The organism is Pseudosporangium ferrugineum (assembly GCF_003002065.1).
GTDB classification, from domain to species: Bacteria; Actinomycetota; Actinomycetes; order Mycobacteriales; family Micromonosporaceae; genus Actinoplanes; species Actinoplanes ferrugineus_A.
This window is the reverse complement of the sequence record NZ_PVZG01000007.1, coordinates 111674-342359: the sequence shown is the minus strand read 5'-3', so window position 1 is coordinate 342359 and position 230686 is coordinate 111674. Positions and strand designations below refer to the sequence as shown.

The following is a 230686-nucleotide window of genomic DNA, read 5'->3' as shown; positions in this document are numbered from 1 at the left end:
CTGGATCTTCTGGTCGCCGGCGTGCGCGGCACCCCCCGGGACTGATCTACGTCACACCCCTTGACGCACCTTTACGGCGTACATCTACGGTGTACATGTACGCCGCACAGTGCGGTGCTCGCAGGGAGGTGGAATCGGTGCAACGCAACCCGTGGTGGACCCTGGCCGTGCTGGCGGCGGCCCAGTTCATGGTCGTGCTCGACGTGACGATCGTGAACGTGGCGCTCCCGGACATCCAGCAGGACCTGGGGTTCAGCGCCTCCGGCCTGCAATGGGTCGTGAGCATCTACACCCTGCTCTTCGGCGGTTTCCTGCTGCTCGGCGGCCGGGTGGCCGACCTGCTCGGCCGGCGGCGCATGTTCGTGGTGGGCCTGGTGCTGTTCGGCGTGACCTCGCTCGTGGCGGGCCTCGCGCAGAACCCCGAGCAGCTGGTGCTGATGCGGGCCGTGCAGGGCCTCGGCGGCGCCCTGATGTCCCCGGCGGCCTTCGCCATCCTGACGGTCACCTTCGCGCACGGCCGGGACCGGAACATCGCGATGGGCGTCTGGGGCGGCCTCGCCGGGCTGGGCGGCACCCTCGGCGTCATCGCGGGCGGGCTGCTCGTCGACTCGCTGAGCTGGCGGTGGGTGTTCCTGGTGAACGTGCCGATCGCGGTGCTGCTGGCCCTGCTGGTCCCGACCGCGGTCGCGGAGAGCCGCGTGCACCCGGAGGGGCGCCGGACCTTCGACGTCGCCGGCGCGCTGCTCAGCACGGCGGGCCTGCTCGCGATCGTGCTCGGCGTCATCCGCGCGGAACCCGAGGGCTGGGCGTCGTTCCAGGTCGTCGCCCTGCTCGCGGGCGGGCTGGCCCTGCTGGCGGCTTTCGTACGCGTGGAGGCACGCTCGGCCGCTCCGCTCGTACCCCTGGCTCTTTTCCGGTCCCGGGGCCTGACCACGTCGATCGTGGCGCTGGCGTTCAACGGCGGCGCGTTCCTCGGGATGTTCTTCCTGACCGCGATCTTCCTGCAGCAGGTGCGGGGGCTGACCGCGTTCGAGACCGGCCTGCAGTTCCTGCCGATGGGCCTCGCCGCCATCGCCAGCGCGCTGGTGGCCTCGCAGCTGGTCACCCGGTTCGGCACCCGGCCGGTGCAGATCGGCGGCGTGGTGGTCAGCATCGCCGGCCTGCTGCTGCTCTCCGGCGCCGACGCGACCGGCTCGTACGCGCTGACCATCCTGCCGGGAACCGTGCTGTTCGGCATCGGCATCATCGCCGTCGGCACGACGGCGTCGATCGCCGCGGTGGCCGACGTCCGGCACGAGCAGGCCGGCGCCGCGTCGGGCGTGGTGAACGCGGGCTACCAGGTGGGCGGCGCGCTGGGCCTCGCGGTGATCACCACGCTGGCCACCTCGCACGTCGAGAGCCTGCTGTCCGGCGGCGCCCAGGCGCAGGAGGCGCTGGTCGGGGGCTTCCAGCGTGGGTTGCTCTTCGCGGCGGCGTTCGCCGCGGTCAACATCCTCATCACGATCGGCGCGCCCCGCCTGCACCCGACGAGCACCCAGGTCGCCGAGGCCGCGGTCGGCGCCTGAGCGCGGACGCGAAACGGCGCCCGGGAGAGCTCCCGGGCGCCGTTTCCGGTGCTGCTACTTGCTGACGGCCTCGGCCGGGATCGTCGCCGCGTCCGGGGTTTCCCGGGTGGCCCGCGCCGCCTTGGCCAGGTCGATCGTGGTGCGCAGGGTGATCTGCTTGAACAGCAGCGAGGCCACCACGCCGACCACCGCGATGGCCGCGGAGATCAGGAAGATGTGGCCGGTGGCGTCGCCGTACGCGGCCCGCACGATGTGCTGGACGGTGTCCGGCAGCTCGGCCAGGTTGAGGCTGCTCGTCTTGCCGCCGCCGCTCGCGCCGGCCGGCACCCCCGCCGCGGCGAGCTGCGAGGTGATCGAGTCGGTGACCCGGTTGGCGAGCACCGCGCCGAGCACCGAGACGCCGATCGTGCCGCCGAGCGACCGGAAGAACGCGACCGTCGAGCTGGCCGCGCCGATGTCCCGGAGCGCGACGGTGTTCTGCACGGCGAGCACGAGGTTCTGCATCGACATGCCGACCCCGACGCCGACCAGGGCCATGCCGGCGCCGATGTACCAGAGCGGCGTCTCGTGGTCCATGATCGACAGCATCGCGAAGCCCGCCACCAGCACGATCGTGCCCGCGACGATGTACGGCTTGACCCGGCCGGTCCGGGTGATCAGCCGTCCCGAGATGGTCGACGAGACCAGCACGCCTGCCATCAGCGGGATGGTGAGCAGGCCCGCCTCGGTGGGGCTGTAGCCGCGGCCGATCTGGAAGTACTGGCCGAGGAAGACCGAGCCGCCGAACATCGCCATGCCGACCGCGAGGCTCGCCAGGATCGCCAGCGCCGTGGTGCGCTGCCGGACGATCTGCAGCGGCACGACCGGCTCGGCGGCGCGGGACTCGACCCACACGGCGAGCGCCAGCAGCACGAGGCCGGCGCCGACCATGGCGAAGGTCTGCCAGGACATCCAGTCGAACGAGCTGCCCACGAACGAGACCCAGATGAGCAGGACGCTCACGCCCGCGGCGATCAGCGCGGCGCCGGCGTAGTCGATCTTCACGTTGTCGCGCCGGAAGACCGGCAGGTGCAGGGTGCGCTGCAGCACGACGAGGGCGATGACGGCGATGGGCGCGCCGATGAAGAAGCACCAGCGCCAGCCGAGCCAGGACGTGTCGACGATGACGCCGCCCAGCAGCGGTCCGCCGACCGTGGCCAGGGCGAGCACGCCGCCGAGGTAGCCGTTGTAGCGCCCGCGCTCGCGGGGCGGGATCATCGCGGCGATCGCGACCTGCACGAGCGCCTGCACGCCGCCCATGCCGATGCCCTGGAACGCGCGGGCGGCGATCAGCTGGCCGGCGGTCTGCGAGAAGCCGGCCACGATCGAGCCGAGGACGAACACCACGATCGCGACCTGGACCAGCATCTTCTTGCTGTACAGGTCGGCGAGCTTGCCCCAGATGGGGGTGGTCGCGGTGGCGGTCAGCAGGGTGGCCGTCACCACCCAGGTGTACTGCGTCTGGCTGCCGTTCAGCGATCCGATGATCTTGGGCAGCGCGGTCGAGACGATGGTCGCGCTGGACATGGCGACGAACAGCACGAGCAGGAGGCCGCTGAGGGCTTCCATGATCTCGCGGTGGCTCATCGCACCCTGTGCGGCGCGGGGGGTGGTGGGTGCGCTCATCGCGCTGCCTCCAGCGGTTGGTGATGACGGGACATGAGGTCTGCGGAGAAGCGCCGCAACAGCGCGGTGAAGACGACGATGTCTTCGGTGTTCCAGTCCTTGAGGGCGTCGGCGAGGCGCTCGTCGGTCCAGGCGGTGACCCCGCCGAGCACCCGGCGGCCGTCCGGCGTGAGGCCCAGCACGCTCGCCCGGCCGTCGTGCGGGTCCGCGGTGCGGGCGACGAGCCCGGCGCGGACGACGGCGGCGACCGCGCGGCTGACCGTCGAGGGGTCGAGGGACGAGTGGGCGGCGAGGTCCTTGATGTGGCAGCGGCCGGCCGGTTCGTGCTCCATGGCCTCGATCAGCGCCAGCACGGCGAGGGTGCCCGGAGGTGCGTCGGGGTGATGGACCGCCAGGTCGTTCTTCATGAGGCGTACGGCCTTGAGCAGCTCCCGCAGGTGCACCAGCAACTCCCGGCGGGCCGCGATACCGGTGTCGTCGACCATCTGTCACCTCCTCGGAATGGGTGCCGCATACAACTGTCGGCGCAACTTGCCCAATGCGCAAGTTTGCCCAGTGGGAAATGAGTCACATCGTCGGTAGGCTTCGGGCATGACCACCGAGGTCCGCGTACCCGAGCCGGGGTTGCGGGAGCGCAAGAAGGCCGCCACCCGGCAGGCGCTGCACGAGGCCGCCGTCCGCCTCGCGATCGCGCACGGCGCGGACAAGATCACCGTCGAGGCCGTGGCGGACGAGGCCGGCGTCTCCCGGCGCACGTTCTCGAACTACTTCGCCAACAAGGAAGAGGCGCTGCTGCACGGCGACCAGCAGCGGATCGGCACGCTGATCGGCCTCGTGCGCGCGCGGCCGCCCGAGGAGGAGCCGTGGGTCGCGCTGACCCGGGCGGCGGAGCGGTTCTACGAACAACTCGGCGAGCTGGATCCGCAGTGGGTGGCCCAGTCTCGCCTGCTCCGCACCCAGCGGGCGCTCGCCGCGCAGCAGGTCAGCACGTTCGCGGCCCTCGAGCGGGAGCTGGCGGCGGCGGTCGGGGCGCGGATCACGGAGGCGGACCCGCTGGGGATCCGGGCCCGGCTGATGGCGGCCACGTTCATGACGGCCATGCGGGTGTCGCTGCACGTGTGGCTCGAGGCGCCGGAGGACCGGTCGCTGCTCGACGTGCTCCGGCGATCCCTGGCGGAGACGGGCCGCGGCTTCGCACGGTGAAAGCGCGGCGCCGGAAGTGGTGCTTCCCGGCGCCGCGCTGGTGGGGATGGGTGTTGCGGGGACGGAAACCTCAGCCGCGGAAGCCCGCGAAGATCTTGCTGAACTCGAACGGCGACTGGGCGACGTTCGAGCACTGGAACAGGGCGCCGTTGCAGGCGTTGCGGTCGCGGTTGAGCTCCCAGAAGGACGCGAACCCGAGGTGGTTGCTGTTCGCGAAGGCCACCAGGTCGCGGGCGTCGCCCTGGGCGAAGGTGCCGTTGTCGTCGTTCTTCCCCAGCATCGGGGTGACGCCGACCTTCTTGAACGCGGCCGCGTCGCTGCCGCCGAAGATCGTCCTGAGCTGGTCCTTGGTCGACTTGACCGCCTGGATGGCCAGGTCGCCGTAGTCCTGAGCGGCCCGGCCGTAGTCCATCGCCATGATGTTGACCAGGTCGACGTCGACGCCCGCGTTCTTCGCCGACCTGACCACGTCGAGGCCGTCGTTCGTCAGGCCCTCGGGCAGCACCGGCAGCGTGAGCGAGATCTTCAGGCCGGGGTTCGCCTTCTGCAGCGCGGCCAGCGCGGTCGAGCGGCGGGCGATCGACGCGGCGTCCGCCGAGGCCGCGCCCTCGATGTCCAGGTCGATGTATTTCAGCTTGTACGCCGACACGACCGCCTGGTACTCGGCCTGGAGCGCCTTCACGTCGGTGCAGGCCTGGGCGAGCTCGATGCCGGTCGCGCCGCCGAAGGACACCTTGACGTCACCGCCGGCCGCCCGCAGCGCGTCGATCTGGTCGCCGAACTGCCGGCTGCGCGGGTCGAAGGCGCCGAACCAGCTGGCCTTGCAGCCCGCGCCGGTGACGAACGCCAGCGAGAAGGACTTCACGTTGCCGCTGGTCGCCAGCTGGGCGAGGGTCGTGCCGCCGTTGGAGAGCAGACCCATGTCCACGTACGGGGCCACGAGCACGTTGCCGGTGTTCACCGGGGGAGTCGGCGCCTCGGAAGAGGGCTTGGCCGGCGGGGTCGAGGGCTGCTGGACGGGGGGCTTGACCGGCGGCTTGACGGGCGGCTTGACGGGTGCTGACGAGGGCGGCCGAACGGGCGCGGAACCGCCGCTACCGCAGGCCGCACCGTTGATCGTGCAGCTGGTCGGGTCCCCCTTGCCCGCCACGATGAAGCCGAACTCGGTGCTCGCGCCGGCCGGGATCGTCGCGTTGTAGCCGCGGTCCTTCGCCGTGCTCACCCCGCCGGACGTCGTGATCGACGCCTCCCAGAAGCTGCCGAGCTTCGCGCCGGACGGCAGGCCGAAGGCGAGCTGCCAGCCCGAGACGGCGGTGCTGCCGCCGTTCCTGATCACGTACGTGCCCTGGTAGCCCGTACCCCAGTCGGAGTTCTTGGTGAACGTGGCCGTCAGCCCGCCGGTGGCCTTGGCGGTCGGGGCGGTGGCCGCCACCGCGGCGACCGCGCCTCCGCCCACGGCGAGGATCGCCGCTCCCGCATAGATGGACAGGCGTAGACGGTTGCGTGCCATGCGTGACTCCGATCGAGGGGGTGCCGAACGGCGTCGATCGTCTGGCGCGCGGGCTTAAAGCGTTCTGCCAATTTCCTTAAGAGTGCCTGAAGTCGCCGTCGCGGGCCGCGGTGATCACGAAGGGTGACCGGGCTACCGTTCGCTCATGGAGAAGACCACGGTGGACATCACGACCGAGGACGGCGTGGCCGACGCCTACCTCGTCCGGCCCGAGGGCGACGGGCCGTTCCCGGGCGTCCTGCTCTTCCCGGACGCCTTCAGCCTGCGACCGCGGATCTACGAGATGGCCGACCGGATCGCCGGGCGCGGCTATGCGGTGCTCGCGCCGAACCTGCTCTACCGTGGCGGGCGCGCGCCGCTGGTGGACATGGCCGCGGCCGGCACGCCGGAGGGCCGCGACGCCGTCTTCGGCAAGGTCATGCCGCTGGTGCTGGGGCTGGACACGGACAAGATCACCCGGGACGCCCGCGCCTACCTCGACTTCCTCGCCGCCCAGGACGCCGTCGCCGACGGACCGGTGGTGGCGACCGGCTACTGCATGGGCGGCACCAACGCGGTCAAGGCCATGGCGGCGCACCCGGACCGGATCAAGGGCGTGACCAGCTTCCACGGCGGCCGGCTCGTCACCGATCAGCCGGACAGCCCGCACCTGCGGGTCGGCGCCGTGACGGGCGAGCTGTACTTCGCGCACGCGGACCAGGACCACTCGATGAACGCCGAGCACATCGCCACCCTGGAGGCCGCCCTCGACGCGGCGGGCGTGAAATACACCTCCGAGGTGTACGAGGGAGCGCCGCACGGCTTCACCATGACCGACACCGCGGCCTACCAGGAGGCCGGCGAGAAGCGGCACTGGGTGAAGCTCTTCGACTTCCTCGACCGGGTCCACCCGGCGGTCAGCTGATACAGAACTCGTTGCCCTCGGGGTCGGTCATCGTGATCCAGGAGTGCGGCCCCTGCTGCTCGCTGTGCACGAACTTCGCGCCGCGGGCCTCCAGCTCGCCGCGCACCCGGTCACGCTGATCGGCGCCCACCCAGATGTCGATGTGCATCCGGTTCTTGACCGTCTTGGGCTCCGGCACGAGGTTGAACAGCATCCGCCGCGGCTTGCCGCTCGGCAGCGGGTCCTCGTGCCGGATCCCGGCGCCCACCCGCCACACCAGCCGGCCCTCGAAGACCCTCGTCTGGTCCTCCGTGGCGTAGCCCTTGGCGACCATGTCCCGGATGAAGCTCTCGTCGACCGGCTCGACCTCCCACCCCAGCGTCTCGGCCCACCATGCGGCCAAGGTGTGCGGGTCGGAGCAGTCGACGGTGACCTGGAAGTCGTATGCCATGGCCGCAGCCTAGGCCCCACCCCCGACAAAAAATTACGTCTCGAGCAGACCGGGGAAGTGGCGGCGCAGGGCGACGACGTCGTACACCTGCCGGATCTCGCTCACCCGGCCCTGCGCGACGACGAGGAACTCCGCCAGGCGGACGGTGCCGAACGGCGCCACGCAGTCGTAGACGAGGGCGGCGCGCTCGCCGGCGCAGGTGCGGGAGACGACCGACACCTGGTCGGCGAAGGCGGCGATCCGGTGCAGGGTCTGCACGAGCTCCTCGTCGTCCACCGGCAGGCCGAGGTTCCATTCGATCTCGGCGTCCGGCGCGATGATCCGGCGTACCGCCCGGTCGTCGGTGGCGATCCAGGACTGGGCGTAGAAGGCGACGGCCTCGGCGGTTCCCACGGCGGCTCCTCGGCGCGGACGGCGGCCGCCGCCGGAGGTGGGCGGCGGCCGGGACGGGTCGGCGGTCAGTTGGCGAGCATCGCGTCGCCGGCGACGAACGTGTAGCCCTGCGCCTTGATGCCGGTTACGAGCTGCTTCAGGTAGTCGGTGCCCAGGTACGGGTGGTAGAAGAAGCTCGCCACGCCGTCGCGGACCACCAGGTTGCGCCGCGCCGAGGCGACCAGGTCGGCGGGGAGCCGGGCCGGGTGGTTGTTGAAGGCGTCCGGCTCGACGTTGCCGATGTTCTCCGGGATGACGACCGAGCCGTAGACGTCGCGGACCGCGTACGGGAAGAACTGCCCGAACTGCCGCTTGTAGTCGTACTTCGCGCCGGTGAGCACCCCCGGGAAGTACAGCCCCCGGTCGTAGCGCTTGCCCATGATCGAGTTGACCGTCTGGTAGTCGACGGCGCTGCCGGCGTAGTGCGGGAACTCGAAGGTGCTCGGCACGCCGAGGCCGGCGAGGGCGAAGGTGAGCCCCGAGGAGGCGATCCGGCTGGCCATGAACGCGGCCGAGTCACCGGGCACCGGCCCGTCGTAGATGACGCTGTCCTTCTCGTCGACGTGCGCCGAGTAGAACTCGAAGTCGTTGGCGCTCATGCCGTCGTACGGGTTGGCGACGCTGCCGAACTGGTGCGTGTAGCCGTGCATGAGCAGGGTGCCGCCGCGCTGCTGCATGTACTTGAGCGCCGCCACCACCTTCGGCTTCTGCAGCAGCGTGTAGTCCTGCGCCTTGCCGTTGTTCTGCACGCCCTTCGGGTCCCGGAAGCGGGGGTAGACGGCGACGCTGAACGGGACCTTCTGGGCGTACAGGTAGTCGGCGACCGCGCGCAGCTCGTCCGGGTCCGAGTCGGGGCCGACGTCCTCGATCCGGGCCAGCGCGCGGTGCCGCTCGCGGGCCACGCCGGTCTCGCCGAGCGCGTCGAACAGCAGGTCGGCGAAGGCCAGGTAGCGGTCGTCGTGGGTCACGTACGCGAACGGGATCTCGCCGACGTACGTGAAGTTGCCGGAGCGCACGGCCCACGGGAACGACGAGCCGTCCGGGCGTACGGCGGAAGCCAGGGTGGTGACCTTGCCCGGGTCGGCGATGGCCAGGCTCATGATCCCGGACTTGTTCACCGTGTCGCGGCTCAGCCTCGTGCCCTTGTAGTCCACCTCGGCCACGTCGGCGAAGTCGAACGCCCCGCTGGCGAAGCCGTGCGCCGCGGAGAACGCCGCGTCCCGCGAGGTGAGCTGCCAGATGTTGTCGAACACCCAGGTGACCGGCTTCTGCGTGGCCGCCACGTCGTCCAGGAAGGCGGCCGGCAGCGGCTCGTCGTAGGTCGAGCCGAGGTAGACGACGGCCGTGTACGCGTCCAGGTCGCGCGCCTTGTAGCCGGCCACCGGCGCGGCCGTCCACGAGCCGAAGTGCGAGGCCAGGTTCGCGGTCTGGGTGGCGTAGACCTCGCCCATCCAGCCGTAGTCGCCGGTGGTGTCGTACAGGACGAGGGTCTTCGCCGTGCCGCCGCCGGGCGCCGCCTTGCCGGACCTGGCGGCGACGGTGGCCGCGGTGGTGGTGCGCTCGGCGGCGTCGGCGTTCACGACGCCGACCCCGAGGACGGCGGCGGCGGTGAGAGCGGCGCCCGCGGCGACCAGCGCGCGGCGGCTTACCTTGCGGATACCCATCAGAAGGACGCTCCGTACGTGGCAGTGGCGGGGGACTCGAGAGCGGGCATGGGTGCGGGTGCCTCGGCGAGGCCGAGCAGGGCGGCGGTGGCCTGGGCGGTACGCCGGGCCGCGAGGCCGTCGCCGTACGGGTTGCCGCCGGCCGTCATCGCGTCCCGACGGACCCGGCTGTCGAGCAGCTCGGCCGCCTCCTTGACGATCAGTTCGGTGTCGGAGCCGACGAGCTTGGCGCAACCGGCGTGCAGCGACTCCACCCGCTCGGTCACGTCACGCAGCACCAGCGCCGGTACGCCGAACGACGGCGCCTCCTCCTGGACGCCCCCGGAGTCGGTCAGCACCAGGTACGCCTCGGACAGCAGGCGCGACAGGTCCGGGTACGGCAGCGGGTCGGTGATCGTGACGCGCTCGACGCCGGCCAGCCCCGCCTCGATCTGGGCCCGTACCGCCGGGTTGGGGTGGCTCGGGACGATCACGTCGATGTCGGCGTACCGGAGCACGAGCTCGCGGACCGCGGCCAGGATGCGGTCCAGCGGGGTGCCCCACGACTCGCGCCGGTGTGCGGTGACGACCACCAGCCGGCGGTCTCCGGCGGCCGACCGGGCCGCGGCCACCTCGGCGTTCTCCCACGGCAGCCGGCGGCCGGCGACGGCCAGGGTGGCGTCGACGACCGTGTTGCCGGTGATGAGCACGTCGCGGGTGGAGATGTTCTCGTCGAGCAGGTTCATCGCGGCCAGCGGCGTCGGGGCCAGGTGCAGCGCGGCCACCTGCGCGACGAGCCGGCGGTTCGCCTCCTCGGGGAACGGCGAGTCCAGGTCGCCGGAGCGCAGGCCGGCCTCGAGGTGCACGACCGGGATCCGGCGCCAGAACGCGGCGAGGGCGCCGGCCAGGCTCGTGGTGGTGTCGCCCTGCACGATCACCGCGGCCGGGGCCCGGTCCGCCCAGAGCTCGTCGAGCTGCCGGATCATCGCGGTGAGAAGCTCCGCCTGGCTGCCGGTGCCGCGCTCGACGAGCAGCGTGACGTCGGGGGCGAGGCCGAAGGCGGCGAGCGCCTGGCCCACCATCGCGGGGTGCTGGCCGCTGGCCACCAGGACCGGGGTGAGCAGGCCGGCCTCGCGCAGGGCGAGGACGACCGGGGCGAGCTTGACGGCTTCGGGGCGGGTGCCGCCGATGAGGTGCACTTCGGGCAGTGACATTGGGGGGAGCCCTTACTCGAGGAGGGGGGAGCCTCAGGCGGCCAGTGCGAACGGTGCGGCGAGCGGCTCTTCGGCGAGCCGTTCGGTCTTGGCCCAGGACTGCTGTCCGCGGGCCTGGCGGACGATCGCCCGGTAGGTGGCGATCAGACCGAGGAGCAGGAAGATCGGGTACGCGACCGCGGCGGTGAGCAGCCGGGGAAGGCTCTCGTCGCGGAGCCGGTAGCGGTGCACCAGGGCCCAGACGAAGCCGGGGAAGCAGGTGACCGCGAACCACACCTCGCCGCTGATCGCCAGGTCCTCCCACGAGGTCAGGTACGGCAGCGGGTGGCCGGCCGCGAGGCCCACCGCGGCGGCCGAGACGCCGCCGGCCAGCATCACGGTGACCAGGGCGTTCAGCCAGGGCGAGACCAGGTAGTGCAGCATCTCGAGCAGCGAGGTGACCCCGATCCGCTCCGAGGTGACCAGCCGGCGCAGGTAGCGGGCGCACTGGAGGTTGCCCTGCGCCCAGCGGGTGCGCTGCCGGGTGAGCCGGCGCAGGTCGACCACGGCCTGCTGGGTCACCGACGCCCGCGACGTGTAGCGGATGCCGACCCCGCCGAGGTGCATGCGCAGGCCGAGTTCGAGGTCCTCGACCAGGCACGCCGACCAGGGCGCGTCGCCGAGAGCCAGCAGCGCGGAGAGGCGGGTGAACTGGCCGTTGCCGCCGAGCCCGACGGTGTCGATCGTGTCCCGCAGGCTCTGGCAGGCGTTGACGATCGCGGCGAACTCGAGGTCCTGGACGGCGCCGAGCAGCTTGTTGCGGTTGCGGATGCGCACCTGCACCTGGACCGCGCCGATGGCCGGGTCGCGCATCATCCGGGAGACCTCGAGCAGGATGTTGCGGCTGCCCTGGCCGTCGCCGTCGATGATGCCGATGACCACCTTCTCCGGGGCGACGCCGGCCTGCGCGGTCCGTTCGGCGATGTAGCGGTACGCCGCGTTGAGCGCCTCGCCCTTGCCCTGGCGCGCCTCCGGGAGCTCCCGCCGCAGCACGACCAGGCGCGGGTGGTCGATGGCGGCGAGCACCTCGGGCGTGCGGTCGTCGGAGCCGTCGTCGACCACGAGGACGCGGGCGAGGGTGCCGCCGGGCCCGCCGAGGGTGAGGGCCGCGTTGACGGTGTTGCCGACGACGACCTCTTCGTTCAGCGCCGGCACGATCACCCAGAAGTGTTCGGGGGTGCCGTCGCCGTGCTCGAGCGAGCGGGCGACGAGGGCGCTGCGGTGTGACGCCACGTACCGGACGGCGAAGCTGACGAGGGCCAGGGTGGAGACCGGCCAGGCGAGCAGGATCGCGTATCCCGTGACCACCAGGATCCAGCTGTCGGACGCTGTCACGACCCACCCTCCCTTCGTTGCTTTCTGTCATGTCGACCGGGTAACGCTTGCCGCGTCGCCGGACGTATTAGGACATTAGGTCGCTACCCAGCGTGATTCAAGGCCGCTCACCGGTGCGGTGCGGCCATCTGCCTGTTCGGCCCATGTCAGACATCTCAGGCAGCGCAAATAGGGACAGACCGGGCCCAGTCCGTCACCATTCCGGGAGGGTTGGGCCGGGATCGTGCGCGAGGGTGTCGCCACTCTGGGTGATGTTGCCCATCCGATGCCGAAGGCGGGTCCTCGACCGCTTCAGGTGACTCTCGGTGAGGTCTATGCTGCGAGCGTGAACCGGATCCTGCTGCGTGCGCTGGTCGGCCTGGCGGTGTCGATCGAGCTCTCGAGCGACGAGGAGATCGACCCCCGCACGGCGACGACCCTCCTCGACGACCTGGCCGCCGACCTGGACGATCTGTCCGAATCCGAGCGCGACGAACTGCTCGACTTCATCGAGGAGCTGGCGGACGCCACCCGCGACCCGGAGCGCCGGGAGGTGCTGCTCGACCTCCCCGACGCCCTCGCGCTCACCGACGACTGAGGCTGATCCACTCCTGGCCTGATGGCCGAGTGCCGCCCTTGAGCGGGCCTGTCATCATCAACGTCACAGCAGCGAACCAGTCGGCCACAGACGGCGACAGCTGCGGGGGCGTCAACGGGGGCGGGGCTGATTCATGGGTGGGTTCTTCGAGGCTGTGCTCAGCTTCCCCACCGTCGTTCTCACACCGCTCCTCGTCGTCGTCATCGGCTACTGGCTGGTCGTGATCGTCGGCGGGGCGGACCCCGAGGGCGAGGGCGCCGGCGACGGCGGTTTCCTCGGCTTCCTCGGGCTCGGCGGCGTACCCGCGTCCGTGGTGCTCTCGCTGCTCGTCGTCTTCGCCTGGTTCACCACGCTGGCCGGTGCCGAACTGCTCGGCGCCGTGCCCGCCGCCCTCGTGCTCGCCGGCGCCCTGGCCGTCGCCTGGATCGTGGCGCGGCTGGCCGTACTCGTCATCAAGCGCTTCCTGCCCGCCGGCGTCGAGCCGTCCCGGGCCGACTTCGTCGGCCTCACCTGCGTCGTGCGCACCGGGCGGGTCACCCGCACCTTCGGACAGGCCGAGGTGCACGCGCCCGACGGCTCCTCCGCGATCGTGCAGGTCCGCCAGGCCGGCGAGGACGACCTGCGGGCCGGCACCGTGGCCCTGCTCTACGACGTGGACCCCGAGGGCGAGTTCTTCTGGATCGTCCCCGCCGATATCGCCTCCCAATAAAGGACCCTCATGGATGTGATCTCCACCGGTTTCGGTGTGCTCATCGCCGTGGTGCTGCTCATCGCGCTCGGCGTCGTCTTCTTCCTCAGCCGCATGTTCCGCAAGGTGGAGCAGGGCAAGGCGCTGATCGTGTCGAAGGTGCGCCGCGTCGACGTCACCTTCACCGGTGCGGTCGTGCTGCCCGTCCTGCACAAGGCCGAGACGATGGACATCTCGGTGAAGACGATCGAGATCTCGCGTACCGGCCGGGAGGGCCTGATCTGCCGCGACAACATCCGCGCGGACATCCGGATCACATTCTTCGTCCGGGTCAACAAGACGACCGAGGACGTCATCAAGGTCGCCCAGGCGATCGGCACCACCCGCGCCAGCAGCGAGCAGACCCTCCAGGAGCTGTTCAACGCCAAGTTCTCCGAGGCGCTCAAGACGGTCGGCAAGCAGCTGGACTTCGTCGACCTCTACACCAAGCGCAACGAGTTCCGGGACCAGATCATCGAGGTGATCGGCACCGACCTCAACGGCTACAGCCTCGAGGACGCCGCCATCGACTTCCTCGAGCAGACGCCGATGAGCTCGCTCGACCCGAAGAACATCCTCGACGCGCAGGGCATCCGGAAGATCACCGAGCTGACCGCGATCGAGTCGGTGCGCACCAACGACTTCCGGCGCAACGAGGAGAAGGAGATCACCCGGCAGAACGTGGACGCCAAGGAGGCGATCCTCGAGCTGGAGCGCCGGCAGGCGGACGCGGAGATCAAGCAGCGCCGGGAGATCGAGACCATCCGGGCCCGCGAGGAGGCGGAGATCCAGCTCGCGCAGGCCGAGGAGCGGCTCCGCGCCGAGGGCGCCCACCTGCGCACCGAGCAGCAGCTGGGCGTACAGAAGGAGAACAAGGCCCGGGAGATCGCGGTCGCCGAGAAGAACCGCGAGCGGGTCATCGCCATCGAGACCGAGCGCATCGAGAAGGACCGGATGCTCGAGGTCATCGGCCGCGACCGGGAGACCGAGCTCTCCACCATCGCCAAGGACAAGGAGGTCGAGGCCGAGAAGCGCTCGATCGCCGAGGTGATCCGCGAGCGCATCGCGGTGGAGAAGACGGTCGCCGAGCAGGAGGAGAACATCAAGCGGCTGCGCGTCGTCGAGGAGGCGGAGCGCACCCGGCAGGCCGTGATCATCAACGCCGAGGCCGAGGCCCAGGAGGCCCTGGTCAAGGACATCAAGGCGGCGGAGGCGGCCGAGACGGCCGCGAAGTTCAAGGCCCGCGAGGAACTGGTGCTGGCGGAGGCCCGGCAGCAGGCCGCCGAGCTGGACGCCCGGGCCAAGATCCGGCTGGCCGAGGGTACGCAGGCCGAGGCGGCCGCCGCCGGCCTGGCCGACGTGCAGGTACGCGAGCGCAACGCCGAGGTGGTCGAGAAGACCGGCCGCGCCGAGGCCGCCGTCGAGCGGGAAAAGGCGCTGGTCGCCGCCGAGGCGATCCGCGAGAAGCTCAAGGGCGAGGCCGAGGGCCTGCAGGAGAAGGCCGGCGCGATGGCCGCGCTGGACGACGCCACCCGCGAGCACGAGGAGTACCGGCTGCGGCTGGAGCTCGAGAAGGAGGTACGCCTCGCCGGCCTCACCACGCAGAAGGAGATCGCCGAGGCGCAGGCCACGCTCATCGCGACCGGCCTGGAGAAGGCCGACATCGACATCGTCGGCGGGGACTCGGTGTTCTTCGACAAGCTGATCGGCTCGATCACCATGGGCAAGGCCGTCGACGGCTTCGTCCAGCACTCCGACGTGGTCCAGGGACTCGGCTCGCGCTACCTGGACGGCTCCGCGAACTTCGCCGACGACCTGGGCCGGGTGATCGGCGCGGTGAACACCGGTGACGTGGCCAACCTGACCCTGTCGGCGTTCCTCACCCAGCAGATCAAGGCCGGCCGCGGCGACGCCGGGAAGCTCAAGGAACTGCTCGCCGCCGCCACGGAAATGGGGCTGGCGGACGCCAAGGTTCCGGCGAAGCGGTGACCGCGGCGACCACGGAGACGCTCGACGCCGGCACGTACGAGGTCCTGCGCGCCCGCCTCGGCGCGCAGGCCAAGGAGCTGGCCGGCCGCGCCGAGGCGCTGAACACCCGCCGGATGGAGACGTTCGGCGGGCAGCAGATGCGGCTGCTCGGCTCGGAGCGGATCCGCACCGAGAACAACTGCGTGCCACGCGACCTGGTGCAGGTCGGCGGGTCGATGCTCTTCGGCTACAACGTGTTCATCGGGCTGCGCACCGAGACCACGGTCGACGACGTCTTCGCCGTGCACGGCTTCGCGGACGGCAAGTTCCACCCGGCGGAGCTGCCCGGCCTGCTCGACGATCCGGGCTTCCAGCGCGACTTCGCCGAGCTGTACCGGTACTACCGGGAGACGCATCTGCTGCAACTGCGCCGGCTGGAGGGGCTGCTCCTCGCGGTCTTCCAGACCGGCGCCCGCGCCGACGACCTCAAGGTGCTGCGGTGGCGGGTCGGCACCGACGGGTCGGTCGCGTACGTCGACAACCGTGGCGAACGCGACCACGTCTTCCCGCCCTCGCACGACTTCGAATGGCAGCTCACCACCCGTGAGCAGCACGTCCTCGGCCGGCACCCGCACGTGTCCATCGAGGACCAGGTGTTCGTCGAGACCGTCGGCGGCTCGCTGACCGTCAAGGTGGAGAACAACACCGAGGACGGCGAGGGCATCTTCTCCGAGCCCGTCGACGAGCCGCTGCAGAGCCTCGCCGACGCGGAGATCGCGTACGCCCGCCTCGGCCCGCTGATCCTGCTGCGCGTGCTGCCGTACAAGGAGACCACGCACCGGTATCTGGTCTTCAACACCCGTACGCGCGACGTGATCCGCCTCGACGGCATCGGGCAGGCGTGCCAGCGGCTGCCCGAGGATCAGGGGATCATCTTCCCCGGCGGCTACTACCTGGCCACCGGCGTCGCGAAGACCTTCGAGGCGGACGTCGCCGAGCTGGAGTTCGAGCGGGTCGTGCGCTCGGTCAACGGCGAGGACGTGCTGTACGTCTTCCACGCGCGGGCCGCCGGGCGCTACCTGCTGCTGCCGTACAACGTGATCCGCAAGGAGGTCGCCACCCCGATCCCCTGCCACGGCTACTCGCTGTTCGACGACGGCACGCTGGTCGCCTTCCGGGCGGTGTCGGACGAGCCGGCCCGGGTGCACCCGATGCAGGTGTGGCAGACGCCGTACGTCTCGGACACCTTCGCCGCCGCCCAGCCCGTCGGCACCGGGCCGCTGGACCGGGTGGGCAACGCCGACCTGGTCCGGGGCATCGCCGACGCCCTGTCGGTCTCGCGCATGATCGACGAGATGACGCCCTCCGGCGCGGTCTTCGAGGCGATCATCGCCGCCTGCACCCGGCTCTTCGACCAGTACCACTGGCTCGCCGACCCGGAGCTGGAGGACCTGCGGACCCCGCTCGCCGACGTACGCGCCACCGCCGAGCAGGTCCTCGACGAGTTCGAGTCCGTCCAGGAGCTGACCGCGCAGGCCGCGGCGGCCGTCGAGGAGGCCGGCGCCACCACCACCTCGCTGATCCGTCGCGCCCGCGGCGAGGTGCCCACCAGCACCGACGCCTGGATCCGGCAGCTCGCGGCGCTGCGCCAGGCCCAGGGCCGCATCGTCACCCTGCGCGAGCTGCGGTACGTCGACACCGCCCGGCTCGACGCCCTCGCGGCGGAGCTGTCCGCCGAGGTCGACTCCACCGCACGCCGCGCCGTCGACTTCCTCCGGCGCGAGGACGCCTTCGCCGGCTACCAGCAATCCGTCGACCAGCTCGTCGCCGACGCGGCGGGCATCGCCACCGTGGCCGAGGCGGCCCCCGTCGCCGAGCGGCTCACCGAGCAGGCCGACGGCCTCCAGGTCGTCACCGAGGTGGTCGGCGGCCTCGACATCGCCGACGCCACCGTCCGCGTCGGCATCCTCGAACGCATCGGCGAGGTGCTCGGCGGGGTCAACCGGGCCCGCGCCACGCTGGACGCCCGCCGCCGCGAGCTGGCCGCCGTCGAGGGCCGGGCCGCCTTCGCCGCCGAGTTCGCGCTGCTCACCCAGTCGGTCACCGCCGGGCTGGCCGCCGCGGACACCCCGGAACGCTCCGACGAGCACCTCGCCCGGCTGATGCTCCAGGTCGAGGCGCTGGAGTCGCGCTTCGGTGAGTTCGACGACTTCGCCGACCAGCTCGCCGCCAAACGCACCGAGGTCTACGACGCCTTCGCCGCCCGCCGGCAGGCGCTGCTGGACGAGCGCGCGCGTCGCGCCGACCGGCTGTTCGACTCCGCGCAGCGCACCCTCGCCAGCGTCCAGCGCCGGGTCGCGAGCCTCGGCACCGTCGACGACGTCAATACGTACTTCGCCACCGATCCGATGGTCGGCAAGGTGCGGAAGGTCGCGGACGAGCTGCGTACCCTCGGCGACACCGTGCGGGCCGAGGAGCTGGAGGGCCGGATCAAGGCCGCGCGGCAGGAGGCCGGGCGGTCCCTGCGCGACCGGCTCGACCTCTACGGCGCCGACGGCTCCACCATCACCCTGGGCCGGCACACGTTCGCGGTGAACACCCAGGCGATCGACCTCACCCTCGTCCCGGACGGGCCGGAGCTGGCGTTCGCGATCACCGGCACCGACTATCGCGGGCCGGTCCGCGACGAGGAATTCCTGGCCACGCGGCCGTTCTGGGAGCAGCCCCTGGTCTCCGAGGCCCCCGAGCTGTCCCGGGCCGAACACCTGGCCGCGACCCTCTTCGCGGAAAATCCCGCGGTGCCCGCGGACGACGACCTCGGTGATCTGGTACGCCGGGGAGCGGAGGCCCGCTACGACGAGGGCTACGAACGCGGCGTCCACGACAGCGACGCGACGCTGATCCTCGACGCGGTGATCCGCCTGCACGCCGCGGCCGGGCTGCTGCGCTATCCGGCGCCGGTGCGGGCCGCCGCGCAGCTCTTCTGGGTCACGCTGCCCGCGGCCGAGCAGACGTCCTGGACCGTGCGGGCCGCGTCCCTGGTCCGGGCGCGGGAGCTGTTCGGCGCCGGCGACGACCTCGCGGACCTGGGCGCCGCCCTCGCCGACGCCGCGGGCGCCGAGCGGGCCGTCGGCGAATACCTGGTGGAGGAGCTGGCCGCCACCCCGGCCGGCTTCGTGACCAGTGCGACCGCGCGCGCCTTCCTCGACCGCTTCCACCGGGCGCTGACCGCGGGACCCGCCCGCAGCTACGCCGACGACCTGCGGGCGCTCGAGGGGGACCCGGCCGCGCGCCGGCAGCTCGTGCACGCGTGGCTGTCGGCGTACCACCGGGCGCATCCGGAGGCCGGGGATGCGAGCGACGTCGCCGAGGCCGTCGCGATCGAGCTGACCGGCACCGCGCTGACCCGGTACGACTCGGCGGCGGCGGTGAGCGAGACGGTGTCCGGGCTGCTCTCCACGCACCCGCGGATCGTGGGCGGGCGGCTGACCGTACGCCTGGACGAGTTCCTCGCCGCCACCCGGCGGTTCCGGGAGGAGCGGGTGCCGGCGTACCGGGCGTACCAGAAGAAGCGGACCGCCCTCGCCGCGGCCGAGCGGCACCGCCTGCGCCTGGACGAGTTCAAGCCCGGGGTGATGTCGGCGTTCGTGCGCAACCGGCTCCTCGACGAGGTCTACCTGCCCCTGATCGGCGACAACCTGGCCCGCCAGCTCGGCGCGGCCGGCGACGGGCGGCGCACCGACCAGTCCGGCCTGCTGCTGCTGATCTCGCCGCCCGGCTACGGCAAGACGACCCTCATGGAGTACGTCGCCAACCGGCTCGGCCTGGTGTTCGTCAAGGTCAACGGGCCGGCGCTGGGCCACGAGGTGACCTCGCTCGACCCGGCCGACGCGCCCGACGCCACCGCCCGGCAGGAGGTGGAGAAGATCTCGTTCGCGTTGGAGATGGGCAACAACGTCCTGCTCTACCTCGACGACATCCAGCACACCTCGCCCGAGCTGCTGCAGAAGTTCATCTCGCTCTGTGACGCGCAACGGCGGATGGAAGGGGTCTGGGAGGGCCGGACGCGCACGTACGACCTGCGCGGCAAGCGGTTCGCGGTGTGCATGGCCGGCAACCCGTACACCGAGAGCGGCAAGCGGTTCCGGATCCCCGACATGCTCGCCAACCGGGCCGACGTGTGGAACCTCGGCGACGTGCTCAGCGGCCGGGAGGAGGCGTTCGAGATGTCGTACCTGGAGAACGCCCTGACCTCGAACCCGGTGCTGGCGCCGCTGTCCGCGCGGGACCGGGCCGACCTTCCGCTGCTCGTACGCCTCGCCGAGGGGGACGAGTCGGTGCGGCCGGACCGGCTCAGCCACGCGTACTCGGCCATCGAGCTGGAGCAGGTGCTGTCGGTGCTGCGCAAGATGCGGCGGGTGCAGCGGATCGTGTTGCGCAACAACCAGGCGTACATCGCCTCCGCCGGGCAGGCCGACGCGTCGCGCACCGAGCCGCCGTTCCGGTTGCAGGGCTCCTACCGCAACATGAACAAGCTCGCCGAGCGGATCGTCCCGGTGATGAACGACGACGAGCTGGAGGCCGTGGTCGACGACCACTACCTCGGCGAGGCGCAGACGCTGACCACCGGCACCGAGGCCAACCTGCTCAAGCTCGCCGAGCTGCGCGGCCGGCTGACCCCGGAGCAGGCGGCGCGGTGGGCCGAGGTCAAGGCCGCCTTCCTGCGCGAGAAGGCGCTGGGCGGCGCGGAGGACGACCCGATGACCCGGGCGGTGGGCGCGGTCGGCCTGCTCGCCGACCGGGTCGGCGGGGTGGAGCAGGCCATCCTGCGCGCTCGGCCTTAGCCGGGGCGGGCCGCTCGGGCCGATTGCCGGCCTACCGGCCGCGGTCGATTTGTCGGCCTACCGGCCGGAGTTGATTTGCCGGCCTGCCGGCTGGGGTCGATTTGTCGGCCTCGGCCGGCTTGTCGGCTCTGTCCGGTCAGTCCTGGGCGCGGAGCAGGGTCGGGTCCTCGCGGAGCAGGGCGGCCAGGCGTTTGGCCGCCAGCTCCGTCTCCTCCTCGTTGACCCGCAGCGGGATCGGCTCGGGCAGCGGGGTGGGCATGCGCGGGCCCACGTTCGGCTCCTCCGGCGCGTGCTGCTGCTCGGCGTGGATGCGGCGGGTCTGCGGCGGCACCTCCGGCGGCGGCGTGGGCGCGAACGGGTGCGGCTCCTCGTACTGCGGGTGCGCGCCGTTCGGGTAGGAGATCCGCCGGGTGTCCTCGCCGTGCTCGGCCGGCGGTTGCTCGTACCCGTAGTCGGCCGGCGCCACGTAGGCCTCGGCCTCCTCGAGATCGATGTCGATGATGTCGTCGTCGGGCGGCTCGGCCGCCCGCTGAGCGACCGAATTGTCCGCACTGACCTGGACGATGCCGTCCTCCAGGGCGAAGTGCAGCAACACCGGGTCGCCCGCGCCCTCGACACCGACCGTCACGGCGAGCTCGGGGTTGCGGCCCACGACAGCGGCGATCGCCTCGACCAGCTCCGTCACCGACGCCGGGGTGCCCGTGGCCTCCCCCGCGGCGCGTCGGCGCAGCTCATCGCGGCGTGCCAGCCTGTCGAGCGCGTCGTCCAGTCCGCCTCGCACGTCACCGTCCTCCCGTCAACGCAGTCCCGGTACAACTGTGCACGGTCGATGGGCCGTTTGGGAACCGGGTACTCAGCGAATCGGCGCACACCTTACGACGAACGCATCCGCATCGCCTTGTCGAGGGCCTGATCCAGCACCACGAGCAAAGCGTCGCGCACCGATGCCCGGTAGCGGGCATCGAACTGCAACACGGGTACGTCGTCACGGATAGCGAGCGCCCAGCGCACCTCGTCCAGGTTATAGCCGAGTTGTCCGTTGAAGGTGTTCACGCCGACCACGAACGGCAGCCCGGCGCGCTCGAAGTAGTCCACGGCGGGATAGCAGTCGTCGATCCGGGACGTATCGACCACCACCAGGGCGCCGAGCGCGCCGCGGACCAGGTCGTCCCACATGAACGAGAAGCGGGACTGTCCCGGGGTGCCGAAGAGGTACAGCTTCAGGGTCTGGTCGATGGTGACGCAGCCGAAGTCCATCGCGATCGTCGTGGTGGTCTTGGCCGTCGCCGGACCCGGATCGTCGACGCCGACCGCCTCCAGGGTCATCTCGGCCTCGGTGGTCAGCGGCGAGATCTCCGAAATGGCGCCCACGGTCGTCGTCTTGCCGACACCGAAGCCGCCGGCAACGATGATCTTGACCGGCACCGGGGGCGTGGTCTTCTGCGGCGCGCCGGGCACCCGCGCGGTGCCGACGACGCGGCGGTCAGGATATGGATCGAAGTCCACGGATCACTCGCATGATGGTCTCGGGGTCGGGGAAGTCGTTCTCCAACACGTGAACGTCCAGGTGGCCGGCGGCGCGGAGGTCGCCGACGAGGATCCGGGCCACACCGAAGTGCAGCCGGAGCCGCGCCGAGATCTCCGCGACCGACAGCGGTTCGCCGCAGAGCTGGACGATGGCCCGCTGCTCCGGCGAGAGCCGCGCGCCGGTCGCGCCGGGAAGGGCGCTGACCTGCGTCTCCAGCCCGATGCCGGCATCCTGTCCGGCGACCCTGCCGGACGTGATGACGAACGGTCGCAACGAGGCCGGCTGCTCTCCGGGCGGCACCGCGGGCGCGGGCTCGGGAGCCGATGCCGGCGCGTACGCCGGACCGGAGCCCGGAGTGCGCAGGAACGGCCGGACAGCGGGCGCAGCCGGGCGGTCCGGTTCGTCGGGTTCGGCCGGATTCGTCATGTCGTGACCGGTCCTCATCGCTGTCGCTGGACGACTCTGCCGCCGGGCGGTCCTACTGCTGGACGGCGTTCTTCAGCTCGGCGATGAGGCGCGGGCTCAGGGCGCCGCCCGCGCGGGTGGCGAAGAGCGTCATCTCGTACGCCAGGGTGCCGAGGTTGGCCGTCCGGTCCGCGATCACGCCCAGTACGGAGCCGGCACTGATCGTGGTCACCAGCAGGTAGCCGTCCGCCATGTCGATGATGACCCGGTTGAGGCCGCCCAGTGCGTACCAGCTGGCGGCGCCGCCGGCGAGGCTGGTCAGGCCCGAGACCACCGCGGCGAGGCGCTCGGCGTTGGGCCGGTCCTTGATCGCCGACATCGCCATGAGCAGCCCGTCCGAGGAGACGGCGATGGCCTCGACGACGCCGGCGGTGCCGGACGTGAACGAGTCGAGCAGCCAGTTGAAGGTCTTCGCCTCCGCACTGAGCTGCGACTGCGCATAGTCGCGTCCATTGCCGGTGTCCGTGGAGTAGGGGGAAGTCATCGCGGTTGTCCTTCGGGTTGCGGCTGAGTTTCGTTCATTGCCCGGGCCACGCCGTACTCGAACTGCTCCATCAGGGCCCGGGCGGCGTCCGGATCGAGCGGTTGCGCCGGCGCGGCCGGCGGGGTCGGAGTCGGGTCGCCGACCGGCAGGGTCGCGCCCGGCACGCGCCGGGTCAGCGGGGGATGACCCACGGCCGGCGGAGCGGCCATGTCCTGCTCGATGACGTCCCACTGGGCGCGCGACACCCCGGCCTCGAACGCGTCGAAGGCCTCCCGGGCGGCGAGCGCATCGTCCGCGGTCGGCGGCGCGGCGGCCAGCCTCGGCCCGCTCTCCGCCGGCAACTGACTGCCCGGAACCCGCCGGCGCAGCGGCGTGGCCGAGCCGTTGCGCCCCTCCGGGCTGGTGCGCGGCTGCGGCACGACCCCCGGGGGTACGACCGGCTGCCGTCCGATCGCCGGGGACGCCGGCTGAGCGGGCTGCTGAGCGGGCTGCTGTGCGGGCGCGGGCTGCTGCGGGCGCTGGTAGAGCGAGTCGGCGTCGTTGCGGCGCACCGCCTCCGGGGCCGCCGACATGACGACCGGGCCCTCCACCACCGGATGCGCCGGCTCGGCGTTGCGGCCCGCCGACATGACGACCGGGCCCTCCACCGGAGGCGTGGGCTCGGCGTAGCGGCCCGCCGACGGCAACTCGGGCAGCGCCGCCGGGAAGCGGCCGGCCACCGGCGTGGCCTCCAGCACGGTCGGCTGCACCCGGACGTCGGTGGGCGCCGCCTCGAGCTGCGGCGCGGTCGCCCGTACGGCGAAGGCGTTCCAGGAGCGCGCCACCTCGAGCGTCCGGGTGGCCCGGTTGAGCACGTTGGCGTCGAAGGGCTGCGCGCTGCCCGGCACGGACCGGGCCGCGCCGCCGGCGATCAGCGGCGCGAACTCGGTGTGGCTGCTCGGCACGGTCGCGTGGATCGGCGCGAGGACGGGCAGCGGCTCCTGCCGTGCCACGAGATGCTGGGGACTCAGGTCGACCCACGCCGTCACGCCGCCGTCGTGCGTGTCGGTCAGGGTGACCTCGATGCCGTGCCGGCGGGCCAGACGGCCGACCACGAACAGGCCGAGCACCTCGGTCGGGGCGAGGTCGAGGCGCTCGCGGCGGGTCAGCCGCGCGTTCTCCTCGGCCAGCCGCTCCGGCGCCAGGCCCAGGCCGTGGTCCACGATGGCCAGCCGGGCACCGCCGCGCAGCTCCGCGGCGGTGACGGTGACCCGGGTGTGCGGGGGCGAGAACGAGGTGGAGTTCTCCATCAGCTCCGCGAGCAGCAGCGTCAGGTCGGCCACGACGGCCGGCACGACGACGATCTCCTCGGGCACCTCGACGTCGACCCGCGTGTAGTCCTCGATCTCACCGAGGGCGAGACGGACGACGTCGGACAGCGGCAGCGGCGCCATGTGGTCGTTCGCGCCGGCCCCGCCGGAGAGCACGACCAGCGAGCTCGCATTACGCCGCAACCGGCTGGACATGTGGTCGAGCCGGTACAGCTCGCGCAGGCGGTCGGTGTCGGTCTCGCGCCGCTCCAGGTTGTCGATCAGGGCCAGCTGACGGCCGACCAGGTTCTGGGTACGCCGGCCGACGTGCCCGAACATCTGGGCGACGTTGCGGCGGCCGGCCACCTGGCGTTCCACCAGCCGGGCGGCGGTGGTCTGCACCCGGTCGAAGGCGCGGGCCAGGTCGCCGATCTCGTCGCGGGCCTCCACGTCGACGGGGTCGAGGCGGATCGGCCGGGCGGCCTCCGCCTCGTCGTCCGCCACGCGTTCCAGCTCGGCCTCGGCGGCGCGGGCGATCCGTTCCGCGGACGACGTCAGGCGGCGCAGCGGCCGGGCGACCGCGCGGGCCATGAACAGCGACAACGCGACGACCAGCAGGAGCAGCAGCAGCGAGCCGCCACCGACCAGGGCGGCCGTACGCAGCGCGGCGTCCCGCTCCTCGGCCACGGCCGTGTCCACGTCGGCGGCGACGCGCTTCTCCACGAAGCCGCCGAGGACGATGACGGACCGCAGCGACGGGAACAGCGTCGCGATGTCCAGCTGCTTGATGGCCGAGTCGGGGTTGGTCGCCGCCTCGACGAGGAAGCGCGTGCCGACCCGGGACGCGAACGCGTCCTGAGCGCCGAGGTAGAGCTTGTACTGCGCGTCGGTGAAGTACGGCTGCGCGTTGGTGATGACGAGCTGCAGCTGCAACAGCGTGGAGTAGAAGAGCCGGACGAGCCCGGCGTTCTTCGTCATCACGGCCGCCGCCAGGTAACCGGACGCCTCGCTGATCATGCCGTCACTGCGGAGGGCCTGCTCGAGGGCGTACACCTGCCGGCCGGCGGACGTGGTCAGGTCGGCCCGCCGGACCAGCGCCAGCTCGTTGAGGATCGAGTTGATCACGCCGGAGAAGTCGGTGACGATCAGGTTGGGGCGCAGCGTCCGGTTGAGCACGTTGGCCCGGGTCGCGGAGAGCTTGGCGCTGTCGTCGACGGCCTTGGCGAGCCCCGGCGACAGCGACTGGTCCAGATTCTTGAGGCCCTGGATGCGGTCGGTGGCCTTGGCGCTCTGCACCGCGAGCTCCGGCTCCTGGACCAGGCCGAACAGGTAGCCGACCGAGAGCAGCCGCTCCTCCTGCAACTCCTGCACGGCGGACCCGACCTGGGTGGCCAGCTGCACGGCGTCGGAGATGTCGTCGGCGTCGCGCGCCACGTCGATGCGGTTGACGACGATCGGCACCGCCAGGGCGACGACCCCGATCAACGGTACGAGCATGAGCAGCGTCAGCTTGCCCAGGATGCGGAACTTACCGAAGAGCACCGGATCGCTCCCGCCGTGTCGGGGTGGCCTCCGCGTACGCGGGCACCGAACCGTCGTAGTCGGCGCCGGCCGGCCGTACCGTCATGTCCCGGGTGTCCTCGCCGGGAACGCGCGACGACGGTGGTGACGCCCCGGCCCGTCGCCGGCCGGTCAGCGGCATCACGATCGCCGCGGCGGCCAGCAGGACGACCGCCGCGGCGGCGGCCAGCGCCTCCAGGGTGCGATAGCCGAGGCTGTCGAGCCGGTCGTCGAGCAGGCGCGACATCTCCCGCATCGTGATCCCGGAGAGGTTGCCCAGCGACACCTGCAGCCGGGTCTGCGCCGTGGCGATGGTGGCGGCGCTCGGGGCTCCGTTGGGGTTGGCGCCGCGGGTCAGCAGCTCCACCCCGCGCCGGAACGCGTCGAGGCCGCTGACCAGGTTGCCGCTCAGCGTCGGGCTGTTGGTGTCGTCGACGGCGGCCTGAAGGTTGTCGGTGAGGCTGTTGACCGAGGTGTTGACCGCGAGCACGGCGGCGCCGAACTGCGGCCCGAGCTGCGCCTGCTGGGTGGCGTTCGCCTTGGCGACGAGCTGGCTCAGGTCGGCCATCCGGCTCATCTGCACGACGGCGGTGGGCAGGTCGACGGCCACCGCCTGCTGGAGGTGCGAAACGTCGTTGTCGGGGTCGCGGACCAGCTCGGAGTTGTTGCGGACGGCCTCGTACAGCGCCATCGCCAGGTCGGTGACCTCGACGTGCGCCTGGAAGACGGCGGCGGCGCCCCCGGTGGCCTTCGGCAGCTGGTCGATGCGCTGCTTCAGCCCGTTCCACCGCTCCTGCGTCCGCAGGTCGGCGCCGACCCGGTCGTCCACGGCGGCGACACCGGCGACGGCGGCGGTCAGCGAGGCGGGCGGCGTGGAGACGCCGGAAAGGGCCGACGACTGGGCCTCGGCGAGCGCACTGACCAGCGGACCGAGGGCGGTCAGGTACTCGACGCCCTGCTGCTCGAGCCGGGTGCTGTCCTCGCGGTCGGAGACATCGCCCCAGACCCGGGCGAACAGAATGCCCGCCGGCACAAGTATCAAAACCGTCAAAACCGTCGCGAGCACCGAGCGCGTCCGGGTTCGCCGGTCATTCACCGAGACTGACATTGCCCAATTCCTCCGCCATGCATCCGCGATAGACCGTTTTGGCAGCTACCCTCCGTAGCCGTGCGGGCGCACCGATCCGGGTCAATCTATCCGGGAAATAATCAAGCGACCCCTTTCTTAGGGTCAGATTTGTGTCGTCTGATCGGGGGATGGACGCGACGGTTACCTGGTCGTACGCGGGCCTGGCCGCCTCCCACCGAAACCCCCTATTGCTGGCCGCGACCCCGCTCAGCAGCGCTCAAAGCGCCGTGAGCGGCGACTCGGATGAAACCCCTCGACGCTCGACAGATTTCCACAATGGAGTACGCTGTTCGATCCGACTGGCGTTACCGATGGGTAAAGAGCACGTCTCGTAATTACCGGTAGTCACGATAAGTAGTTGATCGAATACAGATTCTGTCCCGCGATATGGACGGATCTTTGGGATGATCCGCCCGGTGGATGCCCGGGCGGGCGTTCGGATCGCCCAAATCAGGCATTCGGTCCAGGCGGCCTCCGGGAGCCGGCCTGAGCGGCCGGCGCCGAGCGGCCCGGGTCCGGGCGGTCGCCCCGGAGCGGCCGGCTCCGGGGTGGCCCGGGTGCGTGGGCCGGCTTCATCCGTAGACCGGCTCGTCCCGTGGGCCGGCTTCGTCCGTGGGCCAGCTTCGTCCGTAGGCGGGCTTTCTCGTGGGCCGGTGTTGTTCGTGGCCGGTCTTGTTCGTGGGCCCGGCTTTGTTCGTCGGCGGGTCAGGCGGTGGGTTTGCCGCCGAGGCGGTCGAGGACCTGGAGGAGGGTGTCGCGGCTTTCGCCGAGCTGCTCGCCGGTCCAGCGTTCCTCCAGCGCGACCTCGGTGCCGTCGTGCAGGTGGAGCTCCGCCTTCGCCGGGGTGCGCTTGGTCACGGTGGTGGCGCGTACCTCCTCGAACGGCACGAAGCGGTAGCGGGTGGCCAGCTGCTCGACCGGCGCCGACGACAGCAGCTCCTGGAGCCGCTGCTTGCCGTTGTCGGTCGACTTGGGCCCCGGCACGAACAGGAAGCCGCGGTCGAGCAGGACCAGGTCGGTGTGCGCGCCGTCGACCTTGAGGTTGGCCATCGCCGCGATGACGTCCGAGCCCTTCGCGGTGGCCTTGCGCTCGATGATGCCGGCCGCCTCCACGCGTACGCCGTGCTCGCCCAGGCGCGCGCGGGCCTCCTCCAGGGTGTCCGGCGACACGGCGAGCTTGGCGATCTCCTCGAAGTCCAGCTCGGCCCCGGCGGCGTCGGTGAGTCGCACCGGGCCGGACCACGAGTGCCGCCAGAACGCGGTGCCCGACCGGATGGCCGCCAGCACGAACAGCATGTCCATCAGGCCGGCGAACCGGGCCGCCGCCTCGTCGCGGCCGGCGTCCGGGAAGAACTCCTCCGCGAGCTCGCCGAGCCGGCCCGCCGCCACCAGGTCGAACAGTGCGGCCAGGCCCGGGTCCGGGGTGCCGGTGAGCCGGCCCAGCGACCGGAACAGGCGGTCGGCGGTGACCTGGAGCCGGGCGGTGGCGGCCGCGGCGGTGAACTGCGGCCACGGCAGAACCTTGCGGTCGCCGACGTCGAGGACCTCGCTCTGCAGGGCTGTCCCGGCCGCCTGGACGGACGGCAGCAGGGCGGTGGCGGGGCGGCCGTCGACCGGGTGCGCGGGCTGCGGCGCCGTACGCATCACCGCGGTCCGCTCCGCGGTCGACGGGTGCGTGTCCCAGCGCGACTTGTGCTCCTCCGGCTCCTGGTCGCGCAGCTCCGCCAGCTCCTCCCCGCGGGCGGCGAAGAGCTGGCCGAACCCGCCGAAGAAGTCGTCCGGCGCATACCCGGCCTCCCAGCCCGAGGCGACGTACCGTCCGAAGTAGAAGTCCCAGGCCGCGTCGATGACCGGAAGCTCGCGCAGCGCGGACATGGCGACCTCGGGACCCGCGACCCGCACGGAGGCGCGGTCCGCGTCGAGCTCCTGGCGGCGCGACGCGGCGTTGTCCACGAGCAGGTAGAGCCGCGCGTAGCCGCGGAACACCATGCCGACCGGATTCCAGCGCCCGATGCGGCTGATGGTGCCGCCGATCGCGAGCCGCCCCCGATAGGCCACCGCACCGAGCCGGGTGTGCCGGCCGGAGTAGTGCCCGAGCTCGTGGGCGACGACCGACCGCAGCTGATCGACCGAGAGCGCCTGCACCAGCGGCATGCCCAGGTAGAGACGCCGCCGGCCGCCGATCAGGCCGAGCAGCTTGGTGTCCTCGCTGACCGCGGCGTTCACCTCGGGGACCAGCCGGATCTCGTCCGGGGTGCGGGTGCCCACCTCGGCGGCCAGGGCGTGCACCGTCTGCCACAGCTCCGGCGCGCCCTGCGGGGTGACGACGAGCCCGTGCATCGGCTCGGGGCGGGTCCGGACGGCCCGCCACAGCCCGACGACGGTGGCGCCGACTGCGAGCAGCAGCGGCAGGCCGAGCTTGAGGCCGACGGCGGCGTGGTGCTCCATCGCCGCCCATACGACGAAGGCGAGCACGGCGGCGAGCTGTATCAGCGCGACGACGTAGAAGCCGAGCAGCATCACCACGGATGCGGCAGCACGAAACATCGATGGTTCCTTTCCCCCGTGACGCCGCGGGCCCGCCGCGGCGCGAGGAAGATACCGACAGTGATCTTCGGCCGGCAACCCCGTTCGCCGGTGCCTGTGGACAACCGATGAAAACGCTGATCACCCCCTACGCTGGGCGGCATGGCATCTCGGGATCCGGCCGCTGACCTGCGGCGCATCGCGTTTCTGCTGGAGCGCGCCAACGAGGCGACATACCGGGTGAAGGCGTTCCGATCGGCCGCCCGTACGGTGGTCGGGCTCTCGCCGGTGGAGCTCGCCCAGCGGACGGCCGAGGGCACGCTCGCCAAGCTGCCCGGGGTGGGCGACGTGACCGCGCGCTGCATCACCGAGTCGCTCAGCGGCGAGGAGCCGGTCTACCTGCGGCGGCTGGAGAGCACCGAGGGCACCGATCTCAAGGGCGCGGCCGCGGCGCTGCGCGAGGCGTTGCGCGGCGACTGCCACGCCCATTCCGACTGGTCGGACGGCGGTTCACCGATCGAGGAGATGGCGCTCGCCGCGGTCGAGCTGGGCCACGAATATCTGGTGCTCACCGACCATTCGCCGCGCCTGACCGTGGCGCACGGGCTCAGCGCCGACCGGCTGCGTGACCAGCTCGACCACGTCGCGCGGCTGAACGACGCCCTGCCCGACGGCTTCCGCATCCTCACCGGCATCGAGGTCGACATCCTCGCCGACGGCTCCCTCGACCAGGAGGACGAGCTGCTGGCCCGGCTGGACGTCGTGGTCGGATCGGTGCACAGCGGCCTGCGGGACGAGTCGCCGAAGATGACGCGCCGGATGCTCACCGCGATCGCCAACCCGCACCTCGACATCCTCGGCCACCTGACCGGGCGCAAGGTGTCCGCCGCGGGGGAGGGCGACCGGGCGCATCGCGGTGGCCGTACCCGCCCGCCGAGCACCTTCGACGTGGAGAAGGTGCTCGCCGCCTGCGTCGAGCACGACAAGGCCGTGGAGATCAACTCGCGGCCCGACCGGCTCGATCCGCCCAAGCGCATGCTCACGGTCGCCGTCGAGGCCGGCTGCCTGTTCAGCATCGACACCGACGCCCACGCGCCGGGTCAGCTCGACTGGCAGCGCTTCGGTTGCGAACGCGCGGCGCTCTGCGGCGTACCCATCGACCGGGTGGTGAATACCTGGACCACCGACAAGCTGCTGTCCTGGACGGCCGGTCACGCCCCTGTGGATTAGGTCAGCGAATTGTCGGTGGTCTCCCGTAGGGTCGGCGCGTGGGACAGATTGATGACCTCGCCAACCGTTATGTCACCGAGTGGGCACCGCTCAACCCGACGGGCGCCACGTTCATCGGCGTGCCCGACCACGACGACAAGCTCGACGACCTGTCGCCGGAAGGCTTCGGCGCGCAGGCCGACCTGGTCCGGCGGACGCTGGCCGAGCTCGACCTCCTCGAGCCCGAGACCGAGGCGGAGAACGTCGCCAAGGACGCGATGCAGGAGCGGCTGGGCCTCGACCTCGTCCGCTACGAGGCCGGCGACACCGCGAGCGAGATCAACGTCATCTCCAGCGCCCTGCACGGCCTGCGCATGGTGTTCGACCTCATGCCGATCCAGGGCGAGCAGGCGGTGGCCAACATCTCCGCCCGCCTCGGCGGCTTCCCGCAGGCGCTCGAGCAGTACAAACGCAGCCTGCTCGAGGAGGCCGCGAAGGGCAACGTGAGCGCGCGGACCCAGATGATCGCGGTCGCCGAGCAGTGCGCCGCGTGGGCCGACCCCGCCCGCGACAACTTCTTCCACGGCCTCGCCGACGGGCTCGGCGCGCAGGGAGCGCTCCTCGCGGAGCTGCAACGCAACGCTGCCGCGGCCACGGCGGCCACTGCGGGCTTCGGGCAATTCCTGCGTACGGAGTTGGCCCCGCTCGGCCGCGACAAGGAGGCGGCGGGCCGCGAACGGTACGCCCGCGCCTCGCAGTACTTCCTCGGGGCGAAGATCGACCTCGAGGAGACGTACGCCTGGGGCTTCGAGGAGCTCGCCCGGCTGGAGCGCGAGATGCGGTCGGTGGCCGCCGAGATCGCGGGCTCGGGCGCGACGGTCGACCGGGCCGTGGAGGTCCTCGACGCCGACCCGGCCCGGCGCATCGCCGGCAAGGAGGCCTTCCGTGACTGGATGCAGGCGACCGCCGACAAGGCGATGTCCGAGCTGAACGGCACCCACTTCGACATTCCTGCCCCGGTGCTGACGGTGGAGGCGTGCCTGGCGCCGACCAGCGACGGCAGCATCTACTACACGGCACCGAGCGAGGACTTCAGCCGTCCCGGTCGCATGTGGTGGGCGGTGCCGGAGAACCAGACGGAGTTCTCCACCTGGCGCGAGACCTCGACGGTCTACCACGAGGGCGTGCCCGGTCATCACCTGCAGATCGGCCAGACCATCCACCGCGCCGACCTGCTCAACCGCTGGCAGCGCATGCTCTGCTGGTGCTCCGGCCACGGCGAGGGCTGGGCCCTGTACGCGGAACGCCTCATGGACGACCTCGGCTACCTCGCCGACCCGGGCGACCGCCTCGGCATGCTCGACGGCCAGGCGCTGCGCGCGACCCGGGTCATCGTCGACATCGGCATGCACCTCGAACTCGAGATCCCCCGCGACAACCCGTTCGGCTTCCACCCGGGCGAGCGCTGGACGCCGGAGCTGGGCTGGGAGTTCCTGCGCCAGCACTGCCGCATGCAGGAGGACGTGCTCCGCTTCGAGTGGAAACGCTATCTCGGCTGGCCGGGCCAGGCCCCGTCGTACAAGGTGGGCGAACGCATCTGGCTGCAGGCCCGCGCGGATGCCCAGGCCCGCAAGGGCGCCGACTTCAACCTGAAGGACTTCCACCGCGACGCGCTGAACCTGGGCGCGCTCGGCCTCGACCCCCTCCGCAAAGCCCTGGCGCGGCTGTGAGCCGGGCACTGACCGCCTCGGCCGTGACCCGGCCGGCCGGCCGTGCGCTGATCGGGCCGGCCGTGGTTGGCCGGGCCGGCTGTGGGCTGTCCCCGGCCCGGTCCGTCGGCCGCGTCGGCCGGTCGTGGTCGACCCCCGGTCCGTGGGCCGGGTCGGCCGGTCGTGGCTGACCGCCGGTCCGTGGGCTGGGTCGGCCGGTCGTGGCTGACCGCCGGGGTGGTCGCGGCGCTCTCGCCTCGCCGGCTCCCACCTTGTCGCTCCTCGGGTGGGTTGCACCCGGGGGTCGTGGGTGGGGTGGCGTGGATAGGCTGCGGCGCATGCGGACGATTGACTGGGTCGATGGGGCCGTGGAGCTCATCGACCAGACGCTTCTGCCCGGCGAGCTCAAGGTGCTGCGGGTGACCGCGGTCGCCGACCTGATCGCGGCCATCCAGTCGCTGGCCGTGCGGGGGGCTCCCGCTCTCGGGGTGGCCGGGGCGTTCGGGGTGGCACTGGCGGCCCGGGAGTTCGCCGGGGATGCCGTGGGGCTGGCTCGGGCCGTACGGGACGTGGAAGTTGCCCGGCCCACCGCCGTGAATCTTGCCCGGGGGGCTCGGCGGGCCGCGGGCCGGCTCGGGGACGGGTTCGAGGGGGTGCTGGCCGAGGCGTGCGTCGTGCGGGACGAGGAGATCGCGGCGTCGGCGGCGATGGCGGTGCTGGGGGCTGACCTGCTGGCCGAGCTGTGTGGCGGGCGGCCGCGGGTGTTGACGCACTGCAACACCGGCGGGCTGGCCGCGGTCGTCGGCGGTACGGCGCTGGGCGTGGTGTTCGAGTTGCAGCGGCGCGGAACCCTGGGCGGGGTCATCGCCAGCGAGACGCGGCCGTTGTTGCAGGGCGCCCGGCTGACCGCGTGGGAGCTGGAGCAGGCGGGCATCGAGTTCCGGGTCTCGGTCGACTCGGCGGGGCCGTTCCTGCTGGCCCGCGGCGAGGCCGACGCGGTCATCCTCGGCGCCGACCGGATCTGCGCCAACGGCGACGTCATCAACAAGGTCGGCACGTACGCGCACGCGCTCGGAGCGCAGCGGGCCGGGGTGCCGTTCGTGGTGGTCGCGCCCGAGTCGACGGTGGACATGGACACGCCGGACGGGGGTGCGGTGGAGATCGAGGACCGGGGAGCGGCGGAGGTGACGTCCTTCTCGGCGGCGGTCAACCCGGCCTTCGACGTCACCCCGCACGACCTGGTCACCGCGATCGTGACGGACCGGAGGGTCGTGCGCCTCGACCGTGGCGAGAAGTTGTAGGCCGACGCCGGGAAGCTGCCGCCCGCCCGAAGCGGTGGGCCCTGCCGAAGCGCGGCCTGGTCAAAGCGGCGGCCTGGTCAAAGCGGCGGCCCGGCCAAAGCGGCGGCCTGGTCGAAGCTGCGGCCTGGTCAAAGCGGCGGCGGACTGAAGCGGTGGGCCCGGAATGCGGTGGGCCCGGAATGCGGTGGGTGCGGGGAGGGGCTGCCGTCAGTTGGCGAGGCGGCGGCGGTTGGCGATCAGTTCGCGGATGCGGGCGCCGCGGAGGCGGGGTGGCTGGGTGTGCTCGCGGGCCGATTTGGCGTCGGCGAGGGCGGCCAGGAGCTCGAGCCTGCGACGGCGACGATCCGGGTCGAGTCGTTGCGGTACGTGGGCCATGGGGCCGAGACTGCCGAGCCGTAAAGCGTTCGTCAAGGGCGAGTGCGCTGCGCCACCAGGGCGGTACTTCGCGTCGATCACAGATCGGCGCAGAGCCGGACATTCACCATAGCGGCCAGTCGTCGGTGGTGATCCACCTCGCACCCACGAAGGTGGCCGCGACGGACAGGCCGACGCCGCTCACCAGGGCCACGCCGAGGGCCGCGCCGCGGTCGCCGAAGAGCGTCAGGTAGGCGGCCACGAGCCAGGCGGAGACGGCCGCGGCGACGGTCCACCAGGCGTACCCGAAAAGGTCGCGGCCCAGGGCGCCGAAGAGCGCGAACCAGATCGCCGCGGCGCCGAGGCCGGACAGCACCGACGCCGTCCGGATCGGGTGGGGCTCGCGGTAGATCGGGCGCAGCGGCAGGCTCGGCGGGGACTGCGGCATGGGCGGCGGTGGCAACCATCCGGGCGGCGGGGTCGCGGCCGGCCACCCTCCGTGCTGCTCCGTCATGCCATCCTCCCGGCGTCCCGGTCGCCGCGGCCCGGGATGGGCGCGACGCCGCATTCCCACCCTATCCAGCATCGCCCCACAAGAAGCGCGGGTCCGAGCACAGCGCCCCGAGAAGCGACGCCCGAGAAGCGACGGCGCCGCCGCAAGCCCGGAGACGACGAGCCTGCGGGACCGGGCTACTTCTGCCAGGATGGCGCCGTGGTTTCCCTGCGAACTCTCTCGGTCGTGACCGTCGCCGCGCTCTCGCTCGCCGCCTGCGGTGAGCCGGGGGGCGGGGCCGCGCCGACCGTGACGCCGCAGTTCGTGGAGCCGTCCGTGGCCGCGACCACGGCCGTGCCCCCGTCGCCCGCCGCCACCGACAAGGTCAGCGCGCCGCCGAGTGAGCCCGCGGCGCCGAGCAAGCCGCCCGCGACGCCGAGCAAGCCCGAGGACGTGCGGCACGTGTTCCCGGTGAAGGCGTCGAACGTGGCGTTCCATCCGACGCATTCGAAGTATCCGGCGACCGACATCTTCGCCGACTGCGGGGAGCCGGCCGTCGCCACGACCAGCGGCGTCGTGCTCGAGGTGAGCCTCAGGGACGAGTACGTGAAGGGTCGCCCCGACGGGCCCCTGAACGGCGGGCTGTCCGTGTCGATCCTCGGCGACGACGGCGTGCGGTACTACGGCTCGCACCTGAGCAAGGTGCAGGCCGGGATCAGGGCCGGCGTACGGGTCGAGGCGGGTCAGCGGCTCGGCAAGGTCGGGCGTACCGGCAACGCCAACGGGGTGTGCCACCTGCACTACGGCATCTCGCCGCCGTGCGCGAAGGTCGGCGACTGGAAGGTGCGGCGGGGTGTGATCTGGCCCGCGACCTACCTCACGTCGTGGCGCAAGGGCGGCAACAAGAGCCCGGTGGCCAAGGTCCAGTCGTGGAAGGCCGCGCACAACTGCCGGGCCTGAGCGGCACGGCCGCGCCCACGCCCGGGACGCCTGAGCGCCAGGGCCGCGCCCCCGCCCGGGGACGCCTGAGCGGCAGGGCCGCACCCTCGCCCGGGGATGCGGCCCTGATACTGCGAGGAAAGCTCAGCTGAACTGCGCGAACCGCTTCTGCGACACCCCGTTGATGGTGGTGAACGCGCCGCCGGCGGCGAAGGCGTCCAGGGCCGGGTTGTTCGCCAGGGTGAGGACACCCTCGATGCCGTTCATGTTCGCCGCCCAGTCCCGCAGGTGCCCGTCGTCCACGGCGAGGGCCGCCAGCTTGACCCGGTCGTCCTGGCCGTCGAGGCACACACCCTGGGTTCCCGTACGGGTGGTGCGGCACGCGTGGTCGAAGTGACCGCCCACGTACACGGTGTCGCCGAGGGTGGTGACCGCCTGCGCATCGCCGTCGAAGGTGGCGCTCCAGCGCTTGCCGCCGGTGAGCGTGTACGCCGCCGCGGTGCCGCCCTGCCCGCCGTGCGCGGTATAGACGCTGTCGGCGGTGACCGCGATCGCGAAGACGATCACCGCCGGCTTGGGCTTGAAGCCGGTGACGATGGCGGCCGACGCCGGGTCCAGCGCGACCAGGCGGTCGTACCCGCTGGTGCTGTTGACCTTGTGGAACTTGCCGCCGACGTAGACCCGGCCGCTCGCGGTCGCCAGCGCCTCGACCTGGTCGTCGACGATCGGCTTCCAGGCGGCGTCGAGGGCGCCGGTCGCCAGGTCGAAGGCGGCGAGCCGGGTGCGTACCTGGCCGCTGACCTTGGTGATCGTGCCGCCGACGTACAGCCGCCCGTTCGCGGCGGCCAGGGCGTACGGTTTGCCGTCGATCGCGTGCTTGAACGTGGTGGAGACGGCGCCGCTGGTCGCGTCGAGCCGGGCCAGGCTGTCCCGCTTCTGGCCGCTGACGTAGTTGAACTCGCCGCCGATGTAGACGGACGTGCCGTTGAGGGCGATCGCCTTGACCCGGGCGTCCGCGGTGGGCGCCCAGGGCAGCAGTTCGCCGGTGTACGCGTTGACCGCCGCGAGCCGGGTCCGCGGATAGCTCTTGCCCTTGACGATGGCCGACGTGAAGTCGCCCCCGATGTAGACCGTGCTGCCCGAGTACGCCACGGCCAGCACTGTCCCGTTGAAGCTCGGCACGGCGTCCGACGTGGTCGACGGCGCCGCCTGCGCGGGAGCCGCCGCCGTGGCGAGGACCGCACCGACGGCCGCCAGAACGACCATGCACTGCTTGCGAAGTTTGCCCCTGTACGTCACTTCCCGAACGTAACTGTATTGATGCAGGTTATCTAGTGACGAAACGGACCAAAAGTCCCATGGCCGTACGGCTGATGTGCCGCCGTGTGCGAGAGTCACCGGCGTGAACGTCGCGGTCATCGGGCTCGGTCTCATCGGTGGTTCGCTGCTGCGGGCCCTCGCCGCCCACGGGCACCACGTCACCGGCTACGACATCGGCGCGGCGACCCGGCGGGCCGCCGCCGCCCTCGCCCGCGCCGCCGAGGCGCCGCCGGTCGCCGACCCCGAGACCCGCCCGGTCGGGATCAAGGGTGGCTGGCGCGTCGCCGACAGCATCCCGGCCGCCGTCGAGGGCGCCGAGGTCGTGGTGCTGGCCGTACCGTTGCCGGCCCTGCCGCAGGTCGTGGCCGAGCTCGCGGGGTTCGACGGCCTGGTCACGGACGTCACGTCGGTCAAGGGACCGGTGCGGACACTGCTCGGCGATCTCCGGTACGTGGGCGGGCACCCGATGGCCGGCACGGCGGAGTCGGGCTTCCTCGCCGCGGACCCGCACCTGTTCGACGGGTGCGCCTGGGTGCTGTGCCTCGAGGACGAGACGGAGCTGGCGGACTGGGTGCGGCTCGCCGGGCTGTTCACCCCGCTGGGCGCGCGCATCGTGCCGGCTACCGCCGAGGACCACGACGAGGCGGTCGCGCGGATCAGCCACATCCCGCACCTGCTCGCCGCCGCGCTGACCAACCTGATCGACGGGCATCCGCTCGCCGGTGCGCTCGCGGCCGGTTCGTTCCGCGACGGTACGCGGGTAGCCGCCACCCGCGCCGAGCTGATCGCCGCCATGTGCGGAGGCAACGAGGCCGCCGTGCGCCGGGTGCTCCCCGGCGTGATCGAGGACCTGACCGGGTACGCCCGGCGCCTCGCGGAACCCGATCCGGTCGGCGCCCTCACGCCCCTGCTGCACCGGGCGGGGGAGCTGCGGCGGGGCTGGCCGGCTGCTCAGGGCGTACCCGTGAGCCTGGCTCTTGACCGGTCCTCGCTCCTGGAACTCGGACGCGCGGGAGGCTGGGTCACCGGAATCGCCGCCGAAGCCACGGGAATGCGGCCGGAAACTGACCGCAAGGGCTCCTAGTCTCGAGGGGTAACCCGAGGACAGGAGAACGGTCATGCCCGGTCAGGTCGGTCCCGTCAGCAACGAACGCGAAGGCCTCCTCGCCTACCTCGCTCAGATGCGCTACGTCCTGCGCCTCACCGCGTACGGTCTCACCCCGGCCCAGCTGCGCGCCGCCCCGACGGCGAGCCCGCTCACGGTCGGCGGCCTGATCAAGCATTGCGCCTCGACCGAGGAGAACTGGATCGCCGTTGTCCGCGGCGAGCCCCGCCCGGTCGACTACCAGGCCTACGAGACCAACTTCAGCCTGACGGACACCGAAACCCTCGACGAGGTCCTGGCCCGCTACGACGCGGTGGCCGCCCACACCGAGAAGACGATCGCGGAGATCCCGGACCTCGGCCGGGACGTGCCGGTCGACCACTCGGTGCCGTGGAACCCCAAGGACGTCGACAACTGGTCGGTGCGCTGGGTCCTGCTCCACCTGATCCAGGAGACCGCCCGGCACGCGGGCCACGCGGACATCATCCGCGAGGCGGTCGACGGCGGCACGGCGTACCCCCTGATGGCGGCGGCCGAGAACTGGCCGGACTCCCCCTGGATGCGCAAGTGGCGGCCGGCCTGACCTTCTCGTCAGGGGCCGGCCGCGATGGTTCGCAGGCCCTCATCGATGAAATTGATCATCCAGGTGAAGCTGTCGTCGACGGCCGCGTCGAACTGGAAGCCGCCGGCCGCCTCCACGGTCGCGAATCCGAGCAACGCGCTGCGCATCATGCGCAGCGCGTGGATCTCCTGGGCCGGGTTCAACCTGTACCCGCGCACCATGGCCGCCCAGGAGGCCACCACCCGCTCGACGGCGGCGACGAGCGGGTCGTCGGGGCCGCTCGCCCTGGCGGCGTTGCCTGCCGTGTAGCGGCCGGGGTGCTCCAGCACCCACTTCCGCATGGCCTGCGCTCCGGCCGCGAGGGCCTCGCCGCCGGCCCGGCCCTGGATCGCGTCCCGGATGGCGTCGGCGAACTGGTGGTGGGTCAGGACGGCGATCCGGTGGGCGAGGTCCGCCTGCCCGGCGACGTGCTTGTAGAGCGATGGGGTCCGGACGCCGAGCCGCTCGGCGAGCACGCCCATGCTCAGCTGCTCGAAGCCGATCTCGTCGACCAGTTCGGCGGCGGCCTCGGTGACGGAGGCCGTCGTGAGCCCGGGCCTAGGCATCGGCCAGCGTCCGGCTCAGGAAGGGCAGGGCGAGCTCGAGGACCCGGTCGGGAGTCTGGGCGTGCGGGTAGTGGCCGGCGCCCTCGATGACGACGAGCTCCCCGAGCCCTCGGGGCAGATCGGCGATGATCTTCTCGCCCTCGGCGCGCGGGTCGGCCCAGTCGGGGTCGAGGCTGCCCTCGACGACCAGGACCGGACAGGCGACCTTGGGCAGGGCCGCGCCGGCGTCCGCCGGGCTGGTTTTGCACATGGCCTGCAACGCCTTCATCCGGCCGGGCTCGCTGAGCTTGGCCTCGATGCGCCCGAGCTCGGCGGCCCAGTCGGCAGGCTTGGTCGGCATCGCCACGTCGAGGTACTTCTTCCAACTCGCCAGGCTTCCCCGGACCATGACCTGCGCCAGCTGCAAGTACCCGGACCGGAAGCGCTTCACCCGCAGCAGCCCGCCGACGTCCAGGGACTGTGCCCGGGTGAACGGCGCCAACTCGATGACCCCGCGGATCAGGTCGGGCGCGGTCGCGGCCGCGATGGTCGCGGCCCCGCCGCTGATGGACTGGCCGACGAGCACGGCCGGCCCCCCGAGGTGGCGCACGAGGGCGACGAGGTCACCCGCGATGTCGGTACGGCTGTAGCCGTCCCAGCCGAGACTCGAGTCCCCGCAACCGCGGATGTCGACGTTGGCAACCCGGTAGCCGGCGGCGGCCAGCGCCGGGGCGACGAAGCGGTAGGAGTGGCGGCTGTCGCCGATGCCGTGCGCCAGGACCACGAGCGGCCCCTGCCCCGTCACGTCGTAGGCGATCGTGTTGCCGGCTATGTCCAGGTATTCAGTCATGACGTCCTCCACGGCGCTGGCTAATGCGATTAGCTAGAGGCTAACGACATTAGCCAACGACGTCAATCGCCGTGAGGCCACACAGAAAAACGCCCCGCACCTCGATCGAGGTGCGGGGCGTCTGCCCTGCTGCTGGCGGTGGTGAAGGGATTTGAACCCTTGGAGGGCTTGCACCCTCACACGCTTTCGAGGCGTGCTCCTTAGGCCGCTCGGACACACCACCGCGAAGTAGGTTACCCGACCGGTCCGGACCTCCGCCGCCGGGTTACCCCCAAGCGTGAACGGGCAGGTCGCGGCCTGGCAGGATCGCTGGCATGAGTGTGCACATCGGCGCGCAGCCGGGCGATATCGCCGAGCGGGTCCTGCTTCCCGGGGATCCGATGCGGGCGAAGTGGATCGCCGAGACCTTTCTGACCGATCCGGTCTGCTACACGCAGGTGCGGGGGATGCTGGGTTTCACCGGTACGTGGCAGGGGGTCCGCGTTTCGGTGCAGGGGTCGGGCATGGGCATGCCGTCCGCGTCGATCTACACGCATGAGCTGATCAACGAGTACGGCGCCACGTCGCTGATCCGGATCGGGTCGTGCGGGGCGCTGGCCGAGGAGCTCCAGCTGGGCGACGTGATCGCGGCGATCGGGTCGGCCACCGACTCGAACATGAACCGGGTGCGGTTCGACGGCCTGGTCGACTACGCGCCGGTGGCCGATTTCGGGCTGCTGCGGACGGCCGCCGACGTCGCCGAGAGGCGGGGGGTCGCGCTGCGGGTGGGCCCGATCCTCGCCGCCGACGCGTTCTACACCGACCGGCCCGACCTGTACGACTCGCTCGCCGACTACGGCGTGCTCGCGGTCGAGATGGAGTCGGCCGCGATCTACACCATCGCGGCGCGCTACCGGGCGAAGGCGCTGACCATCCTGACCGTCAGCGACCACATCAAGCGCGGCGAGAAGATGGACTCCGCGCAGCGCGAGCAGGGCTTCTCCGACATGGTGCGGATCGGCCTCGACACCGCGATCGCCTGACAGGAGCTAACGGAAGAAGTCGCGCATCAGGGCGGCGCACTCGGCCTCGAGCACCCCGGAATACACCTCCGGGCGGTGGTTGAGGCGCCGGTCCCGCACCACGTCCCAGAGCGAGCCCACGGCACCGGTCTTCGGCTCCCAGGCGCCGAAGACCAGCGTGCCGATGCGGGCCAGGACCAGCGCGCCGGCGCACATCGTGCACGGTTCCAGGGTGACCACGAGCGTGCAGCCGGACAGCCGCCAGCTGCCGGTGAGCAGGGCGGCCCGCCGCAGCGCCAGGATCTCGGCGTGCGCGGTCGGGTCGCCGGTCGCCTCCCGTTCGTTGCCGGCGGCGGCCAGCTCGTTGCCGCCGGCGTCGTAGACGACCGCGCCGACGGGCACGTCCTCCGGGAACGCGGACGCGACGGCCAGCGCCCGCCGCATCCACGTCTCGTGCCGGGGGCCCGGTATCACGCCTCGCGCAGCTCCTCGAGCTCGTCGCCGCAGCCGAGCTTCTGGCAGATCTCGGCGGTGACGTCCGACGGCATCATGCCCTCGAGCGCGCACAGCGTCAGCAGCCGGTGCGAGCTGACCCCGAGGTCGGCCAGCAGTTCCACGTCCCCGACCGGGTCGGCGTCCGGGTCGGCGGCGGGCCGGTCGTCCTCGTCGTCGTCCGAGCCGCCACCGGAGGCCAGCTCGTCGATCTCCAACGCCGGCGTCTCCACGTCCGCGAGCAGCAGCGCCCCCAGCCGCGACTCGTCGGCGAACGCCGAGTCCGAGCCGAAGACCCGCAGGTCCTCGATCTCGTCGAGCCGCAGGATGACCAGATACTGATCGTCGGCCTCGACGAAGAGCAGCGACAGGTCGGCGTCGGGCTCCACATCCCGCAGCCGGTCCACCACCTCATCGATGTCGGCCAGCCCGGCGAGCTCCAGCTCCGACGCCGTCCAGCCGTTCTTGCCCCGAGCGACGGCGGCAGCGAAAGTCGACACGATTACCCCCACGAGCGTCTGTTCTCAGCGAGTGACGGTAGCTGCTGCATCGGCTCCAGTGCAGCGCCACGCCCCGAAGGAGACAAGTGGTGGGTCTCGCTTTTTTCACCGTACGGCCACCGCACCCCACCGTGGCACACGGCCGGCAGCCTGCCGTCCCGGCCCGATCACCCCGCTTCCGGCCGAGGAGCGGCCCCACCGATGGTCCCCCGCCGACACAATGACCCGGTGATGCGACGTCGGTTGACCGCGCTCGGAGTCGCCGGCCTCGTCCTCGTCGCCGGCCTGCTGGTCCGCGTGTACGCCCCAGATCTGATCGCGCAGCCCGCCGGCACGATGCTCTACGCGGCGCTCGTCTATGTCGGTGTGTTCGTTCTTCGCCCCGGAACCAGCCCGGTTCCCGCCGGCCTGGTCGCGGTCGGGTTCTGCTGGCTTGTCGAGTTCGCGCAGCTCACCGGGTTGCCCGCCGATCTTTCCGAGCGCAGCCTCGTGGCACGGCTGGTGCTGGGCAGCGAGTTCGACTGGGCCGACGTCGCCTGGTATCCGGTCGGCGTGGTTCCGCTGGTCGTCGCGTGCCTGATCCTGCGTCCCGAGGGCCCGGGTTTGCGCGGCGCCTGACGGGGGCACCGTCTTGCACTTGTGATCACTGTCGTGCCGCTGGTGCTGCTGGCCGGCGTCCTGGGGTTCGCCGTGGCGCGGCCGCGCGGGCTGCCCGAGGCGGTCGCGGCCGTGCCCGCCGCGGTGATCGTCGTCGCGACCGGGCTGGTGCCGTGGCGCGACGCTCTCGGGGAACTGGCCGGCCTCGGGCCCACGGTCGCCTTCCTGGCGGCGGTCCTGCTCCTCGCCTATCTCGCGGACGAGGCCGGGGTCTTCCGGTACGCCGGAGCGATCGCCGCCCGGTGGAGTCACGGCTCGCCGCGGCGGCTGCTCGGCATCGTCTTCGTCATCGCCTCCGCGGTCACCGCCGCGCTCAGCCTCGACGCCACCGTCGTGCTGCTCACCCCGGTCGTCTTCGCCACCGCCTCGACCCTGGCCGTACGCCCCAAGCCGCACGTGTACGCCTGCAACCACCTGGCCAACTCGGCGTCCCTGCTGCTGCCCGTCTCCAACCTCACGAACCTGCTGGCGATGTCCGCGGCCGGCCTGTCGTTCCTGTCGTTCGCCGGCCTCATGGCGCTGCCGTGGCTGGCGGTCATCGCGGTCGAGTACCTGATCCTGCGCCGCTTCTTCGCCGACGACCTGGGCACGCCGGCGCAGCCCGCCCCGGTCGCCCGGCCCGATCCGCCGCGGTTCGCGCTGGCGGTGCTCGGCGCCACCCTCGCCGGTTTCGCGGCCGCCGGTCCGGTGGGGGTGCACCCCGCCTGGGTGGCGTTGATCGGGGCGCTCGCTCTGGCCGTACGCCGCAAGGAGCGCATCGGGACGCTCGTCCGCAAGGCGAATCCGGGGTTCTGTCTTTTCGTGCTGGCCCTCGGCGTGGTCGTGCTGGCGGTCAGCCGCGGCTCGTTCGGGGCGCTCGTGGACCGGGTCGCGCCGCACCGGGCCGACCTGCTCGGGCTGCTGCTCATGGCGGGGCTGGCGGCGGTGCTGGCCAACCTGCTCAACAACCTGCCGGCCACGCTCATGCTGCTGCCGCTGACCGCGCACTCGCCCGGCCTCGTGCTGGCGGTCCTGCTCGGTGCCAACATCGGACCGAATCTCACGTACGTGGGTTCGCTCGCGACCCTGCTGTGGCGGCAGATCCTGCACGGCCGGGGGCATCCGCCGGCGACCGGCGAGTTCCTGCGGCTCGGCGCGCTGACCGTGCCGGCGTGCCTCGTCGCGGGAGTGGCGGGACTGTGGCTGAGTCTGCGAGTGTCGGGCCTGTGAAGGTCATGGTGTGGCTGACCGAGGGCACGTGGCAGGCCTGTGCCGACGCGGCGCGGGAGTTCGGCGGCGAGATCACCCTGCTGCACGTCGTGGACGTGGACACCGAGGCGGCGCTGAGCGGGTCGGCGGGGCTCCTCGGACGGGTGACCGGGGCGGACCCGGGGGAGTTGCTCGCGGCGGCCGAACGCAGGCTGGTGGACGCGGCCACCGAACGGCTCGGCCGAGAGGTCGAAACGCTCACTCTGCGTGGTCGGCCGGAACGGGAAGTAGTCACTGCCTGCGCTGGGGCGGATCTGCTGATCCTGGCCCGTGACGGGGACCGGAGCCGGCTCGGGCCGCGCAGTCTCGGGCACCGCACCCGCTTCGTCGTTGATCACGCACCGTGTCGTATTTTGCTGGTCTGGCCGGACGGGCCGCCCGGGATCGCGTCGATTCCATGATCAAATACGCTGGCCAGATGACGGATGCGTGTCGGTACCGTTTCGTCGAATCGAGCCCGGACCCACGACCAGCGACAACTACTGAGAGTGCCGGCTAGGAAGCCGCCCTAATACGGGCACCTCCCCGCAAGTCTCGCGGCCGAAAACCACCGGATCGGACAATGTGGTCCGTCCTGCCGTCGAAAAACTTTCACAGATTCGCATCGCGCAGAGTCGCGGTCAGTTGTCATAAGGTCGACACGTGAGAGTTGAGAAGCACTGGTGGAATGGTGACGTCCGACTTGCGCGCCGGGACGTCTACGTCCGCACCGACGGAGATGTCTGGGAGGTCGAGGCCCAGATGGGCGGCCCCCAGGGCAAATCCAAGGTGCAGCAGTGTCCGGGAAAGGCCTCCGCGCTGATCCTGGCAGACGCGTGGCGGGGTCCACGCTGGCAGTGGCGTCAGCTCTAGGACGCCAGGAGCCGGGCTGCGCCGCACGCATCCTTCTCACGGCCAGCCGTTGATCGGGCCGGACCCTTCGGGGTCCGGCCCGCATCTGTTACACCGTCCTGATGCGCCCACCGGCCGGTCAGGTCCTGCACTTCTCCGAAGATCCGCACATCACCCGCTTCGCGCCGCCCGGCTCACTGAGCCCGTACGTGTGGGCCCTGAACGCCGAGCAGGCTCCCGCGTACTGGTTCCCCCGCGACTGCCCGCGCGTCCTGGCCTGGCCCGGTCCGCGCACCACGGTCGCCGACCGCGGCCTGTTGCAGGACCACCGCGTGCATGCCATCGAGTACGGCTGGCTGGGTCGACTGCGGACGGTGCTGCTGTACGCGTACCGCTTCGACGCCCGCCCGTTCCGTCCCCTGGGGACCCCCGACCCGTACGCGATGGTGGCGACGGAGGCGGTGCAGCCGCTCGGCCCGCCCGAGCCGGTGGGCGACCTCCTCGCGCTGCACGAGCGGGCCGGCATCGAACTCCGCCTGCTGCCCAGCCTCTGGAAACTGCACGACCTCGTCGCGGCCTCATCGCTCCAGTTCAGCTGCATCCGCATGCGCAATGCGGATGCTTCCGCGTGATCCGGACGGACGCTTTGTGCGCCATCAGCTGTTCGGCCACACCTACCCTGGAACCTCCTCCCACCAGGCCGAAAGCGATGCCATGCACGCCACCGTGACCGACCATCGCACCGACGTAGCCGTGCTCAAACTCAAGGGCGAGCTCGACTCCGACACCTCCGCCCAACTCCACGACCTCCTCGCGCAGCTGCTGGAACGGCCGGTACCCCGCATCGTGGTCGACCTCTCGGCCCTCCACTTCTGCGACTCGGTGGGCCTCAGCGCCTTCGTCACCGCCAAACAGGTGATCACGGCCCGGGGCGGCTGGATGAGCTTCGCGGGGGCCAACCGCTTCCTGGTCGACCTGCTGGACACGGTCGGCCTGAGCCGCTACTTCGCCATCTTCGCCGAGGTCGACGACGCCATCGCGGCCGCCCAGATCTGACGGCAGCGGGTAGGGTGCGGCGCATTCATGCCGTTCCCGCCCCCGTCGTCCCCTGAGAGGACCGATGAAGATGATCCGAAGGCTCGCCAGGTCGGTTGCCGCCCCTGGGCGTTCGCGGGTCGGCCGCGTGTTCGCGGCGTCGATCGTCGCCGCGATCGCGGTCGCCGGTCTGAACGTGGCCTCCGCGTCGCCCGCGTCGGCGGCGGCGGGAAGCTGGACCGACTACGGCAACCGGAACCCGATCACCTCCAGCTCCGCCACCTGGAAGTGCAACGGCACGGTCGCCATCACCAGCGGCGTCGGCGCCCAGGTATGCGCCATCAGATCGTCCGGTGGCGGCGCCACCCAGGCCGCGATCATCGTGCGCAACAACCTGTCCGGCGCGTACTGGATCGGCGGCCACGTCGAGCTGTGGGACTGGGCCAACACCCAGCGCATCAGCGCCTGGGACTGCGCCGGCCACGACGTCCGGAGCAACACCTGGTCGGTGTGCTTCGGCAAGACCCTGACCTTCGGCGCGTACGTCAACGCCAAGGGCAACGCGGGCGGCAAGAACCTCGGCCTGACCGGTCGCGTCTGACCCGTACCAGCGTCTTGGCGCGCGTGTGGCCTGGGGTTTCAGGGCCTGCGGTATCGTCGCGTCCTGACGGGTGTCGATGCGTGGTGACGGGGGAGGTCACGATGCCGCACAGCGGTGACGAGCTCGGTGCTGATCTGGTGGACCTGTGGGAGGCCGGGCAGTACGAGTTGAAGCCGGTGGCGGCGCAGATCCGCGAGGCCGCGGGGCAACTCCTGCTGGCCGACACCGTCGGCTACAACTGGTATCGCGACGGCAAGCTCGGTGGCCCGTACGGTCCCGCGAAGCCGGCCTGGGAGAGCCTGCGTGACGAGTTCTTCGAGGTCCTCAAGGAGACGGCGGAGAACCTGGACCTGACCGGCGATGCGATGGTGATGGCCGCCGACGAGTACGCCGGCACGGACAGCGTCGCGGCGAAGAAGTTCGAGGAGCTGAAGCCCGCGGTAATTGCTGCGCACCCCGAGGGGACGCCGCAGTGAGTTACGAGCAGCTCGCGGACCACGCCGCGAAGCTCGAGATGTCCGCGATCGAGATGGACCTCAAGCAGCGCGGTTTCCAGAAGAACGGCAACAAGTGGTACGGCGGCTCGGGCATCACCGACGACCAGATGCAGGAGGTCGTCACCTCGACCGCCGGCCGCTTCGCCGGCGTGGCGGAGATGTTCGCGCCGTTCCTCGGCATGCCCGTGCCGGCCGGGTTCGACCCGGCGATCTCGGCGATCACCTCGGCCGCGACCACGCTCAACAACGGCACCGCCCCGGACGTCATGAACAACGTCGGCGTGACCGTCAATCAGGAACTGGGCGGCATGGACCGGGTCGGCACCCTGGTCGCGGACTGGCGCGGTCCGGCGGCGACCGCGTTCCGCAACAACTATCTCGACCGGTTCAAGGGCGTGACCGCGAACCAGTACGCCATGGCGCTGACGTTGAAGGGTGGCCTCGAAGCGGAGCGCGCCCTGTGGAAGGCCGCGCGGGAAAGCGTCGACCAGCTGGCCCACGCTGCCCAGCAGTCGCTGGACGCCATGCTCGACTGCAACCCGAAGGAGACGTCCTGCCTGCTCACGGTCGTCGGATCGATCTTCGCGGTGGCTGCCGCGGTGCCGAGCCTCGGCGCCTCCCTGGCGGTCACCCTGACGGTGGTCGGCGAGGTCGCGTCGTCCGCGGGGTCGATCCCGAGAGAGGACCCGAAGCCGCTGCGCTTCAACGGCAAGAACGCGATGGCGATCGTGGAACAGGTCCGCAGGGGTCTCGAAGAGCTGGCCAAGGACATCAACGACAAGGAGCGGGTGATCGCCGACGCGATGGCGTCCTCCCACTCGGTGCTGTCGGGCAGCCGCGACAGGTTCATGTCGAACCGTCCCGCGCTGGCCGACGCCACCCCCGCGACGGTCACCGGCAACGGCCCCACCGGCCTCGGTACGGCGGAGTGACGTCATGGGTGAGCTCGCGGACCGGATCGACGCCATGCGCGTACGGGCCTCCACCCCGGACGGCGCCGTCACCGGTGAGCTGCACGGCCGGACCAGGCTGACGCTGACCTTCCTGCCGGGCTGGTACGACCTGTGCGACGAGAGCGACCTGGAACGCCGGCTCGCCACGCTGGCGAACCTGCTCTGGGTCGCCCGTACCCGGGAGTATTGGCGGACGTTCAGCGACGTGGCCGGCGAGACCGTCACCGGGGAAGACCCTCCGATCAGCGCCCGTGACCTCGACTGGCGCCAGGAACGCGACGAACTCGTGGCGCGCGGCTACTCGCCCGACGGCCGGATCGCGGTCAAATCGGTCGGCATGCGCCAATGGGAAGTGCACATCAGCCCGGGTACGGTACGGGCGCTGTCCGAGCAGGAGTTCGCCGAGGCCGCGGCCCAGGCGGCCGGTGAGCTGATCAACGACCAGTTCACGAAGATCGCAGCCCTGTCGAACAAGTACTACGGCCACGAAGGGGTCTGACCAGTGCGAGGCAGAATCTGGCCGGCCGCCGTCGCAGCGGTCGTCGTCGTGCTGGCGGTCGTCGCCGTGGTCCTGCTGACCCGCGACGACGAGTCCCCACAGGCCCAATGCCGCCTGGTCACCCCGCCGTCGACAGCGCCGGTCAACGACACCACCACCGTACGTATCACCGAGCAGGGCTACACCGAGGTCCGATCGCCGGGCAGCACGACCGTCACCATCGGCGCGGTCCTGGAGAACCCGAGCGACCGCGTCGCCTACCGCACCCGGGTCACCTTCGACGTCCTCGGCCCCGTCGGCGCCAGCGTCGTCAACGAGGTCTTCCGCCGATTCCAGACCCTCGAAGTCCCCCTCATCCTGCCCGGCGCCAAGGTCCCGATCGGCGACTCCCTGGGCCTCGCCCGCTCCACCACGGCGAACAGCGTCTCGATCAAGCCCGTCGTCACCCGGTGGCTGCCGGCCGGCGACGGCAACGACGGTCTGGCGCCGGTGACAACCACCCTCGTCCCCGAAAAGACCACCCGAGACGCCGACGGCTCCGGGGTCATCACCTACAACGCCCGCTCGGCCAACTGCACCGACCTGGTCTCCCGAGGCTCGTCCTACATCCTGCGCGACCCGTCGGGAAAACTCATCGGCGGCGGCGTGTCCAACGACCCGGAGGGCTCCGGCTGCGACACCTCCGAGAACCGCTACACCAACACCTTCAACACCGCGCTGCGCAGCATCCCCCAGCAGGCCGACCTCCCCAAGACCGAGGTGGCCTCCCTGTGCGACCTCAGCCCACGCCCGACGACCACGAGCACCGACGCACCCATCAACTAAGGGCGAGACGCCCGGAACAAACCAACGGCGCTGGGGTCCCGGCGAAAGCAGTGAAGGCCGGACCGTCAGGTCCGGCCTTCCACGTCTGCCCTGGTGAGAGCTGGCGGAGGATACGAGATTCGAACTCGTGAGGGTGTGAACCCAACACGCTTTCCAAGCGTGCGCCCTAGGCCTCTAGGCGAATCCTCCGTCGAACAGGATACAGAACCGTCCGAACCGGTTTCCGCGGGAGTGCCCGCCGGGCGTCCCGGGGCTCCGGGTAGGCTGTCCCACAGCCCCTCGTGCGGCGCGTACCCCGTGAACCTCCCCAGGGCCGGAAGGCAGCAAGGATAAGCGGGCTCTGGCGGGTGCACGGGGGGTCCTTCACTTCTGGGGCACGCCGTTTGTTCTTGTCACACCCTCGACGGAGAATGGCGCGGTCGTCAGGAGGAGGCAGGAGTGGCACTGGCCCTGTACCGCAAGTATCGGCCTCGCACGTTTGCCGAGGTCATCGGGCAGGAGCACGTTACCGAGCCGCTGTCGCAGGCGCTGCGGAGCGGGCGGCTGCACCACGCCTATCTGTTCTCCGGGCCGCGCGGGTGCGGCAAGACCTCCAGCGCCCGGATCCTGGCCCGGTCGCTGAACTGTGAGCAGGGTCCCACTCCCGAGCCGTGCGGGGTGTGCGGCTCGTGCAGGTCGCTGGCCAACGACGGCGCCGGGTCCATCGACGTCATCGAGATCGACGCGGCCAGCCACGGCGGCGTCGACGACGCGCGTGAGCTGCGGGAGAAGGCGTTCTTCGCCCCCGCGAGCAGCCGCTACAAGATCTACGTCATCGACGAGGCGCACATGGTCTCGTCGGCCGGCTTCAACGCGCTCCTCAAGCTCGTCGAGGAGCCGCCGGACTACGTCAAGTTCATCTTCGCCACGACCGAGCCGGAGAAGGTGCTCGGCACGATCCGGTCGCGGACCCATCACTACCCGTTCCGGCTGATTCCTCCGGCGACGCTGCGGCCGTACCTGCAGCAGTTGACCGAGGCTGAGGGCGTACACGTGGACCCGGCTGTTCTTCCTCTGGTCGTCCGGGCGGGCGGGGGCAGCGCCCGGGACACGCTCTCGGTGCTCGACCAGCTCATCGCCGGGGCCGGGCCCGAGGGCGTGGACTACGCGCGGGCCGTCGCGCTGCTCGGTGTCACCGACGTCGCGCTGATCGACGAGATGTGCGACGCGCTGGCCGCCGGGGACGGCGCCGCGGCTTACCAGACGATCGACCGCGTCGCCGAGGCCGGCCACGACCCCCGCCGCTTCGCGTCCGACCTGCTCGAACGTTTCCGCGACCTGATCGTCCTGCAGCAGGTTCCGGACGCGGTCACCAAGGGCCTCATCGACGGCCCGGCCGACCAGCTCGAGCAGATGGGCGCCCAGGCCACCCGCCTCGGCCCGGCGGCCCTCTCCCGCTGCGCCGACATCGTGCACAACGGCCTGGTCGAGATGCGCGGCACGACCGCCCCCCGCCTCCTCCTCGAACTGATCACGGCCCGCATGCTCCTCCCCGGCGCCGACGACTCCAGCGGCGCGCTGCTCCAGCGGTTGGAGCGCATGGAACGGCGGCTCACCCTCACGTCCGACCCCGATTCCGTACGCCCGGAGCACCCGTCCCCGACCACAGCGGCCCCGGCAGCCTCCGCGCCCGGCTCGGTAGCGGGCGTGGGGTTGTCCGCGGCCCGCGCCGCCGCCGCGGCAGCCCGCCGCCCGGGCGCCCCCGGAGCCGCCGCCGAGCCCGCGCAGGCAGCCTCCGCGGCCCCAACCTCCCCGACCCCAACCTCCCCGGCGGCATCCCCCAACGGCGCCTCAGCCGCCACCCCGGACATCCCGCGGCGCGACCCCGGCACGGACCACGCCGGGCCGGCCACCGACGCCCCGGTCCCGCCCAGCGGCGCGGTAGCCACGACGCCGGATGCTGCGCAGCCCGCCGCGCCGGAGCCCCGCCGCGCCGAGCCCCCGCAAGCCCCGTCGCCGCACGAAGCAGCACCTTCGCTGCAACTCGCCGAGTCTTCGCCGCAGCCCGCGGGGCTGTCGCCGCAGCCCGCGGGGCTGTCGCCGCAGCCCGTCGGGTCTTCGCTGCACGGAGCCGCGCCCTCGCGGCAACCCGCCGCCCCCTCGCCGCAACACGCCGGGCCCTCGCCGCAGCACGGCGGACCCTTGCCGCAGCATGCCGGGCCCTCGCCGCAACACGGCGGACCCTTGCCGCAGCATGCCGGGCCCTCGCCGCACGAGCCGCAGCCCGCCGGGCCCGGACAGGCTGGGCCCGGACAGGCCTGGTCCGAGCCGGAGCCGGAGTTCCTCCCCGCCGACGCCGACCCGCAGCCCACCGCGCCCCGGCGCCCCGAGCCGGCCGGACTCATGCCGGACGCCCCCGAGGAGCCCGGCCTCGTCTCCGACACCGTGCCCGGCCAGCTCTCCGCCGCCTCGATCCGCGAAGTGTGGCCCGAGATCATGGTGGCCGTCAGCCGGAAGAGCAAGAAGATCGCCGCCCTGGCCCAGGGCGCCACGGTCCGCGACCTCGAGGGCCAGACCGTCGTCCTGACCTTCCGCTTCCCCGCCCACGCCCGCATGGTGTCGGCGGAACCCCAGCTCATCGCCGACGCCCTCTACGAAGCACTCGGCGGCCGCTGGCAGATCCGCTGCGACGTCGCCGGCGAGGGCGGCGCCTCCCCCGGCTCGGGCGGCCGCCCCGCCCCCCGAGGCCCGCAGGGTGGCGGTCCTGCCCAAGGTCCGCAGGGTGGCGGTGGTCCGGGCCCGCAGGGTGGCGGTCCTGCCCAAGGTCCGCAGGGTGGCGGTGGTCCGGGCCCGCAGGGTGGCGGTCCTGCCCAAGGTCCGCAGGGTGGCGGTGGTCCGGGCCCGCAGGGTGGCGGTCCTGCCCAAGGTCCGCAGGGTGGCGGTGGTCCGGGCCCGCAGGGTGGCGGTCCTGCCCAAGGTCCGCAGGGCGGCGGAGGTCCCGCCTCCAGGGATTCCGGTCCCGTGCAGACCCGGCCGACTCGGGACGACGCTCCCGTCCAGCGAATGCCGGCCCAGGCGTCCGCCTCCCGGGAGACGGCCGGAGGGCCGCAAGCCGCACGCCAGACGACAGGCGGGCCGCAAGCCGCGCGCCAGACCTCGGGTGGACCGCAGGGCGGCCGGCAGTCACCGGCCGACGAGGAGGACGACGGAGGCTGGCCGGAACCGGTCAAGCCCGGCGGCCTCGCGACCCCGCCCGCGAGTCCACATCCGCCCACGGACGAGGACGATGGCGGCTGGCCCGAGCCGGTCCGACCCGGTGCGCGGGCCGCCGACGTTCGGAGTTCCGCCTCGGAGGCAGCCTTCTCACCGGGTTCCGCCGCGATGCCGGAGTCAGGTCCCGGGCCGGCTTCGGCAGACGGCTCCGCAACCGGGCAGGGGGCTGCCGGTGACCCCACGTTCGTGGCGGGACAAGGTTCGATCGACTCCCGTCCGGCCGACGGAACCGCGGCAGGGCGAGGACCCACCGCGCCGGGAGCGGTTGACGGTTCCGGGCCTGGTTCCGCGAGCAGCGGGGAAGCAACCGTGGGCGCGAGCGAAGGGGCGGCAGAACGGATCGTCCCTCGCAACGACCCGCCGGGAGCAAGCGGAGCTGGTGGCGCGAGCCCGTCGAACGGCGGCCACGCCGTGGCGCCCGCGCAATCCTCCGGACTGAGCGGAGCGCGCGCAGCCGCACCGAGCGCGGCCATCGCCGCAGCACGAGCCGCAGCCGCACGCGGTGCCGCGCCGGCGGGCACCCGCGGCAGCGCCCAGGCCCCAGCGCGTGGCGCCGCCCAGGCCTCTGCACGTGGCGCCGCCCAGGCTCCCGCGCGCGGCGCCGGCTCCGCAGCGGCCCCGGCGCCCGCAGGCGCTCCGATGCCCGCAGGCGCTCCGGCGCCCGCAAGGCCAGGCCCCGCCGGCCCGGGAGCGCGGCCGGGTTCCAGGGCGCCCGCCCGGCCCGGCGGGCGGCCGGGTGCCGCCCGCTCCGGCTCATCGGACGCCGGGGCCTGGGCGGATGGTTCGCCCACCGAGGAGGCTCCGTACGACCCCGAGTACGACGGGCCCGCCAAGGCGGACGGCGCGGCCTGGGAGGGGTTCGATCCGGGGGATGAGCCGCTCGACGATGTGATCGACGAGAAGACCGCCCGGCAGAGCAGTGAGCAGCAGGCCGTTCAGTTGCTCCAGGAGGTGTTCGGCGCCGAGAAGATCAGCGAGCCCTGACTCGACCGCGAGGGCCGGCCAGAGACTGCGGCGGACCGGTCGCCGCGGGGCCCGGGCCGCGCCGGCCCGGTCGCCGTCACGAGAACCGGTCGGCCCCGGTGGCGGAAGCCCGGCCGTCCCGGCGCGGGCCGGGTCCGGGCGCCCCGGCGCGGGGCAGGTCCGGCCGTCCCGGCGCGGGCCGGGTCCGGGCGTCCCGGCGCGGGGCAGGTCTGGGCGTCCCGGCGTGGGGCGGGTCCGGGCGCCCCGGTCCGGGGGCCTGCCGGGGTCGCGGGACAATGGAGCGGACCAGCCCTTTGATGCGAGGAGTGACGTATGCGCCCCGGTGGACAGCCGAACATGCAGCAGATCATGAAGCAGGCGCAGAAGATGCAGCAGCAGGTCGCTCAGGCTCAGGCCGAGCTGGCCGAGGCCGAGCTGACCGGGACGGCCGGCGGTGGGCTCGTCACGGTGGTGGTGACCGGGCTGGGCGAGTACAAGTCCGTGAAGATCGATCCTAAGGCGGTCGACGCCGACGACGTCGAGACGCTCGAGGATCTGGTGCTTGCCGCGATCCACAATGCCGCCGAGGCGCAGCGGGAGCTCACCGAGCAGAAGATGGGCCCGGCCACCGGTGGTCTCGGTGGCCTGAGCCTGCCGGGGTTCTGAGTCCGTGTACGAGGGTGCCATCCAGGACCTGATCGACGAGCTGGGGCGGCTTCCGGGTGTCGGCCCGAAGAGCGCCCAGCGGATCGCCTTTCACGTCCTCTCCGCCGATCCCGCCGACGTCAACCGGCTGGCCACCGCCCTGCGCAAGGTCAAGGAGCTGGTCCGGTTCTGTACCACCTGCTTCAACGTGGCCGAGTCGGAGCAGTGCCGGGTGTGCCGCGACACTCGCCGTACGAATGAAGTGCTCTGTGTCGTCGAGGAGCCCAAGGATGTCGTGGCGATCGAGCGGACCGGCGAGTTCCGGGGGCGGTATCACGTCCTGGGTGGCGCCATCAATCCGCTCGAGGGGATCGGGCCGGACAACCTGCGGATCCGGGAGCTGCTCGTGCGGCTCGGTACGGGCGAGGTCAAGGAGTTGATCCTGGCCACCGACCCGAACACCGAGGGCGAGGCGACGGCCACCTATCTGGCCCTCATGGTGAAGCCGATGGGCATCGCCGTGACCCGGCTGGCGAGCGGCCTTCCGGTCGGCGGTGACCTCGAGTACGCCGACGAGATCACGCTGGGCCGGGCTTTCGAAGGGCGACGCGCCGTTTGACGGGTTCCTCCGGGAGGGCGCACATTTCGTCCGTTACGGTGCGGGCGTACGGATGTGCTTCCCCGGAGAGATCACGCTGCCATCACGGCGCGGCCTGAACTTGGTTACGAGGACTGAAGGGGCTTGACCGGCGACGCCGAGTACGTGAGCGTTCCTCTCGTGCGAACGGCGCAACCCGTTCGCACGTTCGGCATGCCGGCACCGGCGTCACCATCGCTGGGGCGGGCTGTAGCAGTCCACGTACGCGACAACCGATCGGTTGCCCGCGCGGCGGGGCCGGTCCGACCCGGGGTGCAGCTGGTCCGGCTCGGCGAAGGTGCCGTGGCGCGGTCGCCGGGAGAGGACCGGGCGCTCCATGGTCGTTGGACCCGGCACGGTCTCTGACCAGGTTCCGGTGACGCCGGACCCCGCCGAGGGCAGCGTTCCCGGCAAGGCGATCGAGGGCCGGTCACTCGGCCGCATCGCCTGGACCCGGCTCAAGCGCGACAAGGTCGCCATGTCCGGCGGCTATGTCATCGTCTTCCTCATCCTGGTCGCGATCTTCGCGCCGCTGATCGTGAAGTTCCTCGGCGATCCGCCCAACGAGTTCCACCAGAACCTGATCGACACCAGCACCCTGGCGCCCAAGGGCGGCACGGGAATCAGTGGCGACCACCTGTTCGGTGTGGAGCCGCAGAACGGCCGGGACATCTTCAGCCGCGTCGTCTACGGCGCGCGCATCTCGCTGCTGATCGCGTTCCTGGCGACCGGCCTGTCGGTCGTCATCGGCTCGATCCTCGGCGTGGTCGCCGGCTTCTTCGGCGGCTGGGTCGACGCGCTGATCAGCCGGGCCATGGACGTCTTCCTCGCCTTCCCGCTGCTGGTCTTCTCGATCGCGCTGGCGGGCGTCATCCCGGACAAAGCGTTCGGGCTGACCGGTGACGCGCTGCGGATCGCGCTGCTGGTGTTCATCATCGGCTTCTTCAGCTGGCCGTACATCGGGCGCATCGTCCGGGGGCAGACGCTGTCGCTGCGGGAGCGCGAGTTCGTGGATGCCGCGCGGAGCCTCGGCGCGCGCGGGCCGTACATCATCTTCAAGGAACTGCTGCCCAACCTGGTGGCGCCGATCCTGATCTACGCGACGCTGCTCATCCCGACGAACATCCTGTTCGAGGCGGCGCTGTCGTTCCTCGGGGTCGGCGTGCGGCCGCCCACCGCGAGCTGGGGCGGCATGCTCTCCGACGCCGCCCGGTTCTACACGATCTGGCACTTCATGTTCTTCCCCGGCATGGCGATCTTCATCACCGTGCTCGCCTTCAACCTGTTCGGTGATGGCCTGCGCGACGCGCTCGACCCGAAGGGCCGGCGCTGATCATGTGCCGCACGACTTTCTCGCCAGCCAGGCGGCCCGGAAGCGGGCCGTTCCACCAGGGAGGTTGCTGACAAGTGAACCAGAGAACAAGGGTGCTGGTGGCCGCTACGGCGGCACTGGCGCTCTCATTGACAGCCGCGTGCGGCGGCGACGGCGACGACTCGAGCTCGGGCAGCAAGGCCAAGCCGGAGTTCAACGCCGCCGTCGACAAGATCTTCAACCCTTCCGACAAGAAGGGTGGCACCATTCGCCTGGCGAACGCCGGTGACTGGGACTCGCTCGACCCGGGTGACACCTACTACGGCTACTCGTGGGACTTCCTGCGCCTGTACGGCCGGTCCCTGCTGACGTTCAAGCCTTCCGCGGGCCAGGACGGCAACGAGCTGATCCCGGACCTCGCCGAGAACCTGGGCGAGACCAAGGACAACGGCAAGACCTGGACGTACAAGCTGCGCAAGGGCGTCAAGTACGAGGACGGCACCGAGGTCAAGGCCGCGGACGTCAAGTACGCGGTACTGCGCTCGCTCGACAAGGAGACGTTCCCGAACGGCCCGGACTACTTCCGGCAGTTCCTGAACCTCCCCGAGGGCTACAAGGGCCCGTACAAGTCCAAGGGCGTCAACACCGACTCGGCGATCACGACCCCCGATGACAGCACCGTCGTCTTCCACCTGAAGCAGGCGTTCGGTGGTTTCGACTACCTCGCCGCGCTGACCCAGACGGTTCCGGTGCCGGAGTCCAAGGACAAGGGCGCGAACTACAAGCAGCACGTGATCTCGACCGGCCCGTACATGTTCGACCAGAACAACCTGGGCAAGAACTTCACGCTCAAGCGGAACCCGAACTGGGACCAGGGGACCGACCCGTTCCGTAAGGCGCTGCCGGACGCCTTCGAGGTGTCGCTCAACGTCAACCCGGACGACATCGACAACCGGCTGCTCTCCGGCGACCTCGACATCGACGTGGTCGGCACCGGCGTGCAGCCCGCCACGCTGGGACGCGTCGTCGGCGACCCCACCGCCAAGGCCGGCACGGACAACCCGTACCAGAGCCGGCTCTGGTACACGTCGATCGTCGGCACGGTGAAGCCGCTCGACAACATCGACTGCCGCAAGGCCGTCCTGTACGCCGCGGACCGCACCGGCTACCAGACCGCGTTCGGCGGCCCGCTCGCCGGCGGCGACCTCGCCTCCACGATCATGCCGCCCACCATCCCGGGCTACCAGAAGTACGACCTGTACCCGGCCGGACCGGACAACACCGGCGACGTGGCCAAGGCCAAGGAGGCCCTGGCGGCCTGCGGTCAGCCGAACGGCTTCGAGACCAACATCGCGTACCGCGCCGAGCGGCCGAAGGAGAAGGCGACCGCCGAGTCGCTGCAGCAGTCGCTGGCCCGGGTCGGCATCAAGCTCACGCTCAAGCCGTTCCCGCAGGGTGACTACTTCTCCCAGTACGCCGGCAACCCTCCGTACGTGAAGGCCAACAACATCGGCCTCGCCACCAACGGCTGGGGTGCGGACTGGAACGACGGCTTCGGCTACCTGTCGCAGATTGTCGACAGCCGGGTCATCCGGGAGACCGGTGGCTCGTCGAACGTCAGCGTGCGCGACCCCCAGGTCGACAAGATGCTGGACGAGGCGCTCGGCCTGACCGACGCCAAGGCGCGCGAGGCCAAGTGGGGCGAGATCGACCGCAAGGTCATGGAGGACGCCTTCATCCTCCCCGGCGTCTACGCCAAGGCCCTGCTGATCCGTCCGAAGAAGCTGACCAACGTGTACGTGAACCCGGCGTACAACATGTACGACTACGTGGCGCTCGGCGTCGCGTAACCACCTCTCACGCACTAGTTCCGAATGGGTAGGTGAAGGCAGCAGGCGGCCGGTCCGGGGCGACCCGGGCCGGCCGTCGTAGCCGGACTCTGTGATCACGTACATCATCAGGCGTCTGTTAGCGGCGGTCCTGCTGCTCTTCATCGTCAGCGCCGCCGTCTTCTCGATCTTCTATCTGGTTCCGCGGCTCGTCGGCGCGACCCCCGAGACGCTGGCGACCCGGTACGTCGGGCGGTCCGCGACCCCCGAGACGGTGAACCTGATCGCCCACAAGCTGGGCTTCTACGACCCGATCTGGGTGCAGTACGGCCGCTGGGTCAAGGGCATCTTCCTCGGCTCCGAGTACGACTACGGCAGCGGCACCGAGCAATGCCCGGCGCCCTGCTTCGGCTATTCCTTCATCACCCGCCAGCCGGTCTGGCCGGACCTGCTCGACCGGCTGCCGGTCACGCTCTCGCTGGCGGTCGGCGCCGCCACCCTCTGGGTCATCTTCGGCGTCGCGACCGGCGTGCTGTCCGCGCTGCGCCGTGGCTCCCTGCTCGACCGCGCCGCGATGGGCGTCTCGCTCGCCGGCGTCTCCATGCCGATCTTCTTCACCGGCCTGATCAGCCTGCTGGTCTTCAGCTACCAGCTCAAGTGGACGGCCGCCGGCGGCTCGTACACGCCGTTCACCGAGAATCCCGGCGACTGGTTCTACAGCCTGCTGCTGCCGTGGATCGTGCTCGCCTTCCAGTTCTCCGCGCAATATGCCCGGCTCACCCGGGCCGGCATGCTGGAGACGCTGGGCGAGGACTACATCCGTACGGCGCGCGCCAAGGGCCTGCCCGAACGGGCGGTGACCGTGCAGCACGGCCTGCGGGCCGCGCTCACCCCGCTGCTGACCATCTTCGGTCTCGACTTCGGCCTGCTGCTCGGCGGTGCCGTCCTCACCGAGCAGGTCTTCTCCCTGCCGGGCCTCGGCAAGTACGCGGTCGACGCGATCACCAACAACGACCTGCCGAAGGTGCTCGGCGTGACGATGATGGCCGCCCTGTTCGTGGTCGTCGCGAACCTGGTCGTGGACCTGCTCTACGCGGTCGTGGACCCGCGAGTGAGGATCAACTGATGGCGGCCGGCACGTTCCTCGAGGTCAAGGACCTCAAGATCTCGTTCCCCACCGACGACGGCCTGGTCAAGAGCGTCGACGGCCTGTCGTTCCAGCTGGAGCGCGGCAAGACGCTGGGCATCGTCGGCGAGTCCGGCTCCGGCAAGTCGGTCACCAGCCTCGGCATCCTCGGCCTGCACAACAAGCGCAACGCCCAGGTGTCCGGCGAGATCTGGCTGGACGGCGACGAGCTCGTGAGCGCCGGCGCCGAGACCGTACGCGCCCTGCGCGGCAACAAGATGGCGATGATCTTCCAGGACCCGCTGTCCGCGATGCACCCGTTCTACACGATCGGGCACCAGATCATCGAGGCGTACCGGGTGCACCACAAGGTCTCCAAGAAGGTCGCGCGCAAGCACGCGATCGACATGCTGGGCCGGGTCGGCATCCCGCAGCCGGAGCGCCGGGTCGACGACTACCCGCACCAGTTCTCCGGCGGCATGCGCCAGCGCGCGATGATCGCCATGGCGCTGGTGAACGACCCGCAGCTGCTCATCGCCGACGAGCCGACCACCGCGCTGGACGTGACGGTCCAGGCGCAGATTCTCGACCTCATGCACAAGCTGCAGGAGGAGTTCAACTCGGCGCTCATCGTCATCACGCACGACCTGGGCGTGGTGGCCGAGCTGGCCGACGACGTGCTGGTCATGTACGGCGGCCGCTGCATCGAGTACGGCACCGCCCGGACGATCTTCGAGCAGCCGGAACACCCGTACACCTGGGGTCTGCTGGGTTCGATGCCGCGCATCGACCGGCCGAACCTGGACCGGCTGGTGCCCATCCCGGGCCTGCCGCCGTCCCTGATCAACCTGCCCACGGGGTGCGCGTTCCATCCGCGGTGCGCCTACGAGCCGCGCACCGGAGGGCTGGGCCGGAGCCTGTCGCCCGAACTCGCCGGCTCCGGGCAGCCCGGGCACCTGGTGCGGTGCCACCTGCCCACCGACGAGCGTCAGCGGATCTGGCGCGAAGACGTGAAGCCCAAGCTGGAGGCGCAGTGACCGACCAAGGTGCCACGGCGGAGCAGGCCGACGCCGTGCGGTTGAGTGACCCCGTACCCGACGACGTGATCCTGCGGGAGCGCGCCGACAAGGGCGACCCGCTGCTGTCCGTCAAGGGCCTGGAGAAGCACTTCCCGATCGTCAAGGGTCTGCTGCGCCGCCAGGTCGGCGCGGTCCGGGCGGTCGACGGCGTCACGTTCGACGTCTACCGGGGCGAGACCCTCGGCCTGGTCGGCGAGTCCGGCTGCGGCAAGACCACGACCGGCCGCCTGCTCACCCGGCTGGTGGAACCGACCGGCGGCTCGATCGACTTCGACGGCCGGGACATCGCCCACCTGCGCCAGGGCAAGCTGCGCCCGCTGCGGCGGGACATGCAGATGATCTTCCAGGACCCGTTCTCGTCACTGAACCCGCGGCACACCGTCGGCACGATCGTCGGCGCACCGTTCCGCATCCAGAACGTCAAGACCGAGCACGGCATCAAGCGCGCGGTCCAGGACCTGCTCAAGCTGGTCGGCCTCAGCCCCGAGCACTACAACCGCTACCCGCACGAGTTCTCCGGCGGTCAGCGGCAGCGCATCGGCATCGCCCGTACGCTGGCGCTGCGGCCGAAGTTGATCGTCGCCGACGAGCCGGTGTCGGCGCTCGACGTGTCGATCCAGGCGCAGGTCGTCAACCTGCTCGACGACATCCAGCGCGAGTTCGACCTCACGTACGTGTTCATCGCGCACGACCTGTCGGTGGTCCGGCACATCTCGGACCGGGTCGCCGTCATGTACCTCGGCAAGGTCGTCGAGATCGCCGACCGTGACGACCTGTACACCAGGCCGCGACACCCGTACACGGTCGCCCTGATGTCGGCCGTCCCGGTCCCGGACCCGGCGCGCCGCGACCGGGCCCAGCGCGAGCGGGTCCTGCTGACCGGCGACGTGCCGAGCCCGATCAACCCGCCGTCGGGGTGCCGCTTCCGGACCCGCTGCTGGAAGGCGCAGGAGATCTGCGCCACCGAGGAACCGCCGCTGCTGCCGCGCCTCGGTGACGCCGCCTCCCACCAGACGGCCTGCCACTTCCCGATCGACGACGCCGAAGAGGTCGCCGGCCGGTCGAGCAGGGCCACGGCCTGATCAAGATCAAAATCTGGATGTCGTAGCTCGGTGGGTGGTGCGGACCGCAACTCCCGTCGAGGCCGGGCGCGGGCAGCCGAGGAGCTGACGCTCCAGAGCAGCTACCCGCGCCCTTCATTCTGCGTGAGTGGTCACTGAGCCCAGGTGATCTGCGGTGACGGGTAGAAGTTCACGTCCCGCAGCGTCCACCGCGGGCCGTACGCTCCGAGCCGGGCCGAGAACGACGCCCAGTCGTGCGTCGACGCGGGCGACCAGCCCAGCTCGGCGATGCCCGCCAGGCGCGGGAACGCCATGAACTCGATGTCGTCCAGGGAACGCAGCGTCTCCGACCACAGTGGCGCCTCCACGCCGAGGATCGCGCTCTCGCCCACGCCGGCCAGCCGGGTCGCCGGCTCCCAGTCGTACGCCGTCCGCACCTCGATGTAGCCGGCCCACGACAGGCCCAGCGGGGTGCTCGGGTCGTACTTCATGTCGAGGTACGCCTGGTTCGCCGGGGACATGACCACCTTCGTGCCCCGGGTGACGGCGGCGGCGACCGTCGGGTTGGTCGTGTCGGTGTTCCAGTACTGCGCGACCGCGGCGGAGGCGGCGGGTGCCTTGGTGATCTCGTTCCAGCCGTACGCGGTCTTGCCGTACTTGGCGACCAGGGGCAGGACCCGCTGCTCGAACGCGATGTAGTCGGCCTCCGGCGTCGCGTGCGCCTCGTCGCCGCCGACGTGCAGGTACAGCCCCGGCGTCATCGCCGCCAGCTCCCGGATGACGTCCTCGACGAACCGGTACGTCGTCTCCGAGCCGATGCACAGCGAGCTGTAGCCGACCTCGGTGTCCGTACGCGGCGGCGGCGCCACCCCGTCGCAGGTCAGCTCGGGGTACGCCACCTGCGCGGCGTTCACGTGACCCGGCATGTCGATCTCCGGCACGATCGTCACGTAGCGCGCGGCCGCGTACGCGACGATCTCGCGGTATTGATCCTTCGTGAGGAAGCCGGGGCCCTCGCCGTCGACGCCGGTGCCCGCACCGCCGCTGACGGTGGTGAGCTTGGGCCAGCTGTCGATCTGGATGCGCCACCCCTGGTCGTCCGAGAGGTGCAGGTGCAGGTAGTTCACCTTGAACCGGCTGATCTCGTCGACGTACGCCTTGATCTCGTCGGGCGTGTGGAAGTGCCGCGCCTCGTCGAGGAACGCGCCGCGGTACGCGTACCGCGGGTAGTCGACGATGCTCCCGCCCGCGATCCGCCACACCCGGCGCACCGGGGTCGGCGAGTCGATCTCCTTCGGCAGGAGCTGGAGCAGGGTGCGTGTCCCGGCGTAGAGGCCGGCGGGCTTGTTCGCGCGCACGGTGATCGACGCGGCGCCCACGGACATCCGGTATCCCTCGTCGCCGAGCCGGGCGTCGTCAGCGCCCAGCAGCAGGGCGATCGTCGGCACGAACCGGGGGCTCACGGGCACGACGGGCAGCTTGTAGCCGGTCGCGGGCCGCAGCTCCCGGGCGAACCGCTCCCCGACCGCCCGCGACTCCGGGGAGCCGGGCTGGGTGCGGATGATGGTCGCCGGCCCGAGCCGGAACGTCGTGCCGGCGAACTGGGTCACCTCGACCGGCGCGGGGATGACGCTGCTCAGCGCGGGGAGGTCGGAGCTCGCCCCGGAGCGCCCGGCCAGCGCGGCGGGAGGCGCGGCGGGCTGCGCGGAGGCGGCGGTCGGGGTGGCGACCAGGGGCAGGCCCAGCGCTGCCGCGGCGAGCAGGCGGGACATCACGGGTTTGGCCATGCCTCAAGCTACATAGCGAGCCGTCTATCTGTGAAGCTTCCTGGCAATCAACCTTCGGGCCGGTTGAGGATGCCGGTCGCCACGGTGTGCACGGCGTCCAGGCCGGCCGCGTCGGCGAGCGGCGCCCTGGCCCCGGTGACCGTGTACCACTCGTCGGCGTCCTTGTACTGCGCGCGGACCACGACCTGGCCGCCGGAGAGTTCGGTCCGCAGCGTGACGTCGCCGGTGATGACGCCGACCTCGTCGGTCATGACCCCACCCTGCCCGGTGACGATGTCCGAGGTCCGGCTGTCGCCCGCCGAAGCGCCGCCCGCCGGGGTCGCCGCGGGGGTCGCCGCCGGGATCGCCGCGGCGGCGGTAGCGGGGTCGGCCGCGGGCGCATCGGCCGCGCGCGCATCGGCTGGTGGCGCGCTGGTCGGTGGTGCGCTGGTCGGTGGCGCGGCGGCTGCGGGAGCCGCCGCGGGAGCCGCCGCGGTGGCAGCCGGGTCCGCGGTGGCCGGCTCGGTCGCAGCAGGCTCGGTGGCAGCAGGTTCGGCGGCGGGGCCGGTGGTTCCGGGACTGGTGGGCGACGTCATCGGCACTTCTCCAGCATGTCGGTCAGCGCGGACTTCTCCGCGGTGGTCACGGTCAGCTTCCACTTGCTCTTCACCGCGACCCAGTCCTGGGCGTACTGGCACCAGGAGGCGGTGCGTTCGGGCTTCCAGGTCGACGGGTCCTGATCTCCCTTTGACCTGTTGGAGGCCGCCGAAACCGCCACGAGCTGCGGATCGTCGAGATCGTTGGCGAAATCGCCGCGGCGGTCCGTGGTCCAGGTCGCCGCGCCCGAGCGCCAGGCGTTGGCCAGCGGGACCATGTGGTCGATGTCCACCTTCGCCGGGTCGGTGATCTTGTCGCCGTCGTACGCGCTGACCCACGTGCCCGCGACGACGTTGCAGCCGGAGACCTTGACCTTGGTGCCGTCGCGCTTGAGCACCGTGTCGCGGACGTCGCAGTTGCTGCCGGCGCTGCGCCAGTGCGGGAACTTCTCGCGGCTGTAGCCACGCATGGAGCCGGCCTTGGCGACGGTGAGCTCGGCCAGGCGCTTGCGGGCCTCGTCGCCGGTGCGGGTCGAGCTGGTGCCCTTCGACGCGGTCGAGGTGGCACCGGGTTCGGTGACCGTCACCTCGCAGCCGGCGACGGCGAAGGAGGCGAGGAGGGCGGCGGCGACGTGGAGGGTCCATCGAGGAGCGCTGTGTGGGGGCACGAATAAATCGTATGCAACGTACGCCCGTTTCGCGCATGTCGTTATTCGTGCCGGAAACGTTCCGCGCGCCGCCCGGGTGACCCGGGCGGCGCGCGGCGCGGCGACGGCGGTCTCTTCTGGAGGAACCGCGCCGGTGGACGCCGCCGGCTCGTGGCCGGCGGCGTCGGCGTCCGAGGGACCGGGTCAGCGCACCCGGTTCACGGCGCTGGTCACGGCCTTCACGGAGGCGGTGACGATGTTGGCGTCCAGGCCGACGCCCCAGACCGTACGGCCGTTGATCTCGCACTCGACGTAGGCGGCCGCCTGGGCGTCCTCGCCCGAGGTCAGCGCGTGCTCGGCGTAGTCGAGCACCCGCACCTTGATCGCGAGCGGCTCCAGGGCCTGCACGTACGCGTCGATCGGGCCGTTTCCGACGCCGACGATCGGCCGGCGGGTGCCGCGGTGGCGGACCTCGGCGTCGATCTCCACCTTGCCGTCGACCGTGGCGGTGGAGTAGCGCTCGAGGTCGACGATGCCGAACTGCTGGTGGTCCACGAGGTACTCGGTCGCGAAGATGTCCCACATCTGCTGCGGGCCGACCTCGCCGCCCTCCGCGTCGGTGACGTGCTGCACCACGCCGGAGAACTCGATCTGCAGCCGCCGCGGCAGGTCGAGCTTGTGCTCCTCCTTCATGATGTACGCCACGCCGCCCTTGCCGGACTGCGAGTTGACCCGGATGACCGCCTCGTACGTGCGGCCCACGTCCTTCGGGTCGATCGGCAGGTACGGCACGCCCCAGGTGAACTTGTCCACCTCGACGCCGGCCTCGGACGCGTCGTCCTGCAGGGCGCTCAGGCCCTTCTTGATCGCGTCCTGGTGGGAGCCGGAGAACGCCGTGTAGACCAGGTCGCCCACGTACGGGTGGCGCTCGTGCACCGGCAGCTGGTTGCAGTACTCGACCGCGCGCTTGACCTCGTCGATGTCCGAGAAGTCGATCATCGGGTCGACGCCCTGCGAGAACAGGTTCAGGCCCAGCGTCACCAGGTCGACGTTGCCCGTCCGCTCGCCGTTGCCGAACAGGCAGCCCTCGACGCGGTCGGCGCCGGCCAGCACGCCCAGCTCGGCGGCGGCCACGGCCGTGCCGCGGTCGTTGTGCGGGTGCAGGCTGAGGATGATGCTCTCGCGGCGGGGCAGGTGGCGGTGCATCCACTCGATGCTGTCCGCGTACACGTTGGGGGTGGCCATCTCGACGGTCGCCGGCAGGTTGATGATCAGCGGGCGGTCCGGGGTGGGGTCGATCACGTCGATGACCGCGGAGCAGACCTCCAGGGCGTAGTCGAGCTCGGTGCCCGTGTACGACTCCGGCGAGTACTCGTAGAAGATCTCGGTGTCCGGGGTGTGGATCTCCGCGTACTTCTGGCAGAGCCGGGCCCCGGTCGTGGCGATGTCGGTGATGCCGGCCCGGTCCAGGCCGAAGACGACCCGGCGCTGCAGCGTCGAGGTCGAGTTGTAGAAGTGCACGATGGCGCGCTTGGCGCCGCGGATCGACTCGAACGTGCGGTCGATCAGGTGCTCGCGGCACTGGACCAGCACCTGGATGGTCACGTCGTCCGGGATCAGGTCCTGCTCGATGAGCTGGCGGACGAAGTCGAAGTCGGTCTGGCTGGCGGCCGGGAAGCCGACCTCGATCTCCTTGTAGCCCATCGCGACGAGCAGGCTGAACATGCGCCGCTTGCGCTCGGGGGACATCGGGTCGATCAGGGCCTGGTTGCCGTCGCGCAGATCCACCGCGCACCACCGCGGGGCGGCCTCGATGCGCCGGGCGGGCCACTGGCGGTCGGGCAGATCGACGGCGAACTGTTGCTGGTACGGCTGGTAACGCTCGAACGGCATCCGGCTGGGACGCTGCCGGGCGATCGGATCTTCTGCGGTTACGTCGCTGGACATGCGGGTCTCCTGTTGGAGTTGGTCAGTTCACGAGGACCGACCGGCGCGCGTCAACTCCGCGACGAGGTGCCGGCCTCGGATGGGGCCTCGTCGCGGCAGCGAAGGAGGAGCGCGTTCCACATGTCGACGTCACCCTACGTGGTGGATCGGACCGTTGCTAACTGTACGCCCGAATCGTGGGACGGAACCGGTGGCGTGTGCTGCTTCACGCGGATGGGGACGGCCGCCCCACGATCGCCGGCGCCTCCGTGGACGGCGTCAGGGCCGGGGGCGTGGTGGGCGGCGGGGAGGCGATGCCCAGCGGGTCGCCGCCGGCCACCGGGCCGGGCAGGGCCACGGACGGGGGCGGTGCCGCGGCCGTACCCGAAATGGTCAGGGTCCCGAACTTGAGCCGGGCCGCCGTGAGCAGGCCGTCGTCCGCGTAGCAGTAGATGCCGACGTCGACGGGCGCGGACAGCGAGGCGGAGATCGTGTCCACCGAGAAGCAGGTGCCGGTCGAGCCGGGCAGCGGCTGCGCGGCGCTCACCGACAACGCCGCCTGGCGATCGGTGAACACGGGCAGCCACTGGCGGAACACCCGCTGGATCTTCGGGTCGTACCTCTTCGGCACCGCCCTGCCCCGGTCGGCGACCCGGATGCAGAACGGCGCGACCGGGTTCGTGGCCGACGGGATGGCGCACTGGAAGACGCCCGCCTCGGTCTCGGCGATCGACACGTCGGTCGTGCCGCCGAGGGCGCCGCCGGGGATGTCCACCCGCCAGCTCCCGTCGGTGGCGACCGTGGCCATGATCGATCGCTGCGGCCGGCCCTGCGCGACGAAGGTGTAGAGCGCCGCGAACCGGTGGTCCGACGCCAGCGCCGCCCGGGCGGCCAGCTGGACGCGCGCGTCGTCGGGCGCCGGCGGGGCGGACGCCGGTCCGGACGGCTGTCCCGCGGGTGCCGCATCACCGCAGGCTGCGGCGCTGCCGGTGAGGAGAACGGCGGCCAGCGCGAAGAGGGCACGCGAGGCGGGGCGGGAGCGCATCGAGACATTCTCGCCTCTCTTCCCCCGTACGGGTCGTTGCGTCTCTTACGGCGTGTCGCGGGCCGGATCGGACCGCCGTGTCATGGTCCACAGGCCGGATTCTGGGATCGCCTGTCAGCGACCGGCACGCGCGCCGCTAGTGTGGTCAGCGATTGACTCGACCGACGCCGCCGGCCGGAAGCCCGGCGGCGTCGGCACGTGCGGCGTGGGAAGGAGTCGGCTGCCGTGGCCCTGGTGGTGCAGAAGTACGGCGGTTCGTCCGTGGCCGATGCCGAGCGCATCAAGCGCGTGGCGGAGCGGATCGTGGCGGCCCGCAAGGCAGGTGACGACGTGGTCGTCGTGGTGTCCGCGATGGGCGACACCACGGACAACCTCCTCGACCTGGCCAATCAGGTGAGCCCGCTGCCCCCGGGCCGGGAGCTGGACATGCTCCTGACCGCGGGCGAGCGCATCTCGATGGCCCTGCTGGCGATGGCGATCCACAACCTGGGCTACGAGGCCCGGTCGTACACCGGTTCCCAGGCCGGCGTGCTCACCACGTCGGTGCACGGCAAGGCCCGGATCATCGATGTCACCCCGGGCCGGCTGCGGACCGCGCTGGACGAGGGCGCGATCGCGATCGTGGCCGGCTTCCAGGGCGTGTCCCAGGACACCAAGGACATCACCACGCTGGGCCGCGGCGGCTCGGACACCACCGCGGTCGCGCTGGCCGCGGCGTTGCACGCCGACGTCTGCGAGATCTACACCGACGTGGACGGCGTGTTCACCGCCGACCCGCGGATCGTCCCGAACGCGCGCCACATCAAGCAGATCACGTACGAGGAGATGCTCGAGCTGGCCGCCGGCGGGGCGAAGGTGCTGATGTTGCGATGCGTGGAGTACGCGCGCCGGTTCGGTGTGCCGATCCACGTACGCTCGTCGTACTCGAACAAGCCCGGCACTGTCGTCACGGGATCGATGGAGGACCCGAACGTGGAACAAGCGCTGATCACCGGGGTCGCCCACGAGCGGAGCGAAGCCAAGATCACCATCGTCGGCGTGCCCGACGAGCCCGGCGCGGCCGGCCGCATCTTCGAGACGGTGGCCCAGGCCGAGATCAACATCGACATGATCGTGCAGAACGTGTCGACCGAGGGCACCGGGCGTACGGACATCTCGTTCACGCTGCCCAAGGCCGACGGGCACACCGCGATGGCGGCGCTGGACCGGATCAAGGACCAGATCAAGTTCAAGAGCCTGCTCTTCGACGACCACGTGGGCAAGGTGTCGCTGATCGGCGCCGGCATGCGCTCGCACCCGGGCGTCGCCGCCTCCTTCTTCGCCTGCATCGGCGAGGCCGGCGTCAACATCGAGATGATCTCCACCTCGGAGATCCGGGTCTCGGTGATCTGCCGCGACAGCGACCTCGACACCGCGGTCCGCGCCGTGCACGACACCTTCGAGCTGGGCGGCACCGAGACCGCCGTCGTCTACGCGGGCACCGGCCGGTAACGACCGGATGGGGTCGCGGCAGCCCACCCTCGCCGTCGTCGGAGCCACCGGCTCCGTCGGCACGGTGATGCGTGAGCTGCTCACGTCCCGCCGCAACGTCTGGGGCGAGATCCGGCTGATCGCGTCGGCCCGCTCGGCCGGCAAGCAGCTGTCCTGCCGCGGCGAGCAGCTCACGGTCCAGGAGCTCACCCCGGACGTCTTCGACGGCGTCGACGTGGCGATGTTCGACGTCCCCGACGACGTCTCCCTCGCCTGGGCGCCGATCGCGGTCGCCCGCGGCGCGACGGTGGTCGACAACTCGTCGGCGTACCGGATGGAACCGGACGTCCCGCTCGTCGTCCCCGAGGTCAACCGGGAAGCCCTCGACTACCGCCCGCGCGGCATCGTGGCGAACGCCAACTGCACCACCATGGCCATGATCATGGCGATCGCCCCGCTGCACCGCGAGTACGGCCTGCGCGAACTCGTCCTCGCGTCGTACCAGGCGGTCTCGGGCGCCGGCCAGATCGGCGTGGACACCCTCCACGACCAGCTCAGCAAGGTCGCCGGCGACCGCGCGCTGGGCTCACGCCCCGGCAACGTCCGCCAGGCGGTCGGCGACGACCTCGGCCCCTTCCCGGCCCCGCTGGCCCTCAACGTGGTCCCCTGGTCCGGCGACCTCGCCGCGGACGGCTGGTCCTCCGAGGAACTCAAACTCCGCAACGAGTCCCGCAAGATCCTGGCGCTGCCGTCCCTCAAGGTCTCGGCCACCTGCGTCCGGGTCCCGGTGGTGACCGGCCACTCGATCGCGGTCCACGCGGTCTTCGGCTCGGAACTCAACGCCGAAGAGGCCCGCCAGGTCCTCCGCAACGCCCCGGGCGTCATCCTGGTCGACGACCCGCAAGCCGGCGAATTCCCCATGCCGATCGACGCGGTCGGCACGGACCCCTCCTGGGTGGGCCGCATCCGCCGCGCCCTCGACGACCCCCGCGCCCTCGACCTCTTCATCACCGGCGACAACATGCGCAAGGGCGCGGCGCTGAACACGGTGGAGATCGCGGAACTCCTGGCGGCGGAGATCGCCAAGTCTCAGGGCTGAGTTCAGGCGAGTTTCACCTCCACGCCGCCGGAGAACGGGCTGTCGTGCAGCTCCAGCTCGGTGAGCTTCGTCGCCTTGGGCACGTCGAAGATCAGCTTGCCCTTCACCGTGTTGCCGGGGTTGATCTCATTGAGGAAGGTGCTGGTGTCCTCATTCGCGTACAGCTCCGCGGCACCGTCGTTCGAATACTCCGTGCCGGCGGCGTCCATGGCCTTCTGCGAGGAGCCGTCGAAGAGCTGAGCCTCCTTACCGATGTTCTTCACGGTGACGCTGACGAGGCAGAACTTCCCCTGCGCCTTCTTGTTCAGATAGGCGCTGCCCACCTTCGACTTCGAACAGTCCAGCTTGGTGACGGTGAACTCGAACTTGCCGTCGCGTACGGGATCGCCGAGGCCGGGAGCCTTCTTCTCCGGCTTCTTCGCCTCGGGAGCCTCGGTCGCGCCCTTGGCCACAGGCGCGCCGTCGGTCCCGGCTTTGCCGGTGGCGGGGATGCCCACCACGTTCGCGGCACCGTCCGGCTTGTCGCCGTTGCTGGCGAGGGCGGCGACGGCACCTCCGATACAGCAGAGGCCGAGGAAACCTCCGACGATGCCGAGCACGAGTTTCGTGTTGTTCTTCTTCGGCGGCGCTCCGGGCGCGGCGAATGCGGGGTAGCCGGGTGCTCCCCCCGGCGGAGGACCGTACCCCGGCGGAGGACCGTAGCCGGGATTGACGGGGGGCTGCTTCGGGTCGGGGGGTGGGTATGACATGCCGGGACTCCTGCGGGCCGGATCGTGGGAGCGCGACCCGGACTCCGGTCCATCGATCCGGTCGCCCGCCCACTCTCGACGCAGCGATGGTGAAAGGGGAGGCCTCCGTCGCCGATCGAGTCGATCGTGGACGGAGTCAAGATGATCGGTGTCTGTTCCTGATCATCGGACCCCAGGAGAGATCTGTTCGGGCGTACCGCTCTGTGCGATGGGTCTGGACACAGAGTCAGATCGATGAGCCTCAGGGCCGGACGGTCGTTCTCTGCTCGTTCGCCCGTCCATGTCCGGAGATCTCAGGCATCTGAAAACTTCCTCGAATTAATCGTTGAAGTTTCTTTACAGATAGCCTCTCATCTAGTTAGGTCAATCTCACCCCCCATCCCCGGATTCCGGAACGGTGATCTATGCCCAGAAAACGGCTCCTGGCGATCATGGCCACGATCGGCGTCGCCTTCGCTGGTGCGGCTGCCGCGGTCATCCCCATGACGGCTTCGCAGGCTGCGGAGGCCTGCGCTGCGGCGTACAACAACAGTGCGGTCTACACCGGTGGTGCGAAGGTCTCGTACAACAGTCACAACTGGACCGCGAAGTGGTGGACGCAGTACGAGGCGCCCAGCACCGGTGGGTCCGGGGTGTGGCAGGACAACGGGACGTGCGGTGGCGGCTCCGGCGGCGGGAACACCGGCGGCGGGTCGAGCTGCAACTACCCGAACTGGGCGGCGGGCACGTGGTACCCGGCCGGGTCGATCGTGAAGTACACGAACGGGAACTACTACCGCGCGAAGAACGAGAATCCCGGGTACGACCCGGTCATCAGCACCTGGTACTGGGAGCCGTTCGCGTGCGGCGGCGGTGGCGGCGACACGGGCGGTGGCAACCCCGGCGGCGGTTCGGGCAGCTTCCCCGTCAGTGAGGCGCAGTTCAACCAGATGTTCCCGAACCGGATCCCGTTCTACTCGTACGCGGGCCTGATCGACGCCGTGAAGAAGTACCCCGCGTTCACCACGACGGGCAGTGACACGGTCAAGAAGCAGGAGGCCGCGGCGTTCCTCGCGAACGTCAACCACGAGTCCGGCGGGCTGGTCTACGTCGAGGAGATCAACCAGGCGAACTGGCCGCTCTACTGTGACCGGAGCCAGCCGTACGGGTGCCCGGCCGGGCAGTCCGCGTACCACGGGCGCGGGCCGATCCAGCTGAGCTGGAACTTCAACTACAAGGCGGCCGGTGACGCGCTCGGCATCGACCTGCTCAACAACCCGGACCGGGTCAAGAACGAGGCGTCGGTCGCCTACCAGACCGCCGTCTGGTACTGGATGACCCAGCGCGGCCCGGGCACGATGACCCCGCACGACGCGATGGTCAACAGCCGCGGCTTCGGCGAGACGATCCGCAGCATCAACGGCTCGCTCGAGTGCAACGGCGGCAACCCCGCGCAGGTGCAGAGCCGGGTGGACGCGTACAACCGGTTCACCTCGATCCTGGGTGTGGCCCCGGGCGGAAACCTCTACTGCTGAAAACCATGACGGGGGTACGGCCGCTGCGGCCGTACCCCCGTCGTTCTTTCCGGCGGAACTAGAGCGCGAGTTGCGGGCGGGCCGGGATGCCCACGACGGCCGGCGCCGCGGTGCGGGGGGCCATCTGCTGGGGTACGGGACTCGGCACCAGCATCGACTCCACGGCCGGGGCGATCGAGCGGCGTTCGCCGAGCTGGATGAGCCGCGCGGCGCGGGCCAGCGAACCGGTCTCGCCGTCGCGGAAGCCCTCCCGGTATCCCTTCTCGTAGCGTTCGCCGCGTCCGAGGGCGCGGCCGATGGCGAAGCACGACGAGCCGGCGAGGGCGAGCAGGAAGAGAAGCGCGAAGGGTGTCACGACAAGCCTTTCAAAAGGGTCGACGTTCGATAACCCGCAAATTAGTCGAATCTAGACAAACCTCTACCCGGTCGCGGGAGCAATTACGCGTACGGGTGAACCGTGCCTGGCCACCCGCCCGGCCAGGCGCCACGACGGGGTGGAAGGCTGTGTGCTCGTGACTTCTTCTGACCTCGCGCGGCAGGTCCGCGACGTGAGCCGGCTGACCGGCGAGTTCGTTCTCCGCTCGGGCCGCACCGCCACCGAGTACTTCGACAAGTACCAGTTCGAGTCGGACCCGGTGCTGCTCGACCGGCTGGCCGAGCAGATGGCCGTCCTCATCCCCGAGGGCACCGAGGTGCTCGCCGGTCTCGAGATGGGCGGCATCGCCGTGGTGACCGCGCTCGGCCGGCACGCCGGCCTGCCGTGCGCGTTCGTGCGCAAGCAGGCCAAGGCGTACGGGACCGCGCGCCTCGCCGAGGGCGCCGAGGTGGCCGGCCGCCGGGTGCTGATCGTCGAGGACGTGGTCACCTCCGGCGGCCAGGTCGTCCTGTCGACGAAGGACCTGCGCAAGCTCGGCGCGCACGTCGACCACGCGCTCTGCGTGCTCGACCGCCAGGAGGGCGGCGCCGAGTCGCTCGCCGCCGAGGGCATCAAGCTGCGCGCGCTGCTGACCCGCGCCGACCTGGAAGCCGCGGCCTAACCGCGGGTCTCGGCCCGGACCCAGTCCAGGTAGGCCGGGTTCCCGGCCACGATCGGCAGGGCGAAGACGCACGGTACGTCGTACGGGTGCTCGGCGTCGGCCCGGGCGACGATCTCCGGTACGAGCGAGGCGCGGGTGTGCAGGGCGACCCGCGCCTCCGGATCGTCGTGCACGGCACCCTCCCACCGGTAGACCGACCGGATCGCGGTGACCTGCTGACCGCACGCCGCCAGCCGGTCCTCGACGAGGCGCCGGGTGAAGGCGGCCAGCCACTCCGGATCGGCGGCCGTGACGACCACCTCGCACACGTCGTCGTCGGTCATATGGCCACGGGCTCCTGCTCCGCGGGGGCGCCCTCGTACGCGCAGCCGCCCGCCGGGCTCGTCGACAGGGTGATCACGGCGTCGAGCCGGTCGCGGGTGCGGGTGAGCTCCACGATCTGGGCGTCGATGCGGTCCCGTTCGGCCGCCAGGCGGGCCCGCGACTCCGGGGTGCTGACCTGGGCGTCCACGCACGGCAGCAGGTCGGCGATGGTCTTGCTGGAGAGGCCGGCGCCGTACAGCATCTGGACCAGCTGCACCCGGTCGACCGCGTGCTCGGGGTAGTGCCGCTGCCCGCTCGGGCTGCGGGTGGAGCGCAGCAGCCCCTGCTCCTCGTAGTAACGCAGCGCGCGCACGCTCACGCCCGCCCTCGTGGCCAGCTCGCCGATCCGCATGGTGACTCCCGTCGCAGCTCTTGCCTCTGACGTCAACGTCAGGTTCTAGCGTAGCCCGCATGCAGATCTCAGGAGCCGTCGCCCTCGTCACCGGAGCCAACCGTGGCCTGGGCAAAGAGTTCGTCACCAGCCTTCTCGACCGCGGCGCGGCCAAGGTTTACGCCGCCGCCCGCCGCCCCGAGCTCATCGACCTCCCGGGCGTCGAGACCCTGCGCCTCGACATCACCGACCCGGCCTCGGTGGCCGCCGCGGTGGCGGCCGCCCCGGACGTCACCCTGCTCATCAACAACGCCGGCATCTCCACCGGCCACAACCTGATCACCGGCGACCTCGCCGAGATCCGGCGCGAGATGGACACCCACTACTACGGCACCCTCGCCGTGATCCGCGCCTTCGCGCCCCAGCTCGCCGGCGGCGCGATCCTCAACGTCCTCTCGGCGCTGTCCTGGTTCTCGTACGACGGCTCGAACGCGTACGCGGCGGCGAAGGCGGCGGCCTGGAGCCTCACCAACGGCGTCCGCCTCGAGCTGGCGGCCCAGCACACCCTGGTGACCGGCCTGCACCTGGGCGCCGCCGACACCGACATGTCGGCGTCGTACGACGGCCCGAAGGTGGCGCCGGCCGAGGTGGTGGCGGCGGCCCTGGACGGCCTGGAGGAGAACCGGATCGAGGTGCTCGCGGACGACTGGAGCCGGCACGTGAAGGCGTCCGTCGCGAACGACCCGAGCGACTTCTACACGCTCACCCCGGCCGCCTGACCGGTGACTGCCCGGGCAGGGTGATCCGGACGGTGGTCCCCTGCCCGGGCACCGAGGTCACCCCGGCGGTGCCGCCGTGCGCCGCCACGATCGCCTCCACGATGGCCAGACCCAGGCCCGACGAGCCGCCGCTGTCCCGGCTGCGGCTCGGATCGGCGCGGTAGAAGCGTTCGAACACGTGGGGCAGGTGCTCCGGTGCTATGCCGTCGCCCTCGTCGCGTACGGTGACCGCCACCTGGCCGTCCCCCCGGTCGACCGTGACCGTGACCGGCGTGCCGGGCCGGGTGTGCTGCACGGCGTTGCCGACGAGGTTGCGCAACACCTGCTGGAGGCGGGGGCCGTCGGCGGCGACGACCGCCTCCCGCGCTCCCTCCAGCGTGATGGCCCGGTCGGCGCTGACCACGCGGGCGTCGTCGATCACCTCGCCGGCCAGCGCCACCACGTCCACCGGGCCGAGGTTCAGCGGCTGGGCCGCGTCGAGCCGGGCGAGCAGCGACAGCTCGTCGACGAGGTGGCGCATCCGGTTCACCTCCGCCTGCATCCGCGCCATGGCGTGGTCGAGCTGCTCGGGGTCGCGCAGGCCGCCCTGGACGTACAGGTCGATCCAGCCGTGCAGGTTCGCCAGCGGCGTGCGCAGCTCGTGCCCGGCGTCGGCGACGAAGCTCCGCAGCCGGTCCTCGGCCCGCCGCTGCGCGTCGAACGCCCGCTGGACCGCGGCGGTGAGTGCGGCGGCCTCCGGGCCGGCCAGCAACCCGGCGAGCAGGACCCGCCACCGCCGCGGCACGTTCATCGCCGCACCGGCCGCAGGCTGTACCCGAATCCCCGTACCGTGACGATCATCGAAGGCCCACCCAGGTCGATCTTGCGCCGGAGGTTGGAGACGAAGCGCTCGACGACGGCCGCGTCCCCGCCGAAGTCGTACTGCCAGACGTTGTCCAGGATCTGCGCCTTGGAGACCACCCGCCCGGCGTTCGCCAGCAGGTAGCGCAGCAGCCGGAACTCGGTGGGGGACAGCTCGACCGGCTCCCCGCCGCGGGTCACCACGTGCCGGGCCTCGTCCATCTCCAGGTCACCGCAGCGCAGCACCCCCTCGGGCAGCTCCGGCGGCAGCCGCCGGGACCGCCGCAGCAGCGCCTCCAGCCGGGCGGCGACCTCCGCGACGTCGAACGGCTTGGTGAGGTAATCGTCGCCGCCCAGGCGCAGCCCGCGGACCCGGTCGTCCAGCTCGTCGCGGGCGGTCAGGAACATCACCGGCACGTGGACGTCACGCGAGCGCAGCAGCTGCAGCAGGTCGAAGCCGTCCGTGCCGGGCAGCATCACGTCCAGGACGACGGCGTCGGGCGTACGCGCCGCCAGCGAGGACAGCGCGGCCGGCGCATCGGCGACCGCCTCCACCTCGAACCCGGCGAACCGCAGCGCGGACAGCAGCAGCTCCCGGAGCCCCGGATCGTCGTCCACCACCAGAATGCGGTCCACGTCGTCTATCTCACCATCGGTACGGACGCGCCCTCGACGTCGACGCGGGGCAGCACCCGGCCGAGCCGCCGCGGCAGCCACCAGGCGCGATGCCCCGCGAGCGCGAGCACCGCCGGCACCAGCGTCATCCGGACCAGGAACGCGTCCAGCAGGACCCCCACGGCGAGCGCGAAGGCGATCGGCTTCAGCGTGGCATCGCCGGCCGGGATGAAGCTCGCGAAGACCGCGATCATGATCAGCGCGGCCGCGGTCACGACGCGTGCCGAGGCCCGGAAGCCGTGGACGACCGCGCGGTGCGGGTCGCGGCTGCGGGCGTACTCCTCGTGCATGCGGCTGACCAGGAACACCTCGTAGTCCATGGCCAGCCCGAACAGCACCGCCATCAGGATGATCGGCAGGAAGCTGATCACCGGCCCGGTGCGCGACACGCCGGCCAGCTCGGCGAGCCACCCCCACTGGAACACCGCGACCACCGCGCCGAGCGTCGCCCCGACCGACAGCAGGAAGCCGAGCGTCGCCTTCAGCGGCACGATCAGCGAGCGGAAGGCCACCATCAACAGCAGAACCGCAAGACCCGCAACAAGCAGGGCAAACGGTACGAGCGCCGCACGCAGTCGCGCCGAGATGTCCAGGCCGAAGGCGGTCACCCCGGTCACCCCGCCGGCGGCCCCGAGCCGGGCGACCAGCTCCCCGGTACGCGGATCCTGCGGCCCGGTCTCCGGGACCACCTGGAGCAGGGCGTACCGGCCGTCCGCGGAGAGTTGCGGACGGCCGGCGGCGACCACCCCGTCCATGGCCGCCACCCGCGCGGCCAGCGCCTTCGCCGCCGCCTCGTCCGGCACCCCCGCCAGGACCAGCAGCGGACCGTTGAAACCCGGCCCGAACGCGGCGGCCGTCAGGTCGTACGCCCGCCGCTGCGTGCTGTCCGCCGGAGCGGAACCGTGATCGGTGAGCGCGAGCCGCAACCCGGCCGCCGGTACGGCCATGACACTGAGCACCGCCACGACCGCCAGCGTGGTGACCAGCGGCCGGCGGGTCACCAGCCGCACCCAGCGCGAACCCAGGGTCGTCCGGTCGGCGGCGAGCTCCCGGCGGGCTGTCCGCGGCCCCGGCCGCAGCCGCTCCCCGGCAACGCCCAGCAGCGCCGGGATCAGCGTCACCGCCACCAGCACCGCGACGAACACGGCCGCGGCCCCGGCCAGCCCCATCGCGGTCAGGAACGGGATCCGTACGACGACCAGCCCGGCCAGGGCGATGACCACGGTGAGGCCGGCGAAGACCACGGCGGTGCCGGCTGTCCCGATGGCCCGGCCGGCCGACTCCACCACCGGCAGGCCGGACGCCAACTGCGACCGGTGCCGGGCCACGATGAACAGCGCGTAGTCGATGCCGACCGCCAGGCCGAGCATGAGGGCCAGGGCGGGAGCGGTGGACGGCACGGTGATCGTGGCCGCGACGGCGCCCAGGGCGGCCACGGTCGCGCCGACCCCGAGGAGGGCGGTGAGCAGGGGCAGGCCGGCCGCCACCAGGGAACCGAACGTGATGACGAGTACGGCCAGCGCCAGCAGGAGCCCTGCGCCTTCGGCGGGGCCGCTGCTTTTGGTGGGGCTGTCCCCGTACAGGGAACCTCCGAATTCGACCTGCAGCCCGGCCTCCTGGGCCGGCCCGAACGCGGTTTCGATCGGTCCGGGAGGCGCATGCTCCGGGACATTGACGTACGCGAGCGCGACCCGGCCGTCCTTCGAGACGATCGGTTCCGGCGCTTCTTCGGAGGCCGTGCTTGCTTCTTCGGAGGCCGCGGATGCTTCTTCGGAGGCCGCGCTTGTTTCCTTGGAGGCCGTGCTTGCTTCTTTGGAGGCCGAGGCGAGCGTCCGCTTGATGACCGTCCGGTGCTCGGCGATGGTCCGACCGGCCGGCGCGACGAACACCACCTGGACGGTCTCGCCCGCCGCGGCGGGAAACCGCTGGTCAACGGTGTCGAGCGTGCGCTGGGCCCGGGACCCGGGAAGCGTGAACCCGTCGTCGTAGGACCCGCCGGCGGCCCCGGAGAGCACGCCGACGGCGACGAGCACGGCCACCCAGGCCGCCAGTACGGTCCAGCGGCGCCGGGCCGCCCAGGCGCCGAGCCGGTAGAGGAAAGCGGCCATGACAGCTGGCTCCCTGCGGTCGAGAATCAAGGAGCCACATCACAACCCCCGCCCCTGACGACCGGCCGTTTCCCTACCTGACGATTGCCTGACGACTACTCGAAGTCGCAACCGGGGTTGGGCGCGTCCTCCGAGAACGGACTCCCCTTCGGCAGCACGTAGAGCACCTCGAGAACGACCTCGGTGTCGCCCAGATTGCGGCCGATGTGGACGTTCCCCGGGCCGCCGGGCTCGAACACGAAGGACCGGGTGGGGTAGACGCCGTCACTCTCACAGGTCGCGTCGAAGTGACTGAGGGTCCCACTCTTGACGGTCGCGTAAAGATTCCCGTCATGGAAATGCCAGCCGGTGTCGGTGTGCGGAGGCAGGTGCACCTCCCGCAGCGTGTAGTCGGTCCCGCCGACGGTCTGCTGCCAGATGACCGTGCCGAAAACGCCCGGATCGGGCGGGGTGGCACGGGCCGCACTGCCGACAAGAGACAGGGAAATGGCCGCGCCCACGACAACGGCCGCTCTACGAAGAGTCATATCGGCATTGTCTCCACATCTCGGACGCCACCCCACTAACTCTGCCCGAGTGGGCCACAGCCCTGCGGCAATCGATACGGCCTTCCCCGCCCTGCGGAGGCGCTCCGCTGTCCCCCGTCTTCGGCTGCGCGCGCCGCTCACTCCGCCGGACCCCGGCGACCCTGCTCGCGCTTCTCACCGAGCCGTAGCCGTTCGAGGAGCGCGACCGGCTCCGGTATCAGCCTCCGGCGCCGGCGGTGACCCGGAGCAACTCCTCCTCGGTGCCGAAGGCGGTTCGGCGCTCGGGATGGTTCACGTACTCGTGCACGACCCGCGAGAGGAGCGCCGCGTCGACGGTGGCCGGCAGGGTGTTGCGGCCGACGGTGATCCCACGGCGGCGTACGAGGTCGGGCCGCTGGTAGTTGGCCGTCAGGGTCCGGTTTCCCGGGGAGATCGGGAAGGCCGGGGCGAAGGCCTCCCAGGGGATGAACTGAGATCCGAGGAGCTGGGGGTTGAGCACGCCGTCGGGCCGCAGGCGGAGATCGCGCTCACCCCCGGCCGCACGCCACAGCAGCCCGACGAGCAGCACCCACATAATTGCCAGGGCGGCGTCGACCTGCCACCACAACTCGTGGTCACCGATGTCGCTGACCGCGTCGGCGACGGTGAGCCCGCCCAGGAGCGTGAAGCTGGCAGTCAGAAGAACGGCCTGCGGCCCGGGCGGAGCAACGAAGGCACGCTCGCGCTTCGACACGACGAAGGTCGCGGGGCCGTAGCGCGCCGCGAGTGCGGAAAGCGCGATAGCAACGACGATCAGGCCGATCGCAATGCCGCCCGCGGGGGCCCAGATCCTCGCCTCGCGTGCCTTCGCCGCGACGCCCAGCAGCACGGCCAACAGGAGAACGCCGCCCAGAAAACCCCATCGATGACGGTCTAGCGCCCCGAACCACCTCATCAACACTGCTGCATAGTACGAACGAGGCGTTCCCCTCAGAGGGCCGCCTTGGACCCACTCCCGGAAGGACAAGGGCGGCAAGGCGTAAGCCTGCTGAAGGCGCCCCGAGGGCGTCTTCCCGGGTGTCCGCCCCACCATGGCGCCGGAAAGCTGTCAGGCCCGGCCTCCCTGAGCGGAAGACCGGGCCTGACCTGCACTTACGGTGGTCGGGGTGGCCGGATTTGAACCGACGGCCTCTTCGTCCCGAACGAAGCGCGCTACCAAGCTGCGCCACACCCCGTGGTGCTGAGCAATAGTATCCGACGCCTTCGCCTGGGCGAAATCGGTATCCCCCTGAGGCTGTTTGCCCAGGTCAGCGGGGGATCAGGGTGAGGATCGTGGCTTCGGGGCGGCAGGCGAAGCGGATGGGGGCCGTGGGGTGGGTGCCGAGGCCTGCGGAGACGTGGAGGTGGGCGTCGGACCAGCGGTGGAGGCCCTTGGCCATGGAGTGGGGGAGGTCGCAGTTGGTGGTCAGGGCGCCGTAGCCGGGGACGCAGACCTGGCCGCCGTGGGTGTGGCCGGCCAGGAGGAGGGTGAAGCCGTCGGCGGCCATGGGGTCGAGGACCCGGGAGGCGGGGGTGTGGGTGACGCCGATGTGCAGGTCGGCGTCGGGGGAGATGGGGCCTGCTACCGCGGGGTAGTCGTCGCGGTCGATGTGGGGGTCGTCGACGCCGGCCAGTTCGAGGGTGCGGCCGCCTGCCTTCAGGAGGGTGCGGGCGTTGTTGAGGTCCGCCCAGCCCGCGTCGGTGAAGTGCTGGCGGAGGGCCTCCGCCGGGAGTTCCGCGCCCTGGACGTACTCGTCGGAGGGGAGGAGGTAGCGGAGGGGGTTCTTCCAGACCGGGCCGCGGTAGTCGTTGGAGCCGAAGACGAAGGCGCCCGGGAGGGTGAGCAGGGGGTCGAGGGCGCGGAGGACGCCCGGGACCGCGTCCGGGGACGCCATGTTGTCGCCGGTGACCACCACGAGGTCGGGGTCCGTGCCGCTCAGGGCCGCCACCCAGGCCTGCTTGCGGTGCTGGCCCGGCATCATGTGCAGGTCCGAGAGGTGCAGGATGCGCAGCGGTTCCGCGTCCGGTTCCAGGATCGGGACGTTGAAGCGGCGCAGGGTGAACAGGTTGCGCTCGATCAGGGAGGCGTAGGCGAAAGTGGCGGCGCCGGTGGCGGTCAGCGTGGCGGCCAGGGCGATAAGGGGGCGCTTGCGCATGACGGCCAGAGTAGTTTGACCGTCCATGGGAACGTTGAAAGACCGCCTGAACGATGACCTGCACGCCGCGATGAAGGGCCGGGACGAGCTGAGCACGTCGACGCTGCGGATGGCGCTGTCGGCCGTGCGCAACGCCGAGGTGTCCGGGGACGCCGCGCGGGAGCTCTCCGACGACGAGGTGCTCGCGGTGCTGACCAAGGAGGCCAAGAAGCGCCGGGAGGCGGCCACCGCCTTCCGGGACGCCGGGCGCTCCGAGCAGGCCGCGAAGGAGGTCGCCGAGGGCGAGGTGCTCGACCGGTACCTGCCGGCTCAGCTCACCGACGAGGAGATCGCCGGGATCGTGGCGGAGGCGCTGCGGGCGGGCGGGTTCAGCGGGAAGGGCCAGATGGGCCCGGCGATGAAGGCGGCCCAGGCCGCGGTGGCGGGCCGGGCCGAGGGAGGCCGGGTCGCGGCCGAGGTCCGCCGGCAACTGAGCTGATTCCGTACGGGGAAAGCGAACGGGCGGGCCACCACCGAGGGTGACCCGCCCGCCGTGCCTGGAGCGCTATCGGCGCCCGGGTCTGCGGGGCGGCCCGCCGCCGTCGCCGGGACCGGGCTTGCCGCCCTTGCCCTTGCTGACCTCGATGCTGACGTAGCCGCCCTTGATGGTGCGGCCGCTCGGGCTCGTGCCGGCCGCGGTGCCCTTGGGGCAGTCCGACTCGACCTCGGTGCCGACCGTGGCGCTGAAGCCCGCGCTCTCGAGGCGGTTGCGGGCGCCGTCGATCGTGGCGCAGGTGACGTCGGGGATCGAGCGCTGGTCGCCGATCGAGATCTTGCGGCTGCCCGGCTTCTTGAACTGGACCTTGGGGGTGCCCTTGAGGTAATCCCGCATGGTGTCCCACACCGCCGGGTTCACGATCGAGTGGGACATGTGGTCGGAGTGGTCCTGGTAGTCGGGGTTCACCAGGTAGCCGGCGACCGTCAGCGAGCTGCTGCCGATGATCAGCGAGGCCGTCTTGTCGGCGTCCGTGGTGCCGGTCTTGCCGTAGATGGGGTGCCGGATCGTCGCGTGCGCGCCCGGCGCCGTCGCCCCGGCGCAGCGGCCGAGCTGGGCGCTGTCGCCGACCGGGCAGCGGGCCGCGTCGATCGCCGCGCGGGCCACGTCGGGTGAGGTGGCCCGGGTGCAGTGCGGCTTGCCCACGTCGATCTTCTCGCCGCTGTGCGAGGTGATCTGTTCGACGGGGGTGGGCGTGCAGTACATGCCGTCGCCGGCCAGGGTCGCGTACGCGTTGGCCATGTCGAGCGGGGTGGAGGACGACACGCCCAGCGTGAACGCGCCCCACTGGTGTGCCGACTGCTTGGTGGCGGCGAAGTCGGCGTCCTGCTTCGCACGGAACTGCACGCCGAAGCGCTGGGCGACGTCGACCACCTTCTCGGCGCCGACCCGCTCCTGCAGCGGTACGAAGAACGTGTTGATCGACTTACCGAAGCCGGTCCACATGTTGGTGAGGCCGCCGGCCTTGCCGCCGGAGTTGCTGGGGCAGTAGTACTTGCCGTTACACGTCGACGGGCCCGGCCTGATGATGTACTTCGACACGTACTTCGCCGGGGCGTTGATGGGGTAGGCCAGCGGGTAGCCGTTCTCCAGCGCCGCGATCACCGTGAAGATCTTGAACACCGAGCCGGCCTGGTAGCCGGTGATGTCGCCGCCGCCGCTCATCAGCGGGTTTGTGGTGTTCGGGTACGAGCCGCGGATCTTCTTCTTCGCCTTGCGGGGGTCCGAGGAGATCTTGTTCTGCGGGTGCTCGGGGTCGTCGAGCTTGAAGCGGCGGTTGGCGGCGAGCGCGCGCACCTTGCCCGTGCCGGGCTGGATGCCGGCGAGCAGGAGCGCGTTCTTGTTCTTCTCCTTGATGTGGTCGCCGATGTTCTCGCGCGCCGCGTTCTGCGCCTTGATGTCCATCGACGTCTGGATGCGGTAGCCGCCGCTCTTGAGCCGCCGCTCCCGGTCGTACGTGGTGGCGCCGAACTCGTTACGCCCCAGCCACCAGCGGTAGAAGTAGTCGCAGAAGAAGCCCCAGTGGTTTTTCGCCGCGGAGACGCAGCCGTTGCCGACCCGCTGGACGGTCTTGCTGATCTTCGTCGCGGTGGCCTTCTTCGCCTCGTCCGGGGTGATGAACTTGAGCTCCAGCATGTCCTCGACGACGTAGTTGCGCCGGGCCAGCGCCTGCGGGTAGCCGCTGGCGGTGGTCGGGTTGAACGCGCTGGGGGCCTTCACCATGCTGGCCAGCAGGGCGGACTCGGCGATCGTGAGGTCCTTCGGCTTCTTCTTGAAGTAGACCTGGCTGGCCGCGTACACGCCGTAGGAGCCGTTTCCGAAGGGCGCCTGGTTGAGGTAGTTCTCCAGGATCTGCTCCTTGGTGAGCTCCTTCTCGACCTGCATCGCGTACTTCATCTCGGTGATCTTGCGCTTGGGCGAGTCCTTGGTGGCGTCGACGACCTCCTGGGGGTTCGTCGCCGAGTAGGCCAGGGACATGCGCACGTACTGCATCGTCAGCGTCGAGGCGCCCTGCTGGGACTTGCCGCTCTTGTTGCTGACGACCGCGCGGGCGACGCCTTTGAGGTCGACGCCGTTGTGGTTGTAGAACTCGTGGTCCTCGGCCGCGATGATCGCGTGCTGCATGTGGACGGAGATGTCCTTGAGCGGCGCGTCGCTGCGGAACTCGTCGTAGAAGACCGAGATCTGCGTCTTGTTGTCGGACGCGAAGATCCGGCTGATCTGGGGGGCACTCGCCCGCTTGAGCTCGCTGGGCAGGCTCGCGAAGGTCTGCCCGCCCGCCTTGGCGGCCAGGCCGGACATCGCGACCGCGGGGAAGGCCGCGGCGGCCACCACCACGCCGGCCAATAAGCCGCAGATCAGCAGCGAGGTCGCATTGGCGAAGATGTTGTGATCGCGTCTGCGCATCCAGGAGCTCACGTGAGCAGGGTACGCGAAACTCCCCCGCAACCAAGGGTCGAGAAGGTCACGGTTCGCCCAGATTGATTCTTACTCTTCCGTCGGCAGCGCGGGGCCTTTTCGGAGATTTTCCGCGAACTTTTCTCCGTCCGGTCAGCCGGAGATGCCCGGAACTACCGAGGTATACGTATTTGAGGGACAACGTTGCGTAATCGCCCGACTACGGAGCATGATGGTCCGGCGAGCTTTCGCACGACGTCTGCGCGGCTTGGGGGACATGGGTACGCAGGCGTCAGGGGGTTATTGCAAGGGGGGACGTGAACAGATGGGGATGATCAGCGACTGGCCCAGCATGGCGGCATGTCAGAGTGGCGACCCTGACGCGCTGTTCGTGCAGGGCGCCGAGCAGAACGTGGCGAAGAGAATCTGCCGAAGCTGCCCGGTCCGCTACGAGTGCCTCGCCGACGCGCTGGACAACCGGATCGAGTTCGGTGTCTGGGGAGGCATGACCGAACGGGAGCGGCGCGCACTGCTGCGCCGGCACCCGCACGTGGCGAGCTGGCGCAAGATGTTCGAAGCCGCGCTGCGCGAGAAGGGCGCCGACAAGGTGCTCGTCTCCACCCGCTGATTTATCGGAGATCGGTGTCATCGAAGGTCGGTGGTGAGGGCATCACCGATCGTTCGCAGCCCGTCGACGTCGTGCACGTCGGCGGGCTGTGCTGTCACCGACACCGTGGGCACGGCCGGGAACGCGTCGGTGAACTGCGCCGCCACCCGTACCTCCCGGTCGATCTGCCGGAGCAACCCGGCGTGGACCCGCAGCGCGTCCGCCGTGGTCCGCTGATCCGGGTCGGCCTCCAGGGCCGCCGCCGCGGCCTCGGCCGCGTCCAGCGGGACCGAGCCCAGGACCGCGCGGTGGGTGCGGTTGAGCACCAGGCCGGCGAGCGGCATCCGCTCGGTCACCAGCCGCTCCGCGAAATACGCGGCCTCCCGGACCGCGTCCCGCTCCGGGGCGGCGACCAGCAGGAACGCCGTCTGCGGGTCCTGGAGGATCCGGTACGTCTCGTCCGCGCGCTGCCGGAAGCCGCCGAACATCGAGTCCAGGGCGGCGACGAAGCCGGACAGGTCGGTCAGCAGCTGCGCGCCGAGGATCTTCTGCACCGCCCGGGAGAAGATCCCGAACGAAGCCGTGACCAGGCTGAACATGCTTCGGCCGCCGCGAGCGGGCGCCAGCAGCATCCGCAGCATGCGCCCGTCGAGGAAGCGGGAGAGGCGCGCGGGGGCGTCGAGGAAGTCGAGGGCCGAGCGTGACGGCGGGGTGTCGACCACGATGAGGTCCCACTCGTCGCGGGACCGCAGCTGGCCCAGCTTCTCCATCGCCATGTACTCCTGCGTGCCGGAGAACGTCGAGCTCATGGCCTGGTAGAAGGGGTTGGCGAAGATCTCGGAGGCCCGCTGCGGCGACGTGTGCGCCTGCACGACCTCGTCGAACGTGCGCTTCATGTCGAGCATCATGGCGTGCAGCTCGCCGCCGGTGGCCTCGGTGTCGATGCCCTTGACCTGCCGCGGCGTGTTGTCCAGCTCGGTCAGGCCCATCGACTGGGCCAGCCGGCGGGCCGGGTCGATGGTCAGCACCACCGTGCGCCGGCCGTGCCGCTCGGCGGCCCGCAGGCCCAGGGCGGCCGCGGTGGTGGTCTTGCCGACGCCGCCGGCGCCGCAGCACACGATGATGCGGGTCGCCGGGTCCGCCAGCAGAGCGTCGACGTCCAGGCGCGGGGCGGGGTGATCAGCGGCCACGCTTCGAGCGTACTGACTCCGGGCGCGGGTCGCGGGCCGGAGCGCTGCGGTGTGTGGCGGGTCAGACACCCATCAGTGCCTCGGCGAGCCGGTCCAGCCCGTCGCGGTCCACGCCGTCCTCGAGCTGCGGCAGCTCCACCATGGGGTAATCGGTCTCGGCGAGGTCCGCCCGCAGCGACTCCTCGAGCTCGCGCCGGGTCAGGTGCGCCTTCGCCTCGGCCTGCAGCGCGTTGACCGTGGCCGGGTCGGTGGGCAGGCCGGCGGCGGTGAGGCCGCGCTTCAGCTCGGTCTTGGTGACCTTGGCGCCGGCCAGCAGCGGCGGGCGGGCGCCGTTGACGATGATCCGGCCGACCGGGATGGACAGGGCCGTGAGCTCGGCGATCGCGTCGAGGCTCTCCTGCACCGGCATCTCCTCGAGGAGCGTGACCACGTGCACGGAGGTGATCGGCGAGCGCAGCAACGAGGCGACGCCGTCGCTCTGGGTCTTGATCGGCCCCATCTTCGCCAGCTTCGCGGTCTCCGCGGTGACGTTGAGGAACCGGCCGATCCGGCCGGTCGGCGGTGCGTCGAGCACCACGGCGTCGTACGCGCGCCGCCCGTCGGACGACCGCGTGGTGGCCTCCTTCACCTTGCCGGTGAGCAGCACGTCACGCAGGCCCGGGGCGATGGTGGTGGCGAAGTCGATGGCACCGATCTTGCGCAGCGCGCGGCCGGCGGCACCGAGCTTGTAGAACATGTCGAGGTACTCCAGCAGGGCTTCCTCGGCGTCCACGGCCAGGGCGCGGACCTCGCCGTCGCCGCGGGCCGGGGTGGCGATGCGCAGCTCCTGGTAGGGCAGCGGTTCCAGGCCGAACAGCTGGGCGATGCCCTGCCGGCCCTCGACCTCCACCAGCAGGGTGCGGTGCCCGCCGGCCGCCAGGCCCAGCGCCAGCGCCGCCGCGACGGTGGTCTTGCCCGTGCCGCCCTTGCCCGTCACCACGTGCAGCCGGGCCGGCCACTCTTCTCTGCCCACGCTTCGAGGGTACGGCCGGTCAGCCGGTGACGTCGCAGACGAGCCAGCCGGTCTTGCGGATCACCGTGAACGTGAGCTGCTGATCGGCGCTCTTCTCGTCGTCCGTGGTCATGGTCAGGTCGACGGCCACGGTGGCCTTCTCGTCGTCCTGCCCCGACACGGCCGGCTCGGACCAGCGGAACGACGGCGCCTGGTACTCGTTCGCGTACCCCTTGATCTGGTCCACCCGGGTCTTGATCTTGTCCTCGTCGCGCGCCTCGCGGCAGACGTAGTCGCCGGCCGCGGTCGCGTCCTGCTGGGTGTAGACGGCCGTGAGGAAGCGGTCGACGGCCGTCGCCGGGTCGGGTGAGCCCTTGCCGCTGTCCGCGTTGCGCAGCAGCAGGAGGGCCGAGACCGTGCCGCCGCCGAACAGCAGCAGCGTCACGACCAGCGCCAGAGCCACCCACAGCCCGGTACGCCGGCGGCGCGGCGGTTCGGCGGCGGTCTCGGTGTGCTGCGGGTCGAACGGCACCTGCCACGGCTGCGGCAGCATGCTCAGCGGGATCGCCTCGGTGGGCAGGTCGTGCTGGACGCCGGGCTGCACCTCGGCCGGCGGGGAGTGCTCGTGGGCGAGGTGGTCCGGCGGATGGGTGTGCCACTCGCCCGGCTTCTCGTGCTTGGCGTGGAACGGCTCGGACGGCGGCGGCTGATGCCAGACGACCTCACCCTCCACCGTCTCGGCGGTGTCGTCCATGATCGCGGGGAACTCGCCGGTCGTCGCGGCGTAGACGGTCGCGTCGGTGATGGTCGCGATCTGTTCGGTCGGCTGCTCGGTCGGCTGCCCGGCCGGCGGTGCGGCGGCCGGCGGCGCCGCTTCCGGCGGGGCCGCGCCGAGGTAGTCCGACTCGGGCGCCTCGGCGCCGGCGATCGATGACGGCCGCCCGGAACCACCCTGCGGTTGCGTCATCGTGCCCCCTGATCCGCCCGTGCCGAGGCCGCACCGCCCCCTCGTCAGGGTAGAGGAATCCGATCGGCCGCGAGGCGGCTCCGGCCGCCTGACTAGGCTGTCGGGCGAATCCGCGGGCTATCTCTACAGGTGGGCGAACACATGCAGAAGTGGGAGTACGTGACCGTGCCGCTGCTGGTCCATGCGACCAAGCAGATCCTCGACAACTGGGGCGAGGACGGTTGGGAACTGGTGCAGGTCGTGCCGGGCCCGAACCCGGACCAGCTGGTCGCGTACATGAAGCGGGCGAAGTCGTGACGGCGCCGACGCCGGTCAGCGGGGCGGGCGGGGCGGACGCGTACGCGCGCCTCGCCGAGCTCGGCCTGACGCTGCCGCAGGTGGTTCCGCCGCTCGCCGCGTACGTGCCGGCCGTCCAATCGGGCAATTACGTGTACGTCTCCGGGCAGCTTCCGATGGTCGACGGGAAGCTGCCGTACACCGGGAAGGTGGGCGCCGACGTCACCCCCGAGCAGGGTACGGAACTCGCCCGGTACTGCGCCCTGAACGCCCTCGCGGCGATCGACGCGCTGGTCGGGCTGGGCCGGCTCGTGAAGATCGTCAAGCTGACCGGCTTCGTGGCCTCGGCCGAGGGTTTCACCGGTCAACCGGCCGTCGTCAACGGCGCGTCGCAGCTTTTCGGCGACGTCTTCGGCGAGCTGGGCCGGCACGCGCGCAGCGCCGTCGGGGTGGCGGAGCTGCCCCTGGGCGCTCCCGTCGAGGTGGAAGTCATCGCCGAGATCGCCTGACCCCGGCGCGGAAAAATCGTCGCCGTGCGTGACCGCCGGTGACGGAGTCGCACTCTGCGTGTTCGGCTCCGGCGGTCCCGGCGACGTACCATGCGCTGGGGGGTGGCGTCTGTGTCGTCGCAGGTCGAGCGTTTGCCGGAGTGGGTCACGCTGCTGCGCGCCCCCAACCCTGGGCCGATGACGCTGGACGGCACGAACACCTGGCTGCTGCGCGCCCCCGGCGCCGCGGACACGGTCGTGATCGACCCCGGCCCCGACGACGCCGGGCACCTCGCCTCCGTCGCCGAGAACCGGCCGCTGAGCGCCATCCTGGTCACCCACGGCCACCACGATCACGTGGAGGGCGCCGAGACGCTCTCGCGGATGCTCGGGGGCGTGCCGGTGCTGGCGGCCGATCCGAAGCACGGCGACCCGATGCCGCCGCGGATGCGCCTCGCCGGGCTGGACATCGAGGTCGTGGCGACCCCCGGGCACACCGCCGACTCGGTGTCGTTCGTGGTGGAGGACGCCGTCTTCACCGGCGACACCATCCTGGGACGGGGCACGACCGTGGTGGCGTGGCCCGACGGCGACCTGGGGGCGTATCTCGCGAGTCTCGCGGCGCTGACGGCGTACCCGATGCTGATGTTGCCCGGTCACGGCCCGGTGCGGGCCGACTGCGCCGAGCTCGCGACGGCCTATCTGGCGCACCGGCGGGAGCGGCTCGACCAGGTCCGCGCCGCGCTGGCGGGCGGCGCCGGTACCCCCGAGGCGATCGTCGACGTGGTCTACCCCGACATCGACCCGGGCGTGCGGTTCGCGGCCGAGTGGTCGGCCCGCGCGCAACTCGAATACCTGAGGCGGGAATCACACCGGCCTCCGGAACAGTTGGACCCCCTGTGACCTGTCCCGTGTGTGGAACCGTGGCCGTTCCCGGTGCCCGTTTCTGCCACAACTGCGGTGCCGCCCTGCCCGCGGCGGCCACCCTGCCGGCCGCCGAGCGGCGCATCGTGACCGTGCTCTTCGGCGACCTTTCGGACTTCACGTCCTGGTCGGAGGACCTCGACCCGGAGCGGGTCGGCGCGGTCACCGACCGGGTGCTCGCCGCGCTCGCGGGCGCGGTCAAGACCTTCGGCGGGCACGTCGACAAGCTCACCGGCGACGGGATCATGGCGGTCTTCGGGGCGCCGGTCGCGCACGAGGACGACGCCGAGCGCGCGGTCCGCGCCGCGCTGAGCATGCAGCGCGCGGTCCGCCGGGTGCTCGACGACGAGCGCGGCGGCGGTGCGCCGCTCGGCCTGCGCGTCGGGCTGAACACCGGCGAGGTCGTCGCGGGCATCCAGGCCTCGATCGAGTACACGGTCATCGGCGACACGGTGAACACCGCCGCCCGGCTCGCCGACGCCGCCGCGGTCGGCGCGGTCTACGCGGGTTCGCGCACGTCGGCGGGCACCCGGCACGTCGCCTCCTGGCGGCAGCTGCGCGCGTTGCGGCTCAAGGGCAAGCGGGAGCCGGTGCCGGCGTACGAGCTGCTCGGCCTGCACGACGCCCCGGGCACCCGGTCCGGCCTGGGCGACGAGGCGCCGTTCGTGGGCCGGGAGGCCGAGCTGGGCCGGGTCGCCGGCCGGCTGGCCGAGGTGATCGACTCCGGCACGCCGCGGGTCATGGTGATGACCGCCGAGGCCGGCATCGGCAAGACCCGGTTCGCGGGCGAGGTCAAGCGCCTCGCGGCCGGATACGACGTGGGCGCCGGCCGGTTCGCCGCGCACACCGGCGCCCGGGTGCTGCGGGCCCGGTGCCGGGCGTTCGGCGAGCGGCGGCGGTTCGCGCCCCTGGCCGACCTGGTCCGCAAGTCCGTCGGCCTGCCCAAGGACGTGGCCGTCACGGTCAGCCGCGCGGTGGTCGAGGAGCGGCTGCGCAAGCTGGTCACCCGGCTGACCCGCGACGGCGAGACCCCCGGCGTCGACATCGACCGGCTGCTCGCCCTCCTCGGATACGGCGAGGCGCCGGCGAATCCGGTCGGCCCCGCCGCGGTGGCGGAGTGGCAGCCGGCCGGCGGCGCGCGACCCGACGCGGAGACCGTCCCGGTGGCGGTCGCCGGCCTGCTCACCATGCTGGCCACGGAGGCGCCGCTCGTCGTCATCGTGGACGACCTGCACGACGCCACCGCCGAAACGATCGACGCGCTCGGCGGCGTGCTGTCCCGCCTCGACGGGCCGGTGGTCATGCTCCTGCTGGGGCGGCCGGAACTGGTGCGTACGGCCGGGGCCCTGACCCGCCTCGCCGACGCCGAGATCCACACGCTGCCGCCGCTGCGGGGCGCGGACGCCTCCCGGCTGCTGACGTCGTACCTGAACGGCGGGAAGCTGCCGCAGCCGGACGTGGACCGGCTGCTCGCCACCGCGCAGGGCAACCCGTTCTATCTGGCCGAGCTCGTCACCCTGCTGCTCGAGCGCGGCTCGCTGATGCCCGCGGTCGGCGCCAACGCGGCCGGCAAATGGCAGCTGGCCGGCGGCTCGATGGGCAGTCAACTGCTCTCCCGCGACCTGGCCGCGGTGCTCGCCGCCCGCATCGACGCGTTGCCCGGCGAGCCCCGGTCGGTGCTGCGGGACGCGGCGGTGGTCGGTGACACCGTGCCGACCGGGGTCGTCGAGGCCCTGCGCGAGCGGCGGTCGCCCGGCGACGCCCGGCCCGGGGCGGTGGCCGCGGTCGAGCTCGAGCGGGCGGTCGACGAGTTGCTCCAGCGCCGCATGCTGCACCGGGTCCGGGGCGGTTACGCGTTCAGCACGCCGCTCATGCGCGAGGCCGCGTACGCGGGCATCGGCAAGGCGGACCTGGCGGACCGGCACGCGTACCTGGCGCGCTGGGCGGCGCCCGAGACGGTCACGGCGCTGGGCTACGACGGCGCCTCCCGGCTGAGCCTCGGCGAGAACGAGCGGGACGCGTTCGTCGCCACCCACGCCGAATGCGCCCTGGAGCTGGCCGACGCCGTGCGGTTACGGCCCGAGGCCGCCGTGCGCGACGTCGCGTCGCTCGGCGTCGCCGCGCTCGGCCGGATGGCCCGCCGCGCGCTCGCCAACATCGAACCGGCCGCCTCCATCGGGTACGCCGAACGCGCCGCCGCCCTCGCCAAGGAGGGCCTGCCCCTCCCCGACCAGCTGGTGCACGCCCGCGCGTTGCTGCGCCTGGGCCGGGCCACCGACGCGCTGGCGTACGGCGAGAAGATCGCCAAGACCGCCGCGGACGAGCCGGTGTGCCGGGCCGAGGCGCTGCTGGTGGTGGGCCGGGCCCAGGAGGCGCTGGGCGACGTCCCCAAGGCGGTCGCCGCGTGGCAGGAGGCCCTGGAGGTGGCCACCGAGGCGGAGCTCGCCCCGGAGCGCGCCAACGCCATGCGGCGCCTCGGCATGGCGGACTTCCTGGCCGGCAAGCTGAGCCAGGCCAGCAGCAGGTTCGCGGCGGCGTACCAGGTGACGCTCGCCGCGGGGGACCGGCACGGGCAGGCCTGGGCGTTGCAGAACCTGGCCTGGGTGACCACCACCCGCGGTGACTTCGCCGGCACGGATGCGGTGCTGGGCCGCGCCGCCCGCCTCTTCGCCGAGCTGGGCGACCCGGTGGGCCGCTCCTGGCTGCGTGGCACGACGGCGTTCGCGCGGCTGCTCGCCGGCCGGCTCCAGGAGTCGCGCCGGCTGGCCCGGATCTTCCTGCCCTTCGGCGACCGGGTCGGCGAGGGCTGGGCGGTGGGCACGCTGCGGGCGGTGGAGGCGTACGCGGCGGCCGAGATGGGCGACCTGGCCGAGGCGGACGGCGAGGCGCGCCGGGCGTACCGGAAGTTCGACGAGGTCTCGGACGACTGGGGGCGCGGGCTGGCGCTGGTGGTGCGCGGGGTCATCGCCCGCGGCCTGGGCGAGCTGGACCACGCGCACGACCTGCTGACCGACGCGCTCTGCTTCGCGGACCGCACCGCGCATCCGCTGCTGCTGGGGATGGCCGGCACGCTGCGCGGCTTCGTGGCGTTGCAGCGCGACGACCGGGAGGCGGCCGAGGCCGACGCCCGCCGGGTGATGACCGCCGTGGAGCCGCACAATCCGCTCGCGCCCGCCCAGGTGGGGCCGCGGGTGCTGATGGCCGAGGCACGGCTGCGGGCCGGTGACCCCGTGACGGCCATCGCGCTGCTCGCGCCCATCGCCAGTGACAGCGGCGGATCGTTGCTCTTCTCCCGCCGGCACGCGCTGGCCTCGTACGCCTCCGCCCTGCTCGCCGACGGCCGCGTGGACGCCGCGGCGACCTGGATCCGACGCGCCCGGGAAATCCCCGCCGAGGACGTTCGCAGCGGCGTCGTGGCGGCTCTGGTGCACGCGCGGGTCAACGCCGCAGCCGGCGACATCGCGGGCGCGCGGGCCGCCGCGGACGAGGCTGTGCTGCTCGCTTACTCCACCGAGCAGGCCAGCGAACGCCTCGCGGCCGAGGAACTACGGGACGCCCTGGCACATTCCATCGTGGAGCCGCCCGAATCTGTCGCGTACGCGTCTGACGTGCCGGGATGATCCGGCTCGTGCTTCGCGTATTTTCTAAGCCGTGACGGATACCCCGCCTGGCCGCCTGCCCGTGCCCTACGTGCCAGGTATGTCCGGCTTGTCCGTCATGGCTCGCGGAGGGTACGCAACCGTGTACCGAGCGACACAGGACTCGGTCGGCCGCGAGGTCGCGATCAAGGTCGAGAACCGGACCCTGGACAATCCGCGGGACCAGGCCCGCTTCCTGCGCGAGGCGAAGGCCGCCGGGCGGATGTCCTCGCACCCGCACGTCGTCGACCTCTTCGACGTGGGCGTGACGGTCGACCAGCACCCGTACCTGATCATGGAGCTGTGCGACGGGTCGTACCTCGACCGCATGCGGGTCTCCCCGCTCGGCGCGATCGAGGCCCGCGACCTCGGCGTCAAGATCGCCGACGCGCTGGTGCACTCGCACGCCAACGGGGTCCTGCACCGCGACGTGAAGCCCGCCAACATCCTGTATTCGCACTTCAACCCGGCGGTGCTCGCCGACTTCGGGCTGGCCGTGCTGGGCGAGATGCGCGACTCGTCCGTGACGCTCGAGGTGCTGACCCCGGCGTACGCGCCGCCCGAGATGTTCTCCCACGCCGACCCCTCGGGCGCCGTCGACGTGTACGCCCTCAGCGCCACCCTGTACGCGGTCATGAACGGCCGCCCGCCCCGGTGGGACAACGACCGCAGCCCCAGCCTGATCACCCTGATGGACCTCTTCAACCAGCCGATCCCGGACCTGCCGGGCATCCCGCCCTCGCTCACCGAGGTGCTGCGGTACGGCATGGCCAACGACCCCCGCGACCGGCCCACCGCCGAGCAGCTCCGGGAGATGCTCGCCGGCCTGCACCTGTACCCGTCGAGCGGCAAGGGCGCCCGGGTCTACCACTCGTCGACGTTCGTGCCGCCGGCGCCGCGGGCGTACCCGCCGGCGCGGGACCCGCGCCCGGTGCCGCCGGTCACGCCCACCCGCGACACCTCCTCCGGCACGGACGAGACGCCGACCGTGCACACCGAGAACCCGAAACGCGGCAAGCGCCGGTGGCTGTTCGGCGGCTTCGGCGTGTTCCTCATGCTCGCCACCGCGGTCGGCGGCGCGATGCTCGCCTCCTCGCAGGGGCCGGCGGTCCGCTCGCTGGCGTCCCGGCTCGCCGCGCCGGCCACGTCGACGCTTCCGGCGGCGATGGCCCACCTGCCCGGCTGCCGCACCGGCCGGGCGCACTGCCCCGGCGAGCTCGAGTGCTACACGCTGCGGCCGGGCAGCGGCCCGATCGCCCACGAGGTGACCTGCGCCAAGCGGCACAGCTGGGAGGTCTTCGCGGTGGGCTCGCTGCCCGCCGGCACGGACCCCCGGGACCGCGACGCCGTCACCACCGACCCGGGTGTGCTGCGGGTGTGCAGCAGGCAGATGTTCCGGCGCACCACCACGCGCACCGACGGCAGGCAGTGGGCGCTGTCCGTGCTGCCGCCGTCCGCGGGCGACCGGACCTTCCGCTGCCTGGCCGGGCAGGGCACGGACCGGCTGCACGGGCCGGTGCTGGCCCGCGGCTGAACCGGACCGGTCGCGGACCGGCCCGGGGCCGCGGCGGGCCGCGTGGGTTACTCCGGGTCGAGCACGGCGAGGAGTTCGCCGGTGTCGACCTCCGCGCCCGGGTGTACCGGCAGGGAGGCGACCACGCCCGCCGACGGTGCGTGCACCGGGTGCTCCAGCTTCATCGCCTCCAGGGTCAGCAGGAGCTCACCCGCCCGCACCCGCTGGCCGGGCACGACCAGCACGCGGCGTACCGCGCCGGGCAGCGGGGCGATCAGCGAGCCCTCGGTCGCCTCCGGGGCCGGCAGGGGGAAGCGGGACAGCTCGCGCAGGGCGACCGAGCCCTCGGGGCTGTCCACGTACGACACGTCGCCGACCCGGTGCACCTTGAGGCTCAGCCGGATGCCGTTGACGTCCAGGTCGACCCGGGAACCGTCGGCGAGCACGACGACCGTCGGCGGGTGGTCGTCGAGGGTCGGCGCCTGACCGAGGCCCGCGAGATCCAGCTCCTCGGGGTCGATCGCGCGCACCCACCAGCCGGCCAGCTCGCCGTGCCGGTTCATCCGGTAGCCGACCTCCACCGGGCCCGCCGGGCCGTCGTACACGGCCGTCTGCGAGCCGGACGGCACGTTGCGCCAGCCCGAGGGGAGGGACCGCAGCACGGGCGCGCTCGAACGACGGGCGGCGGCACCGGCCAGGGCGGCGGCGAGGCAGGAGATGCGTACGGCGTCCACCGAGGACAGCAGCGGCGCGAACACCTCCGGGTGCCGGTCCAGGAAGCCGGTGTCGACGTCGCCGGCCCGGAAGGCGCCGTGCCGCAGGACCCGGACGAGCAGGTCGCGGTTGGCGACGACCCCGTGCAGTTCCGTACGGGTGAGCGCCGACGCCAGCATCCGCGCGGCCTCCTGCCGGGTGGGCGCCCAGGCGACGAGCTTCGCGAGCATGGTGTCGTGCTCGCCGCCGACCACCGACCCGTCCACCACGCCGGCGTCCAGGCGCAGGCCGGGCTGGGGCAGCGGACGGAAGGAGCCGGCCACGTCCGGGACCTTGAAGCGGTGCAGGGTGCCGGCGGCCGGCAGCCACGCGTACGCGGGATCCTCCGCGCAGATCCGCACCTCGATGGCGTGCCCGCGGATGGGCGGCGGCCCCGGCATCGGCAGGCTGCCACCCTCGGCGACCAGCAGCTGGAGGCGGACGAGGTCGTAGCCGGAGACGCATTCGGTGACGGCGTGCTCGACCTGGAGGCTGGGAGTCAGCTCGAGGAACCAGAAGGTGCCGTCCTCCTCCAGCAGGAACTCGACGGCGCCGGCGCCCACGTACCCGATGGCCCGGACCGCGATGATCGCCGCCCGGCAGAGCTGCTCGCGCAGCGCGGGGTCGACCGCCGGTGACGGCGTCTCCTCGATGATCTTCTGGTAGCGCCGCTGGACCGAGCACTCCCGCTCGCCGAACGGCACGACGGCGCCGTGCACGTCCGCCATGATCGGCACCTCGATGTGCCGCACGTTCTCCAGGTACGGCTCGCAGAACACCGTCCCGCCGGTCTCCTGCCGGGTGGACGCGACCGCCTCGGCGAGGGTGACCGGGTCGCGGACCACCCGCATGCCCGCGCCGCCGTTGCCGCTGTCCGGCTTGATCAGCACCGGGAAGTCGTCGACCTTCTCCGGGTCGGTGAGCGTCGGCAGCACCGGCACGCCGGCCTCCGCGACGATGCCCTTCGCCTCGATCTTGCTGTGCAGCGTGCCGAGCGTCTTGGCCGGCGCACCCACCCAGATCATCCCGGCGCCGGCCACCTCGGCGGCGAACTCGGGGTCCTCGGAGAGCACCCCGTTGCCCGGGTGGATGGCGTTGGCGCCGGCCCGCTTCGCCGCCGCGATGATGAGGTCGCCACGCAGGTACGTCGACGAGGGGGTGCCGCCGGTGAGGCGTACCGCGTAGTCCGCCTCCGTCACGTGCGGCGCGTCGGAGTCGGCATCGGAGTAGACGGCGACCGTCTCGATGCCGACCAGGCGGCAGGTGGCGAAGACCCGGCGGGCGATCTCCCCACGGTCGGCCACCAGAAGACGTCGGATCACTGCTCTGCTCTACCTTTCCAGGGCTGTGAGGCCGTCGGGGCCTCTGAAGGGTTCGAGGCCGTCAGGGGCGGAAGACGCCCACGTGCTCGGCGCCCTCGACGACGGCGCTGTGCACCGCGGACAGGCAGAGGCCGAGCACCGTACGGGTGTCCCGGGGGTCGATCACGCCGTCGTCGGGCAGCTTCCCGGGCGACACCTCGGCGGGCCGCTCGACCGGCCAGCTGAACAGGAACCGCGGCTCGTACGCGCGCCCGTAGATGCCCCCGGCCTCTTCCGCCGGGGTGGCGCCGATCATGAGCGTCAGGTGCGGGACGGTCGACTTGGCGACGGCGTGCACCAGCGGCGCGCCGTGCCGTACGTCCGCCGCCTCGTGCTGCTCGGCCGCGGGCGCGCCGGTGTACTGCACGAACAGCAGCGAGGTGGCGGTCGCGTTGGCGAGCTGGATGAAGTGCACGGCCTTCTGCGTCTCGGCCGGGGAGAACGCGCTGCCCAGGTTGGCGACGACCCCGATGGGATAGCCGTGCAGCTCGCCCCAGCCCGTCACCAGCCCGGTGCCGGTGGCCGGCTTGAACTCGTCGAAGTCGCTGCCGTCGAGGATGCGGGCCAGCACCTCGCGCGGGTCGAAGCCCGAGCCCGGGTCCGTGCCGGCCATGGTGAGCAGGTCCTCGGCGTCGTACTTGGGCGGCGCCGGGGGGAACGAGCGGGGCTCGGGGCCGCGCTTGCGCCAGTTGAAGCGGCGTACGCACTGCCGGGCCAGGCGCAGCCCGTCCCGCTCGTCCTCGGCCAGCTGATCGGCCGGGCCGGTGACCCCGGCGGGAACCGTGGGCGCGCTGCGGACCTCGGACGCGGGGCGGCCGTTGGCCACCGAGGCGCGTACCGGCTGGGGGTGGATGGTCAGCATCTTGGCGTGCCCGCGGACCATGATCGTGTAGTCGGAGAGCGCCGGCAGGTAGGCCGCGTCACCGGTCGTGGCACCGAAGACCACGCACACGGTGGGCACCCGGTCGGCGGTGAGCTGGCTGAGGTCCCGGGCGATCGCCCCGCCCGGCGGCGGCCCGGCCGGCGCCGCGGCCCCGGTGGACTCGACCAGGTTCACCAGCGGCAGCCGGTTCACCGAGGCGATCCGCGCGGCCCGCCGGATCTTCTCCACCGTGTACGGGTTGACCGCGCCGCCCTCGACCGTCGGATCGTTCGCGATGACCACGCACTCGACGCCCTCGACGACCCCGATCCCGGTGACGACGCTCGCGCCCACCGGGAACTCCGAGCCCCACGCCGCCACCGGCGACAGCTCCAGGAACGGGCTGTCCTGATCCAGCAGCATCTCCACCCGCTCGCGGGGCAGCAGCTTGCCGCGCGCGTGGTGCCGGGTCACCCATTTCTCGCCGCCGCCGGCCCGAGCCGCCTCCAGCGCCGCCTCGAGCTCGGCGAGCCGCTCGAGCATCGCGCTGCGGCTGGCCAGGTAGGCGGGGCTGCGCGGGTCGATAGCGGTGTCCAGCACCGTCACGTCGTCACCCCGCTGCGCCGTACGCCCGCCACCTCGTTCAAAGCCGCGCCCTCTCGACCGTCGTAGTGCCTCTCGACCACCTCCGTAACGAGCGGCTGACCGGATGCGACACGGATCTTGCCGGGCGGGCTTCGTACCCCGGACAGGTGGGGGAATCGGACAGCGCGGGACGTTTCGCCCGAGAGCGCGTACGCGAAAGGGGTCGCCCATCAGGACGACCCCTTGACGCTGCCGGAACGGGTGGTTCAGACGCGGGCGCGCCGGGCCAGCCGCTCCGGGTCGAGAATGATGACGCTCTTGCCGTCGAGTCGCAGCCACGCCCGCGAGGCGAAGTCGGCGAGAGCCTTGTTGACCGTCTCGCGGGAGGCGCCGACGAGCTGCGCCAGCTCCTCCTGGGTCAGGTCGTGCGTCACCCGCAGCACGCCGCCGTCCCGCGTGCCGAAGCGGCCCGCCATCTGCAGCAGGTTCTTCGCCACCCGGCCGGGCACGTCCGTGAAGATCAGGTCGGCCAGCGCGTCGTTCGTCCGGCGCAGCCTGCGGGCCAGCACGCGGAGCAACTGCTCGGCTATCTCCGGCCGGTTGTTGAGCCACGGGCGCAGGGACGACTTCTTGAGCCGGGCCAGCCGGGTGTCGGTCACCGCGGTGGCCGTGGCCGTACGCGGTCCCGGGTCGAACAGCGACAGCTCACCGAGCATGTCCGACGGACCCATGATCGAGACAAGGTTCTGCCGGCCGTCCGCGGCGCGGCGGCCGAGCTTGATCTTCCCGGAGAGAACGATGTAAAGGCTGTCGCCCGCCTCGCCCTCATTGAAGACGATGTCGCCCTTGCGGAACTCGATCGTCTCCATCTCCTTGGCGAGCGCCTCGGCAGCCTCCGGGTCAACGCCCTGGAAGATCCCGCTGCGAGCCAGTACCTCATCCATCGCTGTACCTCCGACTACGCGCTTCGCCGCGCACGATCAGTCTAGGCGTACGGGGGCGGTAAACGGGCGGCCACCCCTCGATCCAGATCTCGCAGCGTAACCACCGCCGCCACGAAGGCCGGAAAGACCGTCGCTCTCGGTGAGCGGTGGTCGGCCGTTCGACCGTCGTCACGGCTTGCCGCCCGACGGTATCGTCCCGATCGATGAATGCCCAGCCCTCGCCGCCCCGAAGGGGCCTCTTCGGCCGCCCCGTCCTGACCGCGACGATCGTCCTCGCCGCGCTGGCCGGCGCCGGCCTCGGCGGCATCGCCCTCGCCGACCGCGGCGACCGGCGGACCACCGCGACGTGGCAGCCCGCGCCCTCCGCCCGGCCCACGTCCGCGACGCGGCCCTCGTCCGCCGCGACCCGGCCCTCGTCCGCCGCGCCCCAGGGCGAGACGCCCGGCACCATCACCCTGTCGGCGACCGGCGACATCATCATGGGCGGCGCGCCGGACAGGCTGCCCGCGGGCGGCGGGAAGGGCTTCTTCGACCAGGTCCGGGCCGGCCTCAAGTCCGACCTGGTCATGGGCAACCTCGAGCAGACGCTCACCGGCGACACCGGGACGTCCAAGTGCGGCACGCCGCCGAGGCCGCGGTGCTTCGCCTTCCGGGCGCCGCCGGCGTACGCGCAGCACCTCGTCGACGCCGGCTTCGAGCTGCTCAACACGGCCAACAACCACTCCAACGACTTCGGGCCGCAGGGCTACAAGAACACCGTCCGCGCCCTGGAGGACGCCGGGCTCGAGCACACCGGCGCCAAGGGCGAGATCACGGTGGTCGAGGTCAAGGGCGTGCGGGTCGCGGTCCTGGGCTTCTCCCCGTACGCGGGAGCGAACAACCTGAACGACCTCGACGCCGCCCGCGAGATCGTCGAGGAGGCGGCCGGGCGGGCGGACGTCGTGGTGGTCCAGGTGCACATGGGCGCCGAGGGAGCCGACGAGGGGCACGTCAAGCCCGGCAGCGAGCTGTTCTACGAGGAGAACCGGGGCGACCCGATGAAGTTCTCCCGCACCGTCATCGACGCGGGCGCCGACGTGGTCGTCGGGCACGGGCCGCACGTGCTGCGGGGCATGGAGTTCTACAAGGGCCGGCTCATCGCGTACAGCCTGGGGAACTTCGCGGGCGGTGGCCGTACGCTCGGCCGCGCCGGGGTCCTGGGGTACGGCGGCATCCTGCACGTGACCCTCACCAGGGAGGGCAAGTTCGCCGGCGGGAAGCTGCTCTCCACGGCGATGAACTCGGCGGGCAAGCCCACCCGGGACAGCGCGCAGGAGCGGGGCCGGGCCCGCGTACGCGAGCTGTCGGCCGCCGACTTCGGTCCCACCGCGGCGAAGATCGGTAAGGACGGCTCGATCTCCGCTCCCGCCTGATCGTCCCGGATGTGCCTTTTTGTGGGCTTTCCTTGCCTTCCCGCGGGAGAGGAATGTCGGAGGCGCGACGTACTCTTGCTCGCGTGAGTCGTCCCCTCGTCGCCGCATCCTCCGGTGCGGCCGTGCTCGTCCGGTCGGCCAAGCGATTCGCCGGGGAGACCCCCATCGGGCGCAAACGCCGGGCCCGCAAGATGGCCAAGGTCCTCGCCGAGACCCACCCCGACGCGCACTGCGAGCTCGACTTCGAGACGCCGCTGCAGCTCGCGGTGGCGACCATCCTCTCCGCGCAGTGCACGGACAAGAAGGTGAACGAGGTCACGCCGACGGTCTTCGCGCGCTACCGGACGGCGGCCGACTACGCGGCGGCGGACCGGGCCCAGCTCGAGGAGATCCTGCGGCCGACCGGGTTCTTCCGGGCCAAGACGGATTCCCTCATCAAGCTCGGCCAGGCCCTCCTCGAGCGGCACGACGGCGAGCTGCCCGGCACCCTCGACCAGCTCGTCGCGCTGCCCGGCATCGGCCGCAAGACCGCCAACGTCATCCTCGGCAACGCCTTCGACGTCCCCGGCATCACCGTCGACACCCACTTCCGCCGCCTGGTCAACCGCTTCGGCTGGGTGCAGGAGGAGGACCCGGTCAAGATCGAGTTCCTGGTCGCCGACCTCATCGAGAAGCGCGACTGGACCATGCTGTCGCACCGCGTCATCTTCCACGGCCGGCGCGTCTGCCACGCCCGCAAACCGGCGTGCGGCGCCTGCGCCCTGGCGACGATGTGCCCGTCGTACGGCACCGGCCCCACCGAGGCGGCCCCGGCGGCCAAACTGCTCAAGGGCCCGCGCGCCCGCGAACTGGCGGCGCAGGCGGGCATCGACCCCGGCCTCGTCCCGGCGGCGGCGGTCGTGGCACCGGAGGCCCCGTGAGCCGTGACCCCGCGGGCACGGCCCCGGCCGGACCGGCGCTGGCGAGGTGGCTGACGCCGCCGCTGGTGCTGCTCCTGGCCGCGTGCACGGCCACCGAGGTCACTCCGCACTCCACCGAGGCGGCGTCCCCGTTCGCCGGCTGCGCGGCGCTGACGGCCCCGCCGTCCGCTGCCCCGCCCTCTGCCGCGGCGCCGCCCTCTGCCGCCCCGCCGTCCGTCGCCCCGCCGCCCGTCGCCCCGTCCTCTGCCGCCTCGGGGTCGCTGTCCGCGGTCTCCCCGGCCGCGGCCGTCGCGCCGGATCTGCCGGATGTTTCCCTGCCGTGCTTCACCGGGGGCGCGGCGGTCCGGCTCACCGACCTGCGCGGACCCGCCGTCATCAACCTCTGGGGCTCCTGGTGCCCGCCCTGCCGGGAAGAGCTTCCCCTCATGCAGCAGCTCGCCGACGCCACCGCCGGCAAGCTGCACGTCGTCGGCGTCGACACCCGTGACGACCGGGAGGCGGGCGCCTCGTTCGCCGCCGACCAGGGCGTCACCATGCCGACGCTCTTCGACCCCGGGCAGAAGCTGCTGGCCGCCGTCGGCCGGGTCAACCTGCCCGTCACGGTGTTCCTCGACGCGGCCGGGAAGAGGTTCGTCTACAACGGCAAGGCGCTCGACAAGCCGGCGCTCGGCGCGCTCGTGCGTACCCACACCGGCGTGACGGTGACCGGATGACGGCCCGGCCGGAAGGGCTGCCCGGATGGTGGGAGCCGCTGCTGACGCGGGTGGGCTCCGCGCGTACCGAAGACTTCACCACCATCACGCCGCCGGCCGGCGGCGGGCGACCCAGCGCCGTGCTCGTGCTGCTCGGGGAGGACCGGCCCGGCGAGCCCGACCTGCTCATCCTCCAGCGGGCCGCCACGATGCGGAACCACGCCGGGCAGCCGGCGTTCCCGGGCGGCGCCGCCGACCCCGGCGACCGCGATCCGGCCGCGACGGCGTTGCGGGAGGCCAACGAGGAGGTCGGCCTCGACCCGGCCACGGCGACCGTCCTCACCACCCTCCCGGAGCTGTACATCCCGGTCAGCCGGTTCGTGGTCACGCCGGTGCTGGCCTGGTGGCACGCCCCGCACCCGGTGCACCCGAGACAGCCCGCCGAGGTCGCCCACGTCGCCCGGCTGCCCGTCACCGAGCTGGTCGACCCCGAGAACCGGATGCGGGTACGGCACCCGAGCGGCTGGGTCTCACCCGCCTTCCAGGTGCGCGGGATGCTGGTCTGGGGCTTCACCGCCGGCGTGATCTCCGTGCTGCTCGACATGGCCGGATGGAGCCGCCCCTGGCGCCCGGGTCCCATTATGGAATTGCCGGACCCCGCACCACTGCCCCACGGTTCCGTCCCGGTGGCCGACGCCTCGGCCGCCGCCGCCTCCGACGAGGTGGTGTCGTGACCGTCACTTCTACCTTGAGCGAGTGCATGTGGTCGATGGAATCCTGATCCTGCTCATGCTGGTCTTCGCGATCAGCGGCTACCGGCAGGGTTTCGTCATCGGCGCGCTGTCCTTCGGCGGGTTCTTCAGCGGCGTGCTGATCGGCCTCCAGATCGGCCCGCTGATCGCCAACCAGTTCGCCGGCGGCACGGTGCGGCTGGTGGTGTCGCTCGTGACCATCTTCGCGCTGGCGGTGCTCGGGCAGACCCTGGCCGGCTGGCTCGGCACGAAGCTGCGGCGCGCCATCGAGAGCCGCCCGCTGCAACGCCTCGACGACGCCGGTGGGGCGCTGGTGTCGCTGGTCGCCGTGCTGCTGGTGGCGTGGCTCATCGCCGTACCGCTGGGGTCGACGCCGTTCCCGGAGCTCAACCGGCAGGTCCGCAGCAGCGCGGTGCTCAACGGCATCAACCAGCTCATGCCGGACCAGGCGCAGGCGCTGTCGGCGGGCCTGCGCGAGTCCCTCAACACCAACGGCTTCCCGGACGTCTTCGGCGGCCTGACCCGCACCAACGCGCGCGAGGTGGCGGCGCCGGACCCGGCCCTGGCGAAGAGCCAGGTGGTGATCAACTCCCGCAGATCGGTCATCAAAGTCCTGGGTACGGCCCCGAGCTGCTCCCGCCGCATCGAGGGCTCCGGATTCGTGTACGCGAACGAGCGCGTCATGACCAACGCCCACGTGGTGGCGGGCACCCGCAACGTGCAGGTGGAGACCCAGAACGACCGCCTCGACGGCAAAGTGGTGGTGTACGACCCGCAGCGCGACCTCGCGGTGATCTACGTCCCGGGCCTGCGCGCGCCGGTGATGCCGTTCGTCCGCAGGCCGGCGGGCACCGGCGCCAACGCGATCGTGCTGGGCTTCCCGCTCGACGGCCCGTACAACGCCCAGGGCGCCCGGGTCCGCGAGGTCAGCAACATCACCGGCCCGGACATCTACGACTCGGGCAACGTGACGCGCGAGATCTACACCATCCGCGCCCTGGTCCAGAGCGGCAACTCGGGCGGCCCGCTGATCGCACCCAACGGAGCCGTCCTCGGCGTGATCTTCGCGGCGGCGGCGGACGACCGGAACGTCGGCTTCGCCCTGACGGCGGCGGAGGCCTCGGGCACGGCCCGCCTGGGCGTCGGCCGCACCCGAGGCGTCCGCACCGGCGACTGCGCCTGAGCGGTCCGGCGGGTCGTCCACTTCGGGCGGTGCGTCCGGCGGCCCTCGACACCCTGGTCGGCGGCGCGGCGGATCCGTGGCCGGTCGCCGGTCCCCTCGCCGAGCAGCAGGCCGTGGGGTCCGCGAACCGGTGCCGAGCGGCCGGACCGCTTACCCGGTCGGCGCACCGCCTTGCCGTGGCCAGGTAGCGGATCGACGTCGGTCGGCGCGTCGCTGAGCCGTGCTTGGCGAGCTGATCGGGCTCGTTCGGGGTACGGCTGATCGACGACTTCCGACGCTTCGGCGGGGCCTCGGGGGTGACGGCGGTCTTCGGGGTGGTCAGGTGACGGAGGCGAAGCGGCGGATCGTGAAGGCTGCTACCAGGGCCGAGACCAGGAACAGGGCGCCCGCCGCCCACCAGTCGTGAGACTTCTCGGCCGCGCCGGCGTCGCCCGCGGAGATGGCCGTGCCCGCGTTGGAGCCCGGCGCCTGGGCGCCCGGGGGGCGGTGGCCCTCGTTGTCCGGGGCGGACTGGGCCTGGCCTGAGGCAGGGGCGCTGCCGAAGCGGGCGACGCCCGGGGACGCCGTCGTGTCCAGCGGGTTGCGGATCACCGTGGGGATCTCCGCGGTCAGGGCCGCCGCCGGATCGACCAGGCCGAAGCCGTACTCGCTGTCGCGGCCCTGGGGACCGCGGTCCTTGGCGGTCTTGATGATCCGGTTGACCACTTCGCCGGCCGACATGGTGCGCCAGCGGGAGCGGATCAGCGCCGCCGTGCCCGCCACCATGGGGGCCGCGAAGCTCGTGCCCTGCACCTGCCAGTAGCCGTCCAGGCGGGAGCCGTCGGGGCGGGCGCCGACCAGCTCGGTCGCCGGGGCGGTCACCACCGTCTCCTTGCCCGTGATCGAGCCCGACCAGAGCACGTCGCCGTTCTTCTGCATGCCGGCGACCGCGATCACGCCCGGCTCGCGGGCCGGATACCAGACGCCGGACGAGGTGGAGGTGCTCACGTTGCCGGTGCAGGCGACGACGACCACGTCCCGGGCGAACGCGTAGTCGAGGGCGGCGGCGAGGGCGGGGCTGCTGCCGTTGCCGCCGAGCGACAGGTTGATGACGCGGGCGCCGTTGTCGACCGCCCAGCGGACGCCGCGGGCGACGATCATCGCGTCGTCGTAGCGGTTCTCGCGGTCGAGGACGCGGACCGGGAGGATCTTCGCCTTGGGCGCGATGCCGACGACGCCGGAGTTGTCGTCGCCCCGGCCAGCGATGAGGGCGGCGACCGTGGTGCCGTGGCCGACCAGGTCGGTGTCGCCGTCGCCCTGCGGGTCGACCAGGTCGAGGCCCTTGAGCACCTGGCCCTGGAGGTCGACGTGGTCGGCCTCGACGCCGGAGTCGATGACGGCGACGGTGACACCCTCGCCGGAGGAGTACGTCCACGCGCCGGCGACGTTCAGGGTCTTGAGGTGCCACTGCTCGGCCCGCACCGAGTCGCCGAGCAGCGGTTCGGGCGCCGCGACGGGTCCGGAAACGGGCCGGGCGACGGGTCCGGAGAAGGATCCGGCGGCAGCGCCCCCGTCAGCAGTAGCGGGGGCGGCGGAGGAGAAGGCCCCGGCGCGGAAGGAAAGAGCGCCGGAAGAAGTCGCGGCGCGGGGAGAAGCGGCGCCGGGAGAAGCGGCACCGGAAGAAGCGGCGCCGGGAGAGGTCGCGGCGCGGGAGGAAAGAGCGGAAGACGTTGCGGTGGTGAGCGGGTCGGCAGTGGGCGGGCCGGCCGGGGCGAGACCCGGGGCGGCCGTCAGGCCGGAAGCCAGGCAGGCCGCGGCGACCCGGACGGCGACGTTTCTCACCAAAGGGCACCGCCGCGGACCGGATACGGCGCGGGGACGTCGCGCCGGGGTCGGCGGGACGCGTGCGGTGCTTCGCTCACAGCGCTCACTGGACGGCGGGCCATTCTGATGATGGACGGTCGATGGTGGGAGATTACTCCGAATCCGTGCGTAGTTGCGGGAGTCTGTCGATGTGGATCGCACCCCTGGTGCGTCCGGGCAGGTGGCGGCTCAGAATGGGGGGAGATGTGACAGTTGGATCAGGCGGACGCCCTCACGGCGCGTCACCAGGCGCCCGCGGCCCGCTGGCATGAGCGTGGGGCGGACCGGTCCGATGAGCGCTCCCTCGTCCGGCGGGCCGGTCATCACGAGCCCCGGTGAGGACAGCTCGCGCAGCCGCTGGATCACCGGGTCGTACATGGCCCGGCTGGCGCCACCGGCCCGGCGGGTGACGATCAGGTGCAGGCCCACGTCGCGGGCCTGGGGGAGGTACTCCATGATCGGCTGGAGCGGGTTCGTCGGCCCGGAGGCGATCAGGTCGTAGTCGTCGACCAGGACGAACAGCTCCGGCCCGTTCCACCAGGACCGTTCGCGCAGCTGTTGCGCCGTCACGTCGGGGCCGGGCAGGCGGCGTTCCATGTAGCCGGCCACCGACTCCATCAGCTCGAGCGTCTTCTGCGCCTGGATGCCGTACCCGATGCGGTGGTCGCTCTCCGGCAGATCCATCAGGCTGCGCCGGTAGTCGACCAGGATGATCCGGGCCTCGGTCGGCTCGAACCGCCGGGTGATGGTGGTCGCCAGGGCGCGCAGGAACGACGACTTGCCGCATTCCGCGTCGCCGAAGAGCAGGAAGTGCGGGTCGCTCGCGAAGTCGATCTCGACCGGCTGCAGGTCGGACTCCGCGATGCCGATGGGCAGGCGCAGGCCGGTCGAGCGGTCGAGGTCGATGTCCGCGTACGGCAGGGAGGGCGGCAGCAGGCGCACGCGCGGCGCGACGGGCCCGGGCCACGCGGCGGCGATCATCTTCACCAGCTCGGCCGACGCGGCGTTGGTCAGCTCCGGCCGTACGGTGAGGAAGTGCAGGGCCTTGTTCTTGTCGGTCGGGTGCTCGACGAGGCCACGGCCGGGCTTCTCCGGCACGTTGATCGCCTGCCGCCGGTTGACCGAGGAGTCGGTGGGGTCGCCGAGGCGAAGCTCCACCTTGGAGCCGAAGAGGTCGCGGATCGCCGGCCGGTAGTCCATCCAGCGGGGCGCGCTGGTCACCACGTGGATGCCGTACGAGAGGCCCCGGGTCGCGATGTCCGTGATCACGCCCTCGAGCTCGTCGTAGTCGTTGCGCAGCGTGGTCCAGCCGTCGACCACGAGGAACACGTCGCCGAACGGGTCCGCCTCCGCGCCCGTGCCGATCCCGGCGTTGGCGGCCCGGCGGCGCCGGTACGACGCCATGGAGTCGACCCCCAGCTCGCCGAAGCGCCGCTCCCGCTCGGTGAGCAGGGTGGACACCTCGCCGACCGTGCGCCGTACGCCGACCGAGTCGAGCCGCCCGTAGACGCCGCCGACGTGCGGCAGGTCGCGGAGCGTGCCGAGCCCGCCGCCGCCGAAGTCGAGGCAGTAGATCTGCACCTCGGCGGGGGTGTGGGTGAGCGCCAGCCCGCAGATCAGCGAGCGCAGCACGGTGGACTTGCCGGACTGGGCGCCGCCGACCACGGCCACGTGCCCGGCGCCGCCGCCGAGCTGGAGCCACATCACGTCGCGCAGCTGCTCGCGCGGCTTGTCGATGAGGGCGATCGGCACCTGGAGCGAGCCGTGCAGCTCGGGGTTGGCGAACGCCAGGCCGCGCGCCGGGTCGCTGGTGACCGGGCCGAGCAGCTCGTCGAGGGTCGCGGACGTGTGCAGCGGCGGCAGCCAGACCTGGTGGGCGGGCGGCCCCTGGCCGTTGAGCCGGTCCACCATCACGTCGAGCAGGCTCTCGCCGGCCGGCACCTCCTCCGGCTTCGGCTCGGCCGCCTTCACCGGCTTCGGCGCCGCGACGTAGTGGGTGGAGTAGGCCAGCACCTGCGGTGCGACGCCGTCGCGGGTCGTGCCGGGACCGCGGCTGCCGGCCTTGCGGAAGACCCCGGACACGTACGCGGCCTTGAACCGGACCAGCGGCTCGGTGCCGAACTTGAGGTAGCCGTGGCCGGGTGAGCGGGGCAGCTCGTACGCGTCCGGCACGCCCAGCACGGCCCGTGACTCGAGCGCGGAGAACGTCCGCAGACCGATCCGGTACGACAGGTGGGTGTCGAGCCCGCGCAGCCGCCCCTCCTCCAGCCGCTGGCTGGCCAGGAGCAGGTGGACGCCGAGCGACCGCCCCAACCGTCCGATCTGCACGAACAGGTCGATGAAGTCCGGTTTCGCCGACAGCAGCTCGGAGAACTCGTCGCAGATCACCAGCAGCGACGGCAGCGGCGGCAGGGCGGCACCGCCGGCCCGGGCCTTCTCGTAGTCCCGCAGGCTGGCGTAGTTGCCGGCCTTGCGCAGCAGCTCCTGGCGGCGGATCAGCTCGCCGTCGATGGCGTCCACCATGCGGTCGACCAGGGGAAGCTCGTCGGCGAGGTTGGTGATGACCGCGGCGGTGTGCGGCAGCCGATCGAGCGAGGAGAACGTCGCGCCGCCCTTGAAGTCGACGAGGACGAAGTTGAGCGTCTCCGAGGAGTGGGTGGCGGCGAGCGCGAGCACCAGCGTGCGCAGCAGCTCCGACTTGCCGGAGCCGGTGGCGCCGATCAGCAGGCCGTGCGGGCCCATGCCGTCCTGCGCCGACTCCTTGAGGTCCAGCTCGATGGCCGAGCCGTCGGCACCGAGCCCGATCGGCACCCGGAGCTTGTCCCGGTTGGGCCGGGGCAGCCAGGCCTGGGCGACGCTGAACGACTCGGGGTCGCCGAGGTTGAGCAGCTCGGCGAGGCCCATCTCGTTGGCCAGCGGCGTGTCCGCGGACTTCGACATCGCGGCCAGCCGCAGCGGCGCGAGGCGCCGCGCGACCGCCTCGGCCTCCTCCTCGCTGAGCTTGTCGGGGGTGCCCACCTCGGCGGCGTGATCCATCGCGTACGTGTGCAGCTCCCGCCGCCCGGCGTTGCCCCGGACCTCCAGCACCAGCAGCGACCGGTCGAGCAGGCGCGGCGGCACCTCGTCGAGGTCGAGCACCGTGACCCCGTCGATGCCGTCGTCGAGCTGGGTGGCGCCCTTGAGGTCGGCGCCGTCGAGCACGATGACGACGTGCGGGCCGCTGGTGCTGACGCCCGCCGGGTTGAACCGGGGCCGGTTGCCGATCACGTCCTCGAGTAGCTTCTCCAGGTCGGGGCCGGCGCTGGCGACGAGGCGCACCTGGCCGAGGCGGTCGGTGCGGGACGGGTGCAGGTTGTGCGGCAGCCACTTGACCCATTCCCACATCGCGCGGCGTTCCGGGCCCGCGCAGACGGCGATGATCAGGTCGTCCGGCGCGTGGAACACGGCGAGCTGGGTGAGCACGGCGCGGGTCAGCGCGCGGGCGTCGGCCTCGGCGTTCAGGCCGGTGCCGCGCAGGAAGACCCGGGCGAAGCCGCGCAGCGACACCGCGACGGGCAGGTCGGGGACCACCGAGTACGCGTCCAGGAACCGCCGGAGCGCGCCCGCGGTCATCGGCTCGAGGTCCTCCAGGGGCCGGGTGACCGGCGGGATCAGCGGCGTGGCCAGCGTCTGCGGGCCGACCGCGAGCCGGACCACGCCGAAGTCCGGGTCGGCGGAGCGGCGCTCCCAGACCCGGTGGCTGCCGGCGGTCGACCACAGCTGGGCCGGGTCGGGGTGCCGGTAGTAGAGGCCGACCCGCTGGCGGGTGGCGGTGTCCCGGACCCGGCGGCGCAGGCCGGCGAGGTGGCGCAGGTATTCGCGGCGGGCGGCCATCATCTCGGCCTTCTTCGGCGAGCCGCTGCCGCCGAAGGAGGTGGCGAGCATGGCGAGCGACGAGACGCCGAACAGGCCACCGATCACATAGGACATCGGGCCGCCGCTGCCGCGGCCCATCATCATGGCCATGGCGACCGATCCGCCGAGCATGGGCAGCACCATGAACGCCTGCTGCCAGCGGCCCCCGACCGCCTGCGGGATCTCGGGCGGCGGATCGACGGCGAGCTCGCCGGTCGGGATCTCGGGTGCCGGGCGCCGCGCAGCCCGCTTGATCACCACCGTGCTCATACCGAATGTGTCCCTTTCCTCCGCGTTGCCCGGCCCCTGACCAGAAAGTCCACTGAGACCGATGCGGCTGCCCCGTCCGCGGCGGCCGTCACCGGTCACCGCGCAGGGCTCAGGATAGGTAAAGTCCCTCCCGTTCCGCAGCCTCCCGTCCGACCGCCCCGCCCTCCACCCTAAGGTCGGCCGAAGGCTTACCACCGTCGATGGGAAATATGGCATGAGCGTGGGGTTGGCCAGGGTCACGATCAGCGCGCCGTCGCGCCGCGTCGATGTGGCGCTGCCCGAGCACGTTCCGCTCGCCGAGCTCCTGCCCGAGGTGCTGCGCCACGCGGGCGAGGGGCTGGCCGACGACGGCGAGAAGCACGGCGGCTGGGTGCTGCGGCGTACGGACGGGGTGGCGCTCGCCACCGCGCAGGGCCTCTTCCCGCAGGGCATCCGCGACGGTGAGGTGCTGCACCTCGTCCCGGCGCGCGACGACTGGCCCGAGCTCGAGTACGACGACGTCGTCGAGGCGATCGCGGAGGGCGCCCGGCGCCGCGGGACGATCTGGTCCGCGGCCTCGACGCGGACGGCCACCCTCACGGCCGCCGCGGTGCTGCTCTCGCTCGGCCTGCTCGCCGTGCTCAGGGCCGGGCCGGGGTGGGGCGGCGCGGCCTTCGTGGGCCTCGGGGTGGGACTGCTGCTCTCGCTCTGCGGGATCGCCGCTTCCCGGGCGTACGGCGACGCGCGCGCGGGTGCCGCCCTCGGCGGGCTGGCGCTGCCGTACGCGTTCGCCGGCGGTGCCGTCCTGGTCAGCCAGGGCACGGCCGACCGCGCCGGGGTCTTCCCGCTGCTCCCGTGGCTCGGCGGCCCGGAGCTGCTCGCCGGCTCGGTGGCGTTGCTGCTGGTCGCGGCGCTCGGCGGGGTCGGCGTGGCATCGTCGCTGCGGGTGTTCGCCGCGGGGGTCACGGCCGGCCTGCTCGGCGCCGTCACCGCCCTGGTCGGCTTCCTCACCTCGGCGGCCGGCGCGGCGGCGGTCCTGATGTCGATGCTCGTGTGCGGCATCGGCGTGATCCCGCTGCTGGCGATCCGGTTCGGCAAGATGCCCACGCCCCCGGTGACCCTCCCGACCGGCGCCGAGGCCGAGCAGGGCTTCACCGGCGCCCGGGCCGGTGGCGCCGACGCCGCCCGCGAGCTGCCCGACCGCAAGCGCGTGTTCGCCGCCGTGAGCCGTACGGAGGAACTGCTCACCGGCATGCTCCTCGGTCACGCGACGCTGGCGGCGGCTGCCTTCGTGGTGCTCGGTGCGGCGGGCGGCACGGCGGCCCGGATCCTCACCGGCCTGTCGGTCGCGGCGCTGCTGCTGCGCTCCCGGCTCTTCGTGACGCTGCGCCAGCGGGTGCCGCTGATCTCGGCCGGGCTGTTCGGCGTCTTCGCGCTCGGCGTGGACCTGCTGTGGGGCGCGGGCGAGGCCATGCTGCTGGGCCTGAGCGTGGCGGGCCTGCTGCTGGCGATGGCCACCGTGGCCGCGGGGGCGACGTGGTCGCGCCGGGCGCCGTCGCCGTACCTGGGCCGGGCCGCGGACCTGCTCGACAGCCTCGCGGTGATCGCCGTGATCCCGGTGGCGTGCTCGGTGGTCGGCCTCTACGGCATGGTCAGCACGATCAGCATCTGACAGCACGAAGGCCGGGCGGGCGCCCGGCCTTCGTCGACGTCGGGGGTTCAGTGCTCCTGGTCGTGGTGCTCGGCGGCCTCGGCCCGCTTGAACGACGCGCGGATCTCCTCCTCGGCCTCGACCCGGCCGGTCCAGGTCGCGCCCTCGACCGACTTACCCGGCTCGAGGTCCTTGTAGACCGTGAAGAAGTGCTGGATCTCCATCCGGTCGAACTCACCCAGGTGGTGGATGTCGCGCAGGTGCTCCTGGCGCGGGTCCTCGTAGGGCACGCAGAGAACCTTGTCGTCGCGGCCCTTCTCGTCGGTCATCCGATACATCCCGATGGCCCGGGCACGCACGAGGCAGCCGGGGAACGTCGGCTCCTGGATCAGCACCAGGGCGTCGAGCGGGTCGCCGTCCTGGCCGAGGGTGCCCTCGATGTACCCGTAGTCGGCGGGATACTGCGTCGCGGTGAAGAGCGTCCGGTCGAGACGGATCCGGCCGGTCTTGTGGTCGACCTCGTACTTGTTCCGCTGGCCCTTGGGGATCTCAACCAACACGTCGAAATCCATCGTTCGCTCCCTTGTTCGCCCCGCGTCGGACCCGGCGGGCGCCCGGCGACGGAGCAGGGCGGCCTTCAGCCCCGCGGGATCCGTGCGCACCGGTGTGCCGGATGTTTGTAGTCTCCCCTAAGTCTGACGCGATGTACGGAGGAGGGGCGCGTGGGGAGGCAAGATTCACAGAACACCCCCGGGTTCGACGGCGTGTCTGCCCAGGTGAACGACGGTTCTCCGGTAAAGCGCCCCGATGTGCCGGATTCCCACCGGGCGCCGGGTCACACGTACGGGCGAGCGGCGGTTCCGTTGAGTTCCGTTCCGGCGGCCGGCGGACCACCGGTTCAGCCCGGCGCTCCCGTCCCCGGGCCGGTGCCGCCGGCGAGCGGGGGTGCGCCAGCGGCGGAGCCGGCAACCGGTAGGTCTCGGCGTACGATAATGGGGATTTTGGCGGGTTTGATCCTTATTGTCGTCGCGGCCGGGGCGGTGCTGGTCGTGCGGCCGGGACCGGTCGACGGCTGGTTGTCGGCCGACCCGACGACGGCCCCCACGCCCGCGCCCACCCCCGAGCCGACGCCCACGCCGGTGCTGGTCGCGGCCGGCACGGAAGGCGTCGCGCCGACCGCCGAGGGGATCAAGGCCGCCATCTCCCCGCTGCTCCTCGCCCCCGCCCTCGGCTCGCGGGTCAACGTGTCGGTGGTGGACGGGGCGACCGGCGCGTCGCTGTACGAGCGCAACGCCGACACCATGACGACCCCCGCGTCGACCACCAAGCTGCTCACCGCGGCGACCGTCCTCGCCGCGCGCGGGCCCGCCCACCGGATCGGCACCCGGGCGGTGGCCGGCGCCCGGCCCGGCGAGGTCGTGCTGATCGGCGGTGGCGACCCCACCCTGTCCGTCGGCGCCGACGGACAGTTCCCCGGCGCGGCCCGGCTCGACCGGCTCGCCGCGCAGGTCAAGAAGGCCCTGGGCGGCCAGCAGCCGACCCGGGTCGTGATCGACACCTCGCTGTACGCCGGTCCCGAGGTCGCGCCCGGCTGGGACGGCGACGTGATCGGGGCCGGCCAGGTGGCCCGGATCCAGGCGCTGATGACCAACGCCGGGCGGATCGAGCCGGTGCACCACGACGTCGGCGGCGATCCCCGGTTCACCGACCCCGCGCTGGCCGCCGGCCGGGCCTTCGCCAAGCAGCTCGGCCTGCCCGCGGGCGCCGTCTCCGAGGGCAGGGCGCCGGTGGCCTCTCCTGGTTCTCCGGCCTCTCCGTCCTCGGCGGCCCCGCCCGGTCCGCTCTCCCCCGGCTCGCCGCTGGGCGAGGTGAAGTCGCCGCCGGTCGTGCACATCGTCGACTGGATGCTCGAGCAGAGCGACAACGTGCTCGCCGAGAGCATGGCCCGCCAGGTCGCCGTCGCCGCCGGCGCGGAGGCCTCCTTCGCGGGCGCGACCAAGGCCGTGCTGGCCCAGCTGGGCGAGCTGGGCCTGCCGTCCGACGAGGCCACCCTCGCCGACGCCAGCGGGCTCTCCCGGCGCAACGGGATCAGCCCCAAGCTGCTCACCGGCCTGCTGACCCTGGCCGCGAGCGGGGAACAACCCGGGCTGAGCAGCCTCTTCAACGGCCTGCCGGTCGCCGGGTGGTCCGGCACCCTGCGGACCCGGTTCGCCACGCCCGAGACCAACCGGGTCGGCCAGGGGCTGGTCCGGGCCAAGACCGGCTCGCTCACCGGCGTCAATGCGATCGCCGGTCAGGTGATCACCCGGGACGGCCGGCTGCTGCTCTTCGCGATCATGGCGGACGCCACCGGGGCGTCCGGTGCCGCGCGGCAGGCCCTGGACAAGATCGCGGCCAAGCTCGTGACCTGCGGCTGCCAGTAGGGGATTTCTCAGGGTGGGCGGCTGGTCCACCGCGGGTACGGTGGTCTGCATGGCGCAGTTCGTTGACTGGGATCTGGCCGCCGCCACCGCGGGCGCGCTGTCGAAATCCGGCCCCGCGGTGTCCTACGAGGAAGCCATGCAGGTGGTCACCCAACTGCGCGAGCTCACCGACGAGGCGCGCAGCCACGTCGCGGCGTACACGGGGCTGACCCCGCAGGTCGAGGGGCCGCCGGTGCGGGTCGTCGACCGCAAGGACTGGGCGGCGGTGAACATCGCCGGCCTCAAGGAAGTCATCATTCCGCTGGTCACCCGCCTCTCCGGGGACCGCCAGCCGGGGGCGTTCAGCGACGCGATCGGCTCCCGGGTCACCGGCGTGCAGGCCGGCACGGTGCTGGCCTACCTCTCCGGCCGCGTCCTCGGGCAGTACGAGGTCTTCTCCGCGGAGCCGGGCCAGTTGCTGCTCAACGCCCCCAACATCGTCGAGGTGGAGCGCAAGCTCGGCGCCGACCCGCGTGACTTCCGGCTCTGGGTCTGCCTGCACGAGGTCACCCACCTCACCCAGTTCCAGGCCGTGCCGTGGATGCGCGGCTACTTCCTCGGCGAGGTCCAGGCGTTCGTCGACGCCTCGCAGAGCGGCGAGCACATCCTCGAGCGCCTGCGCCGCGGGGTGGCCACGCTGTCCGACGCGCTGCGCGACCCGGACAGCCGCTCCTCGGTCCTCGACATCGTGCAGACCCCGGCGCAGAAGGCGGTGCTCGACCGGCTGACCGCGCTGATGACGCTGCTGGAGGGGCACGCCGAGTTCGTGATGGACGGGGTCGGCCCCGAGGTCATCCCGTCGGTCGAGGCCATCCGGGCCAAGTTCAACCAGCGCCGCGAGGGCGGCAACCCGCTCGAGAAGGCCATCCGGCGCCTGCTCGGCATCGAGGTCAAGATGCGCCAGTACGCCGAGGGCCGCAAGTTCGTGCACGCGGTCGTGGAGCGGGTCGGCATGGCCGGCTTCAACAAGATCTTCAGTTCACCGCTGACCCTGCCGCGGCTCGAGGAGCTGAACGACCCCGACGCCTGGGTCGCCCGGGTGCACGGCCCGGTCGGGCTGGTCTCGTAGCGCCGGCGACGTGGCCCGCATCCCGCCGCCGGTGGCGACGATCCGGGCGGCGGTCCGCCGGGAGCTGACCGCCGGGCCCGTCCTCGTGGCCTGCTCCGGCGGGGCCGACTCGCTGGCCCTGGCGGCGGCGACCGCGTTCGTGGCGCCCCGCCTCGGGATCGCCGCCGGCCTCGTCACCGTCGACCACCGGCTGCAGGAGGGCTCGGCCGCGCGGGCCGCCGGCGTCGCCGAATGGGCACTTTCGGCCGGTCTCGAGCCCGTGCGGGTCGCCACCGTCGACGTGCGCGGCCGGGGTGGGGGCCCCGAAGCGGCCGCCCGGGAGGCCCGGTACGAGGCACTTTCCGCCGCGGCCGAGCAAATCGGCGCCGCGGCGGTCCTGCTCGGGCACACCCGCGACGACCAGGCCGAGACGGTGCTGCTGGCGCTGGCCCGGGGCGCAGGTCCGCGCGGGCTCGCGGGGATGCCCCGCCGCCGGGGTGTCTTCGTGCGCCCCCTGCTGGACGTCTCCCGCGCCGAGACCCGCAAGGCCTGCGCCGCGCTCGGCCTGGCCACCTGGGAGGACCCGCACAACACCGATCCCGCGTACGCCCGGGCCCGGGTCCGCGCCGACGCGCTGCCCGCTGTGGTGGCCGCGCTCGGGCCGGCCGTCGTCGCCAACCTGGCGCGGACGGCCTCGCTGGTCGCCGCGGACGTCGCCTACCTGGACGCGGTCGCCGCCGGCGCGCTGGAGGCCACCCGCTCGGGTGACGGCCTCTCCGTCCCGGGCCTGGCCGCCCTGGAGCCGGCGATCCGCGGCCGGGTGCTGCACCGCTGGGCGGCCGAGCTGGGCGCGCCCGGCGCCGCGCTCTCCCACCGGCACGTGGCGGCGCTGGACGCGCTCGTCACCGACTGGCACGGCCAGGGTCCGGCCGCGTTACCGGGCGGCATCCGGGTGGCCCGCCGCGGGGGTGACCTGGTGCCCGACGGCTTGTGAGTGTTGTCACTGCGGCCCGGGGGACTTCGGCCCCGCCGGGCAGATTCGCCCCATAACCAGCGCATGTCCGGGCACGGACCGCCGCCCCCGGCCGCGTGGGGCCCGCCGCGTACGGCAGGCTAGGTGCATGGCAGACGGCTCCTGGTACGACGCCGACATCGACCGCGTGATCATCTCCGAGGAGCAGATCCGCGAGAAGACCGAAGAGCTCGCGAAGCAGGTCGCCGCCGACTACGCGGACGCCGAGGGCGGCGTGCTGCTGGTCTGCGTGCTCAAGGGCGCGGTCATGTTCATGGCGGACTTCGCTCGCGCGCTGGGCCGGCTGGGTCCCTCCTCCGAGATGGAGTTCATGGCCGTCTCGTCGTACGGCTCGGGGACCACGTCCTCCGGGGTGGTGCGCATCCTCAAGGACCTGGACCGGGACATCGCGGGCCGGCACGTGGTGATCGTCGAGGACATCGTCGACTCCGGGCTCACCCTCTCGTGGCTGATGAAGTACCTGCAGTCCCGCTCGCCGGAGAGCGTCGAGGTGGTGGCGCTGTTCCGCAAGCCGGACGCGATCAAGGTGCCGGTGCCGACCAAGTACGTCGGCTTCGACATCCCCAGCGAGTTCGTGGTCGGTTACGGACTGGACTTCGCCGAGCGCTACCGCGAGGTGCCGTACGTGGGAGTGCTCAAGCCCGAGGTGTACGCCCGTAGCTGAACGGTCTCCCAGCCGACTCTCAGAAATCGGGTGACCGGTCCCGGCGCGAGGGGTAATGTCCGGTTCTGAGGCGATTTGTGGGCGCCGCAGGCGTGAACTGCAGGTGACGGTGGCCCCTCGGCGTGCCGGGCTGACGCAGTCGTACGAGGCACCCACGGTGTACCGTCGAGTGACCGATGGCGCTCTGTCACGAGTGCCGGAGGGGCCGGGCCGATAGCGGACGGGTCGCCGGGGTTTGCCCGGAGGCCGGGAGGTTATCGATACGGCAGTGCCCCCGCGGCTCGGGTGCCTCACCAGGCGCCCGGTGGCGAGGGCGCGTCAACCCAGGTGACCAGGACGCCGATCAGGAGGGTCCGGGCGCTCGCCGCCCGACAACAGTATGGAACGTACGCGTTTCTTCCGCCGCCCGGTGGTCTGGATCATTCTGGTGATCATCGGTGCGATTGCGCTGAGCTCATTCTTCACCAGTGGTCCGAGCTACCAGCGAGTTGATACTTCGGTCGTCCTCGAGCGACTCAACCAGCCCGGGATCAAGAAGGTCATCCAGGAGGACAAGGAGCAGACGCTCCAGCTCGAACTGGCGGCCCCCGAGCGGTTCGACGGCAAGTCGACGGACAAGATCGAGACCCAGTATCCGTACGAGCTGACCGACGAGGTCTGGACCGACGTCCAGGAGGCGAAGACGGCGGGCCGGATCACCGGCACGATCAACGCCACCGTCTCCGGCGACAGCATCCTGCTGAGCCTGCTCGTCAACCTGCTGCCGATCGCGATCCTCGTGATCCTGCTGCTGCTGTTCATGTCGCAGATGCAGGGCGGCGGGTCGCGGGTCCTCAACTTCGGCAAGTCCAAGGCCAAGATGCTGACCAAGGACATGCCCAAGACGACGTTCGCCGACGTGGCGGGCGCCGACGAGGCCGTCGAGGAGCTCCAGGAGATCAAGGACTTCCTCCAGAACCCGGCCAAGTACCAGGCGCTCGGCGCCAAGATCCCCAAGGGCGTGCTGCTCTTCGGCCAGCCCGGCACGGGCAAGACCCTGCTGGCGCGTGCCGTCGCGGGTGAGGCCGGGGTGCCGTTCTACTCGATCTCGGGTTCCGACTTCGTCGAGATGTTCGTGGGTGTCGGCGCGAGCCGGGTCCGCGACCTCTTCGAGCAGGCCAAGGCGAACGCGCCGGCCATCGTCTTCGTCGACGAGATCGACGCCGTCGGCCGCCACCGCGGCGCCGGCATGGGCGGCGGCCACGACGAGCGCGAGCAGACGCTCAACCAGCTGCTCGTCGAGATGGACGGCTTCGACACCAAGGGCGGCGTCATCCTCATCGCCGCCACCAACCGGCCGGACATCCTCGACCCGGCGCTGCTGCGCCCGGGCCGCTTCGACCGGCAGATCCCGGTGGACAACCCCGACATGGAGGGCCGCAAGGCGATCCTGCGGGTGCACGCCAAGGGCAAGCCGTTCACGCCCGACGTCGACCTCGACTCGGTCGCCCGGCGCACGCCCGGCTTCTCGGGTGCGGACCTGGCCAACGTCATCAACGAGGCGGCGCTGCTGACCGCCCGTAACGACAAGCGGGCCATCTCCAACTACTTCCTCGAGGAGTCGATCGACCGGGTCATCGCCGGCCCCGAGCGGCGTACCCGGGCGATGAGCGACAACGAGAAGAAGATCACCGCCTACCACGAGGGCGGGCACGCTCTGGTGGCGTACGCGCTGCCGCACTCCGCGCCGGTGCACAAGGTGACGATCCTGCCGCGTGGCCGCTCGCTGGGCCACACGCTGGTGCTGCCGACCGAGGACAAGTACACGCAGACCCGCGCAGAGATGATCGACACCCTGGCGTACGCGCTGGGTGGCCGCGCCGCCGAGGAGCTCGTCTTCCACGAGCCCACCACGGGGGCCGGCAACGACATCGAGAAGGCCTCCGGCCTGGCCCGTGCCATGGTCACCCAGTACGGCATGAGCTCCAAGCTCGGCGCCGTCAAGTACGGCACCAGCGGCGACGAGCCGTTCATGGGCCGCAACATGGGCCACGAGAAGGACTACTCGGACGCCGTCGCCGCCGACATCGACTCCGAGGTCCGCGCCCTGATCGAGCTGGCCCACGACGAGGCCTGGGAGATCCTGGTCGAGTACCGCGACGTGCTGGACAACATGGTTCTCGAGCTCATGGAGAAGGAGACCATCACCCAGGACGACATGAACCGCATCTGCGCCCGCGTGCAGAAGCGGCCGCCGATGGCCCCGTTCAACGGCTTCGGCAAGCGGCTCCCGTCCGAGGCACCGCCGGTCCTCACCCCCGCCGAGCGCGACAAGCTCAAGGCGCAGGCCGAGGCCGACGGGCAGATCGCGGTGGGCGGTGGCAACACCACCCCGTCGGACCTCAACCCGAACGGTTCGTCGGAGGGCCTGCACTGAGCACCGTCGACAACAGCTCGACGGAGCCCGACGACTCCGACGAGATCGACTACCTCGCCGCGCGTCTGGTCGACGGCAAGCTCACCGGGGCACCGGTCGAGCAGGCCGTCGACCTGGCCCGCATCGAGAAAGCGGTCCGGGAGATCCTCATCGCCATCGGTGAGGACCCGGACCGCGACGGTCTCCAGCGCACCCCGTCCCGGGTCGCCCGGGCGTACGCGGAGCTCTTCGCCGGCCTGCGCGTCGACCCCGCGAAGGTGCTCACCACCACGTTCGAGGCCAACCACGAGGAGCTCGTCCTCGTGCGCGACATCGAGCTGATGAGCCTCTGCGAGCACCACCTGCTGCCGTTCAAGGGCGTCGCCCACATCGGCTACATCCCGGGCGTCGACGGCCGCATCACCGGCCTGTCCAAGCTGGCCCGCCTCGTCGAGGTGTACGCCCGCCGCCCCCAGGTTCAGGAACGCCTCACCTCCCAGATCGCCGACCTGCTCATGGAGAAGCTCGACCCCCGCGGCGTCATCGTCGTGCTGGAGTGCGAGCACCTCTGCATGGAGATGCGCGGCATCCGCAAGGTCGGCGCCCGCACGGTGACCTCCGCGGTCCGCGGCGCCTTCCAGCGCGACGGCAAGGTCCGCGCCGAGGCGATGGCCCTGATCAACGCCCGCTGAGCGTTAATCGCTGGGTGCGGGACGCCGAGCCGCACATACTGGCCGGGTGATCGAGAAGTTCAACCCGCCGACCGTGCACGAACCGGCCGGCTACAGCCACGTCACCATCTCCTCCGCCGGACGCCTGGCCCACCTCGCCGGTCAGTGCCCCCTCGACCTCGGCGGCGCCGTAGTCGGTGCCCCCGGCGACCACGCCGCCCAGACGGACCAGGTGATCGCCAACTGCCTCGCCGTGCTGCGGGCCGCGGGCGCCCGGCCCCAGGACGTGGTCCGCTCGATCGTGTACGTCGTCAGCCCCGACAGCGCCGTGCTCGCCGAGGTCTGGGACCGCCTGCACGAGTCGGCCCTGGCGCCGGCCTTCACGACGGCCAGCACGCTGCTGGGCGTGGCCTCGCTGGGCTACCGCGGGCAGCTCGTGGAGATCGACCTGACCGCCGCCCTGCCGGACTGACACGGCCCCTCGCCGGCGGCGGGCGGCGGCTCCTTGCCCGCGGCGGGCCGCGGCGGGCGGCGGGCGGCGGCTCTTTGCCCGCGGCGGGCCGCGGCGGGCGGCGGCTTTTTGCCCGCGGTGGGCGGCGGCGGGCGGCGGCTTTTTGCCCGCGGTGGGCGGCGGCGGTCCGCGGCCGGTGGTGTCAGACGATCATGCGGTAGGTGTCGGCGCTGTCCATGGCGGCGCGGGCCAGGGTCGAGGCCTCGTCCAGGCGGGTGCGGGCCTGCTCCAGCTGGGCGATGGCCGTCGCCACCGACGGGTGCAACGAGCCGATCGCGGTGATCCGCAGCCGGGCCAGCGCGTCGTCGAGCTGATCGGTCACCTGCTGGATGCCCGTCACCGCGCGGCGCGTGCCCTCCACCGAGGCCGCCACATTCGCCTTGATCTCCTCGACGCTGGCCATGCCGGCCCCCTTCAGACCACGAAACCGAAAAACGCTGCCGGCCCCGGCTATCGGATGAATGCCAGCAGGCCGACGCCCATGCAGGTGAGCAGCACCGGCGTCAGGCACGTCACGGCGCCCACGATCGGGGTCCGGTCCACCTTCTGCGGGCCCCCGCCGTAGACGAACCCGATCGTCAGCCAGCCCAGCGCGTACGCCAGCAGCGGCAGGCTCAGGCCGCACAGCAGCGCGTACGTGGGCAGCGAACCGGACGGCGCCACCAGGTAGAGCACTATCTGGACGATCAGCACCGCCGCCGCGAACGGGCCGTACACGAGCAGGTTGCGGGCCCACGGGCGGAGCGGCGCCACCCGGGTCTGGTGGAGCATGCTCGCGTCCGCCGTGTCCGCGGTCGCGCGCGCCTGACGCAGCGCGGCCAGGATCGCGGCCGGACCGCCGGCGACCGCCTGCGCGGCGAGCGCCTGCTCCGCGGGTTGGGGCAGGAGCTGCGCCTCGGGCACGCCCAGGTCCTGCACGAGCCGGGAGCGCTGGGGCGCGAGCCGGGCGCGTACGGCGGCGAGCTCCTGCTGGGCGGCCTGGACCGTGGCGACCTGCTCGCCGGCGGCCGCGCTCGCCGCCCGGCGCACCGCGTCCAGGCGCTGCGCCGCCGCCAGATAGTCGTCCCAGGGCCCGGGCTGCTCGCTCATCGCTCGGCCTCGGGCCGGGCGAAGGGCACGATCGTCACCGTGCGGTCGGCGTGCCGGTCGTGCAGCAACGCCCTGTTCTCGCGGGGCTGCCAGTCCAGGCTCTGGCCCAGCATGAGGCAGACCTCCTGCTGCGGGATGTTGAGGAAGACGAGACCGGCCACGTCTTCGCGGCCCGTGCTGCCGCCGGTCTCCTCACCGAACCGGCGCAGCCCCCGCCACCACGACAGCAGGTGCACGCCGCGGCTCGGACCCTCGCGGAGCACCCGGCGCAGCGACGGCAGCGTCCCGGGAGCGACCGCGTCCATGCCGAACACGATCCGGTAGCCCGGCCGGTCCAGGTCCAGCTCCGCGGCCAGCCCGGCGGCGTCGACCAGCACGACCTCCTGGCGGAGCCCGATCTCCGCGGCGAGCTCCTCGGCGGGCTCGTCACCCTCGGCGACCAGCGAGGAGATCACGAACCTCGCCGTACGGGGTGCGTGGCCGGCGGCGACGCTGCGAGCCGCCGCCTCCAGCACCTCCGCGCCCGTCGACTGCGACCCGAAGATCGCCAGGTGTCGGCCGGGTGACGCGTCGAGCGGGAACGCGGCGGTCGACAGGTTCACGTCGATGACCCGGCCGACCAGCGCCGCCGGGCGTCCGGCCCGCCCGGCCAGCGCCGCCCGGTAGGTGGGGTCGTCGGCGAGGTGCTGGTGGGCGTACCCGGCGAAGATGCGCGGCGGCAGCGCCTCCGGGTCGCGGGAACCCCACAGCTTGTGTCGCAGGTCGCTGAGCACGTCCCGGTCGGCGTGCGGGTCCGGGAACCGGACGATCCGCTCGTGGCCGCGGGTCGCGCCCCGGGGCCCGCCGAGGCCGCCGGCGGTGTTCACCACCGCGGTGCCGAGCGGCAGGCCAGCCGCCGAGTCGTTGGTCGGCTCCAGCACGTCGCCGCCGCCGGGCAGGGCGATCCGGACCGGGAACTGGCCGAAGATGGAGTCGCGCTTCGCGTACAACGCCTCGACGCCCAGGACGGTCTGGCTGGCCAGAACCAGATGGATTCCGTACGAGCGACCCTTGCGCGCCAGCGACTCCAGCAACTGCACGGCCTGGGTGGCAGTCGGATCGTTGCCGGCCAGCAGCACCTGGAACTCGTCGATGACGCAGAGCACGCGCGGCATCGGCCGGCCGCGGCCCTCCTCGGCCGCCACCGCCCGCAGATCGGCGAACCGGGTCACGCCGGCGCGCTTGTACGCCACCGACCGGCGGGTCATCTCCGCGTCCAGCTCCCGCAGCACCGCCAGGCCGTACTCGCGGTCGGACTCGACGCCCACCGCCCGGGCGTGCGGCAACCAGGTGCGGTCGCGCGCGGTCGGCACGAACTCGGCGAACGAGACGCCTTCCTTGAAGTCCAGCAGGTAGAGGCTCAGCTCGTCGGGGCTGTACCGGGCGCCCAGGCCGTACAGGACATTGATGAGGAAGGCCGTCTTGCCGGCGCCGGACCGCCCGCCGACCATCCAATGCGGAGTCAGGTCGTTGAACTGCAGCACCACCGGGGTGTCGCCGTCGTGACCGACCGTGGTGCCGAGCCCGTCGGCGGCGTCGCCCCGCCACAGCTCGTCGCCCGGCTCCGGCAGCAGGTCGGCCAGCGTGACCTGCGAAGCGGCGGCCGAATGGGCGGCCAGCTCCCGGCACACGGCGTCGACCAGGTGCGGCGGCGGATCCTCGTCGAGGAAGACGGGGGCGTTCAACCAGACCGCCTCCGGCGCGGACCCGAACGTCGCCCCGGGCGGATTCCCGATGACCGCATACGGATTCCGCAGCGAAACCTGGGTGGTACGCGGCAGCGGCGGCTGGGTGGTCTCGGCGGTCAACGGCGGCGGCGGCCACCCGGCGACGATGAGGTGCAGCCCCGACTCGGGCCCCTGCTGCGCCAGCGCGGCGATCCGCACCAGGTCGCCGCCCTCGGTCAGCTCCGGCAGACTCGCGATGACGACCAGCATCATCCGATCCCGCCGCCCCCGGCGCACCGCACCACCGCGCACCGGCCGCAGCCACTTCTCGGCCTCGGACAGCACGTCCCGCAACCCGTTGCGATCGGTGGCCGGCGGCGACAACAACCCCGCATCGGCGAGCGCGGCGAAGGGGGCGAAAACCGTGCCCCCACCCGTACCGTCGACGGCCCGGACCAGCAACGACCCGGCCGGCGCGGCGGCGAGCAGGCGAAGCAGCAGGCAACGCAGCAACCCGGCCACCCGAGGATCCCGCGCATCGGCGTCGACGGTCAGATGCCCGGCGCCCAGCAACGGCACAATGGCCGGAAACCGCGCGTCGTCCAACGGCTGAGCAACCCCCAACCGAACAAACTGCGGAGGGTACGCCCCCCCGAGCGGAGCATTGGCCGACAAGGCATCCAGCGGCGACCCGAGCCACCCGGGAGCCAACTCCCCGGCAGCGGCCCGCAACTCCTCGGCCAGCCGATGCTGCTCCAAAGAATCGGCAGCGGGCGGAGCCTGCCCCTCCAGAGCGGCAGCAGCCGCCGCGACGGTGGCCTCCGCCTGGCGGTGCAGGGCAGCGGCCTGATCGATCCGCCCCGTCGAATCCACCGCCTCACCTCCGTGTGTGCGCTCAAACCGTACCCTGCGAACGCCCCGCCATCCCGAGCCGCGCCCCCCGATCCCGAGCCGCGCCCTGCCATCCCGAGCCCCGCCCCGCGATCCCGTGCGCCCCTGCTGTCCCGTGCGCCCTGCTGACCCGTGTCGCGCCCCCGCGATCCCGCGCAGCGGCTCGCGGTCAATCTTCCCAGCCCTCACCGACAGGGGTGACGCGCGGGGGCGGCAGGTCCACAGCAGAACCCACTAACCTCGTACGAGTGCAGCCGACAACCCCGCCACCCCAACCGGCCACCCCGGTCCCGGCGCCCCCGAAGCCCCGGAACCGCCGGGCACGCCTGTTCCTGGCACTGGCAGCAGGCATCCTGTCCCTCCTCTGCCTGGGCGGAATCGGCGTCATCATCTCCCTCTACGACGAAGCCACCGAAATCAAGCGAACCTCCCCGGACGTAGTCGTCTCGAGCTATCTTCGTGCCTACCTGATAAACCGTGACGATCAGCAGGCGTCTCTCTTTACCTGTAAGTCGGGCGCCAACTTGGCCCAGGTGTCGAATCTGCGCGATGAGCTGGTCGCTCGTGAAAAAGAGTTCGATGTGTCGGTGAGCGTCAACTGGGGTGCCTTGGCGGTCGCAGCAAACGGATCGAGCCGCTCCGTTACTACCGAGCTGACGATCGTGGGTTCCGCCAATGGGCAGCCCGTCAGTCAGCGGACTGAGCCCTGGCGCTTCGAACTCATTGAAGAGGACGGGTGGCGAGTTTGCGGCGCCGCTAAGGTCTCGTAACTTATTCGGCCCAGAGTAGGTGGACTGGGATTGCGAGGGTTCGGGGGGCTTTGCCGCTCCAGGCCCAGCGGTACCAGTCCAGCTCCGTGGCGACGCGGGCGCAGATGTCGCCGTCGTCGCCGGTGTGGAGTTCGGTCACCGCGCGGAGGTCTCGTCGTTCGCCGCCGTCCTCGAGCAGCTGGACCACGCGCCGACCCGTGAGGGTGTCGGCGTCGAGGGCGACGACCGGGTTGCGGCGGGGTGGCTCGTCCATGGATACCAGGCGGGAGACCACGTCGCCGGGTCTGGTCGCCGGGGCGGCCATGCCGAGTTCCTCGACCCAGACCCGCTCGACCGGCACCAGCGGCGCGAAGACCTCGGTCTGTTCCGCCTCCGCGCGGTACCACTCCGCCTCCGGCATGACCGGCACGTACGTACGGCTGCCCTGCACGACCTTCTCGTCCGCGCGGAGGTCGGCGCGCCACCCGTGGCCGGGCAGGCCGATCAGCACGCGCCGGCCGCGGAGCTGGCCGCCCATGACGGCGGGGGTCGGGACGATCGGGCGGGGCGGGTCGGGCGCCCAGCCGGAGCTGCCCGCGAACGGGTCCGGCATGCCTCCGCCCATCACTGCGAACCGCCCAGGGGCGCGCCGTGCTGCGCCATGAACTGAACCGGGTCGACGGCGCTGGCGCTCGAGCGGTCGTTGTTCAAGTGGACCTCGAAGTGCAGGTGGGGGCCGGACGAGTTGCCGCTCGTACCGCTGAGGGCGACGACCTGGCCGGCGGCGACCCGCTGGCCGACCTGGAGATTGGGTCGTCGCACCAGGTGACAGTAGCGCGTCATGATTTTGCCGGCGTGCCGGATCTCCAGCATCCAGCCGCATCCGCCCTTGCCAGGGTAGCCGGGCCGGTCGCAGTCCTTCCGGCCGCTGAACGTCTCATCGCACTTGATCCGCGAGACGACGCCGCTGGCGACCGAGCGCACCGGCGTACGCAGATCCACGATGAGGTCCACGCCCTGGTGCTTCGGGCGTTCCGCGGTGCGGAAGCCGGAACCGACGCTCCACTGCTGTCCCCGCGGCGCCTTGATCGCCATCGGATTCGTCCATCCCGAGGCGGCGACGTCGGCGGCCGACGCGCACACCATCGACAGCGAGTTACCGACCGCGTTGGCAGCCCCGTCGGCGAGGAGGTTGACGATCTGGGTCGCGATCGGCTCATGCTTCGCGTACGCATCGGGGTAGGCGCTGATCTGCACGCGCTGCGCCGCCCGAGTCAGCGACATCGACTCCCAGCCGTCGACCGTCTTCAGCTTCTCGTAGAACTTCGTGGCCGCGTACTTGGGGTCGGTCACTTCGCTCGGGGTGCCCCAGCCGCTGCTGGGGCGCTGTTGAAACAGGCCCAGGGAGTCGTGGTCGTTCCGTTTGCCCAGGTGGCCCAGGTTGGTCAGCCGGGACTCCTGCATGGCGGTGGCGACGGCGATGACCCAGGCGCGGGGCGGCATCTTCAGTTCCGCCCCCACGTTGATGATGACGGCCGCATTCCGGATCTGGGCCGGACCGTACGGCCGCAGCCGCGGCAGCCTGCCGTCCGGGTCGACCGGGCCGCCGGTCCCGCAGCCGGAGCTGAACAGGCTCAGGTCGTCGCTCTCGTCGTTGAAGCTGCTGAACAGGATCGCGCTGACGCTGCCGCCGCAGCAGAGCAGGGCCAAGGTTGCCACGAGGGCCACCAGAAGACCCACCCGCCGGGGTCGCCGCAGCGCCGTCATGCCGCCTCCCAGTCGACGCCGTCCACCAGCCACTTGCCGTCCGGCGCGACCAGTTGCAGCGTCACCTTGCCCGAGTCGACGGTCACCACCGCGTTGACCAGACCGTCGCCGACGGGCACGATCGCCGGCCGCCCGACGACGCGATCGGCGGGCACGTCCGCGGGGTCGACGCCGTTCAGTTCGTCCGCGAGGTCCTTCGTCGAGTTGGGCAGGATGCCGTCGTGCCAGACCTTGGCGGACACGTTCTTGTGGTCGACCCAGGCCGAGGCGAACGCGTACGCGACAGCCTCCGGCGAGGCGGTCCCCGGCTTGACCTTGGGCGAGGGCGGCGGATCGTCGTCGACGATGACGCCGTCGTCGTCGTGGCTCGGATCCACACTGACCGTCGGGGCGGGCGACACCGGATCAAGCAGTTGCCGGCTGCCGTTCCCGCCGTCGGAGAAGATCCTGCCGACACCGACGACCGCGAGGACGAGTACGGCGATCACCAGGGCGACGCCCCACCGCGAGCGGAAGAGCCTCGTCAGGCCGCGTTCGACGATCCTCGGCACGGCGGATCACCGAGCCTCGGTCCGCACCCGCGGCGTCGCCTGCTCGCGCGTGGTGCTGCCGGTCTCGGGACGATAGATCGCGTACGACGACTGCGACTCGGCCACGTCCGGCTCGGTCCACGTCGACGGGCGGCGCTGCCGGGAGGCACCCGCGGCCGATCCCGCGGGAAGCGGAACCGGCTGCCGATCGCCCGCCGGGACGTCGTCCCGGGTCGACTCGTTGCCGTCGGGCCGGACCGCCGGCGCCGTCCCGCTCTCGGCTCCTGCCGGGCCGGACCCGAGTTCCGTACGCCCGCCGGCGGCGTGCGCCGGGTCTTCGAGCCGAGCCTCCGGCCGAAGGTTGCTCTGCTCGACGAACACCGTCCGCCCCTTGCCGATCCGGGGCTCGTTGGTGCCGCCGGCATCGGCAACATCCAGCTTCGCGGCCTCCCGCATGTCCCGGAAGAACTTCCGGTGCCACGACCCGGCCGACGTGATCGCCGCGGTGCTGTCCTTGCCCCCCAACTGAGTGATCCGCCGGTACGGCCGCAGCAACAGCCACCCGACAACACCGCACAACCACACGAGCACGACCTGCAACCACCCGGGCAGACTCGCCGTATTCATGATCAGATCCACCGCGAACAGATAGATCGCCGCGCCCGTACCGAAGATCGCAATATTGAAGATCGCCGCGACAACAGCGTTACCCAGCCGCCGAATACCGGAGCTGGCAGGCCGCAACAACCCCACCGTGCCAAGAATCGGCGCCGCGATGACCGCCCACCGGAAAATCAGAAACCCCAGCAACACCAGCAGCGAAGCAGTCAGATCGAACATCGCAAACATGACCGCCGCCAGCACAGCAATAAACCCAGCCCCCACCCGATCCATCCCATTGGCGCCCCGCAAATACTCATACGCCTCCGGATCCTCGGTCTTGATCTGTGCGGCAACTTTCTTCCACTGCTCGCCCTTCGCAGTAAAGGTCGGCTGCCGATCATCCGGATTGGCCCTCAGCCGCTCGGCGTCCCGCCACGTCAAAGACCGAGCGTCGTAGAGCGCTCGTCCATACTTTTGCGCCGTCTCGCTGTCGGCGGATCCCAGCAGCCCGCGTAGCCAGTTCCGATAGAGCATGGTGTCCGTCGCGGTGTCGCTTGCGCGCACAGCCGGAGGCCGATTATCGCTGCAAGCTCCCGGAGTCGGGTCGTCGCATTTCCCATCCGGCGTGTCCTGCGCCCGCGGTCCGACCGCATCATGCACCACGCTGAGGGAGGTCACGAGGCTTTGGTCGGCTATGTTGGCTGATTTCACGGGCCAGGCGGCGATCGCTGTTACGGCGACCATGATGAGGATCGCCCAGCCCGCCGTTGTCGTCGCCGCGCCCATGTCCGCCTGCTGGGAGCGCCAGATCAGGTACAGGCCCACGATGGCCAGGGTGATCACGCCGAAGACGCTGAAGACCTTTTCGTAGACCGCCTTCGTGGCCTGCTCGACGAGCGGGTCGGCCCAGCCCCACAGGGACTGCGGGTTCCAGGCGCGTTCGCGGAGGGCGTTGGAGGCGCCGATGACCGCTGTGGCGATCATGAATTCGCCGTTGGCCACGGTCGTCTCGAACTTGGAGTCCGGGGCGGTGATCGTGGAGGCGCAACCGCCTTCCAGGTCGTACGTCGTGAAGCTGTATCCGGCGTAGCCGTACTGGCTGTAGATGCCCTGCGGGCCGTTCAGCTTCGACGACTCGGGGCGTTCTGCGAACCACCCGGCGAGTCCCGAGTCGGGGGTGCTGGGCGTCGGCGGTGTCCGGCATTCGATGTTCTCGTCCACCGTGACCGTCAGGCGGGAGACGCAGGATTTGAAGTCCTGTTTCCATTCCTCGGTGCTGCAGGCGCCGCCGGGGGCCTGTAGCGGGCCGGCCTGGGCCGGGGAGGGGGCTGTCACCGCCCAGGCGATGCTTGCCACCATCGCCACCGCCATTGTCATGACCAGTGCGCAGGCCCGGCGGAGCATGTCAGACCTCCAGGTCGGACAGGGACGGGATGGCGGTGGGGGCCGCCTTCGCCGCTGTGGGGGTCGTGTCGAGGTGGTCCAGGAGGCCTTCGACGTACGAGACGTCGACCCTGACCTTCTGCACTCGCCCGTCCACGTCTCGCATCACGAACTCTCGGAAGCCGAGGCGGGACGAGGACGCGGTGTCCGCCTGGGAGAGGGAGGCGAGGGTCGCCTCGTAACCGTCGTGGACCGGGACCCGCAGGAGGCGGAGGGCCTCCGAGGCGATCTCCTGGTCCTCGGCGATGCGGCCCACGAAGACCGTCGACACCAGGTTCTGGACGTCGAGGCCGAGGATGTCGCGAGGGTTCTGGGAGGCGACCAGCGCCGCGAGGTTCCACTTGCGGGAGTCGCGGGCGAGGCGGACCAGGAAGGAGCGGCCGGAGCGCCAGCCTTCCATGAAGTGGGCCTCGTCCAGGCCGACCATTTTCCGCGACGACATCGAGCCGCCGTAGCAGCGGCGGACCGCGAGGCGGTGGGCCGTGTGCAGCATCGGCAGGGCCAGCGACTCCTCCGCCGACCAGTATTCGCGTTCGATCTTCAGGTCGGGCAGGCGCAGGCCGGCCATCGTGATGACCGTCAGGGCCGAGTCGGCGCCGAGCAGGTGCTGCGGCGGGCGGCCGAAGAACAGCAGGGCGAGGGGCATCTCCGCCGTGTCGAGCAGGAGGTTCGCCAGCTCCTTGCCCTCGTCGTTGTCGAGGTTCTGCAGCGTCGCCACGACGTCGTCGAGCGTGGACGTCTCCTCGGCCGGGACCTGGCGCACCGCGTGGCGCAGCAGCGTGGCCGTCGAGGCTTCCTTGGCGACCTGCGGCGGGACCAGCATGGAGCAGATGTCCTGGACCAGCATGCGACGTTCGGCGCGGGCGTTGGAGACGGCGATCTCGTACTCGCGGTCGCCGCCCGGGCCGGTCGCGAACTCGGTGCGGACCGGGGTCGGGATGAGCGCGTACGGCGCCAGCGTCCCCTGCTCGGAGCCGGTCAAGTTCAGGACCCTGCTGTACGGCCGGAGCTCCGGCATCTGGCACAGCCGGGCGAGCGGGCCGGACGGGTCCAGCAGGGTGACCTGGACGCCGCGGCGGGCGTTCAGGTAGCCGAGCGCACCCATGAGGGTCGACTTGCCGCCGCCGGGTTCGGCCACGAACACGCCGAGCCCGGAACGTTCCCGGACCTCCATCGGGAAGTGCAGGTCGAGGAAGACCGGCCGGCGGCACGTTCCCGCCGTACGCCCGATGAGGTCTCCCCGGCGGTCGCCGACCGTCGACGCGGCCTGCGGCAGGGCAGCCGCCAGCAGTTTGACCGGCATCCGGCGGACGTAGCCGGTGTTGGCGATGGGCTCGCCGGGGATGAACTCGCGGGCGAGCTGGTCCTGGTTCTTCGGGTGTTGCAGGGAGATGCGCAGCTCGCGGGAGTACAGCTGGATGAGCCGCCGCGCGCGTTCGAGGCATTCCTCCCGGGTACGCCCACCGACCGCGATCCGGTGCCAGCCGTGGGCCCGCGCGGACTCGACGGGCAGCCCGGTGGTCATCTCGTCGCCGATGACCAGCGCCCGCTTGGCGAGGCGTTCCAGTTCGGGCGGCGCGTCGATGCCGTGCTCGGCGTAGTCCAGCTGCTGGGAACGGATCATCCGGAGCCGGTGCTCGAGGTTCTTGAACGAGCTGTTCGGCCCGAGGATGTCGATGCGCGAGGACAGCTCCATCGGCCACGGGAGCCGCTCGTGGAAGTGCATCCACGGCTCGTGCTTCTCGGGGATCTCGAGCGGTTCCATCCGGCCGACGGACAGCACGGCGACGTGCCGTTCCTCGCCGGTCATGCGGTTGACCAGCTTGACCGTGGAGCCGTACGGGGTCCGGTACCGCTCCACCTGCTCGGTCAGCGCCAGCAGATCGCCGCGCTCCCAATGCCCGTTGGAGACCGGGGACAGCGGGCCGGGCGGGGCCATGCACAGCGCGACCGAGCGGAACAGCAGCCACTCGAGCTCCTGCGGGGTGACCCGCCGCCCGCGCATGCCGAACGCGTTGAGAACCTCGTCGAACTGTTCGACCGTACGGCCGAGCTTGCGCCGTTCGCCGTCCGAGGTGCCCCTGCCGAACATGCGCAGGATCCGCTCGGAGAACGTGTCGCCGAGCGAGCGCCGCGCGAACGTCACGCCCAGGTACGTCTGGCCCTCGGCGTGGTTCACCGAGAGCAGGTGGCGCTGGGCGGCGACGAGGTGGTCCGACCAGGAGGTGCCGCCGCCGACGTCGGGCAGCGGTTTGGCGGTGAGCGAGTCGACCGTGCGGGCCCACTCGTCGGCGGGGAACGGCCGGTTGGTGCGGCGCAGGTGCAGGCGGAAGCCCGCGAGGCCGGCGTACTGCTCGGAGATCGCCGACAGCAGCGCCTCCCGCTCGGCGTCGGGCCGGAACGCCCAGCGCACCTCGGGCAGGTAATACCAGGCGGTGACGGTGCTCTGGGTGAACGTGAGATGCCCGGCGATCTCGCTGATCTCCAGCTCGATGGCGGGGTCCCGGTCGCTGAACTTCAGCTTGTGCGGCCGCAGCGGCGCCGGCTTCGCGTCCTTCTTCGGCCGGACGGCGGGAAGGTTGGCCGGCTCGTCCTTCTTCTTGCGGCCCTGCTTGCGCGCGGGGGCCTTCTCCGGCATCGGCGCCAGGTCGGCGTGGTGGTCCTGCTCCACTTCGGACGGGTACGGCGGAAGCGCGCCGGCCGGGTACACCCCGGGAGCGGTGGCCGGCAGGGACCCGCCGGCCTGATCGGCCACCCGGACGTCGGTGGCGGGCCGGAAGCCGCCGCCCTGCCCCACCGCGTGGACGCCGGGCGCCGGACGATCGTGTCCCGCCGCGTGGACGCCGGGCGCCGGAAGGGCGTGTCCCGCATCGTGGAATCCGGCACCGGAGTGGACGTCGCCGGGCGCGAACGCTCCCGGCGCGGGAAGGGCTCCGTGCGGCGCGGTCGCTCCCGGAAGAGCCGTGGCCGGTCCGGGAAGGTGGCCGCCGGCCGTGGCGTCGCCCGGATAGGCGCCGGTCCCGCCGGGGTGAACGCCGGCGGCCTGCTGCCACAGCGGTGGCGTGGGTGCGGGGCTGCGCGGCTGGATCTCCTCCGGCCAGTCCTCGAGGCCGGGGTCGGACGCGTCGAGATCCTCGTAGAAGTCGGCCCGGGGCCCGACCGGTGCCCGCGTGTACGGCGACACCGGCGCATCGGCCGGCCGGGCGCCGGGACGCAGGGCGGGCTCGCCCGCGGCGAGGACCGCGGTGGGCGGAATGGCCGGCGGCGGCGCGACGAGCCGGTGCGCCGAACCCGGTGTCCGCTGGTCGCCCGGCTGCTCGGACCCGGCCGCGGCCGGGTCGTAGGCGGACGGCAGCGCACCGGCCGTCCCCGAAGCGACCGGCAGCACGCCGGCAGGCTCGGAACCGGCAGGCAGCGCGTCGGCAGGCTCGGAACCGGCAGGCAGCGCACCGGCGGCCGGCGGAGCGCCGGCCGACCCGGGCGCCGGGGGAAGAGTCCCGGCGGAAGCGATCTGGTCGGAGCCGCCGGAAAGGACAGTGGCCTGCGAAGCGACATCCGGCGAGCGCTCGACGAACGGCGGACGGACAACTGGCGGCTCCGAAGCCGACGCGACCGACGGCTGCGGGACCGACGGCGACGTGACCGAGGGCGGAGAGGCGACCGGCGGCCGGGAAGGCAGCGAGGTGCCCTGTGGCAAGGTCGACGGCGGCACGGTGGGCTGGGTGGGCACGGCCGGGGCCGGCGCGGGGGAGGTCGGGGCGGGGGACGTCGGGGTGGCCGCGCGGCGGGCGTCCTCGCCGTCGAAGTCGAAGCCGAAGTCGAAGTCGGCGTCCGGGTCGTCCGGCGGGGGCTCGGTCGCCGGGGCCTGGCGGGGCGTCGTGCCGCCGAACAGGTCGAGGAACGGCGAGTCGATGTCCATCGGGTCGGCCGGGGGCGGGGTGCCGTTGCCGCGGGGGCGTACCGGCTGGGGGGCCTGGAAGACGGCTACGGCGCCGTGTCCCGGGCCGGCCACCTGCTCCGGGTAGTCCTCCGGAGAGTAGTCGTTTGAACGCGCACCGTTACTCTGCCTGCCCGGCGGGGGCGTCTCCGCGCGGGGGTGCCCGGGCGGTGGGGAAGCGGTCATGCGGCGGCCCCGTTCGGGCTGGCAGCGAGAGAGGCAAAACCGGTCATACCAACTCCTCCCGAACCCGGATGCGAGTGGCGACAAGTCGCGGATCGCGCTGCTCGACGGCCGGCTCGCGGGTGCGTTTCCAGTCGGTGAGCGCGGTGCGGATGACCATCCGGGCGGGCCGGTCGGGGTCGACGTGCCGGAACACGTAGGACGTCGTCACCATGGCCAGGGCTATCTCCCACGCGGGGAAGGCGTCGAACTCCCACGTGATGAGATAGTGCAGGAAGACGTAGAGCGGAACGAGGAGGACGAACATCCCGTACTGCGCGTACGGAAGGTGCATCGGCAGGGTGTATCCGGGCGGACCCAGATAGACCAGGCGTGCCCGGTAGATGTCGTCGTCGGTGCGCAGCCGCATGGGAGCTCGGGCCTCAGCTGAAGATGAGGTCGATGAGGTAGTCGCCGACGAAGAACAACGTCGCGGCGCCGGCGATGAACGCGAGGCCGACGATGGCGATCGCGCTGCTGGTCAGCACCTTCGAGATCTCGCCCCGGCTGGCCCGGCCGATGAAGATGATGCCAAGCACGGCCAGCAGGATCGGGGCGATGTTGCTCGCGAAGAAGGTGACGACGCCTTCGGTGTTGATGCCCTTGGGCTCGGCGGCGGCAAGGGTGGCGCCATGCTGCATTGCCGCCGCGACCTGCGCGGCGAGCTCTGTGGCGATCATCGGTAAACCTCCCGGGTGCCCGGCGTGAGGGCGCCGGACACGCTGCAGTTGTGAAGCCTGACGGCAACGCCCATATGGTGCTACTTCCCGCTCACCACGTCGAGTGCGCGGCCTCGATGCTTAAGGGCACTGCTGTCCTACCCACGCCCGTCTGCTCTCTTCGGTTCAATAATGATGCCTAGCTCCGAAGCGTACGGGCCGTACTTCTTACCTACAAGCTGCCTGATTCGTTACCCAAGGTAAAGACGTGACTGAACTTGAGTCACGTCCGATCGTACACATGTTCTAAAGGCGCCTGCCCGGTACGGTCGTTCCGTGAGTGAGCCGACCGGTAGCGCAACGACCCGGCAGGGCGCGGGCGACCTGCTGCTTCATCAAGATCACCCGGTCGTGATGGGGGTGCTCAACGTCACGCCGGACTCGTTCTCCGACGGCGGGCGATGGGCGGACCTCGATGCCGCGGTGGCACACGGTGCCGCCCTGCGCGACGCTGGTGCCAACCTTGTGGACATCGGCGGGGAATCCACCCGTCCGGGCGCAGGCCGGGTGGACGCACCCACCGAGATCGCCCGCGTGCTCCCGGTGATCCGCGAGCTGGCGGCGGCCGGCGTACCCATGAGCATCGACACCACCCGGGCCGCGGTGGCCGCGGCGGCGCTCGAGGCCGGCGCGACCGTGGTGAACGACGTGTCCGGCGGGCTGGCCGACCCGGGCATGGCCGCGGTGGTCGCCGACGCCGGCTGTCCGTGGGTCCTGATGCACTGGCGCGGCCACTCCCGCCGGATGAACGACCTCGCCGTCTACCGGGACGTGGTGGCGGAGGTGCGCGACGAGCTGCGCCGGCGGGTGGACGACGCGGTGGCCGCCGGTGTCGATCCCGGGCGGCTCATCCTCGACCCCGGGCTGGGCTTCGCCAAGCGGGCCGAACACAACTGGGCCCTCAGCGCCCATCTCGATCAACTGATCGCTCTCGGTCATCCGGTCCTGTTCGCAGCGTCACGCAAGACGTACCTGGGGCGGCTGCTGGCCGGCGCGGACGGCGAGCCGCGCCCGGTGGACGGCCGCGAGGCTGCCACGATCGCGACGTCCGTTTTGGCGGTGGCGGCCGGGGCGTGGGGCGTACGGGTGCATGACGTGCGGGCCACGGTGGACGCGCTCGCCGTCTGGCGGGCCACCGGAGGCCCCCGACTCGAAAGGCACGACCATGACTGACCGGATCACGCTGCGCGGGCTTCGCGTACGCGGCAACCACGGGGTCTTCGACTTCGAGCGCCGCGACGGCCAGGACTTCGTGGTCGACGTGGAGCTCGAGCTCGACCTCGCCGAGGCGGCGGCCAGCGACCACGTCGACGACACCGTCCATTACGGGGAGCTGGCGGGGCGGCTCGCCGAGACGATCGCGGGTGAGCCGGTCAACCTCATCGAGACCCTGGCCGACCGGCTCGTCGCCGTGTGCCTCGCCGACGACCGGGTCGCCGCGGCCACGGTCACGGTGCACAAGCCCCAGGCACCCATCCCGCACGAGTTCGCCGACGTGGCCGTCACGCTCCGGCGTACCCGATGACCCGGGCCGTCCTGTCCGTCGGGAGCAACCTCGGCGATCGGTACGCACACCTGAGAACCGCCGTCGAAGGGCTCGGCGACAGCGTCGTGCTGGTCTCCGGCGTGTACGAGACGCCACCGTGGGGTGACACGGAGCAGCCGCCGTACCTGAATGCGGTCGTGCTCGCGGTCGACCCGGCGCCGGACCACCGGGTGTGGCTGGAGCGGGTGCGGTCGCTGGAGTCCGCCGCGGGACGGGTGCGGGATCCGGAGCGCCGGTTCGGGCCGCGCACCCTCGACGTCGACGTGATCGCCGTCTGGAACGACGACGGCACGCCCGTGACCAGCGCGGACGCCGAGCTCACCCTGCCCCACCCGCGTGCCTGCGAGCGTGCGTTCGTGCTCAAGCCGTGGCTCGACCTCCAGCCGTACGCCCAGCTGCCCGGCCACGGCTGGGTGACGGACCTGCTGAACGCGCCCGGCCTCACCGCCGACGCGAACGCGATGACCCCCCGGCCGGATCTGCCGTTAGAGTTCGAGGGGTGAGCAGCAACCCCGGCGGTGACGCACCCGACCCGTCGATGCGGCCCACCAGCCTGTCCGTGCTGGTGGTCGCCGCCCTGGCCGCGGCGGCGGTCGGCTGGCTCCTGCTGAGCTCCTTCTACGCGCAGATGCCGCGGCTGCCCTGGCTGCCGATCATCGTGCTGACGGCGCTCGCGGTCGCCGAGGCGTTCCTGGCGCAGAACACCAGCGCCCGCATCCAGCGCAAGCCCGGCGCGCCCCGGGTCGACCCGCTGGCGGTCGCGCGTTACGCCGTCCTCGCCAAGGCATCGTCGCTGGCCGCGGCCATCTTCGCCGGGTTCTCCGCGGGCCTGCTGGCCTGGCTCGCGCTGGAGCCGACCAAGGCCGCGACGGACGACGTGCCGGCCGCCATCGCGGGCGTGGTGTCGTCGCTGGCGCTCGTCGGGGCGGCGTTGTGGCTCGAGCGTGCCTGCCGCGTACCGAAGGAACCGGACCGGAAGAACGGTGGCGACCCCGGCAGACGGGCCGGACGGCCCTGATCGGGCACCGGTTCGGGGCTTGAACCGAAACCGCCTCGTTTCCGTATGCTGAGCCGCGGCGGAGGAGGTGGACGAGATGGCCTACGACGAGACCACATACCGTCGCAACGCCGGCGACGAGCAGACGCCGACCGATCCGGCGGCGTACCGCACCGGCGCGGCGGCCGCCGACTTCCGCGGGCGGCGGCGGGAGCTCGATCCGGACGAGTCCGGCGTGCGCATCACCGAACCGATCGGTGAGCCGGGGCGCCGCGGCGACGGCTGGGACGACGGCCGGGACCGCCTCGGCGTCCACATCGGCTGGGAGATCGTCCTGCTGCTGGCGGTCGCGGCCATCGCCTACCTGCTCTATCGCCTCGATCCGGCCGCCCTGCGCCGCCCGGCACTGGACACCCTGCTCATTTCGGGTGCGTCGCTCGGGCTGCTGGCGCTCGGGGCGGGGTTGACGCTGCGTGCGGGCGTACCGAATCTTGCCGTCGGCCCGATCGCCCTTGCCGCCTCCCTGCACTTCGCCGAGAACGGCGACCAGGGCCTGGCCCGCGCCCTCGTGCCGGCGCTGGCCATCGCCGCGGCCGGCGGGCTGGTCGCCGCCGTGCTGATCCTGGTGCTGCACGTGCCCGGGTGGGTCGCCTCGCTGGGCGGCGCGCTGGGGGTGATCGTGTACGACCAGCTGCGCACCGCCCCGGTCGCAGTGCAGGGCACCTACGACCCTGCCGACCAGGCCTTCTATCTGTTCGGGGGGTTCGCGCTGCTGGCCGTGCTGGGCGGCGCGCTCGGCACCGTCACCCCGATCCGCCGCATGGTGGGCCGGATGCGGCCGAACGGCGACCCGGCCCTGCGACCCGGCGGCGCGGCCGCCCTGCCCGTGATCGCCGCGCTGGTGCTCTCCTCCGTCTTCGCGGCCGGCGCCGGCGTCCTGATGGCCGCGCAGTCGAACGTCCCCATCGTGCCCGGCACCGGCCTCGAGTGGACCGGCCTCGCGTTCGGCGTGGCGCTGCTCGCGGGCACGAGCGCGTTCGGGCGCCGCGGCGGCATCTTCGGCACGCTGCTCGCGGTGGCCGGGCTGACCCTGTTCCTCGACTACGCCGACCGGCGCAACTTCGACATCGCGCTGTTCGCGATCGGCGGCGCCACCATCGGTGCCGGCCTGCTGGTCACCCGGCTCGTGGAGACGTACGGCCGGCCCCTCGCGCCGGCCGGCGTCGACGAGGAGTGGAACGGCGCCGCGCAGACCGGCGGGACCTGGTCGCCGGACCTGCCGGAGACCTGGTCGCCGTCGACCAGCCCCGCGCACAGCCGCTCCAACGACCAGTGGGACCTGGGCCCCTGGGGCAGCAGCCGCTGACGCCGCGACGGCGGCGGCGGGCGAATCCGGCCGCGGCGGCGGTCGCCGGGGCCGCCGCCCTATGCTGGCTCCATGACCGACGCGACCTTCGCCGAGCTGGACGCCCTGCCCACCGAGGAGCTGCGCGAGCGCGCCTTCGCGAGGGCCCGGGAACGCCGCGACCTGAGCTTCTTCTGGTCGGTGTTCAAGCACCTGCCGGACTCGGACGAGGCCGCCTCGCTCGACGGCGCCCCGAACACGGTCGGCCCCACCATCGACGAAGCGGTGGCGTTGTGGCGTGAATTGACCGGACATGGGTACGGAGAGCAGGAGCCGCTGCTTCGGGCCGCCTTCATCGACTACCTCCAGAAGCACTAGGGCATCCATGCCCGTCGTTTGAGAAGGCGTGCTTGCTGGGAATTAGCGGTTCATGGCTCTCACCAACCGCTACAAGACCGCGCCGGGTGCGGGCACTCTCGCCGCACTCATCCTGGTCCTGGTCTTCGGCAGCCCCTGGTATGCCGACTGGGCCGCGGACAACACCAACCCCGGAACCGCCGGAGGCTGGTGGCTGCGCCTGCTCGCGTGGCCGCACTGGCGCTTCGACTCCGATGACACCCTGCGCTCGATCATCATCGCCGACCTCAAGGCGATCCTGGTCGTGGTGCTGACGCTGCTCTTCCTCTACCTGCTGCCCGGCTCCCAGCTGGCCCGGGCGCGCGGCACGATCAGCCAGTTCTTCGCGGGCTGGTCGGCGTACGTCTTCGCCGGCGGCTTCGCCGCGCTGCTCACCACCCTGTTCCTGGCCAACCCGTCGCTGCTCGGCGCCTTCCGGGCGGCCGGCGAGGGCGCCACGTACGGCCTGTTCGTCGGCTGGATCATCGGCCTGGCCACCCTGGGCGGTCGCCGGGGCACCCGTTAGCCCTACCGGACCGGGCCGGCGAGATCCCCCCGCCGCCGACGCCCGGTCACCCAGGCGCGAGAGGTGCCGCAGCCCCCGCCTCCGGCACCTCACCGCCGCGCCGAACCGCAGCCCGGGCCGTCTCCGGTCCGGGCTGCGGTGCGTCTCAGGCCGTCGCCGGGGCCTTCTTCTGCTGGGGTACGTCGAACAGCGACGAACGTGACACAGTCCCCACCGGCGTGCCGTCCTCCACCGCCACCACGTTCAGCGCGTCGCTGGTGAGCATGGCCGCGAGGGCGTCGTACAGGGTGCCGTCCGCGTCCACGGTCGGCAGCCGTTCGATCTCCTCGATCCGGCCCACGGGCCGCATGATCTCGCGCACCTTCGTGACCGCCAGCCGCCGGACGCCCCGGTCGCTGCCGACGAACTCGCTGACCGCCTCCGACGCCGGCTCGCTGAGCAGCTCGGCGGGGGGTGCGTACTGCAGCAGCCGGCCGCCCTCCGCGAGCACCGCGATCCGGTCGCCGAGGCGTACGGCTTCGTCGATGTCGTGGGTGACCAGCACGATCGTCTTGCGTACGGTCTCCTGGAGCCGGAGGAACTCCTCCTGGAGCCGGCCGCGCACGATGGGGTCGACCGCCGAGAACGGCTCGTCCATCAGCAGCACGCGCGGGTCCGCGGCCAGCGCCCGGGCCACGCCGACCCGCTGCCGCTGTCCGCCCGAGAGCTCGTGCGGGTAGCGGCCGCCGTACCGTTTCGGGTCGAGGCCGACCAGCTCCAGCAGCTCCTCGGCGCGCGCCCGGGTCCGCTTCTTGTCCCACCCGAGCAGGCGCGGCACCGTGCCGACGTTGGTACGGATCGTCTGGTGCGGGAACAGTCCCACATTCTGGATCACGTAGCCGATGTGCCGCCGCAGCTCGACCGGGTCCTGGGCGGCGATGTCCTGCCCGTCGATGAGGATCCGGCCCTTGGACGGATCGATGAGCCGGTTGAGCATGCGCAGCACGGTGGACTTGCCGCAGCCCGAGGGCCCGATGAGGACGGCCAGCTCGCCGGCGCGTACCTCCAGGCTGATGTCGCCGACCGCCACGGTGCCGTCGGGATAGACCTTGCCGAGGTTCTCGAGCGTGATAGACGCCGCGGTCCGGCCGACGCCGGAGTCGTTGATCGCGGTAGCGTCCACGTATGTCCTTCCTGTCGAGGGCCCCGGCGCCTGCGTGGCCCCTGGCCGCCCCCGCTGATGACGGGCCGGGAAATCCGTGGTTCTCCTGGCGCTATGTGCACGACAACGCCGACGAGATCCTGACCGCACTCCAGTCGCACGCGGGTCTCACCGCCCGCGCGGTGATCATCGCGTTGGTCGTCGCCCTGCCGCTCGCGGTCGTCGCGTACTGGTGGCGACCGCTGACCGGGCCGATTCTTGCACTCTCGGGCGTCCTCTACACGATTCCGTCGCTGGCACTCCTCGCCCTGGTCGCCCCGGCGGTCGGCACCACGAGCGATACGTCGGTCCTGATCGCCTTGGTCCTGTACGCCCTGCTCGTCCTGGTCCGCAACGCCCTCGCCGGCCTGGTCCAGGTGCCCGCCGAGGTGCGCGACGCCGCCGCCGGCATGGGGTACGGGCGCCTCGGCCGGCTGTTGCGCATCGAGCTGCCGCTGGCGCTCCCGGGCATCCTCACCGGGTTGCGGCTCGCCACGGTCTCCACGGTGGCGCTGGTCACCGTCGGTTCGCTGATCGGCAAGGGCGGCCTGGGCGACATGATCCTCGGCGGCTTCCGCAACAACTTCTACAAGGCCGAGATCATGACCGGCACGATCCTCTGCGTCGGCCTGGCGCTCGTGCTCGACCTGGCGCTCGCCGGGGTCGGCCGGCTGCTGACGCCCTGGGCCCGGGAGCGGCGATCGTGAACTATCTGCACGAGGGCATCGTCTGGCTCAACGACCCGCTGAACTGGACCAACCCCGGCGGCCTCCTGGACCGGCTGACCGAGCACCTGACCATCAGCCTGTGGGCCGTCCTGCTGGGCTGCGCCGTGGGCTGGCCGCTCGGCATCTGGCTCGGGCATCGCGGCCGGGGCGGCGGGGCGGTCATCACCGTCGCCAACCTCACCCTGGCGATCCCGACGCTGGCCCTGCTGACCATCCTGCCGCTGACCCCGCTGGGCTTCGGCAAGCCGCCGGTCGTGGTGGCGCTCGCGGTGTTCGCCGTGCCGCCGTTGCTGGCCAACGCGTACACGGGGCTGCGGCAGATCGACCCGGAGACCCGGGAGGCCGCCAGGGGCATGGGGCTGTCCGGCGGCCAGCTGCTGCGGCGGGTCGAGCTGCCGCTCTCGGTGCCCTACCTCGCGGCCGGATTGCGTACGGCGGCGGTCCAGGTCGTGGCCACGGCGGCCCTGGCGGCGTTCGTCAACGGCGGCGGGCTGGGCGAGATCATCGCGGCCGGCTTCGGCATCGGGATGAGCGCCGGCGGCGGCGGGCAGATCGTGGCGGGCGGCATCGTCGTCGCTCTGCTGGCCCTTCTCGTCGAGGGGGTGCTGGCCGTGGTGCAGCGCCTGGTGACCCCGCCTGCGTTGCGCGCGCAGGCGCGCCGGAAGCGTCCCACCGCGGCGGCGCCGGCGGGCTGAGCAGCCTCGCCGCGGCAGGTAACGAATGGGCAACGTAGGCCCTCCGGCGGCATAGGTTGTCGTACCCCCCAGTTATCAACGAGGGTGTCGCCTCCACGGGCGGCGCGGACAACCGGACAAAGCGGGCATCGGATCTTCGACTGCCCGTCGGACACGCGGCACGGCCGTCCAGCCGTGCCGGGACACAGAAGGCGGCAGTATGCGTCGACACCTGCTCCTGACGGCCGGCACCCTCATGACCGCCGCCGTCATCCTCGCCGGTTGCGGTGAGTCCGGCTCGTCCGGCACCGCGGCCCCGCCCAGCTCCGCGTCGGGCGCCGGGTGCGCCCCGGTCGCGGGCGACAAGCTGGTCGTCCTCACCGACGACAAGAACCTGCAGAACACCGACAACATCGTCCCGGCGATCAACAAGAAGTCGTCGTCGCCCGAGCTTGTAGCGGCCCTCGACAAGGTCTCCGCGGCCCTCGACACGACCAAGCTGATCGAGCTCAACAAGGCCGTGGACATCGATCGCAAGTCCTCCAAGGCGGCGGCCCAGGAATTCGCCACCGCGAACAACCTCACCGCCGGCCTGCAAAAGGGCAAGGGCGGCAACCTCACCGTCGGCGCCGCCAACTTCAGCGAGAACGCGACGCTCGGCGAGCTCTACAACATCGTGCTGACCGCCGCCGGCTACCAGGTGAAGGTGCAGCAGATCGGCAACCGCGAGCTGTACGAGCCCGCCCTCGAGAAGGGCGACATCGACGTCGTCCCGGAGTACGCGGCCACCCTCGCGACCTTCCTGTCCGGCAAGGTCGACGGCAAGGACGCGAAGGACCCGTCCTCGTCCGACCTGAACACCACGATGACCAACCTGAAGGCCCTCGGCGACAAGACCGGCCTGGTTTTCGGTACGCCCTCCTCGGCGCAGGACCAGAACGCCTTCGCCACCACCGAGGCCTTCTCCGCCAAGTACGCCGTGAAGACTCTCTCGGAGCTGGCGGCCAAGTGCTCCGGCGCGGCGACCGTCCTCGGCGGCCCGCCGGAGTGCCCGCAGCGCCCGAAGTGCCAGCAGGGGCTCGTCGAGACGTACAGCTTCCAGGCCGGCAAGTTCAGCTCGCTGGACGCCGGCGGCCCACTCACCAAGACCGGCCTCAAGCGGGGCACGATCAGCGTGGGCCTGGTGTTCAGCTCGGACGGCGCCCTGGCAGCCGGCTGACCCGGCTTCCCGCGGAGCGTTCCGCCCGCCGTGCGCCCCGCCCACCCGGGCGATGGTCCCGGCGGGCGGGCGCCCAGCTGGTGCCTGCGTGGGCCGGTGCCCACCCGGGCGGGTGTCTGGCCGGGGCCTGCGTCCACGCGGGTGGTTGCCGGGCCGGGCCTGCTCGCGGATTCGCGCGGGTGGCGAAATTTCGGCCTGCTCAGGGGGCCGGCCCGGCGTCTCACCTGCTGATACGGTCACCGCGGCGATCACCGCCGAAATTCACCCGTTTCAGGACGGGTAGCACTCTGGGTAACATCTGCGACCATGTCTGAGCGCGACCCCGAGGAGCAGCAGAGCAGCCGTCTGCCGCGTGCCCTGATCTGGGGTGGCGTCGGACTGGCGCCCCTCGCGGCCATCATCGGCGGCGTCGGCTCGGTCCGGTTCGCGGTGCTGCTGGTCGCGGTCAGTGTCGTGCTGCTCGGCGCCTCCATGCTGCTGCGCCACGATCCCGTGCTGCTCCGGATGGACGTCGAGGACCGGGTGGGCGCGGAGGTCGACGCGCTGCGCGGCGAGCTCCGGGAAGAGATCGCCGCCGCGGCCCGCGCTACCGGGCATCGCGTCCAGGTGCTCCAGGATGAGATGGGCCGCCTGCAGGCCGCGGGCCCGGTGGCTGCTCCCGCCGCTCCCGCGAGCCCGGCAGCGCGGCCGGTCGCCGCGAGCCGGCCCGGTGCGGCGGGCGGCGCGGCCCGGCCCGGAGCGCCGGTGGGCGCGGCCCGCCCCGGTACACCGGCGAACGGCGCGGCCGGGACACCCCCGAGCGGTGCGGCGAGGCCCGGGGCGCCCGCGAGCGGTGCGGCAAGGCCCGGGGCGCCCGCGAGCGGTGCGGCAAGGCCCGGGACGCCCGCGAGCGGTGCGGCAAGGCCCGGGACGCCCGCGAGCGGTGCGGCAAGGCCCGGGGCGCCTTCGAGCGGCGCGGCCAGGACATCCGCGAGTGGTGCGGGCAGGCCGGGGACGCCCCCGAACCCGGCCGGTCGGGCCGGTGCTCCGGTCGACCCCGTCGCGCCCGTCGAACCGGTCGGAGGGCCGGGCAACGCCGCCGGACGGGGTGCGCCCGTGAGCGGCGCCGGCCGGCCCGGTGCGCCGGTCAGTGGCGCGGCCCGGGCCCCGGGTGGGCGGCCCCCGGCGGGAGCGGCGCGTCCGGTAGCCGCCTCGGCCTCAGTCCCGCCGGTTCCCGCGCCCATGGCCACCCCCGGCACGCGCCCGCCCGCCGCCCCTGGCACCCGCCCGCCCGCTGCTCCCGGCACGCGTCCGCCTGCCACCCCAGGCACGCGTCCGCCCGCCACCCCTGGCGCGCGTCAGTCCGCCGGCCCCGGCACGCGCGCGCACGTCACGCCTGGCGCCCGCCCGCCCGGTGCTCCCGCGCCACGCCCACCGGCATCCCCCGGGACCCACACGGCTGCCGCCCCTGGAGGCCACACGGCCGCCGCCCCGGGTGCCCACTCCGCCGCCGTCCCCGGAGCCCACTCAGCCGTCCCCGGAGCCCACTCAGCCGTCCCCGGAGCTCACTCAGCCGCTCCCGGAGCCCACGCGGCCGATGCCTCCGGCACGCGGTCGCCTGCCGGTTCCGCGTCGGTCGCGGTGCCGTCGCAGGGCGTGCCCCGGCAGCGTGGTGCCGCGTCGATTCCGCCGGCGCCCGACCCCGGCTACCGCGACGAGCCGGCCCCGGAGCCCGCCAAGCCGTCGCGGCGGCACGCGGCGCCGGACACCGGCACGGACATCGCCCGCTTCGGCCTCGGCCCGGACCTGACGACGCCGGAGGCGGCAGAAGAGCAGAACTGGACCCCGTCGGGCGCGGCGGGAGAGCCCGGTTGGACCCCGTCAGGCACGGGGGAGGAGCCCGGTTGGACCCCGTCAGGCACGGGGGAGGAAGGCTGGACCCCGTCGGGCGCGGCAGGGGAAGGCTGGACCGCGTCGGGCACGGCGGAGGAGGGCTGGACCGGGTCGGGCGCGCTGGAGGACAACGGCTGGGCCGCGTCGGAGCAGGCCGAGGAGCCGGGCTGGACCGTGGCGGCCGGATCGGGGACGGGCTGGCCCGCGCCGAGCGAGCCGGCCGGGTGGTCCGCGCGCGCCCGGGGCACCGGCTGGTCGACGGCGGGCGAGTCGGGCGGCGCGGGCTGGCCGGCGGGCGGGGCGGACGACAAGGGCTGGTCCGGGACGGACGACAAGGGCTGGACCGGGGCGCAGGACGGGGGCTGGTCCGCGGGCGACTCGGAAGATGCCGGCTGGTCGGGCGGGGACTCGGAGGATTCCGGCTGGGTGGCGACGGGCGGGTCGGAGGAGACCGGCTGGTCCGCGTCCGGCGAGTCGGAGGGTGCGTACTGGTCGGCGCCGGGTGCGTCGGAGGGGGAGTACTGGTCCGCGCCGGGCGAGTCGCAGCCGGGCTGGTCGGGCTCGGACGACGCCGAGGGTCAGTACTGGGTCCCGGCAGGCGGGGGCAAGAAGGAGGGCTGGTCCGACCCGGACGAGAAGTGGGACGCCCTGGAGCGCGGCTGGCAGGAGTCCGAGGTGGGCTGGCCCGAGAAGGAGCCGGAGCTGGTCCGGTCCCGTTTCGGGCGGGTGCGCCCGGTGCCGGTGGAGGAGACCCCCGCCCCGGACGAGAATGCCGGCCTCTACGGAACCCCGCCGACCGGCCGGCGTCGACGCTAGGAAAAGCTACTTGTCGATGTCGCCGACCACGAAGAACATCGAACCGAGGATCGCGATCAGGTCCGGGACCAGGCAGCCGGGGATCAGCGTCGACAGCGCCTGGACGTTCGCGTACGACGCCGTGCGCATCTTCATCCGCCACGGGGTCTTCTCGCCGCGGGACACCAGGTAGTAGCCGTTGATGCCGAGCGGGTTCTCGGTCCACGCGTACGTGTGGCCCTCGGGCGCCTTGACCACCTTGGGCAGCCGCACGTTGACCGGCCCGCCGATCCGGTCGATCCGGTCCAGGCACTGCTCGGCCAGGTCCAGCGACACGTACGCCTGGTCGAGCAGCACCTCGAAGCGCGAGTGGCAGTCCCCGGCCGTGCGGGTGACCACGGGCACGTCCAGTTCGTCGTACGCGAGGTAGGGCTCGTCGCGGCGCAGGTCCAGGTCGAGGCCGCTGGCCCGGGCCACGGGTCCGGACGCACCGTACGCCGCCGCCTGCTCCGCGGTCAGCACGCCGACTCCGACCGTACGGGCAAGAAAGATGTCGTTCCTGCGGATGAGCTTGTCGATGTCCGGCATCCGGCTGCGGACGAGCGCGATCGCCTCCCGGGCGCGGCGGGTCCAGCCGGCCGGCACCTCCTCCTTGAGGCCGCCGACGCGGTTGAACATGTAGTGGATGCGCCCGCCGGACACCTCCTCCATGACCGCCTGCAGCGTCTCCCGCTCGCGGAACGCGTAGAACATCGGCGTGATCGCGCCGATCTCCAGCGGGTACGAGCCGAGGAACATCAGGTGGTTGAGCACCCGGTTCAGCTCGGCGAGCGCCATCCGCAGCCAGGTGGCGCGCTCCGGCACCTCGATGCCCATGAGGCGTTCCACGGCCAGCACGACGCCGAGCTCGTTGGAGAACGCGGACAGCCAGTCGTGCCGGTTGCTGAGCACGATGATCTGGCGGTAGTCGCGCACCTCGAAGAGTTTCTCGGCGCCGCGGTGCATGTAGCCCACGATCGGCTCGCAGGTGACCACGCGCTCCCCGTCGAGGGTGAGTCGCAGCCGGAGCACGCCGTGGGTGGACGGATGCTGCGGTCCGATGTTGAGCACCATGTCGGCGGTGTCGAGCCCGGCTCCCGTCCCGACGGTCAGCTCCCGCAAGTCGCTCATCCGGGAATCGTCCCACGGAGGTCGACGCCGGCCTCGTGCAGCAGCCACCGGTGCCCGCCGAGCCCGGCCGCATCGGTCAGCTCGCCCGCCGCGCCGGCCGCGCCGAGTGCCCGGAGGTAGGCCGCCGGGTCGCTGCGGGCCAGGTCCAGCGGGGGCCGGGCGCCGTCGACCCCGAGCGCTCGCAGCGCCTCCCGCTGGGTGATGATCCGGTACGGCGTACCGCCCGCGGCCGCCGCCGAGTCCAGGGCCACGTGCGCCGTCACATCGCAGCTCCCGTCCGGTACGGGCGGGACCTGGCGCCCGCCCCGGTATCCGGTCAGCGTCCCCTGGGCCGGCCGTTCGCCGCGCAGGTGCCCGTAGTCGACGGCCAGCGCGCAGCCGCGGCGTACCGAGGAGACCGCGTCCGCCCAGGCGACGTCGCGGGGCCAGCCGATCTCCACCCGGTCGCCGGGCCGGGCGTGCGGCCACCACCGGGCCAGCCAGAACCGGTCCGCCGCGTCGACGTCGCCGCCCAGCGACTCGTCGCCGGTGGCCGGGTCGACCAGCAGCCGCCGGGCGCGCCCCTCGGTGTCGATCTCGGCGACGTCCAGCGGCACGTTGTCGAGCCACTCGGTCGCCAGCAGGATGCCGGTCACTTCGGCCGGGACGTCCCGCCGCCAGCCGATCGCCGCGGGCAGGCCGCCGGGCCGGGGTGCCACCTCCACGCCGGTGAGGCGCATCCGGCCGGCCAGCGGGGTGCCGGCCGCCGAGGCGGCGAGGGCCGCCAGGAGTTCGCCGCGTCCCGCCCCCACGTCGACGACCTGGAGGGTGCGGGGGTGGCCGAGCCGGGCGTCCACCGCCTCGATCAGCCGCAGCAGGGCGCCGGCGAACAGCGGCGAGGCGTGCACGCTGGTCCGGAAGTGGTCGGCCGGGGCAGCGACGGTGAAGAAGCCCCGCGGACCGTACAGCGCGCGGTGCATGGCGACCCGCCACCTCAAGCTCGTCACCCCGTCAATCTAGGCGCAGCCGGTGGTGCGGTTGTTCACACGTGCTTGTCACGTGCTTGTTACAACGGCGCATACTTGCCTCGACCGGTACCCCTCAAGGACTGGATCCGCATATGAGCGCAGTGCCGCGTGCCGCGTCCCGCGTGCACCCGTTGGTCGTCGGCGTCGTCGGCGCGGGCCGGGTGGGCGCCGTCCTCGGTGCCGCTCTGGCCGACGCCGGACATCACGTGGTCGCCGCCGCGGCGGTCTCCGCCGCCTCCGTCGAACGAGCCCGCCGGCTGCTGCCGCGGGCCGCGATCCTTCCGGCCGACGAGGTCGCCCGGGCCGCCACCGACCTGCTGCTGCTCGCCGTTCCCGATGACGCCCTCGGCGGCGTCGTGGCCGGGCTGGCCGCGACCGGAGCGCTTTCCCGCCGTACGGTCGTGGCGCACACCTCCGGAGCCCACGGCCTGGCGATCCTGGGCGAGGTCGACGGCCTCGCCCTGCACCCGGCGATGACCTTCACCGGCGCGGACGGGGACCTCGACCGGCTGCCCGGCATCGCGTGGGGGGTGACCGCGCGGGACCGGGCCTTCGCCGCCCGCCTGGTCGCCGACCTGGGCGGCATCCCCGAGTGGATCGCCGAGGACGCCCGGCCGCTCTACCACGCCGCCCTCGCGCACGGCGCCAACCACCTGGTCACGCTCGTCAACGAGGCCGCCGACCTGCTGCGGACCGCCGGGGTCGAGCGCCCCGGCGCGGTGCTGTCGCCGCTGCTGCACGCCGCGCTGGACAACGCGCTGGCCCTGGGCGACGCGGCGCTGACCGGCCCGGTGTCGCGGGGCGACGCGGGCACCGTACGCAAGCATCTCGACCGCCTGACGCCGGAGTCGGCGCCGGCCTATCTCGCTCTCGCCCGGCGCACCGCCGACCGGGCGATCGCCGCGGGGCGCCTGCGCCCGCAGGACGCGGCGCCGCTGCTGGACGTTCTGGCCTCCGCTCACCCGACCGTAGGGAGCCCCTCATGACCGTTCTCGTGCACACCCGCGCCGAGCTGGCAGCCGCCCGCGCGGCCGCACCCGGGCGGGTCGCCGTCGTGATGACCATGGGCGCCCTGCACGAGGGGCACCGCCGGCTCATGCGCGAGGCGCGCGAGCGGGGGGACTACGTGATCGTCACGGTCTTCGTGAACCCGTTGCAGTTCGGTCCGAACGAGGACTTCGACAAGTATCCGCGCACCCTCGCCGCGGACGTCGAGGCGTGCACCGCCGAGCGGGCGGATCTCGTGTTCGCCCCGGACCGCGAGGAGATGTACCCGGGCGGCACGCCGTCGGTGACGCTGGCGGCGGGGCCGATGGGCGAGATCCTCGAGGGTGCCAGCCGCCCCGGCCACTTCTCCGGGATGCTCACCGTCGTCGCCAAGCTTCTCCTGCTGACCCGCGCCGACGTGGCCCTCTTCGGCGAGAAGGACTACCAGCAGCTCGCGCTGATCCGGCGCATGGTCACCGACCTGGAGATCGGTGCGGAGATCGTCGGCGTGCCGACCGTACGCGAGCCCGACGGCCTGGCCCTGTCGAGCCGCAACCGCTACCTGTCGCCGGAGCAGCGGCAGGCCGCGCTGGCGCTGTCGCACGCGCTGCGCGAGGGCGCCCTGCAGAACGACCCGGCCCGCGTGCTGGAGGCGGCTACCAAGATCCTGGATGACGAGCCGGGCGTCCGGGTCGACTACCTGGCGCTGACCGACCCGCTGCTCGGCGCCGCCCCGGCGACCGGCCCGGCCCGGCTCCTCGTGGCCGCGAAGGTCGGCACCACCCGCTTGATCGACAACGTACCGCTGCTCCTGGGAGAGGCCGCCTGATGCTCCGCACGATGCTCAAGTCCAAGATCCATCGGGCCACGGTGACGCAGGCGGACCTGCACTACGTGGGCTCGGTGACGGTGGACCTGGACCTGATGGAGGCGGCCGACCTGCTGCCGGGCGAGCAGGTCGCCATCGTCGACGTGACCAACGGGGCCCGCCTGGAGACGTACGTGATCCCGGGCGAACGGGGCTCCGGTGTCATCGGCATCAACGGCGCGGCGGCCCACCTGGTCCACCCGGGCGACCTGGTCATCCTCATCTCCTACGGCCAGATGGACGCGGCGGAGGCGCGCGCCTATCAGCCGCGCATCGTGCACGTGGACGCCGGCAACACCATCATCGAGCTGGGCGCGGACCCGGCGGCCGCCGTCGACGGCATGGCGGACGATCTGGTACGCGGGGACCTCACGCTCTCCGCCTCCTGAGCCGTCCCGCGTCTCCCGAACACCGCCTGGCGGCCGAGCCGCCTGCCCTATGATCGACAAATCGGGACATAAGGCGGCGTTCGGGAGGCTCGGTTCATGCGTCACATCTCCCGGTCGCGGAGGCGCTGGGGCGTCGCCGTGGCCGCGGGCCTGCTGACCGCCGCCTCCCTCACCGCCTGCGCGAACCCGGCCGGCGTCGACGGGGACCTCACCGGCGGCTGGGCCGCGATCGGCGCGCCGACCGGCTTCACGCCGGCGCCGGAGACCTGCCACCTCGCCAACTTCGCCGCGGTGGGCGCGCGGTCGGCGTACGAGCAGGTCGACTGCCAGATCAAACACCGGACCGAGACCGTGTACGTGGGCCGCTACGGCAGCCCCGCCGCGGAGGCGACCGCGCCGCCGGCCGACGGGACCTCGGGGGCGCGGCAGGCGTACGACATCTGCGACCGCAGGACCACGGCGTACGTGGGCGCTCCGTGGCGTACGGCAAGGCTCTGGATCGGGGTGACCCAGCCGACCAAGGCCGCGTGGACCGGGGGTGCCCGCTGGTACCGCTGCGAGGTGCTGGAAAGCAGTTCCGTGGAGGACGACGGCGGGCTCGTGCAGCGGGTCGGCACGTTGCGCAACGCGCTTCGCCAGCCGAAGTCGCCGCTGCTGCTCACCTGCTACGCCGTCCAGCTCGACAAGGTCGGCAAGATCGGCACGATGCCCGCCGCGCCCTGCGCCGCCGCGCACAACGCCGAGTTCGTCGGGGTGTGGGACGCCGGCAACCGCGCCTATCCGGACACCCCCGAGCAGTGGGCCGAGTTCCACGACGGCTGCCGCGCCCTCATCGCCACGTACGTCGATGTGCCCGACGACGACGACCTGCAGTACCGGGCCGGCGTGGTGTCGCTGCCCGGCGGCAAGGACGTGTGGGCGCTCGGCGACCGCGGGGTGCGCTGCTACCTGTGGGTGGACGCCAATGCGCTGACCTCGTCGTTGAAGGGTAAGGGCGAGAAGGCGCTCCCGGTCCGGTACCAGTAACGCGGGGCACTTCTTGGCGCCCCGGCCGTGATTTCGTCGTACCGGCGCGGTTGACTGGGCAGATGTCGCCTCTCGCCGACCTCAGGCTTCCCCGCCGCCTGGCCGCTCCCGAGCCGGGCTGGACCGAGTCCACCGACGTGCTGGTGGTGGGTTCGGGCATCGCGGGCCTCACCGCCGCGCTGCACCTGCGCGAGCAGGGCCTGCACGTCACGGTGGTCACCAAGGTCAACATCGACGACGGGTCGACCCGGTGGGCGCAGGGCGGCATCGCGGCCGTGCTGGACCCGCTGGACACCCCCGAGGCGCACGCCTTCGACACCGAGATCGCCGGCGTCGGGCTCTGCGATCCCGCCGCCGTGCGGGTGCTGGTCGAGGAGGGGCCGGCCCGCATCAAGGAGCTGATGCGCCTCGGCGCCGAGTTCGACCGCAACGCCGACGGGTCGCTGATGCTGACCCGCGAGGGCGGCCACCGCGCCGACCGCATCGTGCACGCCGGCGGCGACGCCACCGGAGCGGAGGTGCAGCGTGCCCTGCACGACGCGGTCCGCCGCGACCCGTGGATCCGCCTGGTCGAGCACGCGCTGGTGCTCGACCTGCTGCGCTCCGCCGACGGCCGCGCGTGCGGCATCACCCTGCACGTCCTCGGCGAGGGCACGGAGGACGGCGTCGGGGCGATCCTGTCCCGCGCGGTCGTGCTCGCCACCGGCGGCATGGGCCAGATCTTCGCGTCCACCACCAACCCGGCCGTCTCCACCGGCGACGGCGTCGCGCTCGCCCTGCGCGCCGGCGCGACCGTCACCGACGTGGAGTTCGTCCAGTTCCACCCCACCTCGTTCGTGACCGCCGGCGTCACCTCGGTGCAGCGCCCGCTGATCTCCGAGGCGCTGCGCGGCGAGGGCGCCCACCTCGTCGACGAGACCGGCACCCGGTTCATGGTCGGCCGGCACGAGCTCGCCGAACTCGCCCCGCGCGACATCGTCGCCAAGGGCATCCACCGCGTCCTGCGTGCCACCGGGGCCGACCACGTCTACCTGGACGCCCGCCACCTCGGCAAGGAGTTCCTGGAGCACCGCTTCCCGACGATCGTCGCGTCGACCCGGGCGGCCGGCGTCGACCCGGCGACCGAGCTGATCCCGGTCGCGCCCGCCGCCCACTACGCCTCCGGCGGCGTCCGCACCGACCTGCACGGCCGCACCTCCATCCCGGGCCTGTACGCCTGCGGCGAGGTGGCCTGCACCGGCGTCCACGGCGCGAACCGTCTGGCCAGCAACTCCCTGCTCGAAGGCCTGGTCTTCTCCCGCCGGATCGCCGACGACATCGCCCGCGACCTGCCCCCGCAGGCCGACCCGGCGCCCGTCACCGCCGAGCCAGGCTGGGTGGTCCCCCCGGCGATCCGCGCGGAGCTCCAGCGCACGATGACCCGCGGCGCCGGCGTGCTGCGCTCGGCGGACTCGCTCGCGGCCACCGCCAAGGAGCTCACCCGCCTCGGCGAGCAGCGCGACACCCCCCGCAACTCGGCCTGGGAGTCGACCAACCTGCTCACCGTCGCGACGGCCCTGGTGGCTTCCGCGTACGCGCGCCGCGAGACCCGTGGCTGCCACTGGCGGGAGGACTACCCGAACGCCGCGGACGAGTGGCGCGGGCACCTGCTGGATTCGATCGACCGGCGAGGCACCCTGACCCAGGCCTTCGCGGAGATGGCATGACCGGAGGGAAGCACAGCATGGACGAGGGCCTGGACCTGGCCGAGGTCGAACGCGTGGTCTACACCGCGCTGGCGGAGGACCTCGGCGACCCGCCGCGCGACGTGACCAGCGAGGCCACCATCCCGGCCGACCAGGTCGACACGGCCGAGCTGGTGGCCCGGGCCGACGGCGTGGTGGCCGGCCTCCCGGTGGCGGCCCAGGTGTTCGCCGCGACCTCCGGCGGCACCGCGACCTTCGACCAGCGCGTCGACGAGGGCGTATCCGTCACCCGCGGCGATGTGCTCGCCGTGGTCACCGGCCCGACCCGGGCCCTGCTGACCGCCGAACGCACCGCCCTCAACCTGCTGTGCCGCATGTCCGGGGTCGCCACCCACACCCGCAGGTGGGCCGACGAGCTGGCCGGCACCAAGGCGACCGTGCTCGACACCCGCAAGACCACCCCGGGCCTGCGCGCCCTCGAGAAGTACGCGGTCCGGGTCGGCGGCGGCACCAACAAGCGCATGGGCCTCTACGACGTCGCCATGATCAAGGACAACCACAAACTCGCCGCGGGCAGCATCACGGCGGCCTACCGCCTGGTCCGCGAGCGCTTCCCGGACGTCCCGGTCCAGGTCGAGGTGACCACGGTGGCGGAGGCGGAGGAAGCGGTCCAGGCCGGCGCCGGCTTCCTCCTCTGCGACAACATGCCCCCGGAGGCCCTGCGCACCGTCGTCGACCGGGTCGGCGACCGCGCCGAACTCGAGGCAACCGGCAACCTCAAACTCGAAACAGCAGCCGAGTACGCGGCCACGGGCGTCGACTACCTCTCGGTGGGCGGCCTGACCCATTCGTCCCCCATCCTCGACATAGCCCTGGACCTCCGCCCGGCGACGCCGTAGCGACCCGGGCCAGCCACCCCACCGGGCCCGAGACCGCCACGTCCGTCGTCACCACGTCACCCCGGTGGCGACCCGGGGTCTTCCCACCCGGCGTGCGAGGGTTCCGCTTGGCGGACCGACCCCTCTCCCCACCGCCGTCGTCTCGCGGCCGTTGTTCCGCGGCCGTCGTCTCGGGGCCGTCGTCTCGCGGCCGTTTTTCCTGCGGCCTTCTCCCGTTGCCCTTTTCCCGCGGCCCTCGCGCCGCGTGCTGAGGCTCTGCCCGGCGGCTTGGGTCCTCACCCGGCGTGCTGTGCCTCCGCGCGGCGTCGTCGGAAGGGCCGGCGGTTATGGTTGATCGTGCTTCTGTGCATTGACATCGGCAACACCAACACCGTCCTGGCCACGTTCGACGGCGACAAGATCGTGCACAGTTGGCGGATCAAGACCGATGCCCGGTCCACCGCCGACGAGCTGGGGCTGATGTTCCGGGGGCTGCTGGCCGGCGACGCCGTGGAGGTCACCGGGGTGGCCGCCTGTTCCACCGTGCCCGCCGCGCTGCGGTCGTTGCGGACGATGCTCGCGCGGTATTACGGGGATCTGCCGAATGTCATCGTCGAGCCCGGCGTCAAGACCGGGGTGCAGCTCGCGATCGACAACCCCAAGGAGGTCGGCGCCGACCGGGTGGTCAACACCCTGGCCGCGCATTCCCTGTACGGCGGGCCGTCGATCGTCGTGGACTTCGGGACGACCACCAACTTCGATGTGATCAGCGCCAAGGGCGAGTTCCTCGGCGGGGCGTTCGCACCCGGCATCGAGATCTCGTTCGATGCGCTCGCGGCGCGGGCGGCGCAGTTGCGCAAGGTCGAGCCGACCAAGCCGCGGTCCGTCATCGGCAAGAACACGGTCGAGTGTCTCCAGTCCGGCCTCTATTACGGGGTCGCCGGGCAGGTCGACCGGATCGTGGAGCTGATGACCGCCGAACTCGGCACGGTGCGTTCCGTCATCGCCACCGGGGGGCTCGCCTGGCTGGTGAAGGACGAGTGCCGGACCATCACGGCGCACGAGCCGATGATCACGTTGATCGGGCTGCGGATGGTCTATGAGCGGAATGTCGGCTGATCGCCGGTTGAGTCCGCCATAGGGCTGATCGTCCTGATCAGCGGCGGCGATCCGAAATAGTGCGTGCGGAAACGGCAAAGATGCCGGGGTCCCGGGCTGCCGGTTTGTGACGCACAGCAACCTCACGTTCACAGGTCTCTATCCGATGCCTTTTGCCGGCGGCCTCGACTCGCCGGCCGTGCACCTCTCGCGACCGATCATCACAATGCCGTTCGGATTTTGCCGGGCCACGGGCGCGAGGCGGGCAGGCTGCGTACTTCGATGTCGCTCTTTCGCGGGGTGAGCGCGGTCGGCGGCACCGCATTGATCCTCGCGTTCGGTACGCACGGAAGGTGATGGGCCGGCGGCTCGATGCTCCGCCCACGCGTCGGTGTCGTGGGCCGCGGTGATCCACGCCGAGTGCGGAATCGGCGACCCAGCGCTGCGGCGGAATGAGAATCGTCCCGGGACTGCCGGCCGGTGAATCCGCCCCGCGGCACCGGAATCGCGGCCTCCGGCGCCGGAAAGCGCCCCGGCCGGCGGGAGAATCGGCCCCGCCTGCGCCGGAATCCGGCCGGCCGGGGAGAATCCGGCCCGGCCTGCGGAATCAGCCCCGGGCCGCGGGGCGGATTCCTGCCGGGCGCGGGGCTGATTTCTGCCGGGTGCGGCGCGGATTTCTGGCGGGAGCCGTGGCGGAATCCGCCTCGGCCGCGTGGCGGAATCCTGCCGCGGGGGTCGAATCGGTCCGGCCGTGGGGTCCCGCCGGTCATTCGGCGAAACGCCGGCGGTTCCCCGTCCGTGCAAGCGGAAGTCGATATCAAGCCCCGCATTGACGGATCACGCGGGCATAGCGTTATTGTTCTCCGCAGGGGATTACCTGACGAGAGAACCTGTCTTCGGGAGGATAACGGCGCGTGGCCAAGCAGATCATTCACAAGCTGGTCGACGACCTCGACGGTGGTGATGCTGACGAGACCGTCAAGTTCGCCCTCGACGGCATTCAGTACGAGATCGACCTGTCCGACAAGAACGCGGCGAAATTGCGTGACGTCCTCGCGCCGTACGTCGCCGCCGGGTCGAAGGTCGCCCGCGGCGGGGTGGTCGTGGGCGGCCGGGCTGCCCGGGGCCGGGGCGGTGCCACCGCCGACCGTGAGCAGAACAAGGCCATCCGGGAGTGGGCCAAGAAGAACGGCAAGGAGATCTCCGACCGGGGGCGGATCCCGCAGGAGATCGTGGACGAGTTCCACGCCAAGGGCCCGGGCCGCTGAGCCCGCGCCGGACGACGTCCCCGGCCCCGGGGCCGGATCGTCGCCGGCTTCCGCGGCGGGAACGTCGCCGGCTTCCGCGGCCGGATCGGTCGCGGTGGTCCGAGTCCCGCCCCGGTTAGGGGAGGGCCAGCTTTTCCGCAGGGTCCGTAGCGCTCCGGCGCTGCGGACCCTGCGGCTTTTTCGCTCGTTCTTCGCTCGGCATGCGTAAGTTATCCACAGGAGTGGACGGCGTTGTCCACAGGCTGTGGACGGGTCCGCGGCCGTGGTCGTACCGGCCGGGATTTCGCTGTCCGCGTACTCCGCAGGGGTGGGGAACAGCCGTCGAGCGTGCGAAGTTGGGGAAATCATCGGCGCAGGACGTCCCGAGAGGGCTCGAGGGCCCAGCAGAGTCACCCGGCGGCGATAGAGTTACAGCACGGGCATCACCGATGCCCGTGCGCTGGCCCCGCCAGCTGTTGAGACAGGCTCAGCATTGGCGCACGGCACGTGAGGAGCACGAGGGCATGTTCGAGCGGTTCACCGACCGAGCGCGACGGGTTGTCGTCCTGGCCCAAGAAGAGGCCCGGATGCTCAACCACAACTACATCGGGACAGAGCACATCCTGCTCGGCCTGATCCACGAGGGCGAAGGTGTTGCCGCGAAGGCTCTGGAGAGCCTCGGCATCTCCCTCGAGGGGGTCCGGCAGCAGGTCGAGGAGATCATCGGCCAGGGCCAGCAGGCGCCGAGCGGGCACATCCCGTTCACGCCGCGGGCCAAGAAGGTGCTGGAGCTCTCGCTGCGCGAGGCCCTGCAACTGGGCCACAACTACATCGGCACGGAGCACATCCTGCTCGGGCTGATCCGTGAGGGCGAGGGCGTCGCCGCCCAGGTGCTGGTCAAGCTCGGCGCCGACCTCAACCGGGTCCGCCAGCAGGTCATCCAGCTGCTCTCCGGCTACCAGGGCAAGGAGCCGGCCGCGGCCGGTGCGGCGGCGGGCGAGGCCGCGCCGTCGACGTCGCTGGTGCTCGACCAGTTCGGACGCAACCTGACGCAGGCCGCCCGCGAGGGCAAGCTCGACCCGGTCATCGGCCGGGAGAAGGAAATCGAGCGGGTCATGCAGGTGCTCTCCCGCCGTACCAAGAACAACCCGGTGCTGATCGGCGAGCCGGGCGTCGGCAAGACCGCGGTCGTCGAGGGGCTGTCCCAGTCCATCGTCAAGGGCGAGGTGCCCGAGACGCTGAAGGACAAGCAGCTCTACACGCTCGACCTCGGCGCGCTGGTCGCCGGTTCCCGCTACCGCGGTGACTTCGAGGAGCGCCTCAAGAAGGTGCTCAAGGAGATCCGCACCCGGGGCGACATCATCCTCTTCATCGACGAGATCCACACCCTGGTCGGCGCCGGTGCCGCCGAGGGTGCCATCGACGCCGCCTCGATCCTGAAGCCCATGCTCGCGCGTGGTGAGCTCCAGACGATCGGCGCGACGACCCTGGACGAATACCGCAAGCACCTCGAGAAGGACGCCGCCCTCGAGCGCCGCTTCCAGCCGATCCAGGTGGGTGAGCCGTCGCTGGCGCACACCATCGAGATCCTCAAGGGCCTGCGCGACCGCTACGAGGCGCACCACCGGATCAGCATCACCGACGCGGCCCTGGTGGCGGCGGCGACGCTGGCCGACCGGTACATCTCCGACCGCTTCCTGCCGGACAAGGCGATCGACCTGATCGACGAGGCCGGCGCCCGGATGCGCATCCGCCGGATGACCGCGCCGCCGGACCTCCGCGACTTCGACGAGCGCATCGCCCAGGTCCGCCGCGACAAGGAGTCCGCGATCGACGCGCAGGACTTCGAGCGGGCCGCGCAGCTGCGCGACAAGGAGAAGCAACTGCTGGGCCAGAAGGCGCAGCGGGAGAAGGAGTGGAAGGCCGGCGACCTCGACGTCGTGTCCGAGGTCGACGACGAGCAGATCGCCGAGGTCCTCGGCAACTGGACCGGCATCCCGGTCTACAAGCTGACCGAGGAGGAGACCTCCCGGCTGCTGCGCATGGAGGACGAGCTCCACAAGCGCGTCATCGGCCAGGAGGACGCGGTCAAGGCGGTCTCGAAGGCGATCCGGCGTACCCGCGCCGGCCTGAAGGACCCGAAGCGCCCCTCGGGCTCGTTCATCTTCGCCGGCCCCTCGGGTGTCGGCAAGACCGAGCTCTCCAAGGCGCTCGCGGAGTTCCTCTTCGGCTCCGAGGACGCGCTGATCCAGCTCGACATGTCCGAGTTCCACGACCGCTACACGGTGTCCCGCCTCGTCGGTGCGCCCCCCGGATACGTCGGCTACGACGAGGGTGGCCAGCTGACCGAGAAGGTCCGCCGCAAGCCGTTCTCCGTGGTCCTCTTCGACGAGATCGAGAAGGCCCACCCGGACGTCTTCAACACCCTCCTGCAGATCCTGGAGGACGGCCGCCTCACCGACGGTCAGGGCCGCATCGTGGACTTCAAGAACACGGTGATCATCCTGACCACCAACCTGGGCACGCGCGACGTGGCCAAGGCGGTGTCGCTGGGCTTCCAGGCCTCGGAGGCCGAGGAGTCCAACTACGAGCGGATGAAGGTCAAGGTCAACGACGAGCTGAAGCAGCACTTCCGCCCGGAGTTCCTCAACCGCATCGACGACACGATCGTCTTCCACCAGCTCCGCCAGAACGAGATCCTCGAGATCGTCGACATCTTCACGGCGCGGATCGAGACCCAGCTCAAGAACAAGGACATGGGTCTCGAGCTCACCGACAACGCGAAGAAGTACCTGGCGAAGAAGGGCTTCGACCCCGTCCTGGGCGCCCGGCCGCTGCGCCGGACGATCCAGCGGGACCTCGAGGACACCCTCAGCGAGCAGATCCTCTTCAACGAACTGCGCCCCGGCCAGATCGTGGTGGTCGACTGCGAGGGCGACCCCGAGAACATCGAGAAGTCCAAGCTGACCTTCACGGGCGCCGACCGTGGCTCCGTGGTCCCCGACGCGGTCCCCGCCGACCTCGGCGCGGCCGCAGCCGACGAGTAGGCAGCACACCCGGATTTCTCGGGTATGACGGGTGAAACGGCCCGGCGCTTCGGCGCCGGGCCGTTTCGCGTGCGGTTTCTGCGTGGTGCGCCTCGCGGCCTTCGCGTCCTGCGGCCCGGCGTCCGGTGCCCGCGGCGGCGAGCTTGGTACGCAGCACCGCCGGGTCGCGCCCCGCGTCCGAGCGCCGGGGTCTGCGTCCGGGGGCCCTGCCCAGCCGTGTCCTGCCCAGCCGTGTCCTGCCCAGCCGTGTCCTGCCCAGCCGTGTCCTGCCCAGCCGTGCCCTGCCCAGCCGTGCGGCGTTTCCGGCGGCCCCGCCCGTCCGGTCCGCATGGGTGCGGGGTGCGGCGTTGGGTGGGGTATTGCTCGGTGGGGGCGTATTTCGGTCGCCGGGGTGGGGCGTGGGGGCGATCATCGGCCCATGGAGGTTCCTCAGCGGCAGATCCGGGCCGTGTACAGCGAGCGGACGATCACCGTGTACCAGGCGTACCCCGAGGCGATCGCCGGGCCAGCGGTGCGTGCCGGGCGGTTCGTGGATCCGTTCAAGCGGGAGCGGATGACGTGGATCAAGCCGTCGTTCCTGTGGATGATGTACCGCTGCGGGTGGGCCACCAAGCCCGGCCAGGAGCGCGTCCTCGCCATCGAGATCACCCGCGACGGCTTCGAGTGGGCGCTCGGCCGGGCCTGCCTCAGCCACCACGAGCCGGGCGGCGGCGAGAGCCGGGCGGACTGGGCGCGGCGGCTGCGGACCAGCCCCGTGCGGGTGCAGTGGGATCCGGAGAGGTCGCTCGGCCTGGCACCCCTGCCGTACCGGTCGCTGCAGCTGGGCCTGGGCGGCGAGGCGGTCCGGCGGTACGTCGACGAGTGGACGGTCTCGATCACCGACGTGACGGCGCTCGCCAGGGAGATCGCGGCGAAGCGGGACCCGGGACTCCTGCCGCCCGAGCGGCCATACCCGGAGCCCGCCGGCTGACGGGCGGTCGGCTGGAACGCTGGGGGTTACTCGCGGGCGCCGAGCAGCGAGATCGGCTGGGGGCGGGTGGCGGACCACGACGTGATGATGCTCGTCGCGCTGGTCACCAGGAATGCCACCGCGATCACCCCGGCACCCAGCGCCCACGGGAGGTCGAGGGTCGGCGTGCCGGTCACCGCCTCCGTCGTCGACAGGACCGCGGCGTACGTCGCGCTCGCCGCGAGCAGGCCCAGGATGATTCCCGCTCCCGTGACCGCCGTCGATTCGGCCAGGGTGGTGCGGACTATCTGGGCGCGGGACAGTCCCGTGACGCGGGCCTCGGCGAACTCGCGGCGGCGGGCGGCGGCGCCGATGACCACGGAGTTCACGACGCCGATGAGGGCGTACAGGGCGCCGAGGCCGAGGACGACCACCATGATTTTGGCGTTGGTCGAGTTGCGGGCCTCGGCGTCGGCGGCGAGCCAGTCGGCCGTCGTCGACACCCTGCCCAGCGGGGCGAGCGCGGCGGCCACCCGCGCGGCCGAGGCGCCCGGTGCCACGCGGACGAAGGAGCGGCCGGGCGCGCCGGCGAGTTCCTCCGGCGGCACCAGGGCGGCGGGCACGAGCAGGGTCGCCCCGCCGCTGAGCGTGGCCGGTACGGCACCCGTGACCCGGACCTCGCCGAGATCGGTTCGCGGGAGCTTCACCCGTACGGTGGCTCCGGAGGGCATTTCCCCGGCGGGACCGGCCGCGACGGCCCGGCCCGGCAGGTCACGGACCACCTCGCTGCCCGGGTGGACCGCCGCGTAGGCGGCGGGGTCGACGACCAGCGCGCCGCCGTTCTCGCTTTCCGGAGAGTCGCCGTCGTCGAAGGTGATCTCGGCCGGCAGTTCGATCTCGGTGGACGCCGCGGCGACGCCGGGCACCGCGGCGATCCGGGCGGCGGCCGGGCCGGTGGCCTCGACGACCAGGTCGGCCGTCAGCGCCCGGCGCTGCTCGTCGATGCCCGCCGTGGTGAAGGACGTGGTCGCTCCCGCCTGGCCGAGCACGAGCCCGACCAGCACGATCACCGGCGCCGCCACCGAGGCGCTGCGCCGGCGGCCGTCGCGGAGGTTGGCGCGGGCGAGGGTGCCCAGCGGTCCGCCCAGGCCCACGGGCAGCAGGCGCGCGACGGCCGGCACGAGCAGCGGCCCGAACGCCGCGATGGCCGCCGCGGCGCAGAACGGCACGTTCATCGACGTGGCCTGGCCGCCGGACGGGCCGGCGTGCGGGGAGACCAGGATCAGGGCGACGGCGCCGCCGAGGACGATCAGCCCGGCGATCCAGCGGCCGGCGGTCATCACGCGGGCCGCCTCTCCCGATTCGCGCAACGCTTCCAGCGGGCGTACCCGGGCCGCCCGGCGGGCCGCGAGCAGCACCCCGGCCAGCGCCAGCGCGATTCCCGTGCCGAAGGAGACGCCCAGGATCCAGCTACGCCACTCGCCCCGGAAGCCGTCCGGCACGAACCCCAGCCGGCGCATCAGCCAGGCCTGGACCGCCATGACGCCCAGCCCGAGGGGTACGCCCAGCGCCGCGCCCAGCCCGCCGAGCAGCACCGCCTCGCCCAGCAGCAACCGGCGCAGCTGACCGCGGCTGCCGCCGACGAGCCGCAGGAGGGCGAGGTCGCGGCGGCGCTGCGCCACGGTGAAGCCGAAGGTGGAGCTGATGATGAAGATCGCCAGGAACGCCGCGGTGCCCAGCAGCACACCGAGCATGGCGACCGCCGCCTCCGCGTTCTGGGTGAAGAGCATCCGTTCGGTGGCGGGGAGGCCCGGCGGCGGGTCCATCGTCGCCGCCGAGATGAGCAGGAGCAGCGACGACTGCACGAGCGCGACGCCCAGGCACACGGACAGCGCGGCGCCGACGAACAGCGTCCAGCGTTCGGCCAGCCCGGCCCGGCTCAGCCCGAGCATCTCAGCGCTCCCAGGAGGCGAGCCGGTCGGCGACCTCGCGCGCCCCGGCGCCGGCCAGGTGGTCGACGACCCGGCCGTCGCGGAGGAAGACCACCGCGTCGGCCCGGGCGGCCGCGCCGGGATCGTGGGTCACCATCACGATGCTCTGTCCCGCGTCCGCCATGGCCCGGAGAAGATCCAATACCGTACGCGCCGCAGCCGAGTCCAGAGCTCCGGTCGGCTCGTCGGCGAAGAGCACCTCGGGCCGGGTGACCATGGCCCGCGCGATCGCCACGCGTTGCTGCTGCCCGCCGGACAGTTCGCGCGGACGGTGTCCACCCCGGTCGCCGAGCCCCACCGAGGCGAGGACCGCCCGGACCTCGGAGCGGGGTGGCCGCCGTCCGGCCAGTCGCAGCGGCAGGGCGACGTTCTGCTCGGCGGTCAGCGACCCGATCAGGTTGAAGCTCTGGAACACGAACCCGACCCGGCTGCGTCGCAGGTCGGTGAGCTGCTGGTCGGTGGCGTGGGTGATGTCCGTGCCGCCGAGGAGCACCCGGCCGGAGTCGGCGCGTTCCAGGCCGGCGGCGAGGTGCAGCAGCGTGGACTTGCCGGAGCCGGACGGCCCCATCACCGCGGTCCAGCCGCTGCGGGGCAGGTCGAGGTCCACACCGTCCACGGCCCGCACGGCGGCGGCGCCCTTTCCGTAGACCCGGCTCACCCCGCGCAGCGAGACCGCCGCGGACGCTTCCACTGATGTCGTCGTCACGCTTCGACGCTAGGACGATGACGGTACGAAGTCGCTGCGGCTCCCACCCCGGTCCCGGGTAGGGCTAACCCCCCTACGACAGCGCCGGGTAGCGCGGCGGATGGTCGCCCGCCAGCACGAACCGGTCGGCGTCCGAGTCCAGCGGCTCGACCAGGCCGTCGGTGACCAGGCCGGCGAGGGCCCGGGCGCGCTGCACGTCGTCGGCCCACACCGCGTCGAGGCGATGCCGGGGCACCGGGCCGGTCGCGTGCCGGAGGACCTCCAGGAGCAGGCCGCGGACCTGGCGGTCGGTGCCCGCGTACCGCTGCGGGCGGCGCGTCGGGCCGGCCGGCGCGGGAGTGCCGCTCAGCCGCCAGGCGCAGACCGTCTCGAACGGGCACTCCGGGCAGCGCGGCGACCGTGCCGTGCAGACGATCGCGCCCAGCTCCATGAACGCGATGCTGGCACGGGCGGCCCGCGCCGGCTCCTCGGGCAGCAACTCGGCCATGGCGGTCAGGTCGGCGGTCGTCGTGGACGGGCCCGCGTCCGGGTCGCCGGCCACCGCCCGGGAGACGACGCGGCGGACGTTGGTATCCACGACCGGGTGACGTTGCCCGTACGCGAAAGTCGCCACCGCCCGCGCGGTGTAGGTCCCGACGCCGGGCAGCGCGAGCAACTGGTCGAGATCGTCCGGCACCCGTCCGCCGTGCCGTTCGACGAGCGCGACGGCACACGCGTGCAGCCGCATCGCCCGGCGCGGATAACCCAGCCGCCCCCACATCCGGATCGCCTCCGAGGGCGGGTCCTGGGCCAGGTCGGCGGGGGTGGGCCAGCGGTTCATCCAGGCGTGCCAGGCGGGTTCCACCCGGACGACCGGCGTCTGCTGCAGCATCACCTCGCTGACCAGGACGGCCCAGGCGCTGGTGCCGGGAACCCGCCACGGCAGGTCGCGGGCATTTTCGTCGTACCACTGGATGGCTGAGTCGGCGAGCGTCATAACCGGGCAAGCTTAAGATGCCGGGATGAACGAGCTCGCCATCACCGTCATAGGCCCGGACCGCACCGGCATCGTCGCCGACGTCTCCGAGGCGCTCGCCGGGGTCGGCGCCAACCTCTCCGACTCGACGATGACCCGGCTGCGCGGGCACTTCGCGATGACCCTGATCTGCACCGGGCCGTCCGCCGCGGACGTCGAGAAGGCGCTCGAGCCGCTGAGCGGGCTGCTGGCCACCGTCCGGGCGGTGGAGCCGGAGTCGGAGGCGGGCGCCGGCGGGGAGCCGTACCTGGTGAGCGTGCACGGCGCGGACCGGCTCGGCATCGTCGCCGCGGTCACCCGGGTGGTGGCCGACGTCGGCGGCAACATCACCGATCTGACCACCCGGCTCACCGGGCCCCTGTACGTGCTCATCGCCGAGGTGGAGCTGCCGGCGGACAGCGCGGAGGATCTTGCCGTACGCCTCGCCGAGGCCGCCGACGAGCTGGGCGTCGAGGTCACCCTGCGCCGCGCGGAATCGGACGTCCTGTGAGCCCGGACGGGCTTCCCAGCAGCGACGCGCTCGCCGACTGGAAGCCGGACGTGCTCGGCGTCGAGGGCCGGGTGCTGCCCGTCGTGACCGCCCCGGCCGAGGTGCTGAGCCGGGTGGGCGCCGAGGTCGACCCGGCCGATCCGGAGATCGTCCAGCTGGCGGCCGACCTGGTCGCCACCATGCGGGTCTCGCCGGGCTGCGTGGGGCTCGCCGCGCCGCAGGTGGGGGTCGGCGCGCAGGTCTTCGTCGTGGACGTCACCCAGCACCCGAAGACCGCGACGTCGCACGGCACCTTCGTGCTGTGCAACGCCCGGGTGGTGGAGGCCAGCCGGTGGCGGCCCGGGCGGGAGGGCTGCATGTCCGTGCCGGATCTGACCGGAGACGTGAAACGCGCCGGCCGCGTCGTGGTCGAGGCAGTCCTTCCGGGTACGGGCGAAGCCGTCCGCCTGACCACCGACGCGTTCGAGGCCCGCGCCCTGCAACACGAGATCGATCACTGCGCCGGAAAACTGTTTCTGGACCGGGTGGCCGGCGCCCACGCCGTGTACCAGCGCAAGGTGTATCTCTGACGATCAGTAAACGAGCCGGTGTCGCATAACCGGCGCGTCGTGCCCGCTTCGATGGCATCCCGGCGATACGGTGCTTCCATCATGCGTACGACGGTTGGTCCCCTTCCCTCCGCCGTGTACTGGCGGCGTCGAGCTGTGGTGCTGGGTGCACTGCTGCTCGGTGTCATCGTGCTGTTCGTCTCCTGCTCCGGCGGGGGCGACGACGGCAAGAAGGGCGGTACGAGCGCCTCGTCGCAGTTCCCCACGCCGGCCCCGGCCTCCCCGACGCCGGAGGAGGAGCCGTCCTTCATCAACCCGCCCCCGGGCGCGGGCAACCCCTCGCTGCCGGACCCGGAGGACCTCCAGTCGGACGGCCCCGACGGCGGCGCCGAGGGCACGACGGACGGCGAGGTCGACGGCACCGGCGACGGCACGAACACCAACGTGATCGTCCCCGCCGACGGCTCGTGCGGCGACCCGGAGATCTCGGTGACGCCGATCCCGGCCGGCACCACGGCCCGCCGCGGCATCCCGATCGAGATCCGGCTGAAGATCAAGAACATCTCGGCCCGCGCGTGCGCCCGGGACGTCGGCGCGGACCTTCAGGAGCTCTACATCGAGTCGGGCGCCCAGAAGGTCTGGTCGTCGGACACGTGCAGCAACGCCAAGGGCTCGGACATCCGCCAGCTGCCGCCGAACGGCGAACGCGAGTACAAGGTCACCTGGAACGGCCACCAGTCGAACCGCTGCTCGGGCGGCCTGGCGGCGGGCACGGCCCCGCCGGCGGGGCAGTATCAGGTGCGCGCCCGGCTGGGCTCCAAGGTGAGCGCACCCGTGGTCCTCACCCTGACCGCCTGACACTCCACCGCCGAACCGCCCGGCCGGCGAAAAGGCCCACGCGCCGACCGGCCGACCGCCGAAGCCGTAAGCGGCCAGCGGCCGACGTCAGGCGTCAGACGTAGCGTTCGAGGATCGACGCCTCGGCGAGTCGTGACAGGCCCTCGCGCACCCCGCGCGCCCGGGCGTCCCCCACGCCCTCGACCGCCTGGAGGTCCTCCACCGTCGCGCCGAGCAGGCGCTGCAGGCTGCCGAAGTGGTCGACGAGCCGTTCCACGATCTGGGCCGGGAGCCGCGGCACCTTGGCCAGCAGCCGGAAGCCGCGCGGGCTGACCGCCGCGTCCAGCGCGTCCGAGGCGCCCGCGTAGCCGATCGCCTTGGCGACCGCGACGAGGTCGATCATCTCGGTGGCGGTGAGCAGGTCGAGCTCGACCAGGGCCTCGTCGAGGGTGCGGGCCTTGCGCCCGGTCGGCAGGTAGTCGCGGATCACCAGGGTGCGGTCGGCGTCGACGCCGGCCATCAGCTCGTCGAGCTGGAGGGCGAGCAGGCGGCCGTCCGTGCCGAGCTCCACCACGTAGCCGGAGATCTCGTCCGCGATGCGGCGGACCATCTCGAGGCGTTGCACCACCGCGACGGCGTCACGGACCGTCACGAGGTCTTCGATCTCCAGCGCCGAGAGGGTGCCGGAGACCTCGTCGAGGCGGAGCTTGTAGCGCTCGAGCGTGGCGAGGGCCTGGTTGGCGCGAGACAGGATCGCGGCCGAGTCGTCGAGGACGTGGCGCTGGCCGTTCACGTACAGCCCGATGATGCGCATGGACTGGCTGACCGAGATGACCGGGAAGCCGGACTGCTTGGCGACGCGTTCGGCGGTGCGGTGCCGGGTGCCGGACTCCTCCGACGGGATGTCCGGGTCGGGCATCAGGTGCACGGCCGCGCGGACGATGCGCGTGCCGTCGCTGGAGAGCACGACCGCGCCGTCCATCTTGCACAATTCGCGCAGACGGGTGGCCGAGAACTCGACGTCGAGCGGGAAGCCGCCGGTGCAGATGCGCTCGACGACCTCGTCGTGGCCGAGGACGATGAGGGCGCCCGTACGCCCGCGCAGAATGCGTTCCAGGCCGTCGCGCAGGGCGGTGCCCGGGGCCATCAGGGCGAGGTTGGCGCGGAGCGGGTCGCCGCTGACCCCGCCGCCGGTCAGGCCGGGCGCCGTGGGGGTCATCGGACGGGCTGCCGATCCGTTGATGCCGGGGGCAGCCCCGTTGGCATGACGGTTGGTGGAGGCATCGCGGTCGAGCGGCACCTGTACATTCTACGGACTGTCATCCAGCTCAACGACCCGCGGTACGGTCGATGCTCCGTAGCGTGATCGTCGCTCACCCTCGGTGACAGAGCCGGCGCCACGGTGGCCGTCATTCCGCCGACGCCCGCGCGGCCCACTGCACCGCCGTCTGCAGATCGCCCACCTCGACGACGCGCATCCCCTTGGGCGGGCTGTCCCCCTCGCCGGGCCCGCAGCCGGGCGGCACCAGGGCGAACCGGAAGCCCAGCCGGGCCGCCTCGGCCAGCCGCCGGCCCACCGCGCCGACCCGGCGGACCTCACCGGTCAGCCCGACCTCGCCAATCGCCACCAGGTGCGGTGCCATCGCCAGGTTGAGCGCGCCGGACGCCACCGCCAGCGCCATCGCCAGGTCGGCCGAGGGCTCGGTGATCCGGATGCCGCCGACCGTCGCGGCGAAGACCTCGCGGTCGTGCAGCTTGATCTTCTCCATCCGGCGCTGCAGCACGGCCAGCACCATCGCCAGACGGGCGCTGTCCAGGCCGGAGACCGTACGCCGGGGCGACCCCTGCACCTGCGCCCCGATCAGCGCCTGCACCTCGGTCACCATGGCCCGCCGGCCCTCCATCGCGACCGTGACGCAGGTGCCCGGCACCGGCTCGTTGTAGCGGGTCAGGAAGAGTCCGGACGGGTCGGCGAGGCTGACGATCCCGCTCTCGTGCATCTCGAAGCACCCGACCTCGTCGGCCGCGCCGTACCGGTTCTTGACGCCCCGCACCAGGCGCAGCGACGAGTGTTTGTCGCCCTCGAAGTGCAGGACGACGTCGACGAGGTGCTCGAGCACCCGGGGGCCCGCCACCGAGCCGTCCTTGGTGACGTGGCCGACGAGGACGGTGGCGACGCCGCGCTCCTTGGCCACGCTGACCAGGGCCGCGGTGACCGCGCGCACCTGGGTCACGCCGCCGGGCACGCCCTCGGTGCCGGGCGCGGAGATGGTCTGCACCGAGTCGATGATGAGCAGGCCAGGCTTGACCGCGTCGAGATGCCCGATCACCGCCCCGAGGTCGCTCTCGGAGGCCAGGTACAGCCGGTCGTGCAGGGCGCCGAGCCGCTCGGCGCGCAGCCGCACCTGGCTCACCGACTCCTCGCCGCTGACCACCAGGGACGGGCTGCCCGCGCCCGCCGCCCACTGCTGCGCGACGTCGAGCAGGAGGGTGGACTTGCCCACGCCGGGCTCACCGGCCAGCAGCACCACCGCGCCGGGCACCAGGCCGCCGCCGAGCACCCGGTCGAGCTCGGCGACCCCGCTGGGCACGGCCTTGGCGGGCGCGGCGCTGATCGTCGCGATCGGACGGGCCGGCTCGGACGGCAGCCGGGAGCTGACCACCCGGCCGGAGACCACCGGACCCGTCACCGTGGACTCGATGATCGAGCCCCACTCGTGGCACTCCGGGCAGCGCCCGAGCCACTTCGGCGGCTGGTGCCCGCACGCGTCGCACTGATAGGCCGGGCGCGGTTCCGAGCGGCTGCGGGAAGTCGTCACGGGGCAACGCTAGCCGGACGGTACGACAAAGAGAGGACTACTCGCCCTCGTGGTCCTCGGCCGAGTCCCCGGTCGCGCGCGGGGCAGGGGACAGCGGAATGCTGACCGGGGCCTGCACGACCAGCGGCTGGGCGCCGTTGCTGAACTCGAACACCAGGTTGACCGAGGTGCCCGGGGCCAGCTTGCCGGTGAGACCGATCACCTGGAGCTGCTCGCGGTCGCCGGGCAGGAACGCCACCGAGCCCAGCGGTCCGATCTCGATCCGGGCCGGCCGGATCTCCGCGCCGGGGGCCGTCGTCCCGCCGGACGGCGCCTCACCGGGACTCGGGTTGCTGCTGGGGTTGCGGGACGGGACCTGGTCGCCGTTCTGGTCGTCCTCGTTGCCCGACGGGCGGCTGCCGGACGGCTCCGGGATCGCGGTGGAGGCCGCCGACGGTGTGGTGCCGCCGACCAGGCCGACCTGCCGCGCGGAGACCACGCCCTGCTTCTCCGTCGCGCCGCTCAGCGGCTGGCTGCTGACCAGCACGGTGATCGCTTCGGTGGTCTGGTTGTAGAGGCCCAGCTCGAGCGGCGCGCTCTCGCCGGCCTTGTAGCCCTCGACGCCCGGATACTGCACCGAGAGGTTGCGGACGACCACGCTGCCGTTCGAGTTGTCGGCGTTCACGCCCGGGTTGGAGGGCCGCTTGAGCGCGGTCTCGGCGACCTGTCCGGCGCTGCAGGCGGCGAGCGCGACCGCGGCCACCGTGGCGACACCCGTGGCCAGGAAGGCGCGGCGGGTTCCCAGCGAGCGCATCACAGTCCTCCAAGAGATTCGAGAATCCTCCGCCGGTCAGCCTAGAGGGCGGAGATCCGGCGCGTACGCCGACCCGTCCTTTCAGACCACCCGGCCGCTCAACACGAGCAAGGCGATGTCGATGAGCGCGACCACGATCACCGAACGGAACATCGCCACCTGCCGCGTACCCCGTTTCAGGGCTTTCTTTCCCGCGTACCAACCGAGGGGCAGCACCACGACGGCGGCCGCCGCCGCCGCGATGCCCGGCCACGACGGCGGTCCGGGCGGCCCGAAGACCAGGGTGAGGGTCGCCGCGAGCAGCAGCCCGGCCGCCGCGACCTGCGACCACGCGGCGCCGAGGCGGTGCGGCAGGCCGACCACGCCGGTCGCGGCGTCGTCGGCCAGGTCGGGCAGCACGTTGGCGAAGTGGGCACCGCCGCCGAGCAGCGCGCCGGCGGCGACCAGCCAGGCCGGCGGCCACGGATGGCCCGGCAGGGCGAGCACGACGAAGGCCGGCATCAGGCCGAACGCCACGAGATAGGGCACGATCGACAGCGGCGTGGACTTCAGCGGCCAGTCGTAGAGCAGCGCGAAGACGCCCACCAGCGTGATGCACGCGGTCGCGGCCGCGCCGAAGGGCAGCCCGAGCAGGGGAATGGCCAGGGAAGCGAGCAACCCCGAGATTCCCACCGTACGCCGGGAGACCGCGCCCGCCGCCACGGGCTTGTCGGTCCGTCCCGTGGCCCGGTCCCGGTCGGCGTCCAGCCAGTCGTTGACCCATCCCACCGAGAGCTGGGTGGCCCCGATCGCGGCGGCCACGCCGGCGACCGCCCAGCCGCGATGCCCCACCCCGACGGCGAGCAGGGTCATGGCGAGGGTGACGGCCGCGCCGGGTTCGGCGTGCGAGGCGCGGAGGAGGGCGACGGGATCGGACATGAGAGCAGTGTGGTGGTTGGGGCCGGGGCGTGCCACGCTCGATCACATGCCGCGCCCGCGCAACGACCCCCGTCAGTACGACGACCTCGCCGGCGAGTGGTGGCGCCCCGGCGGGGAGTTCGAGCTGCTGCACTGGCTGGCCGCCGCCCGCGGGGCGCTCGTGCCCGCCGCCCCGCGCCGCGGTGCGATCCTCGTCGATGCCGGCTGCGGCGGCGGACTGCTCGCCCCGCACGTCGAGCGGCTGGGCTACCGGCACGTCGGCGTGGACCTGCGCCGGTCGGGCCTGGAGCAGTCGGCCGCGCGCGGCATGCTCGCCGTCTCCGGCGACGTCACCGCGATCCCGCTCGCCGACGAGTGCGCGGACGTGGTCGTGGCGGGGGAGATCCTCGAGCACGTCACGGACCTGCCGGCGACGGTGGCCGAGCTGTGCCGGGTGCTGCGGCCGGGCGGCCTGCTGGTGCTGGACACCGTCAACGACACCCGGCTCGGCCGGTTCGTGTCGGTCACGCTCGGCGAGCGGTTCGGCGCGGCCCCGGTGGGCATTCATGACCCGGAGCTGTTCGTCGATCCCGGCGACCTCACGACCCAGTGCGCCAAGCACGGCGTACGCCTGCGGGTCCGCGGGGTGCGGCCGGGCCTCCCGGGCCTGATCCGCTGGCTGTTCCTGCCTCCCGGGGCGAAGCCGAGCCGGCTCGGGCGGATGGTGCCGACCCGCTCCACGCAGGTGCTCTACCAGGGCATGGGCCGCAAACAGGGGGGAGCCGACGTGACCGGACGCTGGGGCCGGCAGGCCGAGGACCAGGAATGACGGCGGACGAGGCGCGACGGCTGGCGCCCCGGTTCGCGGCCCGCGCCGCCGAGCACGACCGCGCCGGGTCGTTCCCGGCCGAGGACTTCGCCGACCTGCGCCGCTCCGGCCTGTTCGGGCTGATGGTCCCGCCACGCCTCGGCGGGAAGGGCGCGGGCTTCGCCGACTATGCCGCGGTCGCGTACGAGCTGGCTCGGGGCAACGGCGCCACCGCGCTGATCTTCAACATGCACGCCTCGGTGACCGGCGCGCTCAGCGGGGTCACGGACGAGCTGGCCGACGCGCTGGGCCTGCCGCCCGAGGCCCTCGAGGCCCGGGACGCCTATCTGCGCGCGGCCGCCGGCGGCAGCTGGTACGCCGTGGCGATGAGCGAACGCGGCGCCGGCTCCCGGCTGTCGCAGATGACGACCACGTACGAGCACACCCCCGGCGGCTTCCACCTGAAGGGTGCCAAGACGTTCTGCTCGGGTGCGGGGCACGCGGACGCGTACCTGGTCGCCGCCCGCAGCGCCGCCGACCCGCCGCAGATCTCCCAGTTCCTGGTGCCCGCCGGGGAGGGGCTGACCGTCGAGCCGACCTGGGACGCGCTGGGCATGCGCGCCACCGGCTCGCACGACGTGCACGTCGACGTGACGGTTCCCGAGGGCGCGCTGCTCGGCGGGGTCGAGGGGCTCGCGCTCGTGGTGGCACAGCTCGCTCCGCACTGGATGGTGGCCAGCTACGCCGCGGTCTACGTCGGGGTGGCCCGGGCCGCGGTGGACGCCGCCGTCGAGCACGTCACCGCGCGCAAGCTGGGCCACCTTCCGGCCGTACGCGCTCGGATAGGCCGGGCCGACGCGGCGGTGGCAGCGGCCCACCTGGCCGTCATGGAGGCCGCCCGCAGGGTGGACGAGGCTCCCGGCGACGCCGAGACCAACCGCTGGGTGTGGCGGGCGAAGCTGCTGGCCGGTACGACGGCGGCCGAGGTCGCCGCGTCCATGCTGGAGGCCGCCGGCACGTCGGCGATGCGCCGCGGCCACCCGCTGGAACGGCTGTACCGCGACGCCCGGGCGGGTTCGCTGCAGCCCGCGACCTCCGACGTCTGCGCGGACTGGCTCGGCGTCGAGGCGCTCGGCGGCGACCCGGACGCCGAAGGCACGGCTCCACGTTGGTGAACGTCCTGAGCGGGTATTAGGGGGGTCGGCCTGGGGAGGCATCGAGTGCGGACAATCGGTCGGGCGTCTGTCGCGGGGCTAGGGGTGGCGTTGCCGCCCTCGGCGGTCCAGGACGATCTGTGGGAAGGCTTCTTCGACCGGCACTACGCGGCGGGCGGCCGGCGCGGCCTCGCCAAGCGGATCTTCGCCAACGCCGGCGTCCGCACCCGGCAGGCGGCGGTGAGCCCGCTGCTCGAGGACGTGTCCGACTGGTCCACCGAACGTCGCATGCGCCGCTACCAGGTGGAGGCGGTGCCGCTGGGCAAGGAAGCGGTCGGCCGCGCGCTCACCGACGCCGGCGTCGCCGCCGACGAGCTGGGCCTGCTGGCGGTCTGTTCCTGCACCGGGTACGCCACGCCGGGCCTCGACATCCTGCTCGCCCGGGACATGGGCATGTCGCCGCGGCTCCAGCGCCTCTTCGTCGGGCACATGGGCTGTTACGCGGCCCTGCCCGGCCTCGGCACGGTGGCGGACTTCGTGGCCGCCCGGGGTCGCCCGGCGCTGCTGCTCTGCGCCGAGCTGACCAGCCTGCACCTCCAGCCGCCGGACGCCCGCGCCGACATCCAGCAGATCGTCTCGCACGCCCTCTTCTCGGACGCCGCGGCCGCCGTCGTGCTCACCCCGGGCACCTCCTCCGGGTACGCGGTGAGCGACGTCGCCGCCCTCACGGACACCACCACGGCCGGCCACATGACCTGGGACGTCACCGACCTCGGCTTCCGCATGGGGCTGTCGCCGCAGGTCCCGGACGTGCTGTCGGTGCACGTACGGGACCTGGTGGACGACCTGCTGAGCCGCAACGGCCTGGCGGTGGTGGACGTGGACGGCTGGGCGATCCACCCCGGCGGCCCCAGGATCCTCGACGTGGTGCAGGAGCGGCTCGAGCTCCCGGACGATCAGCTGGCGGCGTCGCGCGGGGTGCTCTCGGCGTACGGTAACTGCTCGTCCCCGACCGTCCTGCTGGTGCTCGAGGAGCTGCGCCGCCGGCCCGAGCCCCCGCAGCGCGTGGTGATGCTCGCCTTCGGTCCCGGCCTCACCCTCTACGGAGTCCTCCTCGAAAGGGCGTGAGGGCGTCTCATGATCCGCAAGACACCCTAGGGTGGTCGCGTGACACGGGACCGGGCACAAGGCATCACGCTGTACGCCCTCACCGCCGTCCTCGCCCTCGCCGGCGCGGCCTGGTACGTCCGAGCGGCGCCGCCCCCGGCCGTGGACCCCCGCATCGCCGCCGGCCGCCGCACGGTCGAACTCCTGCTCCCGGAGGTGCCGACCCAGGCGCAGGCGGAAACGATGGTGCTCTCCACCGGCGACCGTACGCAGCGCAGCGGCTCGGTGCGCAGCGGCTCCTACGAACTCGCTCTGGCCTGCCTCGGCACCGGCCAGATCCGCGTACGCCTCAGCACGACCCCGGAGGACTCGGGCCGCGCGGTGCCGTGCGCGCCGGAACGACCGGAGAAGGTGGCGCTGTCGGTCGCGCTGGCCAGCTCGTTCTTCCTCGTGGTCTCCGCCGAGACGGAGGGCACGTCGGTCTTCCGCTACCGCCTGAGCCGCGTCCGCTCCTACTGACCGGTCACCGCCGAAGCCCGCCCCGGGCGCGCTGCCGCGGTTGCCCGATCCGGTGCTGCCAGGCCAGCTGGTCGCGTGACCAGAGCGTCGGCCGCCCCCGTGACCAGAGCGTCGGCTGGTCGCGTGGCCAGAGCGTCGGCTGGTCGCGTGGCCAGAGCGTCGGCTGGTCGCGTGGCCAGAGCGTCGGCTGGTCGCGTGGCCAGAGCGTCGGCTGGTCGCGTGGCCAGAGCGTCGGCTGGTCGCGTGGCCAGAGCGTCGGCTGGTCGCGTGGCCAGAGCGTCGGCTGGTCGCGTGGCCAGAGCGCCCGCCGCCCGCGATGACGGCGGTGCCGCGCTCGCTGATCAGGCACCGGACTGGCCGAGGTCGCCGACGCCGCCGACGCCACCGACGCCGGGAGGCGTTGACTCGATCCGCGGGTCGGCCGTCGCCCACTGGTCCGGGCGTCGTCGCCGTCCGTGGATCCGGCATCGTCGCAACCGGCTGGCCGGGCACTGTCGCGGTCGGTCGCCCGCCGTCGCCGCGGCCGGCCGCCCGGGGTCGCCGCGGCCGGCCGCCCGGGGTCGCCGCGGCCGGCCGCCCGGGGTCGCCGCGGCCGGCCGCCCGGGGTCGCCGCGGTTGGTCGCTCGGGGTCGCCGTGGTCGGCTGGCTTGCGCTGTCGTGCCCGGCTCGGGCGTCGTTCTTGCGCCTGGCCGGGCGGCGTTGTCGCGGGCGGCTGGGCGGCGTTGTTGCACCGGGCTGGGCGGCGGCGCGGTCGGCTGGCGGCGGCGCAGCTTGCTGGGCGGCGGCGTGGCCGGCTGGCGGCGGCGCGGCTTGCTGGGCGGCAGCACGGCCGGCTGGCGGCGGCGCGGCCCGCTGGGCGGCGGCGTGGTCGGCCGGGCGGCGTTGTCGCGACCAGCTTCGCAGCGCCGTCACGGGTGGCTGGGCGGCGGGATCTGGGGTGGGGGGATCTGGGGTGGGTGGCTGGGCGGCGGGCTCGGGGGTGGGTGGCTGGGTAGGGGTTGTCAGAGGCGGGCCAGGTCGGGTTGGAAGTCGCTGATTGTGGCTGTTCTCGGCAGTTTGCGGACGATTCTGCCGTCGCGGGCGATCAGCAGGACTGCCGCGGTGCCGTCGGGGGCGCCCAGGTTCATGGTGGAGCGGAGTTCGTCGGTGGGGTCGCGGAGGGCGTGGACGGTCTTGCCCTGTGCCTGTGGGGTGGTGCTGGTGGGTGGGGCCAGAGTTGTCGCCGAGGCCGGACCCGAGACGACCGTCACTACGGCGATCTCGGGGCGGACCGCGGCTGTCGTCTGCGCCACGAGGCGATCGCAGTCGCAACGGTCCGTGAGCAGGACCACGGCCGGTAGTTGCCCGCGGAGCGCGACAGTCTGCCCCTCCGTACCGATCAGTTCGAGTGCCGGGAGCAGGCCCGGTCCCTCGTCCGTGGTGTTGGCGGTGCGCTGGGTGGCCGGCGAGCGGGACGGTCCGGGCCAGGTGGAGGCGAACAGGCTGGCGATCGTCACCAGGATCGCCATCGAGATGATGAGCACCGGGGCGCGGAGGCCCGCGGAGCCGAGGCGGCGCAGGATGCGCATGGTGGGCCGGTCCGCGAACCGCTCCCAGCGGGTGGGTCGCAAGGACCGGCGCAGCTCGGCGCGGATGGCCGTGACCTCGTCGGACAGCTCGGAGAGGTCGTCCGGGACGACGATGACGCCCCACTCCTCGGGGAGGTCCGGCAGACCGTCGGGGGAGCCGCCGTCGCCCGGCCAGCCGCCGCCGTTGTCGCTCAAACTGCCCATGGTCAACCCTCCCCTCTGCCGCAGAGTCTCACGTGCTGCGGGGACCGTGCACCCAGCCTCCCCCACCCGGGCCCTGCACCGCCAGTGTCGCGGCGCGCGGGTCGCTAGCGATAAGCTTGACCTCACAAAAGCATCAGGTCCGGCATTCCCGACTCGCTGGGTCCAGTGGTCACGGTTTCATCACCCTCCGTCACTGAGGCAGTTCTTTGCTCGCATGTCAAGCGGGAGAAAGACGCCTCACAGGCCTCCTGAGCTGCACTAACAGTCACGGCCAGGGTGGGACATCGCTGCCTGAGCGTGTTACCCTAGACACAGCGAAAGGGGTTTCGAACCTATGGTTTTCAGTGTCGGCGAGACCGTTGTTTACCCCCACCACGGGGCCGCACTCATCGAGGCAATCGAGACTAGAACTATCAAGGGCGTGGAGAAGCAGTACCTCGTCCTGCGGGTCGCTCAGGGCGACCTGACGGTCCGCGTGCCCGCTGAGAACGCCGAGATCGTCGGCGTGCGCGAAGTGGTCGGCGAAGAGGGCCTGGGCAAGGTCTTCGACGTCCTCCGCGCACCGCACACCGAGGAGCCAACCAACTGGTCGCGGCGTTACAAGGCCAATCTCGAGAAGCTCGCCTCCGGCAACCCGCTCAAGGTCGCCGAAGTTGTTCGTGACCTCTGGCGTCGCGAGCGCGAGCGTGGTCTCTCGGCCGGGGAGAAGCGCATGCTCGCCAAGGCCCGCGACATCCTCGTCGGCGAGGTGGCCCTCGCCGAGAAGAGCACCAAGGACGAGGCGGAAGTTCTCCTCGACAAGGTGCTCACCGAGGCCTGACGTTCCCACCACCTCTCAGCACCATCTGTCGGACAGAGGACCGCGACGTGACCGCGCAGCTCAATGCTCGCGGTGACGTCGCGGTCCTCGTTCCGGCTGCGGGCTCCGGCGTACGGCTGGGGCCGGGTGCGCCCAAGGCGCTTCGCCTCCTCGCCGGCGAACCCCTTCTCGTCCACGCGGTCCGCCGCGTCGCCGCCGCCCCTTCGGTGCGCATGATCGTCGTGGCCGCGCCCGCCGCCGAGGTCGACGCCGTTCGCGCCCTGCTGGAGCCGGTCGCCCCGGTCGTGGTCGTGGCCGGCGGGGCGGAACGGCAGGATTCGGTCGCGGCGATGCTCGCGGCCGTACCGGCCGGTGTGGAGATCGTTCTGGTGCATGATGCGGCCCGGGCGCTCACCCCTCCCGAGCTCTTCGAGTCCGTGGCGGCGGCTGTGCGCGGCGGGCAGCCCGCGGTGATCCCGGTGCTCCCGGTCGTCGACACCATCAAGGAAGTCGGTCCCGGCGAGGTCGTTCTGGGTACGGTCGACCGCTCGGTCCTGCGCAGCGTGCAGACGCCGCAGGGATTCCGGCACGACGTGCTCGCCGCCGCGCACCGGGCCGGGCTGGACAGCCACACCGACGACGCCGGGATGGTCGAGAAGTCGGGGACGCCGGTCACCTGCGTACCCGGATCGGATCTGGCCTTGAAGATCACCCGGCCGCTGGACCTGGTGATCGCCGAGGCGCTGCTCCGCGTAGCCTGACGCCGTGGACCTGCGCATCGGCATCGGCACGGACGTGCACGCCTTCGACCCCGCCCGGGTGTGCTGGGTGGCGGGCCTGATGTGGCCGGGCGAGCCGGGACTGGCCGGGCACTCGGACGCCGACGTCGCCGCGCACGCCGCCTGCGACGCCCTTTTCAGCGCCGCCGGCCTCGGCGACCTCGGCAGCAACTTCGGCACCTCGGAGCCGCGGTGGGCCGGCGCCCCCGGCATCGAACTGCTGAGCGAGACCGTGCGGCGGGTGCGTGAGCACGGCTACCGGATCGGCAACGTGGCGATCCAGGTCATCGGCAACAAACCCAAGATCGGAAAGCGCCGGGACGAGGCCCAGAAGGTCCTGTCCGAGGCGGTGGGCGCCCCGGTCACGATCTCCGGTACGACCACCGACGGCCTCGGCCTGACCGGCCGCGGCGAAGGTCTCGCGGCCATCGCCACCGCCCTCCTGCACGCCTCGCCGCCGAAGTAACACCGGGGTCCGCTGCACCCCCGCGCGCGGTGATCTCGGGGGAGAAGACCTACGCTCGGTGGGTGTCGAGCGAGCCCACCTCACAGTCCGAGCCCGAGACGACCCCCGAGGAGTACCGGCAGCGGGCCCTCCTGCTCGCCGATCTGGGGCGCCTGGACGAGGCCGCCGGGGAGATCGCGGCCGGGCTCGGCGCCGCGCCCGGCGATTCCGGGCTGCTGACCACGCTCGCCCGGTTGCATGTCGCGGCGGGGCAGGCCGTGGCGGCGTTGGAGGCTGCGGACCGCGCCGCCGCCGCCGCGCCGGAGGCCCTGGAGCCGCTGGTGGTGCGGGCCATGGCGCTCACCGACGACCGGAGGTACGGCGAGGCGGCCCAGGTCGCGGCCGACATCCTCACCCGGTGGCCGGAGCACGCGTTCGCGCAGCGTACGGGGGCGGCCCTGCTCAGCGAGTCGCGCAACGGGCAGGAGGCGCTGAACGCCGCGTGGAACGGGGTGCGGCTGGCTCCGCGGGACGCCGAGGCACACCTGGTGCTGGCCGTCGTCGCCGCGCGGCTGCGCCTGTTCGACCTGGCGCAGCGGGGCTACGGCGAGGCGCTCGACCTCGACCCGGCGATCGGCGACGCCCAGCGCGACGTCGGCGTGGTACGCCTGGAACGCCGCCGCTGGGCAGCCGCCCTGGAAACCCTGGCCGACGAGGCGACGCTGCCGCCGGTGCCGGACCCCGCACAGCCACCGCCCGTGACGTCGCCCGTGGTGGAGGTCAGCCGCCCCGCCGGGCCGGTGCTGGACCGCGCGGGCCTCATCGTCGACGCGATCCGGCACGCGGTCCTGCTGGGTGCCAACGGCGTGATCGTCGCGGCGGTGCTGAGCGCGGTGATGACGCTGGCCAGCCCCGGGGTCGCGCGCATGTGGGCGGGCGTCATCGGCGTGGTCATCCTGGCCGGCGTGACCGGATGGCTGTCCCGGCAGATCCGGCCCGAACCGCTGGGCGCGGTGCTGCGGCGGGCGCGGGCGAGTTTCCCGAGGCTGACGTTCGCCGCCTGTGCCGCGGGGATCGCCCCGGTGCTGCTGGTCCTGTACGCGGTGGTCGGCGGCCTGGTCCCGCTGATCGCGGCCATGGTGATCGCCGCGATCGCCGAGCTCGTGGCCCTGACCCAGCGCCCCTGACCACCCGGGCGGCCGGGCAGCCGGGCAGCCGGGCGGCCGGGCGGCCGGGCGGCGGACGTCAGCCGGCGTTCTCCAGAGCGACGGCCGGGACCGCGGTCGTGGGCGTGGCCACCCGCATAGCCGCACGAAGCCGAGCCTCAACCCCGGGAGCGAGCGCCCCGGGAGCGAGCGCGCCGGGAGCGAGCGCGCCGGGAGCGAGCGCGCCGGAAGCAGATGCCGCGGGAGGGAGTCTGCCGGAAAGCGTCAGGGCTTCCAGGGCGAGCAGGGCCGCGCCCACCGCCGGCGGTGTGTCCAGCACGCTGATCTCGACGGCGGGCGCCTGGGCGCGCGCCCCCGCCACCACCCGGTCGTGCAGCACCGGGTGGCGGGCGTGCAGCACCCCGCCGCCCAGCACCAGGGCGTGCCGGGCGTCGAGGAGGCCGAGCCGGCCCGCCGCCACCCGGTGCTGGCCCAGGATCTCGTCGGCCTGGCGGCGTACGAGGTTGTCGGCTACGACGTCGCCCCCGGCCGCGGCGGCGAAGAGGAGCGGGGTGAGTTCGCGTACCCGGGTGAGGTCGATCTCGCCGAGGTGCAGGGCGATGCTGACCTCCTCCACGGCGGCCTTGCCGAAGTGGGCGGCGACCGCGGCGGAGAGGGCCGTCGGGGCGCCCCGGCCGTCCTCGCCCCGGGCGGCCAGGCGCAGCGTGTGGTCGGCCAGGTCGTGGCCGCCGCCCCAGTCGCCGGAGACCGGGCCGAGGGCCACGAAGCGGGCCGTGCGGCCGTCCGCGGCCCGGCCCACGCAGTTGTTGCCGGCGCCGCACACCACGGCGACCGCGTCGGGCAGGGAGGTGCCGGCGCGCAGGAGCGCGAAGCAGTCGTTGTCCACCACCGTCGCCCGGGTCCAGGCGCGCGCCGAGATGGCCGCGTGCAGGCGTTCCACCTCGATGGGCAGGTCCGCCCCGGCCAGGTAGACCGCGGCCAGGTCGACGGGGGTCGCGGCGGGGAGGCCGGCTTCCGCGCGTACGGCGGTGATCAGGGCGTCCAGCACTCGGAGGGTGCCGGGGAGGCCGAGGGTGTGCGGGGAACTGGTGGGGCCGCGGACGAAGCCGAGCACCTCGCCGTCCGCCGTGCCGAGGACGACGTCGGTCTTGGAGTTGCCGCCGTCCACGGCCAGGTAGAGCGCCGTCATCGGGCCCAGGCCAGGTGCTGGGCACCCGCGGCGATCAGCTTGTCGGTGAGCGTGTCGGCGTACTCGTGCTGGCCGATCAGGGGGTGGGCGAGCAGCGCGCGGTAGACCCGGTGGCGGCCTCCGCGCAGGGCGGCGTCGAGCGCCAGTTCCTCGTACCCGGAGACGTGCGCGACCAGTCCGGCCAGGTCGGGCGCGAGCGGGGTGACCGGCAACGGCGCCGGGCCCGCCTGGGAGGCCCGGGCGGAGAGCTCGATGACGGCCTCGTCGGGGAGGAACGGCAGGGTGCCGTCGTTGCGGAGGTTCACGGAGTGGACGCCGTCCGGGTCGTGGCCATGCAGGGCGGCGATCAGGCCGACCGCCGCCTCGGAGTAGTACGCGCCGCCCCGCTCGCCGAGCAGCGCCGGCTTCTCGGTCAGTGCCGGGTCGCGGTACATCTCGAGGAGGGTCGCCTCGAGCTCGGCGACCCGTTCGCCGCGGGTGGGTGCCCCGGCGGCGGCCCGGACGTGCCGGTCGTGCGCGTAGAAGTAGCTCAGGTAGTAGGAGGGCACGTTCCCGAGCGCGGTCAGCACCCCGGGGTCGAGATCCACGTCCTCGGCCAGCGCCGGGAGGTGGTCGTGCAGCAGGGACGGCAGCCGGTCGACACCATCCACATAGGCGGCGCGCTCCCAGGTCAGGTGGTTGAGGCCGACGTGGTCGAGGACGACGGCCGCCGGGTCGACGCCGAGCAGCGCGGCGAACCGGCGCTGGAAGCCGATGGCCACGTTGCACAGGCCGACGGCGCGGTGCCCGGCGTCCAGCAACGCGCGGGTCACGATGCCGACCGGGTTGGTGAAGTCCACGATCCACGCGCCGGGTCTGGCCCGCGTACGGATGCGCTCCGCGACGTCGAGCACGACCGGGACCGTACGCAGGGCCTTCGCCAGCCCGCCCGCCCCGGTGGTCTCCTGGCCGACGCAGCCGCAGTCCAGCGGGAAGGTCTCGTCGCTGATCCGGGCGGCCTGGCCGCCGACCCGCAGCTGGATCACCGCGGCGTCGGCGTCGGTGACGCCGGCGTCCAGGTCGGTGGTCCAGGTGACCTTCCCCGGGTGGCCGTGGTGCCGGAAGATGCGCGCGGAGAGGGCGCCGACCACCCCCAGCCGGTCCGCGGCGGGGTCGATCAGGACCAGCTCGGACACCATCGTGCCGAGCCGGGCGAACCCGTCCACCAGCTCCGGCGTGTACGTCGAGCCACCGCCGACGACAGCGATCTTCACCCTTTGACTCCCGTGAGTGTGACGCCCTGGACGAAGGCCTTCTGGGCGAAGAAGAACACGACGACGATCGGGGCCATGGCCAGCACCGTGGCGGCGGTGACCAGGTTCCAGTCGACGTGATGGACACCGTGGAACGAGGCGAGACCCAGGGACAGCGTCCAGGCGTTCTCGTTCTCGCTCGTGTAGAGCAGCGGGCCGTAGTAGTCGTTCCAGGCGTAGAAGAACTGGAACAGGGCGGCGGCCGCGATGCCCGGCCGGGCCATCGGCAGCACGACCCGCAGGAGAGTGCGCCACTCGCCGCAGCCGTCGACCCGGGCCGCGTCCAGATAGTCGGACGGGATGGTGAGCAGGAACTGCCGCAGCAGGAAGATGCAGAACGCGTCGCCGAAGAGCATCGGGATGATCAGCGGGGCGAGCGAGCCGGTCAGGCCGTACCGGGCCCACATGAGGTAGAGGGGGACGGTCACCACCTGCGGCGGCAGCATCATGACGCAGATGACGGTCAGGAACAGCGCGTTGCGGCCGCGGAACCTGAGCTTGGCCAGGGCGTACGCGGCCGGCACGCTGGACAGCAGCATGAACAGCGTGGCCAGCACCGCGTAGATGACGGTGTTGAGCAGGTAACGCGGCAGCGGGGTCGTCTCGAAGACCCGTACGTAGTTCTCGAAGTGCCAGGTGTCCGGCCAGTAGTCGCTGGTCAGCGCCTGGTTGCTGGTCATCACCGAGATCAGGAACAGGTAGACCACCGGGGTGACGAACATGATGGCCAGCACGATGGCGAGGCTGTGCCGGGCGATCCACGCGAGACGGTGCTGGCGGCGTACCCGTCGCGGGGTTGTCATTGGTCCTCCCCGGAGAACGCCTTGGAGCGGCGGAGCAGGATCACGGTCACCGCGAGCGCGACCACGAACAGCGCGACGGCCATGGCGTTCGCGTAGCCGAGCGCGTTGTAGCGGAAGCCGGCCGTGTAGAGCCAGAGCGGGTAGGTGAAGGTGGAGCCCTCGGGGTAGCCGAAGGACGTGGAGATGCCGCCGCCGGTGACCGCCTGCCCGCTGGCGATCGAGCCGGCGACCGCGGCCTGGTCGAAGTACTGGAGGGTGTAGATCACGCCGGTGACCGCGGCGAAGAGGATGACCGGGCGGATCGACGGCAGGGTCACGTAGCGGAAGCGGTGCCAGGCGTTGGCGCCGTCGAGCGAGGCCGCCTCGTAGAGGCTGGGTGACACGCCCAGCACCGCCGCCAGAAAGATGATCATGATGTCGCCGATGCCCCAGAGGCCGAGCAGCACCAGCGACGGCTTGGCCCACTCCGGCGAGTTGAACCAGAGCGGCCCCTCGATGCCCAGGTGGCCCAGGGCGGTGTTGACCGGGCCGGTGCCGGGCTTGAGCAGGTAGACGAAGGCGATGGTGGCCGCGACCGGCGGGGCGAGCGCGGGCAGGTAGAAGATCGTCCGGAAGAACCCGGCACCCCGCTTGAGCTGGGTGAGCAGCATCGACAGGCCGATCGCGCCGATGATGCGTACGGGCACGAAGACCACGACCATCCACAGCGTGTTGCGGATGGACTGGAGCAGGAACGGGTCCTCGGCCATCCGCCGGTAGTTCGCCGGCCCGACCCACCGCGGCACGGTGAGCAGGTCGAACTTGGTGAACGAGAAGTACACCGCGGACAGCAACGGGTAGAGGAAGAACACCGCGATGCCGACCAGCGCGGGCGCCAGGAAGGACAGGGTGGTCAGGTTCCGCCGGAGCCGCACGGGTCAGCCGCCCAGCGTCATCACGCTGTTGATCTGCTTGTCCGCGTCGGCGAGACCGGCGTCGAGGTCCTTGACCTTGCCGGCCTGCCAGTTCGTGAGGAACGTCTGGAACGTCTCCTGGTACGCCGGGCCCGACGAGGACGGCGGCGTGGTCGACGAGTTCGGGTTGGCGAAGATGTCCATGAAGGTCTTGAAGTCGGGGTCGGCCGCCAGCGCCGGATCGGTGAACGACTTCGTGGTCGTCGGGATGTTCTTGAGCGAGTTCGCCAGCTTGACGATGGTGGCGTCGTTCGTGGTCAGGTACTTGATGAGCTCCCAGGCCGCCTCGGGGTTCTTCGCGTTCTTGGAGATGCCGACGATGTTGCCGGTGACGTAGCCGCCGCCGTAGTGGGCCGGGTCGCTCGCCGGGATGGGCGCGACGCCGTACTTCAGCGTCGGCGCCTGGTCCTTGACGAACGCGAGGCGGTATTCCGCGTCCACGTTCATCGCGACCTTGCCCTTCTGGAAGGCGTTGTCCGCGCTGAACTCGTCGCCCAGGCCGGCCCGGAACGTGCGGAGGTTCTCGTAGCCGTACCAGTCGACGAGGTCCTTCTGCCAGGTCAGCAACGTCTTCCAGGCGGGGTCCGTGCCGACCGCGGACTTGCCGTCGGGGGTCAGCCACTTCGCGCCGACGGCCGGGGCGAGGTGCGCGCCGGCGTTCTCGTAGAAGTCGAAGAGCGGCAGGAACCCGACGGTCTTGAGGGACCCGTCCGGGTTCTTCACCGTCAGCTTCTTGGCGTAGTCGGTGAGCTCCGCCAGGGTCTTCGGCGGCCCGGCGAGGCCGGCCCGCGTGAACAGGTCCCGGTTGTAGAAGAGCCCGTACGCGTCGGCGAGGAACGGCATCGCGCAGCGCTTGCCGCCGAACTCGGTGTACTGCCGGGTGGTCGCGTTGAGCTGGTTGACGTCGACGTTGTCCCGCTTGAGGTACGCGGACAGGTCCACCCACGCCCCGGACGAGCAGAACTTGCCGACGATGTCGGTGGAGTACGACAGGCCGATGTCCGGGCCGTTGCCCGCGCCGATCGCCTGGGTCATCTTCGAGTCGTCCTGGCCGGCCTTCACGGTCACCCGGATCTTGGGGTGGGCGTTCTCGAACTCCTTGACGACGGTGTCGATGGCCGCCGCCTCCCGCTCGGTGAAGAAGTGCCACAGCTCGACGCTGCCGGACACCTCCGTACCCGGGTCGGCGATCTTCTGTTCCTTGGGCGCGGGGGTGCAGGCGGCGGTCACCAGCAGCGCCGCGGCCGCGGCGATGACCGTTTTCCGGGCAGGGGGTATCCGCTTGTTCACTGGGGGTCCTCTCGGCGGGGCGGTGCGGGGGATCAGGCCTGGTTGTCGCGGATCGAGGCGATGAGCGCCTCACGGACGGCGGTGAGCCCGGCGTCGAGGGCGCCGAGCAGGACCGCGTCGTCGTCGATGGTCGTGACGGCGATGGTGCTCTCCAGCGGGGCGGCGCGGCGCACCGCCGTCGTCACGGCCGCGAGCAGGGTCTCCCCGCCGGCCTGCGCGACCGGGCCCGCGAGGACCACGAGCGACGGGTCGAGCACGGCGATGACGGCGGCGAGGCCGACCGCGATCCGGTCGGCGAGCTGGGGAAAGAACTCCCCGGCCCGGTCCGGCTCCGTCGCGGCGGCGGTGACGACCTCGAGCGGCGTACGCCCGGGCACGCCGTGGTCCCGGCCGAGCGCGAGCACCGCCGCGCCGCCGACGAGGTCCTGGAGGTCGACCTTGCGGTGGGTCGAGTCGGGGGCGTACAGCGGCATGTAGCCGATCTCGCCGGCCCCGCCGCGGGCGCCGCGCAGCAGCGTGCCGCCGATGTCGATGGCGAGGCCCAGGCCCTCCTGGCCGAGCCAGAGCAGGGCGAAACCGTCGACGTCGGTGGCCACCCCGCGGCGGCGTTCGGCTACCGCGGCGAGGTTGACGTCGTTGTCGACGCCGATGCGGGTGGCGAGCGCCGCGGCGATCTCCGGGACGAGGCCGGGGCGGGCGAAGCCGGGCACGTCGACGTGGCGGATGGTCTCCGCGCGGGGGTCGTACGAGCCGGCGACGCCGAGCTGGACGTGGTGGATGCCCTCGGCCGCCACCCCGGCCGTCTCGCGCAGCTCCGCGACGACGTCGATCAGGGCGGTCTTGGGATCGGTGTGCAGGAAGTCGACGCGTCGCTCGATGCGGGCGCGCTCGGTGCCGGTCAGGTCGGCGAGGGCGGCGACGACGGAGGGGGCTCCGCTGGTGCCGATGTCACGCACGGACACCGCCGCGGCGTACGCTGCGTCCGGGTTCGCCGCGTAGATCTCCGCGTTGGGCCCCGGGCGTCCGCTGTGATAGCCGACGACCGTCACCAGGCCGGCCTCGGTGAGCCGGCGCAGCACCTCGGAGATCGTCGGCGTCGAGAGCTCGGTGAGCCGGCGCAGGTCGGCCCGGGTGAGGCCGCCGGCGTCGAGCAGGTGGGCGAGCGCCGCGCTCGCGTTCATGGCGCGAAGCAGCTTGGACGAACCCGCCAGGCGTGTCACCGGGGCCTCCGACGTGATTGGCAATCTGGCTAACAATTAGCTGGACCGTAAAACCGGTGGCCGCGCACGTCAAGGCCCGGGCCTATTGATTAATCACTTTAACTGACCTAGCGTGACGACTCATCGCCATCGATGTACCCCTCTGTGCGCCCATCCCCCTCCATCCCCCACGAGGAGCGCCATGATCCGCAAGCGAACGATCGCGTATGCCCTGGGCGGTGTGCTGGTCCCCGCAGCCGCCGTCGCCTACGGGCTCCTGCCCGCCAGCGCCGCCTCGGCCGGCCCGGTCAAGGGCCTCGCCGGCAAGTGCGTCGACGTCGCCGCCGCGTCCACCGCGAACGGCACCGCGATCCAGCTCTACGACTGCAACGGCACCAACGCCCAGATCTGGACCGTCGGCAACTCCGACGGCTCGCTGCGGGCGCTCGGCAAGTGCCTGGACGTCACGGCCGCGTCCACCGCGGACGGCGCGAAGATCCAGCTGTACGACTGCAACGGCACCGGCGCCCAGAAGTGGACCACCGGCTCCGGCAGCGCCCTGGTCAACACCGGCTCCGGCAAGTGCCTGGACGTGCCGGCGGGCAATTCGGCCAACGGCACCCAGCTACAGATCTGGAGCTGCAACGCCGGGGCCAACCAGCAGTGGACGCTGCCGGGCGGCTCGACCACGCCGACCACCCCGGCCGGCACCAACCTGGACAACCCGGCGAAGAAGGACGTGGCGATGCAGATCGTCTCGGCCGCCGAGAACTCGTCGCTGGACTGGCGGGCCCAGTTCTCCTACATCGAGGACATCGGCGACGGCCGCGGCTACACCGCCGGCATCATCGGCTTCTGCTCCGGCACGGGCGACATGCTCGAGCTGGTGGAGGCGTACACGGCCACCAAGCCCGGCAACGTGTTGGCCAAGTACCTGCCCGCGCTGCGCAGCGTCAACGGCACCGACTCGCACGCCGGGCTCGACCCCAACTTCACCCGGGACTGGCGTACGGCCGCCGGCGACGCGACCTTCCAGGCAGCCCAGGAGTCGGAGCGCGACCGCGTCTACTTCAACCCGTCGGTGCGGGACGGCAAGAACGACGGCGTCCGCGCCCTCGGCCAGTTCGCCTACTACGACGCGGCCGTCATGCACGGCTACGAGGGCATGCGCCAGATCCGCAGCCGCGCGCTCCAGCGGGCCAAGCCCCCGGCCCAGGGCGGCAACGAGACGACCTGGCTCAACGCGTTCCTGGACGAGCGTGTGATCGAGATGAAGAAGGAGGAGGCCCACTCGGACACCTCCCGGGTGGACACCGCCCAACGGGTCTTCCTCCGCAACGGCAACCTCGACCTGAACACCCCGCTCGACTTCGCCGTCTACGGCGAGCCCTTCCGTATCAATTGACCTCACTTCGTTCGGTGGGGATTGCGCCCTTTGGGTCGTTGTCGAGGTCACCGAAAACGACCACGGCAAAGAACGCCTTGTCGTTTTCGGCGCCCTCGACAACGACGGCGCAATCCGACTTTGGTCCAGCCCGGAGCCCGGAGGCGGGGAGGCGCAGTTCCCCGCCTTCCCCCTACCTGTTCCAGGTCCAGGCGTAGGCCGTGTCCTCCACGGCCAGGGCGGCGTCGCAGAGGTCGAGCGGGCGGAACGTGTCGACCATGACCGCCAGTTCGTCGAAGGCCTCCGCGCCGATCGCGCGCTCGACCGCGCCCGGCTGCGGGCCGTGCGTGAAGCCGGACGGGTGCAGCGAGATGGAGCCCTGCTCGATGCCCGAGCCGCGGCGGGCCTCGTAGTTGCCGCCGGTGTAGAACATCATCTCGTCCGAGTCGACGTTGTGGTGGTTGTACGGCACCGGGATCGCCAGCGGGTGATAGTCGACCTTGCGGGGCACGAACGAGCAGACCACGAAGTTGGGGCCCTCGAACGTCTGATGCACCGGCGGCGGCTGGTGCAGCCGGCCGGTGATCGGCTCGAAGTCGTGGATCGAGAACGCCCACGGGTAGAGGCAGCCGTCCCAGCCGACCACGTCGAACGGGTGGTGGGCGTACACGTGACGGGTCCAGCCGGCCCGGTGCTTGACGTACACCTCGACGTTCTCGCCCTCGACCTGCAACGGGGCCGACGGGCCGCGGACGTCGCGCTCGCAGTACGGCGAGTGCTCCAGGAACTGCCCCCGCACCGACAGGTAGCGCTTCGGCGGCCCGATGTGACCCGTCGCCTCGATCGTCAGCAGGCGTACCGGGCCGTCGGGGACGATCCGGTGCACCACCGAGGTCGGGATGATCACGTAGTCGCCGGTGCCGACGTCGAGCGAGCCGAAGGTGGTCTCGATCGTCGCCGTGCCATCCTCGACGTACAGGCACTCGTCGCCGACCGCGTCCCGGTACAGCGGCGACGGGCGGTCCGCCACCACGTACCCGATCCGCACGTCGCCGTTGGCGAGCAGCGGGTGCCGGCCCAGGACCGCGTCCACCGGGCCGGTGTCGAGCTTGTGCGTCCGCAGGTGTCTCGGCTTCAGCGGCAGGTTCGGGGCCTGCCGGAACGCCGGCGGCTCGTACAGCTCGGCGGAGGCGATCGCGGTGGGTGCGTACCGGTGGTAGAGCAGGGAGGAGTCGGCCGAGAAGCCCTCCTGCCCCATGAGCTCCTCCGCGTAGAGTCCGCCGTCCGGCCGGCGGAACTGGGTGTGCCGCTTACGGGGGATCTCCCCGACGCTGCGGTAGTACGGCATCGTTGCCACCACCCCTTGGAAACTGACAATACGGACGGTGTTGTCCGGCTCTCGAAGCGTCCATTAGGTTCAGTATTCGTGTCAACGCTGGTGCCGCCGCTGTTCGCCGGGCTCGTGGACGACGCGTCCGTGCTCCCGCCCGGCGCCGTCGCCGCGGGCGAGGCCGTGGCGGCCCATCGGCGGCACCGCTCCGCCTGGTACGCCCCGCTGCTGGGGCCGCTGCTCGTACCCTCGTCGTTCGTGCATCTCGACCCGCCGCCGCGCGGTCTGCCGGTCGGGGTGATCAACGACGGCGCCATCGCCGCCCTGCCCGCCGCCGTCGCCAAGCTGCGCGCCGCCGGCGCCGCCGTGACCCAGGTCGAGGCCCTGGTGGCCCGGCGCGGCGAGGACCCGCAGCCGGGCCTGGGCGCGCTGCGCGGCCTCGCCGCCGACGAGCAGGACCTTCAGGTGTACGCCGAGATCCCGCTGAGCTGGGGCCTGCTGGCCGCCCTCGACACCCTCGCCGAGGTGCGCGCCGGCGGGACGTCGATCCGGCCCAAGTTCCGGGTCGGCGGGCTGGCCGCCGAGCTGTTCCCCACCCCCGTCGAGCTGGCCGCGGTCATCTGCGCGTGCCGGGACCGCGACCTGACGTTCAAGTTCGCCGCCGGCCTGCGGCACGCGCTGCGGCACACCGACCCGGAGACCGGCTTCACCCACCACGGCTTCCTCAACGTGCTGGTCGCGACCGGGGTCGCGGTGGACGGCGGCGAGGTGGCCGACGTGGCCGAGGTGCTGGCGGCCACGCATCCCGTGCCGCTGGTCGAGCCGGCCCGCGCCCGGCGCGACGACGAGCGCCCGCTGTGGGTCGGGTTCGGCGCGGTCAACGTGCTGGAGCCGCTGACGGAGCTGGTCCGTCTCGGCCTGATCAACGGCGGATTCGAGTGACTCTTTTCGGCCCGGAGACCCTGCCCTACGGCGTCTTCTCCACTCCCGGCGGCGCCCGCCGGATCGGCGTCCGGCTCGGCGACGCGGTGCTCGACCTGGCCCGCGCCGAGGCGGACGACCTCATCCTCGCGGGCGGCGCCCTGCGGCAGCCCAGCCTCAACGTGCTGATGGCGCTCGGCCGTCCGCAGTGGACGGCGATCCGCGCCCGCGTCGCCGAGCTGGCACCGGATCTGCCGGCCATCCCGCTCGCGGACGTCGAGCTGCACCTGCCGTTCGAGGTGGCCGACTACACCGACTTCTACTCCTCCGAGCACCACGCCACGAACGTCGGCCGGATCCTGCGCCCCGACCGGCCGGGCCTGCAACCGAACTGGAAGCACCTGCCGATCGGCTACCACGGGCGGGCCGCGACGGTGGTCGTTTCCGGTACGCCCATCGCCCGCCCCGCCGGCCAGCTGGGCCCCGGCGAGTACGGCCCGTCGCGGCGGCTCGACATCGAGGCGGAGGTCGGGTTCGTGGTGGGCGTACCGGGGCGCCGGCTGCGCACCGCCGACCTCGCCGAGCACGTGTTCGGGGTGGTGCTGGTCAACGACTGGTCGGCCCGCGACATCCAGGCGTACGAGTACCAGCCGCTCGGCCCGTTCCTGGGCAAGTCGTTCGCCACCTCGGTCTCGCCGTGGGTGGTGCCGCTGGAGGCGTTCGCGCCCGTCGAGCCGCCCGCGCAGGATCCGGCCCCGCACGACTACCTGCTGCCTCCGGGGCCGGCGCTGGACATCCGGCTCCGGGTGGAGTGGAACGGGACGGAGGTCAGCTCCCCGCCGTACGCGCAGATGTACTGGACCCCGGCCCAGCAGCTCGCCCACCTGACCAGCAACGGGGCGCTCGTGCGCACGGGCGACCTCTTCGCCTCCGGCACGGTCTCCGGGCCGGAGCGCTCGCAGGCCGGCTCCTTCCTGGAGCTGACCTGGAACGGGGCGGAGCCCGTACGCCTCGCCGACGGCACCACCCGGGGCTTCCTGCTCGACGGCGACACGGTGACGATCAGCGCCACCGCGGCCGGGGCGGGCGGCACGACGATCGGACTCGGATCGGTAACCGGAACTGTCTGTCCCTGACCGGCCACTCCCCGTACGGTGTACGCGGGAGAGGGGGTCATTCGATGTCCACGGTCGCGGTGACACGGCTGGTCGAGGCGCCGGTCGTCGAGGTCTGGCGGGTCTTCACCGACCTGCGGCGGCGGCGCGAGTGGCTCTCCACGGTCACCCACGTGGAGATGCTCACCGACGGCCCGTTCGGCGCCGGGACGGTGTGGCGCGAGACCCGCACGATGGCCGACGGCGGGGAGATCACCGAGGAATTCCGGGTACGCGAGTGCGCCGTGCCCGAACGGTTCGTGGTGGAGTCGCCCGGGATCGGCGCCGACTACCGGATGACGTACACCTTCGTGCCGGTGCTCGAGGGGCGGCACCGCGGCGGGACGATGGTCACCGTCGTGCAGGACGGCACGCCGACCGCGCCCGCCGGGCGGTTCCTGGCGCTGGTGTTCGGCGGGCTGGCCGCCCGTACGGTCGAGGGCGCGCTCCGCCGCGACCTGGACGATCTCGCCGCCGCGGCCTGAATTACTGTCCCGGGATGACCCGGAACCTGCTGCGCGCCCTCGCCGCGGTGGTCGTGCTGGCCGCCGCCGGACTCATCGGCTGGCGGGTGCTCGCCCCCACGGAGGTGCTCGAGCCGGCGGACGAACCGTTCCCGGTCGCGGCCGCCCGCGCGCCGGGTATCGCCGGAAAACTCCTGATGGCGCCGCTTGTCGTCGACGACCGGATCCGGGTGTACGCCGGCAAGCGCTACGTGAAGGCGGACGGGCCGGTCGACGCCAAGACGATGGCCACCGCGCTGTGGTCGTACCGGCGGTGGCCGGAGCGGGTCAGCGGGGTCGTCGCGGTCGGCGCCACGGTGGTGACGCGGTGGACCGACGGCCTGCTGGTGGCGCTCGACGGGGACACCGGCCGGGAGCTCTGGCGCGCGGGCGGGCCGGCCGCCCCCGGGTTCGCCGGGCGCACCGGCGCCGAGGCCGTCTGGGCGCCGCCGGGGCTGCATGTCGCCGGGACCAGCGTCCTGGTCGTCGCCGGCCGCCGGCTGCTGGCCCTGTCGGCCGCGGACGGCTCCCGGCGCTGGACCGCGGACCTGCCGGTGGGCTGCACGGACCCGTTCGTCACGGCCGGCGGGCGTTTCGTGTGCGGCGAGGGGGCCTGGGACGTCATCTCCGGCACGCCCGTACGCGGCTGGCCGCCCGGCCCGTCCACGCCGCTGGGCTGCGACGTGGCGCGATCCGGGTGCGCCGGGCTGCGCGACGCGTCGGGGCGGGGATGGCTGGCCGGCTCGCGGCGGCCGGAGCGGGTGGCCGCCCTCGACGCGCCCGATGCCACCGCGGCGGGCGGCCTGATCCTCGCCACGGCTTCCGGCGCGGTGACCGCCTCGGGCGCGGCGACGTGGCGCTGGGCGGGGGAGGCCCGGGTGCTGGGCGTACGCGCGGACAAGGTCGTGCTCCTCACCGCGGCGTTCGAGGTGGTGACCCTGGACGCGCGGACCGGGGCGCAGCTCGGGCGCTTCCCGGCGTACGTGGACGACGAGCGGGTCGAGCCGTGGAAGCCGCACCTGTGGCAGGTGGCGGGCGGGGTGGTCGCGGTGGAGCGGCTGTTCCCGGACGCCACCGACGACACCACCGAGCACGGCCACTACTACACGATGGACCCGGTCCTCCTCGCCGCGATCTGACCCTTGACGCCCGCACGGTGCACCAGAGGACGCGGCTCGCCCTGCTGACGGTGGCACCTGGGCGTCCATCACGGCGGCCGGAGAGCGCGCGCTCGGCGACGAGATGACCGTGCTGGCCGGGATCCTGGAGAGGTTCCGGCGCAGACGCTAGGCGAGCGCGGCCAGCAGGGCGGTCCAGGCCTCCTCGGCGGCGCCGGCCAGCGGGCCGTCGTCGCCCAGGCGGGCGGCGAGCACCGGCGGCGGGGACGCGCGGCGGAACCCCATCAGGCCCGCCCGGTACGCCTCGTCGATCCGGTCCGGTGCCGCGGCGAGCAGGTCCACGCCGAGGCCGCCCAGCGTCACGAGGTCCGGGTCCAGGCCGTTGACCAGCCCCGCGATGCCCCGGCCCAGGGCGGTCGCCACGATGGCGGTCGCGGCGGCCGGCTGCGGGTCGGTGGCGGCGATGATGCGGCGGGCGTACGAGACGGGGTCGGGGGGCTGCTCGTGGCCCAGGAGGCGGGCCAGGGCGGAGCCGTCGACGGCGGTGCCCCAGCAGCCGTACGCGCCGCACGGGCACGCCACCGCCGGGTCGCCGAACGGCATGTGCCCGAACTCGCCGGCCGCGCCCAGGGCCCCGACCAGCACCTGGCCGCCGTTGACCACCGCGCCGCCCAGGCCCGCCTCGATGCGCAGGTGCAGGGCGACCGAGGCGCCGACGGCCAGGCCCCGGTGCGACTCCGCCGAGGCGGCCAGCGTCGCGTCGTTGCCGGCCACGAAGATCTCCGCGCCCGGCCATGCCGCCGCCAGGTCCACGCCGTGCCAGCCGAGGTTGCTCGCGTCGAGCCGGAGGTCGCGGGACACCGTGCCGGGCACGGAGATCCCGATGCCGCGGATCCGCCCGCCGAACGTGGTCCGCAGCTCCGCCACCGCCGCGCCGATCGCGGCGACCACCTCGGCGCCGCCGAGGCCCTGCGACCCGGCGCTCCGGCCGGCCAGCGTGCCGCCGCCCAGCTCGACGACGTCGACCCGCCAGGCCTCGTGGGTGATGGACGCGGCCGCGATCAGCGGTCCCCGGGGGTGCGGGATCAGCGCGGTCGTGGGCCGCCCGCGGGCGCCGCTCGGAGCGGTGGGACCCTCGGCGAGCAGTTCCGCCTGGCCGAGCCGGCCGACGAGCTCGGTGGTGGCCCCGGTGCCGACCCCGATCAGCCGGGCCGCGTCCGCCCGGGTGACGCCGGGACGGGCGTGCACCACCCGCAGCAACTCGGTCGCGCGCGTCGTCACACCGCCCCCTTCTGGGCCGTTTTGTCGCCCAACCTCCCCATCTTGGCGCCGACAAGGCCGTTCCGCGCGGAGACACCCCCTACAGGCTTGCCTCCGCGGCGGCGAGGAATGCGTCGTTCTCCTCCGGCGTACCGATGGTCACCCGGACGCCGTCCCCCTGGAACGGGCGGACGATGACCCCGCGCTTCTCGCAGGCCGCCCCGAAGGCCGCCGCCCGGTCGCCCAGCGGCAGCCAGACGAAGTTGGACTGGCTCGACGGCACGTCCGGCAGCAGCTTGCGCAGCGCCTCGGTGACCCGCTCCCGCTCGCTGATGACGATGGCGCAGCGCCGCTTCACCTCGTCCTCCGCGTCCAGCGCGGCGAGCGCCGCGGCCTGGGCCACGATGCTGGTCGAGAACGGGGTCAGCACCTTGCGGATCGCGCCGGCCACCTCCGGCTGCCCGACCAGGAAACCGATCCGGAGGCCGGCCAGGCCCCACGCCTTGCTCAGCGTGCGCAGCACCACGACGTTCGGGCGATCACCGTACGTGACCAGGCCGTCCGGGACCTCGTCGTCCGTCACGAACTCCCGGTAGGCCTCGTCCAGCACCACCAGCACGTCGTCCGGCACGTCGTCGAGGAAGCGGTCCAGCTCGGCCCGGCGCACGCTGGTGCCGGTCGGGTTGTTCGGGTTGCAGACGATCGCCAGCCGGGTCCGGTCGGTGATCGCCTCCGCCATCGCCGTCAGGTCGTGCCCGTGACCGGCCGTGTTCGGCACCCGGACGCTGGTCGCGCCCGCGCCGGCCGAGATGATCGGGTACGCCTCGAACGAGCGCCACGCGTACACGATCTCGTCGCCGGGCAGGCAGGTCGCCTTGACCAGGTGCTCGGCCAGCGCGACCGAGCCGCAGCCGGTGACGATGCGCTCGGGGCTGATGCCGTACCGGGCGGCGAGCTTGTCCCGGAGCTCGACCACGCCCATGTCCGGGTAGCGGTGCGACTGGGCGACCGCCGCCGCCACCGCCTCGGGCACCCCGGGCAGCGGCCCGAACGGCACCTCGTTGCTGGCCAGCTTGATCGCCTCGGCGATGCCGAGCTCGCGGGCCAGGTCGGCGACGTTGCGGCCGGGCACGTACGCGGGCAGCGCCTCCAGGTCGGCACGGGTCAGCCTGGTCATCGTTCTCCTCCGGTGGAATCGTCGGCCTTGCCCGGCGTGGCCGGTACCGGCTGGGGCGGGCGGCCCGGCGGCACGGCGACCACGACGGTGCCGGCGGACTTGTCGTGCAACGCCTGGTGCAGCCGCTGGTCGAAGAGCACCGAGCCGCTGTCGATGAGCTGGGCGAGGAAGCCGATGCCGTAACAGCTCCAGAACGGCGTCCACATGCCGAGTCGGCCCCAGCGCCGGAACGCCCGGCCGAAGCCGATCGGGGTGGTCTCCTCGAGCTTGACGACCCGCACCTGCATCAGCCGTTTGCCCAGGGTCTGGCCGCTGTTGGCGATGGCGGGCACCTCGTACGCGAACCACAGCGCCGTCGCCACGAACAGCATCGTCAGCATGATGTAGCTGGACCGCACGGAGGCGGGCTGCGGGCTGGCGAACGGGTCGGCCATCGCGGCACGGAAGATCGGTTCGACCTCGAGCCACCACTGGTACGCGAGCCAGCCGTTGACCAGCACGTTGAGGACCAGCACGGCCGCGATGTCGACGAGCCGCGCCACGAGCCGGCGGCCGAGCCCGGCGAGCGGCATGCCGTGCGGCTGGGCGCGCGGCACCCACCCGGGCGGCGGCATGGGGTAGCCCGGCGGCGGCACGGGGTAGCCCGGTGGCACCGGATAGACGGGCGGCGCGGGGTAGCCGGGCGGAGCCTGCTGACCCGCGGGTGACATCGGCTGACCAGGTACGGGCTGGCCGGGCGCGGGCTGGCCCGGTGCGGGCTGGCCGGGTGCGGGCTGCCAGCCCGGTGGGGGTGTCCAGCCCGGCGGGGGCGGGTAACCGGGCGGGGGCGCCCAGCCGGGCGGCGGGGGCGGGTATCCCGGGGGCGGGGTCCAGCCCGGTGGAGGGTAGCCGGGCGGCGCTCCCCAGGCGGGCGGCGGCGTGGCGGCGGGACCCGGCTCGGGGGTGGCCGGCTTCGGCTCCTCCGGGGGTTCCTCGGCGGGCGGCCCGTCCGGGGGTTCCTGGTCCGCCGGGATCGCCTTGCCCAGCCAGCCCTCGCCGTCCCACCAGCGCTGGGTCGACGGGTCTGCCGGGTCCTTGTACCAACCGGCGGGTAGCGAACTCATGGCGCAACCTTTATCACGACGGTCCTGGCGGCCTTGTCGTGCAGGGTCTGCTGGTAGGGCTTGTCCCACAGTTGCCAGAGGCCGTCGAGGTAGCTGAGGAACGGCACGAACAGCCCGCCCACGAACTCGACGAGGTAGCGCTTCGCCGCCATCCCACGGGTCAGCGTGGCGCCCGGCTCGAACGGGACCACCTTCACCTTGATGAGCTTCTTGCCCAGCGTCTGGCCCGTACGGAACATCATCTCGACGTAGTAGACGTAGTAGGCGGCCAGCAGGAAGACGAAGAATCCGGCCTCGACGAGCAGCAGGGTCACGAAGAAGTCGCCGAACGCGCCGTCGGAGAACGAGACGCCCGGCGCGTACGGGTCCGACATCGCGACCGGGTCGGGGAACCGGTCGATGACCAGCCAGGCGATGACCGGCAGGAACAGCAGCATGCCGGCCGCGCCGAGGATGGCCGAGTCGATCAGGTACGCCAGCAGGCGGGTGCCGAAGTCGGCGAGCGGCCGGCCGTCCGGGGCCACCGGCACGGGCTGCGGCCGCCACCCGGGCGGTCCGGACGGCGGCGGTCCGTATCCGGGCGGTCCGTATCCGGGCGGTCCGTATCCGGGCGGACCGAATCCGGGGGGTCCGTATCCGGGCGGCGCGTATCCCGGTCCACCGCCGGGGTAGGGCTGCCCGGGCGCGGCACCCGGCCACGCGCCGGGCCCGCCGGCGGAAGGGCCGGCCGGTGGCGGCGCCGGGGCGCGGACCGGCCCGGGTTCCGGGCGGCCCGCGGCCGGGGCGTCGTCGTTTGCTTCGGTCACGGAGACAGTGTTACAGGTTTCCCCGCAGCTCCTGCTCCCGCTCGATGGCTTCGAAGAGGGCCTTGAAGTTTCCCTTGCCGAATCCGAGCGAGCCGTGCCGCTCGATCAGCTCGAAGAAGACCGTCGGCCGGTCCTGCACGGGCTTGGTGAAGATCTGCAGCAGGTAGCCGTCCTCGTCCCGGTCGACCAGGATCTTGCGCTTCTTGAGCTCCTCGATCGGCGCCCGGACCTCGCCGATGCGGGCCCGCAGCTCCGGGTCGTCGTAATACGAGTCCGGGGTGTCGAGGAACTCCACGCCGGCCGCGCGCATGGCGTCCACGCTGGCGATGATGTCGTTGGTCGCGACCGCCACGTGCTGGGCGCCCGGTCCGCCGTAGAACTCCAGGTACTCGTCGATCTGGGACTTGCGCTGGGAGACCGCCGGCTCGTTGAGCGGGAACTTCACCTTGCGGGTGCCGTCCGCGACGACCTTGCTCATCAGCGCCGAGTAGTCGGTGGCGATGTCGTCGCCGATGAACTCGGCCATGTTCGTGAAGCCCATGACGCGGCGGTAGAACTCGACCCACTCGTCCATCCGGCCCAGCTCGACGTTGCCGACCACGTGGTCGACCGCCTGGAAGAAGCGCTTGGGCTGGAGGCCGGCGTCGATGGCCGGCTGCCGGTCCACGATCGGGCCGCGCGCCACGAAGCCGGGCAGGAACGGGCCGTCGTAGCGGGAACGGTCGACCAGCGAGTGGACGGTGTCCCCGTACGCGGCGATCGAGGCGATCCGGACGGTGCCGTGCTCGTCGGTCAGGTCGTGCGGCTCGGCGACCGAGCGGGCGCCCGCGGAGAGCGCGTGGGCGTACGCCTTGTCGACGTCCGGCACGGCGAGCGCGATGTCCGAGATGCCGTCGCCGTGCTTGGTGACGTGCTCGGCGCCCGGGGCCCCGGCGTGCACCATGCCGGTGACCACGAACCGGGCCGCGCCACTGACCAGCACGTACTCGGCGTGGTCGCGGTGGCCGTGCTCGGGGCCGCGGTAGGCGACACAGGTCATCCCGAACGCGGTGGAGTAGTAGTGGGCCGCCTGCTTGGCGTTGCCCACGAGGAAGCGGAGGTAGTCGACGCCCTTGACGGGGAAGACGTCGTCCGTGCGCGTGGCGTGTTCCATCATCTGCGTCATGACGTGAGGTTGTCCCAGCTCACAGCGCTGGGCAACAGTGGGTTTTCCGGCTGGTCAGTCTGCGCATTCGGTAGGGTCTGGACGCATCATGGCTGAACAAGATGTCCACCTCGACGGCCTGGACGGCCGGCTGCTCACGATGCTCGCCGGCGAGCCGCGGATCGGGGTGCTGGAGCTCTCCCGCCGCCTCGGCGTCGCCCGCGGCACGGTGCAGGCCCGGCTGGACAAGCTGATCGCCCGCGGAGCCGTCCGCGGCTTCGGCCCCGACGTCTCCCCGTCCGCGATCGGCTTCGGGGTGATGAGCTTCGTGACCCTGGAGATCTCCCAACGGTACGGCCACACCGCCGTGACCGGGCACCTCGCGGAGATCCCGGAGGTGCTGGAGGCGCACACGATCACCGGCAGCGGCGACCTGATGTGCCGGATCGTCGCGCGCTCGAACGCGGACCTGCAACGGGTGATCGACCACATCCTGGCGTACGAGGGGATCGTCCGCGCCTCGACGATCATCGCGCTGGCGGAGCAGATCCCGTACCGGACGATGCCGCTGGTCAGGGCGGCCAGCGGAACATAAGCCCGCGACACGGCCTTATCGGGCTAATGGTCAGGCGTTGTCGATCTCGTTACCGTGTCCGGCGTGGCTTCCGGCGGTCCCTCCCCCAAGAGCGTCGCGCTCGTGGGCGTGATCGTCGTCATCGTGCTCGCCACCACCGGCGTGTGGAACCCGTTCCCCGGGATCTGGTCGTGGATCACCCGCGCCGACCCGATCGCCGAGGGGGTGGCGACCTGGCAGGCCGAGATCGGCGGCTCCCCGCAGAGCGTCACGATCACCGGCGGCTCGGTCGTCGTCGAGTACCGCACCTCGATCGAGGCGTACGGGCTGGCCGCCGGCGTGCGGCTGTGGAAGTCCGACGCCGACTGGGCCGGGGTGGCCGGCACGGACGCGAAGGCCGTGGTGGTGGCCGGGCGGCTGCTCACCAAGGGCTACGAGGTGCTCGACCCGGCGACCGGTGCGGTGCGGCGCAAGGACACCGAGGCGACGGCGGTGTGGACGTACGCGGACGCGGTCCTCGACCTGCGCTGCCCCAAGGCCGGCGAGTGCGAGCTCAGCGCGTGGGAGCCGAACGGCAGCAAGCCGATGTGGACGGTCGGCACGCCCGGCATCGGTTTCGTGCTCAACGCCTCGAACCCCGACCTTCCGGACACCCAGCCGGTCAGCGGCAACCGGGTCGACACGCGCGCCGCCGGACCCCTGCCGCTGCCCAACCTCATCGGGCTGCCCGGGGACGGCAAGGTGCAGGTCATCGACACCGCCCAGGGCCGGGTGGTGCAGACCCTGACGCCGAACCGCAACCAGCGCGTCGCCGTCGTCGGCAGCCGGGTGCTGACCGTGACCGGCGAGGCGCGCGACGGCACCTGCTACTACGGCGTGGTCGCGCAGGATCCGCCGTCCGGCCGGGTGGTGTGGCAGCGCGCCGGGCTCAATCTGCGTACGGCGGACAACGGGTCGGACTGCAAGCAGGAACGCGACCCGGCCGGCGGCTCCGACGTGGTCCTCGGCGTCGATCCGGTCGGCCGGCAGGAGCTGATCGCCGCGCACGACGGCCGCGACCTGTGGCACGGCCGGGACGGGCAGAACGTGCTCGCCGTCGACAACTCGTACGCCCTCATCCGCACCGCCGACAAGACCCGGGTCAGCGCCCGCTCCTTCAGCCGCGGGGCCGTGGTGTGGCGCCGTACCGTGGGTGCGGGGGCCTCCGCGGCGCTCACGCCGTACGCGGCGATCATCGCGGAAGCGAAACCGAGCCGGATCATCGCGCTGAGCCCGCGCACCGGGGGTGTGCTGACCGAGGCGCGCACGGACGCGAAGGTGTTCGCGGCCGGTCCGGGCGGCCTGATCCTGGTCTCCGGGCGGGACATGGCCTACCTCCCGTACGCGTCCTCGCCGGCCCGGTGACCCAACCGGTATGCGGGCGTGACCCGGCTGGTTCGCACTGCTGGGCCGGGCTGGCCTAGGCTTGCCCGTCATGAGCAGAGCCGCCGCTTTCTCGTACTCTCCGCTGTTGCCGACCGGGGAGGACACGACCGAGTACCGACTGCTCGCGGACGAGGGCGTGGACGTGGTCGAAGGGCCCGGCGGCCGGCGGTTCCTCACCGTCGACCCGGCGGTGCTGACGCTGCTGACCGCGGAGGCGATGCACGACATCGCGCACTTCCTGCGGCCCGCGCACCTCGCCCAGCTGCGGTCCATCATCGACGACCCGAAGGCCTCGCCCAACGACCGCTTCGTCGCGCTCGACCTGCTGCGCAACGCCAACATCGCCGCCGGCGGCGTGCTGCCGATGTGCCAGGACACCGGCACCGCGATCGTGATGGGCAAGCGCGGCCGGCACGTGCTGACCGACGGGCTGGACGAGCAGGCCATCGCGCTCGGCGTCTACCAGGCGTACACCCGGCTGAACCTGCGGTATTCGCAGCTCGCCCCGCTGACGATGTGGGACGAGAAGAACACCGGCTCCAACCTGCCGGCCCAGATCGAGCTGTACGCGGAGGACCCGGGCGGGCAGCCGGACGCGTACAAGTTCCTGTTCATGGCCAAGGGCGGCGGATCGGCCAACAAGTCGTACCTCTACCAGGAGACCAAGGCGCTGCTGAACCCGGCGCGGATGATGGAATTCCTGGACGAGAAGCTGCGCCTGATCGGCACGTCGGCCTGCCCGCCGTACCACCTCGCCGTGGTCATCGGCGGCACCAGCGCCGAGCACGCGCTCAAGACGGCGAAGCTGGCCAGCGCGAAGTACCTGGACAACCTGCCCCGCGAGGGCTCGATGACCGGCCACGGCTTCCGCGACGTGGAGCTGGAGGCGGCGGTTCTCGAGCTGACCCGGGACTTCGGCATCGGCGCCCAGTTCGGGGGGCGCTACTTCTGTCACGACGTACGCGTGATCCGCCTGCCCCGGCACGGCGCCTCCTGCCCGGTGGCCATCGCGGTCTCCTGCTCGGCCGACCGCCAGGCCCTGGGCAAGATCACCCCGTCCGGCGTCTGGCTGGAACGCCTCGAGCCGGACCCGGCCCGCTTCCTCCCCGACGTGACCGACGAGGCGCTGGAGACCGACGAGGTCGTCCGCGTCGACCTCAACCAGCCGATGGAGGTCATCCGGGCGGAGCTCGCCAAATACCCGGTGAAGACCCGCCTCTCCCTCTCCGGCCCGCTGGTGGTGGCCCGCGACATCGCCCACGCCAAGATCGCCGAACGCCTCGACGCGGGCGAGCCGATGCCGCAGTACCTGCGCGACCACGCGGTCTACTACGCCGGCCCGGCGAAGACCCCGGAGGGCTACGCGTCGGGCTCGTTCGGCCCCACGACGGCCGGCCGCATGGACGCGTACGTGGAGAAGTTCCAGGCCGCGGGCGGCTCGCTGGTCATGCTCGCGAAGGGCAACAGGTCGGCCCAGGTGACCCGCGCCTGCCAGAACCACGGCGGCTTCTACCTCGGCTCGATCGGCGGCCCGGCGGCCCGGCTGGCCCAGGACTGCATCCGCCACGTCGAGGTGCTGGAATACCCGGAGCTCGGCATGGAAGCGGTCTGGAAGATCGAGGTGGAGGACTTCCCGGCCTTCATCGTCGTGGACGACAAGGGCAACGACTTCTTCGCCGAGGTGACGAAGCCCGTCCTGAGCATCGGCCGCCGCTGAGGGTCAATCCGGCCGCCACGCTGCGTGGTTGAATTTCACCCTCGCAATTTCAGGTATTGGCCGGGAAACTTGAAAACCAGCATGCGGATGCGCCGTTCACTTGAAAATGAGAAGCCGGTTTTCAAGTTTGCCGTGGTTTACTTCAAATCATGGACGATGCGATGTTCCGATCGTCACCTGTCGGGTCACTTGTCCGGATAACCGGCTGGGACCCTCGGTTCAGCGAGAACTACGACTGCTCGGCGTTCATCCCGGACCCGCTGCCGACGAGGCTCGACCTGGCTCAGGAGACGTATCTGGCGGTCACCAACGCGGCGGTCGCCGTCGCGCGCCTTGACCAGGCCGCCTTCCGGCTGCCCAACCCCGGGTTACTCGCGCGTCCCGCGATCCGCCAGGAGGCGGTCAGCACGTCGGCGCTCGAGGGCACGTATGCGGCGCTTGACGACGTGCTCGAGGCGGACTTTCTCCACCGCGACCAGCTCACCGCCTCCGTCGCGGAGGTCCACAACTACGTCGAGGCCGCGGAGCTCGCGTTCGAGTGGATCAAGGACAAGCCCATCACCGTGGGGATGCTGGAGCAGCTGCAGAAGATCCTCGTGCGAGGCACCCGAGGCGGTTCCCACGATGCCGGCCGGATCCGGACAACCCAGGTGTTCATCGGCGCCGACGGCGGGCGGGTGAGCGAGGCACGGTTCGTGCCATCGCCGCCGGGCGATCAGCTGCGAGCGGGCATTGAATCCTGGGCGTCGTGGCTCACGGCCGACGACACCTTTCCGCTGGTGATCAAGGTGGCTCTCGGGCATTACCAGTTCGAGACCCTGCACCCCTTCAACGATGGCAATGGCCGTCTCGGTCGTCTGGTCTGTGTGCTACAGCTGGCTCACCGCGGCGAGCTACGGGTGCCCGTGCTCAACCTTTCTCCCTGGCTGGAAGGCCGGAGGCGGCAGTATCAGGATCACCTGCTGTCGGTCAGCGCCACCGGCGACTTCGAGCCCTGGATCCGGTTCCTCTCCGAGGCCATTCGCGCGCAGGCCGTACGGGGCGTGGAGAAGATCGACGCGTTGCACGACTGGCGGGACGAGGCGCTCGCACAGTTGCACGACGCCGACGTTCGTGGCGTGGCCGCGCGGATCGTCGAGGATCTGCCCGGCTATCCGCTGATCACGGCCACGCCGACCGCCGAGAGATACGGGGTCTCCTACCAGGCGGCGAACACTGCCATCAGCCGCCTCGTCCAATTGGGAATTCTGGAGGAGCGGACGGGCCGGAGATACGGGCGCGTCTTCGCGGCACGCAAGGTTCTCAACATCATCAATGCCGCCTGAGCGCCGAGGATACTGGTCGCTCCCGTCGCAGGGGCCTCACGGATGAGGCCCGCTGCGGGCGGTCCTACTACAAGCCGTTCTACTGCCGGTCGGCCACGCCGAACTCCCACTCGGCCGCCTCGGAGACGATGTCGCCGAGGTGTTCGCGGACCCGCAGGGTGTGCCAGCCGGCCTGATCCTCGGCCGGGGTCCAGGTGATGGCGCCGATCCCATCGGTCCCGGCCGGGACCGTGTGCGGCTCGCCGTCGTCGAAGGCGTACGTGTAGGCCGTGACGCCGGGGCGGGCCGGGTGGAAGGTGAACGTGCCGGGCGTGCCCGGGCCGCCGCTCGTCGACCAGGCCGGGTAGTCGTCCGAGGCGATCTGCGGGCGGTGACCGGTGAGCGGGAAGTCGTAGGCGCGCGGGTCCGACTCCACGCCGTCGGCCGTGCGGCTGTGGACCTCGATCGCCAGGTTCGTGCTGTCCGGCTCGGTCCAGGTGAACGTCGCCGTGCCGTCCGCGGTGGCCGGGACGACGAGCTCGGGCCGGCGGCGGACCTTGACCACGTACTCCGTGACGCCGGGCATGCCTGGGCGCAGGGTGAACGTGAGCCGCTGACCGACCAGCGGGGGCTCGGAGCCGTCGTCGGGGAGGTCCGGCGACGAAAGCCTCGGCGCGGTCTGCGGGTAGATGGTGTAGTCGGCGCGGGCCGAGGGTGTGCCGTCGGCCGTGCGCCCCATGATGTGCACGACGAGCTCGCCCGGGCGGTCCGGGGTGACCGTGATCGACGCCTTGCCTTCGGCGTCCGCGGGCACCGTGGTCCGTTCCCCGTCGTCGAGCCACCACGACCATTCCACCGTGTCCGCCAGGCGGGGCGCGAGGATCAGCGTGCGCGCTTCGCCGATGCCGCCGTCCGGAAGCAGGTCGGTGACCATGGGCATGGTGTTGCGCACCACGAACATGTAGGTCACCACCGGCGACCGGTTGCGGTCGCCGTCCACGGCCTGCACGTAGAGGAACTGCCGTCCGTGGTGTTCCGGGGTGAACGTGATCGTGGCCGTGCCGTCGGGGCCGGCCGCGACCTCCTCGATCGGGCTCGTGTCGCCCCACCGGTACGCCACCACGCCGCTGTCGCCCGGGGCGGGCGCGAAGGTGAAGGTGCCGGGAATGCCGGGACCGCCGGCCTCCGGCCCCGGATAGTCGGCCGAGCGGACGGTGGGCGGGCCGGGCAGCACCACGGCCGCGCCGGCCCGATCGCCGGGTGCGCCGGCACCGCCCCGAACGCCGGGCGCCGCGCCGGCCGGAGTGGCGGATGCGGCGGCGCCGGCTGCGGCGCCGGCCGGGGCTGCGACGTCGGCCGGGGCTGCGACGTCGGCCGGGGCTGCGACGTCGGCCGGGGCTGCGACGTCGGCCGGGGCTGCGGCACCGGCCGGGGCTGCGGGCATCGCCAGGCCGGCGCCGAGCGTCAGGGCCGGGACGAGCAGCAGGATGCGGGACGGGAGAAGGGCACGCGTGAGGGCCACGGAACCTCCGGGATCAACGTCCGCCGATCTGGCGGCGCGCTGATCGTAAAGGGGCCGTCCGACATTTTCCGCCCCGTGGCGAGGGCCGTCAGGCGCAGTAGCCGGCCACCGGGCTGAGCCAGTTGGTCATCTCGGTCTCGAGGACCTTGTCCAGGTCCTTGGTGCTCTTGATCTTGTCGAAGAACTTGCCGTCGGAGGCGCTCTTGGCGAACTTCGTGGCCGAGGTCGCGCCCGCCTGCTTGAGCTCCGGGTTCTCGGCCGTGGCCGACTCCCGGCGGATCTGCGCGCCGATGTCGCGGAGCTGCCGGCCCGCGGCCTTCTCCGCCTTCTCGGCGTTGTCGGCCTGCGCGGCCTCCTTGTACGCGATCATCTTGCCGATCTCCGTACCGAAGTCCTCGATCTCGGCGTCGAAGATCTTGTTGAGTTTGTCGCAGACCTTCCGGGTGTCCTCCGAGTAGTCCGGCTCCGCGGAGGTGGGTGCGGCGGCGGACGGCGGGACGACGATGGTGGGCGCCGTCGACTTGTCGTCGTCACCGGCGCTGCACCCCGCTCCGGCGAGAAGGAGGCCGCCGACGGTGGCGGCGAGGAGTGCGCGTCGCATGACAAAGATCCTGTTCGTCGGGGACGTCCAAACCCTCGGGACGATACTTCCGACCCGGGGAGTCGTCCAACCGGCGTCGTCCCTGCGGGTGCCCGGACAGTGGCACGGATCAACTGCGTACCGCCGGATCCGGGGGCAGGATGGAAGCGTGACGACTGACGAGAGCGGATTTCGGATCGAGCGCGACACGATGGGCGAGGTCCGGGTGCCGGCCGATGCCCTCTGGCGGGCGCAGACGCAGCGGGCGGTGGAGAATTTCCCGATCTCCGGGCGTGGGCTCGAGCCCTCGCACATCCGCGCGCTGGCCCGGATCAAGGGGGCGGCCGCGCAGGTCAACGCCGCCCTCGGGGTGCTGGAGGACGACCTGGCGAAGGCCATCGCGACCGCCGCGGCGCACGTCGCCGACGGCGGCTACGACGACCAGTTCCCCATCGACGTGTTCCAGACCGGGTCCGGCACCTCGTCGAACATGAACACCAACGAGGTGATCGCCACCCTCGCCTCGCGGGAGCTGGGCCGTCCGGTGCACCCGAACGACCACGTCAACGCGTCGCAGTCCAGCAACGACGTCTTCCCCTCGTCCATCCACCTGGCCGCCACCGAGGCGGTGACCGCCGACCTCGTGCCGGCCCTCGAGCATCTGGCGGACGCGCTGGGCGCCAAGGCCACGGCCTGGTCCGAGGTGGTCAAGTCCGGCCGGACGCACCTCATGGACGCCACGCCGGTCACCCTGGGTCAGGAATTCTCCGGGTACGAGGCCCAGGTGCGCCACGGCATCGAGCGGGTCCAGGCCTCCGTGCCGCGTCTGGCCGAACTGCCGCTCGGCGGGACGGCCGTCGGCACCGGGGTGAACACGCCGCCCGGGTTCGCCGCCGCCGTGATCGAGCGGCTGCGGGAGACCACCGGGCTGCCGCTGACCGAGGCGCGCAACCACTTCGAGGCGCAGGGCGCGCGGGACGCCCTGGTCGAGGCCTCCGGGCAGCTGCGCGTCGTGGCGGTGAGCCTCTACAAGATCGTGAACGACATCCGGTGGATGGGCTCTGGACCGCGGGCCGGCCTGCGCGAGCTGCGCCTGCCCGACCTCCAGCCGGGCTCGTCGATCATGCCGGGCAAGGTCAACCCCGTCGTGCCGGAATCCGTACGCCAGGTGGCCGCCCAGGTCATCGGCAACGACGCGGCCGTGGCCTTCGCCGGCACCCAGGGCGACTTCGAGCTCAACGTGATGCTCCCGGTGATGGCCCGCAACCTGCTCGAATCCGTCAAGCTGCTGGCCGCCGCGGCGCGCATGCTCGCCGACCGGTGCATCGACGGCCTCGAGGTGAACGAGGACGTCACCCGGGCGTACGCGGAGGGCTCGCCGTCGATCGTCACCCCGCTGAACCGCTACCTCGGGTACGACGAGGCAGCCGCGATCGCCAAGCAGGCACTCAAGGAAGACAAGACGATCCGGGCGGTAGTCATCGAACGCGGACATGTCGCCAACGGCACTTTGACCGAGGAACAGCTGGATTCGGCGCTTGATGTGCTCCGCATGACGCGGCCCTGACCGATCGCGGAGATAAGAACACGATCAACTCTTGTGAATGGTCGTGCGCTTCGATGGAATGCGGGGATGAGAAGACGCCTGACGGCCGGGGCCGTCGCCACCGCGACGGGCCTCGCCGCTCTCCTTGTGGGCCTGCCGGCCGCTCCCGCCGGCGCGGCCACCACCACGACCGAGTACACCGTCGTCGCCGATGACGGGGTCTCCACCGCCGACGCCATCGCGGCGATCACCGCGGCCGGCGGCACCGTGCTGTCCAGCAACACCGCCGTGGGAACGTTCAAGGTCACCTCGGCCAGCGCCGACTTCAAGACCCGCGCCGCCCGGTCCGACGCGCTGATCGGCGCGTCCGCGAACCGGGCCATCGGCCGCGCGCCCAAGGTGGCGCCCGCCGTCGAGCAGCCGGTCACGGAGGCGCTGCGGGGCAAGGGTCCGCACGGCGCGGCGACCCCCGACCCGCTCGACGACAAGCTCTGGGGCCTCAAGATGGTGAAGGCCGACAAGGCCCGCGCCATCGAGAAGGGCGACCGCGGCGTCACCGTCGGCGTCCTCGACACCGGCCTTGACGCGTCCAACCCGGACCTCGCGGCCAACTTCAGCACCCGGCTCTCCCGCAACTTCGCGCCCGACCTGGTCGACGTCGACGGCCCGTGCGAGGTCGAGGGCTGCGTGGACCCGGTCGGCACCGACGACGGCGGGCACGGCACCCACGTGGCCGGCACCATCGCCGCCGCGGCCAACGGCGCCGGCGTCTCGGGCGTCGCGCCGAACGTCACGCTGGTCGAGCTCAAGGGCGGCCAGGACTCCGGCTACTTCTTCCTCGACCCGGTGGTCAACGCGCTCACGTACGCGGGCGACGCCGGCCTCGACGTGGTCAACATGTCCTTCTACGTCGACCCGTGGCTCTACAACTGCAAGGCGAGCCCGGCCGACTCCCCGGAGGCGCAGGCCGAGCAGCGCGCGATCATCGCGGGCATGAAGCGGGCGCTGAACTACGCCCACAGCCGCGGTGTCACGCTCGTCGGCGCGCTGGGCAACCAGCACGACAACCTCAACGACCCGCAGGAGGACACGACCAGCCCCGACTACGGCTCCGACCCGTACGTCCGGCCGGTCGACAACGCGACCTGCTTCTCGCTGCCCGCCGAGGGCCCGCACGTCATCGGCGTCTCGGCGCTCGGCCCGTCGAAGTCGAAGTCGCACTACTCCAACTACGGCACCGAGCAGATCGGCGTCTCGGCGCCGGGCGGCTTCACCCGTGACTTCTTCGGTACGCCGCAGTACAACAACGCGGCGAACAACATCCTGTCGTCGTACCCGCTGAAGGTGCTGCAGGCGAGCGGGGCGGTCGACGCGGCCGGCAACCCGGTCAGCCCGACCGTGTTCAAGAGCTGCACGGCGAGCGGCCAGTGCGGCTACTACACGTACCTGGCCGGCACGTCGATGGCGTCGCCGCACGCCGCGGGCGTCGCCGCGCTGATCGTCAGCAAGTACGGCCACCGCGACTGGTGGCGCGGCGGCCTGACGATGAACCCGAACCTGGTCGAGGCCCAGCTGTACCGCACGGCCGAGAAGACCGCGTGCCCGGAGCCGCGCCTGCGCAGCTACGCCAACGAGGGCTACCCGGCCGAGTTCGACGCGTACTGCGCCGGTCCGAAGGCCTTCAACAGCTTCTACGGGCACGGCATCGTCGACGCGTACAAGGCGGTCGGCGGTCGCTGACCGACCTGTGGACAAAGCTGTGGATGACCGTCCCGTCCGGGCACCCGGACGGGGCGGTCATCGCCTTTGCCACGTCGGTACCCTTGTACGGTGACCCTGAGGCTGCATGACACCGCGACCCGATCCGTCCGGGACTTCGTCCCGAAGACGCCCGGTCAGGCCGGTATCTACCTCTGTGGTCTCACCGTGCAGTCGGTGCCGCACATCGGCCACCTGCGCAGCGCGGTCAGCTACGACGTGCTGCGGCGCTGGCTGACCAGCACCGGCTACGAGGTCACCTTCGTCCGCAACGTCACCGACGTGGACGACAAGATCCTGGTCAAGTCGCTGGAGACGGGCCGCCCGTTCTGGTCGATCGCGTACGCGAACAAGCTCGTCCTCGACGCCGACTACCGCACGCTCAACGTCCTGCCGCCGACCTACGAGCCGCTCGCCACCGGGCACATCCCCGAGATGCACGAGCTGATCGGCACGCTGATCGAGGGCGGGCACGCGTACGAGTCGGCCGAGGGCAACGGGGACGTCTACTTCGACGTGCCCAGCTACCCCGAGTACGGCGCGCTCTCCGGGCAGAAGCCCGAGGACATGCTGTCGGCCGGCGAGGCACCGGAGCGCGGCAAGCGGCACCCCGAGGACTTCGCCGTGTGGAAGGGCCTCAAGCCGGACGAGCCCGCCGACGCCTCCTGGCCCTCGGCGTGGGGCCGCGGCCGGCCCGGCTGGCACATCGAGTGCTCCGCGATGGCCCGGCGCTACCTCGGCGACGAGTTCGACATCCACGGCGGCGGCCTCGACCTGACGTTCCCGCACCACGAGAACGAGATCGCCCAGTCCCGCGCGGCCGGCCTGCCGTTCGCCCGCTACTGGGTGCACCACGCGCTGCTCAACCTCGGCGAGGCCAAGATGAGCAAGTCGCTGGGCAACGTCATCGACGTCGACGCCGTACGCGCCATGGGCATCCGCCCGGTCGAGCTGCGCTACTACCTCGGCGTGCCGCACTACCGCTCGCGCATCGACTACTCGGACGAGGCGCTGCGGGAGGCGGCCACGGCGTACAAGCGGATCGAGGGCTTCGTGCAGCGGGCCGTCGAGGTGGTCGGGCCCGGCCGTCCGAAGGACGTGCCGCCGGCGTTCGCCGCCGCGATGAACGACGACCTGAACACCTCGGCCGCGCTGGCGGTCGTGCACGACACGATCCGCGAGGGCAACACCGCGCTCGCGGCGGCCGACGAGACCGGCGTCCGCGCGGCGCTCACCGAGGTGCGCGCCATGCTCGGCGTGCTCGGGCTCGACCCGCTCGACGAGGCGTGGGGCGGCGGCAAGGCCGGCGGCGACCTGAAGCCGGTCGTCGACTCGCTGGTCAAGCTCGCCCTCGAGCAGCGCGCGCAGGCGCGCGCACGGAAGGACTGGACGGCGGCCGACTCGGTCCGCGACCAGCTCAAGAACGCGGGAATTCAGGTGGAGGACACTCCGACCGGGCCGCGCTGGACGGTAGGAGAGCAGCACTGATGCCAGGAAACTCCCGCAACGTGAGCAAGCGCGTCACCTCGAAGAAGGGCGCCGCGGCCGGCTCCGGCGGCAAGAACCGCGGCAGCCTCAAGGGCCGCGGCAAGACCCTGCCCGCGGACGAGCGCCCGTGGCACAAGGGCTACTCGGGCACCGAGAAGCTGCCCGACAAGACCGCCCGTAAGCAGGAGAAGGAGCGGCGCGCGGCGGCGGCCGAGGGGCGCGCGCCCAAGGTCGGCATCCCGGGCTCCAAGGACACCACGTGGGGGCGCGGCGGCGGTCGTGCCACCGGGCGTCCGGCCCAGCAGCGCGGCGCGCGCATGCAGAGCCGCGGACCGCGCGTCGCACCCGGGCGCCGCTCCAACCCGACCAAGGAAGGGCCGGAGCTGCTGCTCGGGCGCAACCCGGTGGTCGAGGCGCTGCGCGCGCTGGTGCCCGCCACGGCCCTGTACGTCGCCCAGGGCATCGACATCGACGACCGGATCAGCGAGATCGCGCGGACGGCCGGCGACCGGGGCATCCCGATCCTGGAGATCAGCCGCAACGAACTCGACCGGATGACCGGGGGCGTGCTGCACCAGGGCGTCGGCCTGCAGGTGCCGCCGTTCGCGTACGAGAACTTCGACGACCTCGTGGCCGCGGCGATGGAGCAGCCCACGCCGCTGCTGGTGGCGCTCGACGGGGTGACCGACCCGCGCAACCTCGGCGCGGTCATCCGTTCGGTGGCGGCCTTCGGCGGCCACGGCGTCGTCGTCCCCGAGCGCCGCGCGGCCGGCATCACGGCGACGGCCTGGCGCACCAGCGCGGGCGCGGCGGCCCGGGTGCCGGTCTCCCAGGTGGTCAACCTGACCCGCGCGATCAAGGCGGCCCAGCAGGCCGGCTTCACGGCGGTCGGCCTCGACGCGGACGGCGAGACGGACCTCTACCAGCTCGAGGCGGCGGTCGGTCCGCTGCTCGTGGTGGTGGGCTCGGAGGGCCGCGGCCTGTCCCGCCTCGTCGGCGAGACCTGTGACCTGCGGGTGAGCATCCCGATGGCGTCCACGGTGGAGTCCCTGAACGCCAGCGTCGCCGCCGCGGTGACGCTCGCCGAGGTCGCCCGCCGCCGCCTCCACGGCTGACCCCCCGCCGCACCTCCGGGTGGTCGTACCCGCCCTGTAACGTGACGGGCCGGGTGGTCCGTTGGCGGAGGGGCAGCGCATGCTCGGTGTTGACCTGGGCACTTCCCACACGGTCGCCATGCTGCGCTGGGCCGACGGGCGGGTGCGCCCGCTGCTCTTCGACGGGCGCCCGCTGCTGCCGTCCGCGGTCTACCGGGACACGGCCGGGCGGCTGCACGTCGGCCAGGACGCGGTGCGCCTCGGCTACGCCGACCCCGCCCGCCTCGAGCCCAACCCGAAACGCCACGTCGACGCGGCGAGCGTCCTGCTCGGCGACGCCGAGGTGCCCGTGCCCGAGATGTTCGCCGCGCTGCTCGACGCGGTGGCCAGGGAGGCCGTGGCGACCGCGGGGCAGCTGCCGCCGGCCGTGGTGACGTACCCGGCGGCCTGGGGTGCGGGGCGCCGCGACGTGCTGGTCCAGGCCCTGGCGCTCGCGGGCTGGCCGAGCTCCACCCGGCTCGTGCCCGAGCCGGTGGCCGCCGCACGGTACTTCGCCGAGGTGCTGCGGCGGCCGGTGCCCGTCGGCGCGCCGCTGGCGGTGTTCGACTTCGGCGGCGGCACCCTCGACATCGCCGTCGTCCGCAACGAGGGCGCCGGTCCCGATGGGCGCGCCCGGTTCGAGGTCGTGGCCTCGGGCGGCCTCGACGACCTGGGCGGCCTCGACATCGACGCGGCGCTGGTCGCCCACCTCGGCATGACGCTGGCGACGTCCGAGCCGGCCGCCTGGTCGGCCCTGCGCGAGCCGGTGACCCTGGCGCAGTGGCGGGCCCGCCGCCAGTTCTGGGACGACGTGCGCGGCGCCAAGGAGATGCTGTCCCGCGCGGCGCAGGCTCCGGTCGCGGTGCCGGGCGTCGAGCACGCGGTGCACCTGACCCGCGACGAACTGGAGATGGTGACGGCCCCGCTGATCCGCCGAGGCGTGGCGGAGGCGGGCACGGTGGTGAAGGCGGCCGGCCTCACCCCGGCGGACCTCGCGGGCCTGTTCCTGGTCGGCGGCTCGTCCCGGGTCCCGCTCGTGGCGCGACTGCTGCACAGCGAGCTCGGGGTCGCGCCCACGGTCCTGGAACAGCCCGAGCTGCCGGTCGCCGAGGGCGCCCTGCCGGCCGCCGAAAGCGCCGTCGAGCGGGAGCCCGGGGCGGCCGAGTCGAAGAACGTCACGCCGGCGGCGCCGCTGCGGGCGGCGGCGGTCGAGCCGTTGGTCGACACGATGGCGCACAGCGGACCCGCGACAGAGCCCGCCCTGCACACCGAGGCGGCCGGCCCGCCCACGGCGGCGAGCGGGCCGCCGACCGAGGCGGGCGGGCCTCCGACCGGGGCGGTCACCGCGGCGGGCGGGCCTCCGACGGCGACTGCGGCGGCGGGTAAGCCGGGGCCGTTCACCGAGGCGTTCGGTCCGCCGACGGCCGCAGCCGGTCCGCCCACCGCCGCGGCGCCTCCGCCCGCGCCGGCCGGGACCGAACCCGAGCCGCAATACGGCGAACCCGTCGACCCGTGGGCGACCGGCGAGGCGGCCGCGCTCGCGGCCGCCCACGGAGAGCCGTTCGTGCTGCCGACCTCCGGCGTCCCGGCATCTCCCGCGCCCGTCTCACCCTCCGCGGAACCGTGGCTCGCCTCGGCTCACTCCGCGGACGCGAGGGCCGCCCACCCCGCGGAGGGGAGGGTAGCCTCACCCGCGGAACCGTGGCTCGCCTCGGCCCACCCCGGCGACGGGAGGGGCGGCCCGGGCGGTGCGCCGTTGCCCGTGGGGGCCGGCGGGAAGCTTCCGGCGTACCGGAGGAAAGGGCTTTGGATCGTGGCCGCCGCGACCGTCGTTGTGCTGGGGATCGCCGCGACCGCGGTTGTGCTGCTGTGGCCCGGTTACTCCGCGTTGAACTATCAGCCGCTGAGTGAGCCGCGGCGGGTTGCGTCCGCGGTGCCGGTCACGTCCGCGTTCTCGGCCGCGGCGCTGCGGGCGGATCGGGCCTATTTTGCCAGTGCGGACGAGAACGGGCAGCTCGGGGTCGTTGCGGCCGATGCCGGGTCCGGGGCGACGCTGTGGACGAGCCGGGAGGCCGGCGTCGCGCCGCGGTGGGAATTCTTCTTCACGTTGCCGCACGCGGTCGTCGCGGTGACCGATACGGACAGTGACACGAGCTCGCGGCGGGCGGTGTTCCTCGACCCCGGGAGTGGCCGCAAGCTGTGGGAGCGGCGGATCGGGTCGAACGACTCACTGCTGTTCGCCGGGGACATCGCGGTGTTCGTCGACCGTACCGAAAGCCGGGTCGTCGGGCTCAAGGTCCGCGACGGCGGCAAGGTGGCGTGGGAGATCAGGAGCCCGAAGTCCGCGTACGGCCAGAGCGCCACCAAGGTCGTCACCGCCACCACCCCCGACGACCTGGCCGGGGCCGCGACCACCGGTGGGGTCCCGTTCGCCGAGCCGGAGGAGGACGATCAGCGGCTCGTACAGATCGGTGCGGACCGGTCGGCGCGGGTCGTCGACGCCCGGAGCGGCGACGTCGTGGCGGGCCCGCGGCAGAGCGTGGCCGACCCCGGCGACGAGGCGATCGCGCACAACGGGCGGCTGATCGTGGCCGAGTCCGGCGACGCGCGCCGGATCGTGGCCTACGACCTGCCGAAGATGGGCGAGCCGCGGGTGCCGTACACCGCGCCGGAGAACAGCCAGCTGGAACATCTCACGGCCTGCGGTGACGACCGGGTCTGCTTCGTGCAGAAGGCCGGGTACGACAGCAAGTCCGCCCGGGTGGTGGCGGTGGACGTGGCCAAGGGCGGCGTGCTGTGGTCCCGGGCCGTCGCGGAGGCGGACAACCTGGTGCCGGTCGGTGAGGCGGTGCTCGCCGCGCAGAACACCTCGCCGCGGCAGGTGTCACTGCTGGACGCGGGCGGCGCCGTGAAGTGGACCCGGGCGGGTGCGGCCGGCCGGCTCGACGGCGGCAACCTGCTGCTCTTCTCGAAGGCGCTGTCCACCTCGCCGGACGACCCGGCCCTGTCGGGCGAGCACGTCGGGGATGCGGCGGTGCCGCTCGGGTCGCTGGCCGGCGTACGGTCGGCGACGTGCGCGTGGGATCAGAAACATCTGGCCTGCGTCGCCGAGCAGGACTTCGTCCTGCACACCTTCGCCTCCTGAGAGCCCGCGGCGGGGGAAGGGCGGCGCGGCGCGCGGGAAGCGCGCGGCGCGGCACGCGAAGGGCGCGGCACGCGAAGGGCGCGGCACGCGAAGGGCGCGGCACGCGAAGGGCGCGGCACGCGAAGGGCGCAGCACGCGAAGGGCGCGGCACACGAAGGGGCGCGGCACGCGGGAAGGGCGCGGCGCGGCACGCGGGAAGGCGCGGCACGGGAAAGGGCGGCTCCCCGGGGGGAACCGCCCTTGTCGCGTGGCCGAAGGTCAGATGCGCTCGCCGCTGACGGCGTTGAACACGTGGACCTGCTCCGCCTGCGGCTTGATGAACACCGTCTCGCCCATGGTCGGCATGTTGCGCCGGTCGGTGCGGACGACGAAGCGCTCCGAGCCGCCGTCGAGGGCCGCGTGGCCGTAGACGTTGGCGTCCGAGCCGAGGTCCTCGACCAGGTCGACGACGATCGGCAGGCCGCCGGCGGTCGGGGCGACCAGGTCGGTGGCCTCGGGGCGGAAGCCGATGGTGACCTTGCCGCCGCCGGACTGGGCCGCCGCGACCTGCTCGCGGGTCAGCGGCACGGCCAGCTCGGCGAAGTTCGCGCCGGCCTCGCCCAGCGGCACGGTCTTGATGTTCATCGCCGGCGAGCCGATGAAGCCCGCGACGAAGACGTTGCCGGGGGTGTCGTAGAGGGCGCGCGGGGTGTCGCACTGCTGCAGCACGCCGTCGAGCATGACCGCGACCCGGTGGCCCATCGTCATGGCCTCGACCTGGTCGTGGGTGACGTAGACGGTGGTGATGCCCAGCTTGGCCTGCAGCGTGGCGATCTGCGAGCGGGTCTGGACGCGGAGCTTGGCGTCGAGGTTCGACAGCGGCTCGTCCATGAGGAACACCTGCGGCTCGCGGACGATGGCCCGGCCCATGGCGACACGCTGACGCTGACCGCCGGAGAGCGCCTTCGGCTTGCGGGAGAGGTACTCGTCGAGCTGGAGCAGCTGGGCGGCCTCCTTGACCCGGCGGTCGATCTCCGACTTCGGGGTCTTGCGCAGCTTCAGGGCGAACGCCATGTTCTCGTACACCGACATGTGCGGGTAGAGGGCGTAGTTCTGGAAGACCATCGCGATGTCGCGGGACTTCGGGGGCAGGTTGGTGACGTCCTTGCCCTGGATGAGGATCCGGCCGCGGTCGACGTCCTCGAGGCCGGCGAGCATGCGGAGGCTGGTGGACTTGCCACAACCCGAGGGGCCGACCAGGACGAGGAACTCGCCGTCGCCGATCTCGAGCTCCAGCTCGTTGACGGCGGGGCGGTCGGAACCCGGGTAGATCCGGGAGGCCTTGTCATAGGTGACGGTAGCCATGGTGAATCGACTTCCTTTCCACCGGCAGGAACGTGCCGGACGATCCGAGTGGGAGGAACAGCGCGTAGCTGGGCACGCGCCTCGACACCGTAAATCTTTTTTCATGTTCTGCCAAGGTCGTCCGCGTCCCCCGGGCGTTTCGGAGCGTTCCGCCGTCAGCCGCTATGCTGAGCCCGCGCCCCTGTAGCTCAGTTGGCCAGAGCACCTGTCTTGTAAACAGGATGTCGTCGGTTCGATTCCGACCGGGGGCTCCACCGTCGCGGCGCCGTCGGCCGCACGAAAACCATTCTCAGGGTGTCGTCATGCGTATCGAGCGGGTCACCGATGCCGCCGTCGTGCATCGCGCCGCGGACCTGTTCGACGATCCGCCGCTGGCCGACGCCACCGCGAAGTTCCTGGCCGCGCCCGGCCATCACCTGCTGCTGGCCTTCGACGGGGACCGGGCCGTCGGCATGATCACCGGCGTCGAGATGACGCATCCCGACAAGGGTACGGAGATGTTCGTCTACGAGCTGGGCGTGGCACCGCACGCGCGGCTCCGCGGCATCGGCACCGCCCTCGTCGAGGCGCTCGCCGGCATTGCCCGGGAACGGGGCTGCTACGGGATGTGGGTCGGCACCGAGCAGGACAACGAGGCCGCCCAGCGGACGTACCGGCGGGCGGGGGCGGCCGAGGAGAAGCCGTTCCTGCTGCTGGCCTGGGACGTCACCTAGGTCCGGTCCGAGGCGGGCCACACGTACGGAAGGTCGGCGGGGATGTCGCCGAACAGCGGCCGGTAGAAGTCGGGATCCTTGCGGACCAGGGCCGAGCGGTGGCTCAGGTGCAGGGCATCGTCGCCGAGCCACGGCGGCAGTTCCCCGGCGGCGGCGAGTTCCGGCTGCGTACGGATCACGGTGAGGGCCCGGGCCGCGGCCACGTCGGCGCGCATCGTCGCCGCCGTCGTGTCCGCGCGGCCCGCGGCCACCCACACGTCGCACATGTCGAGGCCGTACCGGACCAGGGCCTCCTCGTAGCCCGTCCACATCTACACCGCCGGGTGGTGGCGCCAGCCGTACCCCGGCCGGATCAGCCCGCGCAGGACCTGGAGGGTCTCCACCCGTTGCTTGCCGAGCCGCTTCTGGTCGAGCACGGCAGCGCCGGCGGCGAAGCCGGGGTACGGCAGGAACGTCTGCATCAGGCCGTGATCCCGGTCCGGGTCAGAAGTCGCGGTCCGCTCCGGCGACCGGGCGGCCGCCGGTCGAGAAGTGACGCTGGGCCTCGTCGTCGACCGGCTCCTCGTGCACCCGCGGGTCGTCGACCGGTTCGCTCGGGGCGCCGGCCAGGGCGGAGGGCGTGACGTCGGTGCCGCCCGCGGGCAGCCCGCTCGGGCCGGGAAGCGCCGGTACGCCGCCGGGCATCTCGTTGACCGGCAGCAGCCCGCCGAGTCCGCCGAGCAACGGCACGCCTCCGGCGAACGGGCCGGATTCGAGCGGCGCGGGGGTGATGCCGTCGAGCAGCGGCAGCGAACCGAGCAGGGCGGGGATCTCGGGACGGGGCGCGGGCTTCTTCCGTTGCTCGGCGGTCACGGCCCGCTTGGGCAGGGCCGGCGTCACGCCGTTGAGGTCCGCGGAGTTGGTGCCCGGCCGGACGTCGACGAGCCGGACGTCGCCGAGCGGGTCGGGCAGGCTCAGCCCGCCGGCCGGGTCGAGGCCGTCGCCGGGCGCCGGAAGCAGGCCGTCCCCGGACGCCGGAAGCAGGCCGGTCGGGAGCGGGCCGTCTCCGGGGGCCGAGAGCAGGCCGGTGAGGCCGCCCGCCGGGGCCGGCACGACGTCGTCGGCGTGCGCGGGGGCCGCGCCGAGCAGCAGGAAGCCGCCGACCACCGCCCCGGCGTAGAACCACTTGCGCATCGTTCTTCCTCCTGCGAGAAGGGGACATAAGGCTCGGATGGGGCAACGAGCGGCCACCGGCGAGGGTTCCGGCTGACTACCATGCGGCCATGGCCGTCGATCCCGCTCGCGAAGTCGTCCGGAGGTCGCTGGTGTCGCGGCTGCGCGACGGGCTTCCGCGCAACGGTGACCCCCGCCCGCATTTCGTCGTCTGCGGCGCGGACGCGCTGGTCTACACGGTCGCCGAGGAGCTCGCGAACGCCGGCCACCGGATCCGGCTGACCGTGATCGTGCCCCCGGACCTGCGCTCCGACGTGCCGGATCTGGGCACCCTGCGCGGCATCCGGGTGGTCCGCGCCGAGCGGCTGGACGAGCGGACCTTCCGCGCGGCCGGGCTCGCGGACGCGGCGGCGCTGGCCCTGGTCATGCCGGACGACGTGGTGAACCTGCACGCCGCCCTCTGCGCGCAGGCCGTGGAGCCGGATCTGCGGCTGGTGATCCGGATGTTCAATTCCGGGCTCGGGTACGGCGTACGCCGCCTGTTCGAGGACAGCGCGGTGCTCTCCGACGCCGCCATGGCGGCACCGGCGTTCGTGGCGGCGGCCCTGGGCGAGGTGGCCCCGACGCACGTCCGGCTCCCGGGCCGCACGGTCTACGTCGCGCGGCGTGCCGACGTACAGCCGGAGCACGTGATCTGTTCCCTGACCGCCGCGGACGGCGCCGGACGCGTCGACGTCCTGCCCGCCGAGCCCGCGGCGGAGGCGCAGCAGCCGGAGGACCTGGTCCTCGCCGAGGCCACCGGGCGGCCGGCCGGGCAGACGCTCGCCGCCCAGCGCCTGGTCCGGGCCCGCAAGCGGCGGCGGCATCCGCTCGCCACGTTCGGCCGTGCGGTGCGCGCGGCCCTCAACCGCAAGCTCGGCATAGCGGTCGTCATCACGCTGGTGGTGACCGCGATCTCGGGGACGGTCCTCGCGCACGCCGCGGAGGTGCACGGCTTCTGGAAGTCGATCTACGTCACGCTGCTCACGGCGGTCGGCTCGTCCGACGTGGAGGAGAACCGCAACGCGGTCGCCCAGGCGGCCCAGCTCGTGCTGACCATCGCCGGGCTCGCCCTGCTGCCGCTGATCACCGCGGCCGTGGTCGAGGGGATGGTCAACGCGCGGCTGGCGCTGGCCCGCGGCGCCGTACCGAACGACCGGGCCGATCACATCGTGGTCGTCGGCCTCGGCAGCGTCGGCACGCGCGTGCTGCGCCAGCTCGTCGACCTGGGCCTCGAGGTGGTCGCGATCGACCGCCGGGCCGACGCCCGCGGCGCGAAGGTGGCGGAGCAGCTGGGGGTGCCGCTCATCGTCGGCGACGCGTCGCTGGAGGAGACGCTGCGCGCGGCGTCCGTGGCCACCAGCAAGGCGCTGGTGGTGGTCTCCACCGACGACGTCACCAACCTGCAGGCCGCACTGAACGCCCGCGCGGCCCGCCCCGGCCTGCGCGTGGTGCTGCGGCTCTTCGACGACGACTTCGCCCGCCGGGTGGAGGACGCGTTCAACATCGACATCTCGCGCAGCGTCTCCCGGCTGGCCGCCCCCGCCTTCGTGGCGGCGATGCTGGAGCGCGACGTGCTCGCCACGATTCCGGTCGACCGGCACGCGCTGCTGGTCGCGGCGGTGCGGGTGCTCGGCGGGGCGCCGCTGGACGGGGCGCCGCTGAGCCGGGTGGATCGGGCGCTGAGCGTACGGGTGATCGGTCTGTCCGCCGCCGGCGCGGAGTGGGTCGACTGGGCGCCGGACCCGCGCCGCGTCCTGGGTGCCGGTGACCGCATCTTCGTGGTGGCCCGCCGGGCCGGACTGCGCGCGCTGGTCGAGCAGGCCACCCCGCCGGCCGAGTCGCTGCTCGTCGAAAGGGCCGAAACCCCTGGTGAAGGACGGGACCAACGCCCCTGATCTTGCGGGCGCCCGGCGGCGATGCTGGGGATCATGGCAGTGCAGACGATCGCCGTACGACCGGCGGCAACGGCGACCGGGCTGCGTCCCGAACCCGCCGATCTCGTGACCGCGGCGGTGGAGTTCCTGTTGACGACGGCCTTCATGGCCACCGTCTTCGGGCTCGTACGGTGGGGCATCGGCACGGCCGCCGCGGATGCCGGACCGGTCGAGCTGCGCCTGCGGGTGGCGGTCGTCTCCCTGGCGGTCGGCCTCGTCATCGTCGGCTTCATCGTGTCCGGGCCGGGACGCTTCAGCGGCGCCCACATGAACCCGGCGATCACGCTGGCCTCGTTCGCGGCCGGCCGTACCCCGGCCCGCCGGGTGCTGCCCTATCTCGTGGCGCAGTCGGCCGGCTCGATCGCCGCCGCGGTGCTCAGCCGGGCCGCCTGGGGCCCCGCGGCCACCAGCGCCGTCGTCCAGCCCGCACCGGGATGGTCGGCGGGGGGTGTCGCCCTCGTGGAGGCCGCGGTCCTGGCGGTGATCGCGGCGGTCATGTGCCGGGCGACGACCCCGTACCTGCCGTGGATCATGGGCGGCCTGTTCGGCCTCCAGGGCGCGATCCTCGGCACGGTCACCGGCGGCTCGGCGAACCCGGCGCGGCAACTGGGCCCGGCCCTGCTGGCGGGCGACCACCGCCTGCTGGCCGTCTACCTGATCGCGCCGATCGTGGGCGCCGTCCTGGCCGCCCGCCTGACCCGCCGCCGGAGCGAGCCCGCCTGACCGGCCGTCGGAGTGAGGCTGCCTGGCACGCCGGCCGGAGTCAGACCGCGCCCACCTCGATGCCGAGGACGGCCTGCTCGTCGGGTTTGTGGGCGAGCACGTCGGTGAGGTACGACTGCACCGCAGGGCCCATGCCGACGTCCCGGCCGGCGCGCTCGGAGAGCAGCCACTTGTGCTGGATGATCTGCGAGAAGATCTCCTGCGGCTCCAGCTTGCGGCGCAGGTTGGCCGGCACCGCCCGGACGACCGGCTCGAACACCTCGGTCAGCCAGCGGTGGGCGGCCTGCTGCTCGTCGGTCAGGTCGCTCTCCGCCCGGTACGCGTCCAGGTCGTTGAGCAGCTGCCGGGCCTGGTTCTCCTCGGCGTCCAGGCCGGTCAGCCGCAGCAGCCGGCGGGTGTGGTAGCCCGCGTCCACGACCTTGGGGCGCACCCGGTAGCCGCCGTCCACCGTGGACATGGCCACCTCGGCGACGTCGAAGCCGAGCTCGTTGAGGCGGCGGATGCGGCCCTCGATGTCGTGCCGGGCGTCGCGCCCGACCTCCTGCTCGTACGTGACCTCGTGCCACAGCCGCTCGTAGCGCGCCACGATGTCGTCGACCACCGCCTCCGGGTCGATCGCCTCGTGCAGCAGCTCGGCGGCCTGCAGGTCGAGGCATTCGCCGAAGATGTTGAGCCGCAGGATCTCGATGTCCTCGCTGCGCTGCCCCTCGGAGAGCTTCGGATAGAGGTTGCCGGTCTCCGCGTCGACGAGATAGGCGGCGAACGCGCCCGCGTCGCGGCGGAACAGGGTGTTGGACAGCGAGCAGTCGCCCCAGGAGAAGCCGGTGAGGTGCATCCGGACGATCAGCGCGGCGAGCGCGTCGAGCAGCCGGTTCATCGTCTCGGGGCGCAGCACGTGCGAGAAGAGCGCCCGGTAGGGCAGGGAGAACTGGAGGTGCCGGGTGATCAGCACCGTCTCCAGTGGTTCGCCCTGCTCGTCGATCCGGTCGGTGACGATGGCGACCGCCTCCACGGCCGGGAAGTCGATCCGCTCCAGCGCGCGCAGCAGGTCGTACTCCTTCTCGGCGATCCGTTCCCGGGTCTCCTTCAGGGCGTACACGGTGTCGTTGAGTTTGACGAACCGGACGATGTGCCGCGAGATGCCCTGCGGCAGGGCGACCAGGCGATCGGCCGGCCACTCCTCGAGCGGCACGTGCCACGGCAGATCCAGCAATGCCGGGTCGACGAGGGCTGAGGTGATGCGCACGAACCCCAGTGTGCACGGTCCGGGCGGCGCGTCGCTGCCGCACGTGGCTCGTTACACACAAGCGAGATCGACCGATTGTTGCTTATGTCGGCGATGTGACTCGAGGGACGGGAGTGGATTTGCGACGCGCCGTGAGCATCGCCGCCGGGGCGTGCGCCGCCCTGGCACTGGTCGGTACGGCCGGTGCCGTGACGTGGACCCAGGTGACCGGCGAGGGCCGGGTCGTCGGGACCTGGCACGAGCCTCCGGCCGCCTCCCCGACGCCCGTCGCGGCGCAGCAGGCCGTGCCCGTCCCCGGTGCGGCCGCGGGCAGGCCCGCGAGGGATCCGCGCACCACGACCGCTCCGGCGCCCGAGCCGTCCGCGACCGGGGCCGCCGGTGACACCGTGCACGAGTCCGCCGGCGTCACCGCCGAGGACGGCCGGCAGCGGATCGGCGAGCTGCTCAGCGTCGACAAGCTGCTCGGGTACGGCGCCCCGAGGCGTGAGGTCTTCCGCTACCCGGGCGCCTCGTACGTGAAGCTGCACTTCAGCCGCATGGCGATGCTGCCGGGCGACTACGTGACCGTCTCGGACGCCGCCGGCCGTGAGTCCTACCGCTACGAGGCGCCGAAGCCGCTGGAGGCGCCGGCCGGGCGCTGGGCCATGTCGATCACCGGCGACACCGCGGTGCTCGAGGTGCACCGGGGCGGCGGCACCCTGGCCGGTGCGCTGCTCGGGGGTCTCGGCGTACGGGTGGACCGGGTGGCCAAGGGCTTCACCAGGAAGGAGCAGGCGTCGGCCCCCGCGGAGCAGCTGCGCAACCCGAACCGTACCGGCCGCGAGGAGTCGGTCTGCGGCGGCGACGAGAGCCGGGACGCCGTCTGCTACCGGTCGGCGGATCCCGTCGCGTACACCCGCTCGAAGGCCATCGCGCGGCTGCTGATCAACGGCACCGAGCTGTGCACCGGCTGGCGGATCGGCACGAAGAACCGGATGCTGACCAACAACCACTGCTTCGACAACTCGGACGACGCGTACGAGACCGAGGTGTGGTTCAACTACCAGTGCGCCCGGTGCGGCGGCTTCGAGGTGTTCCGGCCGACGAAGGTGTGGGGCGACAAGGTCATCGCCACGAACCACACGTACGACTACACGCTCTTCACGATCGAGAACTTCGGTTCCGTACGGAAGTTCGGGTACCTGACCCTGGACACCGCCCGCCCCGCCCGCGGCCAGGAGCTGTACGTGCCCCAGCACCCGGCCGGCGAGCCCACCCGCATCGCCGGGCGGCTCGGCGAGAAGGCCGGCACCTGCTCGGTCGCCGACAACGCCTTCGACGGGTACGCCCGGGACTCCGACGTCTCCTACTTCTGCGACACCGAGGGCGGCTCGAGCGGCAGCCCGGTGCTCTCCCGCAAGACCGACAAGGTGGTGGCGCTGCATCACTTCGGCGGCTGCCCGAACTCCGGTGTCCGCGCCGACCTGCTCCACAACCGGATCAAGACCTACCTCTGAGGCGTGGCCGCGGGCCGGTAGCGTGGTGGCCATGGAGACGGCCGTGGAGACCCGCCGTCATCAGCGCGTACGCGGCTGGTGGCCGGATCTCCTGCTGCTCGCCGGCTTCGTGCTGCTGACCGTCGCCCTCGCCCGGGGGCACCTGCTGGCCCTGGACGTCCGGGTGGCCGACTGGGTGTCCACGCACCGGCCGGCCCCGCTGTACTGGACCCTGCGGGTGCTCAACTACCTCGGGCAGGGCGGCCAGGTGCTGATGCCTGTCGCGATCCTGCTGGCCGGCCTGGGGGCGTGGCGCCTGCGGTCGGTGCGGCCGCTGGTGCTCTTCGGCGGGGCGTTCGTGCTCACGTACGTGACGATCGGCCCGCTGAAGATCTGGCTGGACCGGGCCGCCCCGGCGTTCAAGGGGCCGGACCGCGAGATCCTGTTCAACCCGGCGGCGTCCGGCGCCGAGGCGATGAGCTACCCGTCGGGGCACGTCGCCAACGCGCTGGCCTGGTATTTCGTCATCGTGCTGCTGCTCGCTCCGGTGCTGCGCCGGCCGCTGTCCGACCGCGCCCGGCTGGCCCTGCGGGTGGCGCCGCCGGTGATCGTGTTCATCACCACGACGTACCTCGCGTTCCACTGGATCACCGACTCGGTGGCGGGGCTGCTCCTCGGGCTGATCCTGGTCCGGCTGCTGGCACGCGTACCGTGGGGGATCGGATCTAGATCCACTTCCCGGCCCGCATCACCCGCTTGACCCGCAGGTCGGCCGAGAGCACGACCAGGTCGGCGCGCAGGCCGGCCTCCAGCGCGCCGAGCCGGTCGCCGAGGCCCAGCGCCCGCGCCGGGGTGGTCGAGGCCATCGCGGACGCCGCCGGCAGGTCCAGGCCCGCGCCCACGGCCTGCCGGAAGGCCGCGTCCATGGTCAGCGTGCTGCCGGCGATCGAGCCGTCGCGGGCCAGCCGCGCCACCCGGTCGGCGACCGTGACCTCCTGCCCGCCGAGCTCGTAGCGCCCGTCGGGCATGCCGGCTGCGTCCATCGCGTCGGTGACCAGCGCCGACCGGTACGGCGTCGTGTGCGCCGCGAAGCGCAGCATCCCGTCGTGCAGGTGGATGCCGTCGGCGACGAACTCGCAGACGATCGAGGGGGAGTCGAGCAGCGCCACCACCGGGCCCGGCTCGCGGTGGTGCGGCGGCCGCATGCCGTTGAAGACGTGGGTGCCGACGGTCGCGCCCGCGGCCACCCCGGCCAGGGTCTGCTCGTACGTCGCATCGGTGTGCCCCAGCGCCGCCACCACGCCCTGGCCGGCCAGGTAACGGACCGCGTCCAGGGCGCCGGGCAGCTCCGGGGCGATGGTCATCATCCGCACCGCGCCCGCCCCCAGCTCGACCAGCGCGCTCAGCTCCTCGAGCGACGGGTCGCGCAGGAACTCGGGGTTCTGGGCGCCGCACCGGACCCCGCTCAGGTACGGCCCCTCGAAGTGGATGCCGGCGATCGCCCCCTCCGCCACCAGCGGCAGGTATGCGGCCGTCGCGTCCCGCATCAGCTCGTACGGCGAACTGACCAGGCTGGCGAGCATCGTGGTGGTGCCGTGGCCCAGGTGGAAGGCGGCCGCCGCGGCGGCGTCCCGGGCGTCGCCGCGGGTGAACGTGTGCCCGCCGCCACCGTGACAGTGCAGATCCACGAAGCCGGGCACGATGATGTCGTCGCCGGCGTGCGGGTGCTCGTCCACGGACAGGATCGTCGGCCCGTCCACCTCGACGGAGCCGGGGACCACCGCGCCCGGCCGGACCACCCGGCCGTGGATCTTCGTCACGTGTCGCTCTCCAGGGAGTCGAGGGCCAGCAGGGCGGCGCCGAGGCAGCCGGCGGTGTCGCCGAGGGCCGCCCGGACGATCGTGGGTACCCGGTGGAACGTGATCCGGGCGGCGAGCGCGATCCGCAGCGGGGCCAGCAGCGCCTCTCCCGCCTCGGCCAGGCCGCCGCCCAGCACGACGACGCCGGCGTCGTAGAGCGCCTGCGCGGTCAGCAGCCCGTCGGCGAACGCCTCGACCGCCTCGGTCCAGACCGTGTTGGCCAGCTCCTCGCCGGCCGCCGCGCGGTGGGCCACGTCGTACGCGGTCACGCCCTCGTCGCCGGAGAGCTGGACGTACCGGCGGCCGACGGCGGAGGCCGACGCGATCGACTCCAGGCAGCCCCGGGCGCCGCAGTTGCACGGCGGGCCGCCCGGTCGGACGATGATGTGCCCGACCTCGCCGGCGGCGCCGTGCGCGCCCGCGAAGGCCCGGCCGTCGACGACGTGCGCGGCGGCGATGCCGGTGCCGATCGCGATGAACAGCACGTGCCGCTGGTCGCGTCCGGCGCCCACGCGGGCCTCGGCCATGCCGCCGGCCCGGACGTCGTGGCCGAGCACCGAGGGCAGCCCGACCCGCGCCGCGACCAGGTCGCGCAGCGGCACGTCGCGGAAGCCGATGTTGCTGGACCACACGGCCGTGCCGGTCTCCTCGTCGACCACGCCGGGCACCGCCACCCCGGCGGCCACCGGGTGCAGGCCGTCGGCGCGGGCCCGGTCGGCCAGGCCCGCGGCGATGTCGAGGATGTCCGCGGTGACCGCCTCCGGGCCGCGTCCGGCCAGGGTGGGGTGCCGCTCGGTGTGGTGCACGGTGCCGTCCCGGCGGACCAGGCCGCATTTCATGCCGGTGCCGCCGACGTCCAGCGCCACCACGACATCGCCGGTCATGGAGTCGTCATGGCAGCACGACGGAGCGGGTGAGGTTGCGCGGGTGGTCCGGGTCGAGGCCCTGGCTGGTGGCGAGCAGCACCGCGACGCGCTGGGCCACGACCAGGTCCGCCATCGGGTCCAGGCCGGTACGCCCGCCGCCGCGCCAGCTGCCGAGGGCGGCGTACCCGCCGTTGTAGCGGCTGTGCACGAACGCGGCGCCGGTGTGCTCGACCTCCTCGCAGAGGCCCGCCGGGATCTCGCCGAACGCCCAGACGACGCGGCCGGGCCGGGCGATCGAGATCGGGCCGTGCCGGTAGTCCATGGCCGGGTACGCCTCGGTCCACCAGCCGGCCGCCTCCCGGCATTTGAGCGCGGCCTCCTCGGCGAGGCCGACGGTCCAGCCGCGGCCGAGGAAGGTGATCTGCTCGGCCAGCGCAGGGTGCACCGGCAGCGGGAGGCGTACGGCCACCTCGGCGTCGGCCGCGACCGGCTCGATGTCGTAGTTCAGGTGCGCCCGCAGCAGGGCCAGGGCGCTGGTGGCGAAGCGGGTCTGCACGACCGACAGCTCGTCGGCGAAGTCCAGCACGACGGCCTCCCGCGCGGCAGCGGCGGCCGGCGTCTCCCCGTCGGCGGTGATCACCGTGGTGGGGGAGGTGTCCCGGAGGGCGTCGAGCAGCTCGGCGACCTCGGTGGTGGTCCCGGAGCGGGTGATCGCGAGGACCCGGTCGTAGCGGCGGCCGCGGGGGAACTCGGACGCCTGGAACGCGTCGGTGTCGCCGTGTCCCTCGGCCTCGCGCAGGGCCGCGTACGCCTTGGCCATGTACCAGGACGTGCCGCACCCGACGACGGCTACCCGCTCGCCGGGCAGGGGGAGCCCGTCCGAGTCGGCCATCTTGGCGGCTTGCCGCCAGCAGTCGGGCTGGCTGGCGATCTCCACCTTGACGTGACTCATGGCAGTTCCTCATCAGGCCGTTGTGCTGCGCATAAGCGCTCGGTTCGCCGCTCTTTCGAGCTGCATTCTGCGTGGAACATCGGCGGCGACGCAACCTCCGCAGCGTGATCGCGCAGGTACGCTCTTTGCTACGCGACGTTTCGCGCACTAATGTGCACACTCTTATCACGAAACGAGCAGCAGGGAGATCGGGTGGACCGGTACGCGCGGTGGAATGCCCTGCTGGAGGTACTGGCGGAGAGCGGCCGCGTCACGGTGGAGGACGCGGCGGAGCGGCTCGACGTCTCCCAGGCCACGATCCGCCGCGACTTCGACCAGCTCGCCCAGCAGCAGATGATCACCCGTACCCGGGGTGGCGCGGTCGCCAACGGCGTCTCGTACGACCTCCCGCTGCGCTACAAGAGCGCCAAGCACTCGGCGGAGAAGCAGCGCATCGGCGAGGCGGCGGCGAACCTGGTCGTACCCGGAACGGTCGTCGGCCTCAACGGCGGCACCACGATGACCGAGGTGGCCCGCGCGCTGGCGGTCCGCCCCGACCTCAACATCAGCGGCGACGGCGCCCAGCTGACCGTGGTGACCAACGCCCTCAACATCGCCAACGAGCTGCTCGTCCGCTCCCGCATGAAGATCGTCGTGGCCGGCGGCGTGGTCCGCCCCCAGTCCTTCGAGCTGGTCGGCCCGCTCGGCGGCGCGCTGCTCAAGGAGGTCACCCTCGACATCGTGCTGCTCGGGGTGGACGCCCTCGACGTGGAGCTCGGCGCCGCGGCGCACCACGAGGGTGAGGCGGCGATGAACAGCCTGATGGTGGCCCGCGCCAAGCGGGTGGTGGTGATCGCCGACTCGTCGAAGCTCGGCGGCCACGCCTTCGCCCGCATCTGCCCGATCAGCAAGGTCGAGACCCTGGTCACCGACTCCGGCGCCCCGCCGGAGCTGCTCGACGCGTTCCGCGACGCCGGCGTCCAGGTGGTCTGCGCCTGAGCCGGCTCAGGAAGTGATGTCCTTGCGGGTGAAGCGGTAGAACGCCAGCGACCAGAACAGCGTCGCGTAACAGACCGCCGAGAGCGCGCCCTTGACCACGTCGTCGGTCTGCATCGGGGTGGACAGCAGCCCGAGCCAGGCGTCGCTGAAGTGGGTGGGCAGGAACGACCGCACCGAGCCCAGCGCCGTGATCTGGTCGAGGATGCTCGACAGGATCCACAGCAGGACCGCGCCGCCGACCGCGCCCAGCGCCGCGTCCGTCAGCACCGACAGCAGGAACGCCAGGCCGGCCACGCCGAGCAGCACCACCGCGAGGTAGCCCAGGATGGCCAGCAGGCGCAGGAGGCCCTCGCCGGCCGGGATCTCCGCGGCCACCGTGCTGCCCAGCGGGTGCCAGCCGTAGCGCAGGGTGCCGACCAGCACGGCCGTGCCGGCCAGCGTGAGCAGCGCGGTCAGCGAGTAGCCGAGCGCGACCACGAGCTTGACGCCGAGCAGCCGGGCGCGCGGCACCGGGATCGCCAGCAGATAGCGCAGGCTGCCCCAGCTCGCCTCGGAGGCCACCGTGTCCCCGCAGAACAGCGCCACCACCACGACCAAAAGGAAGCTCGCCGAGACCGCGATGCTGAACAGGGCGAAGTTCAGCCCGCCCGAGGTGGCCAGGTCGACCAGCGAGGAGAAGGCGCCGCCGCCGTTGTCGTCGTCCCCGCCGCCGCCGAACTCGAAGGCGACCAGGATGATCAACGGCAGCAGGACCATGAAACCCAGGGCCAATTGGGTACGCCGCCGCGACGCCTGCCGCCGGATCTCGGCCCGGATCGGCATAGTGGCGGACGGCCGGTAGCCGGTTGCTGCGCTGCTCATCGGTCTCCGCTTCCCCGGGAGTTGTCGCCGACCAGGGCCAGGAACGCGTCCTCGAGGCGGCGCCGCGGCACCACCCGGTCCACGCCGACGCCGGCCCGGACCAGGGACGCCACCACCTCCTCGCGAGGCGTGCCGTTCATGTCCACGATCAGGCCGGACTTGCCGTCCTGCTGCACCGAGCGCACGTTCAGGCCCTCCAGCACGGTGGCCGCGGTCGTCACGTCGGAGACGGACAGCTGCACCGACGGCGACTCGCCCACGATGTCGTCGACCGGCCCGGCCGCGACGATTCGGCCCTTGTTCACCACGACGGCGTGCGTGCAGGTCTGCTCGACCTCGGCCAGCAGATGACTGGAGACCAGGACGGCCCGCCCGTCGGTGGCGTACCGGCGCAGCACCCGGCGCATCTCGGCGATCTGCGGCGGGTCGAGCCCGTCCGTCGGTTCGTCGAGCACGAGCAACTCCGGCAGGCCGAGCATGGCTTGGGCGATGGCCAGCCGCTGCCGCATGCCGTGGCTGTAGTTCTTCGTCCTGCGGTGCACCGAGTCGCCGAGGCCGGCGATCTCCAGCGCCTCGTCGAAGTGCGCGTCCTCGAGCGGCCGGCCGGTGGCCTGCCAGTACGCCCTCAGGTTCTGGTAGCCGCTCAGGTGCGGCAGGAAGCCCGGGCCCTCGACGAGTGCACCCACCCGGGACAGGATCGGCGCGCCCGGCACCAGCGGGCGCCCGAACACCAGGGCGTCGCCCGAGGTGGGCATCGTCAGGCCCATGAGCACCCGCAGCGTCGTCGTCTTGCCCGCGCCGTTCGGGCCCAGCAGGCCGACGACCTGCCCGCGCTCGACCCGGAAGTCCACCTGCTCGACGGCGACGAAGCCGTCCGCGTACGCCTTCCGCAGCCCCCGCACCACCAGCGGCGTGTCGGCGAACTCGGCGACCGGCGGCGTCTCCCGGCGGCGGCGCAGGAGCAACACCGCGGCGAGGCCCAGCGCGATCGCGGCGAGCACGCCCAGCAGCACGTACCGCCAGACGACCTGCGGGTTGGCGATCGGGGTGCCCACCACGGTCGGCAGGGTCACCGCCGGTTCCACCGCGACCGTGTAGACGGCCGGGTCGGCGGGGGTCAGGAACGCCTGGTCCGAGGTCGCGACGACCACCCGTACGGTATGGCCCGAGTCGATCCGTCGCACGATCCCCGGCAGCGTCACGGTGACCGGCTGCGCCGCGGTGATGTCCCGCGGCAGCCCGGTGAGCCGGACCGGGGCGATGAGGCCGCCGCTCAGCGTCGCCGTGCCGTTCGGGTCCACGTCGTAGAGCTTGACGAAGACCGTCGCCGACCCGGTGGGGGAGGCGACCCGCAGCCGCACGCTGGGCGCGCCGACCACGTCGATCGCGTCGGTCACCGGCGCCGAGTCGAACTCCGCGTGCTGCCCGGGCAGGTCACCCGCGACGCCGCCGAGCAGGGAGCTGAGCTGACCGCCGACGCCCGGCAGCGACGACAGCCCGCCCGGGTTGCCGTTCGGCGGGTTGGCGACCGGCTGCGCGGGGCCGGCGACGGTGACCTCGGTGCGCCCGGTCCCGCCCAGGCCCGGGTAGTCCGGATCCGAGTAGCCGTTGGCGACCAGCCCGCGGTCGAGCGCGCTGAAGCCGGTGACCCGCGAGTACGTGAAGCTGTTCGCCGGCGCGCCGCCGTCGCCCTTCACGTAGTGGTCCAGCCACGTCGCGGTGAGAAACTTCGTGCGGTCCCGGTCCGTCTGCGGGCCCTCGCCGCCGTCGTGGCCGCCGGTGAACCAGGCGACGCGTACGGGGGTGCCGGTCCGCGCGATGCCCCGGGCGTTGGCGTCGGCCTCGGAGAGCGGGAAGAGCGTGTCCACCGCGCCCTGGACGAGCAGCGTCGGTGCCTTGATCCGGTCGAGCACCGTGGCCGGGCTGGAACGCCGCAGCAGCGCGGTGGTGGCGGCGTCCGGCGTGCCGGTCGTGGCCATCTTCAGGTACGCCGCGCACACGTCCGCGGCGAACCGCCCGCACGCGGGGTCGCCCGGCACGGCCGGCCGGTCGCGCTCCAGCGGCGACGACGAGCCGCTGCCGAAGAACAGCCCGGCCCAGCTCTTCTTGAACACGCCGGGGGCGGTGACACCGTCCGCCGACTGCGGGAAGAAGGCCCGGCCCAGGTCGTTCCAGGTGATCAGCGGCACGATCGCGTCGACCCGCGGGTCCTGCCCGGCCAGCAGCAGGGCGAGCGCGCCGCCGTACGAGCCGCCGACCACGCCCACCCGGGGGTCGCCGGCCGCGTCGGTGCGCACCTCGGGCCGGGCGGCCAGCCAGTCGAGCAGCCGCTGGGCGTCCTTGACCTCGTGGTCCGGGCTGTCCAGGTGGATCTCGCCGCCGCTGGCCCCGAAGCCGCGCGCGGTCCAGGTCAGCACCGCGTAGCCCCGGTCGGCGAGGGACTCCGCGTCGCCGCTGACCGAATCCTTCGTACCCCCGAAGCCGTGCGCCAGGAGCACCGCCGGCACCCGGCCGTCGCGGTCCTTCGGCAGGTAGAAGCGGGTGTCGAGGGCGACCGGCTCGGTGCCGGAGGGCCCGGACAGCACGGTGAGCCGCTGGTCGGTGGCCGTCCAGGACCGGCGTTCGGGCAGCGCCGCCCAGGTCACGAGGGCCGCCACGAGCACGACGACCGCGGCGCCCGCCACGACCCGGCGCCGCGTGGGGCGGGGCAGGGCACGGCGGAGCTTCAGGGCAGGCATGCGGATCACGCTATCCGCGGGCCGCTGAGCGGCAGCTGTGAACCCGTCAGCAGCCCTGCTTGTCGGTGTAGTGGAACTGGAGGGTCTGGCCCGGACCGGCCTCGATCCCGGCGACCTTGTCCTTCTCGATGCGGAAGAGCAGGGCGTTGCCGCCGTCGAGGGTGAACCACGCCTTCGCGCCCACCCAGTTGTCCAGCTGCTTGCCGGACGGATACATGCCCTTCAGCTTCGGGTAGCTCGTGCCGACCTTGGCGCCGGTCGGCGTGGTGACGGCGGTGCTGGTCACGGCGATGCGCTGGAGCTTGCCGCCGCTGAAGGCCAGCGTGGGGCGGGCGTACTCGCTGAGGCCCTTGGCGGTGCCGCAGCCCTGCTCGGTGGAGACGGTGCCGATGAGCGCGGCGGACTTCAGCTCGCTCTGGGCCACACCCAGCGCGTACGGCCCCAGCCCCGCCGAGGAGAGCACGCCGGACTCGCCCGCGCCCCGGCCCACCGGGCCCTGGTTGGCGCCGCCGCCCTTCTTCGGGGGCTTCTGCGTCGCGGTGCCCTCGGTGGGCTTCGCGCCGGGGGAGGCGGAACCGCCGGGTGCGGCGGAGCCCGTCGGCGCGGCCGGACCGCTGGGGCCCGCGGACGCTCCGGGCGTCACGAAGGCCGGCGTGCCCTTGTCGTCGGAATCGTCGCCGCACGCGGCGACTCCGAGCAGAGTGAGCGCGGCAACGGCGAGTGCGACGCGGCGGTGCCTCATTGTGGTGTGCCTCCCCGGGGCGACTGACGGCGATAGCGTGTCAACCTAGTCCCCTCTTCCAAACCGAAAGGCCCCGCGGTGCCAGACGACCTCACGCTGACCGTGACCCAGCGGCCGGCGGCCCTCGACGCCCGCCGCGGCATCGTCCGGCTGCACCCCGAGGTGATGGCCGCGCTGGCCGTCAACCCGGGTGATCCCCTGCGGCTGACCGGCCGCCGGGTGACCGCCGGCATCGCCGCCCGGGCCGAACCGGGGTCCAGCCGGGCGCTGCTCTACGCCGACGACCTGACCATCGGCAACCTCGGGCTGCGCGACGGCGGCCAGGTGACGGTGACGCCGGTGCCGGTCGCCGGGGCGCGCCGGGTCACGCTGGCCGGCCCCGCCGAGATCGTCGCGGTGGTCTCGCCGGAGATGCTGCGGCTCGCCCTGCTCGGCAAGGTGGTCAGCGCCGGCGACGACGTGTCGCTGCTGCCCCAGGACGTCATGCCCGAGGCCGGCCACAAGCCGCTCGTCGAGGCGGCCCGGCGCAGCCTCGCCAACCGGGTCGGCTACGCCTGGACGAGCACGTTGCTGCAGGTCGTCGCGGTCGAGGAGGCGGACGCCACGCTGGTCACGATGGACACCGTGGTGGGCTGGCAGGACGGTCAGTTCTCTTCCGTACGCCCGGGAGCGCCGCAGGAGACGTCCCGCGCCGAGCCCGCGTCCACCGACCCCGACACGCCGCCGCCCAGCGTGGACGATCTGCCCGGGC

Annotated in this window: 203 protein-coding genes, 4 tRNA genes, 1 other RNA gene and 2 pseudogenes (2 of these 210 cut by a window edge); 114 read left to right on the top strand and 96 right to left on the bottom strand. The window is 72.3% G+C overall.

The genetic code is table 11. From position 1 onward, the window contains the following. Together CLV70_RS17655 and CLV70_RS17650 are read left to right on the top strand one after the other, a co-directional pair. Positions 1-45 carry the 3' end of a TetR/AcrR family transcriptional regulator gene (locus CLV70_RS17655; protein ID WP_245908292.1) on the top strand. It extends 615 nt beyond the left edge of the window, so the window shows 45 of its 660 coding nt (coding positions 616-660); the start codon falls outside the window, past its left edge; it ends in the stop codon at positions 43-45. Between the two features lie 92 nt (positions 46-137). Next, positions 138-1565 carry an MFS transporter gene (locus CLV70_RS17650; RefSeq protein WP_245908291.1) on the top strand — a complete coding sequence of 476 codons (1428 nt, stop codon included), beginning with the start codon at positions 138-140 and terminating at the stop codon, positions 1563-1565. Positions 1566-1619: 54 nt separating this feature from the next. On the opposite strand, the gene CLV70_RS17645 is transcribed toward CLV70_RS17650, so the two are convergent. Continuing rightward, positions 1620-3230, bottom strand: a complete 1611-nt coding sequence (locus CLV70_RS17645) for an MDR family MFS transporter (protein ID WP_106127594.1) — start codon at positions 3228-3230, stop codon at positions 1620-1622. Further along, positions 3227-3715 (bottom strand): MarR family winged helix-turn-helix transcriptional regulator, encoded by a 489-nt coding sequence (locus CLV70_RS17640; RefSeq protein ID WP_245908290.1) that lies wholly within the window; start codon positions 3713-3715, stop codon positions 3227-3229. Before CLV70_RS17640 ends, CLV70_RS17645 begins: the two co-directional genes overlap by 4 nt. Positions 3716-3821: 106 nt before the next feature. Here CLV70_RS17640 and CLV70_RS17635 point away from each other — a divergent pair, with 106 nt between their 5' ends. Next, entirely contained in the window at positions 3822-4433 is a 612-nt protein-coding gene (locus CLV70_RS17635) for a TetR/AcrR family transcriptional regulator (protein WP_106127593.1), read from the top strand. Positions 4434-4503: 70 nt separating this feature from the next. On the opposite strand, the gene CLV70_RS17630 is transcribed toward CLV70_RS17635, so the two are convergent. Continuing rightward, a complete protein-coding gene (locus tag CLV70_RS17630; RefSeq protein ID WP_106127592.1) occupies positions 4504-5943 on the bottom strand; it encodes a cellulose binding domain-containing protein in 1440 nt (479 codons plus the stop codon). 145 nt (positions 5944-6088) lie between these two features. Here CLV70_RS17630 and CLV70_RS17625 point away from each other — a divergent pair, with 145 nt between their 5' ends. Further along, positions 6089-6847, top strand: a complete 759-nt coding sequence (locus CLV70_RS17625) for a dienelactone hydrolase family protein (protein WP_106127591.1) — start codon at positions 6089-6091, stop codon at positions 6845-6847. Here the strand turns inward: CLV70_RS17625 and CLV70_RS17620 are convergent. The 5 genes from CLV70_RS17620 to CLV70_RS17600 form a co-directional block, all read right to left on the bottom strand. Further along, positions 6840-7277, bottom strand: coding sequence for a VOC family protein (locus tag CLV70_RS17620; RefSeq protein ID WP_106127590.1), 438 nt, complete (start codon positions 7275-7277; stop codon positions 6840-6842). The two genes, CLV70_RS17625 and CLV70_RS17620, sit on opposite strands and share 8 nt — an antisense overlap. Before the next feature lie 33 nt (positions 7278-7310). Then, on the bottom strand, positions 7311-7670 hold the full coding sequence (locus CLV70_RS17615) for a hypothetical protein (RefSeq protein ID WP_106127589.1): 360 nt from the start codon (positions 7668-7670) through the stop codon (positions 7311-7313). A gap of 65 nt (positions 7671-7735) precedes the next feature. Beyond that, positions 7736-9373 carry a DUF2334 domain-containing protein gene (locus CLV70_RS17610; protein ID WP_106127588.1) on the bottom strand — a complete coding sequence of 546 codons (1638 nt, stop codon included), beginning with the start codon at positions 9371-9373 and terminating at the stop codon, positions 7736-7738. Next, a complete protein-coding gene (gene wecB / locus CLV70_RS17605; RefSeq protein ID WP_106127587.1) occupies positions 9373-10566 on the bottom strand; it encodes a non-hydrolyzing UDP-N-acetylglucosamine 2-epimerase in 1194 nt (397 codons plus the stop codon). The genes CLV70_RS17610 and wecB overlap by 1 nt, the downstream gene beginning before the upstream one ends. A gap of 33 nt (positions 10567-10599) precedes the next feature. Next, on the bottom strand, positions 10600-11940 hold the full coding sequence (locus CLV70_RS17600) for a glycosyltransferase family 2 protein (protein ID WP_106127586.1): 1341 nt from the start codon (positions 11938-11940) through the stop codon (positions 10600-10602). 325 nt (positions 11941-12265) lie between these two features. Between CLV70_RS17600 and CLV70_RS17595 the strand changes: the two genes are divergently transcribed. From CLV70_RS17595 to CLV70_RS17580, 4 genes are all read left to right on the top strand, one after another. Then, the gene (locus CLV70_RS17595) at positions 12266-12517 is read left to right on the top strand and encodes a hypothetical protein (protein ID WP_106127585.1); all 252 of its coding nucleotides are present in this window, start codon (positions 12266-12268) and stop codon (positions 12515-12517) included. A 133-nt stretch (positions 12518-12650) separates the two neighbouring features. Beyond that, a complete protein-coding gene (locus CLV70_RS17590) occupies positions 12651-13226 on the top strand; it encodes a hypothetical protein (protein WP_106127584.1) in 576 nt (191 codons plus the stop codon). 9 nt (positions 13227-13235) lie between these two features. Further along, positions 13236-15233 carry an SPFH domain-containing protein gene (locus tag CLV70_RS17585; RefSeq protein WP_106127583.1) on the top strand — a complete coding sequence of 666 codons (1998 nt, stop codon included), beginning with the start codon at positions 13236-13238 and terminating at the stop codon, positions 15231-15233. Next, positions 15230-20056, top strand: a complete 4827-nt coding sequence (locus CLV70_RS17580; RefSeq protein WP_106127582.1) for a DNA repair ATPase — start codon at positions 15230-15232, stop codon at positions 20054-20056. Before CLV70_RS17585 ends, CLV70_RS17580 begins: the two co-directional genes overlap by 4 nt. Positions 20057-20192: 136 nt before the next feature. Here CLV70_RS17580 and CLV70_RS17575 read toward each other — a convergent pair whose 3' ends face one another. From CLV70_RS17575 to CLV70_RS17545, 7 genes are all read right to left on the bottom strand, one after another. Beyond that, positions 20193-20837 (bottom strand): hypothetical protein, encoded by a 645-nt coding sequence (locus CLV70_RS17575; RefSeq protein WP_106127581.1) that lies wholly within the window; start codon positions 20835-20837, stop codon positions 20193-20195. 92 nt (positions 20838-20929) lie between these two features. Continuing rightward, on the bottom strand, positions 20930-21562 hold the full coding sequence (locus CLV70_RS17570; protein ID WP_106127580.1) for a GTP-binding protein: 633 nt from the start codon (positions 21560-21562) through the stop codon (positions 20930-20932). After that, a complete protein-coding gene (locus CLV70_RS17565; RefSeq protein ID WP_106127579.1) occupies positions 21540-22010 on the bottom strand; it encodes a DUF742 domain-containing protein in 471 nt (156 codons plus the stop codon). The genes CLV70_RS17570 and CLV70_RS17565 overlap by 23 nt, the downstream gene beginning before the upstream one ends. Positions 22011-22062: 52 nt before the next feature. Next, entirely contained in the window at positions 22063-22533 is a 471-nt protein-coding gene (locus tag CLV70_RS17560; protein ID WP_106127578.1) for a roadblock/LC7 domain-containing protein, read from the bottom strand. Next, positions 22530-25364 carry a nitrate- and nitrite sensing domain-containing protein gene (locus tag CLV70_RS17555; RefSeq protein WP_106127577.1) on the bottom strand — a complete coding sequence of 945 codons (2835 nt, stop codon included), beginning with the start codon at positions 25362-25364 and terminating at the stop codon, positions 22530-22532. Before CLV70_RS17555 ends, CLV70_RS17560 begins: the two co-directional genes overlap by 4 nt. Next, complete coding sequence (locus CLV70_RS17550; protein WP_106127576.1) at positions 25351-26415, bottom strand: hypothetical protein; 1065 nt, start codon at positions 26413-26415, stop codon at positions 25351-25353. The genes CLV70_RS17555 and CLV70_RS17550 overlap by 14 nt, the downstream gene beginning before the upstream one ends. An 801-nt stretch (positions 26416-27216) precedes the next feature. After that, positions 27217-29058: a M48 family metallopeptidase gene (locus CLV70_RS17545; RefSeq protein WP_106127575.1), complete on the bottom strand. Its 1842-nt coding sequence runs from the start codon at positions 29056-29058 to the stop codon at positions 27217-27219. Positions 29059-29199: 141 nt separating this feature from the next. Here CLV70_RS17545 and CLV70_RS17540 point away from each other — a divergent pair, with 141 nt between their 5' ends. The 3 genes from CLV70_RS17540 to mtnA all read left to right on the top strand — a co-directional run bounded on the left by CLV70_RS17540 (position 29200) and on the right by mtnA (position 33256). Beyond that, positions 29200-30267, top strand: coding sequence for a PHP domain-containing protein (locus CLV70_RS17540; RefSeq protein WP_106127574.1), 1068 nt, complete (start codon positions 29200-29202; stop codon positions 30265-30267). A gap of 38 nt (positions 30268-30305) precedes the next feature. Next, positions 30306-31976, top strand: coding sequence for a DUF885 domain-containing protein (locus CLV70_RS17535; RefSeq protein ID WP_106127573.1), 1671 nt, complete (start codon positions 30306-30308; stop codon positions 31974-31976). A 317-nt stretch (positions 31977-32293) separates the two neighbouring features. Next, positions 32294-33256, top strand: coding sequence for an S-methyl-5-thioribose-1-phosphate isomerase (gene mtnA, locus CLV70_RS17530; RefSeq protein WP_106127572.1), 963 nt, complete (start codon positions 32294-32296; stop codon positions 33254-33256). A gap of 207 nt (positions 33257-33463) precedes the next feature. On the opposite strand, the gene CLV70_RS40135 is transcribed toward mtnA, so the two are convergent. Beyond that, positions 33464-33631: a hypothetical protein gene (locus CLV70_RS40135; protein ID WP_170148628.1), complete on the bottom strand. Its 168-nt coding sequence runs from the start codon at positions 33629-33631 to the stop codon at positions 33464-33466. A gap of 103 nt (positions 33632-33734) precedes the next feature. Continuing rightward, entirely contained in the window at positions 33735-34124 is a 390-nt protein-coding gene (locus tag CLV70_RS17525) for a hypothetical protein (RefSeq protein WP_425440175.1), read from the bottom strand. 36 nt (positions 34125-34160) lie between these two features. Here CLV70_RS17525 and CLV70_RS17520 point away from each other — a divergent pair, with 36 nt between their 5' ends. After that, positions 34161-35063: a M23 family metallopeptidase gene (locus tag CLV70_RS17520; protein WP_106127570.1), complete on the top strand. Its 903-nt coding sequence runs from the start codon at positions 34161-34163 to the stop codon at positions 35061-35063. A gap of 123 nt (positions 35064-35186) precedes the next feature. On the opposite strand, the gene CLV70_RS17515 is transcribed toward CLV70_RS17520, so the two are convergent. Further along, the gene (locus CLV70_RS17515; protein WP_245908288.1) at positions 35187-36341 is read right to left on the bottom strand and encodes an NHL repeat-containing protein; all 1155 of its coding nucleotides are present in this window, start codon (positions 36339-36341) and stop codon (positions 35187-35189) included. 103 nt (positions 36342-36444) lie between these two features. On the opposite strand from CLV70_RS17515, the gene CLV70_RS17510 reads away from it, so the two are divergent. After that, on the top strand, positions 36445-37446 hold the full coding sequence (locus CLV70_RS17510; protein ID WP_106127569.1) for a prephenate dehydrogenase: 1002 nt from the start codon (positions 36445-36447) through the stop codon (positions 37444-37446). A gap of 34 nt (positions 37447-37480) precedes the next feature. Continuing rightward, positions 37481-38050 (top strand): DinB family protein, encoded by a 570-nt coding sequence (locus CLV70_RS17505; protein ID WP_106127568.1) that lies wholly within the window; start codon positions 37481-37483, stop codon positions 38048-38050. A gap of 8 nt (positions 38051-38058) precedes the next feature. Here the strand turns inward: CLV70_RS17505 and CLV70_RS17500 are convergent, their stop codons facing one another. From CLV70_RS17500 to CLV70_RS17490, 3 genes are all read right to left on the bottom strand, one after another. Then, on the bottom strand, positions 38059-38634 hold the full coding sequence (locus CLV70_RS17500) for a TetR/AcrR family transcriptional regulator (RefSeq protein WP_106127567.1): 576 nt from the start codon (positions 38632-38634) through the stop codon (positions 38059-38061). Then, a complete protein-coding gene (locus CLV70_RS17495) occupies positions 38627-39463 on the bottom strand; it encodes an alpha/beta fold hydrolase (RefSeq protein ID WP_106127661.1) in 837 nt (278 codons plus the stop codon). The genes CLV70_RS17500 and CLV70_RS17495 overlap by 8 nt, the downstream gene beginning before the upstream one ends. A gap of 133 nt (positions 39464-39596) precedes the next feature. Continuing rightward, positions 39597-39686 (bottom strand) — tRNA-Ser (locus CLV70_RS17490). Positions 39687-39777: 91 nt separating this feature from the next. Between CLV70_RS17490 and deoD the strand changes: the two genes are divergently transcribed. Continuing rightward, the gene (gene deoD, locus CLV70_RS17485) at positions 39778-40485 is read left to right on the top strand and encodes a purine-nucleoside phosphorylase (RefSeq protein ID WP_106127566.1); all 708 of its coding nucleotides are present in this window, start codon (positions 39778-39780) and stop codon (positions 40483-40485) included. A gap of 6 nt (positions 40486-40491) precedes the next feature. On the opposite strand, the gene CLV70_RS17480 is transcribed toward deoD, so the two are convergent. Beyond that, positions 40492-40908 carry a nucleoside deaminase gene (locus CLV70_RS17480; protein WP_106127565.1) on the bottom strand — a complete coding sequence of 139 codons (417 nt, stop codon included), beginning with the start codon at positions 40906-40908 and terminating at the stop codon, positions 40492-40494. A gap of 26 nt (positions 40909-40934) precedes the next feature. Then, positions 40935-41456, bottom strand: a complete 522-nt coding sequence (locus tag CLV70_RS17475) for a tRNA adenosine deaminase-associated protein (RefSeq protein ID WP_106127564.1) — start codon at positions 41454-41456, stop codon at positions 40935-40937. 231 nt (positions 41457-41687) lie between these two features. Here CLV70_RS17475 and CLV70_RS17470 point away from each other — a divergent pair, with 231 nt between their 5' ends. The 10 genes from CLV70_RS17470 to CLV70_RS17420 all read left to right on the top strand — a co-directional run bounded on the left by CLV70_RS17470 (position 41688) and on the right by CLV70_RS17420 (position 48602). After that, complete coding sequence (locus tag CLV70_RS17470; RefSeq protein ID WP_245908306.1) at positions 41688-42074, top strand: ribosomal maturation YjgA family protein; 387 nt, start codon at positions 41688-41690, stop codon at positions 42072-42074. Between the two features lie 21 nt (positions 42075-42095). Beyond that, positions 42096-43322, top strand: coding sequence for an SLC13 family permease (locus CLV70_RS17465; protein WP_106127562.1), 1227 nt, complete (start codon positions 42096-42098; stop codon positions 43320-43322). Positions 43323-43327: 5 nt separating this feature from the next. Continuing rightward, positions 43328-43762 carry a universal stress protein gene (locus tag CLV70_RS17460; RefSeq protein ID WP_245908286.1) on the top strand — a complete coding sequence of 145 codons (435 nt, stop codon included), beginning with the start codon at positions 43328-43330 and terminating at the stop codon, positions 43760-43762. Positions 43763-44314: 552 nt separating this feature from the next. Next, positions 44315-44824, top strand: a complete 510-nt coding sequence (locus CLV70_RS17450) for a DUF6886 family protein (RefSeq protein ID WP_106127559.1) — start codon at positions 44315-44317, stop codon at positions 44822-44824. An 82-nt stretch (positions 44825-44906) separates the two neighbouring features. Continuing rightward, positions 44907-45248 carry an STAS domain-containing protein gene (locus tag CLV70_RS17445; protein WP_106127558.1) on the top strand — a complete coding sequence of 114 codons (342 nt, stop codon included), beginning with the start codon at positions 44907-44909 and terminating at the stop codon, positions 45246-45248. Between the two features lie 127 nt (positions 45249-45375). After that, complete coding sequence (locus CLV70_RS17440) at positions 45376-45828, top strand: hypothetical protein (RefSeq protein ID WP_106127557.1); 453 nt, start codon at positions 45376-45378, stop codon at positions 45826-45828. A gap of 101 nt (positions 45829-45929) precedes the next feature. Next, positions 45930-46304 carry a hypothetical protein gene (locus tag CLV70_RS17435; RefSeq protein ID WP_146164083.1) on the top strand — a complete coding sequence of 125 codons (375 nt, stop codon included), beginning with the start codon at positions 45930-45932 and terminating at the stop codon, positions 46302-46304. After that, on the top strand, positions 46301-47257 hold the full coding sequence (locus tag CLV70_RS17430; RefSeq protein WP_106127555.1) for a hypothetical protein: 957 nt from the start codon (positions 46301-46303) through the stop codon (positions 47255-47257). Before CLV70_RS17435 ends, CLV70_RS17430 begins: the two co-directional genes overlap by 4 nt. A gap of 4 nt (positions 47258-47261) precedes the next feature. Then, positions 47262-47777, top strand: coding sequence for a hypothetical protein (locus CLV70_RS17425; RefSeq protein ID WP_106127554.1), 516 nt, complete (start codon positions 47262-47264; stop codon positions 47775-47777). Positions 47778-47780: 3 nt separating this feature from the next. Beyond that, positions 47781-48602, top strand: a complete 822-nt coding sequence (locus tag CLV70_RS17420) for a hypothetical protein (protein WP_106127553.1) — start codon at positions 47781-47783, stop codon at positions 48600-48602. Positions 48603-48703: 101 nt separating this feature from the next. On the opposite strand, the gene CLV70_RS17415 is transcribed toward CLV70_RS17420, so the two are convergent. Continuing rightward, a tRNA-Ser gene (locus CLV70_RS17415) sits at positions 48704-48791 on the bottom strand. A gap of 81 nt (positions 48792-48872) precedes the next feature. On the opposite strand from CLV70_RS17415, the gene ffs reads away from it, so the two are divergent. From ffs to CLV70_RS17370, 9 genes and pseudogenes are all read left to right on the top strand, one after another. Beyond that, positions 48873-48969, top strand: an RNA gene (gene ffs / locus CLV70_RS17410) — signal recognition particle sRNA small type. Between the two features lie 71 nt (positions 48970-49040). Next, positions 49041-50588: pseudogene (locus tag CLV70_RS42120) on the top strand (DNA polymerase III subunit gamma and tau); the annotation flags it as partial. A 2586-nt stretch (positions 50589-53174) separates the two neighbouring features. Next, entirely contained in the window at positions 53175-53483 is a 309-nt protein-coding gene (locus CLV70_RS17400) for a YbaB/EbfC family nucleoid-associated protein (RefSeq protein ID WP_245908305.1), read from the top strand. Positions 53484-53487: 4 nt separating this feature from the next. Continuing rightward, complete coding sequence (gene recR, locus CLV70_RS17395; protein WP_106127551.1) at positions 53488-54081, top strand: recombination mediator RecR; 594 nt, start codon at positions 53488-53490, stop codon at positions 54079-54081. A gap of 355 nt (positions 54082-54436) precedes the next feature. Then, on the top strand, positions 54437-55432 hold the full coding sequence (locus CLV70_RS17390; protein WP_106127550.1) for an ABC transporter permease: 996 nt from the start codon (positions 54437-54439) through the stop codon (positions 55430-55432). Between the two features lie 74 nt (positions 55433-55506). Next, positions 55507-57261, top strand: coding sequence for an ABC transporter substrate-binding protein (locus CLV70_RS17385; protein ID WP_106127549.1), 1755 nt, complete (start codon positions 55507-55509; stop codon positions 57259-57261). A 91-nt stretch (positions 57262-57352) separates the two neighbouring features. Further along, complete coding sequence (locus CLV70_RS17380; protein ID WP_106127548.1) at positions 57353-58366, top strand: ABC transporter permease; 1014 nt, start codon at positions 57353-57355, stop codon at positions 58364-58366. Further along, the gene (locus tag CLV70_RS17375) at positions 58366-59403 is read left to right on the top strand and encodes an ABC transporter ATP-binding protein (RefSeq protein WP_106127547.1); all 1038 of its coding nucleotides are present in this window, start codon (positions 58366-58368) and stop codon (positions 59401-59403) included. Before CLV70_RS17380 ends, CLV70_RS17375 begins: the two co-directional genes overlap by 1 nt. Before the next feature lie 71 nt (positions 59404-59474). Continuing rightward, positions 59475-60527, top strand: a complete 1053-nt coding sequence (locus CLV70_RS17370; protein ID WP_211303801.1) for an ABC transporter ATP-binding protein — start codon at positions 59475-59477, stop codon at positions 60525-60527. Between the two features lie 131 nt (positions 60528-60658). Here CLV70_RS17370 and CLV70_RS17365 read toward each other — a convergent pair whose 3' ends face one another. The 5 genes from CLV70_RS17365 to CLV70_RS17345 all read right to left on the bottom strand — a co-directional run bounded on the left by CLV70_RS17365 (position 60659) and on the right by CLV70_RS17345 (position 66486). Further along, a complete protein-coding gene (locus CLV70_RS17365; protein ID WP_211303794.1) occupies positions 60659-62293 on the bottom strand; it encodes a beta-N-acetylhexosaminidase in 1635 nt (544 codons plus the stop codon). Between the two features lie 47 nt (positions 62294-62340). Continuing rightward, positions 62341-62868 (bottom strand): hypothetical protein, encoded by a 528-nt coding sequence (locus CLV70_RS41065; RefSeq protein WP_245908284.1) that lies wholly within the window; start codon positions 62866-62868, stop codon positions 62341-62343. After that, entirely contained in the window at positions 62865-63536 is a 672-nt protein-coding gene (locus tag CLV70_RS17355; protein ID WP_106127544.1) for an HNH endonuclease family protein, read from the bottom strand. Before CLV70_RS17355 ends, CLV70_RS41065 begins: the two co-directional genes overlap by 4 nt. A 183-nt stretch (positions 63537-63719) precedes the next feature. Next, positions 63720-65462, bottom strand: a complete 1743-nt coding sequence (gene leuA, locus CLV70_RS17350; RefSeq protein WP_106127543.1) for a 2-isopropylmalate synthase — start codon at positions 65460-65462, stop codon at positions 63720-63722. Positions 65463-65667: 205 nt separating this feature from the next. Continuing rightward, positions 65668-66486 carry a hypothetical protein gene (locus CLV70_RS17345; protein ID WP_106127542.1) on the bottom strand — a complete coding sequence of 273 codons (819 nt, stop codon included), beginning with the start codon at positions 66484-66486 and terminating at the stop codon, positions 65668-65670. A 225-nt stretch (positions 66487-66711) separates the two neighbouring features. On the opposite strand from CLV70_RS17345, the gene CLV70_RS17340 reads away from it, so the two are divergent. Then, positions 66712-67977, top strand: coding sequence for an aspartate kinase (locus tag CLV70_RS17340; protein WP_106127541.1), 1266 nt, complete (start codon positions 66712-66714; stop codon positions 67975-67977). A 7-nt stretch (positions 67978-67984) separates the two neighbouring features. Beyond that, entirely contained in the window at positions 67985-69055 is a 1071-nt protein-coding gene (locus CLV70_RS17335) for an aspartate-semialdehyde dehydrogenase (RefSeq protein WP_106127540.1), read from the top strand. Positions 69056-69057: 2 nt separating this feature from the next. Here the strand turns inward: CLV70_RS17335 and CLV70_RS17330 are convergent, their stop codons facing one another. After that, positions 69058-69804 (bottom strand): DUF4352 domain-containing protein, encoded by a 747-nt coding sequence (locus CLV70_RS17330; RefSeq protein ID WP_106127539.1) that lies wholly within the window; start codon positions 69802-69804, stop codon positions 69058-69060. Positions 69805-70208: 404 nt separating this feature from the next. On the opposite strand from CLV70_RS17330, the gene CLV70_RS17325 reads away from it, so the two are divergent. After that, entirely contained in the window at positions 70209-71318 is a 1110-nt protein-coding gene (locus CLV70_RS17325; protein WP_106127538.1) for a glycoside hydrolase family 19 protein, read from the top strand. Between the two features lie 58 nt (positions 71319-71376). Here the strand turns inward: CLV70_RS17325 and CLV70_RS17320 are convergent, their stop codons facing one another. Beyond that, complete coding sequence (locus tag CLV70_RS17320) at positions 71377-71673, bottom strand: hypothetical protein (RefSeq protein WP_106127537.1); 297 nt, start codon at positions 71671-71673, stop codon at positions 71377-71379. 157 nt (positions 71674-71830) lie between these two features. On the opposite strand from CLV70_RS17320, the gene pyrE reads away from it, so the two are divergent. Continuing rightward, entirely contained in the window at positions 71831-72355 is a 525-nt protein-coding gene (gene pyrE / locus CLV70_RS17315) for an orotate phosphoribosyltransferase (RefSeq protein WP_106127659.1), read from the top strand. On the opposite strand, the gene cutA is transcribed toward pyrE, so the two are convergent. Both cutA and CLV70_RS17305 read right to left on the bottom strand, forming a co-directional pair. After that, entirely contained in the window at positions 72352-72678 is a 327-nt protein-coding gene (gene cutA / locus CLV70_RS17310; RefSeq protein WP_106127536.1) for a divalent-cation tolerance protein CutA, read from the bottom strand. The genes pyrE and cutA overlap by 4 nt on opposite strands. Continuing rightward, positions 72675-73070, bottom strand: coding sequence for a MerR family transcriptional regulator (locus CLV70_RS17305; RefSeq protein ID WP_106127535.1), 396 nt, complete (start codon positions 73068-73070; stop codon positions 72675-72677). Before CLV70_RS17305 ends, cutA begins: the two co-directional genes overlap by 4 nt. A 59-nt stretch (positions 73071-73129) precedes the next feature. Between CLV70_RS17305 and CLV70_RS17300 the strand changes: the two genes are divergently transcribed. Further along, positions 73130-73828, top strand: a complete 699-nt coding sequence (locus CLV70_RS17300) for an SDR family oxidoreductase (protein ID WP_106127534.1) — start codon at positions 73130-73132, stop codon at positions 73826-73828. Here the strand turns inward: CLV70_RS17300 and CLV70_RS17295 are convergent. The 7 genes from CLV70_RS17295 to CLV70_RS17265 all read right to left on the bottom strand — a co-directional run bounded on the left by CLV70_RS17295 (position 73812) and on the right by CLV70_RS17265 (position 80152). Next, positions 73812-74618 carry a sensor histidine kinase gene (locus CLV70_RS17295; RefSeq protein ID WP_106127533.1) on the bottom strand — a complete coding sequence of 269 codons (807 nt, stop codon included), beginning with the start codon at positions 74616-74618 and terminating at the stop codon, positions 73812-73814. The genes CLV70_RS17300 and CLV70_RS17295 overlap by 17 nt on opposite strands. After that, positions 74615-75304, bottom strand: coding sequence for a response regulator transcription factor (locus CLV70_RS17290; protein WP_211303793.1), 690 nt, complete (start codon positions 75302-75304; stop codon positions 74615-74617). Before CLV70_RS17290 ends, CLV70_RS17295 begins: the two co-directional genes overlap by 4 nt. 5 nt (positions 75305-75309) lie before the next feature. Beyond that, positions 75310-77451, bottom strand: a complete 2142-nt coding sequence (locus tag CLV70_RS17285; RefSeq protein ID WP_106127532.1) for an MMPL family transporter — start codon at positions 77449-77451, stop codon at positions 75310-75312. A gap of 95 nt (positions 77452-77546) precedes the next feature. After that, positions 77547-77978, bottom strand: coding sequence for a cupin domain-containing protein (locus tag CLV70_RS17280; RefSeq protein WP_106127531.1), 432 nt, complete (start codon positions 77976-77978; stop codon positions 77547-77549). A 217-nt stretch (positions 77979-78195) separates the two neighbouring features. Further along, positions 78196-78846, bottom strand: coding sequence for a hypothetical protein (locus CLV70_RS17275; protein WP_146164082.1), 651 nt, complete (start codon positions 78844-78846; stop codon positions 78196-78198). Positions 78847-79115: 269 nt separating this feature from the next. Then, positions 79116-79192: transfer RNA gene (locus tag CLV70_RS17270), tRNA-Pro, on the bottom strand. Between the two features lie 72 nt (positions 79193-79264). Beyond that, complete coding sequence (locus CLV70_RS17265) at positions 79265-80152, bottom strand: metallophosphoesterase (RefSeq protein ID WP_106127529.1); 888 nt, start codon at positions 80150-80152, stop codon at positions 79265-79267. Positions 80153-80177: 25 nt separating this feature from the next. On the opposite strand from CLV70_RS17265, the gene CLV70_RS17260 reads away from it, so the two are divergent. Next, positions 80178-80630 carry a GatB/YqeY domain-containing protein gene (locus CLV70_RS17260; RefSeq protein WP_106127528.1) on the top strand — a complete coding sequence of 151 codons (453 nt, stop codon included), beginning with the start codon at positions 80178-80180 and terminating at the stop codon, positions 80628-80630. A gap of 66 nt (positions 80631-80696) precedes the next feature. On the opposite strand, the gene CLV70_RS17255 is transcribed toward CLV70_RS17260, so the two are convergent. After that, positions 80697-83093 carry a penicillin-binding protein gene (locus CLV70_RS17255; protein ID WP_106127657.1) on the bottom strand — a complete coding sequence of 799 codons (2397 nt, stop codon included), beginning with the start codon at positions 83091-83093 and terminating at the stop codon, positions 80697-80699. Positions 83094-83409: 316 nt separating this feature from the next. On the opposite strand from CLV70_RS17255, the gene CLV70_RS17250 reads away from it, so the two are divergent. Further along, positions 83410-83712 carry a WhiB family transcriptional regulator gene (locus CLV70_RS17250; RefSeq protein ID WP_041832981.1) on the top strand — a complete coding sequence of 101 codons (303 nt, stop codon included), beginning with the start codon at positions 83410-83412 and terminating at the stop codon, positions 83710-83712. 17 nt (positions 83713-83729) lie between these two features. Here the strand turns inward: CLV70_RS17250 and bagB are convergent, their stop codons facing one another. From bagB to CLV70_RS17235, 3 genes are all read right to left on the bottom strand, one after another. Continuing rightward, positions 83730-84881 carry an ArsA family ATPase gene (gene bagB / locus CLV70_RS17245; RefSeq protein ID WP_106127527.1) on the bottom strand — a complete coding sequence of 384 codons (1152 nt, stop codon included), beginning with the start codon at positions 84879-84881 and terminating at the stop codon, positions 83730-83732. Positions 84882-84942: 61 nt separating this feature from the next. After that, entirely contained in the window at positions 84943-85893 is a 951-nt protein-coding gene (bagA, locus tag CLV70_RS17240) for an ATPase BagA (protein WP_106127526.1), read from the bottom strand. Positions 85894-85912: 19 nt separating this feature from the next. After that, positions 85913-86839: an Rv0361 family membrane protein gene (locus tag CLV70_RS17235; protein ID WP_106127525.1), complete on the bottom strand. Its 927-nt coding sequence runs from the start codon at positions 86837-86839 to the stop codon at positions 85913-85915. A gap of 141 nt (positions 86840-86980) precedes the next feature. Between CLV70_RS17235 and sp36 the strand changes: the two genes are divergently transcribed. The 5 genes from sp36 (at position 86981) to CLV70_RS17210 (ending at position 93699) form a co-directional block, all read left to right on the top strand. Then, complete coding sequence (gene sp36 / locus CLV70_RS17230; RefSeq protein WP_015625975.1) at positions 86981-87136, top strand: Sp36 family protein; 156 nt, start codon at positions 86981-86983, stop codon at positions 87134-87136. After that, positions 87133-87624, top strand: a complete 492-nt coding sequence (locus CLV70_RS17225) for a RidA family protein (RefSeq protein WP_106127524.1) — start codon at positions 87133-87135, stop codon at positions 87622-87624. Before sp36 ends, CLV70_RS17225 begins: the two co-directional genes overlap by 4 nt. Before the next feature lie 90 nt (positions 87625-87714). Further along, positions 87715-88506, top strand: coding sequence for an MBL fold metallo-hydrolase (locus CLV70_RS17220; RefSeq protein ID WP_106127523.1), 792 nt, complete (start codon positions 87715-87717; stop codon positions 88504-88506). Continuing rightward, positions 88503-92147, top strand: coding sequence for an adenylate/guanylate cyclase domain-containing protein (locus tag CLV70_RS17215; RefSeq protein WP_106127522.1), 3645 nt, complete (start codon positions 88503-88505; stop codon positions 92145-92147). The genes CLV70_RS17220 and CLV70_RS17215 overlap by 4 nt, the downstream gene beginning before the upstream one ends. Positions 92148-92226: 79 nt before the next feature. Next, positions 92227-93699, top strand: a complete 1473-nt coding sequence (locus tag CLV70_RS17210; RefSeq protein ID WP_425440174.1) for a serine/threonine-protein kinase — start codon at positions 92227-92229, stop codon at positions 93697-93699. A gap of 47 nt (positions 93700-93746) precedes the next feature. Here the strand turns inward: CLV70_RS17210 and CLV70_RS17205 are convergent, their stop codons facing one another. The 3 genes from CLV70_RS17205 to CLV70_RS17195 all read right to left on the bottom strand — a co-directional run bounded on the left by CLV70_RS17205 (position 93747) and on the right by CLV70_RS17195 (position 98183). Next, positions 93747-95753, bottom strand: coding sequence for an ATP-binding protein (locus CLV70_RS17205; protein WP_106127520.1), 2007 nt, complete (start codon positions 95751-95753; stop codon positions 93747-93749). A 61-nt stretch (positions 95754-95814) separates the two neighbouring features. Continuing rightward, positions 95815-97260 (bottom strand): carboxyl transferase domain-containing protein, encoded by a 1446-nt coding sequence (locus CLV70_RS17200; RefSeq protein ID WP_106127519.1) that lies wholly within the window; start codon positions 97258-97260, stop codon positions 95815-95817. 245 nt (positions 97261-97505) lie between these two features. After that, on the bottom strand, positions 97506-98183 hold the full coding sequence (locus CLV70_RS17195; protein ID WP_023562908.1) for a Crp/Fnr family transcriptional regulator: 678 nt from the start codon (positions 98181-98183) through the stop codon (positions 97506-97508). 203 nt (positions 98184-98386) lie between these two features. Between CLV70_RS17195 and CLV70_RS17190 the strand changes: the two genes are divergently transcribed. The 5 genes from CLV70_RS17190 (at position 98387) to CLV70_RS17170 (ending at position 103142) form a co-directional block, all read left to right on the top strand. Further along, on the top strand, positions 98387-99595 hold the full coding sequence (locus CLV70_RS17190) for a CapA family protein (protein ID WP_106127518.1): 1209 nt from the start codon (positions 98387-98389) through the stop codon (positions 99593-99595). 122 nt (positions 99596-99717) lie between these two features. Then, entirely contained in the window at positions 99718-100515 is a 798-nt protein-coding gene (nth, locus tag CLV70_RS17185; protein ID WP_281260463.1) for an endonuclease III, read from the top strand. Continuing rightward, the gene (locus tag CLV70_RS17180) at positions 100512-101228 is read left to right on the top strand and encodes a TlpA family protein disulfide reductase (protein ID WP_245908283.1); all 717 of its coding nucleotides are present in this window, start codon (positions 100512-100514) and stop codon (positions 101226-101228) included. Before nth ends, CLV70_RS17180 begins: the two co-directional genes overlap by 4 nt. After that, positions 101225-101941, top strand: coding sequence for an NUDIX hydrolase (locus tag CLV70_RS17175; protein ID WP_106127516.1), 717 nt, complete (start codon positions 101225-101227; stop codon positions 101939-101941). Before CLV70_RS17180 ends, CLV70_RS17175 begins: the two co-directional genes overlap by 4 nt. 22 nt (positions 101942-101963) lie before the next feature. After that, entirely contained in the window at positions 101964-103142 is a 1179-nt protein-coding gene (locus CLV70_RS17170; protein ID WP_106127515.1) for a MarP family serine protease, read from the top strand. A 318-nt stretch (positions 103143-103460) separates the two neighbouring features. Here CLV70_RS17170 and mycP read toward each other — a convergent pair whose 3' ends face one another. Beyond that, positions 103461-104963, bottom strand: coding sequence for a type VII secretion-associated serine protease mycosin (gene mycP / locus CLV70_RS17165; RefSeq protein WP_245908282.1), 1503 nt, complete (start codon positions 104961-104963; stop codon positions 103461-103463). A gap of 210 nt (positions 104964-105173) precedes the next feature. Beyond that, positions 105174-109148, bottom strand: coding sequence for a type VII secretion protein EccCa (gene eccCa, locus CLV70_RS17160; protein WP_106127514.1), 3975 nt, complete (start codon positions 109146-109148; stop codon positions 105174-105176). Between the two features lie 214 nt (positions 109149-109362). Here eccCa and eccD point away from each other — a divergent pair, with 214 nt between their 5' ends. Then, positions 109363-110799 carry a type VII secretion integral membrane protein EccD gene (eccD, locus tag CLV70_RS17155; RefSeq protein WP_106127513.1) on the top strand — a complete coding sequence of 479 codons (1437 nt, stop codon included), beginning with the start codon at positions 109363-109365 and terminating at the stop codon, positions 110797-110799. 47 nt (positions 110800-110846) lie between these two features. On the opposite strand, the gene CLV70_RS17150 is transcribed toward eccD, so the two are convergent. Beyond that, on the bottom strand, positions 110847-111350 hold the full coding sequence (locus CLV70_RS17150; RefSeq protein WP_106127512.1) for an inorganic diphosphatase: 504 nt from the start codon (positions 111348-111350) through the stop codon (positions 110847-110849). A gap of 420 nt (positions 111351-111770) precedes the next feature. Between CLV70_RS17150 and dacB the strand changes: the two genes are divergently transcribed. The 7 genes from dacB (at position 111771) to CLV70_RS17115 (ending at position 119523) form a co-directional block, all read left to right on the top strand. After that, the gene (dacB, locus tag CLV70_RS17145; RefSeq protein ID WP_106127511.1) at positions 111771-113201 is read left to right on the top strand and encodes a D-alanyl-D-alanine carboxypeptidase/D-alanyl-D-alanine endopeptidase; all 1431 of its coding nucleotides are present in this window, start codon (positions 111771-111773) and stop codon (positions 113199-113201) included. Positions 113202-113250: 49 nt separating this feature from the next. After that, positions 113251-114309: a zinc-dependent metalloprotease gene (locus CLV70_RS17140; RefSeq protein WP_106127654.1), complete on the top strand. Its 1059-nt coding sequence runs from the start codon at positions 113251-113253 to the stop codon at positions 114307-114309. Between the two features lie 10 nt (positions 114310-114319). Then, on the top strand, positions 114320-115282 hold the full coding sequence (gene tilS / locus CLV70_RS17135) for a tRNA lysidine(34) synthetase TilS (protein ID WP_106127510.1): 963 nt from the start codon (positions 114320-114322) through the stop codon (positions 115280-115282). A gap of 127 nt (positions 115283-115409) precedes the next feature. Next, positions 115410-115985: a hypoxanthine phosphoribosyltransferase gene (hpt, locus tag CLV70_RS17130; protein WP_106127509.1), complete on the top strand. Its 576-nt coding sequence runs from the start codon at positions 115410-115412 to the stop codon at positions 115983-115985. 379 nt (positions 115986-116364) lie between these two features. Further along, positions 116365-118401 (top strand): ATP-dependent zinc metalloprotease FtsH, encoded by a 2037-nt coding sequence (gene ftsH / locus CLV70_RS17125; protein WP_106127508.1) that lies wholly within the window; start codon positions 116365-116367, stop codon positions 118399-118401. Then, the gene (folE, locus tag CLV70_RS17120) at positions 118398-119072 is read left to right on the top strand and encodes a GTP cyclohydrolase I FolE (RefSeq protein WP_106127507.1); all 675 of its coding nucleotides are present in this window, start codon (positions 118398-118400) and stop codon (positions 119070-119072) included. Before ftsH ends, folE begins: the two co-directional genes overlap by 4 nt. Before the next feature lie 46 nt (positions 119073-119118). Then, the gene (locus tag CLV70_RS17115; RefSeq protein ID WP_106127506.1) at positions 119119-119523 is read left to right on the top strand and encodes a RidA family protein; all 405 of its coding nucleotides are present in this window, start codon (positions 119119-119121) and stop codon (positions 119521-119523) included. 181 nt (positions 119524-119704) lie between these two features. On the opposite strand, the gene CLV70_RS17110 is transcribed toward CLV70_RS17115, so the two are convergent. From CLV70_RS17110 to CLV70_RS17100, 3 genes are read right to left on the bottom strand one after another with little or no spacing between them, the layout of a single operon-like run. Then, positions 119705-119965: a hypothetical protein gene (locus CLV70_RS17110; protein WP_106127505.1), complete on the bottom strand. Its 261-nt coding sequence runs from the start codon at positions 119963-119965 to the stop codon at positions 119705-119707. Between the two features lie 47 nt (positions 119966-120012). Next, complete coding sequence (locus tag CLV70_RS17105) at positions 120013-120651, bottom strand: hypothetical protein (protein ID WP_106127504.1); 639 nt, start codon at positions 120649-120651, stop codon at positions 120013-120015. Then, the gene (locus tag CLV70_RS17100) at positions 120648-123230 is read right to left on the bottom strand and encodes an FtsK/SpoIIIE domain-containing protein (protein ID WP_106127503.1); all 2583 of its coding nucleotides are present in this window, start codon (positions 123228-123230) and stop codon (positions 120648-120650) included. Before CLV70_RS17100 ends, CLV70_RS17105 begins: the two co-directional genes overlap by 4 nt. Before the next feature lie 266 nt (positions 123231-123496). On the opposite strand from CLV70_RS17100, the gene CLV70_RS17095 reads away from it, so the two are divergent. Further along, positions 123497-124018: a hypothetical protein gene (locus CLV70_RS17095; protein ID WP_106127502.1), complete on the top strand. Its 522-nt coding sequence runs from the start codon at positions 123497-123499 to the stop codon at positions 124016-124018. A gap of 1 nt (position 124019) precedes the next feature. Here the strand turns inward: CLV70_RS17095 and CLV70_RS17090 are convergent, their stop codons facing one another. The 7 genes from CLV70_RS17090 to CLV70_RS17060 all read right to left on the bottom strand — a co-directional run bounded on the left by CLV70_RS17090 (position 124020) and on the right by CLV70_RS17060 (position 133179). After that, entirely contained in the window at positions 124020-124622 is a 603-nt protein-coding gene (locus CLV70_RS17090) for a hypothetical protein (protein WP_106127501.1), read from the bottom strand. Continuing rightward, positions 124622-125764, bottom strand: a complete 1143-nt coding sequence (locus CLV70_RS17085) for a M23 family metallopeptidase (protein ID WP_106127500.1) — start codon at positions 125762-125764, stop codon at positions 124622-124624. Before CLV70_RS17085 ends, CLV70_RS17090 begins: the two co-directional genes overlap by 1 nt. Continuing rightward, positions 125761-126315 carry a hypothetical protein gene (locus tag CLV70_RS17080; RefSeq protein WP_106127499.1) on the bottom strand — a complete coding sequence of 185 codons (555 nt, stop codon included), beginning with the start codon at positions 126313-126315 and terminating at the stop codon, positions 125761-125763. The genes CLV70_RS17085 and CLV70_RS17080 overlap by 4 nt, the downstream gene beginning before the upstream one ends. A gap of 6 nt (positions 126316-126321) precedes the next feature. Further along, positions 126322-128301: an MFS transporter gene (locus CLV70_RS17075; protein ID WP_106127498.1), complete on the bottom strand. Its 1980-nt coding sequence runs from the start codon at positions 128299-128301 to the stop codon at positions 126322-126324. Position 128302: 1 nt separating this feature from the next. Then, the gene (locus tag CLV70_RS17070) at positions 128303-132352 is read right to left on the bottom strand and encodes an ATP-binding protein (protein ID WP_245908281.1); all 4050 of its coding nucleotides are present in this window, start codon (positions 132350-132352) and stop codon (positions 128303-128305) included. A gap of 154 nt (positions 132353-132506) precedes the next feature. After that, positions 132507-132869, bottom strand: coding sequence for a hypothetical protein (locus tag CLV70_RS17065; protein WP_106127497.1), 363 nt, complete (start codon positions 132867-132869; stop codon positions 132507-132509). 13 nt (positions 132870-132882) lie between these two features. Continuing rightward, positions 132883-133179 carry a hypothetical protein gene (locus tag CLV70_RS17060; protein ID WP_106127496.1) on the bottom strand — a complete coding sequence of 99 codons (297 nt, stop codon included), beginning with the start codon at positions 133177-133179 and terminating at the stop codon, positions 132883-132885. A 393-nt stretch (positions 133180-133572) separates the two neighbouring features. Here CLV70_RS17060 and folP point away from each other — a divergent pair, with 393 nt between their 5' ends. The 7 genes from folP (at position 133573) to CLV70_RS17025 (ending at position 138028) form a co-directional block, all read left to right on the top strand. Further along, positions 133573-134391, top strand: coding sequence for a dihydropteroate synthase (gene folP / locus CLV70_RS17055; protein WP_106127495.1), 819 nt, complete (start codon positions 133573-133575; stop codon positions 134389-134391). Further along, a complete protein-coding gene (gene folB, locus CLV70_RS17050) occupies positions 134384-134743 on the top strand; it encodes a dihydroneopterin aldolase (RefSeq protein WP_106127494.1) in 360 nt (119 codons plus the stop codon). The genes folP and folB overlap by 8 nt, the downstream gene beginning before the upstream one ends. After that, positions 134740-135267 (top strand): 2-amino-4-hydroxy-6-hydroxymethyldihydropteridine diphosphokinase, encoded by a 528-nt coding sequence (gene folK, locus CLV70_RS17045; RefSeq protein ID WP_106127493.1) that lies wholly within the window; start codon positions 134740-134742, stop codon positions 135265-135267. The genes folB and folK overlap by 4 nt, the downstream gene beginning before the upstream one ends. After that, positions 135264-135782: a DUF3180 domain-containing protein gene (locus CLV70_RS17040; RefSeq protein WP_425440173.1), complete on the top strand. Its 519-nt coding sequence runs from the start codon at positions 135264-135266 to the stop codon at positions 135780-135782. The genes folK and CLV70_RS17040 overlap by 4 nt, the downstream gene beginning before the upstream one ends. A 76-nt stretch (positions 135783-135858) precedes the next feature. Continuing rightward, positions 135859-137127, top strand: coding sequence for an ABC transporter permease (locus tag CLV70_RS17035; RefSeq protein ID WP_106127651.1), 1269 nt, complete (start codon positions 135859-135861; stop codon positions 137125-137127). A gap of 72 nt (positions 137128-137199) precedes the next feature. Then, entirely contained in the window at positions 137200-137484 is a 285-nt protein-coding gene (locus CLV70_RS17030) for a hypothetical protein (RefSeq protein ID WP_106127492.1), read from the top strand. A 52-nt stretch (positions 137485-137536) separates the two neighbouring features. Beyond that, positions 137537-138028 (top strand): hypothetical protein, encoded by a 492-nt coding sequence (locus tag CLV70_RS17025; protein WP_106127491.1) that lies wholly within the window; start codon positions 137537-137539, stop codon positions 138026-138028. Positions 138029-138173: 145 nt separating this feature from the next. Here the strand turns inward: CLV70_RS17025 and CLV70_RS17020 are convergent, their stop codons facing one another. Beyond that, positions 138174-139190, bottom strand: a complete 1017-nt coding sequence (locus CLV70_RS17020) for an ABC transporter ATP-binding protein (RefSeq protein ID WP_106127490.1) — start codon at positions 139188-139190, stop codon at positions 138174-138176. 2 nt (positions 139191-139192) lie between these two features. On the opposite strand from CLV70_RS17020, the gene CLV70_RS17015 reads away from it, so the two are divergent. The 3 genes from CLV70_RS17015 to CLV70_RS17005 all read left to right on the top strand — a co-directional run bounded on the left by CLV70_RS17015 (position 139193) and on the right by CLV70_RS17005 (position 141829). Continuing rightward, positions 139193-139915, top strand: coding sequence for an ABC transporter permease (locus tag CLV70_RS17015; protein ID WP_106127489.1), 723 nt, complete (start codon positions 139193-139195; stop codon positions 139913-139915). Further along, positions 139912-140631: an ABC transporter permease gene (locus CLV70_RS17010; RefSeq protein ID WP_106127488.1), complete on the top strand. Its 720-nt coding sequence runs from the start codon at positions 139912-139914 to the stop codon at positions 140629-140631. Before CLV70_RS17015 ends, CLV70_RS17010 begins: the two co-directional genes overlap by 4 nt. A gap of 199 nt (positions 140632-140830) precedes the next feature. Next, entirely contained in the window at positions 140831-141829 is a 999-nt protein-coding gene (locus CLV70_RS17005) for a glycine betaine ABC transporter substrate-binding protein (RefSeq protein ID WP_106127487.1), read from the top strand. 270 nt (positions 141830-142099) lie between these two features. On the opposite strand, the gene CLV70_RS17000 is transcribed toward CLV70_RS17005, so the two are convergent. Continuing rightward, positions 142100-142426, bottom strand: a complete 327-nt coding sequence (locus CLV70_RS17000; protein ID WP_106127486.1) for a hypothetical protein — start codon at positions 142424-142426, stop codon at positions 142100-142102. 1038 nt (positions 142427-143464) lie between these two features. On the opposite strand from CLV70_RS17000, the gene CLV70_RS16995 reads away from it, so the two are divergent. Continuing rightward, positions 143465-144517: a hypothetical protein gene (locus CLV70_RS16995; protein ID WP_146164081.1), complete on the top strand. Its 1053-nt coding sequence runs from the start codon at positions 143465-143467 to the stop codon at positions 144515-144517. A gap of 6 nt (positions 144518-144523) precedes the next feature. On the opposite strand, the gene CLV70_RS16990 is transcribed toward CLV70_RS16995, so the two are convergent. Both CLV70_RS16990 and CLV70_RS16985 read right to left on the bottom strand, forming a co-directional pair. Further along, complete coding sequence (locus CLV70_RS16990; RefSeq protein ID WP_106127484.1) at positions 144524-145666, bottom strand: NADH-quinone oxidoreductase subunit D; 1143 nt, start codon at positions 145664-145666, stop codon at positions 144524-144526. Next, the gene (locus CLV70_RS16985) at positions 145663-146625 is read right to left on the bottom strand and encodes an SAM-dependent methyltransferase (protein ID WP_106127483.1); all 963 of its coding nucleotides are present in this window, start codon (positions 146623-146625) and stop codon (positions 145663-145665) included. Before CLV70_RS16985 ends, CLV70_RS16990 begins: the two co-directional genes overlap by 4 nt. A 140-nt stretch (positions 146626-146765) precedes the next feature. Between CLV70_RS16985 and CLV70_RS16980 the strand changes: the two genes are divergently transcribed. The 10 genes from CLV70_RS16980 to CLV70_RS16930 all read left to right on the top strand — a co-directional run bounded on the left by CLV70_RS16980 (position 146766) and on the right by CLV70_RS16930 (position 158868). After that, positions 146766-147659, top strand: a complete 894-nt coding sequence (locus CLV70_RS16980; RefSeq protein WP_106127482.1) for a Rossmann-like and DUF2520 domain-containing protein — start codon at positions 146766-146768, stop codon at positions 147657-147659. Further along, positions 147656-148489, top strand: coding sequence for a pantoate--beta-alanine ligase (panC, locus tag CLV70_RS16975; protein ID WP_106127481.1), 834 nt, complete (start codon positions 147656-147658; stop codon positions 148487-148489). The genes CLV70_RS16980 and panC overlap by 4 nt, the downstream gene beginning before the upstream one ends. Further along, positions 148489-148917: an aspartate 1-decarboxylase gene (gene panD / locus CLV70_RS16970; RefSeq protein ID WP_106127480.1), complete on the top strand. Its 429-nt coding sequence runs from the start codon at positions 148489-148491 to the stop codon at positions 148915-148917. The genes panC and panD overlap by 1 nt, the downstream gene beginning before the upstream one ends. Positions 148918-149013: 96 nt before the next feature. Beyond that, positions 149014-149943, top strand: coding sequence for a septum formation family protein (locus CLV70_RS16965; protein WP_106127479.1), 930 nt, complete (start codon positions 149014-149016; stop codon positions 149941-149943). Positions 149944-150005: 62 nt separating this feature from the next. Further along, positions 150006-151649, top strand: coding sequence for an L-aspartate oxidase (locus CLV70_RS16960; RefSeq protein WP_106127478.1), 1644 nt, complete (start codon positions 150006-150008; stop codon positions 151647-151649). Then, a complete protein-coding gene (gene nadC, locus CLV70_RS16955) occupies positions 151646-152527 on the top strand; it encodes a carboxylating nicotinate-nucleotide diphosphorylase (protein WP_425440172.1) in 882 nt (293 codons plus the stop codon). The genes CLV70_RS16960 and nadC overlap by 4 nt, the downstream gene beginning before the upstream one ends. 336 nt (positions 152528-152863) lie before the next feature. Continuing rightward, positions 152864-153625: a type III pantothenate kinase gene (locus tag CLV70_RS16950; protein WP_106127650.1), complete on the top strand. Its 762-nt coding sequence runs from the start codon at positions 152864-152866 to the stop codon at positions 153623-153625. An 893-nt stretch (positions 153626-154518) separates the two neighbouring features. After that, positions 154519-154872, top strand: a complete 354-nt coding sequence (locus CLV70_RS16945) for a histone-like nucleoid-structuring protein Lsr2 (protein ID WP_106127476.1) — start codon at positions 154519-154521, stop codon at positions 154870-154872. A 503-nt stretch (positions 154873-155375) separates the two neighbouring features. Continuing rightward, positions 155376-157898 carry an ATP-dependent Clp protease ATP-binding subunit gene (locus CLV70_RS16940; RefSeq protein ID WP_106127475.1) on the top strand — a complete coding sequence of 841 codons (2523 nt, stop codon included), beginning with the start codon at positions 155376-155378 and terminating at the stop codon, positions 157896-157898. A gap of 418 nt (positions 157899-158316) precedes the next feature. Next, positions 158317-158868, top strand: a complete 552-nt coding sequence (locus tag CLV70_RS16930) for a DUF4291 domain-containing protein (RefSeq protein ID WP_106127474.1) — start codon at positions 158317-158319, stop codon at positions 158866-158868. 26 nt (positions 158869-158894) lie between these two features. Here CLV70_RS16930 and CLV70_RS16925 read toward each other — a convergent pair whose 3' ends face one another. The 3 genes from CLV70_RS16925 to CLV70_RS16915 form a co-directional block, all read right to left on the bottom strand. Continuing rightward, entirely contained in the window at positions 158895-160799 is a 1905-nt protein-coding gene (locus CLV70_RS16925; protein ID WP_106127473.1) for an ABC transporter permease, read from the bottom strand. A gap of 1 nt (position 160800) precedes the next feature. Then, entirely contained in the window at positions 160801-161544 is a 744-nt protein-coding gene (locus CLV70_RS16920) for an ABC transporter ATP-binding protein (RefSeq protein ID WP_106127472.1), read from the bottom strand. Between the two features lie 73 nt (positions 161545-161617). After that, a complete protein-coding gene (locus CLV70_RS16915; RefSeq protein ID WP_106127471.1) occupies positions 161618-162520 on the bottom strand; it encodes an HhH-GPD family protein in 903 nt (300 codons plus the stop codon). A 25-nt stretch (positions 162521-162545) separates the two neighbouring features. Here CLV70_RS16915 and CLV70_RS16910 point away from each other — a divergent pair, with 25 nt between their 5' ends. The 3 genes from CLV70_RS16910 (at position 162546) to CLV70_RS16900 (ending at position 164455) form a co-directional block, all read left to right on the top strand. Beyond that, a complete protein-coding gene (locus tag CLV70_RS16910; RefSeq protein WP_106127470.1) occupies positions 162546-163049 on the top strand; it encodes a glycine cleavage system transcriptional repressor in 504 nt (167 codons plus the stop codon). Beyond that, positions 163046-163618: a peptide deformylase gene (locus tag CLV70_RS16905; RefSeq protein WP_106127469.1), complete on the top strand. Its 573-nt coding sequence runs from the start codon at positions 163046-163048 to the stop codon at positions 163616-163618. Before CLV70_RS16910 ends, CLV70_RS16905 begins: the two co-directional genes overlap by 4 nt. Positions 163619-163699: 81 nt before the next feature. Beyond that, a complete protein-coding gene (locus CLV70_RS16900) occupies positions 163700-164455 on the top strand; it encodes an adhesin (protein WP_106127468.1) in 756 nt (251 codons plus the stop codon). Positions 164456-164549: 94 nt separating this feature from the next. Here the strand turns inward: CLV70_RS16900 and disA are convergent, their stop codons facing one another. The 4 genes from disA to CLV70_RS16880 all read right to left on the bottom strand — a co-directional run bounded on the left by disA (position 164550) and on the right by CLV70_RS16880 (position 168964). Further along, a complete protein-coding gene (gene disA / locus CLV70_RS16895; protein ID WP_425440170.1) occupies positions 164550-165734 on the bottom strand; it encodes a DNA integrity scanning diadenylate cyclase DisA in 1185 nt (394 codons plus the stop codon). A gap of 109 nt (positions 165735-165843) precedes the next feature. Further along, entirely contained in the window at positions 165844-167253 is a 1410-nt protein-coding gene (gene radA / locus CLV70_RS16890; RefSeq protein WP_106127466.1) for a DNA repair protein RadA, read from the bottom strand. Positions 167254-167290: 37 nt separating this feature from the next. Continuing rightward, positions 167291-168046, bottom strand: a complete 756-nt coding sequence (locus CLV70_RS16885; RefSeq protein ID WP_106127465.1) for a hypothetical protein — start codon at positions 168044-168046, stop codon at positions 167291-167293. An 81-nt stretch (positions 168047-168127) separates the two neighbouring features. Beyond that, positions 168128-168964: a UbiA family prenyltransferase gene (locus CLV70_RS16880; protein ID WP_106127464.1), complete on the bottom strand. Its 837-nt coding sequence runs from the start codon at positions 168962-168964 to the stop codon at positions 168128-168130. Between the two features lie 46 nt (positions 168965-169010). On the opposite strand from CLV70_RS16880, the gene CLV70_RS16875 reads away from it, so the two are divergent. Genes CLV70_RS16875 through CLV70_RS16860 form a run of 4 tightly spaced genes read left to right on the top strand, consistent with a single transcriptional unit; the run spans position 169011 to position 172531 of the window. After that, positions 169011-169772 (top strand): methyltransferase domain-containing protein, encoded by a 762-nt coding sequence (locus tag CLV70_RS16875; RefSeq protein ID WP_106127463.1) that lies wholly within the window; start codon positions 169011-169013, stop codon positions 169770-169772. Continuing rightward, complete coding sequence (locus CLV70_RS16870) at positions 169769-170926, top strand: acyl-CoA dehydrogenase family protein (RefSeq protein WP_106127462.1); 1158 nt, start codon at positions 169769-169771, stop codon at positions 170924-170926. Before CLV70_RS16875 ends, CLV70_RS16870 begins: the two co-directional genes overlap by 4 nt. A gap of 45 nt (positions 170927-170971) precedes the next feature. After that, positions 170972-172033: a type III polyketide synthase gene (locus CLV70_RS16865; protein ID WP_106127461.1), complete on the top strand. Its 1062-nt coding sequence runs from the start codon at positions 170972-170974 to the stop codon at positions 172031-172033. 39 nt (positions 172034-172072) lie between these two features. Then, entirely contained in the window at positions 172073-172531 is a 459-nt protein-coding gene (locus tag CLV70_RS16860; RefSeq protein ID WP_106127460.1) for a DUF6023 family protein, read from the top strand. Between the two features lie 1001 nt (positions 172532-173532). Here CLV70_RS16860 and CLV70_RS16855 read toward each other — a convergent pair. Then, positions 173533-174303 (bottom strand): hypothetical protein, encoded by a 771-nt coding sequence (locus tag CLV70_RS16855; protein WP_106127459.1) that lies wholly within the window; start codon positions 174301-174303, stop codon positions 173533-173535. A gap of 334 nt (positions 174304-174637) precedes the next feature. On the opposite strand from CLV70_RS16855, the gene CLV70_RS16850 reads away from it, so the two are divergent. The 4 genes from CLV70_RS16850 to CLV70_RS16835 all read left to right on the top strand — a co-directional run bounded on the left by CLV70_RS16850 (position 174638) and on the right by CLV70_RS16835 (position 177513). Beyond that, complete coding sequence (locus tag CLV70_RS16850) at positions 174638-175123, top strand: CarD family transcriptional regulator (protein ID WP_041832964.1); 486 nt, start codon at positions 174638-174640, stop codon at positions 175121-175123. Between the two features lie 47 nt (positions 175124-175170). Continuing rightward, positions 175171-175863 (top strand): 2-C-methyl-D-erythritol 4-phosphate cytidylyltransferase, encoded by a 693-nt coding sequence (ispD, locus tag CLV70_RS16845; RefSeq protein ID WP_106127458.1) that lies wholly within the window; start codon positions 175171-175173, stop codon positions 175861-175863. A gap of 4 nt (positions 175864-175867) precedes the next feature. Then, positions 175868-176347 (top strand): 2-C-methyl-D-erythritol 2,4-cyclodiphosphate synthase, encoded by a 480-nt coding sequence (gene ispF / locus CLV70_RS16840; RefSeq protein WP_106127457.1) that lies wholly within the window; start codon positions 175868-175870, stop codon positions 176345-176347. A gap of 62 nt (positions 176348-176409) precedes the next feature. Continuing rightward, positions 176410-177513 carry a tetratricopeptide repeat protein gene (locus tag CLV70_RS16835; RefSeq protein WP_106127649.1) on the top strand — a complete coding sequence of 368 codons (1104 nt, stop codon included), beginning with the start codon at positions 176410-176412 and terminating at the stop codon, positions 177511-177513. 58 nt (positions 177514-177571) lie between these two features. Here CLV70_RS16835 and CLV70_RS16830 read toward each other — a convergent pair whose 3' ends face one another. From CLV70_RS16830 to CLV70_RS16805, 6 genes are read right to left on the bottom strand one after another with little or no spacing between them, the layout of a single operon-like run. Continuing rightward, on the bottom strand, positions 177572-178681 hold the full coding sequence (locus tag CLV70_RS16830) for an N-acetylglucosamine kinase (protein WP_106127456.1): 1110 nt from the start codon (positions 178679-178681) through the stop codon (positions 177572-177574). Then, complete coding sequence (locus CLV70_RS16825) at positions 178678-179934, bottom strand: family 4 glycosyl hydrolase (protein WP_106127455.1); 1257 nt, start codon at positions 179932-179934, stop codon at positions 178678-178680. The genes CLV70_RS16830 and CLV70_RS16825 overlap by 4 nt, the downstream gene beginning before the upstream one ends. After that, entirely contained in the window at positions 179931-180776 is an 846-nt protein-coding gene (locus tag CLV70_RS16820) for a carbohydrate ABC transporter permease (RefSeq protein ID WP_106127454.1), read from the bottom strand. Before CLV70_RS16820 ends, CLV70_RS16825 begins: the two co-directional genes overlap by 4 nt. Continuing rightward, complete coding sequence (locus tag CLV70_RS16815; RefSeq protein WP_106127453.1) at positions 180773-181690, bottom strand: carbohydrate ABC transporter permease; 918 nt, start codon at positions 181688-181690, stop codon at positions 180773-180775. The genes CLV70_RS16820 and CLV70_RS16815 overlap by 4 nt, the downstream gene beginning before the upstream one ends. A gap of 3 nt (positions 181691-181693) precedes the next feature. Continuing rightward, on the bottom strand, positions 181694-183019 hold the full coding sequence (locus CLV70_RS16810; protein ID WP_106127452.1) for an ABC transporter substrate-binding protein: 1326 nt from the start codon (positions 183017-183019) through the stop codon (positions 181694-181696). Positions 183020-183051: 32 nt separating this feature from the next. Continuing rightward, positions 183052-184239: an ROK family transcriptional regulator gene (locus tag CLV70_RS16805; RefSeq protein WP_106127451.1), complete on the bottom strand. Its 1188-nt coding sequence runs from the start codon at positions 184237-184239 to the stop codon at positions 183052-183054. 181 nt (positions 184240-184420) lie between these two features. Between CLV70_RS16805 and CLV70_RS41730 the strand changes: the two genes are divergently transcribed. Then, positions 184421-185623, top strand: coding sequence for a chitosanase (locus CLV70_RS41730; RefSeq protein ID WP_106127450.1), 1203 nt, complete (start codon positions 184421-184423; stop codon positions 185621-185623). 172 nt (positions 185624-185795) lie between these two features. Here CLV70_RS41730 and CLV70_RS16795 read toward each other — a convergent pair whose 3' ends face one another. Beyond that, a complete protein-coding gene (locus CLV70_RS16795; RefSeq protein WP_106127648.1) occupies positions 185796-186950 on the bottom strand; it encodes a homogentisate 1,2-dioxygenase in 1155 nt (384 codons plus the stop codon). 78 nt (positions 186951-187028) lie between these two features. On the opposite strand from CLV70_RS16795, the gene CLV70_RS16790 reads away from it, so the two are divergent. Genes CLV70_RS16790 through CLV70_RS16775 form a run of 4 tightly spaced genes read left to right on the top strand, consistent with a single transcriptional unit; the run spans position 187029 to position 190649 of the window. Beyond that, a complete protein-coding gene (locus CLV70_RS16790) occupies positions 187029-187874 on the top strand; it encodes a hypothetical protein (protein ID WP_211303792.1) in 846 nt (281 codons plus the stop codon). Next, complete coding sequence (gene fahA, locus CLV70_RS16785; RefSeq protein ID WP_106127448.1) at positions 187871-188989, top strand: fumarylacetoacetase; 1119 nt, start codon at positions 187871-187873, stop codon at positions 188987-188989. The genes CLV70_RS16790 and fahA overlap by 4 nt, the downstream gene beginning before the upstream one ends. Positions 188990-189033: 44 nt before the next feature. Then, positions 189034-189492: an SRPBCC family protein gene (locus CLV70_RS16780; RefSeq protein ID WP_106127447.1), complete on the top strand. Its 459-nt coding sequence runs from the start codon at positions 189034-189036 to the stop codon at positions 189490-189492. 14 nt (positions 189493-189506) lie between these two features. After that, on the top strand, positions 189507-190649 hold the full coding sequence (locus CLV70_RS16775) for an outer membrane protein assembly factor BamB family protein (RefSeq protein WP_106127446.1): 1143 nt from the start codon (positions 189507-189509) through the stop codon (positions 190647-190649). Positions 190650-190796: 147 nt separating this feature from the next. Here CLV70_RS16775 and CLV70_RS16770 read toward each other — a convergent pair whose 3' ends face one another. From CLV70_RS16770 to hppD, 5 genes are all read right to left on the bottom strand, one after another. Beyond that, on the bottom strand, positions 190797-191909 hold the full coding sequence (locus CLV70_RS16770; protein WP_106127445.1) for an ROK family protein: 1113 nt from the start codon (positions 191907-191909) through the stop codon (positions 190797-190799). A gap of 79 nt (positions 191910-191988) precedes the next feature. Beyond that, entirely contained in the window at positions 191989-193065 is a 1077-nt protein-coding gene (gene hisC, locus CLV70_RS16765) for a histidinol-phosphate transaminase (RefSeq protein WP_106127444.1), read from the bottom strand. Continuing rightward, complete coding sequence (locus tag CLV70_RS16760) at positions 193062-194168, bottom strand: RDD family protein (RefSeq protein ID WP_106127443.1); 1107 nt, start codon at positions 194166-194168, stop codon at positions 193062-193064. Before CLV70_RS16760 ends, hisC begins: the two co-directional genes overlap by 4 nt. After that, positions 194165-194692: an RDD family protein gene (locus tag CLV70_RS16755; protein ID WP_245908301.1), complete on the bottom strand. Its 528-nt coding sequence runs from the start codon at positions 194690-194692 to the stop codon at positions 194165-194167. The genes CLV70_RS16760 and CLV70_RS16755 overlap by 4 nt, the downstream gene beginning before the upstream one ends. 292 nt (positions 194693-194984) lie before the next feature. Then, the gene (gene hppD, locus CLV70_RS16750; RefSeq protein ID WP_106127441.1) at positions 194985-196139 is read right to left on the bottom strand and encodes a 4-hydroxyphenylpyruvate dioxygenase; all 1155 of its coding nucleotides are present in this window, start codon (positions 196137-196139) and stop codon (positions 194985-194987) included. 88 nt (positions 196140-196227) lie between these two features. Here hppD and CLV70_RS16745 point away from each other — a divergent pair, with 88 nt between their 5' ends. From CLV70_RS16745 to CLV70_RS16730, 4 genes are all read left to right on the top strand, one after another. Next, positions 196228-196713 carry an Lrp/AsnC family transcriptional regulator gene (locus CLV70_RS16745; protein WP_106127440.1) on the top strand — a complete coding sequence of 162 codons (486 nt, stop codon included), beginning with the start codon at positions 196228-196230 and terminating at the stop codon, positions 196711-196713. A 63-nt stretch (positions 196714-196776) separates the two neighbouring features. After that, positions 196777-198096, top strand: coding sequence for a PQQ-like beta-propeller repeat protein (locus tag CLV70_RS16740; RefSeq protein WP_245908280.1), 1320 nt, complete (start codon positions 196777-196779; stop codon positions 198094-198096). 70 nt (positions 198097-198166) lie between these two features. Beyond that, positions 198167-199834, top strand: a complete 1668-nt coding sequence (locus CLV70_RS16735) for a fumarate hydratase (RefSeq protein ID WP_106127647.1) — start codon at positions 198167-198169, stop codon at positions 199832-199834. A 149-nt stretch (positions 199835-199983) separates the two neighbouring features. After that, a complete protein-coding gene (locus tag CLV70_RS16730; RefSeq protein WP_106127438.1) occupies positions 199984-201159 on the top strand; it encodes a Fic family protein in 1176 nt (391 codons plus the stop codon). A gap of 79 nt (positions 201160-201238) precedes the next feature. Here the strand turns inward: CLV70_RS16730 and CLV70_RS16725 are convergent, their stop codons facing one another. Together CLV70_RS16725 and CLV70_RS16720 are read right to left on the bottom strand one after the other, a co-directional pair. Continuing rightward, positions 201239-202660: a hypothetical protein gene (locus CLV70_RS16725; RefSeq protein ID WP_106127437.1), complete on the bottom strand. Its 1422-nt coding sequence runs from the start codon at positions 202658-202660 to the stop codon at positions 201239-201241. Positions 202661-202748: 88 nt separating this feature from the next. Next, complete coding sequence (locus tag CLV70_RS16720) at positions 202749-203261, bottom strand: hypothetical protein (RefSeq protein WP_106127436.1); 513 nt, start codon at positions 203259-203261, stop codon at positions 202749-202751. A 148-nt stretch (positions 203262-203409) separates the two neighbouring features. On the opposite strand from CLV70_RS16720, the gene CLV70_RS16715 reads away from it, so the two are divergent. From CLV70_RS16715 to CLV70_RS16695, 5 genes are all read left to right on the top strand, one after another. After that, a complete protein-coding gene (locus tag CLV70_RS16715; protein ID WP_106127435.1) occupies positions 203410-204807 on the top strand; it encodes a class II fumarate hydratase in 1398 nt (465 codons plus the stop codon). A 66-nt stretch (positions 204808-204873) separates the two neighbouring features. Next, positions 204874-206526, top strand: coding sequence for a S8 family serine peptidase (locus tag CLV70_RS16710; protein ID WP_106127434.1), 1653 nt, complete (start codon positions 204874-204876; stop codon positions 206524-206526). Between the two features lie 90 nt (positions 206527-206616). Beyond that, complete coding sequence (gene cysS / locus CLV70_RS16705) at positions 206617-208032, top strand: cysteine--tRNA ligase (RefSeq protein ID WP_106127433.1); 1416 nt, start codon at positions 206617-206619, stop codon at positions 208030-208032. Beyond that, positions 208032-209147 carry a 23S rRNA (guanosine(2251)-2'-O)-methyltransferase RlmB gene (gene rlmB / locus CLV70_RS16700; protein ID WP_106127432.1) on the top strand — a complete coding sequence of 372 codons (1116 nt, stop codon included), beginning with the start codon at positions 208032-208034 and terminating at the stop codon, positions 209145-209147. The genes cysS and rlmB overlap by 1 nt, the downstream gene beginning before the upstream one ends. Positions 209148-209226: 79 nt before the next feature. Then, complete coding sequence (locus CLV70_RS16695; RefSeq protein ID WP_106127431.1) at positions 209227-212310, top strand: Hsp70 family protein; 3084 nt, start codon at positions 209227-209229, stop codon at positions 212308-212310. A 258-nt stretch (positions 212311-212568) separates the two neighbouring features. Here CLV70_RS16695 and CLV70_RS16690 read toward each other — a convergent pair whose 3' ends face one another. Then, positions 212569-213654, bottom strand: a complete 1086-nt coding sequence (locus tag CLV70_RS16690; RefSeq protein WP_106127430.1) for an ABC transporter ATP-binding protein — start codon at positions 213652-213654, stop codon at positions 212569-212571. Positions 213655-213831: 177 nt separating this feature from the next. Here CLV70_RS16690 and CLV70_RS16685 point away from each other — a divergent pair. Both CLV70_RS16685 and CLV70_RS16680 read left to right on the top strand, forming a co-directional pair. After that, positions 213832-213908 (top strand) — tRNA-Thr (locus CLV70_RS16685). A 48-nt stretch (positions 213909-213956) separates the two neighbouring features. Then, positions 213957-214367: a GNAT family N-acetyltransferase gene (locus CLV70_RS16680; RefSeq protein WP_106127429.1), complete on the top strand. Its 411-nt coding sequence runs from the start codon at positions 213957-213959 to the stop codon at positions 214365-214367. Here the strand turns inward: CLV70_RS16680 and CLV70_RS16675 are convergent. Next, positions 214364-214828: pseudogene (locus CLV70_RS16675) on the bottom strand (MSMEG_6728 family protein). The gene CLV70_RS16680 and the pseudogene CLV70_RS16675 sit on opposite strands and share 4 nt — an antisense overlap. Positions 214829-214850: 22 nt before the next feature. After that, positions 214851-215540 carry a hypothetical protein gene (locus CLV70_RS16670; RefSeq protein WP_106127428.1) on the bottom strand — a complete coding sequence of 230 codons (690 nt, stop codon included), beginning with the start codon at positions 215538-215540 and terminating at the stop codon, positions 214851-214853. An 89-nt stretch (positions 215541-215629) separates the two neighbouring features. On the opposite strand from CLV70_RS16670, the gene CLV70_RS16665 reads away from it, so the two are divergent. Then, the gene (locus tag CLV70_RS16665) at positions 215630-217456 is read left to right on the top strand and encodes a potassium channel family protein (RefSeq protein WP_106127427.1); all 1827 of its coding nucleotides are present in this window, start codon (positions 215630-215632) and stop codon (positions 217454-217456) included. A 33-nt stretch (positions 217457-217489) separates the two neighbouring features. Beyond that, positions 217490-218218 carry an aquaporin gene (locus tag CLV70_RS16660; RefSeq protein ID WP_158277772.1) on the top strand — a complete coding sequence of 243 codons (729 nt, stop codon included), beginning with the start codon at positions 217490-217492 and terminating at the stop codon, positions 218216-218218. Between the two features lie 40 nt (positions 218219-218258). Here CLV70_RS16660 and CLV70_RS16655 read toward each other — a convergent pair whose 3' ends face one another. After that, positions 218259-219464 carry a DUF4032 domain-containing protein gene (locus tag CLV70_RS16655; protein WP_106127425.1) on the bottom strand — a complete coding sequence of 402 codons (1206 nt, stop codon included), beginning with the start codon at positions 219462-219464 and terminating at the stop codon, positions 218259-218261. A 113-nt stretch (positions 219465-219577) separates the two neighbouring features. Here CLV70_RS16655 and CLV70_RS16650 point away from each other — a divergent pair, with 113 nt between their 5' ends. Next, entirely contained in the window at positions 219578-220960 is a 1383-nt protein-coding gene (locus CLV70_RS16650) for a trypsin-like serine peptidase (protein ID WP_106127424.1), read from the top strand. Between the two features lie 31 nt (positions 220961-220991). Then, entirely contained in the window at positions 220992-221699 is a 708-nt protein-coding gene (locus tag CLV70_RS16645; RefSeq protein ID WP_106127423.1) for a phosphatase PAP2 family protein, read from the top strand. Here CLV70_RS16645 and nagA read toward each other — a convergent pair. Genes nagA through CLV70_RS16630 form a run of 3 tightly spaced genes read right to left on the bottom strand, consistent with a single transcriptional unit; the run spans position 221665 to position 224616 of the window. After that, positions 221665-222759 (bottom strand): N-acetylglucosamine-6-phosphate deacetylase, encoded by a 1095-nt coding sequence (nagA, locus tag CLV70_RS16640; protein ID WP_106127422.1) that lies wholly within the window; start codon positions 222757-222759, stop codon positions 221665-221667. The two genes, CLV70_RS16645 and nagA, sit on opposite strands and share 35 nt — an antisense overlap. Further along, positions 222756-223682, bottom strand: a complete 927-nt coding sequence (locus CLV70_RS16635) for an ROK family protein (protein ID WP_106127421.1) — start codon at positions 223680-223682, stop codon at positions 222756-222758. Before CLV70_RS16635 ends, nagA begins: the two co-directional genes overlap by 4 nt. Positions 223683-223689: 7 nt before the next feature. After that, a complete protein-coding gene (locus CLV70_RS16630; RefSeq protein ID WP_106127420.1) occupies positions 223690-224616 on the bottom strand; it encodes an SIS domain-containing protein in 927 nt (308 codons plus the stop codon). A gap of 192 nt (positions 224617-224808) precedes the next feature. Between CLV70_RS16630 and CLV70_RS16625 the strand changes: the two genes are divergently transcribed. Continuing rightward, entirely contained in the window at positions 224809-225594 is a 786-nt protein-coding gene (locus CLV70_RS16625; RefSeq protein ID WP_106127419.1) for a DeoR/GlpR family DNA-binding transcription regulator, read from the top strand. 6 nt (positions 225595-225600) lie between these two features. Here the strand turns inward: CLV70_RS16625 and CLV70_RS16620 are convergent, their stop codons facing one another. Genes CLV70_RS16620 through CLV70_RS16610 form a run of 3 tightly spaced genes read right to left on the bottom strand, consistent with a single transcriptional unit; the run spans position 225601 to position 229935 of the window. Beyond that, positions 225601-226455 (bottom strand): ABC transporter permease, encoded by an 855-nt coding sequence (locus tag CLV70_RS16620; protein ID WP_106127418.1) that lies wholly within the window; start codon positions 226453-226455, stop codon positions 225601-225603. After that, the gene (locus tag CLV70_RS16615; RefSeq protein WP_106127646.1) at positions 226452-229193 is read right to left on the bottom strand and encodes an alpha/beta fold hydrolase; all 2742 of its coding nucleotides are present in this window, start codon (positions 229191-229193) and stop codon (positions 226452-226454) included. The genes CLV70_RS16620 and CLV70_RS16615 overlap by 4 nt, the downstream gene beginning before the upstream one ends. A 46-nt stretch (positions 229194-229239) precedes the next feature. Next, positions 229240-229935, bottom strand: a complete 696-nt coding sequence (locus CLV70_RS16610; protein ID WP_106127417.1) for a hypothetical protein — start codon at positions 229933-229935, stop codon at positions 229240-229242. Positions 229936-230013: 78 nt separating this feature from the next. Between CLV70_RS16610 and CLV70_RS16605 the strand changes: the two genes are divergently transcribed. Beyond that, a protein-coding gene (locus CLV70_RS16605; RefSeq protein WP_106127416.1) for an AAA family ATPase crosses the window boundary here: on the top strand, positions 230014-230686 show its 5' end (the start). Its footprint extends 1538 nt past the window's final position; the window shows 673 of its 2211 coding nt (coding positions 1-673); the start codon lies at positions 230014-230016; its stop codon lies off the right edge, out of view.

Coding starts and splice junctions, on each gene's coding strand:
- CLV70_RS16690 (WP_106127430.1), bottom strand. CDS start 213,654: ATGGCTACCGTCACCTATGACAAGGCCTCCCGGATCTACCCGGGTTCC.
- CLV70_RS16885 (WP_106127465.1), bottom strand. CDS start 168,046: ATGCGCTCGCTGGGAACCCGCCGCGCCTTCCTGGCCACGGGTGTCGCC.
- CLV70_RS17505 (WP_106127568.1), top strand. CDS start 37,481: ATGCCCGGTCAGGTCGGTCCCGTCAGCAACGAACGCGAAGGCCTCCTC.
- CLV70_RS17090 (WP_106127501.1), bottom strand. CDS start 124,622: ATGGGCGGAGGCATGCCGGACCCGTTCGCGGGCAGCTCCGGCTGGGCG.
- CLV70_RS16745 (WP_106127440.1), top strand. CDS start 196,228: ATGGCTGAACAAGATGTCCACCTCGACGGCCTGGACGGCCGGCTGCTC.
- CLV70_RS16660 (WP_158277772.1), top strand. CDS start 217,490: ATGGCAGTGCAGACGATCGCCGTACGACCGGCGGCAACGGCGACCGGG.
- CLV70_RS17075 (WP_106127498.1), bottom strand. CDS start 128,301: ATGCTCCGCCGGGCCTGCGCACTGGTCATGACAATGGCGGTGGCGATG.
- CLV70_RS17330 (WP_106127539.1), bottom strand. CDS start 69,804: ATGTCATACCCACCCCCCGACCCGAAGCAGCCCCCCGTCAATCCCGGC.
- CLV70_RS17140 (WP_106127654.1), top strand. CDS start 113,251: ATGGCGCAGTTCGTTGACTGGGATCTGGCCGCCGCCACCGCGGGCGCG.
- CLV70_RS16795 (WP_106127648.1), bottom strand. CDS start 186,950: ATGCCGTACTACCGCAGCGTCGGGGAGATCCCCCGTAAGCGGCACACC.
- CLV70_RS16870 (WP_106127462.1), top strand. CDS start 169,769: ATGACGGCGGACGAGGCGCGACGGCTGGCGCCCCGGTTCGCGGCCCGC.
- CLV70_RS17425 (WP_106127554.1), top strand. CDS start 47,262: ATGGGTGAGCTCGCGGACCGGATCGACGCCATGCGCGTACGGGCCTCC.
- CLV70_RS17365 (WP_211303794.1), bottom strand. CDS start 62,293: ATGGCCAAACCCGTGATGTCCCGCCTGCTCGCCGCGGCAGCGCTGGGC.
- CLV70_RS16875 (WP_106127463.1), top strand. CDS start 169,011: ATGCCGCGCCCGCGCAACGACCCCCGTCAGTACGACGACCTCGCCGGC.
- CLV70_RS17285 (WP_106127532.1), bottom strand. CDS start 77,451: ATGGCCGCTTTCCTCTACCGGCTCGGCGCCTGGGCGGCCCGGCGCCGC.
- CLV70_RS16910 (WP_106127470.1), top strand. CDS start 162,546: ATGAACGAGCTCGCCATCACCGTCATAGGCCCGGACCGCACCGGCATC.
- CLV70_RS17000 (WP_106127486.1), bottom strand. CDS start 142,426: ATGCCCGGTAGCGCGGGCCGCGGCGGCGATCTCTTCCCGGAGCTCGCC.
- CLV70_RS17585 (WP_106127583.1), top strand. CDS start 13,236: ATGGATGTGATCTCCACCGGTTTCGGTGTGCTCATCGCCGTGGTGCTG.
- CLV70_RS17495 (WP_106127661.1), bottom strand. CDS start 39,463: ATGACTGAATACCTGGACATAGCCGGCAACACGATCGCCTACGACGTG.
- CLV70_RS16940 (WP_106127475.1), top strand. CDS start 155,376: ATGTTCGAGCGGTTCACCGACCGAGCGCGACGGGTTGTCGTCCTGGCC.
- CLV70_RS17265 (WP_106127529.1), bottom strand. CDS start 80,152: ATGCGCAAGCGCCCCCTTATCGCCCTGGCCGCCACGCTGACCGCCACC.
- CLV70_RS17255 (WP_106127657.1), bottom strand. CDS start 83,093: ATGCGCAGACGCGATCACAACATCTTCGCCAATGCGACCTCGCTGCTG.
- CLV70_RS17400 (WP_245908305.1), top strand. CDS start 53,175: ATGCAGCAGATCATGAAGCAGGCGCAGAAGATGCAGCAGCAGGTCGCT.
- CLV70_RS17005 (WP_106127487.1), top strand. CDS start 140,831: ATGCGTCGACACCTGCTCCTGACGGCCGGCACCCTCATGACCGCCGCC.
- deoD (WP_106127566.1), top strand. CDS start 39,778: ATGAGTGTGCACATCGGCGCGCAGCCGGGCGATATCGCCGAGCGGGTC.
- CLV70_RS16635 (WP_106127421.1), bottom strand. CDS start 223,682: ATGACCGGCGATGTCGTGGTGGCGCTGGACGTCGGCGGCACCGGCATG.
- CLV70_RS17110 (WP_106127505.1), bottom strand. CDS start 119,965: ATGGCCAGCGTCGAGGAGATCAAGGCGAATGTGGCGGCCTCGGTGGAG.
- CLV70_RS16960 (WP_106127478.1), top strand. CDS start 150,006: ATGTCGCCTCTCGCCGACCTCAGGCTTCCCCGCCGCCTGGCCGCTCCC.
- wecB (WP_106127587.1), bottom strand. CDS start 10,566: ATGTCACTGCCCGAAGTGCACCTCATCGGCGGCACCCGCCCCGAAGCC.
- panD (WP_106127480.1), top strand. CDS start 148,489: ATGCTCCGCACGATGCTCAAGTCCAAGATCCATCGGGCCACGGTGACG.
- panC (WP_106127481.1), top strand. CDS start 147,656: ATGACCGTTCTCGTGCACACCCGCGCCGAGCTGGCAGCCGCCCGCGCG.
- folK (WP_106127493.1), top strand. CDS start 134,740: ATGACCCGGGCCGTCCTGTCCGTCGGGAGCAACCTCGGCGATCGGTAC.
- cutA (WP_106127536.1), bottom strand. CDS start 72,678: ATGACCGACGACGACGTGTGCGAGGTGGTCGTCACGGCCGCCGATCCG.
- CLV70_RS17105 (WP_106127504.1), bottom strand. CDS start 120,651: ATGAGCGAGCAGCCCGGGCCCTGGGACGACTATCTGGCGGCGGCGCAG.
- CLV70_RS17375 (WP_106127547.1), top strand. CDS start 58,366: ATGGCGGCCGGCACGTTCCTCGAGGTCAAGGACCTCAAGATCTCGTTC.
- CLV70_RS17560 (WP_106127578.1), bottom strand. CDS start 22,533: ATGACTTCCCCCTACTCCACGGACACCGGCAATGGACGCGACTATGCG.
- CLV70_RS17235 (WP_106127525.1), bottom strand. CDS start 86,839: ATGACGCAACCGCAGGGTGGTTCCGGGCGGCCGTCATCGATCGCCGGC.
- CLV70_RS16670 (WP_106127428.1), bottom strand. CDS start 215,540: ATGCGCAAGTGGTTCTACGCCGGGGCGGTGGTCGGCGGCTTCCTGCTG.
- CLV70_RS17390 (WP_106127550.1), top strand. CDS start 54,437: ATGGTCGTTGGACCCGGCACGGTCTCTGACCAGGTTCCGGTGACGCCG.
- CLV70_RS16900 (WP_106127468.1), top strand. CDS start 163,700: ATGCGTACGACGGTTGGTCCCCTTCCCTCCGCCGTGTACTGGCGGCGT.
- CLV70_RS17300 (WP_106127534.1), top strand. CDS start 73,130: ATGCAGATCTCAGGAGCCGTCGCCCTCGTCACCGGAGCCAACCGTGGC.
- CLV70_RS16925 (WP_106127473.1), bottom strand. CDS start 160,799: ATGCTCGGGCTGAGCCGGGCCGGGCTGGCCGAACGCTGGACGCTGTTC.
- CLV70_RS16720 (WP_106127436.1), bottom strand. CDS start 203,261: ATGCGACGCGCACTCCTCGCCGCCACCGTCGGCGGCCTCCTTCTCGCC.
- CLV70_RS16665 (WP_106127427.1), top strand. CDS start 215,630: ATGGCCGTCGATCCCGCTCGCGAAGTCGTCCGGAGGTCGCTGGTGTCG.
- CLV70_RS17445 (WP_106127558.1), top strand. CDS start 44,907: ATGCACGCCACCGTGACCGACCATCGCACCGACGTAGCCGTGCTCAAA.
- ftsH (WP_106127508.1), top strand. CDS start 116,365: ATGGAACGTACGCGTTTCTTCCGCCGCCCGGTGGTCTGGATCATTCTG.
- CLV70_RS16730 (WP_106127438.1), top strand. CDS start 199,984: ATGGACGATGCGATGTTCCGATCGTCACCTGTCGGGTCACTTGTCCGG.
- CLV70_RS16620 (WP_106127418.1), bottom strand. CDS start 226,455: ATGAGCAGCGCAGCAACCGGCTACCGGCCGTCCGCCACTATGCCGATC.
- hisC (WP_106127444.1), bottom strand. CDS start 193,065: ATGACCAGGCTGACCCGTGCCGACCTGGAGGCGCTGCCCGCGTACGTG.
- CLV70_RS17565 (WP_106127579.1), bottom strand. CDS start 22,010: ATGACGAATCCGGCCGAACCCGACGAACCGGACCGCCCGGCTGCGCCC.
- CLV70_RS16710 (WP_106127434.1), top strand. CDS start 204,874: ATGAGAAGACGCCTGACGGCCGGGGCCGTCGCCACCGCGACGGGCCTC.
- CLV70_RS16610 (WP_106127417.1), bottom strand. CDS start 229,935: ATGAGGCACCGCCGCGTCGCACTCGCCGTTGCCGCGCTCACTCTGCTC.
- CLV70_RS16930 (WP_106127474.1), top strand. CDS start 158,317: ATGGAGGTTCCTCAGCGGCAGATCCGGGCCGTGTACAGCGAGCGGACG.
- CLV70_RS16820 (WP_106127454.1), bottom strand. CDS start 180,776: ATGACAACCCCGCGACGGGTACGCCGCCAGCACCGTCTCGCGTGGATC.
- CLV70_RS17195 (WP_023562908.1), bottom strand. CDS start 98,183: ATGGATGAGGTACTGGCTCGCAGCGGGATCTTCCAGGGCGTTGACCCG.
- CLV70_RS17030 (WP_106127492.1), top strand. CDS start 137,200: ATGACCGACGCGACCTTCGCCGAGCTGGACGCCCTGCCCACCGAGGAG.
- CLV70_RS17640 (WP_245908290.1), bottom strand. CDS start 3,715: ATGGTCGACGACACCGGTATCGCGGCCCGCCGGGAGTTGCTGGTGCAC.
- CLV70_RS17325 (WP_106127538.1), top strand. CDS start 70,209: ATGCCCAGAAAACGGCTCCTGGCGATCATGGCCACGATCGGCGTCGCC.
- CLV70_RS16775 (WP_106127446.1), top strand. CDS start 189,507: ATGACCCGGAACCTGCTGCGCGCCCTCGCCGCGGTGGTCGTGCTGGCC.
- mtnA (WP_106127572.1), top strand. CDS start 32,294: ATGCGGACGATTGACTGGGTCGATGGGGCCGTGGAGCTCATCGACCAG.
- CLV70_RS17625 (WP_106127591.1), top strand. CDS start 6,089: ATGGAGAAGACCACGGTGGACATCACGACCGAGGACGGCGTGGCCGAC.
- CLV70_RS17250 (WP_041832981.1), top strand. CDS start 83,410: ATGGGGATGATCAGCGACTGGCCCAGCATGGCGGCATGTCAGAGTGGC.
- CLV70_RS17085 (WP_106127500.1), bottom strand. CDS start 125,764: ATGACGGCGCTGCGGCGACCCCGGCGGGTGGGTCTTCTGGTGGCCCTC.
- CLV70_RS17025 (WP_106127491.1), top strand. CDS start 137,537: ATGGCTCTCACCAACCGCTACAAGACCGCGCCGGGTGCGGGCACTCTC.
- CLV70_RS40135 (WP_170148628.1), bottom strand. CDS start 33,631: ATGGCCCACGTACCGCAACGACTCGACCCGGATCGTCGCCGTCGCAGG.
- CLV70_RS17210 (WP_425440174.1), top strand. CDS start 92,227: ATGTCCGGCTTGTCCGTCATGGCTCGCGGAGGGTACGCAACCGTGTAC.
- eccD (WP_106127513.1), top strand. CDS start 109,363: ATGAGCGTGGGGTTGGCCAGGGTCACGATCAGCGCGCCGTCGCGCCGC.
- CLV70_RS16855 (WP_106127459.1), bottom strand. CDS start 174,303: ATGGGCAGTTTGAGCGACAACGGCGGCGGCTGGCCGGGCGACGGCGGC.
- CLV70_RS17295 (WP_106127533.1), bottom strand. CDS start 74,618: ATGAACGTGCCGCGGCGGTGGCGGGTCCTGCTCGCCGGGTTGCTGGCC.
- CLV70_RS17450 (WP_106127559.1), top strand. CDS start 44,315: ATGCGCCCACCGGCCGGTCAGGTCCTGCACTTCTCCGAAGATCCGCAC.
- CLV70_RS17635 (WP_106127593.1), top strand. CDS start 3,822: ATGACCACCGAGGTCCGCGTACCCGAGCCGGGGTTGCGGGAGCGCAAG.
- CLV70_RS41065 (WP_245908284.1), bottom strand. CDS start 62,868: ATGACGTCGCCCACCAGTCCCGGAACCACCGGCCCCGCCGCCGAACCT.
- CLV70_RS17525 (WP_425440175.1), bottom strand. CDS start 34,124: ATGACGGAGCAGCACGGAGGGTGGCCGGCCGCGACCCCGCCGCCCGGA.
- CLV70_RS17035 (WP_106127651.1), top strand. CDS start 135,859: ATGGCCTACGACGAGACCACATACCGTCGCAACGCCGGCGACGAGCAG.
- CLV70_RS17065 (WP_106127497.1), bottom strand. CDS start 132,869: ATGCGGCTGCGCACCGACGACGACATCTACCGGGCACGCCTGGTCTAT.
- CLV70_RS17060 (WP_106127496.1), bottom strand. CDS start 133,179: ATGATCGCCACAGAGCTCGCCGCGCAGGTCGCGGCGGCAATGCAGCAT.
- CLV70_RS16990 (WP_106127484.1), bottom strand. CDS start 145,666: ATGAGCGACTTGCGGGAGCTGACCGTCGGGACGGGAGCCGGGCTCGAC.
- CLV70_RS16850 (WP_041832964.1), top strand. CDS start 174,638: ATGGTTTTCAGTGTCGGCGAGACCGTTGTTTACCCCCACCACGGGGCC.
- eccCa (WP_106127514.1), bottom strand. CDS start 109,148: ATGAGCACGGTGGTGATCAAGCGGGCTGCGCGGCGCCCGGCACCCGAG.
- CLV70_RS16630 (WP_106127420.1), bottom strand. CDS start 224,616: ATGAGTCACGTCAAGGTGGAGATCGCCAGCCAGCCCGACTGCTGGCGG.
- folP (WP_106127495.1), top strand. CDS start 133,573: ATGGGGGTGCTCAACGTCACGCCGGACTCGTTCTCCGACGGCGGGCGA.
- CLV70_RS16985 (WP_106127483.1), bottom strand. CDS start 146,625: ATGCACCGCGCGCTGTACGGTCCGCGGGGCTTCTTCACCGTCGCTGCC.
- CLV70_RS16880 (WP_106127464.1), bottom strand. CDS start 168,964: ATGTCCGATCCCGTCGCCCTCCTCCGCGCCTCGCACGCCGAACCCGGC.
- CLV70_RS16780 (WP_106127447.1), top strand. CDS start 189,034: ATGTCCACGGTCGCGGTGACACGGCTGGTCGAGGCGCCGGTCGTCGAG.
- CLV70_RS16645 (WP_106127423.1), top strand. CDS start 220,992: ATGGAGACGGCCGTGGAGACCCGCCGTCATCAGCGCGTACGCGGCTGG.
- CLV70_RS16915 (WP_106127471.1), bottom strand. CDS start 162,520: ATGACGCTCGCCGACTCAGCCATCCAGTGGTACGACGAAAATGCCCGC.
- CLV70_RS17590 (WP_106127584.1), top strand. CDS start 12,651: ATGGGTGGGTTCTTCGAGGCTGTGCTCAGCTTCCCCACCGTCGTTCTC.
- CLV70_RS17645 (WP_106127594.1), bottom strand. CDS start 3,230: ATGAGCGCACCCACCACCCCCCGCGCCGCACAGGGTGCGATGAGCCAC.
- CLV70_RS16965 (WP_106127479.1), top strand. CDS start 149,014: ATGCGTCACATCTCCCGGTCGCGGAGGCGCTGGGGCGTCGCCGTGGCC.
- CLV70_RS16735 (WP_106127647.1), top strand. CDS start 198,167: ATGAGCAGAGCCGCCGCTTTCTCGTACTCTCCGCTGTTGCCGACCGGG.
- CLV70_RS17015 (WP_106127489.1), top strand. CDS start 139,193: ATGTCCTTCCTGTCGAGGGCCCCGGCGCCTGCGTGGCCCCTGGCCGCC.
- CLV70_RS17220 (WP_106127523.1), top strand. CDS start 87,715: ATGCGCTGGGGGGTGGCGTCTGTGTCGTCGCAGGTCGAGCGTTTGCCG.
- hppD (WP_106127441.1), bottom strand. CDS start 196,139: ATGACGCAGATGATGGAACACGCCACGCGCACGGACGACGTCTTCCCC.
- CLV70_RS16615 (WP_106127646.1), bottom strand. CDS start 229,193: ATGCCTGCCCTGAAGCTCCGCCGTGCCCTGCCCCGCCCCACGCGGCGC.
- CLV70_RS17260 (WP_106127528.1), top strand. CDS start 80,178: ATGGGAACGTTGAAAGACCGCCTGAACGATGACCTGCACGCCGCGATG.
- CLV70_RS16680 (WP_106127429.1), top strand. CDS start 213,957: ATGCGTATCGAGCGGGTCACCGATGCCGCCGTCGTGCATCGCGCCGCG.
- CLV70_RS17630 (WP_106127592.1), bottom strand. CDS start 5,943: ATGGCACGCAACCGTCTACGCCTGTCCATCTATGCGGGAGCGGCGATC.
- CLV70_RS17520 (WP_106127570.1), top strand. CDS start 34,161: ATGGGCGCGACGCCGCATTCCCACCCTATCCAGCATCGCCCCACAAGA.
- CLV70_RS17500 (WP_106127567.1), bottom strand. CDS start 38,634: ATGCCTAGGCCCGGGCTCACGACGGCCTCCGTCACCGAGGCCGCCGCC.
- sp36 (WP_015625975.1), top strand. CDS start 86,981: ATGCAGAAGTGGGAGTACGTGACCGTGCCGCTGCTGGTCCATGCGACC.
- CLV70_RS17460 (WP_245908286.1), top strand. CDS start 43,328: ATGGTGTGGCTGACCGAGGGCACGTGGCAGGCCTGTGCCGACGCGGCG.
- CLV70_RS41730 (WP_106127450.1), top strand. CDS start 184,421: ATGATCCGCAAGCGAACGATCGCGTATGCCCTGGGCGGTGTGCTGGTC.
- CLV70_RS17305 (WP_106127535.1), bottom strand. CDS start 73,070: ATGCGGATCGGCGAGCTGGCCACGAGGGCGGGCGTGAGCGTGCGCGCG.
- CLV70_RS17620 (WP_106127590.1), bottom strand. CDS start 7,277: ATGGCATACGACTTCCAGGTCACCGTCGACTGCTCCGACCCGCACACC.
- CLV70_RS17150 (WP_106127512.1), bottom strand. CDS start 111,350: ATGGATTTCGACGTGTTGGTTGAGATCCCCAAGGGCCAGCGGAACAAG.
- CLV70_RS16695 (WP_106127431.1), top strand. CDS start 209,227: ATGCTCGGTGTTGACCTGGGCACTTCCCACACGGTCGCCATGCTGCGC.
- CLV70_RS16760 (WP_106127443.1), bottom strand. CDS start 194,168: ATGAGTTCGCTACCCGCCGGTTGGTACAAGGACCCGGCAGACCCGTCG.
- CLV70_RS16830 (WP_106127456.1), bottom strand. CDS start 178,681: ATGACGGCGCTCTACCTGGCCGTGGACGGCGGCAACTCCAAGACCGAC.
- nadC (WP_425440172.1), top strand. CDS start 151,646: ATGACCGGAGGGAAGCACAGCATGGACGAGGGCCTGGACCTGGCCGAG.
- CLV70_RS17280 (WP_106127531.1), bottom strand. CDS start 77,978: ATGACTCTTCGTAGAGCGGCCGTTGTCGTGGGCGCGGCCATTTCCCTG.
- CLV70_RS17610 (WP_106127588.1), bottom strand. CDS start 9,373: ATGGGTATCCGCAAGGTAAGCCGCCGCGCGCTGGTCGCCGCGGGCGCC.
- hpt (WP_106127509.1), top strand. CDS start 115,410: ATGGCAGACGGCTCCTGGTACGACGCCGACATCGACCGCGTGATCATC.
- CLV70_RS17435 (WP_146164083.1), top strand. CDS start 45,930: ATGCCGCACAGCGGTGACGAGCTCGGTGCTGATCTGGTGGACCTGTGG.
- leuA (WP_106127543.1), bottom strand. CDS start 65,462: ATGTCCAGCGACGTAACCGCAGAAGATCCGATCGCCCGGCAGCGTCCC.
- dacB (WP_106127511.1), top strand. CDS start 111,771: ATGGGGATTTTGGCGGGTTTGATCCTTATTGTCGTCGCGGCCGGGGCG.
- folB (WP_106127494.1), top strand. CDS start 134,384: ATGACTGACCGGATCACGCTGCGCGGGCTTCGCGTACGCGGCAACCAC.
- rlmB (WP_106127432.1), top strand. CDS start 208,032: ATGCCAGGAAACTCCCGCAACGTGAGCAAGCGCGTCACCTCGAAGAAG.
- CLV70_RS17345 (WP_106127542.1), bottom strand. CDS start 66,486: ATGCGCTCCCGCCCCGCCTCGCGTGCCCTCTTCGCGCTGGCCGCCGTT.
- CLV70_RS17175 (WP_106127516.1), top strand. CDS start 101,225: ATGACGGCCCGGCCGGAAGGGCTGCCCGGATGGTGGGAGCCGCTGCTG.
- CLV70_RS16980 (WP_106127482.1), top strand. CDS start 146,766: ATGAGCGCAGTGCCGCGTGCCGCGTCCCGCGTGCACCCGTTGGTCGTC.
- CLV70_RS17540 (WP_106127574.1), top strand. CDS start 29,200: ATGGCATCTCGGGATCCGGCCGCTGACCTGCGGCGCATCGCGTTTCTG.
- CLV70_RS17480 (WP_106127565.1), bottom strand. CDS start 40,908: ATGCGGCGGGCGCTGGCCGTCGCGTCCGCGTTCCCGGAGGACGTGCCC.
- CLV70_RS17545 (WP_106127575.1), bottom strand. CDS start 29,058: ATGTTTCGTGCTGCCGCATCCGTGGTGATGCTGCTCGGCTTCTACGTC.
- CLV70_RS17190 (WP_106127518.1), top strand. CDS start 98,387: ATGAATGCCCAGCCCTCGCCGCCCCGAAGGGGCCTCTTCGGCCGCCCC.
- CLV70_RS17335 (WP_106127540.1), top strand. CDS start 67,985: ATGGGGTCGCGGCAGCCCACCCTCGCCGTCGTCGGAGCCACCGGCTCC.
- CLV70_RS17470 (WP_245908306.1), top strand. CDS start 41,688: ATGCGACGTCGGTTGACCGCGCTCGGAGTCGCCGGCCTCGTCCTCGTC.